This window comes from Haloferax mediterranei ATCC 33500 (genome assembly GCF_000306765.2).
Taxonomy (GTDB): domain Archaea; phylum Halobacteriota; class Halobacteria; order Halobacteriales; family Haloferacaceae; genus Haloferax; species Haloferax mediterranei.
The window spans coordinates 614,099-838,636 of record NC_017941.2; the positions used below are offsets into that span (position 1 = coordinate 614,099).

227 protein-coding genes, 2 tRNA genes and 3 pseudogenes (1 of these 232 running past the window's edge) are annotated in these 224,538 nt (G+C 61.9%); 120 read left to right on the forward strand and 112 right to left on the reverse strand.

Going from position 1 to position 224,538, the window contains the following annotated elements:
* The 3 genes in view from smc to HFX_RS03155 are tightly spaced (at most 32 nt apart) and all read left to right on the forward strand, a layout consistent with a single transcriptional unit that may run on beyond the window.
* On the forward strand, nucleotides 1-2,575 hold the 3' portion of the coding sequence (gene smc / locus HFX_RS03145; RefSeq protein ID WP_004057578.1) for a chromosome segregation protein SMC. Its footprint begins 1,124 nt before the window's first position; only the last 2,575 of its 3,699 coding nucleotides appear in the window; its start codon lies off the left edge, out of view; the stop codon is at nucleotides 2,573-2,575.
* Nucleotides 2,568-3,641: a segregation/condensation protein A gene (locus tag HFX_RS03150; protein ID WP_004057577.1), complete on the forward strand. Its 1,074-nt coding sequence runs from the start codon at nucleotides 2,568-2,570 to the stop codon at nucleotides 3,639-3,641. Before smc ends, HFX_RS03150 begins: the two co-directional genes overlap by 8 nt.
* A 32-nt stretch (nucleotides 3,642-3,673) precedes the next feature.
* Nucleotides 3,674-4,123: a hypothetical protein gene (locus tag HFX_RS03155; RefSeq protein ID WP_004057576.1), complete on the forward strand. Its 450-nt coding sequence runs from the start codon at nucleotides 3,674-3,676 to the stop codon at nucleotides 4,121-4,123.
* Between the two features lie 12 nt (nucleotides 4,124-4,135).
* Here HFX_RS03155 and mtnP read toward each other — a convergent pair whose 3' ends face one another.
* The 3 genes from mtnP to HFX_RS03170 all read right to left on the reverse strand — a co-directional run bounded on the left by mtnP (nucleotide 4,136) and on the right by HFX_RS03170 (nucleotide 6,867).
* Nucleotides 4,136-4,996: an S-methyl-5'-thioadenosine phosphorylase gene (mtnP, locus tag HFX_RS03160; RefSeq protein WP_004057575.1), complete on the reverse strand. Its 861-nt coding sequence runs from the start codon at nucleotides 4,994-4,996 to the stop codon at nucleotides 4,136-4,138.
* A gap of 61 nt (nucleotides 4,997-5,057) precedes the next feature.
* The gene (locus HFX_RS03165) at nucleotides 5,058-6,029 is read right to left on the reverse strand and encodes an AEC family transporter (RefSeq protein ID WP_004057574.1); all 972 of its coding nucleotides are present in this window, start codon (nucleotides 6,027-6,029) and stop codon (nucleotides 5,058-5,060) included.
* Nucleotides 6,030-6,153: 124 nt separating this feature from the next.
* Nucleotides 6,154-6,867 carry a phosphoribosyltransferase gene (locus tag HFX_RS03170; protein WP_004057573.1) on the reverse strand — a complete coding sequence of 238 codons (714 nt, stop codon included), beginning with the start codon at nucleotides 6,865-6,867 and terminating at the stop codon, nucleotides 6,154-6,156.
* A 210-nt stretch (nucleotides 6,868-7,077) separates the two neighbouring features.
* On the opposite strand from HFX_RS03170, the gene HFX_RS19960 reads away from it, so the two are divergent.
* Together HFX_RS19960 and HFX_RS03175 are read left to right on the forward strand one after the other, a co-directional pair.
* Nucleotides 7,078-7,248, forward strand: coding sequence for a DUF7563 family protein (locus HFX_RS19960; protein WP_004057572.1), 171 nt, complete (start codon nucleotides 7,078-7,080; stop codon nucleotides 7,246-7,248).
* A 109-nt stretch (nucleotides 7,249-7,357) separates the two neighbouring features.
* Nucleotides 7,358-8,257, forward strand: coding sequence for a PhzF family phenazine biosynthesis protein (locus HFX_RS03175; protein WP_004057571.1), 900 nt, complete (start codon nucleotides 7,358-7,360; stop codon nucleotides 8,255-8,257).
* Nucleotides 8,258-8,290: 33 nt separating this feature from the next.
* Here the strand turns inward: HFX_RS03175 and HFX_RS03180 are convergent, their stop codons facing one another.
* Genes HFX_RS03180 through HFX_RS03200 form a run of 5 tightly spaced genes read right to left on the reverse strand, consistent with a single transcriptional unit; the run spans nucleotide 8,291 to nucleotide 10,594 of the window.
* The gene (locus HFX_RS03180) at nucleotides 8,291-9,055 is read right to left on the reverse strand and encodes a proteasome assembly chaperone family protein (protein WP_004057570.1); all 765 of its coding nucleotides are present in this window, start codon (nucleotides 9,053-9,055) and stop codon (nucleotides 8,291-8,293) included.
* A gap of 55 nt (nucleotides 9,056-9,110) precedes the next feature.
* Nucleotides 9,111-9,296 (reverse strand): RNA-protein complex protein Nop10, encoded by a 186-nt coding sequence (locus tag HFX_RS03185; protein WP_004057569.1) that lies wholly within the window; start codon nucleotides 9,294-9,296, stop codon nucleotides 9,111-9,113.
* Nucleotides 9,296-10,096, reverse strand: a complete 801-nt coding sequence (locus tag HFX_RS03190) for a translation initiation factor IF-2 subunit alpha (protein ID WP_004057568.1) — start codon at nucleotides 10,094-10,096, stop codon at nucleotides 9,296-9,298. Before HFX_RS03190 ends, HFX_RS03185 begins: the two co-directional genes overlap by 1 nt.
* 18 nt (nucleotides 10,097-10,114) lie before the next feature.
* Nucleotides 10,115-10,309 carry a 30S ribosomal protein S27e gene (locus HFX_RS03195; RefSeq protein WP_004057567.1) on the reverse strand — a complete coding sequence of 65 codons (195 nt, stop codon included), beginning with the start codon at nucleotides 10,307-10,309 and terminating at the stop codon, nucleotides 10,115-10,117.
* Between the two features lie 3 nt (nucleotides 10,310-10,312).
* Nucleotides 10,313-10,594 carry a 50S ribosomal protein L44e gene (locus HFX_RS03200; RefSeq protein WP_004057566.1) on the reverse strand — a complete coding sequence of 94 codons (282 nt, stop codon included), beginning with the start codon at nucleotides 10,592-10,594 and terminating at the stop codon, nucleotides 10,313-10,315.
* 201 nt (nucleotides 10,595-10,795) lie between these two features.
* On the opposite strand from HFX_RS03200, the gene HFX_RS03205 reads away from it, so the two are divergent.
* The gene (locus tag HFX_RS03205; RefSeq protein WP_004057565.1) at nucleotides 10,796-11,059 is read left to right on the forward strand and encodes an HAH_0734 family protein; all 264 of its coding nucleotides are present in this window, start codon (nucleotides 10,796-10,798) and stop codon (nucleotides 11,057-11,059) included.
* On the opposite strand, the gene HFX_RS03210 is transcribed toward HFX_RS03205, so the two are convergent.
* Nucleotides 11,056-13,425, reverse strand: a complete 2,370-nt coding sequence (locus HFX_RS03210) for a DUF2298 domain-containing protein (RefSeq protein WP_004057564.1) — start codon at nucleotides 13,423-13,425, stop codon at nucleotides 11,056-11,058. The genes HFX_RS03205 and HFX_RS03210 overlap by 4 nt on opposite strands.
* Before the next feature lie 96 nt (nucleotides 13,426-13,521).
* Here HFX_RS03210 and HFX_RS03215 point away from each other — a divergent pair, with 96 nt between their 5' ends.
* The 5 genes from HFX_RS03215 (at nucleotide 13,522) to HFX_RS03235 (ending at nucleotide 16,175) form a co-directional block, all read left to right on the forward strand.
* The gene (locus tag HFX_RS03215) at nucleotides 13,522-14,307 is read left to right on the forward strand and encodes a glycosyltransferase (RefSeq protein WP_004057563.1); all 786 of its coding nucleotides are present in this window, start codon (nucleotides 13,522-13,524) and stop codon (nucleotides 14,305-14,307) included.
* Entirely contained in the window at nucleotides 14,300-14,767 is a 468-nt protein-coding gene (locus HFX_RS03220) for a GtrA family protein (protein WP_004057562.1), read from the forward strand. The genes HFX_RS03215 and HFX_RS03220 overlap by 8 nt, the downstream gene beginning before the upstream one ends.
* A 60-nt stretch (nucleotides 14,768-14,827) precedes the next feature.
* Nucleotides 14,828-14,902 (forward strand) — tRNA-Met (locus HFX_RS03225).
* A 298-nt stretch (nucleotides 14,903-15,200) separates the two neighbouring features.
* Nucleotides 15,201-15,683 carry a hypothetical protein gene (locus HFX_RS03230; RefSeq protein ID WP_004057561.1) on the forward strand — a complete coding sequence of 161 codons (483 nt, stop codon included), beginning with the start codon at nucleotides 15,201-15,203 and terminating at the stop codon, nucleotides 15,681-15,683.
* 75 nt (nucleotides 15,684-15,758) lie between these two features.
* Nucleotides 15,759-16,175 carry a Rieske (2Fe-2S) protein gene (locus HFX_RS03235; RefSeq protein ID WP_004057560.1) on the forward strand — a complete coding sequence of 139 codons (417 nt, stop codon included), beginning with the start codon at nucleotides 15,759-15,761 and terminating at the stop codon, nucleotides 16,173-16,175.
* Nucleotides 16,176-16,196: 21 nt separating this feature from the next.
* Here the strand turns inward: HFX_RS03235 and HFX_RS03240 are convergent, their stop codons facing one another.
* From HFX_RS03240 to HFX_RS03260, 5 genes are all read right to left on the reverse strand, one after another.
* Nucleotides 16,197-17,087 carry an aminotransferase class IV gene (locus HFX_RS03240; protein ID WP_004057559.1) on the reverse strand — a complete coding sequence of 297 codons (891 nt, stop codon included), beginning with the start codon at nucleotides 17,085-17,087 and terminating at the stop codon, nucleotides 16,197-16,199.
* Nucleotides 17,080-17,793: an anthranilate synthase component II gene (locus HFX_RS03245; protein ID WP_004057558.1), complete on the reverse strand. Its 714-nt coding sequence runs from the start codon at nucleotides 17,791-17,793 to the stop codon at nucleotides 17,080-17,082. Before HFX_RS03245 ends, HFX_RS03240 begins: the two co-directional genes overlap by 8 nt.
* Nucleotides 17,790-19,310: an aminodeoxychorismate synthase, component I gene (pabB, locus tag HFX_RS03250; RefSeq protein WP_004057557.1), complete on the reverse strand. Its 1,521-nt coding sequence runs from the start codon at nucleotides 19,308-19,310 to the stop codon at nucleotides 17,790-17,792. The genes HFX_RS03245 and pabB overlap by 4 nt, the downstream gene beginning before the upstream one ends.
* Before the next feature lie 149 nt (nucleotides 19,311-19,459).
* Complete coding sequence (locus tag HFX_RS03255; protein WP_004057556.1) at nucleotides 19,460-20,224, reverse strand: helix-hairpin-helix domain-containing protein; 765 nt, start codon at nucleotides 20,222-20,224, stop codon at nucleotides 19,460-19,462.
* 44 nt (nucleotides 20,225-20,268) lie between these two features.
* Nucleotides 20,269-21,078, reverse strand: coding sequence for a shikimate dehydrogenase (locus HFX_RS03260; protein ID WP_004057555.1), 810 nt, complete (start codon nucleotides 21,076-21,078; stop codon nucleotides 20,269-20,271).
* A gap of 205 nt (nucleotides 21,079-21,283) precedes the next feature.
* Between HFX_RS03260 and HFX_RS03265 the strand changes: the two genes are divergently transcribed.
* From HFX_RS03265 to HFX_RS03290, 6 genes are all read left to right on the forward strand, one after another.
* Nucleotides 21,284-22,255, forward strand: coding sequence for a calcium/sodium antiporter (locus HFX_RS03265; protein ID WP_004057554.1), 972 nt, complete (start codon nucleotides 21,284-21,286; stop codon nucleotides 22,253-22,255).
* Between the two features lie 113 nt (nucleotides 22,256-22,368).
* Entirely contained in the window at nucleotides 22,369-23,721 is a 1,353-nt protein-coding gene (locus HFX_RS03270; RefSeq protein ID WP_014732161.1) for a sodium:calcium antiporter, read from the forward strand.
* A gap of 75 nt (nucleotides 23,722-23,796) precedes the next feature.
* Nucleotides 23,797-25,116: a D-aminoacyl-tRNA deacylase gene (locus tag HFX_RS03275; protein WP_004057552.1), complete on the forward strand. Its 1,320-nt coding sequence runs from the start codon at nucleotides 23,797-23,799 to the stop codon at nucleotides 25,114-25,116.
* Between the two features lie 148 nt (nucleotides 25,117-25,264).
* Complete coding sequence (gene ftsZ, locus HFX_RS03280) at nucleotides 25,265-26,398, forward strand: cell division protein FtsZ (protein WP_004057551.1); 1,134 nt, start codon at nucleotides 25,265-25,267, stop codon at nucleotides 26,396-26,398.
* A gap of 162 nt (nucleotides 26,399-26,560) precedes the next feature.
* Nucleotides 26,561-26,734, forward strand: a complete 174-nt coding sequence (locus tag HFX_RS03285) for a protein translocase SEC61 complex subunit gamma (RefSeq protein WP_004044219.1) — start codon at nucleotides 26,561-26,563, stop codon at nucleotides 26,732-26,734.
* A 1-nt stretch (nucleotide 26,735) separates the two neighbouring features.
* Nucleotides 26,736-27,188 (forward strand): transcription elongation factor Spt5, encoded by a 453-nt coding sequence (locus tag HFX_RS03290; RefSeq protein WP_004057550.1) that lies wholly within the window; start codon nucleotides 26,736-26,738, stop codon nucleotides 27,186-27,188.
* Between the two features lie 235 nt (nucleotides 27,189-27,423).
* On the opposite strand, the gene HFX_RS03295 is transcribed toward HFX_RS03290, so the two are convergent.
* Nucleotides 27,424-27,726, reverse strand: coding sequence for a DUF7565 family protein (locus HFX_RS03295; RefSeq protein WP_049917460.1), 303 nt, complete (start codon nucleotides 27,724-27,726; stop codon nucleotides 27,424-27,426).
* A gap of 128 nt (nucleotides 27,727-27,854) precedes the next feature.
* Between HFX_RS03295 and HFX_RS03300 the strand changes: the two genes are divergently transcribed.
* A complete protein-coding gene (locus tag HFX_RS03300; protein WP_004057548.1) occupies nucleotides 27,855-28,589 on the forward strand; it encodes a PHP-associated domain-containing protein in 735 nt (244 codons plus the stop codon).
* 15 nt (nucleotides 28,590-28,604) lie between these two features.
* Here the strand turns inward: HFX_RS03300 and HFX_RS03305 are convergent, their stop codons facing one another.
* Both HFX_RS03305 and HFX_RS03310 read right to left on the reverse strand, forming a co-directional pair.
* Complete coding sequence (locus HFX_RS03305; RefSeq protein ID WP_004057547.1) at nucleotides 28,605-29,129, reverse strand: metal-dependent hydrolase; 525 nt, start codon at nucleotides 29,127-29,129, stop codon at nucleotides 28,605-28,607.
* A gap of 102 nt (nucleotides 29,130-29,231) precedes the next feature.
* Nucleotides 29,232-29,759: a CinA family protein gene (locus HFX_RS03310; RefSeq protein WP_004057546.1), complete on the reverse strand. Its 528-nt coding sequence runs from the start codon at nucleotides 29,757-29,759 to the stop codon at nucleotides 29,232-29,234.
* A gap of 126 nt (nucleotides 29,760-29,885) precedes the next feature.
* Here HFX_RS03310 and HFX_RS03315 point away from each other — a divergent pair, with 126 nt between their 5' ends.
* Entirely contained in the window at nucleotides 29,886-31,100 is a 1,215-nt protein-coding gene (locus tag HFX_RS03315; protein ID WP_004057545.1) for an ArsA family ATPase, read from the forward strand.
* A 26-nt stretch (nucleotides 31,101-31,126) separates the two neighbouring features.
* Here the strand turns inward: HFX_RS03315 and HFX_RS03320 are convergent, their stop codons facing one another.
* The 4 genes from HFX_RS03320 to HFX_RS03335 form a co-directional block, all read right to left on the reverse strand.
* A complete protein-coding gene (locus HFX_RS03320) occupies nucleotides 31,127-31,972 on the reverse strand; it encodes an SDR family oxidoreductase (RefSeq protein WP_004057544.1) in 846 nt (281 codons plus the stop codon).
* A 90-nt stretch (nucleotides 31,973-32,062) separates the two neighbouring features.
* Nucleotides 32,063-32,860, reverse strand: coding sequence for an endonuclease V (locus HFX_RS03325; RefSeq protein WP_004057543.1), 798 nt, complete (start codon nucleotides 32,858-32,860; stop codon nucleotides 32,063-32,065).
* Between the two features lies 1 nt (nucleotide 32,861).
* Nucleotides 32,862-33,749 carry a rhomboid family intramembrane serine protease gene (locus tag HFX_RS03330; protein ID WP_004057542.1) on the reverse strand — a complete coding sequence of 296 codons (888 nt, stop codon included), beginning with the start codon at nucleotides 33,747-33,749 and terminating at the stop codon, nucleotides 32,862-32,864.
* Between the two features lie 526 nt (nucleotides 33,750-34,275).
* Nucleotides 34,276-34,809, reverse strand: coding sequence for an inorganic diphosphatase (locus tag HFX_RS03335; protein WP_004057540.1), 534 nt, complete (start codon nucleotides 34,807-34,809; stop codon nucleotides 34,276-34,278).
* A 336-nt stretch (nucleotides 34,810-35,145) separates the two neighbouring features.
* Between HFX_RS03335 and HFX_RS03340 the strand changes: the two genes are divergently transcribed.
* Nucleotides 35,146-35,505, forward strand: a complete 360-nt coding sequence (locus HFX_RS03340; protein ID WP_004057539.1) for a PadR family transcriptional regulator — start codon at nucleotides 35,146-35,148, stop codon at nucleotides 35,503-35,505.
* 36 nt (nucleotides 35,506-35,541) lie between these two features.
* Here the strand turns inward: HFX_RS03340 and HFX_RS03345 are convergent, their stop codons facing one another.
* Nucleotides 35,542-36,102, reverse strand: a complete 561-nt coding sequence (locus tag HFX_RS03345) for a DUF7108 family protein (RefSeq protein ID WP_004057538.1) — start codon at nucleotides 36,100-36,102, stop codon at nucleotides 35,542-35,544.
* Nucleotides 36,095-36,688: a ribonuclease HI gene (rnhA, locus tag HFX_RS03350; protein WP_004057537.1), complete on the reverse strand. Its 594-nt coding sequence runs from the start codon at nucleotides 36,686-36,688 to the stop codon at nucleotides 36,095-36,097. Before rnhA ends, HFX_RS03345 begins: the two co-directional genes overlap by 8 nt.
* A 122-nt stretch (nucleotides 36,689-36,810) precedes the next feature.
* Here rnhA and HFX_RS03355 point away from each other — a divergent pair, with 122 nt between their 5' ends.
* The 3 genes from HFX_RS03355 (at nucleotide 36,811) to HFX_RS19965 (ending at nucleotide 39,489) form a co-directional block, all read left to right on the forward strand.
* Nucleotides 36,811-37,791, forward strand: a complete 981-nt coding sequence (locus HFX_RS03355; RefSeq protein WP_004057536.1) for a transcription initiation factor IIB — start codon at nucleotides 36,811-36,813, stop codon at nucleotides 37,789-37,791.
* Between the two features lie 225 nt (nucleotides 37,792-38,016).
* Complete coding sequence (gene nreA, locus HFX_RS03360) at nucleotides 38,017-39,279, forward strand: DNA repair protein NreA (protein WP_004057535.1); 1,263 nt, start codon at nucleotides 38,017-38,019, stop codon at nucleotides 39,277-39,279.
* 36 nt (nucleotides 39,280-39,315) lie between these two features.
* A complete protein-coding gene (locus tag HFX_RS19965; RefSeq protein ID WP_004057534.1) occupies nucleotides 39,316-39,489 on the forward strand; it encodes a hypothetical protein in 174 nt (57 codons plus the stop codon).
* Between the two features lie 5 nt (nucleotides 39,490-39,494).
* Here HFX_RS19965 and HFX_RS03365 read toward each other — a convergent pair whose 3' ends face one another.
* The 4 genes from HFX_RS03365 to HFX_RS03380 all read right to left on the reverse strand — a co-directional run bounded on the left by HFX_RS03365 (nucleotide 39,495) and on the right by HFX_RS03380 (nucleotide 41,625).
* Nucleotides 39,495-39,950 (reverse strand): DUF302 domain-containing protein, encoded by a 456-nt coding sequence (locus HFX_RS03365; protein ID WP_004057533.1) that lies wholly within the window; start codon nucleotides 39,948-39,950, stop codon nucleotides 39,495-39,497.
* Nucleotides 39,951-40,085: 135 nt separating this feature from the next.
* On the reverse strand, nucleotides 40,086-40,673 hold the full coding sequence (locus HFX_RS03370; protein WP_004057532.1) for a GrpB family protein: 588 nt from the start codon (nucleotides 40,671-40,673) through the stop codon (nucleotides 40,086-40,088).
* Entirely contained in the window at nucleotides 40,670-41,341 is a 672-nt protein-coding gene (locus HFX_RS03375; protein WP_004057531.1) for a CPBP family glutamic-type intramembrane protease, read from the reverse strand. The genes HFX_RS03370 and HFX_RS03375 overlap by 4 nt, the downstream gene beginning before the upstream one ends.
* A 2-nt stretch (nucleotides 41,342-41,343) precedes the next feature.
* Nucleotides 41,344-41,625, reverse strand: a complete 282-nt coding sequence (locus HFX_RS03380) for a DUF5789 family protein (protein WP_004057530.1) — start codon at nucleotides 41,623-41,625, stop codon at nucleotides 41,344-41,346.
* A gap of 146 nt (nucleotides 41,626-41,771) precedes the next feature.
* On the opposite strand from HFX_RS03380, the gene HFX_RS03385 reads away from it, so the two are divergent.
* The gene (locus tag HFX_RS03385) at nucleotides 41,772-42,746 is read left to right on the forward strand and encodes a DUF7139 domain-containing protein (RefSeq protein WP_004057529.1); all 975 of its coding nucleotides are present in this window, start codon (nucleotides 41,772-41,774) and stop codon (nucleotides 42,744-42,746) included.
* A gap of 63 nt (nucleotides 42,747-42,809) precedes the next feature.
* Here the strand turns inward: HFX_RS03385 and HFX_RS03390 are convergent, their stop codons facing one another.
* The 3 genes from HFX_RS03390 to HFX_RS03400 are packed head-to-tail and all read right to left on the reverse strand — an operon-like array spanning nucleotide 42,810 to nucleotide 45,513.
* Nucleotides 42,810-43,331 carry a Mut7-C RNAse domain-containing protein gene (locus HFX_RS03390; protein ID WP_004057528.1) on the reverse strand — a complete coding sequence of 174 codons (522 nt, stop codon included), beginning with the start codon at nucleotides 43,329-43,331 and terminating at the stop codon, nucleotides 42,810-42,812.
* On the reverse strand, nucleotides 43,328-45,076 hold the full coding sequence (gene polX / locus HFX_RS03395) for a DNA polymerase/3'-5' exonuclease PolX (RefSeq protein WP_004057527.1): 1,749 nt from the start codon (nucleotides 45,074-45,076) through the stop codon (nucleotides 43,328-43,330). Before polX ends, HFX_RS03390 begins: the two co-directional genes overlap by 4 nt.
* A complete protein-coding gene (locus tag HFX_RS03400; RefSeq protein ID WP_004057526.1) occupies nucleotides 45,073-45,513 on the reverse strand; it encodes a DUF5788 family protein in 441 nt (146 codons plus the stop codon). Before HFX_RS03400 ends, polX begins: the two co-directional genes overlap by 4 nt.
* Before the next feature lie 187 nt (nucleotides 45,514-45,700).
* Here HFX_RS03400 and HFX_RS03405 point away from each other — a divergent pair, with 187 nt between their 5' ends.
* Entirely contained in the window at nucleotides 45,701-47,050 is a 1,350-nt protein-coding gene (locus tag HFX_RS03405; protein WP_004057525.1) for an alkaline phosphatase family protein, read from the forward strand.
* Between the two features lie 90 nt (nucleotides 47,051-47,140).
* Here the strand turns inward: HFX_RS03405 and HFX_RS03410 are convergent, their stop codons facing one another.
* Nucleotides 47,141-48,223: a tubulin/FtsZ family protein gene (locus HFX_RS03410; protein ID WP_004057524.1), complete on the reverse strand. Its 1,083-nt coding sequence runs from the start codon at nucleotides 48,221-48,223 to the stop codon at nucleotides 47,141-47,143.
* A gap of 138 nt (nucleotides 48,224-48,361) precedes the next feature.
* On the opposite strand from HFX_RS03410, the gene HFX_RS03415 reads away from it, so the two are divergent.
* The 12 genes from HFX_RS03415 (at nucleotide 48,362) to HFX_RS03470 (ending at nucleotide 61,951) form a co-directional block, all read left to right on the forward strand.
* Nucleotides 48,362-48,955, forward strand: a complete 594-nt coding sequence (locus HFX_RS03415) for a DUF7310 family coiled-coil domain-containing protein (protein WP_004057523.1) — start codon at nucleotides 48,362-48,364, stop codon at nucleotides 48,953-48,955.
* Complete coding sequence (locus HFX_RS03420) at nucleotides 48,952-49,413, forward strand: DUF7311 family protein (RefSeq protein ID WP_004057522.1); 462 nt, start codon at nucleotides 48,952-48,954, stop codon at nucleotides 49,411-49,413. The genes HFX_RS03415 and HFX_RS03420 overlap by 4 nt, the downstream gene beginning before the upstream one ends.
* Nucleotides 49,414-49,445: 32 nt before the next feature.
* Nucleotides 49,446-51,419, forward strand: a complete 1,974-nt coding sequence (locus HFX_RS03425) for a type II/IV secretion system ATPase subunit (protein WP_004057521.1) — start codon at nucleotides 49,446-49,448, stop codon at nucleotides 51,417-51,419.
* Entirely contained in the window at nucleotides 51,413-53,134 is a 1,722-nt protein-coding gene (locus tag HFX_RS03430; RefSeq protein ID WP_004057520.1) for a hypothetical protein, read from the forward strand. The genes HFX_RS03425 and HFX_RS03430 overlap by 7 nt, the downstream gene beginning before the upstream one ends.
* A 108-nt stretch (nucleotides 53,135-53,242) precedes the next feature.
* Nucleotides 53,243-53,713 carry a DUF7283 family protein gene (locus HFX_RS03435; RefSeq protein WP_004057519.1) on the forward strand — a complete coding sequence of 157 codons (471 nt, stop codon included), beginning with the start codon at nucleotides 53,243-53,245 and terminating at the stop codon, nucleotides 53,711-53,713.
* Nucleotides 53,691-54,083, forward strand: coding sequence for a DUF7285 family protein (locus HFX_RS03440; protein ID WP_004057518.1), 393 nt, complete (start codon nucleotides 53,691-53,693; stop codon nucleotides 54,081-54,083). The genes HFX_RS03435 and HFX_RS03440 overlap by 23 nt, the downstream gene beginning before the upstream one ends.
* Nucleotides 54,080-54,955, forward strand: coding sequence for a DUF7284 family protein (locus HFX_RS03445; protein ID WP_004057517.1), 876 nt, complete (start codon nucleotides 54,080-54,082; stop codon nucleotides 54,953-54,955). Before HFX_RS03440 ends, HFX_RS03445 begins: the two co-directional genes overlap by 4 nt.
* The gene (locus tag HFX_RS03450; RefSeq protein WP_004057516.1) at nucleotides 54,952-57,996 is read left to right on the forward strand and encodes a DUF7286 family protein; all 3,045 of its coding nucleotides are present in this window, start codon (nucleotides 54,952-54,954) and stop codon (nucleotides 57,994-57,996) included. The genes HFX_RS03445 and HFX_RS03450 overlap by 4 nt, the downstream gene beginning before the upstream one ends.
* Nucleotides 57,997-58,097: 101 nt before the next feature.
* On the forward strand, nucleotides 58,098-58,517 hold the full coding sequence (locus HFX_RS03455; protein ID WP_004057515.1) for a DUF5791 family protein: 420 nt from the start codon (nucleotides 58,098-58,100) through the stop codon (nucleotides 58,515-58,517).
* Nucleotides 58,514-59,410 (forward strand): SDR family oxidoreductase, encoded by an 897-nt coding sequence (locus HFX_RS03460; RefSeq protein WP_004057514.1) that lies wholly within the window; start codon nucleotides 58,514-58,516, stop codon nucleotides 59,408-59,410. Before HFX_RS03455 ends, HFX_RS03460 begins: the two co-directional genes overlap by 4 nt.
* A 181-nt stretch (nucleotides 59,411-59,591) precedes the next feature.
* Nucleotides 59,592-60,776: a DHH family phosphoesterase gene (locus tag HFX_RS03465; RefSeq protein WP_004057513.1), complete on the forward strand. Its 1,185-nt coding sequence runs from the start codon at nucleotides 59,592-59,594 to the stop codon at nucleotides 60,774-60,776.
* 83 nt (nucleotides 60,777-60,859) lie between these two features.
* Complete coding sequence (locus tag HFX_RS03470; RefSeq protein WP_004057512.1) at nucleotides 60,860-61,951, forward strand: aldo/keto reductase; 1,092 nt, start codon at nucleotides 60,860-60,862, stop codon at nucleotides 61,949-61,951.
* 68 nt (nucleotides 61,952-62,019) lie between these two features.
* Here HFX_RS03470 and HFX_RS19970 read toward each other — a convergent pair whose 3' ends face one another.
* Nucleotides 62,020-62,190, reverse strand: coding sequence for an HVO_0758 family zinc finger protein (locus tag HFX_RS19970; RefSeq protein ID WP_014732167.1), 171 nt, complete (start codon nucleotides 62,188-62,190; stop codon nucleotides 62,020-62,022).
* Nucleotides 62,191-62,325: 135 nt separating this feature from the next.
* Here HFX_RS19970 and HFX_RS03475 point away from each other — a divergent pair, with 135 nt between their 5' ends.
* From HFX_RS03475 to HFX_RS03490, 4 genes are all read left to right on the forward strand, one after another.
* Nucleotides 62,326-63,486: an MFS transporter gene (locus HFX_RS03475; RefSeq protein WP_004057511.1), complete on the forward strand. Its 1,161-nt coding sequence runs from the start codon at nucleotides 62,326-62,328 to the stop codon at nucleotides 63,484-63,486.
* Nucleotides 63,487-63,631: 145 nt separating this feature from the next.
* Nucleotides 63,632-64,738 carry a glycosyltransferase family protein gene (locus tag HFX_RS03480; RefSeq protein ID WP_004057510.1) on the forward strand — a complete coding sequence of 369 codons (1,107 nt, stop codon included), beginning with the start codon at nucleotides 63,632-63,634 and terminating at the stop codon, nucleotides 64,736-64,738.
* A gap of 42 nt (nucleotides 64,739-64,780) precedes the next feature.
* Entirely contained in the window at nucleotides 64,781-65,293 is a 513-nt protein-coding gene (locus HFX_RS03485; protein ID WP_004057509.1) for a DUF7109 family protein, read from the forward strand.
* 29 nt (nucleotides 65,294-65,322) lie between these two features.
* Nucleotides 65,323-65,919 (forward strand): NUDIX hydrolase, encoded by a 597-nt coding sequence (locus HFX_RS03490; RefSeq protein ID WP_004057508.1) that lies wholly within the window; start codon nucleotides 65,323-65,325, stop codon nucleotides 65,917-65,919.
* 162 nt (nucleotides 65,920-66,081) lie between these two features.
* Here the strand turns inward: HFX_RS03490 and HFX_RS03495 are convergent, their stop codons facing one another.
* Nucleotides 66,082-66,612, reverse strand: coding sequence for a DoxX family protein (locus HFX_RS03495; RefSeq protein ID WP_004057507.1), 531 nt, complete (start codon nucleotides 66,610-66,612; stop codon nucleotides 66,082-66,084).
* A 392-nt stretch (nucleotides 66,613-67,004) separates the two neighbouring features.
* On the opposite strand from HFX_RS03495, the gene HFX_RS03500 reads away from it, so the two are divergent.
* On the forward strand, nucleotides 67,005-67,787 hold the full coding sequence (locus HFX_RS03500; RefSeq protein ID WP_004057506.1) for a DUF7388 family protein: 783 nt from the start codon (nucleotides 67,005-67,007) through the stop codon (nucleotides 67,785-67,787).
* Nucleotides 67,788-68,207: 420 nt separating this feature from the next.
* Nucleotides 68,208-69,416: an NAD(P)/FAD-dependent oxidoreductase gene (locus HFX_RS03505; protein WP_004057505.1), complete on the forward strand. Its 1,209-nt coding sequence runs from the start codon at nucleotides 68,208-68,210 to the stop codon at nucleotides 69,414-69,416.
* Nucleotides 69,417-69,428: 12 nt separating this feature from the next.
* On the opposite strand, the gene HFX_RS03510 is transcribed toward HFX_RS03505, so the two are convergent.
* Nucleotides 69,429-69,929, reverse strand: a complete 501-nt coding sequence (locus HFX_RS03510; RefSeq protein WP_004057504.1) for an Hsp20/alpha crystallin family protein — start codon at nucleotides 69,927-69,929, stop codon at nucleotides 69,429-69,431.
* Nucleotides 69,926-70,084: a DUF7559 family protein gene (locus HFX_RS19975; protein ID WP_004057503.1), complete on the reverse strand. Its 159-nt coding sequence runs from the start codon at nucleotides 70,082-70,084 to the stop codon at nucleotides 69,926-69,928. The genes HFX_RS03510 and HFX_RS19975 overlap by 4 nt, the downstream gene beginning before the upstream one ends.
* Nucleotides 70,085-70,241: 157 nt before the next feature.
* Between HFX_RS19975 and HFX_RS03515 the strand changes: the two genes are divergently transcribed.
* A complete protein-coding gene (locus HFX_RS03515; protein ID WP_004057502.1) occupies nucleotides 70,242-71,948 on the forward strand; it encodes a radical SAM protein in 1,707 nt (568 codons plus the stop codon).
* Nucleotides 71,949-72,068: 120 nt separating this feature from the next.
* Here HFX_RS03515 and HFX_RS03520 read toward each other — a convergent pair whose 3' ends face one another.
* The 5 genes from HFX_RS03520 to HFX_RS03540 all read right to left on the reverse strand — a co-directional run bounded on the left by HFX_RS03520 (nucleotide 72,069) and on the right by HFX_RS03540 (nucleotide 75,819).
* Nucleotides 72,069-73,307, reverse strand: a complete 1,239-nt coding sequence (locus tag HFX_RS03520; protein WP_014732170.1) for an MFS transporter — start codon at nucleotides 73,305-73,307, stop codon at nucleotides 72,069-72,071.
* Between the two features lie 146 nt (nucleotides 73,308-73,453).
* The gene (locus HFX_RS03525; RefSeq protein WP_004057500.1) at nucleotides 73,454-73,858 is read right to left on the reverse strand and encodes a TRAM domain-containing protein; all 405 of its coding nucleotides are present in this window, start codon (nucleotides 73,856-73,858) and stop codon (nucleotides 73,454-73,456) included.
* A 62-nt stretch (nucleotides 73,859-73,920) separates the two neighbouring features.
* Nucleotides 73,921-74,595 carry a YkgJ family cysteine cluster protein gene (locus HFX_RS03530; RefSeq protein WP_004057499.1) on the reverse strand — a complete coding sequence of 225 codons (675 nt, stop codon included), beginning with the start codon at nucleotides 74,593-74,595 and terminating at the stop codon, nucleotides 73,921-73,923.
* Between the two features lie 39 nt (nucleotides 74,596-74,634).
* On the reverse strand, nucleotides 74,635-75,423 hold the full coding sequence (locus HFX_RS03535; RefSeq protein WP_004057498.1) for an MBL fold metallo-hydrolase: 789 nt from the start codon (nucleotides 75,421-75,423) through the stop codon (nucleotides 74,635-74,637).
* Between the two features lie 123 nt (nucleotides 75,424-75,546).
* Nucleotides 75,547-75,819: a winged helix-turn-helix domain-containing protein gene (locus HFX_RS03540; RefSeq protein WP_049917432.1), complete on the reverse strand. Its 273-nt coding sequence runs from the start codon at nucleotides 75,817-75,819 to the stop codon at nucleotides 75,547-75,549.
* Nucleotides 75,820-76,197: 378 nt separating this feature from the next.
* Between HFX_RS03540 and HFX_RS03545 the strand changes: the two genes are divergently transcribed.
* Together HFX_RS03545 and HFX_RS03550 are read left to right on the forward strand one after the other, a co-directional pair.
* Nucleotides 76,198-76,956 carry a class I SAM-dependent methyltransferase gene (locus HFX_RS03545; RefSeq protein WP_014732172.1) on the forward strand — a complete coding sequence of 253 codons (759 nt, stop codon included), beginning with the start codon at nucleotides 76,198-76,200 and terminating at the stop codon, nucleotides 76,954-76,956.
* A 70-nt stretch (nucleotides 76,957-77,026) separates the two neighbouring features.
* Nucleotides 77,027-77,929, forward strand: a complete 903-nt coding sequence (locus tag HFX_RS03550) for a glycosyltransferase family 2 protein (protein WP_004057495.1) — start codon at nucleotides 77,027-77,029, stop codon at nucleotides 77,927-77,929.
* A gap of 58 nt (nucleotides 77,930-77,987) precedes the next feature.
* On the opposite strand, the gene HFX_RS03555 is transcribed toward HFX_RS03550, so the two are convergent.
* The gene (locus HFX_RS03555; protein ID WP_004057494.1) at nucleotides 77,988-78,812 is read right to left on the reverse strand and encodes an amidohydrolase family protein; all 825 of its coding nucleotides are present in this window, start codon (nucleotides 78,810-78,812) and stop codon (nucleotides 77,988-77,990) included.
* Between the two features lie 192 nt (nucleotides 78,813-79,004).
* Here HFX_RS03555 and HFX_RS03560 point away from each other — a divergent pair, with 192 nt between their 5' ends.
* The 3 genes from HFX_RS03560 to thsA all read left to right on the forward strand — a co-directional run bounded on the left by HFX_RS03560 (nucleotide 79,005) and on the right by thsA (nucleotide 81,793).
* Nucleotides 79,005-79,667 carry a helix-turn-helix domain-containing protein gene (locus tag HFX_RS03560; protein ID WP_004057493.1) on the forward strand — a complete coding sequence of 221 codons (663 nt, stop codon included), beginning with the start codon at nucleotides 79,005-79,007 and terminating at the stop codon, nucleotides 79,665-79,667.
* A 42-nt stretch (nucleotides 79,668-79,709) separates the two neighbouring features.
* Nucleotides 79,710-79,991, forward strand: coding sequence for a HalOD1 output domain-containing protein (locus HFX_RS03565; RefSeq protein ID WP_004057492.1), 282 nt, complete (start codon nucleotides 79,710-79,712; stop codon nucleotides 79,989-79,991).
* 239 nt (nucleotides 79,992-80,230) lie between these two features.
* Nucleotides 80,231-81,793 carry a thermosome subunit alpha gene (thsA, locus tag HFX_RS03570; RefSeq protein ID WP_049917431.1) on the forward strand — a complete coding sequence of 521 codons (1,563 nt, stop codon included), beginning with the start codon at nucleotides 80,231-80,233 and terminating at the stop codon, nucleotides 81,791-81,793.
* Between the two features lie 75 nt (nucleotides 81,794-81,868).
* Here the strand turns inward: thsA and HFX_RS03575 are convergent, their stop codons facing one another.
* Genes HFX_RS03575 through HFX_RS03585 form a run of 3 tightly spaced genes read right to left on the reverse strand, consistent with a single transcriptional unit; the run spans nucleotide 81,869 to nucleotide 83,821 of the window.
* On the reverse strand, nucleotides 81,869-82,489 hold the full coding sequence (locus HFX_RS03575; protein ID WP_004057490.1) for a trimeric intracellular cation channel family protein: 621 nt from the start codon (nucleotides 82,487-82,489) through the stop codon (nucleotides 81,869-81,871).
* Nucleotides 82,489-83,271: an SAM hydrolase/SAM-dependent halogenase family protein gene (locus tag HFX_RS03580; RefSeq protein WP_004057489.1), complete on the reverse strand. Its 783-nt coding sequence runs from the start codon at nucleotides 83,269-83,271 to the stop codon at nucleotides 82,489-82,491. Before HFX_RS03580 ends, HFX_RS03575 begins: the two co-directional genes overlap by 1 nt.
* Nucleotide 83,272: 1 nt before the next feature.
* Nucleotides 83,273-83,821, reverse strand: a complete 549-nt coding sequence (locus HFX_RS03585; protein WP_049917430.1) for a nicotinamide-nucleotide adenylyltransferase — start codon at nucleotides 83,819-83,821, stop codon at nucleotides 83,273-83,275.
* A gap of 169 nt (nucleotides 83,822-83,990) precedes the next feature.
* On the opposite strand from HFX_RS03585, the gene lonB reads away from it, so the two are divergent.
* The 3 genes from lonB to HFX_RS03600 all read left to right on the forward strand — a co-directional run bounded on the left by lonB (nucleotide 83,991) and on the right by HFX_RS03600 (nucleotide 87,599).
* A complete protein-coding gene (lonB, locus tag HFX_RS03590) occupies nucleotides 83,991-86,078 on the forward strand; it encodes an ATP-dependent protease LonB (protein ID WP_004057487.1) in 2,088 nt (695 codons plus the stop codon).
* Between the two features lie 6 nt (nucleotides 86,079-86,084).
* Complete coding sequence (locus HFX_RS03595) at nucleotides 86,085-87,176, forward strand: CPBP family intramembrane glutamic endopeptidase (RefSeq protein WP_004057486.1); 1,092 nt, start codon at nucleotides 86,085-86,087, stop codon at nucleotides 87,174-87,176.
* Nucleotides 87,177-87,260: 84 nt separating this feature from the next.
* Nucleotides 87,261-87,599, forward strand: coding sequence for a hypothetical protein (locus tag HFX_RS03600; RefSeq protein WP_004057485.1), 339 nt, complete (start codon nucleotides 87,261-87,263; stop codon nucleotides 87,597-87,599).
* A 49-nt stretch (nucleotides 87,600-87,648) separates the two neighbouring features.
* Here HFX_RS03600 and HFX_RS03605 read toward each other — a convergent pair whose 3' ends face one another.
* Nucleotides 87,649-88,104, reverse strand: coding sequence for an MGMT family protein (locus tag HFX_RS03605; RefSeq protein ID WP_004057484.1), 456 nt, complete (start codon nucleotides 88,102-88,104; stop codon nucleotides 87,649-87,651).
* 163 nt (nucleotides 88,105-88,267) lie between these two features.
* Here HFX_RS03605 and trpC point away from each other — a divergent pair, with 163 nt between their 5' ends.
* From trpC to HFX_RS03660, 12 genes and pseudogenes are all read left to right on the forward strand, one after another.
* Nucleotides 88,268-89,026: an indole-3-glycerol phosphate synthase gene (trpC, locus tag HFX_RS03610; RefSeq protein ID WP_004057483.1), complete on the forward strand. Its 759-nt coding sequence runs from the start codon at nucleotides 88,268-88,270 to the stop codon at nucleotides 89,024-89,026.
* The gene (trpB, locus tag HFX_RS03615) at nucleotides 89,023-90,297 is read left to right on the forward strand and encodes a tryptophan synthase subunit beta (RefSeq protein ID WP_004057482.1); all 1,275 of its coding nucleotides are present in this window, start codon (nucleotides 89,023-89,025) and stop codon (nucleotides 90,295-90,297) included. Before trpC ends, trpB begins: the two co-directional genes overlap by 4 nt.
* Complete coding sequence (gene trpA, locus HFX_RS03620) at nucleotides 90,297-91,130, forward strand: tryptophan synthase subunit alpha (RefSeq protein ID WP_004057481.1); 834 nt, start codon at nucleotides 90,297-90,299, stop codon at nucleotides 91,128-91,130. The genes trpB and trpA overlap by 1 nt, the downstream gene beginning before the upstream one ends.
* A gap of 24 nt (nucleotides 91,131-91,154) precedes the next feature.
* The gene (locus HFX_RS03625; protein ID WP_004057480.1) at nucleotides 91,155-91,955 is read left to right on the forward strand and encodes a 2-amino-3,7-dideoxy-D-threo-hept-6-ulosonate synthase; all 801 of its coding nucleotides are present in this window, start codon (nucleotides 91,155-91,157) and stop codon (nucleotides 91,953-91,955) included.
* A 93-nt stretch (nucleotides 91,956-92,048) separates the two neighbouring features.
* On the forward strand, nucleotides 92,049-92,471 hold the full coding sequence (locus HFX_RS03630; RefSeq protein ID WP_004057479.1) for a methylated-DNA--[protein]-cysteine S-methyltransferase: 423 nt from the start codon (nucleotides 92,049-92,051) through the stop codon (nucleotides 92,469-92,471).
* A gap of 12 nt (nucleotides 92,472-92,483) precedes the next feature.
* Nucleotides 92,484-92,963 (forward strand): GNAT family N-acetyltransferase, encoded by a 480-nt coding sequence (locus HFX_RS03635; RefSeq protein ID WP_004057478.1) that lies wholly within the window; start codon nucleotides 92,484-92,486, stop codon nucleotides 92,961-92,963.
* 97 nt (nucleotides 92,964-93,060) lie between these two features.
* Nucleotides 93,061-93,696, forward strand: a complete 636-nt coding sequence (locus HFX_RS03640; RefSeq protein ID WP_004057477.1) for a helix-turn-helix domain-containing protein — start codon at nucleotides 93,061-93,063, stop codon at nucleotides 93,694-93,696.
* 231 nt (nucleotides 93,697-93,927) lie between these two features.
* Nucleotides 93,928-94,563, forward strand: a complete 636-nt coding sequence (locus HFX_RS03645; RefSeq protein WP_004057476.1) for a nitroreductase family protein — start codon at nucleotides 93,928-93,930, stop codon at nucleotides 94,561-94,563.
* Between the two features lie 6 nt (nucleotides 94,564-94,569).
* Nucleotides 94,570-95,490 (forward strand): EamA family transporter, encoded by a 921-nt coding sequence (locus tag HFX_RS03650; RefSeq protein WP_004057475.1) that lies wholly within the window; start codon nucleotides 94,570-94,572, stop codon nucleotides 95,488-95,490.
* A 471-nt stretch (nucleotides 95,491-95,961) separates the two neighbouring features.
* A complete protein-coding gene (locus HFX_RS19585; RefSeq protein WP_137685659.1) occupies nucleotides 95,962-96,741 on the forward strand; it encodes a hypothetical protein in 780 nt (259 codons plus the stop codon).
* Nucleotides 96,742-97,073: 332 nt separating this feature from the next.
* Nucleotides 97,074-98,700, forward strand: a pseudogene (locus HFX_RS03655) (transposase).
* A gap of 1,095 nt (nucleotides 98,701-99,795) precedes the next feature.
* The gene (locus tag HFX_RS03660) at nucleotides 99,796-100,971 is read left to right on the forward strand and encodes a 3-dehydroquinate synthase II (protein ID WP_004057473.1); all 1,176 of its coding nucleotides are present in this window, start codon (nucleotides 99,796-99,798) and stop codon (nucleotides 100,969-100,971) included.
* Between the two features lie 33 nt (nucleotides 100,972-101,004).
* On the opposite strand, the gene HFX_RS03665 is transcribed toward HFX_RS03660, so the two are convergent.
* The 4 genes from HFX_RS03665 to HFX_RS03680 form a co-directional block, all read right to left on the reverse strand.
* Nucleotides 101,005-101,421: a DUF7575 domain-containing protein gene (locus tag HFX_RS03665; protein WP_004057472.1), complete on the reverse strand. Its 417-nt coding sequence runs from the start codon at nucleotides 101,419-101,421 to the stop codon at nucleotides 101,005-101,007.
* A gap of 27 nt (nucleotides 101,422-101,448) precedes the next feature.
* Nucleotides 101,449-102,144: a type I 3-dehydroquinate dehydratase gene (locus HFX_RS03670; protein ID WP_004057471.1), complete on the reverse strand. Its 696-nt coding sequence runs from the start codon at nucleotides 102,142-102,144 to the stop codon at nucleotides 101,449-101,451.
* 84 nt (nucleotides 102,145-102,228) lie between these two features.
* Nucleotides 102,229-103,299, reverse strand: coding sequence for a DNA-methyltransferase (locus tag HFX_RS03675; protein WP_049917428.1), 1,071 nt, complete (start codon nucleotides 103,297-103,299; stop codon nucleotides 102,229-102,231).
* A gap of 194 nt (nucleotides 103,300-103,493) precedes the next feature.
* Nucleotides 103,494-104,501 carry a transcription initiation factor IIB gene (locus HFX_RS03680; RefSeq protein ID WP_004057469.1) on the reverse strand — a complete coding sequence of 336 codons (1,008 nt, stop codon included), beginning with the start codon at nucleotides 104,499-104,501 and terminating at the stop codon, nucleotides 103,494-103,496.
* 242 nt (nucleotides 104,502-104,743) lie between these two features.
* Here HFX_RS03680 and HFX_RS03685 point away from each other — a divergent pair, with 242 nt between their 5' ends.
* Nucleotides 104,744-105,565: a helical backbone metal receptor gene (locus HFX_RS03685; protein WP_004057468.1), complete on the forward strand. Its 822-nt coding sequence runs from the start codon at nucleotides 104,744-104,746 to the stop codon at nucleotides 105,563-105,565.
* A 20-nt stretch (nucleotides 105,566-105,585) separates the two neighbouring features.
* On the forward strand, nucleotides 105,586-106,107 hold the full coding sequence (yjjX, locus tag HFX_RS03690) for an inosine/xanthosine triphosphatase (RefSeq protein WP_049917459.1): 522 nt from the start codon (nucleotides 105,586-105,588) through the stop codon (nucleotides 106,105-106,107).
* Between the two features lie 21 nt (nucleotides 106,108-106,128).
* On the opposite strand, the gene aglD is transcribed toward yjjX, so the two are convergent.
* Entirely contained in the window at nucleotides 106,129-107,997 is a 1,869-nt protein-coding gene (gene aglD / locus HFX_RS03695) for a flippase domain-containing glycosyltransferase AglD (protein ID WP_004057466.1), read from the reverse strand.
* 379 nt (nucleotides 107,998-108,376) lie between these two features.
* On the opposite strand from aglD, the gene HFX_RS03700 reads away from it, so the two are divergent.
* On the forward strand, nucleotides 108,377-108,646 hold the full coding sequence (locus HFX_RS03700; RefSeq protein WP_004057465.1) for a DUF7123 family protein: 270 nt from the start codon (nucleotides 108,377-108,379) through the stop codon (nucleotides 108,644-108,646).
* 215 nt (nucleotides 108,647-108,861) lie between these two features.
* Here the strand turns inward: HFX_RS03700 and HFX_RS03705 are convergent, their stop codons facing one another.
* The 8 genes and pseudogenes from HFX_RS03705 to pyk form a co-directional block, all read right to left on the reverse strand.
* A complete protein-coding gene (locus tag HFX_RS03705) occupies nucleotides 108,862-109,479 on the reverse strand; it encodes a winged helix-turn-helix transcriptional regulator (protein ID WP_004057464.1) in 618 nt (205 codons plus the stop codon).
* 110 nt (nucleotides 109,480-109,589) lie between these two features.
* Entirely contained in the window at nucleotides 109,590-110,870 is a 1,281-nt protein-coding gene (locus HFX_RS03710; protein WP_004057463.1) for an SPFH domain-containing protein, read from the reverse strand.
* A 96-nt stretch (nucleotides 110,871-110,966) separates the two neighbouring features.
* Nucleotides 110,967-111,527, reverse strand: a pseudogene (locus tag HFX_RS03715) (SPFH domain-containing protein); the annotation flags it as partial.
* Between the two features lie 155 nt (nucleotides 111,528-111,682).
* On the reverse strand, nucleotides 111,683-112,279 hold the full coding sequence (locus tag HFX_RS03720) for an NfeD family protein (protein WP_004057461.1): 597 nt from the start codon (nucleotides 112,277-112,279) through the stop codon (nucleotides 111,683-111,685).
* 70 nt (nucleotides 112,280-112,349) lie between these two features.
* Nucleotides 112,350-113,462 (reverse strand): restriction endonuclease, encoded by a 1,113-nt coding sequence (locus HFX_RS03725; protein ID WP_004057460.1) that lies wholly within the window; start codon nucleotides 113,460-113,462, stop codon nucleotides 112,350-112,352.
* Between the two features lie 127 nt (nucleotides 113,463-113,589).
* Nucleotides 113,590-115,326 (reverse strand): DUF7282 domain-containing protein, encoded by a 1,737-nt coding sequence (locus HFX_RS03730; protein WP_004057459.1) that lies wholly within the window; start codon nucleotides 115,324-115,326, stop codon nucleotides 113,590-113,592.
* A gap of 162 nt (nucleotides 115,327-115,488) precedes the next feature.
* Entirely contained in the window at nucleotides 115,489-115,719 is a 231-nt protein-coding gene (locus HFX_RS03735) for a DUF7312 domain-containing protein (RefSeq protein ID WP_004057458.1), read from the reverse strand.
* A 69-nt stretch (nucleotides 115,720-115,788) separates the two neighbouring features.
* Complete coding sequence (gene pyk / locus HFX_RS03740; protein WP_004057457.1) at nucleotides 115,789-117,546, reverse strand: pyruvate kinase; 1,758 nt, start codon at nucleotides 117,544-117,546, stop codon at nucleotides 115,789-115,791.
* Between the two features lie 191 nt (nucleotides 117,547-117,737).
* On the opposite strand from pyk, the gene HFX_RS03745 reads away from it, so the two are divergent.
* The gene (locus tag HFX_RS03745; protein ID WP_004057456.1) at nucleotides 117,738-118,529 is read left to right on the forward strand and encodes a cytochrome b family protein; all 792 of its coding nucleotides are present in this window, start codon (nucleotides 117,738-117,740) and stop codon (nucleotides 118,527-118,529) included.
* A 325-nt stretch (nucleotides 118,530-118,854) separates the two neighbouring features.
* On the opposite strand, the gene HFX_RS03755 is transcribed toward HFX_RS03745, so the two are convergent.
* The 7 genes from HFX_RS03755 to ppsA form a co-directional block, all read right to left on the reverse strand.
* Nucleotides 118,855-119,148 carry a hypothetical protein gene (locus HFX_RS03755; RefSeq protein WP_004057454.1) on the reverse strand — a complete coding sequence of 98 codons (294 nt, stop codon included), beginning with the start codon at nucleotides 119,146-119,148 and terminating at the stop codon, nucleotides 118,855-118,857.
* 77 nt (nucleotides 119,149-119,225) lie between these two features.
* Nucleotides 119,226-119,531: a hypothetical protein gene (locus HFX_RS03760; RefSeq protein WP_004057453.1), complete on the reverse strand. Its 306-nt coding sequence runs from the start codon at nucleotides 119,529-119,531 to the stop codon at nucleotides 119,226-119,228.
* Nucleotides 119,532-119,624: 93 nt separating this feature from the next.
* On the reverse strand, nucleotides 119,625-121,706 hold the full coding sequence (metG, locus tag HFX_RS03765) for a methionine--tRNA ligase (protein WP_004057452.1): 2,082 nt from the start codon (nucleotides 121,704-121,706) through the stop codon (nucleotides 119,625-119,627).
* A gap of 241 nt (nucleotides 121,707-121,947) precedes the next feature.
* Nucleotides 121,948-122,514 (reverse strand): YqaA family protein, encoded by a 567-nt coding sequence (locus tag HFX_RS03770; protein ID WP_004057451.1) that lies wholly within the window; start codon nucleotides 122,512-122,514, stop codon nucleotides 121,948-121,950.
* A gap of 72 nt (nucleotides 122,515-122,586) precedes the next feature.
* Nucleotides 122,587-123,660, reverse strand: a complete 1,074-nt coding sequence (mfnA, locus tag HFX_RS03775; RefSeq protein WP_004057450.1) for a tyrosine decarboxylase MfnA — start codon at nucleotides 123,658-123,660, stop codon at nucleotides 122,587-122,589.
* A 126-nt stretch (nucleotides 123,661-123,786) separates the two neighbouring features.
* On the reverse strand, nucleotides 123,787-124,530 hold the full coding sequence (locus HFX_RS03780) for a CPBP family intramembrane glutamic endopeptidase (RefSeq protein ID WP_004057449.1): 744 nt from the start codon (nucleotides 124,528-124,530) through the stop codon (nucleotides 123,787-123,789).
* 73 nt (nucleotides 124,531-124,603) lie between these two features.
* Nucleotides 124,604-126,871 carry a phosphoenolpyruvate synthase gene (gene ppsA / locus HFX_RS03785; RefSeq protein ID WP_004057448.1) on the reverse strand — a complete coding sequence of 756 codons (2,268 nt, stop codon included), beginning with the start codon at nucleotides 126,869-126,871 and terminating at the stop codon, nucleotides 124,604-124,606.
* Nucleotides 126,872-127,175: 304 nt separating this feature from the next.
* Between ppsA and HFX_RS03790 the strand changes: the two genes are divergently transcribed.
* Nucleotides 127,176-127,775, forward strand: coding sequence for a J domain-containing protein (locus HFX_RS03790; protein WP_014732184.1), 600 nt, complete (start codon nucleotides 127,176-127,178; stop codon nucleotides 127,773-127,775).
* 53 nt (nucleotides 127,776-127,828) lie between these two features.
* On the opposite strand, the gene HFX_RS03795 is transcribed toward HFX_RS03790, so the two are convergent.
* Nucleotides 127,829-128,608, reverse strand: coding sequence for a DUF7839 domain-containing protein (locus HFX_RS03795; protein WP_004057446.1), 780 nt, complete (start codon nucleotides 128,606-128,608; stop codon nucleotides 127,829-127,831).
* Between the two features lie 189 nt (nucleotides 128,609-128,797).
* On the opposite strand from HFX_RS03795, the gene HFX_RS03800 reads away from it, so the two are divergent.
* Nucleotides 128,798-129,490: a metallophosphoesterase gene (locus tag HFX_RS03800; protein WP_004057445.1), complete on the forward strand. Its 693-nt coding sequence runs from the start codon at nucleotides 128,798-128,800 to the stop codon at nucleotides 129,488-129,490.
* A 26-nt stretch (nucleotides 129,491-129,516) separates the two neighbouring features.
* Here the strand turns inward: HFX_RS03800 and HFX_RS03805 are convergent, their stop codons facing one another.
* A complete protein-coding gene (locus HFX_RS03805) occupies nucleotides 129,517-130,797 on the reverse strand; it encodes an NAD(P)/FAD-dependent oxidoreductase (protein WP_004057444.1) in 1,281 nt (426 codons plus the stop codon).
* A gap of 94 nt (nucleotides 130,798-130,891) precedes the next feature.
* On the opposite strand from HFX_RS03805, the gene HFX_RS03810 reads away from it, so the two are divergent.
* From HFX_RS03810 to HFX_RS03825, 4 genes are all read left to right on the forward strand, one after another.
* Nucleotides 130,892-132,061 (forward strand): threonine synthase, encoded by a 1,170-nt coding sequence (locus HFX_RS03810; protein ID WP_004057443.1) that lies wholly within the window; start codon nucleotides 130,892-130,894, stop codon nucleotides 132,059-132,061.
* Between the two features lie 147 nt (nucleotides 132,062-132,208).
* Nucleotides 132,209-132,907, forward strand: coding sequence for a metal-dependent transcriptional regulator (locus tag HFX_RS03815; RefSeq protein WP_004057442.1), 699 nt, complete (start codon nucleotides 132,209-132,211; stop codon nucleotides 132,905-132,907).
* Nucleotides 132,904-133,599, forward strand: a complete 696-nt coding sequence (locus HFX_RS03820; RefSeq protein WP_004057441.1) for a TMEM165/GDT1 family protein — start codon at nucleotides 132,904-132,906, stop codon at nucleotides 133,597-133,599. The genes HFX_RS03815 and HFX_RS03820 overlap by 4 nt, the downstream gene beginning before the upstream one ends.
* A 64-nt stretch (nucleotides 133,600-133,663) precedes the next feature.
* Nucleotides 133,664-134,347, forward strand: coding sequence for a LysE family translocator (locus HFX_RS03825; RefSeq protein ID WP_004057440.1), 684 nt, complete (start codon nucleotides 133,664-133,666; stop codon nucleotides 134,345-134,347).
* 61 nt (nucleotides 134,348-134,408) lie between these two features.
* Here the strand turns inward: HFX_RS03825 and HFX_RS03830 are convergent, their stop codons facing one another.
* A complete protein-coding gene (locus HFX_RS03830) occupies nucleotides 134,409-135,281 on the reverse strand; it encodes an alpha/beta hydrolase (protein WP_004057439.1) in 873 nt (290 codons plus the stop codon).
* A gap of 158 nt (nucleotides 135,282-135,439) precedes the next feature.
* Between HFX_RS03830 and HFX_RS03835 the strand changes: the two genes are divergently transcribed.
* The 3 genes from HFX_RS03835 to HFX_RS03845 all read left to right on the forward strand — a co-directional run bounded on the left by HFX_RS03835 (nucleotide 135,440) and on the right by HFX_RS03845 (nucleotide 138,505).
* Complete coding sequence (locus tag HFX_RS03835; protein ID WP_004057438.1) at nucleotides 135,440-136,486, forward strand: NAD(P)-dependent glycerol-1-phosphate dehydrogenase; 1,047 nt, start codon at nucleotides 135,440-135,442, stop codon at nucleotides 136,484-136,486.
* Nucleotides 136,487-136,728: 242 nt separating this feature from the next.
* On the forward strand, nucleotides 136,729-137,361 hold the full coding sequence (locus HFX_RS03840) for a DUF420 domain-containing protein (protein WP_004057437.1): 633 nt from the start codon (nucleotides 136,729-136,731) through the stop codon (nucleotides 137,359-137,361).
* Between the two features lie 85 nt (nucleotides 137,362-137,446).
* The gene (locus HFX_RS03845) at nucleotides 137,447-138,505 is read left to right on the forward strand and encodes a glycosyltransferase (RefSeq protein WP_004057436.1); all 1,059 of its coding nucleotides are present in this window, start codon (nucleotides 137,447-137,449) and stop codon (nucleotides 138,503-138,505) included.
* Between the two features lie 94 nt (nucleotides 138,506-138,599).
* Here HFX_RS03845 and HFX_RS03850 read toward each other — a convergent pair whose 3' ends face one another.
* The 3 genes from HFX_RS03850 to HFX_RS03860 form a co-directional block, all read right to left on the reverse strand.
* On the reverse strand, nucleotides 138,600-139,217 hold the full coding sequence (locus HFX_RS03850; protein ID WP_004057435.1) for a halocyanin domain-containing protein: 618 nt from the start codon (nucleotides 139,215-139,217) through the stop codon (nucleotides 138,600-138,602).
* A 123-nt stretch (nucleotides 139,218-139,340) separates the two neighbouring features.
* Complete coding sequence (locus tag HFX_RS03855; protein ID WP_004057434.1) at nucleotides 139,341-140,387, reverse strand: M42 family metallopeptidase; 1,047 nt, start codon at nucleotides 140,385-140,387, stop codon at nucleotides 139,341-139,343.
* Between the two features lie 156 nt (nucleotides 140,388-140,543).
* Nucleotides 140,544-140,984, reverse strand: coding sequence for a DUF5518 domain-containing protein (locus HFX_RS03860; protein ID WP_004057433.1), 441 nt, complete (start codon nucleotides 140,982-140,984; stop codon nucleotides 140,544-140,546).
* A 189-nt stretch (nucleotides 140,985-141,173) separates the two neighbouring features.
* On the opposite strand from HFX_RS03860, the gene HFX_RS03865 reads away from it, so the two are divergent.
* From HFX_RS03865 to HFX_RS20450, 7 genes are all read left to right on the forward strand, one after another.
* The gene (locus HFX_RS03865; RefSeq protein ID WP_004057432.1) at nucleotides 141,174-141,431 is read left to right on the forward strand and encodes an MTH865 family protein; all 258 of its coding nucleotides are present in this window, start codon (nucleotides 141,174-141,176) and stop codon (nucleotides 141,429-141,431) included.
* A 15-nt stretch (nucleotides 141,432-141,446) separates the two neighbouring features.
* Nucleotides 141,447-142,169, forward strand: coding sequence for a hypothetical protein (locus HFX_RS03870; protein ID WP_004057431.1), 723 nt, complete (start codon nucleotides 141,447-141,449; stop codon nucleotides 142,167-142,169).
* 41 nt (nucleotides 142,170-142,210) lie between these two features.
* Entirely contained in the window at nucleotides 142,211-144,031 is a 1,821-nt protein-coding gene (locus tag HFX_RS03875) for a S9 family peptidase (RefSeq protein ID WP_004057430.1), read from the forward strand.
* A gap of 61 nt (nucleotides 144,032-144,092) precedes the next feature.
* Nucleotides 144,093-144,512 (forward strand): cobalamin B12-binding domain-containing protein, encoded by a 420-nt coding sequence (locus HFX_RS03880; protein ID WP_004057429.1) that lies wholly within the window; start codon nucleotides 144,093-144,095, stop codon nucleotides 144,510-144,512.
* Between the two features lie 2 nt (nucleotides 144,513-144,514).
* On the forward strand, nucleotides 144,515-145,666 hold the full coding sequence (gene meaB, locus HFX_RS03885; protein WP_004057428.1) for a methylmalonyl Co-A mutase-associated GTPase MeaB: 1,152 nt from the start codon (nucleotides 144,515-144,517) through the stop codon (nucleotides 145,664-145,666).
* Between the two features lie 78 nt (nucleotides 145,667-145,744).
* On the forward strand, nucleotides 145,745-146,671 hold the full coding sequence (locus HFX_RS03890) for an alpha/beta fold hydrolase (protein WP_004057427.1): 927 nt from the start codon (nucleotides 145,745-145,747) through the stop codon (nucleotides 146,669-146,671).
* Nucleotides 146,672-146,696: 25 nt separating this feature from the next.
* Entirely contained in the window at nucleotides 146,697-146,831 is a 135-nt protein-coding gene (locus HFX_RS20450; RefSeq protein WP_269321956.1) for a hypothetical protein, read from the forward strand.
* A 38-nt stretch (nucleotides 146,832-146,869) separates the two neighbouring features.
* On the opposite strand, the gene HFX_RS03895 is transcribed toward HFX_RS20450, so the two are convergent.
* Both HFX_RS03895 and HFX_RS03900 read right to left on the reverse strand, forming a co-directional pair.
* Complete coding sequence (locus tag HFX_RS03895) at nucleotides 146,870-147,250, reverse strand: Zn-ribbon domain-containing OB-fold protein (protein WP_004057426.1); 381 nt, start codon at nucleotides 147,248-147,250, stop codon at nucleotides 146,870-146,872.
* Nucleotides 147,250-148,416, reverse strand: a complete 1,167-nt coding sequence (locus tag HFX_RS03900) for a thiolase domain-containing protein (protein ID WP_004057425.1) — start codon at nucleotides 148,414-148,416, stop codon at nucleotides 147,250-147,252. The genes HFX_RS03895 and HFX_RS03900 overlap by 1 nt, the downstream gene beginning before the upstream one ends.
* 139 nt (nucleotides 148,417-148,555) lie before the next feature.
* Here HFX_RS03900 and HFX_RS03905 point away from each other — a divergent pair, with 139 nt between their 5' ends.
* Both HFX_RS03905 and HFX_RS03910 read left to right on the forward strand, forming a co-directional pair.
* Entirely contained in the window at nucleotides 148,556-149,863 is a 1,308-nt protein-coding gene (locus tag HFX_RS03905) for a M28 family peptidase (protein ID WP_004057424.1), read from the forward strand.
* A gap of 96 nt (nucleotides 149,864-149,959) precedes the next feature.
* Nucleotides 149,960-150,730 (forward strand): NAD(+)/NADH kinase, encoded by a 771-nt coding sequence (locus tag HFX_RS03910; protein ID WP_004057423.1) that lies wholly within the window; start codon nucleotides 149,960-149,962, stop codon nucleotides 150,728-150,730.
* A 155-nt stretch (nucleotides 150,731-150,885) separates the two neighbouring features.
* Here HFX_RS03910 and HFX_RS03915 read toward each other — a convergent pair whose 3' ends face one another.
* The 8 genes from HFX_RS03915 to HFX_RS03950 form a co-directional block, all read right to left on the reverse strand.
* The gene (locus HFX_RS03915; RefSeq protein WP_004057422.1) at nucleotides 150,886-151,329 is read right to left on the reverse strand and encodes a DUF7313 family protein; all 444 of its coding nucleotides are present in this window, start codon (nucleotides 151,327-151,329) and stop codon (nucleotides 150,886-150,888) included.
* A gap of 133 nt (nucleotides 151,330-151,462) precedes the next feature.
* Nucleotides 151,463-151,744: a DUF7314 family protein gene (locus tag HFX_RS03920; RefSeq protein ID WP_004057421.1), complete on the reverse strand. Its 282-nt coding sequence runs from the start codon at nucleotides 151,742-151,744 to the stop codon at nucleotides 151,463-151,465.
* On the reverse strand, nucleotides 151,737-152,126 hold the full coding sequence (locus tag HFX_RS03925) for a DUF7315 family membrane protein (protein ID WP_004057420.1): 390 nt from the start codon (nucleotides 152,124-152,126) through the stop codon (nucleotides 151,737-151,739). Before HFX_RS03925 ends, HFX_RS03920 begins: the two co-directional genes overlap by 8 nt.
* 39 nt (nucleotides 152,127-152,165) lie before the next feature.
* Entirely contained in the window at nucleotides 152,166-152,930 is a 765-nt protein-coding gene (locus tag HFX_RS03930) for a cytochrome b family protein (protein WP_004057419.1), read from the reverse strand.
* A 10-nt stretch (nucleotides 152,931-152,940) separates the two neighbouring features.
* Nucleotides 152,941-153,735 (reverse strand): cytochrome b, encoded by a 795-nt coding sequence (locus HFX_RS03935; RefSeq protein ID WP_004057418.1) that lies wholly within the window; start codon nucleotides 153,733-153,735, stop codon nucleotides 152,941-152,943.
* A 3-nt stretch (nucleotides 153,736-153,738) separates the two neighbouring features.
* Nucleotides 153,739-154,134 carry a DUF7318 family protein gene (locus HFX_RS03940; protein WP_004057417.1) on the reverse strand — a complete coding sequence of 132 codons (396 nt, stop codon included), beginning with the start codon at nucleotides 154,132-154,134 and terminating at the stop codon, nucleotides 153,739-153,741.
* Nucleotides 154,134-154,781 carry a halocyanin domain-containing protein gene (locus HFX_RS03945; RefSeq protein ID WP_004057416.1) on the reverse strand — a complete coding sequence of 216 codons (648 nt, stop codon included), beginning with the start codon at nucleotides 154,779-154,781 and terminating at the stop codon, nucleotides 154,134-154,136. Before HFX_RS03945 ends, HFX_RS03940 begins: the two co-directional genes overlap by 1 nt.
* Before the next feature lie 87 nt (nucleotides 154,782-154,868).
* Entirely contained in the window at nucleotides 154,869-155,699 is an 831-nt protein-coding gene (locus HFX_RS03950) for a DUF7319 domain-containing protein (RefSeq protein ID WP_004057415.1), read from the reverse strand.
* 157 nt (nucleotides 155,700-155,856) lie between these two features.
* On the opposite strand from HFX_RS03950, the gene HFX_RS03955 reads away from it, so the two are divergent.
* Nucleotides 155,857-156,339, forward strand: a complete 483-nt coding sequence (locus HFX_RS03955; RefSeq protein ID WP_004057414.1) for a DUF7321 family protein — start codon at nucleotides 155,857-155,859, stop codon at nucleotides 156,337-156,339.
* A gap of 76 nt (nucleotides 156,340-156,415) precedes the next feature.
* On the opposite strand, the gene nth is transcribed toward HFX_RS03955, so the two are convergent.
* Nucleotides 156,416-157,099, reverse strand: a complete 684-nt coding sequence (gene nth / locus HFX_RS03960) for an endonuclease III (protein ID WP_004057413.1) — start codon at nucleotides 157,097-157,099, stop codon at nucleotides 156,416-156,418.
* Between the two features lie 122 nt (nucleotides 157,100-157,221).
* On the opposite strand from nth, the gene HFX_RS20455 reads away from it, so the two are divergent.
* Nucleotides 157,222-157,356 carry a hypothetical protein gene (locus HFX_RS20455; protein WP_004057412.1) on the forward strand — a complete coding sequence of 45 codons (135 nt, stop codon included), beginning with the start codon at nucleotides 157,222-157,224 and terminating at the stop codon, nucleotides 157,354-157,356.
* Nucleotides 157,357-157,452: 96 nt separating this feature from the next.
* On the opposite strand, the gene pan1 is transcribed toward HFX_RS20455, so the two are convergent.
* A complete protein-coding gene (pan1, locus tag HFX_RS03965; protein WP_004057411.1) occupies nucleotides 157,453-158,670 on the reverse strand; it encodes a proteasome-activating nucleotidase Pan1 in 1,218 nt (405 codons plus the stop codon).
* A gap of 171 nt (nucleotides 158,671-158,841) precedes the next feature.
* On the opposite strand from pan1, the gene HFX_RS03970 reads away from it, so the two are divergent.
* The 4 genes from HFX_RS03970 to rad50 are packed head-to-tail and all read left to right on the forward strand — an operon-like array spanning nucleotide 158,842 to nucleotide 163,539.
* Complete coding sequence (locus tag HFX_RS03970; protein WP_004057410.1) at nucleotides 158,842-159,111, forward strand: MarR family transcriptional regulator; 270 nt, start codon at nucleotides 158,842-158,844, stop codon at nucleotides 159,109-159,111.
* Between the two features lie 26 nt (nucleotides 159,112-159,137).
* Nucleotides 159,138-159,497, forward strand: a complete 360-nt coding sequence (locus HFX_RS03975) for a hypothetical protein (protein ID WP_004057409.1) — start codon at nucleotides 159,138-159,140, stop codon at nucleotides 159,495-159,497.
* Nucleotides 159,494-160,861: a DNA double-strand break repair protein Mre11 gene (gene mre11 / locus HFX_RS03980; RefSeq protein ID WP_004057408.1), complete on the forward strand. Its 1,368-nt coding sequence runs from the start codon at nucleotides 159,494-159,496 to the stop codon at nucleotides 160,859-160,861. The genes HFX_RS03975 and mre11 overlap by 4 nt, the downstream gene beginning before the upstream one ends.
* Entirely contained in the window at nucleotides 160,858-163,539 is a 2,682-nt protein-coding gene (gene rad50 / locus HFX_RS03985; protein WP_004057407.1) for a DNA double-strand break repair ATPase Rad50, read from the forward strand. The genes mre11 and rad50 overlap by 4 nt, the downstream gene beginning before the upstream one ends.
* 29 nt (nucleotides 163,540-163,568) lie before the next feature.
* On the opposite strand, the gene HFX_RS03990 is transcribed toward rad50, so the two are convergent.
* From HFX_RS03990 to HFX_RS04000, 3 genes are read right to left on the reverse strand one after another with little or no spacing between them, the layout of a single operon-like run.
* On the reverse strand, nucleotides 163,569-163,997 hold the full coding sequence (locus tag HFX_RS03990; protein ID WP_004057406.1) for a DUF7346 family protein: 429 nt from the start codon (nucleotides 163,995-163,997) through the stop codon (nucleotides 163,569-163,571).
* A 25-nt stretch (nucleotides 163,998-164,022) separates the two neighbouring features.
* Complete coding sequence (locus HFX_RS03995; RefSeq protein ID WP_004057405.1) at nucleotides 164,023-164,556, reverse strand: DUF7322 domain-containing protein; 534 nt, start codon at nucleotides 164,554-164,556, stop codon at nucleotides 164,023-164,025.
* A gap of 48 nt (nucleotides 164,557-164,604) precedes the next feature.
* Nucleotides 164,605-164,790: a DUF7331 family protein gene (locus HFX_RS04000; protein ID WP_004057404.1), complete on the reverse strand. Its 186-nt coding sequence runs from the start codon at nucleotides 164,788-164,790 to the stop codon at nucleotides 164,605-164,607.
* A gap of 110 nt (nucleotides 164,791-164,900) precedes the next feature.
* Here HFX_RS04000 and HFX_RS04005 point away from each other — a divergent pair, with 110 nt between their 5' ends.
* The 11 genes from HFX_RS04005 to HFX_RS04060 all read left to right on the forward strand — a co-directional run bounded on the left by HFX_RS04005 (nucleotide 164,901) and on the right by HFX_RS04060 (nucleotide 178,807).
* Entirely contained in the window at nucleotides 164,901-168,959 is a 4,059-nt protein-coding gene (locus HFX_RS04005) for a DNA polymerase domain-containing protein (RefSeq protein WP_004057403.1), read from the forward strand.
* A 222-nt stretch (nucleotides 168,960-169,181) separates the two neighbouring features.
* Complete coding sequence (gene sufC / locus HFX_RS04010) at nucleotides 169,182-170,087, forward strand: Fe-S cluster assembly ATPase SufC (RefSeq protein WP_004057402.1); 906 nt, start codon at nucleotides 169,182-169,184, stop codon at nucleotides 170,085-170,087.
* Between the two features lie 11 nt (nucleotides 170,088-170,098).
* A complete protein-coding gene (gene sufB, locus HFX_RS04015) occupies nucleotides 170,099-171,529 on the forward strand; it encodes a Fe-S cluster assembly protein SufB (RefSeq protein WP_004057401.1) in 1,431 nt (476 codons plus the stop codon).
* Nucleotides 171,530-171,532: 3 nt separating this feature from the next.
* The gene (gene sufD, locus HFX_RS04020; RefSeq protein WP_004057400.1) at nucleotides 171,533-172,741 is read left to right on the forward strand and encodes a Fe-S cluster assembly protein SufD; all 1,209 of its coding nucleotides are present in this window, start codon (nucleotides 171,533-171,535) and stop codon (nucleotides 172,739-172,741) included.
* 129 nt (nucleotides 172,742-172,870) lie between these two features.
* Entirely contained in the window at nucleotides 172,871-173,362 is a 492-nt protein-coding gene (locus HFX_RS04025; RefSeq protein ID WP_004057399.1) for a hypothetical protein, read from the forward strand.
* Nucleotides 173,363-173,366: 4 nt separating this feature from the next.
* On the forward strand, nucleotides 173,367-173,819 hold the full coding sequence (locus HFX_RS04030; RefSeq protein WP_004057398.1) for a metal-dependent transcriptional regulator: 453 nt from the start codon (nucleotides 173,367-173,369) through the stop codon (nucleotides 173,817-173,819).
* Between the two features lie 134 nt (nucleotides 173,820-173,953).
* A tRNA-Gln gene (locus tag HFX_RS04035) sits at nucleotides 173,954-174,057 on the forward strand.
* 672 nt (nucleotides 174,058-174,729) lie between these two features.
* A complete protein-coding gene (locus HFX_RS04045; RefSeq protein WP_231512916.1) occupies nucleotides 174,730-175,098 on the forward strand; it encodes a hypothetical protein in 369 nt (122 codons plus the stop codon).
* Entirely contained in the window at nucleotides 175,091-176,548 is a 1,458-nt protein-coding gene (locus tag HFX_RS04050; RefSeq protein ID WP_004057394.1) for a hypothetical protein, read from the forward strand. Before HFX_RS04045 ends, HFX_RS04050 begins: the two co-directional genes overlap by 8 nt.
* Before the next feature lie 610 nt (nucleotides 176,549-177,158).
* A complete protein-coding gene (locus HFX_RS04055) occupies nucleotides 177,159-177,941 on the forward strand; it encodes a bile acid:sodium symporter family protein (RefSeq protein ID WP_004057392.1) in 783 nt (260 codons plus the stop codon).
* A gap of 107 nt (nucleotides 177,942-178,048) precedes the next feature.
* A complete protein-coding gene (locus tag HFX_RS04060) occupies nucleotides 178,049-178,807 on the forward strand; it encodes an FkbM family methyltransferase (RefSeq protein WP_004057391.1) in 759 nt (252 codons plus the stop codon).
* Nucleotides 178,808-178,821: 14 nt separating this feature from the next.
* On the opposite strand, the gene HFX_RS04065 is transcribed toward HFX_RS04060, so the two are convergent.
* Both HFX_RS04065 and HFX_RS04070 read right to left on the reverse strand, forming a co-directional pair.
* A complete protein-coding gene (locus HFX_RS04065) occupies nucleotides 178,822-179,799 on the reverse strand; it encodes a DUF3179 domain-containing protein (RefSeq protein WP_004057390.1) in 978 nt (325 codons plus the stop codon).
* The gene (locus HFX_RS04070) at nucleotides 179,796-180,515 is read right to left on the reverse strand and encodes an alanyl-tRNA editing protein (protein ID WP_004057389.1); all 720 of its coding nucleotides are present in this window, start codon (nucleotides 180,513-180,515) and stop codon (nucleotides 179,796-179,798) included. Before HFX_RS04070 ends, HFX_RS04065 begins: the two co-directional genes overlap by 4 nt.
* A gap of 185 nt (nucleotides 180,516-180,700) precedes the next feature.
* On the opposite strand from HFX_RS04070, the gene HFX_RS04075 reads away from it, so the two are divergent.
* Nucleotides 180,701-181,393 (forward strand): HD domain-containing protein, encoded by a 693-nt coding sequence (locus HFX_RS04075; RefSeq protein WP_004057388.1) that lies wholly within the window; start codon nucleotides 180,701-180,703, stop codon nucleotides 181,391-181,393.
* Between the two features lie 73 nt (nucleotides 181,394-181,466).
* On the opposite strand, the gene HFX_RS04080 is transcribed toward HFX_RS04075, so the two are convergent.
* The 4 genes from HFX_RS04080 to proS form a co-directional block, all read right to left on the reverse strand.
* Nucleotides 181,467-182,456: an NAD-dependent epimerase/dehydratase family protein gene (locus tag HFX_RS04080; RefSeq protein ID WP_004057387.1), complete on the reverse strand. Its 990-nt coding sequence runs from the start codon at nucleotides 182,454-182,456 to the stop codon at nucleotides 181,467-181,469.
* Nucleotides 182,457-182,537: 81 nt separating this feature from the next.
* Nucleotides 182,538-182,849: a nucleoside triphosphate pyrophosphohydrolase gene (locus tag HFX_RS04085; RefSeq protein WP_004057386.1), complete on the reverse strand. Its 312-nt coding sequence runs from the start codon at nucleotides 182,847-182,849 to the stop codon at nucleotides 182,538-182,540.
* Between the two features lie 60 nt (nucleotides 182,850-182,909).
* The gene (gene gltB / locus HFX_RS04090) at nucleotides 182,910-187,451 is read right to left on the reverse strand and encodes a glutamate synthase large subunit (protein ID WP_004057385.1); all 4,542 of its coding nucleotides are present in this window, start codon (nucleotides 187,449-187,451) and stop codon (nucleotides 182,910-182,912) included.
* Between the two features lie 161 nt (nucleotides 187,452-187,612).
* Complete coding sequence (proS, locus tag HFX_RS04095) at nucleotides 187,613-189,079, reverse strand: proline--tRNA ligase (protein WP_004057384.1); 1,467 nt, start codon at nucleotides 189,077-189,079, stop codon at nucleotides 187,613-187,615.
* A 165-nt stretch (nucleotides 189,080-189,244) separates the two neighbouring features.
* Between proS and HFX_RS04100 the strand changes: the two genes are divergently transcribed.
* A complete protein-coding gene (locus tag HFX_RS04100) occupies nucleotides 189,245-189,736 on the forward strand; it encodes an HTH domain-containing protein (RefSeq protein WP_004057383.1) in 492 nt (163 codons plus the stop codon).
* A gap of 110 nt (nucleotides 189,737-189,846) precedes the next feature.
* On the opposite strand, the gene HFX_RS04105 is transcribed toward HFX_RS04100, so the two are convergent.
* Nucleotides 189,847-190,326, reverse strand: coding sequence for a hypothetical protein (locus tag HFX_RS04105; RefSeq protein ID WP_004057382.1), 480 nt, complete (start codon nucleotides 190,324-190,326; stop codon nucleotides 189,847-189,849).
* 248 nt (nucleotides 190,327-190,574) lie between these two features.
* On the opposite strand from HFX_RS04105, the gene HFX_RS04110 reads away from it, so the two are divergent.
* The 4 genes from HFX_RS04110 (at nucleotide 190,575) to HFX_RS04125 (ending at nucleotide 193,953) form a co-directional block, all read left to right on the forward strand.
* Complete coding sequence (locus HFX_RS04110; protein ID WP_004057381.1) at nucleotides 190,575-192,497, forward strand: beta-CASP ribonuclease aCPSF1; 1,923 nt, start codon at nucleotides 190,575-190,577, stop codon at nucleotides 192,495-192,497.
* 68 nt (nucleotides 192,498-192,565) lie between these two features.
* Nucleotides 192,566-192,982 (forward strand): type IV pilin N-terminal domain-containing protein, encoded by a 417-nt coding sequence (locus HFX_RS04115; RefSeq protein ID WP_231512915.1) that lies wholly within the window; start codon nucleotides 192,566-192,568, stop codon nucleotides 192,980-192,982.
* Between the two features lie 83 nt (nucleotides 192,983-193,065).
* Nucleotides 193,066-193,449 (forward strand): methylglyoxal synthase, encoded by a 384-nt coding sequence (locus HFX_RS04120; RefSeq protein ID WP_004057379.1) that lies wholly within the window; start codon nucleotides 193,066-193,068, stop codon nucleotides 193,447-193,449.
* A gap of 72 nt (nucleotides 193,450-193,521) precedes the next feature.
* Nucleotides 193,522-193,953, forward strand: a complete 432-nt coding sequence (locus HFX_RS04125) for a DUF7332 family protein (RefSeq protein ID WP_004057378.1) — start codon at nucleotides 193,522-193,524, stop codon at nucleotides 193,951-193,953.
* On the opposite strand, the gene HFX_RS04130 is transcribed toward HFX_RS04125, so the two are convergent.
* Together HFX_RS04130 and HFX_RS04135 are read right to left on the reverse strand one after the other, a co-directional pair.
* Nucleotides 193,950-194,756, reverse strand: coding sequence for an endonuclease III domain-containing protein (locus HFX_RS04130; protein ID WP_004057377.1), 807 nt, complete (start codon nucleotides 194,754-194,756; stop codon nucleotides 193,950-193,952). The two genes, HFX_RS04125 and HFX_RS04130, sit on opposite strands and share 4 nt — an antisense overlap.
* A 96-nt stretch (nucleotides 194,757-194,852) precedes the next feature.
* A complete protein-coding gene (locus HFX_RS04135; protein ID WP_004057376.1) occupies nucleotides 194,853-195,278 on the reverse strand; it encodes a DUF371 domain-containing protein in 426 nt (141 codons plus the stop codon).
* A 299-nt stretch (nucleotides 195,279-195,577) separates the two neighbouring features.
* Between HFX_RS04135 and HFX_RS04140 the strand changes: the two genes are divergently transcribed.
* The 3 genes from HFX_RS04140 (at nucleotide 195,578) to HFX_RS04150 (ending at nucleotide 198,780) form a co-directional block, all read left to right on the forward strand.
* On the forward strand, nucleotides 195,578-196,501 hold the full coding sequence (locus HFX_RS04140; protein ID WP_004057375.1) for a coiled-coil protein: 924 nt from the start codon (nucleotides 195,578-195,580) through the stop codon (nucleotides 196,499-196,501).
* A 94-nt stretch (nucleotides 196,502-196,595) separates the two neighbouring features.
* Nucleotides 196,596-197,597 (forward strand): signal peptide peptidase SppA, encoded by a 1,002-nt coding sequence (gene sppA, locus HFX_RS04145; protein WP_004057374.1) that lies wholly within the window; start codon nucleotides 196,596-196,598, stop codon nucleotides 197,595-197,597.
* Between the two features lie 43 nt (nucleotides 197,598-197,640).
* The gene (locus HFX_RS04150) at nucleotides 197,641-198,780 is read left to right on the forward strand and encodes a DUF373 family protein (protein ID WP_004057373.1); all 1,140 of its coding nucleotides are present in this window, start codon (nucleotides 197,641-197,643) and stop codon (nucleotides 198,778-198,780) included.
* A gap of 123 nt (nucleotides 198,781-198,903) precedes the next feature.
* Here HFX_RS04150 and HFX_RS04155 read toward each other — a convergent pair whose 3' ends face one another.
* On the reverse strand, nucleotides 198,904-199,095 hold the full coding sequence (locus HFX_RS04155; protein WP_049917427.1) for a DUF7333 family protein: 192 nt from the start codon (nucleotides 199,093-199,095) through the stop codon (nucleotides 198,904-198,906).
* A gap of 153 nt (nucleotides 199,096-199,248) precedes the next feature.
* On the reverse strand, nucleotides 199,249-200,031 hold the full coding sequence (locus HFX_RS04160; protein ID WP_004057371.1) for an aldo/keto reductase: 783 nt from the start codon (nucleotides 200,029-200,031) through the stop codon (nucleotides 199,249-199,251).
* 174 nt (nucleotides 200,032-200,205) lie between these two features.
* On the opposite strand from HFX_RS04160, the gene HFX_RS04165 reads away from it, so the two are divergent.
* Nucleotides 200,206-200,403 carry a hypothetical protein gene (locus tag HFX_RS04165; RefSeq protein ID WP_014732193.1) on the forward strand — a complete coding sequence of 66 codons (198 nt, stop codon included), beginning with the start codon at nucleotides 200,206-200,208 and terminating at the stop codon, nucleotides 200,401-200,403.
* 322 nt (nucleotides 200,404-200,725) lie between these two features.
* On the opposite strand, the gene HFX_RS04170 is transcribed toward HFX_RS04165, so the two are convergent.
* Both HFX_RS04170 and HFX_RS04175 read right to left on the reverse strand, forming a co-directional pair.
* A complete protein-coding gene (locus HFX_RS04170; protein WP_004057369.1) occupies nucleotides 200,726-201,589 on the reverse strand; it encodes a 2-oxoacid:ferredoxin oxidoreductase subunit beta in 864 nt (287 codons plus the stop codon).
* The gene (locus tag HFX_RS04175) at nucleotides 201,586-203,346 is read right to left on the reverse strand and encodes a 2-oxoacid:acceptor oxidoreductase subunit alpha (RefSeq protein ID WP_004057368.1); all 1,761 of its coding nucleotides are present in this window, start codon (nucleotides 203,344-203,346) and stop codon (nucleotides 201,586-201,588) included. Before HFX_RS04175 ends, HFX_RS04170 begins: the two co-directional genes overlap by 4 nt.
* Before the next feature lie 284 nt (nucleotides 203,347-203,630).
* On the opposite strand from HFX_RS04175, the gene HFX_RS04180 reads away from it, so the two are divergent.
* The gene (locus HFX_RS04180) at nucleotides 203,631-204,275 is read left to right on the forward strand and encodes an FAD-dependent oxidoreductase (RefSeq protein WP_004057367.1); all 645 of its coding nucleotides are present in this window, start codon (nucleotides 203,631-203,633) and stop codon (nucleotides 204,273-204,275) included.
* Between the two features lie 36 nt (nucleotides 204,276-204,311).
* On the opposite strand, the gene HFX_RS04185 is transcribed toward HFX_RS04180, so the two are convergent.
* From HFX_RS04185 to HFX_RS04195, 3 genes are read right to left on the reverse strand one after another with little or no spacing between them, the layout of a single operon-like run.
* A complete protein-coding gene (locus HFX_RS04185) occupies nucleotides 204,312-205,118 on the reverse strand; it encodes an ABC transporter permease (RefSeq protein WP_004057366.1) in 807 nt (268 codons plus the stop codon).
* Entirely contained in the window at nucleotides 205,115-205,951 is an 837-nt protein-coding gene (locus HFX_RS04190; RefSeq protein WP_004057365.1) for an ABC transporter ATP-binding protein, read from the reverse strand. The genes HFX_RS04185 and HFX_RS04190 overlap by 4 nt, the downstream gene beginning before the upstream one ends.
* Complete coding sequence (locus HFX_RS04195) at nucleotides 205,944-207,869, reverse strand: NosD domain-containing protein (protein WP_004057364.1); 1,926 nt, start codon at nucleotides 207,867-207,869, stop codon at nucleotides 205,944-205,946. The genes HFX_RS04190 and HFX_RS04195 overlap by 8 nt, the downstream gene beginning before the upstream one ends.
* 203 nt (nucleotides 207,870-208,072) lie before the next feature.
* Between HFX_RS04195 and HFX_RS04200 the strand changes: the two genes are divergently transcribed.
* A complete protein-coding gene (locus tag HFX_RS04200) occupies nucleotides 208,073-209,773 on the forward strand; it encodes an acyl-CoA mutase large subunit family protein (protein ID WP_004057363.1) in 1,701 nt (566 codons plus the stop codon).
* 90 nt (nucleotides 209,774-209,863) lie between these two features.
* Here HFX_RS04200 and HFX_RS04205 read toward each other — a convergent pair whose 3' ends face one another.
* Both HFX_RS04205 and HFX_RS04210 read right to left on the reverse strand, forming a co-directional pair.
* Nucleotides 209,864-210,523, reverse strand: coding sequence for a hypothetical protein (locus HFX_RS04205; protein ID WP_231512914.1), 660 nt, complete (start codon nucleotides 210,521-210,523; stop codon nucleotides 209,864-209,866).
* A 202-nt stretch (nucleotides 210,524-210,725) separates the two neighbouring features.
* Nucleotides 210,726-213,869, reverse strand: a complete 3,144-nt coding sequence (locus HFX_RS04210; RefSeq protein WP_004057361.1) for a type 2 lanthipeptide synthetase LanM family protein — start codon at nucleotides 213,867-213,869, stop codon at nucleotides 210,726-210,728.
* A 443-nt stretch (nucleotides 213,870-214,312) separates the two neighbouring features.
* On the opposite strand from HFX_RS04210, the gene HFX_RS19590 reads away from it, so the two are divergent.
* Entirely contained in the window at nucleotides 214,313-214,462 is a 150-nt protein-coding gene (locus HFX_RS19590; protein ID WP_155844686.1) for a hypothetical protein, read from the forward strand.
* Between the two features lie 248 nt (nucleotides 214,463-214,710).
* Nucleotides 214,711-216,699 carry an acetate--CoA ligase gene (gene acs / locus HFX_RS04215; protein WP_004057360.1) on the forward strand — a complete coding sequence of 663 codons (1,989 nt, stop codon included), beginning with the start codon at nucleotides 214,711-214,713 and terminating at the stop codon, nucleotides 216,697-216,699.
* 12 nt (nucleotides 216,700-216,711) lie between these two features.
* Here acs and HFX_RS04220 read toward each other — a convergent pair whose 3' ends face one another.
* Nucleotides 216,712-216,957 (reverse strand): hypothetical protein, encoded by a 246-nt coding sequence (locus tag HFX_RS04220; RefSeq protein WP_004057359.1) that lies wholly within the window; start codon nucleotides 216,955-216,957, stop codon nucleotides 216,712-216,714.
* Between the two features lie 404 nt (nucleotides 216,958-217,361).
* Nucleotides 217,362-217,937 carry a hypothetical protein gene (locus HFX_RS04225; RefSeq protein WP_004057357.1) on the reverse strand — a complete coding sequence of 192 codons (576 nt, stop codon included), beginning with the start codon at nucleotides 217,935-217,937 and terminating at the stop codon, nucleotides 217,362-217,364.
* A gap of 455 nt (nucleotides 217,938-218,392) precedes the next feature.
* Between HFX_RS04225 and HFX_RS04230 the strand changes: the two are divergent.
* Nucleotides 218,393-218,620: pseudogene (locus HFX_RS04230) on the forward strand (ABC transporter substrate-binding protein); the annotation flags it as partial.
* On the opposite strand, the gene HFX_RS04235 reads toward HFX_RS04230, so the two are convergent.
* The 6 genes from HFX_RS04235 to HFX_RS04260 form a co-directional block, all read right to left on the reverse strand.
* A complete protein-coding gene (locus HFX_RS04235) occupies nucleotides 218,610-219,014 on the reverse strand; it encodes a universal stress protein (RefSeq protein WP_004057353.1) in 405 nt (134 codons plus the stop codon). The pseudogene HFX_RS04230 and the gene HFX_RS04235 sit on opposite strands and share 11 nt — an antisense overlap.
* Nucleotides 219,015-219,079: 65 nt before the next feature.
* Nucleotides 219,080-219,337, reverse strand: coding sequence for a DUF7520 family protein (locus tag HFX_RS04240; RefSeq protein WP_179955359.1), 258 nt, complete (start codon nucleotides 219,335-219,337; stop codon nucleotides 219,080-219,082).
* 358 nt (nucleotides 219,338-219,695) lie between these two features.
* Complete coding sequence (locus tag HFX_RS04245) at nucleotides 219,696-221,456, reverse strand: cbb3-type cytochrome c oxidase subunit I (protein ID WP_014732198.1); 1,761 nt, start codon at nucleotides 221,454-221,456, stop codon at nucleotides 219,696-219,698.
* Between the two features lie 98 nt (nucleotides 221,457-221,554).
* Nucleotides 221,555-221,914, reverse strand: coding sequence for a DUF6684 family protein (locus HFX_RS04250; protein WP_004057348.1), 360 nt, complete (start codon nucleotides 221,912-221,914; stop codon nucleotides 221,555-221,557).
* 80 nt (nucleotides 221,915-221,994) lie between these two features.
* Nucleotides 221,995-222,360, reverse strand: coding sequence for a DUF7541 family protein (locus tag HFX_RS04255; RefSeq protein WP_004057347.1), 366 nt, complete (start codon nucleotides 222,358-222,360; stop codon nucleotides 221,995-221,997).
* 45 nt (nucleotides 222,361-222,405) lie between these two features.
* A complete protein-coding gene (locus tag HFX_RS04260; protein WP_004057346.1) occupies nucleotides 222,406-222,609 on the reverse strand; it encodes a VNG_1110C family protein in 204 nt (67 codons plus the stop codon).
* Nucleotides 222,610-222,822: 213 nt separating this feature from the next.
* Here HFX_RS04260 and HFX_RS04265 point away from each other — a divergent pair, with 213 nt between their 5' ends.
* Together HFX_RS04265 and HFX_RS04270 are read left to right on the forward strand one after the other, a co-directional pair.
* Nucleotides 222,823-223,932, forward strand: a complete 1,110-nt coding sequence (locus HFX_RS04265; protein WP_004057345.1) for an OBG GTPase family GTP-binding protein — start codon at nucleotides 222,823-222,825, stop codon at nucleotides 223,930-223,932.
* Entirely contained in the window at nucleotides 223,929-224,402 is a 474-nt protein-coding gene (locus HFX_RS04270; protein ID WP_004057344.1) for a TIGR04206 family protein, read from the forward strand. The genes HFX_RS04265 and HFX_RS04270 overlap by 4 nt, the downstream gene beginning before the upstream one ends.
* The last annotated feature ends 136 nt before the right edge of the window (nucleotides 224,403-224,538 follow it).

Genomic DNA, 224,538 nt, shown 5'->3' on the forward strand with positions numbered 1-224,538 from the left:
AAAGGCGTCGGTCAAAAGCGACATCCAGTCGAAGCGGGTCGAACTCTCCGAGGTGCAGGCCGAAATCGACTCGGTCGACACCGAGTTCGACGAACTGAAGGCCGACCTCACGGAGAAAAAAGAGACCCTCGACGAGTTCAAAGACGAAAAGAACGACCGCCAGCGCGCCAAGGACCGACTCCTCGACGACGCGCGCCGACGCTCGAACGAGATTTCGGAGACACAAGCCGAAATTGACCACGCCCGCGAGCGCATCCCCGGACTGAAGGCCACGCTCTCCGACCTGCACAGCGAACTCGACACCGCCGAGAAGAACAAGGCGAAGATTGACGGGGTTATCGAGGACCTCCAGACCGAAAAGGCCGAACTCAACGACGAACTCTCTGCGGTCACAGATAAACTCCAGACCAAGCAGTCCGAGTACGCCCGCCTCGAAGCGCGGGCCGGAAAGAACGGCGACAACTCGTGGCCGCGGGCGGTTACGACTATCCTCAACGCCGGTCTCTCCGGCGTCCACGGCGCAGTCGGGCAACTCGGCTCCGTCGACGGCGAGTACGCCAAAGCCTGCGAGACGGCCGCCGGTGGTCGCCTCGCAAACGTCGTCGTCGACGACGACGGCGTCGGTTCGTCCTGTATCGACCACCTGAAGTCCCGCAACGCGGGCCGCGCGACGTTCTTGCCCATCACGAAGATGGACAACCGTAGCCTGCCGCGCAAGCCCTCGCACCCCGGCGTCGTCGACTTCGCGCGCAACCTCGTCGACTACGACAGCCAGTACGCGTCCATCTTCTCGTACGTGCTTGGCTCGACGCTCGTCGTCGAGGACATGCAGACTGCCCGCGACCTGATGGGCGACTACCGCATGGTCACCCTCGACGGCGACCTCGTCGAGCGCTCCGGTGCGATGACTGGTGGGTCCGGCGGTGGCTCTCGGTACTCCTTTTCGAAATCCGGCGAAGGCAAACTCGAACGCATCGCCAAGGAAATCACGAAACTCGAAGACCGCCGTCGCTCGCTCAACAGCGAGATACGAGATATCGACGACGACCTCGACGACGCCCGCGGCCGGGCATCCGACGCTGCCGACCGTGTCCGTACAATCGAGCGCGAAATCGAAGACGCCGAGGAAGACATCGAGGAGGCGGAAGCCGAAATCGACCGGCTGAACGACCGACTGGACGAACTCCAGTCCGAGCGAGAGTCGGTCGACGAGCAGATGTCCGACCTCGACGACGAAATCGCCGAGTTGGACGAGCAAATAGAGGCCGTCGAGGCGGATATCGAGGATATCGAGTCCGAACTCGAAGACTCCAAAATCCCGGAACTCACGGCCCAAGCGGACGAGATTCGCGCGGATATCGACGACCTCGAAGACCGGATGGGGACGCTCGACGGCCGCCTCAACGAGATTCAACTCGAAAAGCAGTACGCCGAGGACGCGGTCGACGACCTCCACGACACGGTCGAGGCCGCCCAGAACCGCAAGGCGGAAGCCCGCGAAGCAATCTCCGAGGCCGAATCGAAAATCGAAGCGCGCGAAGACGACCTCGAAGCCAAGCGCGAGGCGGTCGCCGAACTCGAAGACGAACTGGTCGACCTCAAGGAAGACCGTCGCGAGCTTCAGGAGGACCTCCGCGAAGCGCGCAGCGCCCGCGACGAGAAGAAAGACCGGGTGAACGCGGTCGAATCCAAGCTCGAAAGTATGCGCTCGGCCGCGGAACGGCTCGAATGGGAAATCGACGAACTTCAGTCACAGGTCGGCGACTACGACCCCGAAGAGATTCCGGACCACAGCACGGTCGAGTCCGAAATCGAGCGACTCACGGAGGAGATGGAGGCGCTCGAACCGGTCAACATGCTCGCCATCGACGAGTACGACGACGTGAAGGCCGACCTCGAAGACCTTCAGGAGCGCCGCGACGTGTTGGTCGAAGAGCGCGACGCCATCGCCGACCGCATCGACCAGTACGAGTCTCAGAAGAAGGCGACGTTCATGGAGTCGTTCGACGCTATCGCCGAGAACTTCACCGAAATCTTCGAGCGCCTGTCGAACGGGACGGGTCACCTCCAGTTGGAGAACCCCGAAGACCCGTTCGAAGAGGGCCTGACGATGAAGGCGCAACCCGGCGACAAGCCGATTCAGCGCCTCGATGCGATGTCCGGCGGTGAGAAGTCGCTGACCGCACTCGCATTCATCTTCGCCATCCAGCGTCACAACCCAGCGCCGTTCTACGCGCTCGACGAGGTCGACGCGTTCCTCGACGCCGCCAACGCCGAGCGCGTCGGCCAGATGGTCGACGACCTCGCGGGAGACGCGCAGTTCGTGGTCGTCTCGCACCGCTCGGCGCTCCTCGAACGCGCCGAGCGCGCCATCGGCGTGACGATGCAGGGCGACAACGTCAGCGCCGTCACCGGCATCCAGTTCGGCGGCGACGGCGGTGACGAGAGTGACGACACGGGCGGTTCCAGCGGTGACGACGGAACTGGCGGCGATGATGGAGACGACACTGACAACGGCGACGACGGTGGTGACGCGGGCGTCGAAGTCGAAGCGGAGGTTCCGGCGGATGACTGACGACATCCCCGAATTGAACCTCACGCGTGACCGCGGAGAGCGCGAGTCCTCCGGCAGCAATGGCTTAGCGTTCGCCGACGACACGAGCGCCACACCTAACGGTGACCCCGACGCGGACGCGCCCGACGAGGACGCGATGGACGACGTACTCCCCGAAGACGTGTCCGAGACGGGCGACGACGAGGTCGAACCCGTCGAACTACTCGTCCAACTCGCCAAAGAGGGGACCATCGACCCGTGGGACATCGACATCGTCGATGTCACAGACGCCTTCTTGGAGCGCCTCGACGCGATGGACCTCCGGACGACCGGGCGCGCGCTGTTCTACGCGAGCGTCCTGTTGCGGATGAAATCCGACGAACTCCTCGCGCCCGACGAACCCGACGAGGAGGAACTCGAACCGTGGGAACTCGCCATGCAGGGCGGCGCGGACGACGGCCACCCCGGCGACGACGGCGGCGGCCCGCCCGGATTCGACCCCATCGATGCGCTCGAAGACGAGATGGACCGCCGACTCGAACGCAAGCATGCCCGCGGGTCGCCGGAGACGCTGGACGAACTCGTCCGCGAACTCCGCGAAGTCGAACGCGGGTCGTGGTGGAAGCGCCGCCGCGAGTACGACACCTCCGAGTCGCCGCGTGGGTTTTCCCGCGGGACGCAGACCCTCGACTACCACACGCCCGGTGAGATGCGCGGCGCGGGTGAACCGACCGAAGACGACGTGACGGGAACCGCCCACAACGAGGACATCGAGGCTGTCGTTGACGCCGTCCGCGACGTGGTCTCGACGCACTACGAGAAGGGCCGCGACGAGGTACTCTTCGCCGAGATTCGCGACGTGGGCGATACGGTGATGACGACGTATCTCGCGCTGTTGTTCCTCGCCCACCGGAGCACCGTCTTTCTCAAGCAGGACGAACTGTTCGGCGACCTCTGGATTCGGAATCCCGAGGTGTTCGACGCGTCGCCCGATGCGGATTCGTCGGGTGAGGTCGCTGAAAGCGAAGACGCCCCCGAAACGGAAGACGACCCCGAACTCGAAGCCGAAGCCGTCGCAGACGACTAAGCATTTATTTCAGGTACTCGTCAGTTTCCGGTGTGCCCCGGCCGACCCTGCTCTCCAGTACCCTTCGTCGCCTGACTGTCGCCGTCTCGCTTCTCACCTCGGCGTTATTCGCATTCCTCACCGCGGTTATTCTCGCTCCTTCACTCCCCGAGTTAGGAGTCGTGTTTTTCCTTCCTATTTTCTGGCTACACTGCTATTTCGCCGGCTACGTCTCGTACAGACCGACGGAGATGGGTCGCGTCAGAGACGTGGTTACGACACCGAAGCCAGTCCGCAACTGTACCGTTTGCGGCGACTCCGACACCCGCGGCGTCGTTCGGGAGTTCAGCACGCAACTCGTCGCGGCGGGGGTTGCGCTGACGACGACGGAACACGGGAAAAACGAGTACTGCGAACGGTGTCACGCAGTCGAGTTCTCGCCGACCGACAGGGCCGCGCGAGGTGCTTCTGACGCGACCGAACGCGAGGAACTGAATCGCTGAGCGTCTACCTGATTACTCGACGTACTGGTCGATAAGCGGCGCGAGTTTCTCCTTCGTCTCGGCGGGGATGGCCTCGTCGGGCGTGTTGATGGTCCCTTCGAGCGCGGAGTGGCTGTCGGTTTCGTGGTCGTCTGGAATCTTGCGGATGGCCGCTTCGACGGTCTCCTTGATTGCGTCCTCGTTGGCGGCGGCGTTCTTCAGCACCTCGTCGAGCGTGACTTCGCTGTCTTCTTTCCACACGTCGTAGTCGGTGACGCCGGTGACGGTCGCGTAGGCGATTTCGGCCTCGCGGGCGAGTTTCGCCTCGGGGATGGTCGTCATACCGACGACGTCCCAGCCCTGCGCCCGGTAGTGTTCGCTTTCGGCTTTCGTGGAGTACGAGGGACCTTCGATGCAGACGTAGGTTCCGCCCGATTGGATTTTCGCGTCGGTCGCTTCTTCGGCCGCTTCGGTGAGGATGGAGACGAGTTCCTCGTCGTACGGCTTGGCGAACGGCTGGTGGACGACGATGCCTTCGTCGAAGAACGTTAGGGGGCGGTGCTTTGTGCGGTCGTAAATCTGGTCGGGGACAACGAGCGTCTGCGGCGGCAGGTCCTCCTTGAGGCTGCCGACGGCGTTGCTGGCGAGGATGTGGGTGACGCCGAGTTTCTTGAGCGCGAAGATGTTCGCGCGGTACGGGAGCGTCGTCGGCGAGTGCTGGTGGTCGGGACCGTGTCGCGGGAGGAAGACGACTTCGCGGCCGGTGTCGCCGAATTCGCCGACGATAGGCGTCGTCGATGGTTCGCCGAAGGGCGTCTCGACGGGTTCTTCGCGGGTGTTTTCGAGGGGGAGCGCCTCGTAGATACCACTGCCACCGATAAATCCGATTTTCATATGCGAACGTCGGAGAGCGCGCACAAAGTCGTAGCGAATCTGCGACTCGTCGACGCCGAAACTAGACGACAAAGCCGCTGTCGAGGAGGAAGATGAGCACCGTGAGGACGGGAACGCTGAGGAGCGTCGTCGCAAAGACGGCCGCGGAGACGAACTCGGCGACCGAGACGTTCGACATGCTGGTGTTGCCGAACTCGCCGACGAGGATAAGCGGTGTCACTGCTGCAGGCATCGCGGATTCGAGGACGAACGTCCGCGCGACAGTGAGGTCGCCGAACCCGGCGACGAGTGCGACACCGACCGCGATGGCGGGTGCGACGACCATTTTGAGTCCTGCGACGAGACCGACTTCAGAGAGCGTCGACCCGAGGTCGGCACCGGCGAGTTGGATGCCGAGAATGAGAAGCATCATCGGAATCGAGGAGTCGCCGACGAGTTTGAGCGTCTGCATCGCGGCGAGGTCCGTCGGCGGGACGACGCCCAGCCAGCGGACGACGAGCGCGACGACGACTGCGTAGATGAGCGGGATTCGGAGAATACGCTTGATGCCGACGAGCCAGCCGGAGTGGTCGGCGGCGTCGTTGGCTGCTCCTCGTCCGGCAATGTAAACGCCCAACGTGTAAATGAGAACGCCCTGAACCGCGAGGTAGACGACGGCGGCCGAACGCCCGGTGTCACCGAACGCGAAGGAACTGACGGGAACACCGTAGTTTCCGGAGTTCGGAAAAGCGGCGACGAGAACGAGCGCGCCCAACAGCGGTTCAGAGATACCGAGGAGTCGGGCGACCCCGGCGGCGACGAGAATCATCACGACGTGGTAGACGACGACGCCACCGGTGATAGTCGCGAGCGTCGACCCCGCGAGTTCGGTTGTCGCGAGGCTGTAGAACACGAGCGCCGGTGCGAGGACGTACACCGTCACCGTGTTGAGTGGCTCCGGGTCCACATCGCGGACACGGCCCAGGAGAAATCCCACCGCACCGATGGCGAGAATGGGCAAGAGTGCCGTGACGAAGATAGACAGAAGCGACATGCGGATGGCAATGGTTGGATTGCTGACTAACGTTTCGTTTCCGGCGAATCAACGAGCGATTCGCTCTCGTAGAGAGAACTAAGACGATGCGTGCTCGGTGTCGAGTGCGGGCTTCGTCGCGCTTTCAGGCACCGACGCCGTCGTTTTCGAGGAGTCGCCACGCCCCATCCCCGGTGGATTCGACGTAGTCGCGTCGTTCCATCTCTGCCATCACTTCCGGCATGCGGTCGGGTTGCGCAATCTCCATCCCGATGCGGTCTACGTCGTGGAACTCCGAGAGGTAGTGACGGATGTCCTCTAGCTCGAAAGTGTCGTCGTTGGCCTTCGCCATCACACCCGAGGTGAGGTCGATCATGTCCTCGATGAAGTTCCACGGGTAGACGACCCAGGCCCACTCTTCGAGGCGCTCGCCGACGTAATCCGGTTCAAACTCACTCGTCTGGAGGAGTTGCAGCGTCGCCGTGCGGACTTCGCCCGCGTTTCGGTCGGTCACGTACTCGTGTGCGCGCTCGATGGACCCGCCGGTATCGGCGATGTCGTCGATGATGAGTACGTCCTTACCTTCGACGCTCCCCTCCGGCATCGGGTAGCGGACTTCGGGTTCGTTCGATTTCTGGGCAGTACCGACGTAGTGCTCCATCTTCAGGCTCGTCAGGTCGTCAAGCCCGAGGAAGTCGCAGATGCAGCGGCCCGCGAACCAACCGCCGCGTGCCAGCGCGACGATAACGTCGGGTTCGAACTCGGACTGTTTGACATCGTCGGAGACGTCACGGCAAAGCCCGTAGATGTACTCCCAGTTTGTGATGGTACACTTAAACTCGTCGGGGAGGTCGCCCATAGCTTCCGTTCACCGTCCGTATTGCCGCGCCTGACACCCTTTAATCTGTACGACTCGCCCCGCTCGTCGATTCATTTTTCAAAGCCGCCAAATTCAGCGTTAGTGACCAATTAACCGTTGAATTCTGATTTCAGGAAGGTATTAACCCATGCTAACATGGCTCATAGTTATATCGAGAGCAAGAGTATGCATGTCCGTAGGTGACCAAGCATGCACACGTGTGGTAACTGTGGTGAGTTCGTGTCCCGTGACTTCGTCCGCGTCTTCGGTAACGAGATGGACGAGGTCGTTGGTTGTCCAGCCTGTATGAACATGCGAGAGGTGATGCAGGGCGACGGCGCTGCCGAACCAACCGGCCGCGTCCGTTGGACTCGCGCGTGAGCGGCCTTCCGCTCAACAAGATAGACACGCATCGGAATCACCGACTTCTCACTTCACTCTCGACTCCCGACCCGCTGGTTTGATACATCGCCGTGCAGTGCGCACTTCCATGGATAGCCGACGCGCCCTCCTCGTCGACGCCTTCACGACCGAACCGTTGTCCGGGAACGTGGCCGGTGTCGTCCCCGACGCCGACGGACTCGACGCGGAACAGATGCGCGCCATCGCGACCGAACTCGGCGCGAGCGAGACGGCGTTTGTGTGCTCGTCGTCCGTCGCCGACCGCCGAATCCGGTATTTCACGCCGACACAGGAAATCGACCTCTGCGGGCACGCGACGATTGCTGCGCACGCTCATCTCGCCGCCGAGCGTGCCATCGAACCCGGAACCCACTCGCTCGAAACGAACGTCGGCACGCTCGACATCGAAATCGGTGAACTGGGAGAGGTGTGGATGACGCAGGAGGCACCGACAGTTCGGCGACTCGATGTCGACTACAGCCGAGTCGCGTCAGCCCTCGGTATCGACGATGCCGCTTTGCGCGATGTTGGTGCAGACCTTCCGGCCGCACTCGCATCGACTGGCCTTCCGTACCTCGTCGTTCCCGTCAACTTCCTCGAACACCTCTCTTCGGCCGACCCCGACCAGGACGCCATCGCCGAACTCGCCGCAGAACACGACGCGGCAGGCATCTACGCCTTCAGCTTCGATGCTATCGACGGCGAGTCGACGCTTCACGCCCGCTGTTTCGCGCCGGGCGTCGGTATCCCTGAGGACCCCGCAACTGGAACCGCTGCCGGTGCCTGTGGGGCGTATCTCCGGCAGGTCGGCGCATTCGACTCGGTACCCGATGAACTACGGTTCGAGCAGGGTCACTTCGTAGACCGGCCGAGCGTCATTCGCGTCAAAGTCGGCACAGAAATTCAGGTCGGTGGACGGGCGGTGCAGTCGCTCGACGGTACACTCGTCGTCCCGGAGTTCGCAGACGACGACATCATCGAAGCCTGAAACCCCAGTCCCAGTCACTGGTTTCAGTGCGGTTTACCCGATGTACCGCAGGTCGTCGTCGCTCGCGATGCCCTGTTGTTGTTGTTGCATCTCTTGAATCTTCGCGGCGACTTCCTTCATCTCCTCTGCGCGCTCTTCGAGCGTTTCGAAGTCGACGCTGAAGTCCAAGAGGTCCTGTAGGACTTCGATGACCACCTGTGCACTCTGTGGGTCGACGAGGTAGCCGCTGGTCTCGCCCATCAGACAGGTCGCATCGAGGCCGCGACGGCCACCGAGACCGAGAAGTAGCCCCGAGACGCCGACGATGCCGCCGGCAGGTTCGCCTTCGCGGAACTCGACGCCAATGTCTTCGAGTTCGTCCAGTTGGGTCTCGTTGGCGACGGCCCCGAGGACCGACGGCTCGTCGACGAGTTCACCCGTGGGGACGCCGCCGAGGGCGAACACTTGTTCGACGTCGAACTCCTCGGCCACGTCGAGGAAGGCGTCCGTGAGATGATAGTGTCCCTCGTTGGACTGCGCCTGATGGTCACCGGTGAGCAAGAGCAGGTCCGGTCCCTCGCCGGGCGTTTCGACGGCGTGGACCGCGGCGTGGGTCAGTTCGGTGACGCCCTCGTCGATACTCACCTGTGGCGGGAACACGTCGGCGTAGATGCGCCGGACGAGTGTGGCTTCCTCGAACTCCTCAATCAGGTGCTCGACGGCGAGCTTGCCGACATTGCCGACGCCCGGAAGTCCCTCGATGAACACGGGGTCGGAGAGGTCAACCTCTGCGACAGCCTCGATTTCGATGTCGTCCATGCACGTAGTGCCGAACGCGCCGGTAAAGAGAGCGTCGGTAGCCGAATCAGAACGGCTACTCGTCTGCGGCCCGGCGCTTACGCGCCCGGCGGTACTCGCCGTAGGGGTCGTCCGGGTTGTAGGGTGCGGGCGCGCTGTTTTCGGTGGGTGCGCCGCACTCCGGACAAGAGTCAGAAAGCGAGTACACCGGGCGGTGGTGGCGGTCGCGCCACGCGCTGCACACCCGGATGTCTGATTTCATTACTCTTCGTCGCCGCTGCGTTCGCGGTGGTACTCCGCGGTCCCGCCTGCCGCTTCGATAACGTCTCGGGCGCGAGCGACGCTCGCTTCGAGTTCCGTCTCGGCGGTCTTGTAGTCGGGCGCTTGTACCTTGACTCGGTACTCAGGAGCACCGACGTAGGTGACTGCGAGTTCGATTTCGTCGGGAACTTCGCCATCACCTTCGGCGGCCTTCAGTGCCTCTTTCACGTCGTCGACGCCGTCGCCCGCAGGCGAGCGGAGGTCGACGTAGCCGGTGACGTTGACGAAGGGCACCGAAACGTTCTGTCGTGCGGTGTCGACGATAGCTTCGATTTCGTCGTCATCCAGTTCGACGTCTTCGAGCGCTTCGGTACCGTGGATTGCGGCCTGTTCGAAGCCGTCGTAAAGCGACTCGAACTCGGCGAGCAGGGCGTTCGCGATGGAACCGTACTGCTCGTCAGCGATGTCCTCGCCGAATGCGAGCGCCATCCACTTGTCGGCCTTCTGCTCGTTTTTCCACTCCTGAATCTTCTCTTTGCGTTGGTGCTCGTTAACGTCCTTAATCGAGAGGTCGATCTGCTGTGAACTCTCGTTGACTTCGAGCACTTTGGCGACGACTGTCTGTCCCTCGCGGACGTGGTCGCGGACGTTCTTGATCCACCCGCTTGCGACCTCGCTGATGTGGCAAAGCCCGCGCTTGTCTTCGTACTCTTCGAGGTCGACGAAGACGCCGAAGTCCGCGATGTCGTCTACCTTCCCGACAACGAGTTCGCCGGGGTCAGGCCATCCGCTGTACTTCATAAGGGGTCCTCCAGGAAGTTACGCCTCAAGCTCGTCGCTTTCACGTCGCTCGACCGTCTCGACGACCTCGCCGTGGAACTCGGCGTTGCCGCCGGTCGGGGTGGCGAGAGTCGTCCCGCAGACGGCGCAGTTGACGTCCGAGGAGGCCTTTCCGAAGACGACCTGTTCATTCTCACAGTCGCTGCATGCGACCTTGTAGAAGTTTCCTGCCATTGTTTACTCCTGGAACTCCAGGCGACCTGCGCGCCAGCCCTCTCGCATGTGGGCCTTGCCACAGTCCGAGCAGATGTACTTCAGGTGCGTCTTTTTCGTGGGCTTGTCGCCACCGGGCACCTTGGAGAAACGACCGGCGTTACCAATAGTGCTCTTGCCGCGCTTCTGGGCGCGAGCGTCCCACTTCATACCGGTCGGACGTCCCGACCGGACCTTCTCCACTTCGTGCTCATGGTGTCCCTTACAGTTGGGGCAATACGTGTTGAAACGGCGTGGCATCTGCATAGATATCGACCTTGTGGTGGGTTTTGGTGGGGCCCGTTAAAACCCGTTTGGTTCGACGCGACGTGCAAACCCGCCGTATTACCGGCTCCACTGTGTCACGTGTGGGCAGCCGACGATGGTTCTCGGCTCTCGATTCGCCCCGGTGTCTCTTCCACGGCCGAAGCCGAAGCGATTAAGCGGTGACTGTGCCAATCCCGGCACATGAAGAAGCTCATCATCCACGGCGACCCCGGTATTCGGCGCGACGCCGTCATCGAGTACGACGGTGGGGAGTACATCTGCTTCTCCATCGACCGGCAGGGCGATTGGCACGGACCGGACCGCGTCCAGCTGTGGTGTACTATCGGGGCCGAAGACGAGCGCGAAGCGTTCGAAAAACGCGAGTACGTCCCGCATTGGCTCGAAACCGAGGGCGTCGATGCCGAGGCTGTCGAAGTCGTTCAGACGAGCGACGCAGTAGTCTAACGAAGCCTCGCTTCTTCTACCTCGTAGACGACAACCGACCCTGACCGGTGGACCGGCGTCAGCCACGCCACGTCCGTATGTATCTCCCCGTAGCGGGCGCGCTCGCCGGGGCCGACCCACACGTACTGCACGTCGTATTCGGCGATGAGTTCTTTTTGCGTCGATTCGTTGCCGACGTACATCTGGTCTACGTCGCGTACACGGTCGTAGTAGGCCTCTGGACCGCGGTAGCCGACTTCGTGTGCCCACCCGGCGACTGTCGGCACGCCCGTGAGACTCGATTCGGGGTTGCCGCGCCAGCCGTACATGACTCCCTCTCGTTTATCGTTCACCGTCGCAGACCACGTCGTCCCCGGTGCCGCGAGCATCGTCGGATTCCCATCGACGGATTCGTCGAGCCACGTTATTGCGGCTGACTCGTTCGGATGCCGCCACTCCGCAAACGCCGTCGCGTCGAGGGTCGTGTCCTGTCGCGGAGAGTTGGTGTGTTTGCCGATAGCGAGTCCTCCGTAGACCGACGTGGAGGCGACGAGAAGGACGACGACCACGACACCGACGACTCGAATCGCTCCAGCGGGGATGCGGAAGTCGACCTTCGGAAGCGACAGGTCGCTCGCCTGCACCGCGTCGCCGGCGAACCTTGCCAAGATGGCTCCCGTGGCACTTCCCCAGAGTACCCACACCTGCATGTACGTCTTGAACACCGTATTCATGCGACCGGGACCGGCCTGTTCGTTCACGAAGATGAGTTCGACGAGAGTTACGAGACCCGCACCCGCAACGACGAGAACCGTCTCGAATCGCGGATCGTCGCTGAGTCTGAGCAGTATCCACCCGACGAGTACGAGCGGGACGACGAGTGCGAGCGCGGCGAACGAGTGAACGGCGGCAACAACCGTTAGTGTGACGAGACCACCGAGGACCGCGAGTATCTGTGCTCGGCTGGGGTCGTTTTCTTGCTGTGAACCGAGTCGCCGAGCGTAGTGGAGCACGAACGCGGTGATGAACGCACCGTGGACGAGCAGGAGCGAGCCGAACCCACTGCGCTGGGTCGGTGTGAGAATCTCGATTGTTCGCTCACTTCCGCCACCTGCGACAGCCCCGAGGAGGAACGGACTTGCGAGGGCGACGGCGGCACCGCCGGCGAGACCGACGACGAGAACTGTTCCGAGGATTCGGGCAACTTCGCTCGCGACTGCGTTGTCTCCAACGAGGGCTCGAAGTCGGTCGCGGCTGAGAAGGAGCGTCGACGGGCGCGCGGGCGCAAAGACGAGACCGAGGAAGAGGACGCCGAACACCGACGGGAAACTCCACGTATCCACGACGACCTGAAGCGCACCGACGAGGGTCGTCACGCCGACGAGAAGACGGCGCTCACCGACTGCGTCTTCGGGCGTTCGGAAGTACGCGAAGGTGAGACCGGCGGCGAGGAGCAAAAACGGGGTTCCCATCATGTGCGCGTGCAGGTCGCCGTTGAGCCACGCGAACAGTGGGAACTCGTTGATGGTTCCCGGAACCACGCGGCTCGCGTCCCAGTAGGAGAACTGCGATGCGCCGGAGAGAACCTCTGAAACGCTGTACTGCGAGCGCTCGGCGATTGCCTGTGCGATGGGGCGCTGCATGCTGTCGGGAAGTGCGAGCGGGGCGAACCGAACCGCCGTAACGAGGTTGCTGGCGAAGCCGACGAAGAACGCCGCGAGGAGGCCACCGAATTTGCCGTGAGAGCCGGCTGCACGGGAGAGGCCGCGACCGAGTTCGAACGCCGCGGTGACGAGGAAGCCGAAGAACCCAGCGAGTGCGAGGTTGTAAGCGAATTCGGGTTCCGTCCCGGTGAGCCACGCGAGGAGTATCGAGACGAGGTGGCCGCCGTAGTAGTAGCGGACGGGTTCGCCGGCGAACCACATGTCTTCGGGCGGCAGCACCGACGCGCGGGCGAGCGACTGGAGGAGTCCGAAGTCGAGGAACTTCTCACCGCCGCTGGCGTGGACCGCCGGGTCGAGCGCGCGGAGCGCAACGGCGAACAGGAAGGCAACGAGGAACACTGCGGCGGCTTCCGCGACTGCCCGCCTGTCGATATCGAGGTCGGCGGCGAGTTGCACCTCGCCGTGGCGGAGTGCGGGCAGGTCGAGTCCCGTGAGCGCCGAGGCGACGAGGAACGTCCCGACGCCGGCTGCGAGTGCAGCAGGACCGAACGTGAACTGACCGACGTAGTAGACGGGGAGGGTCAAGACGACGAGCGATACGGGGAGTGTAAGTCCAGCGCCGTGACCGGGGAGGCGGCGGAATAGGCGGGTCGACAGGGGAAGACCGACCGCCCAGAGGGCCGCGAACAGCACCAGCCAACGGACCACGAGGGCGTACTCCATCTGTCAGTTGAAGGCGCGCCGGATGCAATACGTTTTGTGATGGCGGGTGCGCACAAGAGCGGTTTGCTTTTTACCCCGTTCGAAGAATTGTCGTGCATGTCGCAGTCCGTCGGGATGGTGGTCCCTGCTTACCGGCCCGACCCTGATCGTCTAGTCCCCTACGTGCACGCCCTCGTCGAGGAACTCGACCTCGCTGTGGTCCGGGTCGAACTCGACGCGCCGCAGACGGGGGTACTCGACTCTCTCGATGCTCTCCCGACTGTCGCCGAGGTGAACCCCGTCGATGCACGCCGCGGCAAAGGTGCCGCCATCACCGCCGGGTTCGAAGCTCTCGACACGGATATCGTCTCCTTTGCGGACGCCGACGGCAGTACCCCGGCCGCGTCGATTTCGAACGTCGTCGATGCCGTCCATGACGGTGCCGACCTCGCTGTTGGCTCACGACGGCACCCTGACGCGACCGTCGCCTCGCACCAGACAGTCGCGCGTCGCTATCTCGGTGATGGGTTTGCGTGGCTCGCCCGTCATCTCACCGACGTTCCGCTGTACGACTACCAGTGCGGGGCGAAAGCCATGACTGCCGAGGCGTGGGCGGACGTTCGAACCCACCTCTACGAACCCGGGTTCGCGTGGGATATCGAACTCATCGCCGTTTCGGGTGCGTTCGGTCACCGCGTTGCCGAGGTGCCCGTCGTCTGGGAGGACCAGCCGAATTCTACGGTCTCGCCGGTGGACACGACGCTCAAGATGGCTCGTGGACTCCTTCGGTCGCGCCACCGCGCTCGGACGATTCGCGAGGACCGCCTCCACGAACTCATCGACGCTCGAAACGACGAACGAACCCTCATCGAGCAGTTCTCGGTTGAGGTTACGGATGACTAACCGGCTTTCTGCCCTCACGTCCGGAACTCGATTCGGGAAGTTCGTCTCGGTGGGTGCGGTCGGCGCGGTGTTCGACCTCTCGTTGAGCAGTCTTCTCATCGTCTTTTTCGGCATCGCTGGCGAACTCGCGAAACTCGCCGGTGCGGAACTCGCTATCGTCGTGATGTTTCTCATCAACGACCGCTGGACGTTCGCGGGCGCTGGCGCGGACCATCTCACAGCGAAGGTCCGACGCTTCCTGAAGTCGAACCTCGTCAGAAGTGGGGGTCTCGCAGTGCAGGTGCTCGTCGTCCGAGCACTCGGCGAGATTCCACTGGAGATTCCGGTCGCTGGTATCGACCTCTGGAAACTCGTTCCGTTACCGATTGCAATCGGCGCGTCGATGCTTCTGAACTACGTCGCTGAGAGTCTGTTCACATGGCGAATCGCTGGCCGTTCGAGTCAGCGAGAGTCACGGTGAAAATTGACACACAGCGCCCGAAACAGAAGCCTTAACAATAGATGTCGCGTTTGTTGATTCAGCGGGATGGGATAGCCAGGAGATTCCGCCGGGCTCATAACCCGGAGATCGGTAGTTCAAATCTACCTCCCGCTATGGTTTTGCCGACCTCAACTCCTGAGCGCCGAGGCTCGTCTCGGCGCGACCCCTGAGGTCGGCTTCATAGCACAGTAGGTTTGAACCAGCGAGCAACGCGAAGCGTTGCGAGTGTGGTTCAAATCTACCTCCCGCTATGCTCCTGAAAATCACACACCCAAGCGGCGCGTCTTGTCGCGCCGTCATTTCTGGGATACGTTGTAACTCGGATGTACTGACACCCGAACAGTCAACCTTGCCAATAGGGTTTTCAGGATAGTAGCCACATTCTCCGTGACGAAACACCTGAGGTTTACACATGTCTATCCAGTCCCCGGTAAGAGCACTCCCTCGCTTCCTCACCGTCGAAGTCTTCCTCGTCTTCGTGTTCCTGTGTTCGGGCGTGGTTCCCTACGTGGTGTTCACGAAGACAGAACTGACCGTTCCACCGGGGTTCGGGAACATGTGGGGAATCGCACTCGGGGCGTTGGGGATACTCTGGGCCGTTCTTCTCATTCACGCGGCCGTCGATGGGTGGCGTCTGGTTCGGAACCGTAAACTCGATGGACTCGGCGGACGTTCTGTTATCGTCCACAGTCTCTTTCGGGTGGTCGAGACGCTCAGTGCCCTCGTCGCTCCGGTACTGCCGTTTATGATCATGGACAGGTCTTCGGACGCACCACTCCCTCCCGGTGCCGCCGTCGCAATTGCGCTCTTCGTCGCTGCGCCGTTGGCTATCGCCAGCCTCACCGTCCTCCTACACGCTGGCTGGATGCTGTGGACCGCGCGGGTGAGTGTGTAGTATTCATCCGTTCTCCCACCAGCACCGCCGACTATTTCCGAAGGAGATTTTCCACACCACCCTAACGGGAGCACAATGAGCGACCTCGAACGAATCTGCTCGGTCGACGACGTACCCGAGGACACGACCTTTCTCTTCCGAGTATGCGGGGACGACGACGAGGAGCGCGAAGCGATACTCGTTCGCACCGATGACGGCATTCAGGCGTGGCTGAACTACTGTATGCACCTGACGCACATCAAACTCGACAAAGGGTCGGGCGCGACGATGCGCAACGGCGAGGTCATCTGCGAGAACCACGGCGCGTACTTCGAGGCCGATACGGGCTACTGTAACTACGGGCCGTGCGAGGGCGCGGTTCTCGACGACCTGGACCTCACCATCGACGGCGACCACGTCTTTCTCTCCGACGACGACTTCTCGTTTGTCGGGACTGGTCCCATCGAGACCGACCCCGTGGACCGAAGTTCGAGTTCGAACGTCGAATTCTGAGCAGGCCCGATTCGGGTGTCGCTACTTCTCGTCGCCGTAGTGTCGCCGCTCCACGTAGTCGTCGTAGAGTCGCGCGAGCAGTTTCGTCACCGGACCGTCGCCGATGGCGATACCGTCGACTGTTTCGACGGGTCGGAGTTCCCACGTCGAATTCGTGAGAAACGCCTCGTTAGCCCCGCGCACGTCATCGGGGGTGTATCGTTGCTCCCGAATCGGGATATTTTCCTGTCGGGCGAGGTCCAAGACGACTCTGCGTGTAATTCCCGGGAGAACCGGCCCGTCGAGACTGGGCGTGCAGAGCGCGTTGTCGTCGACGAAAAAGAGGTTACTCGTCGCGCCTTCGGTGACGTAGCCCTCGGAGTCGAGCATGAGCGCCTCGTCAGCGCCGGTTACTCGAAGCTCGGTTCGTGCGAGAATGCCGTTGAGATAGTTGTGGGTCTTCGCCCGAGCGGGAAGCGCACGGTCCGAGATGCGGCGCGTTCGAACCGTCTGCACTGCCGCGGGGCCGTCCCAGACGGGGTCCGACCCGCGGCCGCCTCGCGGGAGCGGTTCGACGATGACGACGACCCGCGGGTCGACCGCCTCGGCGGGGGTGAGACGACCGGGTTGGCTCCCACGAGTGATGGACAGTCGGACGTAGGCGTCCGCGAAGTCGTTCGCGGCTACCGTCTCGTCGATTCGGCGCAGGAGGTCGTCATCGGAGAGTCCGTGGTCCATCCCGAGTATATCGCACGTCTCAGCGAGTCTGTCTGCGTGTGCGCCCCAGTGGAACACGTCGCCGCCGTAGGCGCGGAGCGTCTCGAAGGCGGCGTCTCCGTAGAGAAAGCCGCGGTCAGTGACCGGAACCGATGCCTCGTCCGCGGGGACGAGGTCGCCGTCGACGTGATAGAGGTGTTTTGAATCGTCAGTCATCGTTTACCCTCCACGCCTCGGTCGCCGGACCTTCGCCCGCAGCGATTGAGACGAAGTTGCGAACGATGTCTTTCCCCGACTCGGTGAGAATACTCTCGGGGTGGAATTGGACACCGATGTGGGGTTTCTCGCGGTGGCGGACACCCATCACGACCGATGTTTCGTCCGCGTCGTCGGCCGCTGTGTTGTCGTCGGCCGCTGTGTTGTCGTCGGCCGCTGTGTCGTCGTCGTTGTCAACCGAATCATTCCCTCCTGCTTCGGCGACCGTGTATGCGGTCACGACCAATTCGTCCGGAATGTCGTCGTGTTCGACTGCAAGCGAGTGGTAGCGTCCGACCTCGATTCGGTCGGGGAGGTCGGTGAAGACACCTCGGCCGTCGTGTTCGACCAGCGATGGCTTCCCGTGAACGACTTCGGGGGCGTGGCCGACGGGTGACCCGAGGGCGGCGCACAGCGACTGGTGGCCGAGACAGACGCCGAGTGTCGGGTAGTCGAGGTCGCGGAAGACGGGTATCGAGACACCGGCGTCGGCAGGTGTTCCCGGGCCGGGCGAGACGATGATGCCATCCGGGTCGATGTCACGGATATTATCGGTCGAAAGCGCGTCGTTGCGGTAGACGACCACGTCGTCGGCGAACTCGCCCACGTACTGCACGAGATTGTAGGCGAACGAGTCGTAGTTGTCGATGACGAGGATGCGGGTCATTGGTCAGTCTCCACTGATTGGTCGGCTTCCACTCCCACGGTCATCTTTGCACAGTCGCCGAGCGCCTCGTTGATAGCGGTGACGAGGGCACGGGCTTTCGCCAGCGTCTCGTCGTACTCGCGCTCGGGGTCGGAATCGTGGACGATGCCCGCGCCGACGCGGAGATGGTACTCGTCGCGGAAACGCACCAGCGTCCGGATGATGATGTTCAGCACCGCCCGGTCGTCGAATCCGATGGCGAACATGCTCCCGGTGTAGGGGCCGCGGCGGGTCGATTCGAGTTCGTCGATAATCTCCATCGTCCGGGGCTTCGGCGCGCCGGTGATGGTTCCACCGGGGAAGACCGCCGCGATGGCGTCGGCGAGTGTCGTCCCCGAACGTCGCGTTCCTTCGACCAGCGACACGAGATGCATAACCTCGGAATAGCGGTCGACGCGGCGGTATTCAGTCACTTCGACCGACCCGTACTCGGAGACCTTCCCGAGGTCGTTCCGTTCGAGGTCGACGAGCATCGCGTGTTCTGCCCGCTCTTTTTCGTCCGTCGTCAAGTCGACTTCCAGCGCCTCGTCTTCTTCGGGGGTCTCGCCTCGCGGTCGTGTCCCGGCGATTGGCTCCGTGGCGAGTCGGTCGCCGTCGACGCGGAGGAGGAGTTCGGGACTCGCGCTTACGAGGTCGACGCCGGGGAGTTCGAGAAGACCGGAGTACGGCGCGGGGTTGACCTGCCGGAGTGCGGCGAAGGCATCGACCGGATGGACTGCGGCGGGTGCGACGAGTCGCTGCGAGAGGTTCGCCTGAAACGTGTCGCCATCGCGGATGTACTGCTTCGCCGCTCGGACGCGGTCGGCGAACGCCTCTCGACCACAGGCGCTCTCGAATTGTGCCTTGTCGGATTCGACGGGGGACTCGACCGGTTCGGGGTCACCTTCGACTGCTTCGGTAGCGAGTTCGGTTGCCCGCTCGCGTGCTTCGTCGTAGGTCACATCGAGGTCGACATCGTCGCCGACTTCCGGACAGCACGTAATTCGGAGTTCCGCCCTGTCGCCCGTCCGCGGTTCGTCCCACGATGCGACGAGGTCGTACAGGCCGAGTTGCAGGTGCGGGAGTCCTCTGTCGTCGGTCGTGTGCTCGGGTAGCGATTCGAGTTCGCGGGCGACGTCGTAGGAGAGCCACCCGAACAGGCCGCAGGGGTACGGAACATCGCACTCACCGCGGGCGAGCGTTTGCGAGTCCACGAGTCCTTCGAGCGCGGCGAGCGTGGGTGCTGTCTCGGTCTCGCTGACAGCCGAGTTACTGACTGTGAGGCGTTCGACGGGGTCGATACCGAACGCCCCCCAGCCGGGTTGGCCGCCAGTCGTCTCGTAAAAGAAGCCGCCAGAACCCTGCCGCGTGCGCCGATAGGCGTCGAAGGGGTCCGAGACGGGAACCCGAACTTCGACGGGAACGCGCGCACCGTCGGGTGCAGCCTCGGCGGTCGCGCGAAAGTCGTCGCGGTCGGTGACGACGGTCGGTGCGGTCATTACTCGCACCTGTCGGTGCGTCGGGTAAACGGTTTCGCGACGTGTCTCGTCTGTGTCGTCAATGCTGGGAACCGCGAGAAGAGAGCGCCCGGGGCCGGAAGAAATGTAGTCTCAAAAACTGGAGAGCTGCCAGCTTAGTGATGGAGTGGTTATTCGGCGGCGCGGTCAATCCAGCGCTGGACGCGCTTCGGCGACACGTTGATATCGTCGCCGACTTCTTCAGCGTCGGCTCCAACGAGGTCTGCAACAGTCTCGATACCGATGTCAGAGAGACGGTCTGCGTATGCGGGACCAATACCGCGAATCGTGTCGACAGAGGGGGATTCCTCGGCTGGTTCCTCGGGTTCTGGCTCGACCGCTTCGGCCGCAGGCTCGACTTCCTCGGTCTCTGCTTCGGACTCGACGTCTTCCGCTTCCTCGGCTTCCGGCTCGGGTTCTTCGGGTTCTGCTTTGGTCTCTTCAGCTTCCGCCCGTGACTCGCTCTCTGCCGCCTCGCCGATGTCTTCTTCGACACCTCCCTCAGGCTCTTTCTCGGCGGCAGCTTCTGGTTCCTCTTCGACGGTCTCGGCTGCTTCTTCCTCTGTCTCTTCGACTGCCTCCGGCTCCGCTTCTTCGATAGCCTCGGCGGTCTCCTCTAGCTCGTCGGCCGTCTCCTCGGGCGTCGGCTCTTCTGCTTCTGTTTCCGCTTCCGCTTTCTCTTCCTCCGCTTCCGCTGCTTCCGCTTCCGCTTTCGTCTCCTCGACCGGTTCCTTGACGGCCGCTTCAGTCTCGACGCTCGGCTCTTCGCGCTCCGCTCGCGTGTCGCGTTCGACCGTAACGGTCGCTGTTTCGTCACGTCTCTCCTCCGAGGTGGACGACGAGTCGCCACCAAAGATGGATTTCCAGAGTGACAAGATAGTGTCAAGCAAGCCCATGTTGCCTTCTCCTATGTGATTCCGTTATTTAAAAACCAGCGGCCTCAGTGCCTCTCGAGGCGAGTTCGAAGCGTCGTATTCATCTCCTCGATTGGTGCATCGAGTCCGGTCCATAATTCGAATGCTTCGACCCCTTGCAAGAGGAGCATCCACGCCCCGTCGATGGTGACCGCGCCCGCGTCGGCCGCCTCGCGAAGGAGACGAGTTTCGAGCGGGGCGTACACCGCATCGAGGACGGCAAGGTCGCCATGGAGATGCGTGGCCGGAACGGGCGTCTCGTCGGGTGCTTCCATCCCCACGCTCGTCGCGTTGACGAGAACCGACGCGTCCTGAATCCGGTCGAGTGTATCCAGTCCGCCACCCGTCGCGCCCGGGACAACATCGGCCAGTTCGCCCGCTGTTTCGGCGGTTCTGTTCGCAATGTGGACCGCTGCACCGGCGTCTGCGAGGGCGAATGCGGCGGCCCGGCCTGCTCCGCCAGCACCGACTACGACGGCATTTGCTCCGTCGAGGGAGATATCGTGTCGCTCGAATGCCCGTGTGACGCCTGCCGCGTCCGTGTTGTAGCCTTTGGGGTCGCCATCCTCGAAGTCGATGGTGTTGACTGCGCCGATTCGCGCGGCGAGCGGGTCGGGGTCGACGAGGTCGAGCACGTCCTGTTTGAAGGGAATCGTAACGTTGAGCCCAGCGATGCCGAGCGCGTCTGCGCCATCAACTGCCGCCTCGATGGCCGACGGTTCCGGTTCGAAGGTGACGTATCGCGCGTCGAGTCCGGTGTGCTCGTACGCCGCCTCGTGCATCGGCGGCGACAACGAATGGCCGACGGGGTTTCCGACGAGACCGTAGACTTGCATGGGCGGGAGGAGTCCCGCCGGTGATATAATTCGCCCGTCTGCGTCGGTTACCGCCGCGACTCGTCGGTTGTTTGCTGCTGTCGATGTGCTCTTTCGACGGTCGAGACTCGACGTGTCGTTCCCTGCTCTCATCTAGCATGACAATTTATGACGTTCGCTTCCCGGACCGGCGCGTTTTTGGTGTCCCGTTGGACTACTCCCGCGTATGTCGGCTTTCGCAACCCTGCTATCCTTCGATACCGCCCTCCTCGTAGCCGGTATCGTTGCACTTTATCTCGGAGCCGAGGCGCTCGTCGAGGGTGCCTCACGACTTGCTATCGGTCTCGGTCTCCGTGCAGCCATCGTCGGCGTCACTATCGTCGCGTTCGCGACGACCACACCCGAACTGTTCGTCGCCGTACTGAGTGGTCTCGGCTATAGTTCCGACCTCGGACTTGGTGCCATCATCGGGTCGAACATCGCCAACATCGGGCTCGTGTTGGGTATCTCTGCGCTCATCCAACCGATGGCCGTCTCGACGTCGACGCTTCGGAGACACGTCCCGTTCATGGTCACCGCCGCGATTGCGCTCGTCGTCCTCGGGATGGACGGACGACTGAGTGCAATCGACGGGGGTATCCTTCTCCTGATTCTCGGGGCTTTCACGTCATTCCTGCTCTACCGCGCACGGTCGACGAAGGCCGACGCAATCGGTGCCGACGAGATAGATATCGAGGACGAAGACGAGGTTTCGGCGCAGTTCAAAGACGTTCTCTACCTCGGTCTCGGTCTCCTGCTCCTGTTTGTCGGGTCGAACTGGCTCATTCAGGGTGGCAAGGGCCTACTCGAAGCCTACGGGTTCAGCACCCGATTCATCGGACTGACTGTCCTCGCATTCGGGACCTCGCTTCCTGAACTCGCCGCGTCGGTCATCAGCGCCGTCCGCGGCGAGGCGGAGTTCAGCATCGGCAACGTTGTTGGGTCGAACATCTACAACGTCGTCGCCGTCCTCGGCATCCTCGCTATCATGGTTCCGGTGACCGTCCCGGCGAGCACCATCTCGCTCGACTTCCCAGCACTTCTCGTGTTCACCTTCGGCGTCATCGCCCTGATGCTCCGCAACTACGACGTGTCCAGACTCGACGGCGGTATCCTCGTCGGCGGCTATCTGGTGTTTTTCTGGCTCATCCTTCCGTAGGCGGCAACTGATTTCAGTCGATACGCGACGTTCAGCGGCTTTCTCCGGCTCTCAGTACGACTTAGGGGTGAAACGCAAGAGCTACCGGGTCTGCCTTCGCTAGTGTAGGCACGATGGTACGACGACGATTGAGTCACCCGCTCGTCGCGGTTTTCGGAGCCGCGTTGCTCACGATTCCGTGGCTTGGCCTCCATACGGTCTTCGGCGCGGACCTCCAAACTGGCGTCACGGTTGCACTGAGCGGCATCGCCGTTCTCGGCGCTTCCTTCCTCCTTGCGTGGGGAGCCGAGACGGCTGAAGCCGACGTGCCGCGGGCGTTCGCGCTCGCCATTCTTGCAGTGCTCGCTGTCGCCCCCGAGTACGCTGTCGACGCCCTCTACGCGTGGGAGGCTGGCATCAACCCCGGCTCACCCGAGTCGGCCGAAGCGGCGAGTCTCGCCGTCGCCAACATGACCGGCGCGAACCGCATCCTCATCGGTATCGGCTGGTCGGCAATCGCCCTGTTTACGGTCGTTCGAGCGCGCAAAACCGGCGACGAAGCGGTTGAAAGTCGCCCCGGCTTCCTCGCCGATGTCGTTCGACTCGACCGCGGTATCTCGACGGAAATCTTGTTCCTCTTTCTCGCGACGATGTTCGCCTTCTTCGTCCCGCTCGGCGCGGGAATCGGCGCGTTCGACATGTTCGTCCTCGTCGGTCTCTACGTCGTCTACATCCTCGCGGCGTTGAACGCGCCGCACGAACACGAAGAACAGATTGGCGTGCCCGCATATCTCCAGTCGTACCCGCGGATGAAGCGCATCGCGACGACGCTCACGCTTTTCATCTTCTCGGGAATCGTCATCCTCGTCGCCGTCGAGCCGTTCGCCCACGGACTCGAAGAACTCGGTACGTCCGTCGGCATCCCGCCGTTCTTGATGATTCAGTGGGTCGCGCCGTTGGCGAGTGAGAGCCCCGAACTCATCGTCGTCGCCTACCTCGTCAACAAGGCGCGGTCGACCGCCGGCTTCAACGCGCTCATCTCCTCGAAACTCAACCAGTGGACGCTCCTCATCGGGACGCTCGTCCTCGTGTACAGTCTCTCACTCGGTTCCTACGGCCCGCTCCCACTCGACAACCATCAGGCGGGCGAACTCTGGCTGACGGCCGCACAGAGCTACTTCGCAATCGCCATCCTCATCACGTTCTCCATCAGCGTCCGCGAGGCGCTTGCGCTTCTCGGTCTCTTCTTCGCCCAGTTCATCTACTCCGTCACGGGGATGGCACTCACACTGCCGATTCCCGGCCTCGGTGCTGTCACGTTCGACGGCGCAACGTCACTCATCGGCTTCTCGGTTATCTACCTCGTCGTCGGCACGGCGCTCTTCGTCGCCCGGCGGAAGGAACTCATGGCCGTCGCGAGACTCTCCATTCGGCGTGTCCGCGGTGACTACACGACCGGTGAGACGACGGTCGCCGCCGAGGACTGACCCGTCGTTCGAAGCTGAACGTCTCTCCTCGCCGGTTCCGACGCCCTTTTCGCCGACCTGAGCCACCCTCGAACCGTGATTGGAATCGTCGTCAGCCGCGCCGACAGCGCATCGGTTCACATCGGCGAGCACCTGCGTTCGCTTGCTGACTGGGACGAACAGACCGACGACAGCCGACCCGACGCTGACGGCGGCGGCACCGTATACCGCCGCGGCGGCTTCGAACTCCGCGAGTTCGACGACCTACACATCTACCTCGACGACCCCGCCGAGGCGTTCGAAGGCGACCTCGACATGGTCGTCGTCGTCTCGCGGCACGCTGGCGAGACGGGACCGCTCTTGACCGCGCACTTCACGGGCAATTTCGGCCCCGCCGACTACGGCGGCGAACCGGGTCACTTCGCCCGCGCGTGCCCGAATGCACAGCGCGCTGTGGTTGACGCCCTGCGCGACCACGCACCCGACGACTACGAAGTCGGTATCGAGGCGACGCACCACGGTCCGACCGAACCAACCGTTCCCTCGATGTTCGTCGAACTCGGAAGCGGCGAAGACGAGTGGGAAGACCCCGCAGGTGCGCGCGCCGTCGCGGCCGCCGTGCTCGATATCGAAGGTGTCGCCCCCGACGCCGATCGCCAGCTCGTCGGATTCGGCGGCGGCCACTACGCCCCGCGATTCGAGCGCGTACTGCGTGAGACAGACTGGTGTGTCGGCCACATCGCGGCCGATTGGCAACTGAAGGCGATGGGGTCGCCGAACGAGAACCGTGACGTGCTCCGCCGTGCCTTCGAGGCCTCGGCGGCCGACCTCGCGCTGGTCGATGGCGACCGCGACGACCTCGCGGCCGCCGTCGAAGACGAAGGCTTCCGCGTCGTCTCCGAGACGTGGGTCCGAGAGACTGACGGCGTCCCGTTGAACCGAGTGCGCGACCTCGAAGCCGATATCACGCGCATCGAAGAGGGACTTCGATTCGGAGACCACGTCGATGCCGACGAGTACGAGGTTATCTCGCTTCCAGACGGTCTCTTGGGCGAGGCACAGGGCATCGACCTCGATGCATCGCTCGATGCCGTCAGGGAGACGACCGTGGCCTTCCACACGACCGAAAGCGGAGCGCGTGCACTCGGCCCCGCTGCCGTCGCGGGGGAGCACTACGACGACCTCGTCGAGCGTCTCTGTGATATCCTTCGACAGAAGTACGACACCGTCGTTCGCGAGAACGGTCGCGTCACCGCGACGATGCGCGCCTTCGACCCCGGTGCCGCGCGCGAACTGGGAATCCCGGAGGGACCCGCGTTCGGGAAACTCTCGTCGGGGCAGGCGGTCGAATTCGACGGGAAGACTGTCACGCCCGAGGACGTGTCACAAGAGCGGGTCATCGAGTTCACTCTCTGAGTGAGTGCCGACCGAATTTGTGTGCTGACTTCTCAATTTTGTGCAGTTAGTGTGTCATTGACCTACACGAAATGGTGTCTTGTCGGACAGGTGTCTGACGTAAGGGGGAAAGATAATTAGTCATCCTCCGTAAACCGTCTCCATAAATATGGACTCTATCGTCGACGATGCAATCGATGAGGCCGAGGACATGGGGGATGGGTCGGCTGAAGTCGGCGGCCCGACCGACATTAACCGGTCCGGGACGATGACTGATGATGAACTGCAAGCGGTTCTCAAGGACCTTCAGACCAATATTACGGTGGTTGGGTGCGGCGGTGCGGGTGGTAACACCGTCAACCGAATGCACGAAGAAGGTATCAAGGGAGCCAAACTGGTCGCCGCCAACACCGACGTGCAGCACCTCGTGGAAATCGGTGCTGACACGAAGATTCTCATGGGCGAACAGAAGACGCAAGGCCGTGGCGCAGGCTCGCTTCCGCAAGTCGGCGAGGAGGCCGCTCTCGAATCTCAAGAGGAGATTTACGACGCTATCGAAGGTTCTGATATGGTGTTCGTCACGGCCGGTCTCGGTGGTGGCACCGGTACCGGTTCCGCTCCCGTCGTCGCCAAGGCGGCACGCGAATCCGGTGCGCTCACCATCGCCATCGTGACGACCCCGTTCACGGCGGAGGGTGAGGTTCGACGAACCAACGCCGAAGCGGGTCTCGAACGCCTCCGCGACGTTTCTGATACCGTTATCGTCGTCCCGAACGACCGCCTGCTCGACGCCGTCGGAAAGCTACCGGTCCGTCAGGCGTTCAAGGTCTCCGACGAAGTGCTCATGCGCTCTGTCAAGGGTATCACCGAACTCATTACCAAGCCCGGTCTCGTCAACCTCGACTTTGCCGACGTGAAGACCGTCATGGAACGTGGTGGCGTTGCCATGATCGGTCTCGGCGAGTCCGACTCCGAGTCCAAGGCCCAAGAGTCCGTCAAGTCTGCCCTTCGCTCTCCGCTTCTCGACGTGGATATCTCCGGTGCGAACTCCGCGCTCGTCAACGTCACCGGTGGCTCCGACATGAGCATCGAAGAGGCAGAGGGTGTCGTCGAGGAGATTTACGACCGAATCGACCCCGACGCGCGCATTATCTGGGGGACCTCCGTCGACGACGAACTCGAAGGCATGATGCGGACGATGATTGTCGTCACGGGCGTCGAGTCGCCCCAAATCTACGGCCGCAACGGCGAAGTTCAGGCGCAGGCCGAGGGTCGCCTCGAAGACATCGACTACGTCGAGTAGTCGAACCACACCGTCGAGTCGCTGACGGCGCGGTTCCCGCTGACGCACTCGTCTCATTTGCAACCGTAACCCGGGAGACCCGTCTCTCTCGCGCCGAGACGCGCGAGCGAAGCGACGTGCATCAATAGATAGAAAAAGCCCGACACCCTAGGCCTCACCAACATGGACGTTAAGTACGACCTGAACAGCTACGTTCGCGTGTTGAAACTCGCGAGCACCCCGTCCTGGCAGGAGTTCTCTCAAATCTCCAAGATTGCCGGTGCGGGTATCTTCCTCGTTGGGTTGCTCGGCTTCATCATCTTCGCGGTCATGAGCTTCCTCCCCGGAGGCGTCTGAGATGCCCATCTTCGCCGTAAAGACCACCGCTCGCCAGGAGCGAACGGTTGCAGACATGATTGCGTCGAAGGATTTCTCGCAAATCCACGCCGTCTTGGCGCCCGACTCACTCACGAGTTACGTGATGGTCGAAGCCGACGACGACGGCATCGTCTCCCGCGTCCTCGAGGAGATTCCGCACGCACGCGGTCTCGTCGAGAGCGGCGGTATGGTCGGTACCTCCAGCATGGCCGAAGTCGAGCACTTCCTCTCGCCGACGCCGGACGTCGAAGGTATCGCCGAGGGTGACATCGTCGAACTCATCGCCGGACCGTTCAAAGGTGAGAAGGCGCGCGTCCAGCGCATCGACGAAACGAAAGACCAGGTCACCGTCGAACTCTACGAGGCGACGGTCCCGATTCCGGTCACCGTCCGCGGCGACCAGATTCGCGTCCTCGACTCCGACGAGCGGTAAGTAGCCGCAACAACGAGGTCTCTCTTCTCTCTTCGAGCATCTCGCCGAGCGGTGCGACTGCGCGGGGGAGAAACCGGAACCGAGGTCATAGCTGGGGTACCGTTTCCCCGATAATATCGCCTCGAACAGTCTAACGAGAAACTCTTCGAACAATCTCACGAAACCCGTTACAAGTTCACCGCACGACGACGGCGACCCACCAGCGCGTCGTGGCGTGTCTCAGATTCTACGGTCGCTACAATGCGCCCTCGTCGCGGAGTGTCTTTACGACTCGATTTAGGTCGGCTACTTCTTCGACTGCCTCTTTAACGTCTTCGCGTACACGGACCGCCGAGGAGTCGGCGTCGTACGCGCGGACGAACTCCGCGCGGGTGTGTTCGTCGAAGGCGTGCCGAATCGCAAAGTAGCCCTCGGGGACAATCGTCCCACACACCTTACACTCGTGACGCTCGTGTTCCGTCGTCTGATGAATAATCGCACTTTCGACATTTTCGAACCGAGCGTCACACCCCTCGATTCCGCACTTCCACCGGGACATGTTCGACCCGACGGACGTGACTGACAAAACCGTTTCTTCGACTGTCCGGTGTTCGAGAAATAGCAATCCCTAACTGTCGGCTAATCTGACGTGCTCTTGTGAGCGGGAGCACGACGACACGGGTTGATATGCACGTGAAGATTCTCGACGAGCAGGTCGTCTCGCGTGCGAAGGCTCGTGGACTCGATGTCCTCGTCTATGCTCCCCACTTCGTTCGACTCCCCGATATCCGTGCCCGTGCGGAGCGCTTTTCCGACGACGAACTTCTCGTTGTCCCCGCACGCGAGGTGTTCACCGGGTCGTGGCACAACCGGAAACACCTCCTCGCAATCGGGCTTTCCGACCCCGTACCTGACTTCATTTCGCTCGACGGCGCGCTCGACGAGTTCGACAGACAGGAAGCGGCGACGCTCGTTCCCCACCCGGAACTGTTGACGGTGAGTCTGTCCGCCGACGATATCGCTCGCTATCGCGAGCACATCCACGCCATCGAGACGTACAACGCCAAAGCATTCTCCCGGCACAACCGGCGGGGTCGCGAAATCGCCCGCGAGACGAATCTCCCCGGGTTCGGGTCGTCGTACGCCCACCTCCGCGGTAGCATCGGTGAGGCGTGGACCGAGTTCGACCGTGACATCGGCTCCGAAGCAGACCTCGTCGACGCACTCCGAGAACGGGCGGAGCGCCGCATCGTTCGTCGCGCCGGCCTGTCGCATACGCTCCGCGGCGCAGTCGAATTTGCCCACCTCGGGTACGAGAACTCGTGGGGAAAAATCGACCGACTCCTGCTCTCGGGAATGGAGCCGACGCACCCGAGTCACATCGCCTACGACGGTCGGTTCGACGACGTGAGCGTCTACTAATTCGGATTTTGCAGCTCAGACCATCGCACCGAGCGATGCCGCGGCGTCAGCCAGCGACACGTCGAGCGAGATGAGGTAGTAGTGAATCCCGGCGAGGACGCCGAGTTCCGCGACTGTGATGACGACCGTGACCGCATCGGCGTGCTTCGAACTCGTCGCCACGCCGGTCGGCAGGTCGTACTCTTGCGACGACAGGGGGTAAAAGAGGGCGATGCCGCGTTTCGACCCGACCATATCGAGGACGTAGTGCGTGGCGACACCGACCCAGACGAAGTGGAGATTGTTGAAGACTATCGGGAACGCGAGGAACGCAATCAACACCGGCAGATTGTGGAGCGTCTTGCGGTGCTTGCCGAAGGCGGTGTCCACGTCGGGAAACAGCGCACCGAGGACGACCGGCAGCGACAACTGTCCGATTTTCTGTGCGAGGAGAAACAGCGAGTCGACGGTCGGTTCGAACGTTCGCGGGTCCACGGTGAGAATGACGCCGAGCCCGAGCGCCAGCAAGATGGCGTTGAGCACGTGTCCCTTCTTGTTCATGCGCTCAGACTGGACTGCCGGGATACAAAGCTTTCCCACAGAACCGACCGACAGCGACGCTTCGGACTCGGCCCGAACGCGCCGTCGACGAGCGTGTTCCTGTTACTCGCCGTTGGCGACCGACGCAACCTCGCCTACGAGCAGGCGCAGCGCCCCTCGCGCGATTTGCTCTTTCACCTGCGTGCGCGAGCCATCGTACTCGAATCGTTCGACGCGAGTGTAGGAGTCCCCACTTCCCCACGGTGCGGCGAAGGCGATACCGACGAAGACGGTTCCGACCGGCTTTCCGGGGAGTCCGCCGTCCGGTCCGGCAATACCCGTCGTTGCCACACCCCACGTCGTGTCAGCGACGTCGCGGACGCCAGCAGCCATCTCGCGGGCAACCGGTTCCGAGACGGCACCGTGTTCGTCCAGTGCCTCCCGGGAAACGGCCAGTTCGTGGCGCTTGGCGTCGTAGGAGTACGTCACGAGCGAGCGGTCGAAGTAGTCACTTGACCCCGGGACGTCGGTGAGGAGCGACCCGATAAGCCCTCCCGTACAGGACTCGGCGACGGCGACGGTGTGTCCCGCGTCGCGGAGGGCGTCACCGACGCGGACTTCTTCGGGTGGGTCTGCTGCGAACTCGCGCATAGGTCCGCACACGGCCGGACGGGTCAAAAACCGCCCGGCGGCGATATTACGCCAACCCAATTCTGCCGTCCAACCTATAGTTCCGAGACCGAGAAGTACACAAAGCCACGCCGTCACGGGTCGGACATGGACATCGACGTCGAGCCAACAGACCGCCCGAACGACGACGGAGACGACGCTGGCACCGACGACAGCGGCCCGGCGGAAATCGAGGTGGAAGTCACCGACCGCGAGGAGGTGACGACGACCGACAGCGCCGACCTCCCCGAGGGAATCGACGCCCCGGAGTACGTCCTCTACGGCGGCAAAGGTGGCGTCGGAAAGACCACGATGGCGGCCGCGACGGCGCTCGCCAGCGCGGCCGACGGAACGTCGACGCTCGTCGTCTCGACTGACCCCGCACACTCGCTTTCGGATACGCTCGGCGTCCCAGTCCCCGACAAGCCGACGCGCATCCGCGAGGATGTTCCCCTCTATGCGGCCGAAATCGACCCCGACACCGTGATGGAGGGACCGTTTGCGGGGGGAGACGGCGACCACGCCGACGAGATGGAGTACGATACCGACGACTACGACGACGACAACCCCTTCGGCGACGACGATTCGACTTCCCCGTTCGGCGGTATGGGTGACACGATGGGCGGGTTCGAGGACTTGCTCGGCGGCGACGGCCCGATGGGAATGGGTGGTCCGATGCCCGGTGCGGACGAGGCCGCGGCGATGCAGCAACTCCTCGAATATCTCGATGACCCCCGGTTCGACCGCGTCGTCATCGACACTGCGCCGACCGGTCACACGCTTCGCCTGCTCGAACTCCCAGAACTGATGGACTCGATGTTGGGTCGCATCGTCCGCATGCGCGAGCGCTTCTCCGGCATGATGGATAATATCAAGGGAATGTTCGGCGGCGGCCCGGACGAGCAACAGGCCGGGATGGGCGACCTCGACGACCTCAGAGAACGTATCGAACGTCTCCGCGCGGTGCTCCGCGACCCGACGCGAACCGATTTCCGGGTCGTCATGATTCCCGAAGAGATGAGCGTCGTCGAATCGAAGCGTCTCGTCTCCCGTCTCGACGAGTTCGGCATTCCGGTCCAGACGCTCGTCGTCAATCGCGTCATGGAGTCAGTCGAGGACGTGGCCGACGTAGACCCGAAGTGGGTCGAATCACCCGACCTTGAGAACTGCGGTTTCTGTCAGCGTCGGTGGCAGGTTCAACAGGATGCGCTCCGCTCCGCGACGAATCTGTTCCGTAACCGAGACGTAAAGCGCGTGCCGCTTCTCGCAGACCAGGTTCAGGGAGAAGACGCCCTGCGCGTCGTCGCAACCTGTCTTCGATAACGGCTTTTCAGGCCGAGATAGCTGTTTTACGGGAGCTTTCGTGCGAGACCGAAGAGCGCGTCCCGCCACGTATCCGGGAGGAACCGCCCGAGAACGCCAACTCGGGCGACGGTGCCCGGTTGGTAGCGCGCCTGTGGCTTGGTCGAACTGGCGGCGTTGACGATATCTTCGGCGACTCGCTCCGGCGGAACCGCACCGGGGCCGCCGCCGCCGAGCGCCTGCGTGTCCTCGAACAGTTTGTAGAACTTCTCGTAGGCCCCGGAGCGTTCGACACCCTCGTTGTCCTCGCCGTTGCCGCTGACTTCGTCCTGTAAACGCTGGTTGAACTGCGTCTCGACCGGGCCGGGTTCGACGAGAACGGCGTCGATATCGTACGCTTCGACCTCCGCGCGGAGCGCGTCGGTCATCGCTTCGAGTGCGAACTTCGACCCCGAGTAGACGCCGCCGCCGGGGAACGAGATTCGACCGGCGACGCTGGAGACGTTGACGATGGTCCCGTCACCCTGCGAGCGCATGTGGGGGAGCACGGCACGGGTGAGACGGTGTGGGCCGTAGACGTTCACGTCGAACTGGTCGTGGACTTTCTCGGTGGGAACGTCCTCGATAGGACCGAACTGCCCGTATCCGGCGTTGTTGACGAGACAGTCGATGCGTCCTTCTTCGTCGATGATGCGGTCGACGACGCGGTCGACGTCCCCTTGGTCGGTCACGTCGAGCGTCGCGATATTCGCACCGCGGTCACCCAGCGTCTGGATATCTGCCGGGTTCCGGGCGGTGGCGTAGACCTCCCACTCCTCGTCGAGGAAATCGAGCGCCGCCGTGCGCCCGATACCCGAGGAGCAACCGGTGATGAGGACCGTCTTTTGATGCACGTCGGTAGGTCGAACCCCGCGCTGTTAAGTGTACGCGGTTCAGCACGACGGAAAATACGTGAAGACAAGCAGGAACGATTCGATAGTCAGTCAGTCTTCGTACTGCGCCTTCGCCTCGTCAGCGTAGGCGTCGGCCAGCCGGGTCGGTTCCGGAAGTTTGTACTCGCCCGAAAGTTGCGAGATGAGGTCGACCGCAGTCTCGGCCGAGACGCGGTGGCCGGGGCTGACATACAGCGGGTTCACGATTGGACGCGAGTCGTACTGCCGCGACTGGAAGGCGTAGCCGATAGTCGTCTCGGGCGTGGCCGGGTGTCCGCCGACGGCGTCGACTGAGTCGTCGGCCCGAATCGGTGTGCGCCAGCCCTCGGGGCGGCCATCCAGGTCCTCGTCGGGAGTCCCGCAGAGCAACGATTTGGCGACGCCGATGCTCGGTACGTCACAGATGACGCCGAGATGCGTGGCGAGCCCCGCCTGCCGGAAGTGAATGCGGCCAGAGCCGTCGAAGACGAGGAGGTCCGGGTCAGTGTCGAGTTCGGAAAGCGCGTCGAGGATGGGGCCTCCTTCGCGGAACGAAAGCAGGCCGGGGATGTACGGTAAATCGAGGTCGGTGACGGCGTGGACTCGCTCGACCACCTCGCCGCCGCGCAGGACGACGACGGCGCTCAGGGCGCGGTCATCGAGGAACGACTGGTCGATACCGGCGACGAGGGGCGTGTCCGAATCACCTGTGAGCGTCTCGTTTTCGGGGTCGCCGAGAGAGACATTCGCCGGGTCGAACGGGAGGGCGTCTTCGAAGACGGCGCTCTCGGCGACGCGGCGCTGGAGCGACTCCATCTCCGCGCGGGAGAGACCGGATTTGGGGGCGAATTCGGGGTAGGCCTGTCGCATCTCAGAACCGTCCGCGTCCGGGGCCGCGACGACCGCCGCCGAACGACATCTGATTGGGGACGCTCCGTTTGCCCTTTACTCGCTGGCCGTACGCGAGACCGATTACGAGGCCGATGAGGTGGGCGAAGTGGGCGATGCCGCCACCGGACCCCGGGCTCAGGAAGAAGAACACCGAGATGCCGGCGAAGCCGAGCGTGAAGAGCCACAGTGGCACGGGGATAATGAAGTACAGGTAAATCCTCAGCCCCGGGTTGAGCACGGTCAGTACGCCGAGGACGGCCATGATGGCCCCGCTCGCGCCGACCACGGAGGTCGGTATCCCTGGCGACAGGAGCATCGATGACCCGACCTGCGCGAGCCCGGCGAGCATCCCGCTGACGAGGAAGAGCGCCGCGAACTTCCGCGACCCGACGTAGCGCTCCACGAGCGGGCCGAAAAAGTACAGGACGATGGAGTTACCGACGATGTGGTAGAAGCCGCCGTGGGCGAATATCGACGTTACCCACGTCCAGACGTATTCGGGGTGGACACTCGTGAGGAAGAAGGTGTTTACCATGAGGCGGCCGAATCCGGCGACCTGTAGCACGAGTTGGATACCGAAGGCAATCCACATCAGACCTAAGAACAGGTACGCCATGTTCCCGCGGAAGTACCCGAGGAACCCGCCGGTTCCCGTAATGGAGTCAAAGAGACCACCGGCGCGGCCGCGTTGTGTCTCTACGGAGTCGTCGAAGTCACTCGAGAAGACCCCCGCGGGGTCGTTCCAGTCGGAAAGCCCCGCACAGTCGTGATTCTCGGGAAGACGGTGTTCAGAGCAGAACGTCCCGCCACACCGCGAGCAGCGGTACGGCAGACTCTCGTCTTTGCCGCACACGTCGCAGATAGCCATTACCAACGCCTTACGGCGGCGAGATAAAAAGGGGTTCCCTCAAGCGCGCGGCGTGTACACATCTCACGGGGGAGTGACGTGCCGCAAGCGATATTATCCGCTCCAAATCTGTCTTAGAACTGATAAACTAGCCCGATTGCCATCGATATTATCTAACGCTATCGCTGTTTCTTGGCGTACGCGCGAGAAAGTCTCAAATTTACGCGTCTTCGGAACGCTCTTCGTCGTCTGTGTCCGCCTCATCGGCGGGCGTGAAGTTCGTCGGAACGACGGTCGGGTGTTGAATCCCGAGGCGGGGTTGCTTGGCTGCCATACTCATTTCTACGTATCGGGCAGAGCGACTAATAATTACCCATGCGCATAATTCATCGGTGGGTGTGAGGGGAATAACCAGTACGTATGCGACGGACTGGCGTCTGTCGATTCGCCATTTTCCGCCGTCGCTTCGATTCAGTCAGACTATCGAGACAGTTCCGAACGCATCCGCTGGGGACGTGTCGTCGCAAAGAAGGTGTGGTGAAGTCGTTTACGCGAAGTGCTCTTCGTACAGGTCCATCGCGTGTTCGATGGCGTCCTTCGCGGCCTGCTTGTCTTCCCAACCGAGGGTCTCGACTTCCTTGCCCTCCTCGAGGTTCTTGTACGTCGAGAAGAACTCGTCAATCTCGTCGCGGAGCTGCTTCGGGATGTCTTCGAGGTCCTCGATGTGGTCGTAGCGCGGGTCCTCAGTGGGGACGGCGATGACCTTGTCGTCCTGCTCGCCGTCGTCGTCCATCTTCATGAGCGCGACCGGGCGAGCTTCGATGACGCAACCGGGGAACGTCTGGTCTTCGACGAGCACGAGCACGTCGAAGGGGTCTTCGTCGTCGTAGTACGTCCGCGGCATGAACCCGTAGTCGGAGGGGTAGTGGACGTTGGAGTGAAGCACGCGGTCGAGGACGACACCGGGGATGTCCTTGTCGTACTCGTACTTGTTGCGCTCGCCTTTGAGACACTCGACAACTGCGTAGATTTCGTCCGGCGCGTCGGGGCCGGTCTCCATATCTTCCCAGAGATTCACCATACCGAACCCATCCTCGATGCAGGCAAAAGTCCTTTCGGCATTGCTCTCGGAGTGACTGCACTGCCGTGTTTGACGGGGCGCGGGAACCCCTCTGTAATTGGAGGTATTCTTCACAGAGCCTTTGGAAGTCACTAGTATATGTGCTTGGTATTCTCCAAGTATGCTCATGCGAAATAGGCACCAAATACATAGGATAATACCACCCAGTAATATTACCAGTTATTCGGCTTGCGCCTGTGTCCAGACCTTGTTTTCGGGTATCTTCTATAAGCCAAAATATTCGAACCAGACTGCGAGTTGACAAAGTTTAAATAGACGGATGACATTTCCACATGTATGTCAGAGGCACAAACAATTGGCGACGAATCCGGTGCGACTCGGGACCTCACCGCGTTCCAGCAGAATATCCTAGTAATCCTGGCAGAAGAACCAATGTACGGTCTGGCCATCAAGCGCCACCTCGAAGAGTACTACGACACCGAAGTCAACCACGGGCGTCTGTACCCCAATCTCGACGACCTCGTCGAGATGGGTCTCGTCGAGAAGAGCGAACTCGACAAGCGGACGAACCAGTACGAGCTGACCGACACCGGTCTCGAAGCCGTCCTCGACCGCTTCGACTGGATGTTCTCGAAGTTCGTCACCGACGATGAGCGCGCCGAGATGGTCTCGGAACTCATCGACGCGAAGCTGTAATCACGCAAATCATATCCGCACGAACTGCGGATTCGCTCAGTTGTATTCGGGCACTTCGGCGTCTGCGGCGTCGAAGAGCAACTTGAGCGATTCCGAAAGAATCGACCGCTGTTCAGTGGTCGTCCACGCATTGCGTGGATAATATTCTTCGATGAACTCACGCACCTCGGGAGCGCCAGCCGTCTCGATACGGCGCACGTAGTGGTTCCCGAGGAAGTCGGCGAACGCACGCGCGTTCGCGGCGTGGTCCTCTCCATGTTTCTCGGCGACGGTAGCGACGAGGCGGGCATTGTGTTCTTCGATAGCACTCCACTCGTGTTCCTCGCCGGTCCCCGACAGCGGTTGTTCGACGCCTCTGTCAACATCGTCAATCTGTTTGGGGACGACGGTTCCCTCGTCGTCGACCCATTCCGCGGGGTGGAGGACGAGTACATCATCTTCTTCGCGGACCCGCGAGAGGAAATCGTGTTCGTCGACGAGTTCATCACGGGCCGACAGATATGCCTCGCGCTCGTCGGGGTCGACGGCGTCGCGGGCCAGACGAGTCAGCCGCGTTGCTTCTTCAACTACGTCTTCGGGGAGTTCTGACTCAGGCATTATCGAGGGCCTCGTTGGCTAAGGTATCCGCGCGGTCGTTTATCTCTCGTGGTACGTGCTCCAGCGACCACCGGTCGAAGCGTTCGAGGAGTTCACGAGCCTTCACGCGGCGTTCTCGCAGGCCGGGGTCGTTGGTTTTCCACTCGCCGCGGACCTGTTTGACGATGAGTTGTGAGTCGCCGCGAACGTCCACTTCGTCGTATCCGTACTCGTCCGCGACCGAGAGTGCCTCGATAAGGGCCTCGTACTCGGCGCGGTTGTTGGTCGTCTCTCCGATTCGTTTCGACCCCTCGGCGACGATTCCGTTGCTCGTTACGATAGCCCAGCCAATGGCTGCGGGTCCCGGGTTTCCGCGACTTGCGCCGTCGAAGTACACGTGTGCTCTCCCGCCCTTCGGTTGGATGAGTGCGAGCAAGTCTGTCGGTCTCGAACCTTGTACGACGACTTTCCCGTCGTATGCGACCGCGCTGGCGTCGCCTCGGTCTGCGCGCCAGCGCTCGTGTTCGGTGTTGCCGGGCGATACGGACACGCCCGCCTCTTCGAGTCGTCGTCGCGCTTCGTCAGGGTCGCACTCGACGGTCGGCATATTACCATCTCACTGTGGATTCGGTATAGGCGCTCCGTTCGCAGTCGCTTCGGGAGTAAAAACAACTCACTTCCCCCCGAGAAAAGTTTCAAGTGCAAGGAAATAGACAATATATAAATGCGATGAAACGGCCTACCCGCCAGCGGGAGCGTGAGCACGACCGGACTCGATGGGGAGACGAGTCGCAAGACGGCGAGACATCGGAGGACGAGTTAGACCTCGATAACCTCGACCCCGAGGAAGTTGTCCGAACCGCCGACGGCGAGTTGATTCACGAAGAGACTGGTATCATCATCGAAGAAGAGCGTATCGACCCCGGGCCGGAGTGGCGCGCGTTCAATCACTCCGAACGTCAATCGAAGTCCCGCGTGGGCGCGCCGACCACGCAGACGATGCACGACAAGGGGCTAACGACGACTATCGACTGGAAGGACAAAGACGCCTACGGACGGTCAATCTCCTCGAAAAAGCGGTCGCAGATGCACCGCCTGCGGAAGTGGCAAGAGCGCATTCGAACCAAAGACGCTGGCGAGCGTAACCTGCAGTTCGCACTCAGTGAAATCGACCGCATGGCGTCCGCGCTCGGCGTCCCGCGCTCGGTCCGCGAGGTCGCATCTGTCATCTATCGCCGCGCCCTCAACGAGGACCTGATTCGCGGGCGCTCTATCGAGGGTGTCGCCACGTCGGCGCTCTACGCTGCCTGTCGAAAAGAGGGGATTCCACGCTCACTCGAAGAGATTTCCGAGGTATCGCGCGTCGAACGAAAGGAAATCGGACGGACGTACCGCTATATCTCGCAGGAACTCGGGTTGGAGATGCGGCCGGTCGACCCGAAGAAGTACGTCCCGCGTTTTTCGTCGGAACTCGACCTCTCGAAGGAAGTCCAGTCGAAGGCGAACGAGATTATCGAAACGACGGCTGAACAGGGCTTACTCTCCGGCAAGTCGCCGACCGGATTCGCCGCCGCAGCAATCTACGCGGCGTCGCTTCTCTGCAACGAGAAGAAGACCCAACGCGAAGTCGCCGAAGTCGCACAGGTCACTGAAGTCACCATCCGGAACCGCTATCAAGAACAAATCGAGGCGATGGGTATCCACACCTAAGGTGCGTCTCCGACAACGCACCGACGCGATACTTCGCATCGCGTGACATTCGCATCGCGTGACTGCGTTCCGCGCCGCGTGATGGCCGTCGGTTTCGTCGACAGACACTCTTCTTTCCGCTGACTCACATTCGTTATTCCTCTTTGGTGCTACTCGTTCCTCGTTTCGACGAAACCTGTCCGCATCGCCGAAGGTTCATACCCGCGGCCGCCCCACAGTTCGGTAATGCGGCTCGACGAGTACATGGACATCGAGCGGGACGAACGTGCCGAGCGGCGGCGTCTCGCCGAAGAGAAGTCCTACGGCATCCTCGACCATCTCGAAACGTTCCAAGACCGGTTCGAGGAGACGGTTCAGGGCGACTCCCTTTACGGCGGTGTCTCGCCGTCTATCTTCGTCGGCCGGTCGAACTATCCGCGTGTCTCGACGGGTATCCTCTCGCCGGTCGGGCACGACGAGGACGCTGCGGCCTTCGAGACGAGCGCCGCGTGGTACGACGAGGGTGTGAGTATCAACGACGTGTTTCAGCGGCGAACCTCGCTTCTCAACTCGAACCGCGGGACGAAGGTGACGAACGTCGCGGACTCGTGGGATGGTTTTCTCGGGACGCAACGCGAGGTCGCCATCGCCGACCGCCCGGTGACGGTCGAAATCGGACTCGACGGCAAACCGGACCTCGACTTCGACGCGAGCGCAGCCGACGTGGCGACCCCCGTCGGTCCACGCGCTCGCGCCCGCTCGGCCGACCTCGCGGAGAACCCACACGTCCCGAAACTGGTGAAAAAGACGCTCGAAGACGACGACTGGAACGCTCAGGGGGCGATGACGTATCTCTACCGACGCGGCTTCGACGTGTACGACATCAACACCATTCTCTCGGCGGGCGCACTCGGCCAGACCGAACAGCGCCGACTCGTCCCGACGCGGTGGTCCATCACTGCCGTCGACGACACGCTCGGCCAGTACCTCCGAGGACAGGTTCGACACGCCGGTTCCATCGACGGCGTCGAAATCTATCGAAACGAGTTCCTCGGAAACGCCTTCTGGGTTATTCTCGCGCCGGGGCGCTGGGAGTTCGAGTTAGTCGAGATGAAAGCGCCCGGCAGCGTCTGGAACCCCGACCCCGAAGCCGGGATGTACCTCGCCGCCGACTACGAGGGATACGAGGGTCGCACCGGCTACGTGAACGAGACAGCGGGGGCGTACCACGCCTCCCGATTGGGCGTCCTCGAACACCTCAACGACCGAGGGCGGCAGGCGAAGGCGCTCGTCCTCCGGCACGTCTCCGACGACTACTGGGGGCCGGTCGGCGTCTGGCAGGTCCGCGAGGCAATCAGGCATGCGTTCGAGGGCGAGAAAGCCGCCGCCGAGACGTTCGGCGACGCCGTCAGCGACGTGGAAGACTACCTGCCTATCTCGCTCGGCGACCTGCGGCGGAAGTCCACGATGGCCGCCGGACTCCAGACCAATATCTTCGATTTTTCGTGAGTAAATTCTTTTGACACCGAACAACCAGATGAGGGTATGATTCCCTTACAGGTCCCGGGCGGTCCAGAACTGCTTATTATATTCCTTATCTACGCAGTCATCGGTCTATTGCCGGTCGTCGCGGCGGTCGTCGGAATCTATCTGTTGTACAAGATTCGCGGCGATATCGAGCGAATCGCCGACGCACTCGAAGAACTCGAATCGGTGTAGGTCGCTTACGCTTCGATTCCGTCGAGGTTGGCGAGCGCTTCGTCGACGAGTTCGCCGGTCTCGGCGACGATGTCGGCCATCTCCTCGTTGTCTGGGGCGATACCGACGAGGCGGGCGACACGCATGATGCTCAGGTGGTAGACGACCTGCGTGCCCGGTTCTTCCTCCCAGATGACCACGTTGCACGGGAAGAGGGCACCCAACTTGTTGTCGGTGGCGTCGAGGGCGCGGTTCGCCATCGTCGGGTTGCACGCGCCGAGCACGTAGTAGGGGTCGCGGTCGGCGTCGACCTTCTCGTTGAGCATCTCCGAGGGCGAAAATTCGGTGGCGACACCGAACCCGGCGGCCGTGAAGGCCTCGCGAGCGTGTTCGATTGCTTCCTCGTGGTCCATGTGGAGAACGACGCGTTCCTCGCCGATGTCTTCCGGTTTGATGGCGCTGGGGTCGATTGGGAGTACCATAGGACACACTTCGCCCCCAGATGTGGAAAAGGTATGGTATTGTGATGTAACTGCACATCCGAACCGGGCTAGCTCGAAACCGCTCGCTGATTACGTTGTGTCGTCGGCTGGAGCTTCGCTGTCGCGGTTGGCCAATTATTTGGTGTCATCGACCGCCTGCGGAACTTTCTGGAGGACCGACTGGACGAACGACGATTTGGATTCGGTGTACGCATCTCGCCCGTCTGGATGTACTGCTGCGAGCGCCTGCTTGCGCCGTTCGTACTCGGCCGCGAGGTCATCGTCCGACCGCAACGCGTCACGAAACGCTACCTGCTCACGGTGGCAATCGCTCCCCCGTTCGGTCACAGAAAGGTAGTGGGTCCGACACGGCGGTGGTCCGCGTGCGAAGAATCGTCTGTCGGGTACCTCGTCGTTCGGACGCTCCTCGTAGCCCGAATCCTCGAGAACCCGTGCTACGTCGTTGGTGTCGCCGAGGTCGGGAACAAGGGCAATCAGGTCTACGATGGGTTTCGCTGCAAGTCCCGGAACAGACGTACTTCCAACGTGTTCAAACCCGTTTACTTCTTCTCCCAGACGAGAGTGAAGGCGCTCGACTTCGCGTTCGTATTCGTCGCGCCACTGCGGGTCGTACGGGACGAGTTCGACCGTTCCGCGGGCGAGACCGAGCGACGGGAACCGGTCGGCTCCAGCGTCTGACGACTGGGTGTTCTCGTCGCTCATAGCGGAATCGGAAGCCACTGGAGCGCCGCTGCAACCTTCTCGGGCGGCAACAGCGGCGGGTGAAGAACCAACCAGTCGAGGAGGATGAGACCGCCGCCGTGGGCGACGATGGAGGGAAGAATCGACTCGCTCTCGTAGTCGACGAGACCGAACAACACGTCCGTGGGTGCCGACAGGACGAGTTCAATCGGGGGCTTGCCGACGTGGTGGAACGCGTAGAGTATCGGGCTGATAAGGGCACTTTTCCGCCCGATTTCGCGGACGCCGACACAGAGCAACCCGCGGTAGTACGTCTCAGCAGCGATGACGACGAGCAGTTGCTGTGCCGCGTGCGGGAGGAAGTCAGCGAGGGCGGTCGAGGTGTGCCACATCGGATAGTACGTCCGAATCGTCGGCAGCGACGACCCGACGAGATAGAACGGCAAGACGAATAGTGCGAGAAGGACGGTGTTCCGGAGCGCGTGCCGGTCGACGTTCCAGCCGAGATTTTGGCCGTGGGCGACCGCCATCGCTCCGGGTACGAGGATAAACAGCAGTGCGTCGTGAACCGCGCGGTACGTGAGGTCGCCGGCAGGAAGAGTCCAGAGACTCCACGCGGCACCGACCGCACCCCCGACGAGGAGGGCGCGGTAGAGCCACGGGAGTCGCGCAAGCCGGCGATGAAGCACCGTTATTCGGTTGCGACCGGACCGCGTCCAACGACATCCAGAACGTCGTCGACGAAGACCTGGCGCGTATCGAAGTACGTCTCGTCGACCTCGGCGAGCACGTCTTCGAGCGTCTGCGGGCCGTCCGGCGTGCGGATGGCCGCGTCGCCTTCTTTCTCAAGGATACTGCTCTTTTCTTGGGGCCACGTCAGTCGAGAGGCGACACGCGCGAGCGGCGCGCCTTCGACGGACGCACCCTCACCGAGTTCGACGGCGGGTGCCTCGTCTTCTTCCTCGTCAGCCATGGGCGAGGGTTAGCCACCGCGCATGATAATCCCTTCGAGATTCACATCGACCCGTGTTCGAGTGCAATATCGATAGCCCGCGACGTGTCGGAGAACAGACAATCGTCTGACGCATCGTTTTAGGGACTGGTTTCGTAGGCAGGTTTATGACCAGTCTTTCGGAGGCGTATCACGGTGGCCGCGGTGGCCCGAGTCTCCGACGGCTGTCCCTGGGCTTCGGGGCGTTCCTCACCGGTGTGTTGCTCGTCGTCGCGGGCATCGTGGTCGCGACGACCGATGTCTACACGTCGGGCGGAGCAACGCTCGGCGAAGCACGCGAACTCGGGGGCATCCTCGGTGGTATCGGCGTCCCTGCGGTCTTCCTCGGCGTGTTAGCGGTGCTCCCCGCGAGCCGTCGAACCCGCGCTGCGGCCGTTATTGGTGCGAGCATTGCCATGTTCGGTGTCGCGCTGTTCTCTCACGCATATCCGTGCCAGTGGACCGGCGCGACCTGTGGCGCTGGCCTGCGCGACCTCACCTTGGAGACCATCGCCGTCTACTTCTTCGGCACCGTCACGACCTTCTGGTGTCTGTTCGTCGGCGTTGCCAACTTCAAGACGCGCAACGACCCCGGCGGCACCGCAACCGTTCAGGTGACGAAAAAGGGAGAAACGCGCGTTGTCGAGGTTGACAAGTCCAGCCGCGGCCTCGGCGGTCTCGGCGGCATCGGTTTCCTCGGTGGAACGCCCGATGGCGACATCGAGACGCAAACGAATCAGAATCGGAATCAATCTGCGTCTTCGGACACGGCAAGCGCGACCGACGGCGGCGCTTCGACCGAAGATATCACGCCGCTCGATGTCGAGCCAACGCAATCGACGGAATCCACGCAGTCTGCACAGTCCCCACAGACTGCTGACACCGTGGAGTCGACCACGACGCGCTCTCCGGCGAACGCCGCCAACCACCCGGATGCGAACCGCCCGGCCACCGCCACCGTCGGCGACCGCTACTGTGGCAACTGCACGTATTTCGAGTACGTTCGGACCTCCGACGGCCTCAAACCCTACTGTGCGGCCCACGACGAGATGATGCAGGATATGGAATCCTGTGACGAGTGGTTCCCCCGTCGCCGCGAGTAAGCCGTCGAGAACTGTTTTCGTCCGCTGATAGTTACAACCGACCCTATGAGTAGCCGTCTCTTCTCACGTTTCGTCCAGTCGTGACTCGACATCGTACCAGTGACTCCCGCGCCAGAACACTTGTCCGCAGTCCAGACACCGCCAGAGGGTCGTCTCACTCGGGTCCGGCGCGTAGGCCGGAACCGACGCTTCGTCACCGAGCGCTTCGACCGGCCCGTTGCAGACGCCGCATCGTGCGGGTTCCTCGTCGAGTGAGATGTCGAAACCGACTGATTCGAGTTCACGAAGTTGGTCAATCGGCTCTCGTTCCGCGAGAAGCACGCTCCGAGGGGCTTGTGCTGCGAGCGTCACGTCGCGCGTAAGGAGCACGCGCCCCTCGTCTTTTGTCCGTTCGAGCAGTTGTTCGTCGCCGGGGTCCGAGCCGTCGTCGGTGAGAGCGTAGGCAGCGTCGTACCCGCACATCCGCAGGTAAGTGGCGAGTTTTCCGAGCATCACGTCCAGAAGGAGGGCAGTCACGCCCGGGCTGGGCTGGTCGATGCCCGAGGCGACCGTTCCGGGGTGGTCCGAACCAACGTCGTCAGTCAATGGAGAAAGTCCGTGAGCGCTTCGACCGACCACGTGTTCAACACGTCCGCGGTCTCGACCCACCCGCGACGTGCCGTGTGGACGCCGTAGCGGGCGTAGTCGAGCTCAGTCGGTCGGTGGGCGTCGGTGTTGATAGCGACTGTTGCGCCCGCCTCGACAGCGATTCGGAGTGCTTCCCCGTTCAAGTCGAGTCGGTACGGACTGGCGTTGAGTTCGAGCGCAACGCCGTTCTCGACGGCGGCCGAAGCGATTCGTTCGTAGTCGAGCGGGAGGCCGGGTCGTTGGTTGATGAGCCGACCTGTTGGATGGCCGAGGATGTCCACGGCGGGGTGTTCCATCGCGCGGACGAGTCGGTCGGTTGCCGTCTCGCGGTCCTGGTCGAGGGCGCTGTGGGGTGAGGCGACGACGACGTCGAGTTGGTCGAGTACGTCGTCGTCGACAGAGAGAGCGCCTTCGGCGTCGATATTCGCCTCGACGCCGGTGAACACGGTAATATCGGTGTCCTCGGCGACAGCGCGAACCTCGTCTATCTGTTCGAGCAGTTCGTCGTCCTCGACGCCGACGCCGCCGACCATACCGGGACCGGTGGCGTGGTCGGAAACGACGTGAAAGTCGTAGCCGCGTTCTTCGGCCGCGGCGACCATCTCCGCGATGGTGTTGTCGCCGTCCGACCAGTTCGTGTGCGTGTGCAGGTCGCCGCGAATCTCGCCTTCTTGGATGAGGTCGGGAAGCGAGCCGTCGGCGGCCAGTTCTATCTCGCCGGTGTCTTCGCGCATCTCCGGCGGAATGAGCGGGAGGTCCAGCGCGCCGTACATCGACTCCTCGGTCTCTCCGGCGACGCGCTCGCCGACACGGGGGCCGCCCTCCGGGTCGTCAACGTCGGCGATGTCGAACATCCCGTACTCGTTCATCTTGAGGCCGCGGTCGATGGCAATGTTGCGGAGGTGGACGTTGTGGTCCTTGCTGCCCGTGAAGTACTGGAGCGCCGCGCCGTACTCCGAGGGGTCGACGACGCGGAGGTCGACTCGCATCGCGTTCACTCGGGCGCTCGCCTTCTGTTCGCCCGCTTCGATGGTGTCGCCGACGAGGTCCCAATCGAGGAAGTGCTCGATAACCGCCTCGGCGTCGTCGCTGGCGATGAGCACGTCGATGTCGCCGACCGTCTCGCGCCACCGCCGCATCGACCCTGCCGGTTCTGCGCTGTCGACGGCGTCGTGGTCGGCGAGGTACGAAAGCAGGTCGTCAGCGACCGGTCGCGCCTTTCCGAGCAGTTCTCGGCCGGTCGCCTCGCGGGCGAACTCGATGCCGTCGAGGATGTTCGCCTCCGTCTTCGCGCCGAAGCCTTTGACCTCCTGAATCCGCCCGTCGCGGGCGGCCGCCTCCAACTCGTCGAGGTCGGTAATACCGAGTTCCTCGTAGAGTGTGCCGACCGTCTTCGGGCCGACGCCTTCGACGCTCGTCAACCCGGCCATGTCGACGGGCAACTCATCTCTGAGGCCGTCTAACTCCTCGATGTGGTCGGTTTCGATGTACTCGACGATTTTCGAGGCGATGGCGTCGCCGACGCGGTTGATTCCCTTGACGGCATCTTCGCCTTCCGCGGCGAGTTCTTCGATTGGTTGTGGGTGTTCCCTGACGTTTTCCGCGGCGCGGCGGTAACTCGACGGTTTGTACGCCACGTCCTTCGCGTCGAGGAGGTCCGCGAACTCTTCGAGGAGCGTCGCCACCTCGTCGTTTCGGCTCATCGGCCACCTCGCTTGCTCGGGCCGTCGCCGCGGCCGAGGGCCTTCTTCAGGAAGTTCATCCAGCGCTTCTGGTCGGCCGCGTTCTGGAGTTTCGCTTCCTGTTCGAGGTCGACCGGCCGGAGTTGTTCGAGGGCGTTCAGCGCCCGGTCGATGCCGACGATTGCCTCGACGAGTTCCTCGCCTTTCTCGTAACTCACTTCGTTGTCCTCGATACGCTGGAGTCGTTCGAGGCGCTCGCGCCGGAGGTTCCGCTTCGCCTGGTCGACTCGCTCGTGCTCGCCCGGCGGGATGGTGTCTCGGCGCTTGATTTCGAAGACGAACTGCTGGAGGTCTATCTCCTCTCCTTGGATGTCGATGCGCTCGGGAATCTGTGCGCCGACCGTCGCACCCTCCCTGTTGACGCGCTCCAAGAGTTGTTTTCGCTCGAACTCCTTCACGAGTGCTCGTTACCTCGCGTGACACTTCGCTCCTTCGCCCCTCCCAAGACGCCTCTGCGTACCCCGGCCTTGCGTTGACCGGTGAATCTCGCCGCTTACTCGGTCGTAGGCGCGTCACCGTCGTACGTCGGCGCAAACACCGGCGTAGAGACGAACCTTCTTATGGTTCTCTTGGATACCGTGAGGTATGGGTTTGTTCGACCGACTCCGCGGCAAGGACCATCCCCGCGTCGCCTTCATCGGCATCGACGGGGTGCCGTTTAGTCTCCTCTCTGAGTATCCCGAGGAGTTCCCGAACTTCGCAGCACTCGCCGACGAGGGTTCGGCCGGTGCTATCGACAGTATCGTCCCACCGGAATCCAGCGCTTGCTGGCCCGCACTCACGACCGGCGTCAATCCCGGAGAAACGGGCGTTTACGGCTTCCAGGACCGTGAAGTCGGTTCGTACGACGCGTACGTTCCGATGGGTCGAGACGTGCAGGCAACCCGCGTCTGGGACCGCGTCACCGACGCCGGTCGCAAGGCCACTGTGATGAACGTCCCCGTGACGTTCCCGCCGCAACGGAACGTCCAGCGCATGGTCTCTGGGTTCCTCTCGCCCGGCGTCGACAAGGCCGCCTACCCCGACGACTTCCGCGACACGCTCTCCGAGATGGGCTACAAAATCGACGTGAACGCGAAACTCGGTCACGACGAGGACAAGACCGCGTTCATGGAAGACGCCCAAAAGACGCTCGACCGCCGCTACAACGCATTCGAGCGCTACCTCCAGGAGGACGACTGGGACCTCTTCTTTGGCGTCTTCATGACGACCGACCGCGTCAACCACTTCCTCTTCAAGGACTACGAACGCGACGGGAAGAACAAGGACGCCTTCTTCGAGTTCTACCGCACTGTCGACGACTACATCGGTCGTATCCGTGACACGCTCTCTGACGATGTGACGCTCGTCGTCGCCTCCGACCACGGCTTCACCTCGCTCGATTACGAAGTCCACTGCAACACGTGGCTCGAAGAGAACGGCTGGCTCTCGTACGAGACTGACGACCACGACTCGTTGGGCGACATCGATGCGGACTCGAAGGCGTACTCGCTCATCCCCGGCCGCTTCTTCATCAATCTCGAAGGCCGCGAACCCCGTGGTTCGGTGCCGCAAGAGGAGTACGAGGAAGTGCGTGACGAACTGAAAGCCGAACTCGAAGCCCTCGAAGGACCGGACGGCAAGAAAGTCGCAGAGCGCGTCGTCGTCAAAGAAGATGCCTTCCGCGGCGACCACGACGACATCGCCCCGGACCTCGTCATCATCCCGAACCACGGCTTCGACCTCAAATCCGGCTTCAGGGGTCACGACGACGTGTTCGGCGTCGGCCCACGCAATGGTATGCACTCGTTCGACAACGCGACGCTCTACGTCGACGACCCCAACGCGGTTATCGAGGACGCCGACCTCTACGATATCACGCCGACGATTCTCGACCTCATGGAAGTCGACTACGCCCGCACCGAACTCGACGGTGCGAGCCTCATTCAACAGTAAGCGACCACAGAATCGACGGTCCTTCTTTATCTGCTACACTGTACCGGTGTAGAAACTGAGAGCGTGCGCTTCGAGACGTGTGTGGCGGCGCTATAGGAGGTCTTCGAGTTCGTCGTTTTGCCACATCTCGTTCGGGTCATCCCGCTGTTCGGTCTCCGTCTGTTCGATAGCCTCACGAGCGCGCTCCATGAACGCTTCGACGCGCTCGGACCGCTCGACACCGCCGAGGAGGACGAGCGAGGCGAGATGACCGCTTTCGAGCGGGAAGTCGCCGCCCCGGACTTGGAGGCTGCCGGTTTCCTCCTCGACCCAACGACGCGCGCGTTCGACGCCTTTTCGGGGAATCGTATCGGGTTCCCCGGCGATGACGACGAGCGCGGAGTCGGCGTTACTGGCGTCTGGAAGACTCGTCCCCGTCAGGACCGCGCGGCGGGTCGTACTCATCACGGTATTGATGTTGTCTTCCGCCTCTGGGGACGCTTCGGCGCTGGCGTAGCCGAGGGCGGCGATTCCCCCAGAGCGGAGGGTGTTGATAACCTCGGAGGTGTCGACGACGCTCTCGCCGACGCCTTCGGTCGCTTCGCCGGCGGCGAGCAGAAGTCCAACGCGCCGGGCGATTGCCTGATTGATGGCGTCGAATCCTTCGCTCATCGACTCACCGGATGCACGGAACGAATCGTTGTCGACGAGAAGGACGGCGTCGGATTCGCGGGCGACGGTCTTGAGCGACCGACCGGCGTTCACCTGATACATCGCACCTTCGTCCTGACCCGGGAGGATACCGAGAACGTAGACTGGTACGTTGTACACGCGGCGGAGCGCCTTTGCGAGCACCGGTGCGCCACCGGACCCCGACCCGCCGCCGAGTCCGGCGACGACGAATATCGACTCCGCCTCGGCCGTGACGCGCCCGTCCAATGCGGACATGACTTCGGTCTTGTCAGACTCCATCACTTCAGCGCCGAGTTCGTTGTCGCCGCCGACACCGTGTCCGTTGACACGGTCCTGTCCGATGAGGACGGTCTCGAACGGAAGCGACTGCAGGTCAGCTTTCGCGGTGTTCACCCCGACGGCGTCGAGGACGGCACCGAATCCCATCTGTTGGTCGAACGACTGGAGGGCAGCGGTGAGCTTTCCACCCGCTTGGCCCACACCAATCAGGACGGTCTTCATATCACAATCCACTCTTGGCCCCGTCTTGAACGTTCCCCACCCTACTTTGATGCCCTCCGCTGTCGACAGTTCGCCCTCGCGCTTTCGTTCACTAACTGTTCCTGAGCTTTATGTCGGATGACGGGACCACCCCGTGCTATGACGAACGACCCTGTCCGACTCGATACAGATGGTCACGCTCGCGCCGCGACGGACCGAACTGCCGAACTCGTTTCGAGACTCGACGCGGTCGAGCGCACGCTGACTGGAACTGACGCCGACCTCTCGAATCTCGAAGACTTCGCCGCCGTCGAAGAACGCATCACCGACCTCGAATCAGCTGTCGAGACGCTCACTGACCGCCTCGACGAAGTCGACGCCGCGACGCAGGCGATTCGAGGCTATCTGGGCGGCGTCCGCACCGTCAACGAGGATGTCGAGCGACGGGCGAACGCCGCGCTCGCCAAAGCGGAGTCGCTGGAAGCCGCACTCATCGATGAATCTGACGACGCATTCGCGCAAGCGGTTGCATCTCAGCCAGCAGACAAGCAATCGGCCGAGTCGACGACTGCTACCTCCGCCAACAACACGCGTGTACCCCACTCGGCTCGTACGACTCACACTGACCGGACCAACACTGACCGGACCAACACCGACCGGACCAACGCCGACCGGACCAACACTGACCGGACCAACGCCGCCGCCGACGACGACCGCCGCGGCTTGGCCGCTCGCCTCCGCGACGCACTGTGATTCGCGTCGTTCTCACGTGTCTCCTCGCCGTCGCCATTGCGGGCGTGGCCTTTCCCGCGGCCGACGCGGCAAGAGCGGACGCGACAACCGTCAAAATCGGAACGATGGCGGACGAACTCGCGCATGCCTCGGCCACCCTCGCGACCACCGAAGACCCGACACCTGCCGGTGTCGCGGGTGCGCAGCGACACATCGTCCTCACCGTCCCATCGGGGTCGTGGCGAGCAGCGGGCGTCTCTCGACTCTCAATTCGCGGCGGCGACGGCGTCGAACTCACGGCAACCACCTCGTCCGGTCCGACCGTCGTGCGGCGCGTTGGTGGCCCGCGAGTTCGGGTCGTCGGTGAACGACTCGTCCTCGGCCCCGGACAGCATCGCCTCAAACTGACGCTCGCGTCCGATACCGACGGTTCTGTGGTCGTTATCGCTCCGGCTCACGCCGACTCGTCGGTGGCGTAGGTTCAAATACCCGGACGGGGCCACCCCATCGCATGCCCCTCGATTCCCTCTCCGAAACCATCGCCTCTGCGCTCCCGGACACGCTCGGTGACCGCCTCGCCGACGCGACCGGTGACTACCTTCTCGATTCTTCCTCCTCGGACGCCTGTGAGTGTACAACCGAGTTCACTACACCGACCGACCGGCCGCACGACGAGACAGTCACGCTCGCCGTCGATGCATCGGCGTGTCCGAACCGCGGTTTACTGGCTCACGCCCCCGCCTGCCGCGCCACGGTTATCGAGGCACTGGAGACGCGCGACGCAGACGGCGTCGTCGTCCGAACCGACGGCTTGGAACGTCGCTACGACGACGCCGCGACCGGTCTGCTCGTCGCCGCTGGCCGGTTCGCAGAGCGCGTGCACTTCCACGACGAACGACTCGCCGAGCGTGCTCGTCGGGACCCGCTCGCCGCCGCCTACGAGGCAAACGGCCGCGCCGGTCCGATACGCCGCGCTGCGGCCGAAACCGGGCTTTCCGAGGGAATTACTCGAACGACCGACTACGACGACGCGCTCCGTGCGGTTGTCGGCCCGACGCTCGCCCGTTCACGTGTCGACCCGCGCCCGCCGGCGGACGGGCGACTCGTCGCCACGACCGACCTCGATACCGGCGCGGTCGCCCGTCAGTACGAGACACCGAACGGTCTCGTCTACCACCTCGACCCGCCGGAGTCGAAACTCGACCAACAGGCCGCACGGACGCTCGCCGCCGCACACGACGCGCTCGCTCGGGGTTCGGTCGATGCCGGTTCCGGAGTGCGTGCACCGGGGCGTGCTGTCCGTCTCGTTGCGGATGCAGAGGCTCCCGTCGAGACACTCACGACGATTCTCGCGAAACACACGCAGGGTCACGGCGTCCTCGACGACTTGTTTTCGGACCCCGCCGTCTCCGACGTGTACGTCTCGACCCCGGCCGACGAGAACCCGATTCGCGTCGTCGTCGACGGCACGTCGATGCCGACGAACGTTCGCCTCGCGCCCGGTGGTGCCGAGTCGCTCGCCTCTCGTCTGCGACGAGTGAGCGGGGCGTCGTTCTCCCGCGCCGACCCGACGCTCGACACGGTGGTCGATGCGGGCGGCGTGAGCGTCCGTGTCGCGGGCGTGACCGCGCCAGCGAGCGACGGACTCGGGTTCGCGTTCCGCCGTCACGACGAAACGCCGCTTACGCTCCCCGCGCTCGTTGCGAACGGAACGATTTCGGCTGACGCCGCGGCGCTCTGTTCGCTCGCGGTCGAACGCGGTGCGTCAGTTCTCGTCGCCGGGTCACGCGGGGCAGGGAAGACGACGTTCCTCGGGTCGCTTCTATGGGAACTCCCGAGCGACGTTCGCACCGTTCTCATCGAGGACACGCCCGAACTCCCTGCGTCGAGTCTGCGGTCCGCCGACCGCGACGTGCAGACGCTGCGGACCGACACGACCGGTGGCCCGGAGCCGACGCCGCAGGAGGCGCTTCACGCGGCGCTTCGATTGGGTGACGGCGCACTCGCACTCGGGGAGGTTCGCGGCGAGGAAGCCGCGGTTCTCTACGAGGCAATGCGTGTCGGCGCGAACGCAAACGCCGTCCTCGGAACGATTCACGGCGACGGCGCGGCGGATGTTCGCGAGCGCGTCGTTTCCGACCTCGACGTTCCTGCGTCGTCGTTCGCGGCAACCGACCTCGTCATTACGTGCGAGCGCGCGGAGACCCACCGCGTCGCCCGTGTCGAGGAGGTCCGACCAACCGGCGATGACGCTGCGTTCGAGACACTGTTCAGCCACGACGGCGACTCGCTTGTCTCTTCAGGAGCTGTCTCACGTGGTGATAGCCTCGCGGTTGAGTCCCTCTCTCGTCCGGGCGAGTCGTACGCTGACGTACTCGACGCACTGGAAACTCGGACAGCCTTCCTCAAATCGCTCGCCGAAACCGGCCGAACGAAGCCCGCTGACCTCGCCGCGGCCCGTGCGGAGCGTGATTCCGAATGCTGACGACGATTGTCTCTTCGGCCGTGACGACGCTCGCGAAGCTTGCTCCCGCAGACGTTGCCCCGAGCGACGAGTTGCAACGGTCGCTCGCGTTCCTCGGATACGACCTCGACGCCGAGACGGTCGTCAGCGCGGGCTACGGCGCAACTGTTCCTGCAGGACTGCTCGCTGGACTGCTCGCTCTCGTCGCTCGGTTGCCGACCATCTCGGTCGTTTTCGTCGCGCTCGCGGCAGCGCTCGGAACCGCTCATGCGGTGCACACGCTCCCGGTCTGGCTGGCGACGCTCCGCCGAACTCGGGCACTCGGTAACGCGCCGGAACTCGTCGGCCGCATCGCGCTTCGGATGCGCATCGAACCCTCCGTCGAGCGGGCTGCCTCGTTCGCCGCCCGTGCCGACGACGACCCGCTTTCGACCTCGCTTGCGGCCCACACCAACCGCGCCCGCGGGACGCCGACAACCGGACTCGGTGAGTTTGCCGACGCGTGGCGCGAGTGGTTCCCGGCGCTCGACCGAGCGACGGCGCTGCTCCAGACGGCAGCAGATGTTCCCGACGGAGAGCGGGACCGCACGCTCGACCGCGCGCACGAAGTCGTCCGCGAGGGGACACAGGACCGCCTTGCCGACTTCGTCGGGTCGGTTCGCGGCCCAGCCACTGCAGTTTACGCCTTCGGCGTGTTGCTCCCGCTCGCGCTGGTCGGCGCACTCCCCGCGGCTCGGGTCGCTGGCGTCGGCATCACCTCGTCGCACGTCGTCTTCCTCTACGACTTCGTGCTTCCCGCCTGCCTCCTCGCCGTAGTCGGGTGGGTGCTCGTCCGCAGGCCGGTCGCCTTTGCACCGCTTTCAGTCGATACGTCTCACCCAGCTGTGGACGACCACCGTCTCGTCGCCGTACTCGGTGGCGGGGTTGCGGGTACTGCGGCCTTCGTCGCCGTCACCATGCTCGTCGCCCCGTGGGCGGCACCGCTCGCAGCCTTCGGTCTCGGCGTCGGAACTGCGCTCTTCGTCGCCGCGCGCCCGGTCATGGAACTCCGCGACCGCGTTCGGGCGGTCGAAGACGGGCTCTCGGACGTGCTCTATCTCGTCGGTCGCGCCGTCGGCGAGGGCGAGGCCGTCGAGTCCGCACTCGCCCGTGCCGCCACGTCGGTCCCCGGCGCGACGGGCGAACTGTTCGAAGATGCGGTCGGCGTCCAGCGTCGCCTCCGCGTGGGCGTCGTCGAGTCGTTCTGCGGCGAGTACGGCGTTCTCGACTCGGTACCCAGTCCACGCGTGGCCGGTGTCGCAACGCTGCTCGGACTCGCCGCCAGCGAGGGTCGCCCGGCGGGCCGCGCCATCGTCTCGATGGCTGACCAACTCGCCGCACTCTCGCGTCTCGACGCCGAAGCGCGCCGCGAACTCGCATCGGTCACCGAGACGCTCTCGAACACGGCGGCCATCTTCGGCCCGCTCGTCGCCGGTGCGACCGTCGCGCTCGCAGACGGAATGGGACCCGCACGGACGCTTGACGAGGCAGCCGTCACCGCGCCGATGGCGACCGGTGACCTCGGGTTCGCCGTCGGAGTGTACGTCCTCCTGTCGGCAATTATCCTCACGACGCTCTCGGTCGGCGTCGAGTACGGACTCGACCGTCACCTCGTCGCGTCGCGGGTCGGCAAAGCGCTCGTGTCGGCGACGACGACGTTCACTCTCGCCTTCGTCGCCGCGGGCACGCTCGTCTGAGTCGATAGGACCAATCCGCGACCTGTCTCGTGTCGTCTCTGTCTCAGTACTCTGGCTCCGTCCCACTCGTGCTGAAGTTTATATACCCGGACGGGACCACCCCGGGCTATGCTCGACGCACCGCTCGATACCCTGTACACGTGGACCGCGCTTTCGGTGGCCGCGACCGTGCTTCTCGGCACGGTCGCCGGACTTCCGACCACGCCCGCACCTGACGCGTCCAGCGTCGCCGACACCGTCGATGGCGTCGCCGTTTCCGAGTTCGACACCACGGCCGAACACCCGCTGACCGCCGATGCCGTTCGCCTCGGTTCGAAGCGCATCGGCCTCAGAAACGAGGGCGGTGCCGCCCACGCGACGTTCGCGTTCGGGCCAATCACGCCCGCAACGCCCGACTCGCGGCTTGGGTCCGTCGCCATGGGTGCGAACCCGAATGCAGTCTTCGACTCGCCCGCTTCGTTCGCCGCCGCCGCAGCTGCCGCCCGTCAGCGCAACGCGACGTGGCGCTCGGCCGCCGAATCGCTCGTCGTTCGCCACGTCTCTTGGGAGGGTACGGATGTTACCGTCGTCGCAGCATAGAGCACAGACCTCGCCGGTCGCCGCCCTCACCGCGCTCTTCGTCGTCTGCGCGGCACTCTCGGGGTATGCGACGGTTCTCGACCGCTCGCTGCCGACTGCGGACCGTGACCTCGCGCCCGCAACGCTGGAAAACGTCGAATCGACGCTTGCAGACGACACTGGGACGGTCAACTTGTCGCGGATTTCGTCTGCGCCCGCCGCGTGTCCGGATGGGTACTCCTGCCGCATCGTCGTCGCGGTTGACGACGAACGGCGGGTCGTCGGTCCCGACGCGCCAGCAGGTGCCGACAGCGAGTCAACCCGGGTTAGCGTCCGCATCGAACCGGGCCGCGTCGGCTTCGGAACGCTTCGCGTGGAGGTGTGGCAATGACGGATGTCGCCTTCGACGTGACGCTCTGTCTCCTCCTCGTGAGCGCGAGCATCGGTATCGTCGTCACCGCCGATACCGGCGTGACCGGCGGGAACGCCGTCGACGCCGACGGAATCGCATCGTCGCTAGCGACCAGCACGGCAACGGTCCAGTACGACCTCGAACCCGGCGTCCGGGATGCCGGCCCGTCACTTCTCGAATCTCCGAAGGGCGTGGACGCCCGCGAACTCGACCGAACCGCCCACGGAAGTCTCTCGGGGCTGCTCGCCCGCTCGACGCTCGGCGCAGTCACGGTCGACGGTGTTCGTCTCACGCACGCCCGCGACGATTTCCGCAGCAAGGTCGGACGCCGGGTCGAATCTGAACTCCCCGCCCGCGGCGTCAACGTCGCGGTGCTTTGGACGCCGTTCCCCGGCGCACCGGTTCAGGCAACCGACAGTCTCGGACCCAACGCGCCGTCTTCGGCGACGGTTCACTCCGCGACGCTCGACGTGCCGAGTGGATTCCCCGCGGCGCGCGAAGATGCGGTCGCCGCCAGCGACGACGGTTTCGATGCTGTTGCCCGGGTTGTCGCAAACCGCACGGTCGCTGGATTGTTCCCGCCCGAACTCGCTCGACTCGCACTCCGCGGCGACGAACCCGTCTCGACGCTGATGACCCACCGCTACGAACGGGCCGGCGTTCTGTTGAACGCCTCCGTCGAACCCGAAGTTGCCCGAGAAGAGACTCGCACTGCGAACGCCGACCTTGCGGCCGTCCTCGCCCCACGTCTCGCAGACGAGATGCGTTCACGGTACGACACACCCCGAGACGCCGCCGAGGCCGTCTCAGTCGGTCGCGTCACCATCGTCGTCAGGACGTGGTCGCTATGAGGCTCGCAGACGACGAACGCGGCCGCGTGCCCTTCGCCTTGCTCGGCGTGCTCCTGCTCGTCGGGAGCGCGACGTTCTCCGGCGCGCTCTCTACTCACGACCCCGTCGCAGACCGCCGCGTCGACGAGGCGGTCGACCGCGCAACCGCGCAAGCCGACGCCGCAGTCCGCGCGGCCGTCGGAGACGCGGCACGCGAAGCCGCCGCGAATCCGGTCACGACACCGGCGAACACGACAGTCGGCCGAGTGCTTTCGGAAAACCAGACGTTCCGCGACTACCTTCGACTCCGAATTGCGCTCGCCGCATCCGAGCGACTTCGGGCCGTCTCGGTGCAGCGCAGTGGCGTCAACGCCTCGGTTTCGTTCCCCCGGCCGACGAACGAATCCAGTCTTCGCGCGGCGCTCGAACGGGTTTCTATCGACTCCCGCGAGAACGGGACGGTTCTCGTCGCAACCGTCGAGAACATCTCCGTCGACGTGCAGCGCGGCGGCAACCGGGTCGCCGACGAATTGATTACGACGACCGTCGGCGTTCGGACGCCCGTCCTCGCGCTCCACGACCGAACCGAGACGTTCGAACACCGACTCACCGCAGGCGCGACGAACGGTGGAACGTTGGATGCGACGGTCACGACCGCGCTCTGGGCCGCCGCATGGACGCGTGGGTGGAGTCAGTACGCGGGCGCGCCTATCGAGAACGTCGTCTCGAACGACCACGCCGCGTTGGCGACGAACGCCGGCGTCCTCCTCACCGAACAACAGACGTTCGGAACCACCGACGCCGATGCCAGAGGTGCGATGGGCCGAGCAGCCGTCCAAGCTGGTGCCCAGAGCCTGCTTTCCCAGACGGGTATCCCCGCCGCACCCGAGCTTGCGAATGCGCTTCCCGCCCCGAACAAGGAGGCAGACACGCCCCCGAAGACAGTCCCGTCGAACCGAACGATTAACGCATCGGTCGGCCCGGCGGCCGACCGCGCGCTCGTCTCGCTGCTCGACGGCCGCGGTGATGGTCCTTCGTTCGACGGCGTGGTTACGGACGCACACAGCGCAACTGTGTCTGTCAAGTCCGACGTGCGAGTCATCGAAGATATCGACACCGCACCGATAGACCTCGGAACAGAATGGGAACTGGTCGAAGAGACGACGGATTCGGACGTGTCTGTTACAGCGGTGCCGACGCGCACGCCTGCGCTCTCCCCCGATACCGTCGTTGTCGATACCGGTTCGCGTGTGGTGACGACCCGCGAGACGACCGTCCGAACGTGGAGTCACGGGAATGAGACGATTCAGACACAAGAACAGACGAAAACGAAAACCCGCGTCGACCTCGCGGTCGTCATCGACCCGCACTCGGTTCCCGGTCCGGCGCGCCCCATCGACCCCGCGACTTCGACTGGCGGCGTGCTCGACGGAGAAAACTTCGCCGCCGCCGTGACTGATGCAGAAGACGTGGTTTCGACGCACGGCGGATTCGACGGACTCGCACGCGATGTTGCCGCGGGCGATGTACCCTCGTCTGAGACGACTGTCGCACCTCAGGCCCCGAAGTTCGGCGCGTGGGTTCGCTCGGATCTCGTCGACCTCCACCAGCGCGTTCGGAACCGAAGCGAGACCGTTTCCGCGCGAGCGCTCGCCGCGGGCGAGATGAACCTCGCAGCGGAACTCGCCGCCAGTCTCCGAGCCGACCGACGCGCCCTGATCGACGGTCCCGCTGCCTACGACGGTGTTTCCGACCGGGCGCGCATCGCAGTTCGCGCCGCCTACCTCGACCGCGTGCTGGCCGAACTCGACCGCCGCGCGAACCAGACCGCTGCCGCCACGGGTGCCGCCAGCGACGCGGCGCAGAATGCGGACGTCGGCTCACTCTCAACGGCGGTGTCCGCCGAGCGAACTGCCCGGTCTGTCCTCGGGTCGAAGCGCACGAACCGAACGACGAACCAAACAGGCGTCAGGTTCGTTCCCGATGCGGACCCGATGTATCTCTCGCTCAGCGGCCTCTCCGGGTCGGCCGTGCCGACTGTCGCTCGGGATGGAACGTACCACCCGCTTGTCGCCCGTAACACCAACCTGTTCACGCTCCCCTACGGCGACGCCACCGACACCGTCCTCGAACCGATTTTCGGCGCTCAGCGTCGTGTTTCGCTTCGAACCGCGGCCCACGCACTCCTCGCCGCGGATGACACACTTGCAGCCTCGAACGGAACGAATGAGTCTCTCGAAAACCGCCGCGATAGACTCGAAACCGCCGTCATTCGAGCGACTAGACCCGCCCAGCAGGCTGCACATGGGGTCCTCGCAGAGCACACGAACTACTCACTGGCAGAACGACAGTCCACCATTGAGACCGTCTTCGGCAGATGGGACAACCCCGCGAACAAGGCTCTCGCTATCACCAACGGGACCGCCGCGCGGCTCATCGCAACCGAAGTCGCGGGCACAGGCACGGTCGAAGCAGACATCCTCGAACTGCGTCTCGAAGCGGCCTTCAAGTCCGCCCGCAAGAACAGTCGTTCGACGGTCCCGCAGCGACTTACGAACCGGACGGTCGAGACGACCCGGACAGTCCGACAGGAAGCAGTCGCGACGACAACCACGGATGCGGCGATGAGGGCGACCGAAAACGCCGTCACGAACCGCGTAAACAAGACGCTCAAATCGCGCTTCAATCGCTCGTTCAAGCGTGTTCCCGCTGGTATGCCGGTCGCCTCGGTTCCCGGCTACTGGTACGCGACAGTCAACGTCTGGGACGTTGCCGTCTCGGGCGAGTTCGGCCAGTTCCGCGTCCACGCCCGCGGCGACACTGAATCGCTGACCTACGCCCGCGACGGGTCGACTGTCGCCCTCGATTGGAACGGTAACGGAACGGCTGAAACGGTTGGTCACGGCGAGCGAGTCTCCTTCGAGGTGGAGACAGCTATCGTCGTTGCCGTGCCAGCGTCCGGTGTCGGTGTCGGCGACGTGGACGGAAACGCCGACGAGCGCTCTGACGGCTGGAAAGGCGGACCGGGCTGTACTGTTCCCGCCGACTGCCGTGAGGTGTAACGCAGTTTCGACTGCAGTCGGTGGACACACCTCACGGTTCTCCGGCACGTTTCGTGCCGAGTAACAACCGTTTTGCCGCTTCGATGCGCAAAACGTGATGTATGTTGCACGACGCCGTAGCCCAACCCGGGGCCGTGTCGCTCGACGAGCTTCGGGTCGCCTACGAGGACAAAATCCGTGATGCGGTCGCCACCGCGGGTGCGGACGCTGCCGCGGACGCCGCCGGTGTTTCTGAAGACCTCCTCTCGAACGGCGTGTTGGAGTTGACGCTCGAACAGGCCGCATCCATCCTTGCGCTCACCGATGACTACCCGGATGCCGACGCCATCGTGTGGGAGTTCCGCGACCACCTCCTCATGGGTATGACGAGCGGCATCCTCGATGTGGATACGCTCGCCTCCGAAGTCGATATCGACCGCTCGGGACAGGAGATTCAACAGGCTATCGAAGGGCGTACCGCGGCCACGCTCGATGAACTGGCCGCCATCCACCACGTCATCGCCGTCCGAAACGAGCGATGAGGGTCGCCATCCTCGGCTGTGGCTACGTCGGTCTCGAACTCGCCCGACAACTCGTTTCCGACGGCCACGATGTCTGGGGAGTCCGCCGGTCCGACGCCGGTCTTGACGCCGTTTCTGACACCGGAGCCGAGGCAGTCCGCGCCGACGTCACCGACGCCGAGAGCCTTGCCGCGGTCCCTGACGTGGACCACCTCGTCTTCGCCGCAAGCTCTGGCGGCCGTGGGGCTGACGCCGCCCGAACCATCTACGTCGACGGACTCCGGACGGCTATCGACCACTTCGCCGGTCGCAGGTCGTCGCCGGAGCGGCTCGTCTACACGTCGAGTACGGGCGTCTACGGCAACCACGACGGGGCGTTCGTCGATGAATCGACGCCACTCGACCCGACAACCGACAAGACGCGCGTGTTGGCCGAGGCGGAGCGCATCGCCCGCGAGTACGCGGGAGCACAGGGAATCGAAGGAACGGTCGCCCGCTTTGCCGGACTCTACGGCCCGGACCGATACCGACTCGAACGCTATCTGAACGGGCCGGTCACCGAGGGCTACCTCAACATGGTTCACCGCGACGACGCCGCGGGAGCCATCAAGTACCTCCTCGAAACCGACCGCGCCCGCGACGAGACAGTTCTCGTCGTCGACGACGAACCGGTCTCGAAACACGAGTTCGCCGATTGGCTCGCCGACGAGTGTGGCGTCCCGCGGCCGGAAAAGCGCACGAATGAAGAGCGACTCGCCGCGGACGACCTCTCGGAGGTGGTTCGGCGTCGCATCCTGACGAGTAAGCGCTGCTCGAACGAGTACCTCTGTACGCTCGGTTATGAGTTCAGCTACCCAACGTATCGAGCAGGTTATCGTGCGGCAATCGACGCCTATCGGGCAACCCACTCCTGATACTGTCGGCTGTAACTGGTTCAAAATATTCGGTACCCCGAGGTGCCGAAATTCTTCACGGACTTACAGTCGGCAGTATGAGCGTTCTTACCGTTCGATAGGTTCACGGATTCACGGTCTGTCAGCCGAGAACAACCAATTAGGGGGAATATTCATACCATAGGCCCCGGTCGTTTGGTGTATGTTTGGTCCGGTGGGACAGTTCGATTCGGGTGCACTCTTCGAGTCTCTCGGCTCGTTCGTCAGTACGCACCCGGAGGTTGCGGCGGCAGTCGTCGTCGGTCTGGGTGTCATCGCGCTCGCCCTCTATGCCGCCGTTCGATTTAAGCGGACGAGGGGGGAGCGCTTCGCCGAGGCACTCGAAGACGTAGACGAAGTCGCAGTTCTCATGCATCCGAATCCGGACCCCGACGCGATGGCCGCCGCAATCGGGGTCGCTTGTCTCGCCGAACAGGTGGGGACAACACCAACGATTCAATTTGCCGGCCAGATTCGACACCAGGAAAACCGCGCGTTTCGGACCGTTCTCGAACTTGATTTAGACCCAATCGACCACGTGAGCGACCTCGCCGCCGAGGCGGTCATTCTGGTCGACCACAACACGGCGCGGGGGTTCGCCGGTGCCGAAGGTATCCTCCCGTATGCCGTCGTCGACCATCATCCCGGGGAGGGGACGGGCGAGGCGTTTACCGACGTACGAACTGACTATGGCGCGTGTTCGAGCATCATCGCGGAGTACTTCCGAGACGTTGGCGCGAAGCCCGTTCCGCCGGACATGCACGCAAGCGAGGTAAACTCGACGTACACCGTCCCCTCGCAGGTTGTGACGGGACTCGTCTACGGAATTCTCACGGACACAAAGCACCTGACTGCCGGGTGTTCGTCGGCAGACTTCGACGCTGCGGGCTATCTCTTCCCCGGTGTCAACGAAGACCACCTCGACCGCATCGCCAACCCCGAAGTCTCCCGAGAGGTGCTCGAAGCGAAGGCTCGCGCCATCGCCGGCCGGGACGTTCGCGGCCCGTTCGCAGTCGCCGACATCGGCACGCTCTCGAACGTCGACGCCATTCCGCAGGCGGCAGACGAACTCATTCAACTCGAAGGCGTCACCGCCGCAGTCGTCTGCGGCGAACGCGAAGGAAACGTCTATCTCTCGGGTCGGTCCCGCGACGACCGCGTCCACATGGGTCGGACCCTCGAAGCCGCGTTGGAGGACTACCGCGGGTCGAGCGCCGGTGGCCACGCCCGGATGGGCGGCGGACAAATCATCCGCCCCGAAGTCGTCGCCGACGGTGGAAACGGCAACGGAATCGCCCGAGACGAACTCGTCGAGCGCGTCTTCGAGTCACTCTCGGGCGATATTTGAGGGTGAATTCAGCGCGACCGGTTTCTCTCCGTCTCCCGTCATCGACCGGTGGGCCTTAACAGCCAGCAGTCGTAGGGTCGCCCATGGCTACAGGACGGGGCACGTGGGCCTACCGTGACCGGTTCGGCGACAGTTTCGGCCGCACGTTCTTTCGACGTTTCGGACCCGGCGTCGTCTCCAGTATCGGCATCGGAACGTATCTCGGCGACCCGACGGACGAGGTTGACGACCGCTACCGCGAATCGCTCGTCCTCGCGCTCGAAAACGGAATCAACTTCATCGACACCGCATCGAACTACCGATACGGGCGGTCAGAGCGCGTCGTCGGCGACGCGGTCCGCGAGGCCGAGATTGACCGCGACGCTATCGCGATTGCCTCGAAAGCCGGGTTCGTTCCCTTCGACCGGACCCGTCCCGACGACCCCGGACAGTACATTCGTGAGACCGTCCTCGATGCGGGACTCGCCGAACCGGACGAACTCGCCCACGGCAGTCATACTATCGCCCCACAGTTCATCGACGAGATGGTCGACCGCTCGCTCGACCTGACCGGATTGGAGCATATCGACTGCTACTACCTCCACAACCCAGAAACGCAGTTAGCTATCGCCGACCGCGAGACGGTGTACGACCGTATCGAGGCGGCCTTCGAGGTGCTCGAACGGCGCGTCGCCGCCGAGGATATCGGCCGCTACGGCGTCGCCACGTGGGAGGCGTTTCGGGTCCCCCCCGAGCACGATTCGTACCTCTCGCTTCCCGAAGTCGTCCGGCGGGCAGAACGCGCGGCAGAGACCGTCGGCAACGACGAATCGGGACTCGAAGCCATCCAACTCCCGTTTAACGTCGTGATGGCGGACGCCTTCACCGTCGACGCTCACGAGACGGAATCGGGCGAGTTGACGAGCGCGCTCTGGTACGCTCACGAACACGACCTGCACGTGTTCACGAGCGCGAGCATCGCGCAAGGCGAACTCGCAGATGGGATTCCGGAGTCAGTCGATTCGGCGCTTTCCGGCGACACACCGGCACAGCGCGCACTCAATTTCTCACGGAGCGCACCCGGCGTAACGGCGGCGCTCGTCGGTGCGTCGTCGCCAGAACACGTCGCAGAGAATATTGCCGCCGGGACGTTCGACCCGCTTGGTGCGCGGGTGTTCGACTCCGTATTCGAGTGAGTGCTGGTCGCGAGATGCCTCCCTCTCGCGCCTAACTGTCTTCTTTCTCCTAGCTGTCTTCTCTGCGCCTACCTGAGTTCTTTCCACTCGCGCTCGCAGTCGGGGCAGGTACGGACGGAGAACACTTCAGCGGGGTCGTTTTTCTTTTTCAGTGATTTTCCGCATTCGGAACATGTCAACCGCTCGTACGTGTCCTTTTCCAACTCCCCGTCACGAAGCCCCTTCCGAGTTGTCTTCATACTGTATCGTTTGCGTAACGAACATAAAAAGCCGCCGCCGACCCGGCAACGAAAACCCGGTTCGAAAGGGTTGTCATCCCGCGGTGCGCGCTTTCGAGCGTGTCACGTGGCCGCCTCTTTGGGACTCTCTGCGGAATGGTGTTGCTCGTCAATCTGGCGCGGGTCGTCTTCGCGCCCCTCCTCGGAGAGTTCATCGCGTTTTTCGACGTAAACCGTGCCACGGTCGGCTTCGTTGCGACTCTCGTTTGGCTCGGCAGCGCCAGCCTTCGCGTCCCGACGGGGTGGCTTCTCACCCGCGTCCCGCGGCATCGGGTCGTCCTCGGTACCGGTGTCGTGCTCGTCGTCGCTTCGGCGGTTACTGCCAGCGCGAACTCCATCGAGATGCTGATGGTCGGTGCCGTCTCGATGGGACTCGCTTCGGGTGCGTACTTCGTCGCCGCAAACCCGCTCGTGAGCGAACTCTACCCCGAACGCGTCGGCCGCGCGATGGGTATCCACGGCACCGCCAGCCAACTCGCTGCCGTCAGCGTTGCTCCCTTCGTCACCCTCGTGCTCGCGGTCGGTCCCGACGTGACGGAGCGACTCGGATTCATCTCCGCGTCGTGGCAACTTGTCTTCGTCTGCGTCGGCATCGCCGCCGCTGTTGCGACGGTCGCGCTCTACGTAACGGCTCGTTCGGCTGACCTCCCGGACGCCGGTGACGCGGACCGGGACCTCCTCGGTGCCGTCCGCAAGGAGTGGCGCGTCATCCTCACCGGCGTCGTCATTCTCGGGTTCACCGGATTCGTCTGGCAGGGCCTGTTCAACTTCTACGAACTCTACATGGAGACGAAGGGGCTTCCGGCGGCGACGGCGCGGAACATGCTCACCGTCGTCTTCGGCGCGGGCGTCCCGGCCTTTTTCTTCTCGGGCCGCCTCGCCGACAAACTCCCGCGAGTGCCGTACATCCTCGGCGTTCTCGTCTCCTTTGTACTATCCGTCTTCGTCCTCACGCAGACGACCGGACTTATCGCCCTCGTCGTCGTTACGGCCATCGTCGGCTACGTCATCCACAGTCTCTTTCCGGCGCTCGACGCCTACCTCCTCGACACGCTCCCCGACGAGAGTCGCGGAAGCGCCTACTCCGTCTACTCGTTCGGAATGATGGTCTTCCAGGCGAGCGGGTCGGGAGCAGTCGGCTATCTGACCGACATCGGCTACTCGTTCGACGAGGTGTTTATCGGGTTCGCGCTCGGTCTCGCCGCCGTCGTCACCGGACTGGTCGTTCTCCAGCGCACCGGACGGATTCCGAACTGACACCTGCCGCGACGCACCCGGGCCCAAAATGTGGACTTCGGCGACCGAGTCGACCCTCGCCGCACTTTTGCTACTCCACTCTCGCCGCACTTTTGCTACTCCACTCTCGCCGCACTTTTGCTCACCCAGTTCTACCACCGACACGATGGAGTACGTACAAGAGCGGGTCACGACGCTCCACGACCTCTCCGGCACGGTCCCCGACGCCCCGACCGACCGTGCCGCCGTGGTCGTTCCCATGACCGAACGGGAGTACGCCGGTCTCGCCGCCGACCGCGTCCTCTCGACGCTTGCGTCGCTCTCGCCGGCACGGGTCGTCGTTCCCCTCCGCGCACCTGCAGACCGCGTCGGTCCCTTCGCGGACTGGCTAGACGAGTTCGACCTGCCGCTCGACGTAATCTGGTGCGACGGTCCTCGTGTCGCCGAACTGCTCGAAGCACATGGCATCAACGGCGAGCGCGGAAAGGGTCGCGACGTGTGGTTAGCTCTCGGCTGTGCCGCCCGCGAGGACTACGTCGTCGTCCACGACGCGGACACGAAGACCTACGACGAGCGCTACGTCCCGCGACTGCTCTTCCCGCTCGCCCACGGCCACGACTTCTCGAAGGGCTACTACGCCCGCGTCGAAGACGGGAAACTGTACGGACGACTGTTCAGGCTGTTCTATGCCCCGCTCGTTCGCACACTCGGAGACGAGACGGACGTGCCTATCGTCCGCTACCTCGACTCCTTCCGGTACGCGCTCGCCGGCGAGTTCGCGATGACCGCCGACCTCGCGATGAAGATTCGGTCGCCGCGGAAGTGGGGACTCGAAGTCGGCACGCTCGGCGACGCCTTCGAACACGCCGGCTTCGACCGGAGCGCGCAGGTCGACCTCGGCGAGTACGAACACGACCACCGGTCGGTCAGCGGCCCGACTGGGCTCTCCGACATGAGTGAATCGGTCGGGCGGACGCTCCTTCGAACCGTCGTCGAGAACGGCGGCAGCGTCGACTTCGAAACCCTCGCCGACCGCTACCGCGAAGCCGGGAACCGACTCGTCGAACAGTACGCCGCCGACGCGGCGTTCAACGGCTTCGAGTACGACCGAAACAACGAACGCGAACAGGTCGAGACGTACGCACAGGCGATTTCAGCACCCGACGAAGACACGAGGCTCCCGGCGTGGGAAGACACGTCGCTATCGCCGGACGATGTATTTGCGGCCGCCCGCGCCGACCTCGAAGAGATACGCGAGGAGACGAACCAATGAACACCGTAGAGGTGAACCAATGAACACCGTAGAGGTGAACCAATGAGCGAATCCACTTACGACGACCTCGCGGGCGTCGTCGACCTCTTCGGCGCGCTCACCCGCGAGGAACTCGAAACCGCACTGGACGAACTTGCATTCAAGCAGGGAAGCGAGACGGATACGAGCGCCCTCACGGGCGCGATTTCGGACGCGATAGACGCGTACTACCTCGTCTCCTACGAGACGACAGAAGAGGGGGGCGATATCGCTCCCGATACGGACTCCGAATTACTAACGGTCGGACCGCTGGCGTTCCCGACGCTCCCGCCGCGGGCGGAAGACCTCCCGCATATTCTCGACTACCCGATGCGCGAAGTCCCACGGGACGAACTGGCTGCACAGGTCGAATCCCGTCTCCGCAAGGCGGCCGCGAAGGCAGTCCAGTCGGAGGACACTGACGAAATCGCACGGCTGCTCGATGTGACCTACGACCTCGAAGCGTGGGCGAACACGGATGTCGAGTCCATCCGAGAACGACTCGACGTGGCACTGGCTGAAGAGGGGCAGGCCTAAGTCTCGGCATCCCTTTACAAGTCGTGACGATGGACCTCGCGGGTGTCTCTCGACATGAGTCGGTAACCGTCGATGCAGGGCGTCGAGCGGCCGTTATCGCTCCGGTCGTGTTCCGCGCCGGTCGGCCGCACATCCTCTTTACGAAGCGGGCCGACCACCTCGGTGAGCATCCCGGGCAGATGAGTTTTCCCGGCGGCGGGCGCGAACCGAGCGACACGGGTTTGCAAGCGACGGCCCTGCGAGAGTCCAACGAAGAAATCGGACTGCGGCCCGAGGAAGCGACGTTCCACGGGCGAATAGACGATATCCTCACCGTGACGGACTACGCCGTCACTCCGTTCGTAGCCACCATCCCCGACCGCGAATACGAACCCGACTATCGGGAAGTGGCTGAGATTGCGGTCCTGTCGGTCGACGACCTGACCGACCGCTCGAACTACGAGTCGGAACGCCGCGACCACCCGAAGTACGGCGATATTCGACTCCACTTTTTCCACGTCGACGGCTACACCGTCTGGGGTGCGACTGGACGCATGCTCGTCCAACTACTCGAACTCACCACCGACTGGGAAGTCCCGTCCGAGGTGGACCGTGTGGTTGACCCCGACGCGGATTACCCCGTGTAGAACGGGTAGAAGACGATTTTGTATCACACACGTAGCCGACACTGAGCAACGCTCAGACTGTCGTCTCGAAGCGTCGCATCGCACTGCTGGCGCTCTCGTGTTGTCGTACTCAAAAAACAGCGTCGTGCCCCGACAACCCCTTCTGACCGCTTCCGAACCGCCTCAGCCGAGGAGGTACTTCAGCGCGGGGTGCTGCCGGACGAACTCCGTCTTTTCGATGATGGCGTCGAGACCGTAGATACGACCCGCGGCGAGGGTGCCCACGATGACGAACATCATGAGGCCGAAGAGGTCGCCGTTGACCAGTCCGTGTCCCCAGTCGGCGTTTCCGAGGTAGAAGAACACCATCAGGAGGCCGCCGAAGAAGGCAGCAAGACGGGTGAGCGCCCCGACGAGGAGTCCGAGACCGATGAGGAACTCACCGGCCGGAATCATGAAGTTGGTGAACTCCAGCATCCACGGGGTCTGGCCTGCCCACAGGAGGAACCCGTGGATTGGCGAGCCACCGGTTGCGTTGATGAGCCACCCGCCGGCGTCGAACGCCTCAGGTCCGGTTAGCTTTCCCCACCCCGCGTGGAGAAACCAGTACCCCGTGATGAGACGAGTGAGCACGAGCACGTAGCCCGTTGCGCCCTGCGAGTAGTCGAAGTCCATGCGGTTCCCCAGCATTTTGATTTGTCCGGTTGCGGTCATCGTGATTCACCTTACAATTGAAACGTCGCCCGGAGACCGCATATAACGGGTGCGTGATTTTCGAATCTATGGAACTGGGAACGACCGAAACCAGTCTACTGAGGGCTTCACGCGCAATTTTCGAATATTACTCTAATTCTGTAATTGAGTAGTTTTGAAAATTCCGGTGGTTCAAGCTTCGATTCCCGAGATAGAGCGATTCTGAGGTCCTATCACACCGCTAACGATTGCTTCCGACCTCGTCACCGACAGGGTATATAAGTCCCTCCGAGGTGCGCCAGCGTCGCCGTCACCGACAGGGTTTTGCCTCCATCCACGCTATCCGCTTTCACATGGTCGCACAGACGATGGATCGCGTTCCGCGACGGTACTGAAATTTTTGTGGTGATAGCATGCTGACCGCCGAGCGTGCGGTCTCGAACGCCGGCTTAGACGCCGTGGCACTCAAACCCGCCGAGTGCGACGTGCGCCGGGCGCTGGAGGTCCCCTTGGACATTGTCGCTATCGACTACGAGGGTCGGGAGCGACTGCCCGATGAGAGCGTCCTTGCTGCGCTCGCGGCGGAGAAAGAAATCAGACTGACCACGCCAGTCAGAGCCGACGGGTTCGACCCGCTCGGCGACGACTCGCTGTACGACCGGCTCCCGGCCGGAATTCGGCAGGTGTTGGTAGCGGGGCACGCCGCCTATCTGACCGACGACGAGAAACGCCGTGCGGTTGCTCCTCGGCTCCGCGCCGCGCGAGAGCGCGCCCCCGATGCGTGGGTCGGCACTGAGGGAATCGAGCGAATCGCCCTCGCAGCGGGCGGCACGCAGTACGAACTGCTCTCGCGGTCGACCCGCAGAGACGTTCGCGCACTCAGGTCGGCTGGGTACGATGGCGAAGTCGCCCTCTACGCGCCAACCGTCCTGACCGACGACGAAGACGAGATTCTCGACGCTGTCGGCGCGTACGTCTCCCGGCGGCGACCCGTCGCTCGCGCGCTCCCTGACGACGCACCCACCGATTCGTCCGCCGAGGGTCGCGCCCGCGAGGTGCTCTTGAAGGCCGCCCGCGACTACGCCCTCATCGGGTCGGTCGCGGACGTTCGCCGCCGCGTGGACGACCTCCGCGAGGTCGGTATCGACCTCGTAGTCGGCTACCCCGCCCGCGGCGTGGACGAGTTCGTCGAGTAACTGCGACGCTCTCTCACCCGCTTCGCTTTTTCTGTTCGCACCGTGCTCGCTCCCGAGAGCGGCGACGACAGCCGGATTCGAGGACTGAAGGGACGAGATTCGAGGACCGGAGGTGTTTTGTAGCGACGACAGAGACGATAAGAGGACAGCACGGTTGGACGGCTCCTTTCGACCCCGTGGTTTCCACGTGGGTTACTGCTGGTCAACCTACCCTGTCTCTCTAATACTCGTGAGCGGCTGCAATCGCGCTTCTCGATAGCACAACCACACAACTGGAGAGGCAGTACGACCACACAACCGAAGAGCGTCTGGTACGTACACCGCCGCATTGACTGCAACACAGGGCGGCCTCTGAACAGAAACGGTCGACAATGCTCTGATTTGCTCGCCTTTCAAGTCCTTCGCCGACTAGCAGCGGGTATGGGCAGTCCCGAGCGAGTTGCCGTCGTCGGTGCGGGCGCGGTCGGTCTGACGACCGCGTACGACCTTGCCAGCCGTGGCGCGCAGGTTACGCTGTTCGAGCGTGACGAGCCGGGTTCCGGGATGACGGACCGCGCTGCGGGCATCTGCTACGACGCCTACGCCGAGGACATCGACGTGTCGGTCGCCGACCGCGCGATGGACCGATTCAGGTCGCTCTCGGGCGACGGCGAGTTCGTCTTTCACGAGACGCCCTACGTGTTTCTCGCCCGCGAGGGCGACGAGTCGGCGGCAACCGCGCTCACGGAGTCGGTCGAACGAATGCGGGTCCACGACCGGGACGTTTCACTGGTCGACACCGCCGAGTTGGGCGAGCGATTTCCCATCCGCACTGACGACATTGCACTCGCGGGCGTCGCCGAGAACGCCGGGTGGGCCGACCCGGTGGCCTACGTGGACCTGTTCGTAGAAAAATGCGAGCGCGCCGGCGTCGAGTTCCGCGTCGGCGACGAAGTAGCGGTCCGCGCCGAGCCGCCGACTGTTGTCGTCACCGACGAGCTATCCGCCCGGTTCGACGCCGTCGTGGTCGCGGCGGGTATCGATTCGCGCTGTCTCCTTGCCGACGCTGGCTACCTAATCGCGCTCAAACCATACCGGGCACAGGCGCTCGTCGGCGAGTGCGACTACCGCGGTCCTATCGTCTACGACGCGACCGACGGGTCGTATCTCCGACCGCATCCCGCTGGCGTCCTCGCTGGTGACGGCGTCGAGGCGGTCGAAGCGGACTCGGACGACTGGGACCCGGCGGCGGACGACTGGTTCATCGAGGACGCACTCGATACCGCTCGCCACCGGACCAAACTCGACCCGGAACTCGGGCGAGCGTGGGCCGGTCTCTGTGGCTCGACGCCGGACAACAACCCGCTCGTCGGCGAGGTTGTGGATGGTGTCTACGTCGCCACCGGCTGGCACGGCCACGGGTTCATGTGGGCACCAGCGATGGGCGAATCCCTCGCGGAAGCGGTGCTCGGAGACGGACGTGGGTCGATTCCGAAAGCGTTCGACCCGAGTCGATTCGACGGCGACGAGTCGTTTACGGTGGTCGAGGGGATGACACTCGACGGCGAGGGCGACGATGGCGACAGTGATGTCGGCGATGGCGACAACGACGACAACGACGACAACGACGGCAGCGACGACGGATGCTAAAATAAGCGAACTTCAGGCGTCTCGGCCGTCTACGTCGCCGAAACCGTCTTCCGACGCTTCGTCGGGCGTCGTCTCTTCTTCGTCTCTCGTCTCTTCTTCGTCTGCTTGTTCCGTGACGGCGATGTCGCTCGCCCGCCCGTCCTTTGGAATCCGAATTTCGAGCGTACCGTTTTTGTTGACCGTCGCGGTTCCCTCTGCGGCTTCGACCGCCGCATCGGAGGGGAGTGCAGCGCTACCGGAGAGAGTGAGACCGCGACCGGGGAAGCGCATCTCGAAGCCCTCGTGGAAGTCGCGGAAGCGGTCGATGCGGATTTCGACTTCGCCGTCGAGGAAGCGGACTTGTACGTCTTCGGCGCGGGCACCGGGTGCATCGAAGACGACGAGGTAGGCGTCCTCGGATTCGAGGAGGTCGTACGCGAGCGGCTTGTACTCTTGCATCTGGCTGACGCCGCGGCCGACCCGTTCGAGGACGGCGTTGGCGGCTGACTCGCCGAATTTACGGAGGTCACTCATAGTTCAATCTCCTCTAAAAACCGTTGTTCGCCGCAGTACGGACAGGAGAAGTCCGCCACCGTCACGTCGTCGGGCATGTCGTAGGTGTAATGCAGCTCGAACATATCGAGCTCGCAGTCCTCGTTGGTGCACTTGACTTCGAGGGTCGCGGGCATGTCCATCCGTTGCGTTCCCACGCTCATAAACGCGCGGGAGTCGGAACCTCGTGGACCGTCTCCGGGCGTCTATTCCCTCCATACGGTCTCTCTGGGCGCACGGAGACAGCGCCGCTCGACCGGTTGCGTTTTCAGCGTCGAACGCGAACCGCGACCGATGACCGACCCCGCCGACCTCACCGTGACTATCGTCGACGGATACGTCGACGAACCGGCGCACTTCGGCGTGCCGCCGTATATCTCGACGTATCCCAGATTCACCGCGGGTGCGGTGGTCGACGCGGGCGTCCCAGAGTCCAACGTCGTCTACCACACCATCGACGAACTCCGCGAGGACCGACAGAAGTGGCGCGACGTGGCTGACGCCGACCTCATGATTTACATCGGCGGCATGACCGTTCCCGGCAAGTACGTGGGCGGCACGCCCGCCGAACCCGACGAAGTCCGCGAACTCGCGTGGGTCGCCGAGGGCACGGCGCTCATGGGTGGCCCGATTCGCTTCGGCGTCGGCGACGAAAACGCCGGCGGACAGGACATGGAGCGCAAGGACCTCGACTACGACTTCGTCGCCAAAGGCGACATCGAGGCGGCCACCTACGACCTCATCGACTCCGGACTCGAAGGCTTCGGCAACCGGATGCGCGACAACGAGGAACTCGACCGCTGGGCCGCAAAGGGCGCGTTCGTCGTCGAACAGCACCCCAACCATCCGGAGTACCTCATCTGTGAGATGGAGACCTCCCGCGGGTGTGCCTACCGGTGTTCGTTCTGTACCGAACCGCTGTACGGAAATCCCGCGTTCCGAACCGCCGACTCCGTCGTCAAGGAGGTAGAGAACCTCTACAACCGCGGTGCGCGACATTTCCGTCTCGGCCGACAGGCCGATATTCTCGCGTTCGGTGGCGATGGCGAAGCCCCGAACCCGGACGCGCTTCGCCGTCTCTACGGCGGGATTCGAGAGGTCGCACCGGACCTCGGGACGCTCCACCTCGACAACGTCAATCCCATCACCATCGTCGGGTGGCCCGAGAAATCCCGCGAAGCCCTCAGTATCATCGCCGAGCACAACACGGCGGGCGACACCGCGGCGTTCGGTCTCGAATCGGCCGACCCCGTGGTGCAAGAGGAGAACAACCTCAACGTCTCCGCCGACGAGTGTTTCGAGGCGGTCAAAATCGTCAACGAGGTTGCCGGGTGGCGACCCGGCGACGACCCGGCCGACGCACCGACACACGGTCCCGACGCCGCAAACCGCTTGCCGAAACTCCTTCCCGGAATCAATCTCCTGCACGGCCTGAAGGGCGAACGCGAGGAAACCTTCGAGCACAACAAGCGATTCCTCCAGCGCGTCTACGACGAGGGGCTGATGGTCCGCCGCATCAACATCCGGCAGGTCATGGCCTTCGACGGGACGGACATGTCCGACACCGGCGCTGACATCGCCCGCGACCACAAGCAACTGTTCAAGACGTACAAACAGGAAGTCCGCGAGGAAATCGACCGGCCGATGCTCCGACGGGTCGCCCCGCCGGGGACGGTTCTCCCGAACGTCCATCTGGAGTACCACCAAGACGGCCGGACGTTCGGCCGCCAACTCGGGACGTACCCGCTTTTGGTCGGAATTCCGGGTGAACGAGACCTTGGAAAGAACATCGACGTGGCCGTCGTCGACCACGGCTACCGGTCGGTTACGGGCGTCCCCTTCCCGCTCGACTTCAACGAGGCCTCGATGGACGAACTCACAGCTATCCCCGGTATCGGACGGTCCACCGCGGGCGACATCGTGGTGAATCGACCGTATGGAGACGTCGGGGATATGGGAAGCGTCGACGTCGATGCAGACCTCTCGAAGTACGTTCAGTAAGCGACAGAACGTCTCTTTCTCTCCTCTTCACTTGCAAGCGTGCTCTCCCATTCACTCGAAACTGTGGTGGGTCGTGGTCGTTCACTTGCACGTGTGGTCTGTTCCGCGTCGAGTGCCGAGTCAGTCTGTGCTGACGGCCCCGGTGGGGTCAGTCCGAGTGGAGTCGTCGGAAGACCGAACTGGCGAGGTTGCGACCCAGAGGACTCCCGCCGCGCCGGCGACGGTAAGCCCCGCCCACGGAAGGAACGTCACCGGGCCGAGTGAGTCTGCAATTGCCCCGCCGGCGAGGTTGGCGAGTCCACTCGCCGTCGAGAGGACCATCGACGCACCCGAGAGGACAGTCGCCCGTCCGACATCGCCGAGTCGGTCGTTGAGGTACTGATTGCGGAGCGGAGCGATAACGACGCGGGTGCTCCGATAGAGGAAGAGCATCGGTACCAAAAACAGTGGGGTGAGCGCAATGCTCGCGTAGACGACGCCGAAGAGAGGGCCAAGAAGTGCGAACGTTCTGCGGATACCGAGTTTCTCTTCGAGCACGCCGACGGTCGAGGCGGCACCGGCCGAGACCAGTTTGAACCCGGCGTACAGCACGCCCAACCCGACGACCGAGACACCGAGGCTGTCGAGCGCGGGTTGTTCGAACGTTCGGGTCATCCCGAAGAGGCCGTTGAACAGCGCGGCGTAGGCGACGAGCCATCGAACCGCCGGTCGTTTCGCTTGGACGCGAAGCATATGGACTGCCTCGCGGACGGTGAAGACGGAGTCGTTCGAGCCGCCGGGGTCGTCCGAATCAGCTGACCCGTCGCCGACAGCCGGAAGCGTGTACAGAATCGGGATACCGAGCGCGGCGAGTGCGGCGTTGACCACGAAGGGAAGCGCGGCGTCGATGCTGTAGAGATACCCGCCCGCGATTGCGGTCGCCGCGGACGTTATCAACAATCCCATCTTGCCGCGTCCCTCGATGCGGGCGTACTCCGACTCGTCGAAATACTGCTTGAGGAGTTCGTAAAGCCACGCGTTTTGCGTTCCCGACCTGAACGCCCAGCCGAACGCCCAGACGACTTTCACGACGAGGTAGGCGACTGGCGAGGAGGCAAGGACGAGTCCGACCATGGCCGAAGCGCGAAGCGTGTTACCGACCGCGAGACTCGCCCGCCGACCGATTCTGTCACCGAGATACCCCGACGGAATCTCCGCGATAACCATCCCGAAGAGAAACGCCGCCTGTGCCACGCCGATAAATGCCAAGCCAAACCCCTGGTGGCGGAGATAGAGAATGCTGACGGGGAGGTAAAAGCCGGTTGCCCCAGTTATCCGATAGGCGTAATATCGCCAGATTACTGACCGTGCTGTTGCCATCAACGGCAACTTCGAAGGGGGATAAAATGATTGTTTCCAGTAATGTATTTTTGTAAATATGGTGGTGCATTAGTCGCTCTATCGCTCGGACAGAAACGGAGAAATCGACGAAATGCAGACGCGTCGATTTCGAAAGAAGCGTCGCGTTAGAAGTCGTCTTCGACGACTTCGCCGACGGCGAAGTTGGACTTGACTTCGGTAATTTCGACTTTGACGCGCTCACCGACGTCGGTCTCGGGGACGATAATGACGTAGCCGCGTTCGACGCGGGCGATGCCGTCCCCTTGCTTGCCGATGTCCTCGATTTCGACGTAGCGAAGCTCTCCGGGTTCGACCGGGGGCTGTGGTTCGGCGGATGGGGTAGCACCGCCGTTCGATTCGGACTCTACGGTCTCGTGCGTCTCGCGAGAGATGAGTGCGACGCGATACGTTTCATCGGCTTCGATAGCACCGGCCTCGACTTCGCGACGAGGGATTTCGACGACGTATCGGTCGTCCTCGGTGCGAACGTCAGCATTGAACAGACACAGGAGTTTATCTGAGATTTCCACCGTAAGACCTCCAATATGTGGTCAGTCCGGAGTGTTAAAGATGTACCGCCGTCCGTGAGATTTCACTCCGGAATCGACGTTCCGTCGGGGTGTTTCGCCCCTTCTGAGTCGTGGACGACGACCTCTCCCGCATCCGTTTCGACCGGTTCGTAGGCGTCGGCGACGGCGCGTGCTTCTTCTAACTCGCGAACCGCCCGCTCTTTGAGCGCTCGCGCCAGCTCCTCCGCGTCTTCCCGGGAGATGTCTCGACCGAGTCCCTCGCACTCGTGTGCCCGGACGATTCCTTCTTCATCGACGGCTTCACCCATGGGTTGGCTCGTGCCGCCGAGGTCGACGCTGAAGGGATACGTCTCGCAGATAAGCGGCCGGTTGTCGTGGACCTGACAGGCCCCCTGTCCGGTTTCGTCCTCTTCGTAGAATCGGCAGTCGCCGCAGGCACTCGTCTGGAGCGCCCACTCGAACGTCTCGCCTTCGAGACCGTCGTCGCCATCGGTGAGTCCGTACGGCATCGGTCTGGCCACGTCGCGCCAGTCGTAGTTCTCGTCGGCCCCTTCCTGCAGGCCTCGAACCTCGTCGGGGAAGACGGTCGCCGTATGTGGCTCGGGGCCGTCGTCGGTCTCGTACCCCTTACAGCAGGCACCGCAGCGTGTGCATTCGAAGCCGATGGACTCGATGGCGTCGGCCAACTCCGACACGTCGAGGTCACGGGCGCGGGCGAGTTCGGCTTCGAGGTTCATACCCGTGGTGCGGGCGCGAGACGCAAGAGCGGCGCGGTTCTACGCGGGGGTAACTCGCCCCTCGACCGGGTCCCACCGGACGCGACGCTCGGCGGCGAGTTTTTCGATGTGGGCGACGACCGTCGCACGAGCGAGGTCGCGCACACTGGTAATGTCCTTGTCGTACGCGGCGTCGGTCACGGCGTTGGGTGTCTCGTTGCCCGCCCGTATCGCGTCGAGAACCTTCTCCTCGCGGCTGTTTCGGTGCGCGACGAGTCGGGCGAGTGTCGTGCGCGAATCTTCGACTTCGGGACCATGACCGGGCAGCAGCCTGCCCGGGTTCCGGGCGTGGAGCCGCCTGAGCGCGACGAGGTACGCCCGCACGTCGCCTTCCGGTGCACCGACGACGACGCTCCCCTCGGCGACCGCGAGGTCTCCACAGAGGCAGTCGTCACCGACGACGAAGCCCACGTGGTCGCGGGCGTGGCCCGGCGTATCGAGGACTTCGACGCCCGCGCCGACGGGGATGGTCGTCCCCTCGACGAAGGTTCTGTCCGGGGAGACGCCGGTCGCTTCGGCGAAGAGACGTTCGTAGCCGCGACGGCACCAGACGGTCGCGCCGGTCTCGTGGGCGTAGTCGGCGACAGCGCCCACGTGGTCAGGGTGGGTGTGCGTGACGGCGATGTGCGTCACGCCGGATTCGACCAGCGAGTCGAGTTCAGGGGTTCGAGTGGCGGGGTCGACGAGGAGTCCGTCGGACTGCCGACTCTCGTCGGATACGAGATAGGCGTTCGTCGCGCCGGTCGGCGCGCGGGTCGAGACGGGTACCGAGACGCACGTGATGTGCATGCCGTCGGCTACGCTCGCCGCTGGTTTATCGGGTTCGGGAGAAATGGTGGCTTGGTCTGCGGGGTGCGCCCCCGCGGGCGTTGGTGGTCGTCCGCGCTTACGTGTCGAGGTAGTCGTCCGCGTTCACGTGTTGAGGAAGTAGACCTGCTTGCGCGCGTCCTTGAAGGAGTAACGCGAGCCGATGAGGTCGGACTCTTCGAGACGGTTGAGCGCGTAGCGGACGGTGCGGTCCGGCAGTAGCGACTCTTCCGCGAGTTGACCCTGCGAGAGCGGCGCATCGCTCTCGAGGACTTTTGCGACGAGCTTTGCGCTCGGGGGTAGTTCGCGGAGACGGTCCCGGAACTCGGCTTCCGAGAGCAAGTCTTCAGTATCTGGCTCTGCAGTAGTGGTGCTCATACCCATGACAGGTGGTTTCTCTGTGTTAAGGGTTAGCTTCAAGTGTGACAAAACAATCCAGAGACCTTATACACATATAAATATGCTCTCGTGTCACGATAATCGGCACACGGCGCGGCTATCACTCTGATTGTCGCAGCGTATCGACGGCAGGTTGACTGGACTGATAGCGTCCCATCGGCGCGTGACAGTCGGGACAGTGAACGATGAGCCAGTCTTCGACGACGTGGCGCGTCAACTCACTCGCCTCGTATTCCGAACCACAATGATGGCACGTTGGCATATACCATGGTACGTTCTCGGGCGTGGAAAGCGTATCCCCTTCCCGCACAGCGTATCCAGTACCGTTTTACCGTCCCCCCTGCGAGTATGCGTAGCGTGAAAGGAAAGGAGTGGTACCAGGCCGACGAGGTCGCCCAGGAGTACGACTCGAAGCGGTTCTCCAAGGGCGGTCGGCTCATCGACCGGCGAGAAAAAGAGGCAGTCCTCGCGGCTCTCGGTCCCGTCGAGGACAAGAATATCCTCGAAATCGCCTGTGGAACTGGTCGATTCACCGTGATGCTCGCTCAAGAGGGGGCGAGCGTCGTCGGACTGGATATTTCGCGGGCGATGATGGTACAGGGGCGGGAGAAGGCCCGCGCAGCAGGCGTTGCCGACCGTATCGAGTTCCTTCGCGGCGACGCGGCGCGGCTTCCCTTCCCCGACAATCACTTCGACGCGGTGTTCGCCATGCGCTTTTTCCACCTCGCGGACACCCCGGCGAAGTTCTTAGCCGAAATGGCGCGTGTCTCGAAAGAACAGGTGTTTTTCGACACGTTCAACGACAAGAGCCTCCGGGTCGCCTACAACTGGCTGCTCCCGATGGGCTCTCGTCTCTATTCGAACGACGGTGTCGGTCGTCTCCTCAACGACGCGGGACTCGAACTCGCGGATGCGAAACACGACTTCGTCATCCCGTTCGGATTCTACCGGAAGGTTCCGAACGGCATCGCACAACCCTTCCGCTCGCTCGACCTCACGGTCGGCGAGACGTCGTTCGGTGACGACCTCGCTTCAGTGTCGTACTGGAATGCGCGCGTCACCGCCGATGCAGACGATTCATCCCGCGCGGCGACTCGAGCGAGCGACGCCGAGTGACGCCGTGACACGGGTGATTTTACCACGATTCTCGATTCACATTTAAGTACGTCCATCGCAAGTGTCCCGTATGGACCTCTCGGTCGTGCTCCCGACTCTCAACGGTCGGGACCAGCTCGCCGCTAGCCTTGATGCGCTAGCAGAGCACGCCCCCGACGCCGAAATCGTCGTCGTCAACGGTCCGTCGGCCGACGGCACAACCGGGATGGTACGAGAACGCGACGATGTCGACGTTCTCATCGAACTCTCCGACCGAAACCTCAACGTCGCTCGAAACGCCGGTATCGAAGTTGCAACCGGCGACGTGGTGGCCCTTCTCAGATACGACCTCTCGGTCGAGCCACCGTGGCTGTCGGCGCTCGAAGACGGAATCGAGTCGGCGGATGTCGTCACAGGGCCGATGCACCAGACGCTCCGAAACGGGATGACGACCGAATCGCTCGAAGAGAACACGATTGTCGGTCGCGAAGTCACCTACTTCAACGGTGGTAACGTTGCCTTCCGCCGTGAGGTGCTCGACTCACTCGACGGATTTGACGAGTACCTCGAAACAGGCGGTGCCCGCGACGCGGCGCATCGACTCGCCGGCTTCGGCCGAAGCGTGGCTTGGGCACCGGAGATGTGTGTCCGACGCGAGTTCGAAGCCGATGGTGGCATCTCGGAGCACGACTGGGGCTGGAAGTATCGAGCCTTGACCTATCGACTCGTGAAAAACTACGGTATCAGGCCGGGGACGGTCAAACGGACGGCGAAACACGCTATTTCTGATGGAATTGATGCTGCACTCGGCGTCGTCAAAGGCGACGTGACGCCCTCTGGCTGGGCTGGAACCGGCCGCGACGTTGGTATCGGTATTGCAACGGGTGCCTCCGACGGAATGGTCGCCCGTGCTCGTGACCGGTCGCGGACGCGAAACCCGCACGGCTGTTCCAAGCGGGCAGACCGCGCAGTTGCCCGGTACGACTGGCGCTAGGCGCGGACGAAAGCTATCAAACCGGTATCGGGTAGATGTAAGCTCGTGAGTGCCCCGACTACAGTTCTCCCGGCGCGAGTGCCGAGATAACGCGGGTTGCGTTCTTCGAGAACGCCTTCGCCAGCGCATCTTCCGATACGTCGAGCGTCAGAATCTCCATGACACCCACGTTCGGGTGCGTTTCCGGCGCACCGCTGCCGAATAGGACGCGGTCGGGATGTTCGAGAAGCGCCCGTTCGAGGACGCTCCGGTAGCGGACGAAACTCGTGTCGAGATAGAGGTCGTCGTGGCCGTCGAGCAGGTCGATGGCTTCGTGCATCAGGCTCTGGTCGAGCGGGAAGCCACCGAAACTCGAGAGAATGACCGGGAACCGACCAAGGAGTGCCTCGGCGACGGCGCTCGGTTCGAACACTTGGCCGCAGTGGACGAACACGGGAAGGCCGACATCCTCCAACATTTCGAGCGTCTCTTCGTCGGGGAGACCGTCGACCGACGGTGCGAGACGGAACCCGTGGAAGCGGTCGTCGTAGGCGTACTGTTCGATATCATCCGGGTCGGCGTGGTGCTCCCCTCGCGATGTTGTCAGGTTCCGAAGTCGAGCGGACGCACGCCCGCTCGGGTCCCGTGGCCCGTTGATGCGTGCGAATGCGAGAAACGGGCGGTCGACGCTCATCCGTGCAACCGCGTTGTTCGGCCGTAAGTAGCTCTGTTCGACCGGCTGTGCGCCCGGTGAGACAACGGCACGAACGACACCTGCCTGATGTAGTTCGCGCTCCAATCGCTCCGGGGTGATGTCTCTCCCGCGCGTCGCGACCGATTGCTCGTCGGGGTCGAGGCGAGCGTTTACGTCGACAACCCTGAATCCGTGTTCCAACTCCAGCATCGTGGTGTCACTCAGTGGTATCCGCCAAATAGGTTGTAGAATCGTTCGCCGCTCTGAGACAAATTTTATCCAATTATTGTCTGTCAAATAACAATTTTGGACAGATATGTGGGCCTGACAGTCATTTCTTCAAAAGAATCTGGCAGGACCCTAAGACGCAGCCTTTTGTCCTATCCTTGCGAACATAAGTGCGTGTGCCTCATCGTAGAGGTCGTCACCCCGCTGTCTGAACTCCCTCTTGGTCGGCTGGTCGAACAGCACGACTTCGAACTCGAACTGGAGCCGTCGATACCCACGTCTGCGGACACGTCTCCGTTCATCTGGGTTCGAGGCCCGGACGCCCGTACGTTCGGAACTGCGGCTGACTCCGCTCCAGATATCGACAGTCTCAGACTCGTCGAGACTGTCCCTGATGGCGCACTTTACAGCGTCGAGTGGAATTTCGACCGGAATCCGGTCTTTGCCAGCTTGGCGGAACGACCCATCGTGCTCCTCGAATGTCTGTCAGCCACGGACTCGTGGTGGCTCCGATTTCGCATTCCTTCTCACGGTATGTTGACCGCCCTTCGGCGCGACTGGACCGAACGCGGTCTCGAAACTGAGGTCGACCGAATCACGCCGCTCGCGGCCGATGAGGAACCTGCGAGTGACGGACTGACCAGTCACCAACTGGAAGCACTGCTTCTCGCACTCGAACGAGGGTACTTCGACGAACATCGACGAACGTCACTGGACGAACTCGGTGACGAACTCGATATCTCACGGCAGGCGGTAGCGGCCCGGTTACGCAGGGCCTACCGGACGCTCGCAGAGCGAATTCGTAACGAGTCGTCCTACGATGAACGGATTACATAATCAACCCGCATCCATAGGTAGTACACCTCCGTTTCGGACAGTATGGACGACCCGCTCGACAACGGTGCTGGGTCCGTGGTAACCACCTCTGTCAACCGATACGAAGAGGTCGCTGTCGCGGTCACCTCGGCTATTGCGACAGCCACTGAACACAGTCCGCTCGACCTCCCACCGCTGGCAGAAGTTGGCGTGGACCCAGAGGCACTCGACTTACTTTTCGGCTCTTCCGCCGACCCGTCTCGTAATCTCACATTTCACTACGCTGGCTATCTCGTCTCGTTGTTCGGTGACGGCACACTCACCGTTGACCACGTAGACGAGTAGCGAGCACTCCTGAATCGTGGGTCCGACGACACCCACGTGAGTCGATACGCTCTTGCGAACAGCCACGGCGTTCATCCGAATTCCAGCCCAATCCTGTTGGACCGTCAATATGTACTGTTTCCGCCGATATTCCGTCTAACTGTCGCTCTATCGTGTGATTTGGTGTTCCACTGCCGCCGAAATCTATTTATAGAACTGCAATCGTTGGTATCGCTTGAGGTATCAACATGTCTTCACGAATGCAGCAACCGATGTACATCCTCGCAGAGGGAACAGAGCGAACCCACGGACGGTCCGCACAGGACTCCAACATCCGTGCCGGGAAGGCTGTCGCTGAAGCCGTACGGACCACACTTGGTCCGCGCGGAATGGATAAGATGCTCGTCGACTCCTCGGGAGAGGTCGTCATCACGAACGACGGTGCGACCATCCTCGAAGAGATGGACATCGAGCATCCCGCCGCGCAGATGATTGTCGAAGTCGCCGAGACGCAAGAAGAGGAAGTCGGTGACGGGACAACCACCGCAGCCGTTCTGACTGGTGAACTCCTCGCCCACGCCGAAAACCTCCTCGACGACGACCTCCACCCAACCGTCATCGTCGAAGGGTACACCGAGGCCGCTCACATTGCGCAGACCGCAATCGACGACATGGTCCTCGAAGCGGACCTCGACGACGACCTCCTTCGGAAGGTCGCCGAATCCTCCATGACCGGCAAAGGGACCGGTGACGTGACTGCCGACGTGCTCGCGAAACACGTCGTCAAGGCGGTCCAGATGGCCCACGAGGACGGAGACGGCACGTTCCACCACGAGGACGTTCGCGTCCTCACCCGCACGGGCGCATCGTCGTCCGCGACCGAACTCGTCGAAGGCGTCGTCCTCGACAAGGAACCCATCAACGAGAACATGCCCCGGTCGGTCGAAGACGCGACTGTCGCCGTCCTCGACATGAAACTCGACGTCCGCGAAGGCGAGGCCGACACCGAGTACAGCATCAACTCTGTCGACCAGCTAACCGCGGCTATCGACGCCGAGGACGAGGAACTCCGCGGCTACGCGGAGGCGCTCACGGACGCCGGTGTCGATGTCGTGTTCTGTACGAAGTCTATCAACGACCGCGTCGCGGGCTTCCTCGCCGACGCAGGAATTCTCGCATTCAAGAGCGTGAAGAACTCCGACGCTCGCGCACTCGCCCGCGCAACCGGTGCAAAGCGTCTCGGCTCGCTCACCGACATCGAGGACTCGGACCTCGGCCACGTCGACGCCGTCAACATCCGCGCGTTCGGCGACGACGAACTCGCCTTCGTCGAGGGCGGGGCGGCGGCCAAGTCCGTGACGCTGTTCCTCCGTGGCGGCACCGAACACGTCATCAACGAACTCGAACGAGCCATCGAGGACGCCGTCGATGTCGTCGCCGCTGCGATTGACAAGGGCGGCGTCGTCCCCGGTGCTGGCGCGACCGAAATCGCCATCGCCGACCGTATTCGCTCCGAAGCAGCCGGTATCGAAGGTCGCAAGCAACTCGCCGTCGAGGCGTACGCCGACTCGGTCGAAGCCCTCCCGCGCACGCTCGCCGAAAACACCGGGATGGACCCCATCGACGCGCTCGTCGACCTGCGCTCTCACTACGAAAAGGAGGGTATCGCCGGTATCATCTCGACCGGCCGCTCGGGTAAAATCGGCGACCCCGTCGAACACGGCGTCATCGACCCCGCGGCCGTCAAGCGCGAGGCCATCGAATCTGCGACCGAGGCAGCGACGATGATTGTCCGCATCGACGACGTTATCGCCGCCGAGTAAGCGCCCCCGACGCTCGAAGGCGAATCGACTTCCGGTGGTCTCACCCACGCCGCCGGGCCACTTCGTGTTGCTTTTTCACACCTGCGGCAGTCGCCACTCGTATTTGAGCGCGAGCATTCGAACCGTGAACACGAGCGCGGCGCACAACCCAGAGGGAATTCCGGTCGGCGCGCCGAGCCCGCGGGCGACGAGGAACGCGAGGCCGCCGACGACCGCGGGTGTCGCATAAAAGTCGTCGCGGAGGACGACCGGAACGCGACCGATGAGAATATCGGCGATAGAGCCGCCGCCGACGGCCGTGATGGTCGCGAGGATGACGATACCGAACGGTGTGACACCGGCGTCGACGCCGACGAGCGCGCCGGTCGCCGCGAACGCCGAGAGGCCGATTGCGTCCGATGTTAAGAACGCCGGGTGGTCGCGAACGCGGCCGCCCATCGAGCGAATGAGGACGATGGCGAGTCCGACGCCGACGACCGCGACGCTCATGTCCCACATCGCCGCGAGCGAGGCGGGTAGTTTGTCGACGAGGATATCGCGGGTCGTCCCGCCGCCGAGCGCCGTGACGATACCGAGGACCGACACGCCGAATACGTCGAGACCGGCGTCTGCGGCTTTGAGCGCCCCGGCGACGGCAAACGCGAGTAACCCCACGACGTTCATGACCGCAAAGGGGTCGATGTCTGCTGCGACCATCAGTCGAATTGGAGTCTGACGGTGTCTCCGGGCGCGAGACCAAACGCCTCGTCGCCGCGGCCGTGGTTCACGTCGCACTCGACGTTGCCGTGACTCCCGACGGTGACGAGTCTGTCACCGCGCGGGACGGCCTCGAAGGTGTGACCGATAGGGACGGACTCGCCGTCGACCGCGATACGTTCGCTGCCGCGGACGAAATCGCCGGGGACGTTCGTGATGCAGTTGCCGAAGTCGTCGACGACGAGCACTTCGCCAGTCGCTTCGGTTCCGTCCCTCGCGACGTCGGGCGTGGGGAATCGAAGGTCGGTGAGCGAGTCGGTAGCGACTGGCGCAAACCGGTCGATAGAATCGAGATTCGAAGCACCCGTCTTGTGTGCGTCCGCCGCTGCGGGGGCAAACACGTCTCGTCCGTGGAACGTCGTCGAATCGGGGTCAGAGACTCGAATCTCGTAGGCTTCGATACGTGCATCCTCGTCTGATTTCTCGATAATACGACGCGCTGGTGGTCGAAGCACACCGTTGTCGGGGCCGACGAGGACGTGCTCGCCGACCCGGAGTGCGATGGCTCGCCGGTCGGTGCCGACGCCGGGGTCGACGACGACGAGGTGGACCGCGGGTGGGAAGTACGGAAGCGTCTCGCGGAGCCAGAATGCCGCGGCGCGAACGTCCTGCCGGGGGAGGTCATGAGCCACGTCGACGAGGCGGGCGTCAGTCCGTGAGAGGATGACGCCCTTCATCGCCGCAGGGTACGCCATCCCGAAGTCGGACGCGAGCGTAATCATCTCAACAGGGGTTCGCGTCGTCGTCGTTGTCTGCCACGCACTCCGACCGGTCCGAGGCGGCGACGCGCTGGAGGCGCTCGATACCGCCGATTTCCCGAACCACGTCGGATACTTCGTCGGGGACGAGCGACTCCCAGTCGCGGTCTTCGATCATGCGCTGGCGGACCTCGGTTCCTTCGAATACCTCGCGATTGAACATCGGCGACTGCCGAACCTCGACGCCCGCCTCTTTGAACAGTTGGATGACGAGCGGGTTGTTCGAATACGCCACGTCGAACGTCGGCGACATCGACTGTACGTGGCTGACCCACACCGAGTTCCGGTCGAGGTCTTCGATAGGGACCGCGTAGGTCGTGATATCGAAATTCGAGACGGCCTTGTCGACCATCATGATTCGTTCGCCCGCAGTGAATGGATTTCGTGGCGAGTGCGAGTCGCCGGCGGACCCGATACCGAGGACGAGTTCGTCGACCTCGGAGGCAATCTCTTCGACCATCTGGTGGTGACCGTTGTGATAGGGCTGGAAACGGCCGATATAGAACCCCCGCATTGGTCGGGCGTTAGTCCGGATTACTTATAAATACGCCGAGTTAGTTGGATTCTGGTATTCTGGTGGTAGGGCGGTCGAAACGCGATTATTCGGCAAGGTGCGCCGTATGCAAATGGGGAGAAAGTATATTAGTTGCAGGGCCTACGTTAGAAGTAGCGACGACAGTTCTATGAGTAACGATACGAACACCGACGACAGCCTCCACGAGCGGGAGGACTCCCCCGACGAGATGCCCTCTGACGAGGGTATCGGTAGCGGGCAGGACTTCCAGCACGAGGAGGCCGAAGAGGTCGACAAGAAGACTATCGACGACCTCGGGAGCGACGTCGAGATTGAGGCCGACGTGGCCGACAACGTGGACGAAGATGACCTCCTCGGTGGTCTCCAAATCGAGACGACCGACGAGATTTCCGTCCCAGATCGGCTCGTCGACCAAGTAATCGGACAGGAGCACGCTCGCGACGTTATCATGAAGGCGGCCAAACAGCGCCGTCACGTCATGATGATTGGCTCCCCCGGGACGGGGAAGTCGATGCTCGCGAAAGCGATGTCCGAACTGCTTCCGCGCGAGGAGCTTCAAGACGTTCTCGTCTACCACAATCCCGACGACGGTAACCAACCCAAGGTCCGCACAGTCCCTGCAGGGAAGGGTGACCAGATTGTCGAGGCACACAAAGAAGAGGCGCGCAAGCGCAACCAGATGCGCTCGTTCCTCATGTGGATTATCATCGCGGTCGTGTTGGGCTACTCGCTCATCATCGCGTCCCCTCCGCAGGTTCTCCTCGGCATTCTCGCGGCAGGTATCATCTACCTCGCATTCCGCTACGGCTCTCGCGGAAGCGACGCGATGATTCCGAACCTCATCGTGAACAACGCCGACCAGAAGGCAGCGCCCTTCCAGGACGCCACGGGTGCCCACGCAGGTGCACTCCTCGGCGACGTTCGCCACGACCCGTTCCAGTCCGGTGGCATGGAAACGCCGAGTCACGACCGCGTCGAGCCGGGTGCCATCCACAAGGCGAACAAGGGCGTCTTGTTCGTCGACGAGATTAACACTCTCGACGTGCGCAGCCAACAGCACTTGATGACGGCCATTCAGGAAGGCGAGTTCGGCATTACGGGTCAGTCCGAGCGCTCTTCGGGCGCGATGGTCCAGACCGACCCCGTCCCGACGGACTTCATCATGATTGCCGCCGGGAACCTCGACGCGATGGAGAACATGCACCCCGCACTCCGCTCTCGTATCAAGGGCTACGGGTACGAGGTCTACATGGACGACACCATCGAGGACACCCCCGAGATGCGCCGCAAGTACGCGCGTTTCGTGGCACAGGAGGTCAGCAACGACGGCCGACTGCCCGCGTTCACCGAACAAGCGGTCGAGGAAATCATCCTCGAAGCCCGCCGCCGTGCTGGCCGCAAAGGTCACCTCACCCTCGAATTCCGTGACCTCGGTGGACTCGTTCGCGTCGCAGGCGACATCGCCCGCGGCGAGAACGCGGAACTCACGACCCGCGACCACGTGCTGCAGGCCAAGCGCCGTGCGCGCTCCATCGAGCAGCAGATCGCGGACCAGTACATCCAGCGCCGCAAGGACTACGAACTCTCGGTCAACGACGGCTTCGTCACCGGCCGCGTCAACGGTCTCGCCGTCATGGGCGAGGACTCCGGTATCATGCTCCCCGTGATGGCCGAAGTCACGCCCTCGCAGGGTCCCGGCCAGGTTATCGCCACCGGGCAGCTCAAGGAGATGGCCGAAGAGTCCGTCCAGAACGTCTCGGCCATCATCAAGAAGTTCTCCAACCAGGACCTCTCGGAGATGGACGTGCACGTGCAGTTCGTCCAGACCGGCCAGCAAGGTGTCGACGGCGACTCCGCGTCCATCACGGTCGCGACCGCCGTCATCTCCGCGCTGGAGGACATCCCCATCGACCAGTCGGTCGCCATGACCGGTTCGCTGTCGGTGCGCGGTGACGTACTCCCCGTCGGCGGTGTCACGCACAAGATCGAAGCCGCCGCGAAGGCTGGCTGTGAGACGGTCATCATCCCTGCCGCTAACGAGCAGGACGTGATGATCGAAGACGAGTACAAGGAGATGGTCGATATCATCCCCGTCTCGCACATCAGCGAGGTTCTCGACGTCGCGCTCGAAGGCGAACCCGAGAAGGACTCACTCGTCGACCGGCTCAAGAGCATCACCGGCTCTGCCCTCAACAAGAGCAAGGGCGTCGGGCCGTCCAGCCCCAGCCCGCAGTAACGCGGAATGACTGATTGGGCGGCGTTCGCTGGTATCACCGGCTTCGTGCTCGCCGTCCTGCTTTCTCTCGCACATCTCTCACGGGGGATTCCCCACGGAGACGGTGCCGATTCGACTTCTTTCGACGACTCCGACGCCCGAGCGACAGCACCCGACGAACCTGCTCCGTCTCCGAGCGAGGGAGACGAGAGGTCACGGGTTACCGCCGACATTCAGACCGACGCTAGTTTGCAGGCCGCTGCTGACGCTCACGCGACAACAGACGCAGTAAACAGGGCGGAGACGGCAGATACAGCGGAGACGACAGAGACGACAGAGACGGCAGGGACGACAGAGACGACAGAGACGGCAGGGACGACAGAGACGGCGGAGATACCAGACACAGAGAGGACGGGCGATACGGCAGAAACACCAGTTGCAGCGGAGACAGCAACCGCAACAGACGCACATGACCTCGCCTCGCCCAGCGAACCACCCGTCTCTGGGTCGGCGATATCAGAGTTCGCGTCGACGCCGACGGACTACCCGCCGCATCTCCTCCTCGCCAACGTCGCCATCTCGCAGGCGCTTCTGGGCGGCTTCCTCGGTCTCGGCGCGTGGTACGCCGAGATTCCGCCCGGCGCGCTCGGACTCTCGCTCGCCGACGTCCCGACGAAAATCGGTCTCGGCGTCGCACTCGGTGTCACCCTCTACGTGGTGAACCGAGTGGGTTCATCCGTCAGCAAGCAGTTCGGCCTCGTCCCTGACGAGGAACTCCGGGAGTCGTTGACTCCCCGGTCGTTGGTGGGTTGGGTGCTGTTGTTCGCCGTTGCCCTCCCACTCATCGCGGGATTCGAAGAATTTCTGTTTCGAGGGGCGCTCATCGGTGCCGTTGCGGCCGGATTCGACGTGTCGCCGTGGCTCATGGCATCCCTCTCGTCGGTGACGTTCGGCCTCGGCCACGGCGCACAGGGTCGACTCGGAATCATCGTGACCGGACTGCTCGGATTCGTGCTCGCGGCGGCGTTCGTCCTCACCGGGAGTCTGCTCGTCGTTATCGTCGCTCACTACCTCGTGAACGCGCTGGAGTTCGTGGGCCACGAAGTGTTTGACTGGTGACGGCCGACTACAGGCAACTCCGTCGCTGACGTTGGGTTCCCGACGTGGGGATGTGTTCAAGTGCCCGCGTCCCGCGTAGCCAGTATGGACATCGACACGAAGCGACTGACGCAAGCGGGGTTGATTGGTTATATCGCGCTCGTCGTCGCATCTCTCGTCACGGGAAACCCGACGCTCCAACTCGCAGCTGATGCCGCTTTCGGTGTCACAGCGATTCTTCTCGGTGTCGTTACACTCCGTATTCCGGTCGACAGTCAGTTACGATACGTCGCCGGCGGCGGATTCATTATCGCTGGACTCGCCCAATTTGCCGAGATAGTGACCGGGATGCAGTCGGTCCAACTGGCGAGTACGCTGTTTCTTCTCGCCGGACTGTTCGGCTACCTCTCACTCCGGCGGCAGACCGACGCGATGCCGTTCTGACGTTCTAGACCGTTCTGAATCGTCCTTAGTTAGGTCCGTTCTAACGTTCTTAGAGTCCTTCTGACCGACGGAGCGCCTCGACAACTTCGTCTGGGGCGGCACTCGGTCCATCTCTCACCCGGTGGTCGGGGACGACGACTGGCACCGGGTTCGAGGCGAGCGCGTCCCGAACGATACGCTCTGAGTCGTCGTCCTCTGGGTCTAACCCCGCCATACGGACGAGTAGTGAGACGTCGACAGTATCCCCACGCGGGACGTTACGAAGCGCCTCCAACACGCTGCGCTGGTCGGTAGAGACGGTCAGCCCAATCGGAACGGCGCTCAAGTCGACTTCCGCGCCGTCGATGGCATCGAGGACTGTGTCGAGATAGTTGTGCTCCGACTCGGTGTCTGCCGGGAGTGAGTCCGGAAACGAGACGCTGATGACTTTTCCGCCAGCCACGCCAATCTGAGCGGGTCGGCCGAGCGTCGACGATTCACGTGCGTAGATTCCGGAGATATCCATATGTTCGCGTCCCCTCGCCGGACGCTTGACCCTTCCGGCGGCGACTGCCGTTCTTCTCATCAATCGCACGCTCAGCATTCTGCCACTCGCGCGTACGCGAGAGACGGTGAGTGTCCCCGCCGACGCAAACCTTATGTACAAATGAGTCCGTCAGTGTACAGTAATGAACGCTAGTGGAGGCGGATTAGCACCCGAAGTGCGCGCCATTCTGGATGCCGCACGGGAGCGACCGGGCGGCGACACACGTCTTTCGGTCGACTCGCGGCCGTTTCCGGACGCCGTGGCCGCGACAGCGGATGCCGGTCGGGTTCCGGTCATCGCCGAAGTGAAGCCCACGAGTCCGACAACGGACGGTGTCCGAGACGACGACCCAGTCGAACTGGCCCGCGAGATGGTCGGCGGCGGCGCGACAGCGTTGTCGGTGCTCACCGAACCTGAACACTTCGGCGGGTCAACGGAGTCGCTTCGACGTATCCGCGAGGCTGTCGACGTGCCCGTACTACGGAAGGATTTCATCTTGCGCGAGGAGCAACTCGACGCGGTCGAGTCGGACCTTATTCTCCTTATCGCGCGGTTCGTTGGTGAAGACCTCCCAGACCTCGTTGCGGCGGCCCGCAACCGCGGGTTCCAACCGCTCGTCGAGGTGCACACGCGTGAAGAACTCACCGCGGCGCTCGCGGCAGGCGCAGATATTATCGGCGTCAACAATCGTGACCTCGGGAAGCTTGAAGTCGACCTCGGAACGTTCGAGGAACTCGCACCTGAAGCTCCCGACGACGTGCTTCTCGTCGCGGAGAGTGGCGTGAAGACGACCGATGACGTTCGGCGGATGCGCGAGGCCGGTGCCGACGCCCTCCTCGTCGGGACCGCCATCATGGACGGCGACGTGCGACAGAATACTGAAAATCTAACAACACAATGAGTGTAGACGGCAAATTCGGCGACTACGGCGGACAGTACGTTCCCGAGGCCTTGATGCCGGCCATCGAGGAACTGAACGATGCGTACGAGCGGTACGTCCTGAACAACGAAGACGGCTTCATGGACGACTTCCGCGCACGATTGCGGGACTTCGGCGGACGACCGACGCCTCTCCAGCGCGCCGGCCGTCTCTCGAAGCGGTACGGCCGCGAGGTCTACCTCAAGCGAGAAGACCTCGTCCACGGCGGCGCACACAAACTCAACAACGCCCTCGGGCAGGTCTTGCTCGCGAAGTACATGGGCAAGGAACGAATCATCGCGGAGACGGGCGCGGGCCAGCATGGTACTGCCACGGCGATGGCTTGCGCGCACCTCGACATCCCCTGCGAAATCTACATGGGCAAACGCGACATCAACCGACAGCGACCCAACGTCTTCCGGATGAAACTCAACGGCTCGGAAGTCAACCCGGTTACCGTCGGTCGCGGCACGCTCAAGGAGGCCATCTCCGAGACGATGCGCGACTGGGCGACCAACGTCGAAGACACGCACTACGTCATCGGCTCCGTGGTCGGCCCGCACCCCTTCCCGAGCATGGTTCGGGACTTCCAGGCGGTCATCTCCGAGGAAGCGCGGACGCAAGCCCACGAGCAGATGGGACGACTCCCCGACGCCGTCATCGCGTGCGCTGGCGGCGGGTCGAACACGATGGGCGCGTTCGCCGAGTTCGTGGAGGATGATGAAACCAGCCTCTACGCCGTCGAAGCCGGCGGTTCGACGCTCGAAGTCGACGAAGAAGCGGGTGTCGCCCCTAATTCGGCCTCGCTCACGACCGGCAGCGAAGGAATCCTCCACGGCGCTCGAACCCTCCTCTTGCAGGACCGCGACGGCCAGATTATGGAGTCGCATTCGGTCTCGTCGGGTCTCGACTATGCCGGTGTCGGCCCGGAACTCGCACACCTCGTCGATACCGGTCGCGTCACCGCCGTCAACGTCGACGACGATGAAGCCCTGACCGCATTCCACCGTCTCTCCCAGTTGGAGGGCATCATTCCCGCGTTGGAGACGGCCCACGCCTTCGGTTACCTCGAACAGGTCGCAGGTCCCGATGCTCCCGCAGACAGCGACGAAGAGGCCGACGACCTCGGCGAGTTCGTCGTCGTCAACGTCTCCGGCCGCGGCGACAAGGACCTCGAATCGGCCATCGAGGAGACCTACGAGCGCGACATCGATATCGCGCCGAACATGGACGAGTTCACGGGGGGACTGTAATGTCGCTCGAAGACGCCTTCGCCGACGGCCCGGCGTTCATTCCGTATCTCGCCGCCGGCGACCCGGATTACGAGTCCTCCCTCGAATACGTGGAGGCGCTCGAACGCGGCGGCGCGGATATTATCGAACTCGGCTTGCCCTTCTCCGAACCCGTCGCGGAGGGGCCGACCATCCAGAACGCGGTCGTTCGCTCGCTCGAAAGCGGCATGACGCCGACGCGATTCTTCGAGTTCGTCGAAGACCTCGACGTGTCGGTGCCGCTCGTCTGTATGACCTACTACAACCTCATCTACCGCTACGGTGATAACTCCGGCCCGCGCCCGTTCGTCGAGAAGGCGGCCGACGTCGGCATCGAGGGATTCGTCGTTCCCGACCTGCCCGCCGAAGAGTCCGACCCGCTCCGCGAGGCGTGCGACGAGTTCGGTCTCGACCTCGTGTTCATCGTCGCGCCGACGACCCGCGGCGAGCGTCTCGAACGCATCATGCAGCAGGTCTCTGGGTACGTCTACGTCCAGGCGCGACTCGGCACGACCGGCGCGCAGACGAGCGTCTCCGACCAGACTGATTCGTCGCTCGCCCGCCTGAGCGAATACGACGTGCCCAAGGCAGTCGGGTTCGGAATCAGTAGCGGTGACCACGCCGAACGAATCGTCCGAAGCGGTGCTGACGGTATTATCGTCGGGAGCGCGCTCGTCGATATCGTGGCCGCGGGCCATGAGGACGGTGACGACCCGGGAACGGTCGCTGACCGCCTCGAAACGCTCGCCCGCGAACTTAAAGAAGGCGCACTCTCGGGTGCTTCGCAACGCCCACCGCATTCGGAACGCACATAACTGCTCTGTCACCCTTTCTCATACATGAACACTGACGTTGGCATCTCTGCACGACTCGAACGCATCTCCACAGACGGACGATACCTCGTCGTCCCGATGGACCACGGAATCACGCTCGGCCCGGTCAAAGGCCTCGTGGACATCGAATCGACAATCGACGGCATCACACGTGGTGGCGCGGACGCCGTCCTCACACACAAGGGGACAGCACCTCGCGTCCACCCGAATAAAAACGGCAAAGGCTACATCGTCCACGTAAATGGCTCGACGGTAATCGGCCCGGACGAAAACGACAAACGGCTCACCGGCACCGTCGAAGACGCGCTTCGCGTCGGTGCCGACGCCGTCTCGTTCCACATCAACGTCGGGTCGGACTACGAACCCGACCAGATGACGCAACTCGCAAATCTCTGTTCTCGCGCCGCCGACTTCGGCGTCCCCGTTCTCGCGATGTCCTACGCGCGCGGCCCCGGAATCGACGAACAGGACCCGGAAGCACTCGCACACGCCGTCCGACTCGCCGAGGAAGTCGGTGCCGACGTGGTGAAGACGGCCTACACCGGCGATGCGGATACGTTCAGCCGCGTCGTCGAGGCCACGCGCCTGCCCGTCGTCATCGCTGGCGGCAGTCGCGGCACCGACCGCGAGACGGTCGAGATGGTCCGCGGGACGATGGACGCCGGTGCCGCCGGTGTCTCGATGGGCCGGTCTATCTTCCAGCACGACGACCCCGAAGCTATCACCCGCGCCGTGAGTGCTGTCATCCACGACGACGCCGACGTCGACACCGCGCTCGAACGCGCCGGGCTCGGTCTCGAAGCGTAACGCGCTCTCTATTTCCGCGACGACTGTTTCTCTCCTCTCTGCTTACAGAGCGGACGCCATAGATAGATAGTCGCCGAGTGCGAAAGGTAGTCGATGCACGTCACGATGTGGGGGTTCGATGTGGAACTCGACGAGCGACTGGTCGACACTTCGGCAGACGACCTCTGCGACCAGCTTTCCGAGTACGAACAGGGTGCGCGCAGGTCGTTCGACGCCGACGTTCACATTCCCGACTCGTTCACTGGGGATGTGATGCGGGCGATGCTCGACATCCCATACGGCGAGACTCGAACCTACGGGCAGATTGCAGAGGTGGTGGGAAGCCACCCTGTCGCCATCGGACAGGCCTGCGGGCGAAACCCAGTACCGCTGGTTGTCCCGTGTCACCGTGTCGTCGGTTCGGACTCGCTCGGCGGCTTTTCGGCTGCGGGTGGAACTGACCTGAAGCGAGCGCTACTCGCCCACGAGCGCGACGAAGAGACAGAGCAGTTGGTACTATCCGCGTATCGCTCGTAGATTCGGGAACGTATGGTTCACGTTCGCCCCGCTACACCGGACGACGCACCCCATATTTTGGCTCTCCACGTCGAATCTATCCGCGCTTTTGGCCCGACGGCATACGACGAAACGCAGGTTGCGGCGTGGGCCGAGAAAGACGGCGGTGTCGAGCAGTATCCGCTCGACGATGAAGCTCACCACCTCGTGGTCGCGGAGAAGAATGACAATATCGTCGGCTACGGACATCTGATTCCGAAAGCCCAAGAAACCCGGGCGGTGTACGTGCATCCGGACTATGGCCGTCAGGGCGTCGGTTCGGCTATCCTCACTCATCTAGAAGGACGTGCCCGTGAAGAGGGCGTAGCGTATCTCGAACTCTGGGCATCGCGTAATGCAGTCGCGTTCTACGAACGGATGGGTTATCAGCGGATTGGGGACGAAACAATCGAGAAGCAGTACGAGGGGCGTCGAGTACCGCTTTCGGTGGTCGTGATGGAGAAGTCGCTCTGACGGACGAGTACCGTTCGAAAACGCACTTTTCTTCGTAACGACCGAGCGAACCGACCTCATTTTTGTGTTTATACCGCTGGCTCGAATCTACAGCACCATGCCTCGCGTACAATTGCGGGTCGACGGCGGTCCGGTAACAGATACCTTGGCCGACATCTCGACCGCGTTCCCAGACGCTGTGTTCCGCGTCCTGTCAGCCCTTCCCGACGGTGATTTTCTATTCGATATCGTCGAAGTGACGACGGTCGATGCGGACGAACTCGTCGAGCACCTCTCGGAGACTCCCGCAGTACGCTCCTTCGAGGTCCTTCACGCGGACGACGAACGGGTACTCCTGCAGTTCGTCGTTCCGACTTCGGTGACGTACTCCGCGCTCGTCGCCGCCGAAATTATCCCGCAACAGCCAGTCTCACTTCGAGACGGCTGGTACAGAAACGGCGTAACTGCCTCACACGAGCAGTTGTCCGCGTATCTGCGTGAGTTGGTCGCGGCTGAAGTTCCGTACGAGATCGCTTCGGTGTCTCAGACGTTCGATTCGAACGAACTGCTTACGAGTCGCCAGTGGGAGTTCGTGACCGAAGCGGTCGAACGGGGATTCTACGACACTCCGCGACGGTGTACACTCGACGAATTGGCCGAGGTGCTGGACATCAACTTGTCGGCGGCGAGCCGATTGCGTCACCGAGCCGAGAGCCGACTGGCAAAAGCGTACGTCATCGATGCAGCGCCGTAGCTCGGGTCGAGAGACGACGGAATCACTCGTCCTCGTACCCGTATCGTGGGTTATATCTCCCAATAGAGTTCCGCGTTGGCGACACGAGGCAATTGCGGCTTAGCGTACGGTCAAATACAACCATACTGGTTCGTGTGTGGAATATCGCCCGAGAATCATACGGGATGGAGTATTTAAAAACAGAATATAGTTTCCACGCAGATTCTCCCTCACATCTCGATTAGTACTGCTGTGGTTGAATCCAATCCGCAAGCCGAATTTCGAACCGATATCAGTGAGTACCGTACTCCGAGCTACGATATCGCGCCGGTGTTCGTGAATCGATGGTCTCCTCGAGCGATGACTGGCGAATCCCTCTCCGAAGACGAATTTATGCCGCTTTTCGAGGCGGCCCGGTGGGCACCGTCGGCGTTTAACGACCAACCGTGGCGCTTCCTGTATGCGACTCGGGAGAGCAATCACTGGGATACCTATCTCGGTCTTCTCTCTGAAGGCAATCGAGTCTGGGCGAAACGCGCCGCCGTGTTCGCCGTGATACTTTCGAAAACGACGTTCGACCACAACGGTACGCCGTCGCGAACACACTCGTTCGATTCGGGTGCTGCGTGGCAGAACTTGGCTCTTGAGGGATCGAGACGAGGGTTGGTCGTCCACGGGATTGGCGGGTTCGACTACGAGCGGACGGAAGCGACTCTCTCGATTCCACCGGGCTACGCGGTCGAGGCGATGGCGGCAATTGGCGTCCGAGGTTCACCAGATACACTGCCCACGGGCCTGAGAGAACGTGAACAGCCGAGCGACCGGAAACAACTGGCCGCTGTCGTCACCGACGGCGAGTTCGACTTCGCTGAAAGTGAAGGGCGCTGAGTATCGATGGTCCGAACCAACACGTGGGCAGCCCCGGTCACCCTCTTACTCGCGACGGGCGGACTCCTCGGTGTTTCGACGAACCTTGCGAAGCTCGCTGGAGCGGTCGGTCTCGACCCGTTGGCCTTTCTCGCGTGGTCGGTCGTCGGTGCGGCGGTCGTCCTCGTCGGAGTTTGTTCGCTCCGAAATCAGCTCCCGTCGCTCAACGCCCGGACGATAGAGTACTTCGTTGTCTCCGGTCTCGTGGGTGTCGCCGCACCTAATCTCCTGTTTTTCGCCGCCGTTCCTCGCGTTGGGGCCGCCTTCGTCGCGCTCGCGGTAGCGTTCCCGCCGCTTTTCACCTATCTCGGCGCGCTCCTGCTTCGGCTGGAGCGGTTCCAGACTACTCGTGCGGCGGGTGTCGTCCTCGCGCTGGGAGGCGCTGCCTTGCTCGCCGCTCTCAAACTCTCCGAACCGGCTGTCGACACCTTCTGGGTCGCCGCAACGCTCACTGCGCCGATTCTCCTCGCCGGTGGGAACATCTACCGGACGGTGCGCTGGCCACCGGGAGCGACGCCGGAGGAACTTGCCCCCGGTATGCTCGCCACGTCCGGAGTTATGCTACTCGGCGTCGGCGCGATTGCAGGACTCTCGGACGGTGGTTCCGAGGCGTTTTCGCTCACTATCCCCACGGACCACCTCGCACCGACGGCGCTCGTCATCGCTCAGGCGGCGACGTTTTCGCTCATGTATCTTCTCTACTTCAGCCTCCAGAAGCGCGGCGGTCCGGTCTATCTGAGTCTTCTTGGCTCGGTGGGGGCCGTCGTCGGTGTCCCGGTCGCGGTGGTTCTGCTCGGGGAAGCCCCGCCGCAGGGGCTTGCCGGTGGTAGCATCCTAATCGCGCTCGGCGTGGGACTTGTCACACTCGGGAGTCCGAAAGGAGGTTGACCGTCTCCGTCTGGACCCCGTTCGGTATTCCTGACATCCTCGACTAACCATTCGTTTCCTCGCTGGACCGATGGGACAACTCACGCCCCTCTCTGAGGGTGTAACCCCCACAGTTTCGGAGTTTTAGTTCTGTTGCGTGTCTTATTTTCATACCAATTGAATCTGATTAGGTTCTTGTCTCGTGATTTTTGAATTCGTCACAGTGAGGAATTTTGGAAAGATTTGCTAAGTGACATAAAACACAAACCAACAGACAGGTCCTATTTCACCCACATTTCGATTGAACAGAAGACATGCAACACTTCCATCCTATGAGGTTGTGTAACTTGGCCTTAATATGAAAATTATTTTAATATTTTCTATTGAACTTACTACAAAAGGTATATGTATGCTCCGTTTATGTAATTTTGTTGTTGGGTAATTGGCCTAACAGGATACAATGAGTCAAAAAATCAACCCCGACGGAGTTTGTTGAAAAGCACCGCATCAATTGCAGCCCTGTCTGCAATACCGACTGTTTCAGCCAGCCAGGAGCGAAATGCTCGGAAAAGTGAAAAAGTTCACCAAGCTGCTCTGAGAGTGTTAGAGAAGACTAACGACCTTGAACAGTTTTATTCGTTCCTGGCAAATCATGGATTCACATTCGGCCGAAAGACAACCAAGATCGACACACCCGCACACGTACTAAAGGAGCAATCAGGTTCGGCAAGCGGAAATGTGTCTACAATGGAGAGTGGATATCAACCAAAGGACAACGTTGAATTGGACGTTTCCCTCCAATACGACACTTACGCTGACAAATACTACGGTCAAGCCAACTGGCATTGGACCTCACAGACACTATCTCCCCCAGACGTTATCGGTCTGACATATAAAGAGAACTCATGGTCTGTCCCTCAAAATGGATATAGTTCGTCTACTTATGCATCCTTAGATACGGAGTCGCGTAGCGCAAATGGATATGCGTGGAAATACAATGATGGCGAAGACACCCTGGAGCAACCGAATGCGTATAACTACGCAACTCTCACACTGAACCCCTACGACGAATCAATTTCTGACTCAGACCGGACGATTTGGATGGTGTACACGGCTAACTCTTCACCCTATCCTGCTTATATTGACGGTATTGGAATCGGATACGGAGCCCTTTCTGTAGATGTGTCGCCAACGGTCGAGCAAGACACATGGATCGAAGATAATTCGGGTGATGAACTCAAGATTAGTGCAGCAGATGCTCAGCCAATATAGGTATAGTTGACGGTATATATTCAACAAAACTATTTTACCTCAAGTCCCAAATTGACAGTTGGGTTATGAATTCGGAATCGTATGAATCCGACAACGAGGTACAGCGGTATACTTATCTTCTTATTTTTGGCATTGGATTGTTTCTCATCGGATTTGTCCTCGGATATATCCTCCCAAGCCAAATTGATCCTCTATTTTATGGCGTGTCTGGCGTAGGTATAGTTGTGATTATGTCTTCGGCGTTTGCGTATTATAACTATCAGAAATATTCAAATTGAACGTTGACAGCACTGTCTATATACCGGCTTGGACTATCGCTTGTCGAGGTATTGATGAGGAGCGTTGAAAATATCGGTCGTATGGAAGCCCGTGCTGCTCGAATGACCGATGCTTTTCTTGTTGGTCTCAACCTTCGGGAACATCTCCGGCTCGGCAAGTCACTACTTGAAGCGTTCGAAGAACTTGAAATTCGGCTTGACGCTTGAAGACGGCTATCCTGAGTGGCATCCGGCATCGTACCCATTTCAGGGAATACTCAAACTCTTCTTCTACCGCGAAATCACTGGAAACAGCTATCGGAAACTCTCCGGCTACCATGAACTCGCCTCAGCGTGTGGTCTCGACCGTATTCCTGATGTGTCGGTCTTGTCGAGGACGTGGCGTAATCGCTTCGACAAAGCCACTCGCGAGTTTGTCAAACGAGGCGCACATCTACTCGTTAAAAATATCCACGATTTCGGCCCATCTGTTGCTGGAGTACGTCCTAAGCACGAAGTCACCGATTCCGAAGAACGTGACTCAGAGAAGTCTGAAAATGGAGAAGAGCAGGGAACCACGTTCGACGACAAGGAAATCTTTCGTACGACTCGCCTTGCTCGTGAACACTGTTTCTCGCCATTTGACTCTGGCAGAGCAGACAACTCGTCGTACGATGACTCTCGGTTTTTCGAGTTACAGACATTCATGGGAATGGTTGGCTGCGGGACTGCCCAAGGCGCAGCACGCTTTCAGTACCGACGTGGTAAAGAATACGGCCCGCATGGTGACACCCACCTCCGGGCAGTCAAGCAATTCGAAGCAAATTTACTCCTCGATGGATTCAACGCCGCTACTAACCAGCTCCTCTCAGTAATCGACTCTGAAGTCTCGTTTCGACGGCCAGTGACCGTCGCGCTTGACATTACGACAGTCCCCTACTTCGGTAACGTTGAAGGAATGTCGATGGTGAGCGGGACGAAAGACGGTGAGGGGAGAGCGTTCAAGTTTACTACTCTCTCGATTGTTGGGCAAAACATCCCGCTCGTCTTGGCCGTCGAACCGGTTCGTGAGAGTTCAGCGTGGGACAATAACCCGCCAAATCGAATTCATCGTGTCGTCCGGCGATTAGTCCGGAAAGCGAAAGAACACGTTCCAATCGAGATGGTACTCTGTGACCGCGAATTCGACTCGATGAGGGTGTTTCAGACGCTCTCGAATCTTAACGTGGACTACCTGATTCCCAAGCGAATCACCAGCTCAGAGCGCAAAGCGATTGAGCAGATGGAGCAGGACAGCCAAGATGTCGCTGTCGAGTCGGCGTCAGTCCACGTCGAACAAGGTTCGCACGCGATGCAGTTCCTCTACGTTCCCTCGACGAAGTCGGATGGAACAACCGTCTTCGCAACGAATGCTCGTGTCCGGCCAGAAGAGGCTGAAGCGTTCTGTCGTCGATACAGTAGCCGCTGGCAGATCGAAAACGAGTACAAATCAATCAAACACGATTTCTTAGCGAAGACTTCCTCGAAGGATTACCGCGTTCGGCTGTTCTACTTCGTGTTCGCGGTCCTCTTGTACAATATCTGGCGGCTCACTGACTTTCTGTTGAAAGCTGGTGCTGACGGTGAGATGGACTACGCACCAGTCATTACGGCTGGAGAGTGTGTCGAGTTGGTCTCTTCGGCGCTGCTTCCGCCGGACTAAGTGTACGAACACTCCGGCTTGCCCCTCGTGAGCGGTGGCACTATTTCTGGGCAGAATTTTTCGGATGGTTTCTGACAATCACAGAGGATGAACTGGTTTGGACAAGTTTTCTAGCTCTCTTCCCCGTAATCTAGACTAATTCAGCGTCAAAGAAACGCTAAAATTGCCCATCCTCCGAAACTGTGAACCCCAGAAAGGGAGATTCTATATCGCAGCATTTGATTTATATCTGGGCGATTCTACCTATCCCGGGAGTATTGCGTTGACGAGACGTGTTCCGAAGCGTCGTGGGGAAACGAGAGACCGCACATGCGCACGGCTCTCGTCGTCCAACGCTCTCGAAATGAGATTCGGAGGATAGTCGATGTTGTACCCCGTATCCCGCGTCACCGACGACAGAATCAGATGTGACTGGTTACTCCTACTTGGGGCGTCTACTCCAATAGACTGAGTTCCCACCCGATGACGATACCACAGATTTCTGCCAGAAATGTTGACGGCGAGAGCTTCCGCGGGTCACTCGGGCGGTCAAGTGAGCGATGTCAGGCGTCCGTCTGCGTGATAGCGTGCCGATTCAGTGACCGACATTCGCAGACTCACTCGCACGACAGATACAGAGTTCGACGCCGACGGAAGGGCGTCTTCACCACTTGAACCCCCGGTTGGACGCCGAAGACCTGGTGTCCGCTCAGCGTCCGCCATCTCCCCACCGATACGCACCGAGCCCACAAAACGATGAGAATCGCGCTCAGGACAATGGTCGTCGGTCGTGTAAATCGTTCGACAGCCTGAATCGAGGAATCGAACGCGGCCACAACTCGGGTCGAACGGGGGTCACCGTTTCGGCTTGTACCGACTGTCACTTGTCGAGGTAAATTTCAATCTCGAGTATCCGATTTTCCGCCGACCCTCCCGTCAGCGAAGACGTCCGCCGCAGTCCGTCGATTCGACGCAAAACTGTCCGAAGACGATGTGATAAATCATATACTGCGATATAGAATTGGCCACTATCGGTGATACCACAACCTCCTTCTCCATCCGCCGTCCGTTGATTCATTCGCCACGTTCAAGCCTGACGACCGAGTGAAGTCGATAATGACACGAAGCGTCTGGCTCAAAGCCGACGACACGGTCGGCGACTGGGAGACGCGGAAGCGACGCATCACGTCGGGTCTCGAAGCCGGTGTCGACTGGGTTCTCGTCGACGAGGACGATGTCGAGCAGGTGCGCGAACTCGGCGACGTCAAGATTGCCGCATTCCGCAGCGATGCTGATGTTCACGTGATGGAAGCAGAGGAAGACGACGAGGCGGAGGCGCTCGCCGACGCCTACATCGTCGGCAAGGACGGCGAAGGCGACGCCACCGTCGACCTCCCCTCCGATTTCTCCGGGTCTGCCGACTTGACGACGCTCCGCCGCAGCGACGACCTCGCAAACGGGTCGTACGTTCGCATCCTGAGCAAGGACTACGAAGCGTTCGCCGAGGAGGCCGCCCGCGACGGCGACCACACTATCGTCGTCGGCGAGGACTGGACTATCATCCCACTCGAAAACCTCATCGCACGTATCGGCGAGGAGACCGACCTCATCGCTGGTGTGACGAGCGCCGAAGAGGCCAAGGCGGCCTTCGAGACGCTCGAAATCGGTTCCGACGGCGTCCTCCTCGACAGCGACGACCCTGATGAGATTCGCAAAACAGTCGAGATTCGAGACGAGGCCGAACGCGAATCGCTCGACCTCGTCTGGGCGGAAGTCCAGGAAGTCGAGCGGACGGGCATGGCCGACCGCGTCTGCGTCGATACCGGCTCGCTCATGGACCACGAAGAGGGGATGCTCGTCGGGTCGATGTCTCGCGGTCTCTTCTTCGTCCACGCCGAAACCGCCGAGTCTCCCTACGTCGCCTCCCGGCCATTTAGAGTCAATGCAGGCGCAGTCCACGCCTACGCACGAACACCCAACGGCGGAACGACCTACCTCTCGGAACTCGAAAGCGGCGACGAAGTGCAGGTCGTCGATACGAAGGGTCGCACCCGCGAGGCCATCGTGGGCCGCGTCAAGATAGAAAAGCGACCGATGTTCCGCATCTCCGCCGATTACGAGGGTGACAGAGTCACTACCCTCCTGCAGAACGCAGAGACCATCAAGGTCCACACGCGCGAGGGTCGCACCGCGGTTACGGACCTCGAACCGGGCGATGAGATGCTTATCTACTACGAAGACACCGCTCGACACTTCGGCGAGGCCGTCGAAGAGAGCATTATCGAGAAGTAGGTCCGTCTCTCGTTTCGAGCGACGATTCGTTTTTCACTCTTCGACCGTGTACCACTCGAGTTCCGTCGCACACCACGGACAGAAATCGAGTTGTTGGTCGAGTTCGCCTCTGCAGACCGGGCAGGTCGGCTGGCCGTTAGCGTTGCGGCCTCGACTGCGCATCCCGACGCGATAGGCGTCGAGTGCGCTCAGGAACAACAGTCCGACGACGGGAACGATCACCGTTGTCGGGAGTGCACTTACAGACTCTATCGTCGAGAGCGACCCCACGGACGCAGGGTCGGTAACTGTCGAAAGGAGGACGAGTACAGCACCGATTACAAACGTGAACCACGCGAGCGCGCGTCGCCACTCTCGGAGGTAGACGTGCCCTGCGCCGGCGATACCGAGAGACGCACCAACGACTCCGACGAGGGCGGCGACGAACGCGCGACGACGAGCATCGGGCATCGTGCGTTGGCCTCGTCGCCCGTAGTCTTAAACGTCTGGATTGCTCGACAGGTCGTCGACGAGTGACCGGAGCGTCTGAGCACCGTATTGACCCGGTGCTGTGGCGTCTGCGGGTTCGACGGGTGCATATCCGATTTTCGAGCCGTACACCGGTGAAACAGCGCGTGTGTGCCGTCCGGCCTCGCCCATCGCCATCGTGGCCACCGTGTCGCCCCACTCCGTTGCAGTGTGCGTCACGTCGAGGAGTCGAAGCGCGTCGGCGTTCGTCTGGGCCGTGACGGCGAGTTTTCCCACGTCGCCGAGCGTCGCGGCTTCGTGGAGCAGTCGCGTCAGTTCCGACCGCGCGGGCGTCCGCTCGAAATCATGAACGGACGCAACGATTGTCGCGCCCGCGGCGCGCGCACGAGCGGCGGCGTCGACACCGACCTCGCTACGCAGGCTATCGAGTTCGATGTCCACCGCGGCGACGGCGTCACTCTCGGCGGCCGCGACGAGCGCGTCGAGACGGTCGACCTCGTCGCCGTCGGCTTCGCCGCCCTCCCAGTCGGCGCGGTTGGTCGCGAGAATCGGGAGTTCCCCGTCGTAGTCGTCGAGACCGTCGAGCGGGTTATCTGCGAGGTCCATTCGGAACTCGACGGCGTCTGCGACGTCTCGGGCGGTGGGTTCGTCGCCGAGGTCTGCAGTGCTCGCCGCAAGGACGAACGAGTCGAACGAGAGGTCCATATGCGTCCTGCGTTGCGCGGTCCTAAATCGGTGTCCGTGTCCGCAATGGGTTCGCTTGGGTCTCTGACGGCTGGTGCTCGGCCGTCAGTCGGTCATCTGTGCGTCTTTGGGGGCGTCCGAGGTAGCATCAACTGGTTCGTGCTCGACGACGAACTGTCGGTCTTCGTCGGCCGCCGACCGCGTGACTGACGAGACAGCGTAGAGGCGGATATTTCGCTCCTGTTTCGTCACGACGGGGAAGTCGTAGTATTCGGCGTCGTGACCCGGCCGTTCGTCCCGGTCTGCGACGAACGACCGATGAGCATCGAGTCGGTGCTCGACTTCTGTGCGCGACCGGGATTCGATACCATCGAGTCGGTCTTCGAAGGCTGAGATGAGTTCGGAATCGAGGTCGTACCCGACCGAATCCCGCCCCGCGAGCATCGCTGCGAGCGTCGTCGTGCCCGTTCCGGCGAAGGGGTCGAACACGGTATCGCCGTAGATGGAGTACATCCGAATCAGACGAAGCGGGAGTTCGACCGGGAACGCCGCCGAGCGGTCTCTCGTTCCCGAGTCGAGTTCTTGGTCGGTGCCGGTGAACTCCCAGAGGTCGGAGAACCACTGGTTGCGTTCCTCCCAGAAGAAGGCGCTCTCGTAGCGCATCTCGTCGCCCGGCGGGAACGACCGCGAGTCCCCTTTGCGCACGACGAGAACGTACTCGTGTTCGAGCGTGACGTAGGCATTCGGCGGCAGCGTCCCCGACCCCATGAACTTGGTCAGGCGATTCGTCGGCTTTCGCCAGATAGCGTCCGGCAGCGGTGTCAATCCGCGCTCAGAGAGAGCCGTCAGGACGCGAGCGTGGTTGGGATACTGCTGGAACGACCCACCGAGGCTTCGGGTCGCATCGCCGACGTTCACACACGCGATGCCCCCGGGCGCGAGGACGCGCTCGACTTCGTCCCAGACGGCGTCGAGTTGCTCGTGCATTGCCTCGAATGCGGCGTCGCCGTCACCCGAATCGAGTGCGTCAGAAACTGCCTCGTCGCGGGCCGAAAAGAGACTATCCCACATCTCTATCATGGGATACGGTGGCGATGTGACGACGAGGTCCACGCTCTCGTCGGCGAGTCCGGTGTCGGCAGCGTCGCCCACCCTGAGGGCGTGCTTCGTGCGCATCGTCCGGATGTGTTCGTCCCGAGACAAAACGTTTCGCCTCGATAGACGAGTTGTTTCGATGCGCGTAGAAGCATCTCACCGTGGAGGAAGGGAGGAAGCGTGCCGACCCCTGTTGAAGCCGTCGCTCGTGGGTCGAATAACCGAGAAACTAAGTCGACAACTGATTCGCTCCCGCCGTCAGAGTGATCGGTCGTTTAGACGAGTCCCAGATTCTCCTCGGCTTCGAGGAGTTCGTGGTAGCGGTTGCGAATCGTGACTTCGGAGATATCGGCAACGTCGCTGACGGCGGCCTGCGTCGTCTTCTCGTTGGTGAGAAGCGCGGCCGCGTAGACTGCAGCGGCGGCGAGACCGACCGGCGACTTACCCGAGTGGACGCCCTTTTCCTTGGCGTTCTTCAGGAGTTTGCGAGCACGCATCTTCGACTCGTCGGAAAGCCCGAGTTCGCTGGCGAATCGCGGGACGTACTGTTCGGGGTCCGCGGGCTTGACTTCGAGCGAGAGTTCGCGCGCGATGTAGCGATAGGTGCGAGCGACTTCGCTCTTTTCGACGCGCGAGACTTCAGCGATTTCGTCGAGCGAGCGCGGCACGCCGGCCATACGGGCGGCGGCGTAGGTACACGACGTGGCGACACCCTCGATGGAGCGACCGGGGAGCAGGTCGTCGTCGAGGGCGCGACGGTAGATGACAGACGCGGTCTCGCGGACGTTCTCGGGGAGACCGAGCGCGGACGCCATGCGGTCGATTTCGCCGAGTGCCTGCTTCAGGTTGCGTTCCTTGGAGTCGCGGGTACGGAAGCGCTCGTTCCACTTGCGGAGGCGCTGCATCTTCTGTCGCTGGCGAGCGCCGAGCGAATTCCCGTACGCGTCGCGGTCGCGCCAGTCGATGTTCGTCGAAAGCCCCTTGTCGTGCATCGTGTTGGTGGTCGGAGCACCGACACGAGACTTCTCGTCCTTCTCGCGGGCGTCGAACGCGCGCCATTCCGGGCCGCGGTCGACGGAGTCTGCGGTCACGACGAGACCACAGTCGTTACAGACGGTCTCACCGTGTTCGTCGTCGGTGACGACGTGGCCGCCACACTCGGGACACTTCAGGGTGTCACCCTTGGTGGATTCCTGTTCGCTTTCGGACTGCTGTCGGCCGTTCTGCTGTTTTTGTTCTCGTTCCTGTGCGCCGGGGTTTCGGGTCCAGATTCGTTCACTCATGGATACGACGGCGGGTGCTCCGGGAGATGGATTAGAGGTGACTAGAATCCCGGATGCGGTCCGTAACACGAAGGACCGCAGACGAACGCATAAATGGTTTGGTATCGCTCGGGCCGGTGGCGATATTTGCACGTGTGAGCCGGTCACACGGGTCAATTGAGGTTTGTACGAAATTCGGTTACAAAGCCTGCGAACCGGACGCGACACCTATTTTTCACGGAAGAACCTCTTGGCTCGTACGTATGTCCGGGACCCCTCGAATCGTCTCTCTCGCCCCGAGTGCGACAGCCATTCTCGACGCCGCTGGACTCGCGTCCCGCGTCGTCGGGGCGACCGTTCACTCCTCGCTGGACCGGCCTGCCGTCGGTGGCTGGTTGAACCCCGATTTCGAGCGAATCGAAGCACTCGACCCGGATACACTCTGCACCGCCGACGACCTCCAGACGGATGTCACAGCGGAGGCACGAGAGCGCGGTTTCGACGTAGTCCACGTCGCTCCCGAGACGCTCGACGACGTGCTCGACTCGTTTCCCGTCGTCTGCGATGCCGCTGGCGATGCAACCGCCGGTGCGGCGCTCGCCGACGATTGCCGAACGCACCTCGACCGCGTCGCTGCGGCTGTCGACGACTACTCTCGTCCGACCGTCTACTGCGAAGAGTGGGCCGACCCACCAATGGCTGCAGGAAACTGGGTTCCGGACGTTGTCCGCGCTGCTGGTGGGACCTACCCATTCCTCGATGCCGGTGAACGGTCACGAGAAGTCGACGCCGACGACGTTGCGGCCGCCGACCCGGCCCACGTGGTGCTCCACCCGTGCGGCAAAGGTGAACGCGGCGACCCCGACGCGTTCGAAGCGCGCGAGTGGGGCGTCGATGCTGCGGTTCACGCGGTCGACGACTCGCTTCTCAATCAGCCGAGTCCCGCGCTCATGTCCGGCGTGGACCGACTTGCGCGTCTGTTCCATCCGGACGCCGACCTCCCTGAACCGTGGTTGTCTCTCGATGCCGACCTCCTCGAACCGTGGTCGTCGGCTTCGGACACGGAATCCGATGGAGAGATATGACCGCCACGACGCGTGACGATATGAACATCGCAGTCGGAAGCGGAAATCCGGTAAAGCGGCGCGCAGTCGAGCGAGCCTGTCCCGACGCGAGCGTCGCGGCGGTCGCCGTCGACTCCGGGGTCTCGGAGCAACCCACGGGACACGACGAGACTATCGAGGGTGCGGTCAATCGGGCGCATCAAGCGCTCGAAGAAGGCGACTACGACCTCGGCATCGGCATCGAAGGTGGCGTTGCGACGTTCTCCGCTGGAACCGACGGTCGCGAGGACGACATCTACCTCGTCATGTGGGCGGCCGTCACCGACGGCGAACGCGTCGGCCGCGCCGCTGGCCCGAGTCTCCTCCTTCCCGGAGGTATCGCCGACAGAATCCGCGCGGGCGAGGAACTCGGCCCGGTGATGGACGACGTACTCGGAACCAACGATATCGCAAAAAACGAGGGTGCGGCGGGCGTGTTCACCGGCGGGCGGATTACCCGTACGGACGCGCTCGAATCCGCGGTGACGGGCGCGCTCGCACCGTTCCGATGTGACCTGTACTAAACCGAGTATTCGAAGTCTCGGTTATTCTGATTCGGCGAACTCGTGTTCGCGGACTTCCGCGCTTTCTTCGACTGCCGTCGTCAGCGAGACGTTGAGCGACAGCATCGAGGCGACGCCGCCGACGATGGTGACGGCGTTTTTCACCGCGTGGTCGAGGACCGCGGCGGCGAGTGCTGCGGGTGGTGCGACCGGAGCCAACGCGGCCATGAAGACCGTGAAGGCGATTTCGTAGAGTCCGACGCCACCCGGTGAGAGCGGCAGGACTTTTGCGAGGTTCCCGACGCTCACGGCGAAGAAGGAAACGCCGACGAGGACGACGGGGTCGATGTCGACACCGAGTGCGAGGAGGACGATAACGGCGGTTACAACGTCAATCGTCCAGATAGAGAGACTCGTCAGGCCGACGCGACCGAAGGCGCTGCGGTTGCCTGCGACTGCCTGTAAGTCGGAGACGAACTGCTCGATGATGCCCGCGACGTATTCGACGTAGGAGTCAGAGGAGAACCGACCGACGAACGCCCGGATGACGTTGCGGTCTGCGCGCGCCGACAATGCAATTCCGAGTACGCCGAAGATGGCGACGACGCCGACGCCGCTGGCGACGTAGGCGACCGTTCGCACGTCGTCTGCAGCTACATCGACGGTTCCGCCGCTCACGCCGGTCGCGAGGACGGTTGCGATGTCTCCGAGGCCGCCAGTCGCCGAGAGACCGACGAGGACGACGCCCGCGAGACCGGCGATAGTGAGCAGGTCGAAGACACGCTCAATTGCGAGCGAGGCGAACCCTGACGGGTACGGGATGCCGCGTCTGGCTTTCACTACGTACGCACGCACACCATCACCCAACCGAGCGGGAAACACGAGATTCCCGGTCTGGCTGATGAAAATTGCTCCAGTGAGGAAGCCCGATTTCTCGCGGTAGCCGAGTTCTCTGAGGATGTCGCGGTAGCGGATGCCGCGGAGTGGCCACGAGGCGAGATAGACGACCGCTGCGACCGCGACGAGTGCGGGGTCCGCGTTACCGAGGACGGCCAGAACCTCCGAAGGGTCGATGTAGACCGTCATCAGCGCAAGCGCGACGACAGTAAGGAGCAAGCCGGCGACGATGGTCACCCGGCGGGTGATACGCGGTCGAACCGACAGTTGCCACCACGTCCGGAGAATCTGACTTCCCATCCCGAGGATGTCGCGAACGAGGTCGACTTTCGTGTCGCCTTTCGGCTCCCAATCGACCGGGAATTCGGCGACGCGGAACCCTGCGCGCTGTGCGCGGACGAGCATCTCGGTGTCCCAGAACCAGTGTTCGTCCTCCACGTCGTGGCGGAGCGTCTCAAACACGTCTCTACTGAACGCCTTGAACCCGCACTGGTGGTCACGGAGGTCGGACTGGAGGAAAAAGCGGACGAGACCGTTGTAGGCTCGACTCGGTACGCCGCGCTTCGTCGGCCGGTCGGCGACGTTGTCCGGCATCCACCGAGAGCCGGTTGCGACGTCGTATTCACCCGTACGGACGCGCTCGACTAACCCTTCGAGGTGTCGCATGTCCGTCGCGAGGTCGGTGTCGAAATAGACGAGTGTGTCGCCGTCGGCGGCTTCGAACGCGCGTTCGAGTGCGCCGCCGCGACCGAGCCGCTCGTCGCTGTGGTAGTGGCGAATCCGCTTGTCTTCGGCGGCCAGTTCGTCGGCTATCTCCGGCGTTTCGTCGTCGCAGCCGTCTTCGGCCACGATAACCTCGAACGCGTCGGAAGGAAGGAACCGTTCGAGCGTCTCGACTGTAACGCGGACCGTATTTTCGATGGTCCGCGCCTCGTTGTACGCGGGGAGGACGACGCTCACTTCGACGCCGGCCGAAGTGATGGCGGCCGAGCGTCGGTCTGTCGGGCGACCCATTGTCGTCGTATGGCCGCTATCTGCGTATGTATTTTCTGTCTCGCGTCGTCGAGGTTGGATTTCGCTGTAAGGGCTTATATCCGGACAGTAACGGCCTTCTGTGCTATTTTCTCTGTGTAATGGTGGGGAAAATAGGGTGTCACGGTATTGTTTTTGTGGAGAATAATCTCTGATAGTCATGTTCTGCTGGGATAATTCGTCGCTGGCGGGACCCGCCTCGGTGGCGAAGTGTCCGCTGTCAGTGGTTGTTAGGCGACCGTACCTGCGGTGGTGCAAGTACCCCCTTCGGAGCAGTATTTCGTGGTCAAAATCGCAAGACAGCAGCGTGTTAACCTCCTGTACCAAACCCCTGATAGGCGTCTCTCTCCTGTGTGTAGGTATGAGCACAACCGCCTCCACAACCGCGGCCGAGGGCGATGTCCTCGACGCCGCAGGGAACCTCTCCGAGAAGCAGCGTCGTATCCTCCAGTACCTCCGTACCAACGTCGGTACGCAGACGTACTTCAAGTCGCGACTCATCGCCGAGGACCTCGACCTCTCGGCGAAGGAAGTCGGCGCTAACATGCGCCCGCTTCTCGACGGCGAATTCGACGTGAGCATCGAGAAGTGGGGTTACTCCTCGGGAACCACGTGGAAGGTGACTGCTTAAGCCCTCACTGAACCCCTGACGCTTCAATCGAGCGCCCCCGGTGCGCTCCCCGGAACGCCGTCGTCTCCCCCTACGCGTTCCACTCCCCCGATTTTTGGGTTTTCAGTGACGACATATGACCTCGCTTGTCACTGTCAAGAAGAGGGAACTGCCGTCAACTATCAGCTGTTAGTCGTCTGTTTCGACTCCGGAAGGGTATCGAATCGAGGGTCGAATCAGGGGTCGAACCGGATGAGACCAGCCGCGTCGTTCGCGAACGCTGCGGCATCTGACCCGAAGGAATCTGCGTACCGAATCAAGAGTGTGATGACCGTCTCGGGGTTGCGGACTTCGTAGCCGCTTTCGCGAGACAGCAGTCCGACGGCGTCTAGTTCTTTCGCATACGTGCTCACCGTCGCCCGCGAGACGCCGAGTTTGTCGGCGAGTTCGCTCCCTGTCGCGTCAGGGTCTCGGAGGAGGTGAATGAGCATTCCGCGCGGCGTGTCGCGGCGGAGATAGCCGAGTGCGACCTGTTCGAACGCGGAGAATCGACTCGCGGCGAAAAAGCGTTTGTAGTCACCGTCGCGGCGAACATCGAGCGTTCCTTCGTCGACGAGATTCCGGAGGTGATACTGCGTCTCGCCCGTTCCCAACTGCAAGTCGTCGCGTACTTTCGAGAAGTGTGCGCCCGGTGTAGCTGCCAGGTAGCCGATAATCGCATCCCGAGTGTCACTGGAGGATGAATCGGAGTCATCGTCACTCGCACCGAGACCCACCAGTGGTGTGGCGGCCCCGAGTGCAGCGAAGCGACGGAGAGTAGCCCGTTTGTCTTCGTCTATCCGGCGGTTCGACATCTACTCTCACATAGGTGATGGGTTAAAGAAAAACGCTTCGGCATATCAATTGTCTGAGATTAGTGACGGTCTGCCGGTGTGACGGGTTCGGGCGAAAAGGGGAGAAAGCGCTATTCTAAGTCTTTTTCGAACGACATCTCGGCTTCGTCTTCGTCGTCTTCGTCGCCGTTTGTGGCGCTTTCCTGTTGACTGTTGTTCGCGGTTGCCTCGTCGGCTGTTTCACCGTCTGAGCCGTCCTGACCTTCGCTTTCAGAGACGACTTCGTCAGCTGATTTGATGGGTTCTTCTTCCTCGTCGACTTCGGCGATAACCTCGTCAGGTGACTTGATGTCGTTCACTTCGGCACCGGCTTTGATGGCCTCTGCTTCCTGTTCGAGTTGTTCGACGTTCATCTCGGCCGCTTCGTCGATTTGGCCGAGGATGTCGTCGATATCGTCGAGACCGAGCAGTTCGCGCGTCTCCTCGTCGAACTCCATGCTGGAGAGGCCTTCCATATCCTGCACGTCGGAGCCGGTTAGCTGCTTGCCGTAGCGGCCGACGAGCGAGGTGAGTTCCTGCGGGAGGACGAACGTCGTGGATTCGCCCTGTCCGATGCGTTCGAGCGTCTCCATACCTTTGTCGATGATAGCACGTTCGCCCATCGATTCGGCGGACTTCGCGCGGAGCACGGTCGAGATTGCGTCACCCTGTGCTTCGAGAATCTGCGACTGCTTTTCACCCTGTGCGCGGATGATGTTCGACTGCTTTTCACCTTCGGCTGTCTCGACGGCGGAGCGACGCTCACCCTGCGCTTCGAGAATCATGGCACGGCGACGGCGCTCGGCGGAGGTCTGTTGCTCCATCGCCTGTTGCACGTCGGCGCTCGGGTTGACTTCGCGGACTTCGACGGACTCGACGCGGACACCCCACTCGTCGGTCGGTTCGTCGAGTTCCTTGCGGATGCGCGCGTTGATTTCCTGACGCTTGTTGAGCGTGTCGTCGAGTTCCATGTCACCGAGGACGGCGCGGAGCGTCGTCTGTGCGAGGTTCGAAACGGCGCGCTTGTAGTCGTCGACTTCGAGGAAGGCCTTCTTCGCGTCCATGACCTTGATGTAGACGACTGCGTCGGCGGTCACCGGCGAGTTGTCGCGGGTGATTGCCTCCTGACGGGGCACGTCCAGCGTCTGGGTACGCATGTCGAATGCGTAGGTTCGGGAGACGAACGGGGGAATGAAGTTGATACCCGGTTCGAGGAGGCGTCGGTATTCCCCGAAGACCGTGAGCGCCTTCTTCTCGTAGGCGTCTACGATCTCGACCATCTGGTACACCATGACGATGGCGAGGACGAGCACGAGGAAGCCGGCAACGACTCCTCCGATACCCAGACCTGCCTGGAGAGCAAGTAGGTCCATGACTCCGTCTAGGGTTGGTTGTATGATAAGTATTAGTGTGAAAAGGTCATCACGTCGGACGGTTTTGGTCGTCCGCACGTCTCATCTGGTGGGGTCCTGCTGTTCTGTCGCTTCCCGACTGTCGGCCCCTGGGGTAATTTCACGGATTTCGACATCCTCGACGCGGACACCGAACTCGCCGGTCTCTTTGTCGAGTTTTCGGCGGGTGTACACGCCGATTTTCCGTTGATTGTTGAGCGCGTCGTCGAGTTGCCTGTCGTTGAGGACGGTACGGAGCGTCGTCTTCACGAGATTCGAGACGGCGTACTGGTAGTCGTCGGCTTCGAGGAACGCTTTTTCGGCGTCCCTGACCGTGACCTCGACGACGGCGTCGACAGTTACCAGCGAATCGTCGCGGGTGAGTATCTCCTGACGAGGGACGTCGAGGGTCTGCGTCCGCATGTCGAACGAATAGGTCTGGGAGACGAACGGCGGAACGAAGTTCATACCCGGTTCGAGGAGGTCTCGGTACTCGCCGAAAACCGTGAGTACCCGCTTCTCGTAGGCACCGACAACCTCAAGCGACTGGGACACCGTTACGACGAGGAAAATAAGGATGGAGAGGCCAACGATGGTGGTTACGGTTCCTAGTCCTGTCTGGAGAACGAGTACATCCATAACCTCGTCCAAGATTGATCGTCTGATAAGTATTTGTGTGAAAGGGTCGTCACGTCGGGCGGTTTCGGTCGCCTCGACTGAGCCAGTTCCGTCATCGAGTGACTGTTAGGTCTGTTCTGCGTCTTCCGTTCTCATTCTCGCTCCAGTTCTCGTTCTCATTCTCGCTCCAGTTCTCGTTCGCGCTCTCGCTCCGCTTCGAGTTTTTCGCGCCGTCGACGCGCCCGCTCTCTCGCGAGTTCGCGGTCGATTTCGTCTTCGCCCGGACCGACACCCTCGACGGTGACGACGTTTCCGCCGCCGGGGTCGACGACGACCACCTCGCTTCCCTCTTCTAACTCGCCGTGAACCGACCGGGCGGCGTAGTACGGGTTGAAGCCGCCCTCGTCGAGTTTCACTTCGCCGCTCGTCGGGGTGACACGTTCCGTGACGCGCCCGGTCTTTCCGGCGAGCGCGTCTGAATCGCTCGTTTGTCCCTGCCCTTTGCCACCGTACAGATCGAATTCACGGTAGCCGTACAGTGTCAGCCCACCGAAGACGAAGACGAGCAGGCCGAGGATAATCGGGCTTGCAAGCGGGGTAAAGAGGAATCCGACCAGTCCCGCGGCGAGGAGGGCGACGCCGAGGACGACGAAGTGCGCACCCGGCACGAACGCCTCTGCGACAGAGAGACCAAGTCCAGCGAGTATCAAGAGCAACGGAAGCGTCTCGGGACCGACGAGGCCGGTCTGCAACGGGAACAGCGGGTGTGCCATACCCGCTTTAGGACCGTCGCCCGATTAAGGGTTGAGGGTCGCGTCCCGTCTGTGGGTTTTGTCCGCGTTCCTACTCGCCTTCGTTTGGTTTGGCTGACAGTGACTCGTCGTGGATGAATGCGACGGTGTCTTCGTTTCCGCTGCGGACGAGCACGGTTCCGGTACTCGTGTTCGCGGGAACGGAGAAGACGGTCCAGACGGTTTCGGACTCGTTCGGTGTGAACAGGCCGCCGTTTGCGAACCCGGTCGTGTTTGCGAGCGGTTGGTGTGCGTACCGAACGCTATCGGATTCGAAGACGAGCGCGGACTGCGAGAGCGACCCCGGTGACGATTGCTGGGTCGTCACGTTGAGTGCGACGACGACGAACTGCTCGCCATCGGGAGCGGTGTACGACCGATTTCCGAGCTGTACCGACTCGGTCGTTTTCGCGTTCCACCGTGCAACCATATCGGCGGAGTCGGCGGGCGCACTGGAGACCGCAGAGACGCCGACGCCGGAGGCACCGCTGGGGCCGCCGAGTCCGTCAATCATCGGTCCGAGGGCTGCAACCGACCCGAGCGCGAGCACGAGCAGCAAGACCGCAACGACGACGACGCGGACGCTCGGCGGTGAACCGGATTTGAGGTCGTCGATAGAAGATGGCAGTCGGTCGCTAAGCGAACCACTTCCGTCGCCGTCCCCACCTGAGAGTCGCTCGCGGATGGCGTCTATCGGGAGCGACGCGAGCGCGTCTTCGACCGGTTCGGGAAGGTCGAACGGTAATCCGAATTCGACCTCCGCGCTTTCGAATACGTCTCCGTCGGTGTACTGCCGAACCGTCTCTTCGAGACCCTCCTCTGTGACCGTCTCACCGAGCTCGTCTCGGTCGAGTAAGGTCACGTCGTGATTCGTGGCGAAGCCGCGTACCTCGTCGACGAATTCGCCCTGTGTTGCGACGACAACCACGTCGATTTGACGCTTCTTCGCGTGCGCGACGAACCCTTTGATGTGCTCTTTTTCGACCGTCGCCTCGATGTCGGGAAGCACCAGCATCATCCCCTTGGTCCCGTCCGCTCGTTGCCCTTGGATGAGATAGCGACCCTCCCCGCGGGGTTGTGCGTTCGTCTGCCAGTTACGTTGCGTCCAGAGGTCCGAGAGGAAGTGGACGAACTTCGTCGCGTCCAGTTCGATGAGTGTCGTCACTGTGTTTCCTCCGCCGTGTACGGTCTGTGTCGTCCGTCCTGTGTGGTCATGTCGCGTTCGTATTCGAGTTCGTCCAATCGGCGTGCAGCGCCGGGAGTAAACCGACCGCCGCGAGTATCAATCGGTATCACAGTCGTCGTGCGATGAGCCCCGTCAGTAGTAGTGCGATGACCGCGAGCCCGGGCGAAAACGGAATACCAGCGTTGGTTCCGGAAGACGGTTCCAGTGGCGTCCGTTCGACGACCGGGTAGGGCGTCGCGGTCGGCGTCGTTGTCGCAGTCGATTCAGTTGTCGTGGTGGTCGGTGTCGGCGTCTTCGCGCCGGGTTCGAGTCGGACCATCGCGTCGTCGGCGATGATGGTACCTGCGGTTTCGTTCGTGGCGTTCGTCCCGTTCGTGGTGTTCGTCACGTTGAACCCACCCGTCCGGAACGGAGCGTCGAACGCCCGCGAGAAGTTCTGGTTGCGGTCGCGGTCGGCGTAGGCAATCGCGAGCAGTTCGCTGTCGGTCAACTGCCGACGGTCGAAGTCGACGATGACGTTCTTGTGTGACCCGGCCGGGAGGTACGCGCTGGTTCCTAACGGCTCTTCATCCGCGGTTTCGACCGTGACGAAGCCGCCGACCGAGAGGTTCACCTCGCTGATAGTGACGAACGTTCCGTCGGTCTCCTGGTCGACGAACCGAAGGCTCGCGTCCGATTCGAGAAGGCGCATCGTCCGCTCGGTCTCGTCGCGGTAGTCGCGAATCCACATCGGGAACGAAAGCCCGCGGTCGTCGGGCGCGAACGTGAGATTCTGCGTCAGCGTCCCGTCGGATTCGACGGTGATGGGGACGAGTTTCAGGAATGGTTGGCCGGGGGCACGCGCTCGTAGTTCGACGGTACTTCCGGGTGCGAGCGTCGTCTTTCCGGTGACGTTCACGCGGAGCGATTCCCACGGATAGACCGTCTCGTTGTCCACGTTTACGGAGACGGTCGGCTCGACGAGTCGAACCCGTGACCGCGCGGTGATGGTGTCTTCTTCGACGAATCCGCTGTGGTTCCCCTGGAGCGTCACCCGCGCTTCGTAGGTCTCTTCGTCACCCTCCAGCGGGAGGTCCGAGGTGTCCCAGACGACGTAGACAACGTCGTTTTCGAAGTCGGGGACGATTGTCGTCCCGTTTTCCGGCGTTGCGAGGAACGTCTGTTGTTCGTGGTTGGGCCGGACTTCGAGTTGGTTCAACGAAATCTCGATACCGCTTGCGTTCGCCCCGCCGGTCACGTCACCGGGTTTCAGCGCCGATTCGAGGCCGCTCTCGTTGAGTTGGATGACCGCGAGGTCGCCTTTTGCGACCTTCTGTCGCTCCGTGACGGCTTCGCGGACGTTCTTCGCCGTCAGTTTCGAGTCGGAGTCGTTGAGACTCGCTGGTGCGACGGTCGTCGTCGCCGACGTGTTGCCTCGGGGCTCGACCTCGAGTTGCCCGATAGCACGTTCGACACCGTCGATAGTCACGTTCATCAGGTACGCCGCCGGTTCGATGGGCCGCCGAAGTTCGGCAGTGTGGAGCGTCTTGTTCCCACCGCCGGAGACGTACGTCTTCGGCTTCCCGGTCGAATTGTAGGTGTCGATGGTGATAGTGGTCGTTCCCGACCCGCCGAGTTCGACGGTCAGGTGGTAGCCGTAGTCGTCACCACCGATATGGAGCGTGCCTGGCTGTGAGTGCGAGACACGTATCTCGACGACATCGCCACGTGTGACGGTTGTGACGTCTTCGCCGAACGAAGCGGTCGGCTCGTCGGCCGCGATTGCGGGCGTCGGAACCCAGAGCGCCGCGAAGAGAATCAACGCGGCGACCAACACGGAGGGTGCACGGGCTGCGTAACTCATTTCGTATGTCCCGGTTGGGGAGTTGGCGGTGGTTCCCGTTGCGGTCACATAAATCAAAAGGCCCGATTATCAAAATGGAAAGTCGGCGGAGGATTCTCTCCGCTTGTCGTGGCTCTCTCGGCGCTCGTTTGTCAGCGCTCCGTCCGTCTCCGTCCGTTCCTGTCAGCCCCCGCCCGGGAACACCGTGATCACGATGAGACCAACCGCGAATAGCACGCCGAGAAGGACGAAAACCACGTTCTCTGCTCGTGGTGACCCAGGCTCTATCGGGAGTTGCTCCGCTGTGGGCGACGCGTCGACTGGGTCGCGGCCGTCGGGCCCGACTTCGTCGACATCGTATCGCCACTCGTCTTCTCCGTCTGCCTCGTCCTTGGGGGCGGGACCGCGCGACATTAGTTACAGGTACGTGGTACGGTGGGAAAGGGCTACCGCACTCCCGTTCGACGTCGCGTGCGTCTCGGCTCAGCGACTGCCGCGGTTGTAGCTGATGACATCGCCTTCGTAGACGATGCCGCGCTCCGCGTGGAGCGTGACGGACGCGCCTTCTTCGATGGTCTTCGGCAGCGGCGCGCCGGAAATCATCGGGATGTCGAGTTCGCGCGCGACGAGCGCCGGGTAGCCCGTCATGCCTGCGCGGGCGTCGATGATGCCAGCGAGTTTGTCGGCGTCACCGTCGAATTCGCCGTCGAACTCGGCCGAAAGCGCGAGGACTGCGCCTTCCGGCACGTCGGAGAGGTCGCCGTCTTCGGTCCGGTAGAGCGGCCCTGCGACGCGGCCGCTGACGATTTTCCGGCCGGTGGCGATTGGCTCGGCGGCGACGTGGACCTTGAGCATGTTCGTCGTGTTCGTCCCTTCGAGTTCCGTCATCATTCCGGAGAGGACGACGATTGTGTCGCCGGACTCCGCGACACCGGCGTCGAGCGCGGCGGTGACGGCGTCGTCCATCACGGCTTCGACACTCGCGCTGTAGTCAGAGTACTCGGCGGAGACGCCCCACGAGACGGCGAGTTGACGTCGCGTCCGGTCGTTCGGGGTGACGGCGACGACCGGCACGCCCGGACGGAACTTCGCGGTCTTCCGGGCGGTGTACCCGGATTCGGAGACTGCGACGACGGCCGCAGCGTTCACGTCGCGCGCGAGGTAGCGCGCGGAGCGGGCGAGCGCCTCGGTTCGGGAGCCTTCGTCAGCGGTCGGAACGCGCTGTTCTTGGCTCTCGTCGTACTCGGGACTCGCTTCGACTTCTTTGACGATACGGGACATCGTGTCGACGACGCGGGCCGGGTGGTCGCCGACGGCCGTCTCGCCCGAGAGCATCACGGCGTCGGTGCCGTCGAGGACGGCGTTGGCCACGTCGGACGCCTCGGCACGAGTCGGGCGGCGAGAGCGAACCATCGAGTCGAGCATCTCGGTCGCGGTGATAACTGGTACGCCCGCGGCCTGCGCTTTGCGGATGGTGCGCTTCTGAATAATCGGCACTTCTTCGAGCGGGCACTCGACACCGAGGTCGCCGCGAGCGACCATCACGCCGTGGGCTGCCTGAATAATCTCGTCGAGATTTTCGACCGCACCGGCGCGCTCGATTTTGGCGATGATGGGAATCTCCGCACCGAGGCTTTCGAGCGTGTCGCTGATGGTGTACACGTCCTCTGCGTCGCGGATGAACGAGGCGGCGACGAAATCGACTTCCTTCTCGGCGGCGAGTTTCAGGTTTTCGTAGTCCGAGTCGGTGATGAGGTCGATATCGAGGTCGACGCCGGGGACGTTCACGCCCTTGCGCGCGCCGAGTTGTCCACCGGAGTTGATGCGCGTGAAGACAGAGCCGTCTTCGACGCGGTCGACGGTCGCTTCGATTCGGCCGTCGTCGAGAAGAACAGTGTCTCCGGGTTCTGCGGCGGCGATAGAGTACGAAAGACCGACCGCTTCGGGCGTGGCGTCGTCGCCCTCGTAAAACCGAACCTCGCTTCCCGTTTCGAGGTAGATGTCCTCGTCGATGGGGGCAGTACGTACTTCGGGGCCTTGCAGGTCGAGCATGGCCGCGAGCGGTTCTTTGGTCGCGTCGTCGACGGCGCGGATGCTATCGATGACCTCAGACCGGTGTTCGACGTTTCCGTGGCTCGCGTTCATCCGGGCAACGCTCATCCCGGCGTCCGCGAGATCACGAATCGTCTCCCGGTCGAACGATGCCGGACCGAGGGTACAGACGATTTTTGCGTTTCGCATAGCCCGACCTACGGCTGACAAATAAAAAAGCCCGATGATGAACTCGGTGTCGAGTAAGAGGTTCACATACGTAGTCTATGTAGACGTCTGCGGCCTAACATCACGTGATAGTCGAACCTCCGGGTGTGGAATATTGTGGTATTTGTTAATCTGTCGCACATTTTTTTGCTCCTTCGGTCCTACATACAGCTATGCGCCCGACTGACGAGCACCCGCTCCGGACGGATGGTGGTGAGACTGACGGGGGCGACAGTAGTCTCCCGACGGGACCGGTCCCACCGGATGACGAGACACCGAGTTTCTACGAGCGAAAGGCTCGTAGAACCGGACTGGCTCGCTTGACGTACGAGTACTTCGAGCGCGCACGTCGTGAAGACCAGAACCTCCGCACGGAGTCTGACTACGTCGAACGCGACGTGCTGGCGTTCCCGACGTGGCCGCACGAGACCGTCCGAAACCTCTCGATTGCCTCGTTTTTCGTCGGGATGATTCTGTTCCTCTCGGCGACGATGCCGCCGCACATCGGCGCGCCCGCGAACCCGAGCCAGACGCCAGCGATTATTCTCCCGGACTGGTATCTCTACTGGTCGTTCGGCCTCCTCAAGATGACTCCGCTGAACCCCGAGCTTGCCATCCTCGGCGGCCAAAAGCTGATGGCCGACCGGACGTACGGCGTGGTCGCAAACGGCGTGGTCGTCGGCTTCATCGCTATCGTCCCCTTCCTCAACAAGGGGTCCGCCCGGCGTCCCGTCGAACAGCCGTTCTGGGCGGCCGTGGGCGTCTTCGGCGTGGTCTTCGCGCTGACGATTAGCCTCCTCGCCATCAAGAACCTCATGCCGATGAACGTCGACCTGCTGTTCGACCTGACGTTCCTCTTACCGTTCGTCTTCGGCTTCCTCACCTACGCGGTACTCAAGACGATGCGCGAGGGCTACATGTACGACCTCAACCGCCGCTACTACCGACTCCGGCCGCCGAAGTAGTCCGACTCATGACCGAACAGAACAACCATCCGTCAAATACTCTCTGCGGGGCGCAGTCTCGCTGCTCGCTCCGGTGTCAAGCAGCTAGTCGATACGTCCAGTACGATTCGCCAGTTCGCCGTCGTCGCTGTTTCCTCCGGTGTCGTCGTCTCTCTGGATGCACGTGCCGTCGAACTCGGTAGCGACAACCCCGTCTCTGAGGGTGCGTTCGTCGTTATGGGTGTCGGAGGGGTACTCTACGCTGTCGACTGGATTCGAGAATAAGCTAATCGAGATTCGTCGCTTCGCTGGGCGAGAACAGTCTGGGAACGATAACAGCCGCTCCTCAGGGGACTGCAACGCTCGTTCGGTAGACGTCGCCATCGTAGCGGACGTATCCGGGGTCGATGAACTCGTTTCGGTCAATTCCTTTTTCGAGCGTCACGCTTCCGTCCTCGTCGAGTGCCTGTTGAAAGACCTCCTGTTGTGCCGACGAGAGGTTTTCGTACGAGACGGCTCCCTCCCCCTGCGGGAGTTCATCGACGCGTTCGACCGTCAGATACCCCGTTCCGTTGCTTCCGCCGAGACACCCCGTCGAGAGAACGACGAGCGCCACGGCGAGTACGACGCCAAATCGCATACCGGTGCTCCCGCGTAGTCACTCAAAGTGGCTCCGGTTGCGTCGTGACGTTCGAGACGAGTAGCGAAACGGTCCCGTCAGGAGGAAACTGTCGTCCGGTAGATGCCGCCGTCGTATCGGACGTAACCGGGGCCGACGAACTCGTTGCGGGCGTCTTCGCTCGGTATCTGTACTTCTTCGCCGGTCGTCACTGCCTCTTCGAATGCCGCTCGCTGGTCGGGGTCGAGGTTTCCAAAGGCGACCGCGCCCTGTCCCTGCTGGAGTTCGTCGACGCGCTCGACGGTCAGCGTTCCCGCCCCGCCGCCGGTGACGGCGGTGACGACGCCCACGACGGCCACGAGCGCAACGACGATTCCGAGTGCTTCCCGTCCACCGATTCGCATAGCCGACGCTCGGGAGGCAGTGTAGTTAGTCGCTGTGGTCCGCGTCTGGTATTCGACGTCAAAAAACGAGACCGAACGGGCGGTGAGTCGCGCTTACTGGACCTTCGTACCGGGGACGGCGTCGCCGTGGGTGGTCAGGATATCGGCTTCGTCGCCCGCGGCGAGGAGCATCCCGTTGGACTCCGTGCCGAACAGTTCAGCCTTTTCGAGGTTGGCGACGATAATCGCCTTCGTGCCGGGGAGCGATTCGAGGTCGTGGAGCTGCTTGATTCCGGCGACGATTTGGCGCTCTTCGACGCCGATATCGACGGTCAGCTTTGCGAGTTTGTCCGCGCCGTCGATGCCTTCAGCGGCGACGATTTCGCCGACGCGGAGGTCGAGGTTCTGGAACTCCTCGAAGGAGATTCGGTCGTCGGCAATAGGCTCGAATTCGAGGTCGGAGTCTTCCATACTCTCGTCGGCGTCCTCCTCCGACTCTTCGCTTTCGCTTTCGGATTCAGTCGCGGCGACGCGCGCTTCGAGCTTCTCGTTGAGTTCCTCGACGCGTTCGGCCTCGATTTTCTCGAAGAGTGCCTCGGGTTCGCCGAAGGTGTCGGCGGGGGCCTCGAACGCGGCGTCGACGCCAACGTCCGCTACCGCGCCGTCTTCGCCGAGTTGCTCCCAGAGCGCCTGCATCTTGCCGGGGACGACCGGGTAGAACAGGACCGAGATGGCCTTCGCAATCTGGACGCAGTCGCGGATGACCTGTGCGGCCCGCTCGGGGTCCTCGTCGGTGAGTTGCCACGGTTCGTTCCGCTGGATGTATTCGTTGCCGAACTGCGCGAGGCGGACGACGGCGTTGCCGGATTCGCGAATCGAGTAGTCGTTGATTCCGGCTTCGAACTCCTCGACGGCTTCCTCGATGCGGGTTTCGACTTCCTCGGAGGTGTCGGTCTCCGGGGTGCCCTCGAAGTTGCGGTACGCGAAGAGCATCGAGCGGTAGAGGAAGTTCCCGACCGTGCCGACGAGTTCGCTGTTCACGCGCTCGCGGAACTTCGACCACGAGAAGTCCACGTCCTGCTGGAACCCGCCGTTCGTGGCGAGGTAGTACCGAAGCAGGTCCGGGTGGAAGCCCTCGTCGAGGTACTCGTCGGCCCAGACGGCGCGGTTCCGCGACGTCGAAAAGCCCTTTCCGTTGAGCGTGATGAACCCGGAGGCCATGACAGCCCGGGGTTCGGCGTAGTCGGCGGCGCGGAGCATCGCCGGCCAGAAGACAGTGTGGTGCTGGATGATGTCGCGGCCGATGATGTGGACGATGTCACCATTCTCACGCCACGCCTGCTCCCAGTCGAAGGTGTCGGCACCGACACGCGCTGTGTACTGCTTCGTCGAGGAGATGTACTCGATGGGCGCGTCGACCCAGACGTAGAGCACGAAGTCCTCTTCGTCCCCGTCGGGGTAGTCGATACCCCAGTCCATGTCGCGGGTAATACACCAGTCCTGCAGTTCGCCTTCGATCCACTCGCGAGGCTGGTTCTGCGCGTTCGACGTTCCTTCGAGGCGGTCGATGAACTCCTGGAGGTACTCTTGGAGGTCGGAGACGGCGAAGAACTTGTGTTCGCGCTCGCGGTACTCGGCGGGGTTGCCGGTACGCACCGAGGTCGGGTTCTCGATTTCGCCGGGTTCGAGGTGACGACCACAGCCTTCGTCACACTCGTCGCCGCGGGCGTGTTCGCCGCAGTACGGACAGGTTCCCTCGACGAATCGGTCGGGGAGCCACTGGTCGGCGTCGGGGTCGTAGGCGACCTGAATCACCTTTTCGTAGACGTAGCCCTCGGCTTCGAGGGTCTTGACGATTTCTTGGGTGAGTTCGGTGTTCGTCTCGTCGTGGGTGTGGCCGTAGTTGTCGAACTCGATGTTGAATCGGGGGAACGTCGCTTCGTACTTCTCGTGGTGGCGAAGCGCGAACTCCTCGGGCGTGACGCCCTCCTTCTCGGCATTGACGGCGACGGGCGTGCCGTGCATGTCGGACCCGCTGACGAAGGCCGTCTGTTGGCCGAGTGTTCGCAGCGAGCGACTGTAGATGTCGCCGCCGACGTACGTTCTGAGGTGGCCGATGTGGAGGTCGCCGTTGGCGTACGGCAACCCACACGTCACCACCGCTGGGTTCTCCGTGGGGAAGTCCTCGTGACTCATATGTGTCGTGTATCTCGGAAGCGGGCCTAAAGCCCGCCGCTTCGGATGTGTCTGTCGGTCGATACGGCATCGCCCCGGAGTTCGCCGGGTTCGGCCTCCGCCTCGCGTTACCGAGCCGGCGGTCGAAAGCGGGTCCACCCGTGGCTAAAAGGAAGCACACATACGCATGTTGTCGGGGAGACCCATCGCGGTCACACCGATACTGAGTGCGAGAACGAACATAAAAGACGCGGCTCTGACTTCAGAGGAACGCGAGCACCGCTTCGACGCCGACAAGCGTCACGAGGAGGCGTCCACAGGAGCCGACGAACGATGCGGCCGCAAACTTGAGGTAGTCGTCTTCGAGGACCGAAAAGGCGTAAATCGACAGCGTGTCGGGGAACCCCGGGACGCAGAGGGCGGCCGCGAGGCCCGCAAAGCCCCAGTCTTGGGCGATTGTAACGGCCTTGCGTTCGGTCCAGCCCATCACGTCCACCGGAAGGCGCGCGAGCGCCTTCTCGAAGTAACCGGACTCCTTCGTCTGGTGACCGATGTGGAACGCGAAGACGCTTCCGGCGGCCTTCCCGGCCCCGCTGACGAGGATGATGAGCGCGAGGCGCGCGCCCCGTGAGAGACCGAGGTCGAGCGGTGCCGCGAGGACGATTTCGCTTACGCCCGGGAGAGCAAAGGCGATGAGGAACGAGTACACGAAGATGACGGCCAATCCGACCCACCCCGTCGCGGTCTCGACGAGCGACGTGAGCCACGAAAAATCGGCAGACAGACTGAGGGTCAGGTCCGCGAGCGATGCGAGCGCAGTGATGGGCACGGATGTGGGTCGAAGCCAGGTAGTTGTAAGTTTTCAGGTTTGGACCGGCCTCACCCCGTCTCGAAGCTCGTGTCAGTTCCGTGCCGGGTCCGTCCGAATATCGTCGAGGTCCGCGAGGAACGCCCGAAGCGACTCGCGGGTGACGTGCGGCATGCACACGATTCGGAGTTCACCGGTCGCAGTTCGTGAGATGCGCCAGCCGAGGTCCCGGAGCGATTCGAACTCCGAGTCGGGAAGGCGCGCGGCGACGAGCGGTAACTCCGGTTCGACGGCGTCGTAGCCACGGGCGCGGAGTTCGCCGTAGAGCCACTCGGCGTTTTCCTGCTGTTTCTCGTACACCTCGCGGTAGCCGTCGGGCCAGAGTTCGCGCATCGCGGCGGCGGCGGAGGCGACGCCCGCTCCGCTTCGCGTCCCGGTGAGACTCGCCTGCGACGCGGATTCGAGGTACGGCGTATCCACCGCGAGCGAATCGACGACTTCCTTGTCGCGGAACAGCAGTCCACCCGCCGGGACGACCGCCTGTCCGTACTTGTGCGGGTCGATGGTTATCGAGTCGATGGGGGCGTGTGCAAACGACCACTCGTGGTCGGTAAAGGGGAGAATAAAGCCGCCCCACGCGGCATCGACGTGCATCAGCGCACCGACATCGTGGGCGAGGGCAGTCAGTTCGGGAATCGGGTCGACGCGACCGAACTCGGTCGTTCCGGCGACGCCAGCGACGAGGATGGTGTGTTCATCGACAGCCTCGCGGGCGGCGTCGACGCTCGCGCGGAAGTCCTCGTCGACGGGGACGATTCGCAACTCCACGCCGAGTACGTCGGCGGCCTTCTGGAAACTGAAGTGAATGCTCTCGGGTGCGACGACGTTCGGGTCGTCGTCGCGGGCGTGATTCCGCGCGGCACGGATGGCCTGAATATTGGCTTCGGTCCCGCCGCTGGCGACGTAGCCGTGGGGGGTCGAAAGCCCGGTGATTTCGCCGAGATACGAGAGAGCGTCTTCTTCGAGGGCGGCGACGGCCTGATAGGTCGCAGGGTCGCCGGGGTTGGTTGCCAGGAACCGCTCTGCGGCCTCGCGGGCGGCCGGATGCGGTTGGGTACACATCGAAGAGAGGACGCGGTCGAACTCCTGCGGTGCCGCGCGCTGCATGACTCTGTGTATAACCACACCCAGTATATCGGTTCCGCTCCAGTGCGACGCATCGTCTCACAAGGGAAAACAGTACTCGAAGATGAATGAACAATTGTCAACAGGTGAAGGAGTACGGACAACGACTCATACGGTCACGAACGCCGAGAGGAACAACGTCGCGTTGTAGAGCGCGTGAACCGCGATGGGAACGACGAGGTTCCCGGTTCGCTCGTAGACGTAGCCGAGTACCACCCCAACGAGAAACAGCACCGCCACCGGAACGAGAACGACGATGCCACCGCCGATGAAGTTGAACACGTGGAGCGAGGCGAAGATTGCACTCGCAATCCCGATGGCTCCGAACGGGCCGAAGTTCTTCCGCAATCGGCCCTGTATAGCCCCACGAAAGAGGAACTCTTCGGCGGGCGCGATAACGAGGATTGATAGGACCGCGAGCGCGACGAGTAGCTCCGGGTCGACCGTGGCCGCCTCGCCGACGGCCGACTGGAGCGGACCGAGGTCGACAACCGTCGAGATGATGACGAGCACCGCAACGGCGGCAAAGCTTCCGCCGAGACCGAGCGCGACCCACACGAGGTCGCCCCGCGTCGGAGTGCGGACCGAGACGCTGCCGAGCAGCGCGAGCATGGCGAGGAGACCAACGCCGGCGAAGGCGAGTTGTGAGGGGAGTAACGCCGCGACCACGAACACCGATGTGGTGGTATCCAGCACGAGACCGAGCGAGAGAAGGAGGACGAATACGGCGATGGTGAAGACAGTGCCGAGAAAGAGCGCGACAGCGACAGTTACGAGCGCGACGGCGATAGCGCGGAGACGGGCCGGCACGCTCGTCCGCGTAGACGGTGACCTGTCGACTTCGGCAGCCATAACGAATCAGAACCTCTCCCGTAGAGAGACGTGCGGCGCGAAGAAAAAGACGAGCGTCTGACTGGTCGCTGACCTAGCGAACCGAGTCGAGGATGAGACGCTGCTCGACGCGTTTGACCTCGTGTTGTACGTCGCGGACGGCGTCGATGTTAGCCGAAATGGAGCTGACGCCCTTGTCGACGAGGAACTGGACCATCTTGGGCTTCGAACCAGCCTGTCCGCAGATACTCGTTTTTACGCCGACCTCGCGGCACGCATCGACAGTATCGCCGATGAGTTTGAGCACGGCCGGGTGGAGTTCGTCGTAGAGGTTAGCGACGTGCTCGTTGTTGCGGTCGACCGCGAGCGTGTACTGGGTCAGGTCGTTCGTCCCGAAGGAGGCGAAGTCGATACCAGCGTCAGCCATCTCTTCGATGCCCAGTGCGGCGGCGGGGGTCTCTATCATGACGCCCCACTCGCGCTTCTCGGGGTCGATACCCGCCTCGATCATGTGCTCTTTCGCCCGAAGCACGTCCTCCGCGTCGTTGACGAGGGGGAACATAATCTCGACGTTGTCGTAGCCCATATCGAACAGGCGACGGAATGCCTGTAGTTCGAGACGGAAGTTGTTCGGGTTGTCGAGGCCGCGGCGGATGCCACGGTAGCCGAGCATCGGGTTGTGCTCGCGGGGTTCGTTTTCGCCGCCTTCGAGTTGGCGGAACTCGTCGGTCGGCGCGTCGAGGGTGCGGACGCGGACCGGCCGCGGGTAGAACTCCTCTGCGACCTCGCGGACGCCGGAGACGATTTCGTCGACGTATGCGCGTTCGCCGTTCTGCTCGATGAACCGCTCGGGCGTCTTACCGAGCGTCAGGACCATGTGCTCGATTCGGAGCAGGCCGACACCGTCTGCGCCCGTTGCGGCGGCGCGTTCGGCGGCCTCCGGGATGGAGACGTTGACCTTGACCTCCGTCGCGGTCATGGGCTTGACGGGCGTCTTGGGCCGTGCTTCTTCGACCGGTTGGCGCTGTTTCTCCTCGGGTTCTTCGCCCTCGCGGATGGTCCCCTTGTCGCCGTCGATGGTGACGATTTCGCCGTCGTCGAGGGTAGTCGTCGCATCGCCGGTACCGACGACTGCGGGGACGCCGAGTTCGCGCGAGACGATGGCTGCGTGCGAAGTCATGCCGCCCTCGTCGGTGACGATACCCGCGGCACGCTTCATCGCGGGCACCATGTCGGGCATCGTCATCTCGGTGACGATGATGTCGCCTTCGGCGACCTGGTCGAGGTGGTCGAGTTTCGTCACGGTGCGGGCACGGCCGGAAGCGATTCCTGGACTCGCACCGAGACCGCGCATGATGACATCGTCGCCTGCCTCGGTGGAGCGCTTGCTCTCGCCTGCGGACTCGCCACCGCCGTCTTCGGAGATGGTCGTGATGGGACGCGACTGGAGCATGTATACGTCACCGTCGTAGACCGCCCACTCCACGTCCTGTGGCGACTCGTAGTGGTCTTCGACCAGTTCGCCGAGTTCGAGCAGTCTGTCTACCTCGCTGTCCGTGAGGACGCGGTCGTGGCGACGGTCGTTTGGCACGTCGCGCATGACGGTCTCGCCCGTCTCTTCGTCGCGGACGCACATCGTCTTCTTGTCGGCGATGGTCGCCGTTTCGACCTCGCCTCCTTCGCGGCCCACGACGTAGTTGTCGGGGGAGACGGTTCCGGAAACGACTGCCTCACCGAGGCCCCACGCGGCCTCGATGATGACTTTCATGTCACCGGTCGAGGGGTGACGGGTGAACATCACGCCCGACTTCTCGGCGTCGACCATCTGCTGGACGACGACGGCGATGTCGACCTTGTCGTGGGGGAAGCCCTTCCGGTTGCGGTAGTAGATGGCGCGCTCGGAGAACAGCGACGCCCAGCACTCCTTGACGCGCTCTAGCAGTTCGTCTTCGGTCACGTTCAGGAAGGTTTCCTGCTGTCCCGCGAACGAAGCGTCCGGAAGGTCCTCCGCGGTCGCGGACGACCGGACGGCGACGAAGGCGTCGCCCTCTCCGATGCTGCGGTAGGCGTCGAGTATCTCCTCGCGAACGTCGTCAGGAATCGGCGTGCCCATGATGAGTTCGTGGGCCGCCTCGTGTGCCTCCTTCAGCGCCGCGGAATCCTCGTGGTCGACTTCGACCGCAGAAAAGAGTTCGTCGTCGATTCCCGCGTCCTCGATGAAGGCGCGGTACGTGCTCGCCGTCACGACGAATCCCGGGGGGACAGGAAGTCCCGCACCGGTGAGTTCGCCCAGCGACGCGCCCTTGCCGCCGACCAAGTCGAGGTCGTCGGCCCGTACGTCGTCCAGCCAGACTACAGCCATGTGGTATTCGTATGGTCCCACACACCAATAAAGAAGTTTGCGAACGGGACATGAGTGAATGAAAAATCACTCGGAGCCGAGTATGAAATTGTTGCATCATCCGAAAGAAGACCGCTAGCCTCGCTTTGTGGCGTTTTCGGCAATGTCCGGTGTCGATAAATTTCAGTTATCCTCGACAGTAACTGAGAACATTATTTTTCAGTTACAAAAACTACACCGACTGCGGTAACTTTCACTGGGGTCCCAGTGGCAATCAAAGTCTGGCAGCGAGAGGTTCATGTTCACTCGTCACGTGATTTCTAGCGTGCTTCCGGAGTGGGTCTTCCTGCTCCCCTCGTGGCTCGTCGTCGGCCTCGTGGTGGGTGCAATCGCTTCTGTCGTCGTCGCCGGCGTCTTCGTCGTCGGTGGCCGTCTCTTCCCGGACCGCCAGGTCTCTCGCGGCCCGCACATCGACGGTGTGGGTCGCCGCCGACTCGAAATCCGCGATTACCTCACCGCCATCGACGAGCGATTCGTCGAAGACCGACCAATTCACGGCGAGACCGTGGCGTTCTATCTGCCGGAACGCGGCGTGGCAATCACGTTCGACGCGCAGGCGTTCTTCCGTCTCGAACGCGCCGGCGTCTTCGCAGTCCTGTGCGAACACGAAATGCCGGGGAGCCAACTCGGGCGGCGACTTCCCTTCGACGTTCCGGACCTCGAACCCGAACTGGCCGACCTCGATGACCCAATTTCCGCGGCTTTCGACAGGTTGGACCTCCCAGTGAACGCCTCGTCAGATGCAGTCCGCAATGCCTACCGTAAACAAGTAAAAGACGTTCACCCAGACCACGGCGGTGACAGAGAGCGTTTCCGAGAGCTACGAGAGGCGTACACGATGGCGCGAGAGCATACGGAGAACTGAGAAGTAAAGGAATACGCAGCGTCTACGGCCGCGACGTGACGACGTGTGCTACACTATGCTTCTGTCACTTCGAACATAACGCCAGCATCGCGAAGCGCGTCGGTCACGCGCCCGGAGGCGTCGGTGCTGGCGACGACGACGGCATCTAATCCGCGAGCGGCGGCGTCGGCCGCAACTTCGCCCGGTGCGAACCACGTTGCGAGGTCGACATCGGCGTGGCGGCACGCAACGACTGCTTCGACGCCGCTGGCGGTGACGATGTCCGCCTCGTCGCACCTCGCAGCGAGTTCGTCGAGGTTGGCTTCGGCGCTTCCGCCGAGCCGAGCAGGGTGGATTTGCAGGACGTTCACGGCTCCGGGGTCCATCTCGATGACGCCCTCGAATCCGGTGACACTCACGTCTTCGCCCGCCTCGGCATCGGTGGTCGCGACGCCGATTGCCGGTCCCGTTTCGCCGGGTTCGGCGTGGAGGAGCCCATCCTGAATCGAGAGGGTCACCGTCTCGCCCGCCGACACGTCGTCGGTGGCGATGTAGGCGTCCTCGTTGACGCTCTCTAACACGTCGTCGGTGACGTGCTCGGCGAACCGTTGGAGGTCGCGTGCCTCCTGAAAGAGCCAGTCGACTCCCTCTTTTGTCACGCGGTAACGCGACTGTCCTTCTTTTTCGACGAGGTTGTCTTCGACGAGGTCCCGAATGTACTCGGAGACTGCCTGACTTGTCACGCCGACCGCTTCGGCGATTTCCCGTTGACTCACGGCCGGTTGACGGTCGGCAATCTCGGCGAGGATGCGGAAGCGAGTTGCGGTGCGCTTGTCCTCGAGGGCGCCGGTCATGTCACAAAAGTAGGTGGCACTGAGTAAAAAGGCCCCTACTCAGTCGCGCGTATTCGCGGCATGCCGGAGTCCGACGGCCGGGTCACTACACATTGGAATATGACAGTCGGAGCACTACAACCTCGAAGGACGACAGGCGACCCGTCACCGTCCGGTGATGATTTGGCTCTGTCTCCCCTGTCTTTCATCGTGCCCAGCGTCACCGTCCGCGACCGCGCCGTGTACCTCTCGGACACAGGCGCGCTCGTCCTCGCCGACCTGCACATCGGCCGTGCCGACGCCTCCGACGTGGAGTTCCCACTCGGCGAGCGAGCCGACCTCACGGAGCGATTGGCAACGCTCTGCGACGAGTTCGAGCCAAAACAGGTCGTCTTCGCGGGCGACGTGCTCCACCGATTCGACCGGGTTACTGAGCGTTCGAAATCAGCGCTGTCAGCCCTCGCGTCAGTGTGTACCGACGCCGAAGCACATCCGGTGTTCGTCGCCGGAAACCACGATACCATGCTTTCCGAGGCGTGGTCCGGCACGGTTCACGACGAGTTCGAACTGGGAGACGGGACGCTCGTCTCGCATGGACACCGCCATCCAGACGGCGAGTCGCACCTTCACGTCGTCGGCCACGACCACCCGACGATTACTATCGAAGGCCGGACACGACCCTGCGTGCTCTACGGTCCCGGCGCGTACCGCGGGGCGGACGTGCTGATGCTCCCGTCGTTCACTCGTCTCGCGGCGGGCGTCGAAGTAAACCGAATGCGTGCGGGGGAGTTCCAGTCTCCGCTCGTCAGCGACGCGAGCATTTTTCGCCCGCTCGTGCGTGACGAGGATGCTGACGAGACGCTCACGTTCCCGCCGTTGGGCGAGCTTCGTCGGTTGTTTTAAACTGACGGAGGTGTGTACCGTCCTTCCTACGTCGAGAGGTCGTCGCGGATGGCGTCTGCCGCCTCCTTGCCGCTCCGCATCGCGCCCTGAATCGACGACCATGCGGTGTAGTCGCCGGCGAGGTAGGTTCGACCGGGCGCGTCCCGATGGTCCGGAAGCGAATCGTGAATTTCCGGCGGTTGGGCGAACTGTGCGAAGGAGATGTAATCAGTGTGCAGCAGTTCGAGGTCGTCGAAGTAGCGCTCCGGATACCACGCTTCCAGTGTCCGGCGCGTCTTCTCGAAGAGTTCTTCTTCGGACTCGTCCTGCGCGGCAGCCCCGAGGAACGTCGCGTTCAGCAGTTCCTTTCCCGGCGGGGCGTACTCCGGCGCGACAGTCGAAAGCGGGACGACTGTATTGGGGTCTGGATTGGGGGCGTTGAGCATGATTCGCTTGCCCGCATCGAGACCGCTTCCGGTCGGGAGCGTGTAGTACTGGGTGACACAGCCGCGTGCGTCGGTCGGAATCGACCCCACGCCCGTCAGGCGGCGCGCCTCTTTGGGATCGGTCGCGACGACGACCGCGTCGGCTTCGACTGACTCGTCGTCTGTCGCGACGACCGCGCCGTCGGCGTCGCTCTGGACCGACTCGACGCGTTCGCCGAGTCGAATGGTTGCGCCTTCGTCGCGGGCGGTCGCTGCGAGTTGCTCGGGAATCGCCTGCATCCCGTCGGCCGGAACTGCGGCGCGCCCGGTAGCGAGCATCTTGAAGGTGTATTCGAACACCCGCTTCGAGGTAGAGAGCGACCGGTCGAGTGTGATGCCGCCGTAGAAGGGAGCGACAAAGTGCTCGATGAAGTCCTCGGAGAAGCCCCAATCGCGGAGGTACGCGCGGATGCTCTGGTCCGGCGAGTCGAATATCTCCCCTTCGTCGCGCGTGCTCACGTCTTGTCTGAGTGCCAACGTTCGAAGTTTGTCGCTCGTCGTCACCTCCGGATTTCGGAGGGAGTCGAACAGGCCGTTGATGTCGCGCAGGGGGTCGGAGAGGACCGACCGGCGACTCGGCCGACAGATGGTGGCTCCGGGGGCGAGTGGCCGGAGGTCGAGGGCGTCAAAGTCGAGTTCTCGCCGGACTGCGGGGTAGCCGGTTAGGAGGACCTGAAACCCGCGGTCGAGCGTAAACCCGTCTTTCGTCCGGGTTCTCACCCGTCCGCCAACGTCGTCGCGTCGTTCGATGACGGTCACGTCGGCCCCATCGACAGCGAGGTGTCGTGCGGCGACGAGGCCCGCGAGTCCCGCGCCGACGACCACGATGTGGCTATCATCCATATCCCGTTCCTTGGACGGACGACACAAAGCCCCTGCGGGTGGCGGCCATCGCCCGACGGGAAGGGCTTAGTTCTTCCCCTCGAAAGGGTCGCCTATGCGAACTTCCGACACGTTCTCAGGGCTGGTGTGTACGGAAACCGGCGACGAATACGACGCCGCCGCGACCGGGCCGAGTGATGCGGACGCGCCGCTCGACCCCACGTACGACCTCGACGCAGTCGAGTGGGACGCCGAGACGCTCGCAGAGCGCCCCTTCGATACGATGTGGCGCTACCGCGAACTACTCCCCTTTTCCGACCCGGTGACGGCGAACGAGGGCGCGACGCCGCTCGTGGCGGCCACGGCGCTCGGTGACGAAACGGGCGTCGGCACACTCCTCATCAAAGACGAGGGCCGAAACCCAACCGGCACGTTCCTCGACCGTGGCTTCTCGCTCGCGCTCACCGCTGCGCGCGAGGCCGACGCCGAGGTCGTCGCGCACGCTTCGCCCGGCAACGGCGCGCAGTCGGCGGCGTCCTACGCGGGTCTCATCGACGTTCGCTCGTACGGGTTCGTCCCATCGCGGACGCCCTTCCCGAACAAAGCGATGGTGAACGTCCACGGCGGCCAGATGAAGGTCGTCGGCGGGCGCTATCCCGCGGCGCTCTCTGCACTTCACGAAAAGCTCAAAAGCGACTGGTTCACGCTTCAGGAGTTCGACAATCCGTACCGTCACGAGGGTGCGAAAACCATCGCCTACGAGGTTGCCGAGCGACTCGACTGGTCAGTCCCGGACTGGGTGGTCGTCCCCGTCGCCACCGGCGAACTCATCTACGGCGTCTACAAGGGCTTCCGCGACCTTGCCGAGTTGGGTCTCGTCGATGACGTCCCCAGACTCGTGGCCGCCCAGTCTATCGGATGTGCACCTATCGCCACCGCGTGGGAGGCCGACAACGACGACCACGAAGCGTGGAACCACCCCGACACTATCGTCGGCGAACTGGAGATTCCCGACCCCGCTGGCGGGTCGCTCGCGCTCCGTGCCCTGCGCGAATCGGACGGCCTCGCTGTCTCCGTCAGCGACGACGACGCCCTCGAATCGGCGGTCACCGCCGCGCAAACTGCGGGCGTCGAAGTCGGTCCGGCCGGTGGCGTCGCCCTCGCCGCCATCTGGGACCTCGCGGACGAGTTCGATGCAGACGAGACGGTCGTCGCCGTCAACACCGAATCCGGGACGAAAAACGCCGATATCCTCCGTAGTCACCTGATGGGTCAAGGAATCTAGGCGGAATCCACGGCACAGCGGTTCTGTCCTACCGGACAATCGGCGTCTCGATTCGCGATTGACGGTGTCACAGTTTCGTGATAGTCCGCGTCTCGAACGCCGATACGCTCCACCAGATATTTGGTTTAGACACGTCTAATTCGGGGTATGTTGAGCGACGTGATGGAGGACTATCTGAAGGCTATTTACACACTCCAATTGGAACACGGGCCGCCTGTTTCAACTTCTGACATCGCGGAATACCTCGGAAAGACGCCGCCGACGGTGACGAGCATGGTCGGCAAACTCGAAGACCGCGGACTTCTCGACCGCGAGAAATACAAGGGCGTCGAACTGACCGGCGAGGGACAAACCGTCGCGCTCGAAGTGCTTCGACACCACCGCCTGCTCGAGGCGTATCTCACCGAACATCTCGACTACTCGTGGAGCGAGGTCCACGACGAGGCCGACGCGCTCGAACACCACATCAGCGAGGAGTTTGAACGACGTGTCGCCGCCGCGCTCGGCGAACCCAAGGTCGACCCGCACGGCGACCCCATCCCAAGCGCCGACCTCACGCCCCCGGATTCGTCGGGGATGACGGCGCTCGTGGACCACGAAGTCGGTGACCAACTCGTCGTCTGTCGCGTTAGCGACCGCGACCCAGAGGAGTTAGAGTACCTCTCCGAAGCAGGGGTCACACCCGGAACGACCATCGAGATAACTGACATCGCACCCTTCGGCATGGTCACGGTTCGCGTCTTGGACAGCGACCGCGAACAGAGCCTTCCCGAAGCCGTCGCACAGACCATCCGCGTCCGCCCGCCCGACGAATCCTGTGATGGCGAAGGGGTGTCACCCGCGTGACTGGCTGGGCAGAGATTCTCGTCGTTGCACTCGTCACTCAACTCGCGGTGCTTCCCGGCGAGAAGGGCCAGTTCATCATCGCCGGACTATCGACGCGGTACGACCCGAAAATCGTCGTCGCAGCGGCTGGCTCGGCGTTCGGCGTCTGGACGGTTTTCGAAATCGCCCTCGGGAACGCGCTCAAGAACGCGCTTCCACCGGTTGTGCTCGACGCCGTCACCGCAACGTTGTTCGCGCTCTTCGCAGTACTCTTGCTTCGGTCTGTCCCGTCGCGCGGTAGCACCCCTGCGAGTACCGACGGTGGTGTCGCAGAGACCGAACCCACGCTGAGCGTGTTCGGTCACGAACTGTCCGGTCAGGGGTTCGGTGGCTTTCTCCCCATCTTCGTGATGATGGCCGCTGGCGAGTTCGGCGACAAGACACAACTCGTCACCATCGGACTCGCCGTGCAGTACGGCGCACACCCCGCGATTTGGGCCGGTGAGATGCTTGCGATTGTCCCGGTGAGCATCGCTAACGCGTACTTCTTCCACCGTTTTTCCCACCGGTTCGACACGCGGAAAGCGTACTTCGGCGCAGCCGCCCTCTTCGGCTTTTTCGCCTTCGATACGGTTCTCAACATCTTCACCGGAATCTCGATTTGGGAGCAGTTCATCGACATCGTGAGCAGCACCGTTCTCGGTCTCTTCTGACCCAGTTCCCCCACCGCTGTCGATTTCGCGGTATTTTTCACGGATTCGACCCTATGAGTGATTCATGTCTACCGTCCTCCCCTCTCTCGGTGCCGGGGTGGTCTTCGGCCTCGCGCTCGCCGCCCCGCCGGGACCGATGAACGCCGTCATCGCAGAGGAAAGCGTCGTCCGTGGTTGGTCTGCCGGTACCCGCGCCGGACTCGGTGCGATGAGCGCCGACGCCCTCTTTTTCGTGCTCGCGGCGCTCGGTCTCGTCGCGTTCGTCAATCAGTTCCCGACGTTGCAGGCGCTGATGGTCGGTGTCGGTGGTGTCCTCATGCTCTATTTCGCCTACGGCGCGGCACAGGAGATGGATACGACGTTCCGCGAGGCTGCTGACCCCCACGCCGACAGTGCCGGGTTCTCGAAGGCGTTCGTGCTCGCATTGACGAATCCGTACCAGATTCTCTTCTGGCTCACCATCGGCGTCGGACTGCTCGAAACCGGGACAGTCGACGTGCTCTCTCACATGCCTTACCTCGGCGAGTCGCTGTCGAACCTCCTCATCGTCCAGACGGGAAGTCCGGCGCTCATTATCGGCTTTTTCACCGGTATTACCATCTGGGCAACCGGGTTCCCGGCGGCGCTCGTCGCGGCGGAAAAGCGGGTTGATTCGTTCGCCCCGACGGTCGCCGCGGTTAGCGCGCTCGTCCTCGGCGGATTCGGCGTCGGCTTTATCTGGGACGCGGTGCAGTCGCTCGTTCTCTGACAACGCAGTCTCACCTTTTTCGCAGAAAAACAGCGAACTCGAATTCGCTCGGTGCCCCGGTTCACATGTCGCGGACGATGTCGTCGCCGAGCGTGTCGAGATAGCTAAAGTGGTCGTCGCCGACCTGACTCTCTACGTCGTGGTCCGTGTAGTTCGTAGGTGGCGTGTCACCGCTTTCGATGCCGGTCTCTCCGAGCGCCTGGTCGAACTCGAAGGTGTTGTATGCCCACTGGAGCACATCGTCGGCCGCGCTGTGGTAGTTATGGACGGCACCGGTCTGGTCGCGAATCGCCTCGTAGGTCGCGCGGCTCTCCTCCTTTCCGGGCACCTCGTTGTCCGTGGCCGCGCCGAGTGGGTGCATCGTTTCGATTTTGTAGCCCAAGTCGGTCCAGTCGTTGCGATTGTTAAGCGTCCGAATCGTGCTGAAGATGACTTGTGCGCCGAGCGAGTGGCTCACAAACCGGGTGTTCGTTCCGGGCGAAGCGCGCTTGACATCGAGTGCGAACTGCGCGAGTTTGCGGCCGTTCTTCTGGGCGATCTCTTGCGCTTCGTACCATCCGTAGTCTATGCCCTCTCCTTTGTCGCTGTCCCACGTGTAGCCGACGACTGCGCCGTCGTATCCGGCTTCGTCCAGTTTCGTGTCGGCCTTCGCTATCTTGTCGAGGGCCGCTTGTTCGGGGTCGTCTCTGTTTTTGTCCCACCCGTGGACGAATACAGTCAAATCTGAGACACTATCGGTGTCGATGCACGGAACGTCACCGGTAGTCCCGTAGTCGTGGGCAGTGTGGCCGGACGTGAGATTCGCCTCGTTGTCGAAGTGGTCACGCGTCGAGACGTGCGGAACCGACGCGGCGGCCGCCGGAGCGGCACCGAAGACCGTGAGTCCGGAGAGTGCTGCTGCTGTCGTCGCGAGGAATCGTCGTCTGCTTGCCATGAGTTATCATCCCGCACTCGGCGGGTGGAGTTTCGTGCGCACCGAAACATAATAAATCAAACTACGGTCTGCTACGTAGACGAATAGTTCCCACAACCCCCGATAGCCGACCCGTCGAGACGAGAAACACTATGAACCACCGTGGCCGATTCCCGCGTATGTTCGACAAGTCGACGTGGATCAAACTCCCTCGGAACGTGCTTCAGGGCCACGGCGTCCTCGACGACCTCTCGGCCGCAGTCGACGAGTTGTACCTCTCGGGTGAGCCGTTCCTCGTCACGAGTCCGACGCCGGAGCGCATCGCAGGCGACCGGATTCGCGCGCAGTTCGACGGAATTTCGTCGGTCTCGTTGGACCGTGCGAGCTTTGAATCGGTCGAGCGCGTCGTCGAGCAGGCGCGCGAGCAGAACGCCGGCTATCTCATCGCCCTCGGTGGCGGCAAGCCCATCGACGTGGCGAAGATGGCCTCCGACCGCCTCGACTGTGGATTCGTCTCGGTCCCCACGGCGGCGAGCCACGATGGCATCGTCTCCGGCCGGTCGTCGATTCCCGAAGGCGACACGCGTCACTCGGTCGCCGCCGACCCGCCGCTGGCTGTCGTCGCCGACACCGAACTGCTCGCGGAGGCTCCGTGGGAACTCACGACCGCGGGCTGTGCGGACATCATCTCGAACTACACCGCGGTCAAGGACTGGGAACTCGCCCACCGCCTGAAGAATGTCGAATACTCCGAATACGCGGGCGCGCTCTCACAGATGACAGCCGAGATGCTCGTCCAGAGCGCCGACTCCATCAAGCCGGGTCTCGAAGAGTCCGCGTGGATAGTCACGAAGGCGCTCGTCTCTTCGGGTGTCGCCATGTCTATTGCCGGGTCGTCCCGGCCCGCCTCGGGTGCTGAGCACCTCTTTTCTCACCAACTCGACCGCATCGCCCCCGGCCGCGCGCTCCACGGCCATCAGGTCGGCGTCGGTTCTATCCTCACCGAATACTTCCACAGCGGCCCTCGCGGCGAGTGGACGGATATCCGCGACGCCCTCTCGACGATGGGCGCGCCGACGACGGCCGACGAACTCGGTATCGACGGCGAGACGGTTATCGAGGCGCTGACGACGGCCCACGAGATTCGCGACCGCTACACCATCCTCGGCGACGGCGTCAGCGAGGACGCGGCCATCGAGGCGGCGACGATTACTGGCGTTATCTAAACCACCTTTTAACGCCTCGGGTTGCGGGGCGACCACTCGGCGCAAAAACCTGTCCTCGTGAGCGTGAACGAACGAAGGCTCGTGAGATGCGCCGCGTCTCACGGCGGAGGGAAAAGGCCGCAGCTCGCTCACTCCGTTCGCTCGCTACAGTCCGAATCAGAGCGACTTCCACGCTTGTCTTGTCCAACCTCTTCCCGTTCCGAACCCGAAGAGGGATTACACCGTCTTCCTAATCCCTGGTCATGGCAACTGCGAGCGCCGGCAATCCGCTGAAGGAACACCCCGCGGCCGCGACTGCTGTCCTCTCGGTGGTCGGCTACGCTGTCGTCGTCGGCACCTTCCTCGGATTCGTCCCCGGCAGGGTCTTTCCCGACTTGTCGCTCGAACAGGTGAACCTCCTTTCGGACGCGATTGCTGTCGTCAACACCATCAACGTCCTCGTCATCGCGGCTGGCTGGCGCTGGATTCGGCGCAACGAGGTGAAAAAACACGCCACCGCGATGGTTACTTCGTTCACGCTCATCCTCGTGTTCCTCGTGATGTATCTCGCGAAAATCGGCGGCGGCGGCACCAAAGAGTTCGTCGGCCCGACGTTCGCGTACTACCCGTACCTCGCGATGCTGGCGATTCACATCATCCTCTCTATCGTGTCGGTTCCGGTCGTGCTCTACGCACTCGTCCTCGGTCTGACTCACTCCGAGCGCGAACTTCGGACCGAGACGCCACACCGGAAGGTCGGCCGCATCGCCGCCGGTGCGTGGCTCGTCTCGCTCGCGCTCGGCGTCGTAACCTACCTCCTGCTCAATCAGATCTACAGTTGGGAGTACGTCGCCTCGGCGGCGGGCACCCTCGTCGCCCCGCTCGTCGGTTTCTGAAGTCCGCCCGCAAATCCGGACACTCCCCTCGAATCGCGGCCACGAAAGCTGTGGATTTTTATCGCGGCACGTAGTGGCGGCGAATATGCGAGTCGCGCTCGTCTCGATGTACACGACACACCACGAAGAGACGGGTGCAACGAGACGGCTTCGGCGGACGGCGGAACTCCTCGCCGAGCGCGACCACGACGTATTCGTCTGTTGTGCCCAGTGGTGGGACGGCGAGGTCGTCGAGTTCAAACAGAACGACGTGACTTACTACCGCGTGACTGAGACGCCGTCGTCCGGTCGATTCGCTTCGAAAGTTCCCTTCGTCCTCCGCGAAATCTCACCCGACGTGATTCAGGTGGCGAGCTATCCACCGTCGCACGTCACGGCAGTCAAAACTGCGGCACGGTTCCTCCGAACACCCGTCGTCGCCGACTGGTGGAACCGTGACAGCCGAGGCGGGTCGCGAGCATACACGCGCGCGGCCAAAGCACCGAACGCCGTCTTGGTCCCCTCCGAGATGGTCCGCACGCAGGTCCGCGAGTTGGGCGCGTCCACATCCGCGACGCGAGTCGTGCCCGAACCCATCAACATGGACCTCGTCCGTGAGGCCGACGCCGAAGAACGCGCAGACGTGGTCTACGCGCGCGAACTCGACGAGCACGCGAACGTCGAGAGCTTCCTGCTCGCGCTCGCGGAACTCCGAGACAAGGGCTGGTCTGCGGTCGTCATCGGCGACGGTCCGGAGCGTTCGACCGCCGAGCAGACCGCCCGCGACCTTCGCATCGACGACCGAATCGAGTTCGTCGGCGAACTCCCGGCTGACGAGGCGGTGCCGATTATGAAAGGCGCACACGTCTTCGCGCAGACGGCGACGGTCGAACCCTTCGCGACGAACTTGCTTTGGGCGCTCGCCTGTGGCTGTGTGAGCATCGTCGAGTATCAAGCCCGGTCGTCGGCCCACGAACTCGTAGAGGGTCGCGAACGCGGGTCGCTCGTCACCAGCCCGCAGGAACTTGCGGACGAAATCGTTGCTGCCCGCGGCTTCGACCACCAGACGATAGACGAGGACTACGCCCGCTACGACTTCCGGCACGTCGTCAACGAGTACGAGTCGGTGTACGAAGCGGAAATCGACGATTACGGCTTCTTCTGAGACGGACGGCGGTCGATTTCGAGACGTGAGTAGCTGTCCCGGAACAGCGCCCCCGCTCACGGCCGGTAAAAAACGAAGAAACGCGACGACGAGATTAGTCCTGAATGTCGTAGTCGCCGCCGTACTTCATGAAGAAGTACGCGAGACCGAGCGTTGCGACCATCGCAAAGCTCGTTGCCACGCCGAGCGCCTTCGCGCTGCCGGGGACTCGCGGGAGATTTGCGCCACCGCCCCCACCGACTTCGACGGTTGCAACGTCGCCACCGACGGCGACTGCGCCGAGCATGCCGAGCGTCTGGTGCGGGGAACAGTAGTACTTCGAGATGCCGGCGTCACCCTCTTCGAAGGTGTACTCGTAGGTGGTGCCAGCCTCCTTCACGGGCGCACCAGAGTCGAGGCTCGCGGGGCCTTCTTCCATCTTGATGTTGTGGGCACCGCCCTCACCGGTCCACTCCCACGTCACGGTCGTCCCGGGGTCGATCCAGACGCCCGCCGGTGAGAACGAAAGACCGTCTCCCGCGCCGACCTTGATGGTCACCTCACTCTGTCCGCGGAGGTCCTCGTAACCTCCATTGACTCCGTCGAGGTAGCCGCCGAAGTCAGGTTCTTCTGTTTGCGCCGCGGCCGTGCCAGAAGTGGCGGCAACCGCCGCGCCGCCAGCGGCCGCCCCGAGGAACGCCCGCCGAGACATATCCACGTTGCCGTCGGTCATGTCCGCCGCTTGGTGTGGGCCTGTAGTGAATACTTTGGTTCGCGTCCGTCGTCCGAGGGAACCCGCGCCTCAATTTGACGGGTCCCCACCGTCGTTTGATGGGGCGCTCTTGTGACGACCGAGTTAGAGCGTGTAGTCGAACTCGCCCGTCTCGCTCTCCAAGAACGCCGTCAGGAGGTCGATGTAGGCGACCACGTCGTCCTCGTGGACGCTCTCCGTGACGGTGTGGAGGTAGCGCGTCGGCATCGAGATGGCACCGACCGGCTTTGCGCCGTAGGTGTTCTGGAAGCCACCGGTGTCCGTGCCGCCAGCGGGGAGCAGCTCCATCTGGTAGTCGATTTCGTTCGTTTCGGCCACGTCGCGCAGGCGACGGTGGATTTTGGGATTGGCGATGGCGCTGGAGTCTTTCAGTTTGATACCGGCACCTTCGCCGAGCTCGGTGACGAAGTCTGCCGGGTCGAAGCCGGGCACGTCGTTTGCGACGGTCGTGTCGAGACCGAGTGCGAGGTCGGGGTTGAGGTCGACGCCGAGTGCTTGTGCGCCGCGGAGGCCGACTTCTTCCTGCACCGTTGCTGCGAAGTGGATGGTTACGTCAGGGTCCTCGATGCGCCGGGCGGCTTCGAGCATAGCGAACAAGCAGACGCGGTCGTCGATGGCCTTGCCCGTGATGTGGTCGCCCATGCGGACGGTCGTCTGTTCCATCGTCACGAGGTCGCCGACGGAGACGGTCTCTTTGACCGTCTCGGCGGGCAGACCGACGTCGACGTACGCGTCTTTGACCTTCGGGTCCTTCTTCTTCTGCTCCTCGGTGAGCGTGTGCGGCGGGACGGAGCCGATAACGCCCGTAAGGTCCTCGTCTTCAGTGTGGACAGTGACGCGCTGGGCCTTCAGGACGCGGGGGTCCCAGCCGCCGAGCGCGTCGAGTTGGATGAAGCCGTCGTCGTTGATGTGGCGGACCATGAAGCCGATTTCGTCCATGTGGGCGGCGACGGCGACCTCGTAGTCACTTTTGCCCTCGATGGTGCCGACGACGTTGCCCATCGGGTCGACACGAACGCGGTCCGTCGTTTCTTCGAGGTCCTCGCGGACGAGCGCGCGGATACGGTCCTCGTAGCCCGGGACGCCACTGGTCTCGGTGAGTTGCTTCAGTCGGTCGAAATCAAAGTCCATGAATTTGCATGAATTGCCGTTGTAGATAAGTCCATCAGTCCCGGGCGACCGTGCCGCCTCTCACAGACTGGGGGTGGGCACGCTTGTGACGGAAGGGTGGCATGGTGGACTCTCCGGCGAACTCTATCTGAAAGCCCATCGTCGTGTGTCTACAGGTCACTCTCCGGTGACGGCGGGGCCGCGACGGGACGTTTTGGTAGCGACCCAGCTACCGACAAACGCTCCGAGCATCCCGAACGCCCCAGCGAAAACGACGATGACGACCGTGACGAACAGTATCAGCATCGCTTGCACGACGCCGAACCACGCTGGCTGGTCTAACCCGGCGATGTACGGGAACACTCGGTGTGAATGCCAGACGAGTGGAAGCGCCCCGACAATTCCGGTTCGGAACCCGACGCCCGAGGCGTCTCCCGACCCATGTTCGAACAGGAATCCACCGACGAAACTGGCGAGGAGCACGGGACCGAGTGGGAGACTCCCCGGAGACGACTGCCAGGACGTGACGAACACGTACCACGCACAGACGCCGCCGACGGGGAGCGCATACGCCCACGGATGGTCTGTGAGCGTGCTGTGGAGGGACTGGAGGGACATGAGTAAAGAATGACATTCTATCGTGATAACTGTGTAGCAAGTACACGACCGAGACCCCATTGCCCGTCTCCGGGGACCCTTTTCACATCCCCACGCTATTCGAAGTCAACCCGTGCTGTCGTGGGAAACTACCAATCTGTTTTTGGTTGTTCCGGAATATTTTTCCACATCAATGCGTAGATAGATAGTATGTCAGACGCTGAATCTCAACTCCGCGAACAGTTCATGGATGCGTTCTCGAATGCAAGCTTCCCCGTGGACAACCAGATGTCGCTCGTCCCCGCTCTCCCGAACGGTCCGGGCACGAAGTTCGAAGCCGGCGACACGACCATCACGGCGATGGAACTCGCCGCAAAGCTCGGCAAGCATCAGGAATTCCCCTACGAAGACGCCGAGAGTCTCGTCGATGACGTCATCGACGGACTCAAGGCTGAAGACATGATTTAATCACGGCACCACGCCGTGACGGATACGAAACGCGTACTCTGGGAACGCTGGGTCGACCGCTTCGTCGACGCTGCAGACCCGACACAACTTTTCGCGACTAACAGTGACGGAACCGTCGAGACTATCGAGTACGGTCGCGACGACCGTCTCATTCTCCGTCGTAGCGAGCGCATGGAGCGCATGCTTCGTGAAGCCGGCGGCCGCGTCGTCGCTGACCACGAGCGACGGAACGGTCGCTACGAGGGTCTCGTCTACATGATGTACACCCTCGACGGCGACGAGGTCGTCCCGCGATACCTCGGTAAGTGCGGGAAATTCGGTGCCTCGGGGACCGACCTCAACAGTAACCTGCGAAGTATCGAGACTAACGACGGGAAACTCGCGCGATGGGGGTACGCCAACGATTACCACTTAGGCGACCTCTCAGCGGTCATCTTCCGCGAGGGTTCGTCACAAAAATACAACCACTGGGTTGCGGAGTTGTTCGACACCACCGACCCACCAACCCTCCGCGAGCCGGTTTACTTCTGGGTCGAACCGTGGGAAGTCGGCACTGAAGGCCCATACCCCGATACTCGACCGTATCTCGAAGAACTGGAGTACCAACTCATCGGCATCGCTTTCGAACTGTTTCCCGAACGGCTCCTGAACACCGAGGGCGTTCCCACGAATCCCGAAGCGTACGCGAAGATGCGCGGGTGGACCGACCGAGAAGAGACACGGCTTTCGGACTTCTGACACCCAAACCGATTTCTCGTCACCGCGTCAACCCTTGTGGTATGCGAACGTACGATATCGAGCGCTACCTGAACATCAGGAGCGCCTACGGAGCCTCCTTCGCACCCGACGGCGACCGCCTCTCGTTTCTCATGGACACGACGGGCGTCCCGCAGGTATGGACAGTCAACGGACCGGGCGTCTGGCCCGAACAGCGGACCTTCTACGAGGAACGCGTCACCTTCGGGTCGTGGTCTCCCGAGCGACCCGAGTTGATTTTCGGCATGGACAAAGGCGGCAACGAGCGCGAACAGTTGTTCCGTCTCGAACCCGACAGTGGTGTTATCGAAAACCTGACCGAACATCCGGATGCCAAACACCGATGGGGTGGTTGGAGCCACGACGGCACCCGATTCGCGTTCACCTCGAACCGCCGCGACAACGCCGTCTTCGACGTGTACGTGCAGGCCCGCGACGGAACGGGAATGGACGCCGAACTCGTCCACGAGGGCGACGGCTGGCTCACTCTCGGCGGCTGGTCACCCGACGACTCGAAGCTCATCGTCCAAGAGGCGTACTCGAACTTCGACCAGGACGTGTCCGTCCTCGACCTCACGACCGGCGAACTAACCCATATCACGCCGCATCAGGGCACAGTTCGGTTCCAGAGTCCCGAGTGGGGTCCGGACGGGGAGAACATCTACATGGTGACAGACCGCGGGAGCGACACGCTCGAACTCGTCCGATACAACCTCGAAGACGGCGGGTTCACTGTCGTCGAATCCGGCGGCGACTACGAACTGGAGGGCGTCAGCATCGACCACGAGTCGCGCCGACTCGTCTACACGCGAAACGTAGAAGGCTACACCGAACTCACGTTCGGCGAACTCATCGCCCCGGACGAAATCGATGCGTTCCCCGAACCCGACCTACCGGGTGGTGTCGCAGGCGGCGTCTCCTTCTCGCCGGACGGCCATCGCGCCGCGGTTACAGTCACCGCCAGCGCCGACACCGCCAACGTCTACGTGGTCGAGTTACAGACCGGCGAAGCCGAGCGATGGACGCGTGCAGCAACCGCGGGCATCCCACGGGATACGTTCGTCCCGCCCGAACTCGTCCACTATCCGACGTTCGACGGCCGCGACATCCCCGCGTTCTTCACGCTCCCGGAGGAGTCTCCCGAGGGCGAGACGCCCGTCATCGTCGATATCCACGGCGGCCCCGAATCCCAGCGTCGCCCGTCGTTTTCGGCGGTCAAGCAGTACTTCCTCTCGCGCGGCTACGCCTACTTCGAGCCGAACGTCCGCGGCTCTGCGGGCTACGGGAAGGCCTACGGCCACCTCGACGACGTGGAAAACCGGATGGACTCGGTCGCCGACATCGAAGCGGGCGTCGAGTGGCTCCACGACCACCCGGCTGTCAACCCGGACAAAGTCGTGGCGATGGGCGGCTCTTATGGCGGGTTCATGGTGCTCGCGTCGATGACCGAGTATCCCGACCTGTGGGCCGCCGGTATCGACATCGTCGGCATCGCCAATTTCGTCACGTTCCTCGAAAACACCGGCGACTGGCGGCGTGAACTCCGCGAGGCCGAATACGGCTCGCTCGAAGACGACCGCGAATTCCTCGAATCTATCTCACCGCTCAACAACATCGAGAAGATTCGCGCGCCGTTGTTCGTCCTCCACGGCGAAAACGACCCACGGGTTCCCGTCAGCGAGGCACACCAACTCGTGGAGAACGCCCGTGAGCACGCGCACGTCCGAGAACTCATCTTCGACGACGAGGGACACGGTTTTTCTAAATTAGAGAACCGAATCGAGGCGTACTCGCAGATTGCTGACTTCCTCGAAGAATACGTCGGTAGCGCGGCCTCGAACTGACTCCACAACCTACCTGATTTTCCGTTAGAGTCAAAACGCGGGCCATCGAAGCTCTGTCTATATGAGCGCGGACTCCGAACAGCGAACCATCCGGTGTCTCATCGCCAAGGTGGGACTCGACGGCCACGACCGTGGAGCACACGTAATCTCTCGCGCCTTCCGCGATGCGGGATTCGAGGTCATCTACTCGGGTCTCCACCGTGCCCCAGACGAAATCATTCAGGCGACGGTCCAGGAGGACGTTGACGTGCTCGGGATTTCCATCCTCTCGGGCGCGCACAACACCCTCGTCCCGAAGGTGATGGACGGACTCGAAGAGTACGGCGCACTCGACGACACGCTGGTCATCGTCGGCGGTATCATCCCTGAAGAGGACCGCCCCGGTCTCCTGGAAGAAGGCGTCGACGCCATCTTCGGTCCCGGAACGCCGATGCAGGAGACCATCGACTTCGTGAAGGAAAACGCGCCCGAACGAGCGTGACGATGAATCGGGCGGTCGAATCCGACCTCGTCGAGCGACTCCTCGCCGGCGAGCATCGCGCGCTTGCACGCGTCATCACGAAAATCGAGTCACAGACATCCGGCTACCGAGACCTCGTCTCGGAAATCCACGCGCACACGGGCCAGGCCTCGGTCGTCGGCATCACGGGGAGCCCCGGTGCGGGGAAGTCCACGCTCGTGGACAAACTCGCCAAATACTACCGCGACCAGGGCGAGACCGTCGGCGTCATCGCAGTCGACCCGTCCTCGCCGTACACCGGCGGGGCGGTCCTCGGCGACCGTATTCGTATGGCCTCGAACGTCGGCGACATGGACGTGTTCTTCCGGTCGATGAGCGCTCGCGGGCAACTCGGCGGCCTCTCGACTGCGACCGCAGACGCCGTGAAGGCGCTCGACGCCTTCGGGAAAGACCGTATCATCATCGAAACCGTCGGCGCGGGCCAAAACGAAGTGGACGTGGTGAAGACCGCAGACACGGTCGTCGTCCTCGTCCAACCCGGCAGCGGCGACGACGTGCAGATGCTCAAGGCTGGTATCCTCGAAATTGGCGACGTGTTCGTCGTCAACAAAGCCGATATGGAGGGTGCCTCGCGCACCGTCGCCGAATTAGAGGAGATGATTCACCTCCGTGACGACCCGCGAGCGAATCTCGACACGGGTCACCACGGTGCTGGCGCGTTCGGCGACTCGGGTGGTCACGGACACGGTGGGGACCACGGCCACGGCGACAATGCCCATGGCCACAACGATACCAACGGCCACGACACCGCTGGCCACGACGGCGACGAGGATGCGGCAGCGGAGGTCGCACGCCCCGTGTGGACTCCGAAGGTCATCAAGACAATTGCCACGACCGGCGAGGGAATCGACACGCTCGTCGAGACGCTCGATGACCACTACGACTACCTCTCGGAGTCGGGCGAGTTGACCGAAAAAGCGCGTCAACGCGCAAGCGAGGAGATTCGGCAACTGCTCCGAAGCGACGTGAACAGGCTTCTCGAAGCGGAAATCGAACGTCGGGGCGGTATCGACGACTTCGCCGACGCCGTCGTCGACAAGGAAACTGACCCCTACGAAGTCGCCGAGGACGTGCTCGAACCAATTCGGGAGTGTCTCGAAGACCGAGACGACTGACGGGTTGCGTCTCGACTTCTTTTCCACCACCCCGACACGGGCGGGCGAATTAAGGTCTCCGCGCGCCATCTACATGACATGAAGTTCCGACGAGCCATCGGTCTGGCCGCGGCTGGCGTCGGCCTTGCCGCCGCCACCAACGCCGCTCTCTCGAAACGTGTGGGTCCCCTCGAACCGCCGCTTTCCGGGGACCACCAAACGTACCGCTGGCGCGGAATGGACGTCTCATACGTCGAGGCCGGCGACGAAGACGCGCCGACGCTCGTTTTCCTCCACGGTATCAACGCGGCGGGGTCGTCGGGTGAGTTCCGCAAGGTCTTCGGCGAACTCGCCGAGGACTACCACGTCGTCGCGCCGGACCTCCCCGGCTTCGGTCTCTCGGACCGCCCGGCGTTGTACTACTCGCCAGCACTCTACGAGGATTTCGTCGGTGACTTCCTCGCAGAGTACGACGACCCCGCCGTTATCGCCTCGTCTCTCACCGCCGCCTACACTGTTGCCGCTGCGTCCCGTGACGACGTGTCTGTGTCTCGGTTCGTCCTCATCTGCCCCACTGAGCGCGGCGGTCCCGACCGGAAAGAGTGGCTCCGCGAACTCATCCGCGCACCCGTCGTCGGCAAGACGTTATTCAACCTCATCTCTTCTCGACCGTCGATTCGCTACTTCAACGCAGACCACGGTTACTACGACCCGTCGAAGGCGGGCGACGACTGGCAAGAATACGAGTGGCAGACGTCCCACCAGGGGGGTGCACGCTTCGCCCCGGCGTCGTTCATCTCCGGCTATCTCAATACGGACGTGGACCTCGGCGAGGCGCTTTCGAACCTCGACGTACCGACGACGCTCGTGTGGGGTCGTGAGAGCGACGTGACGCCGCTGAAGCGTGGCCGTGAACTCGCCGACGAAGCCGACTGCACGCTCGTCGTCTTCGACGAGACGATGCTCCTCCCGCACGTCGAGTTCCCGAGCGCCTTCGTCGACACTGTCAGAGACGCGCTCGCGTAACGACTACTCGGTAGACACTCAACCCGTGCCAGTACCATTTCTCGACTCGGTCTCGATTCTTCTCTACGCTGCCATCGCGCTCCTCTCGTTCGGGTTTTGGGTGTGGATGGCCGGTGTGTACGCGCTCGGATGGCCGAGGCCGGGCGAGTTTATGGATTGAAGAAAGGAGTTTTTCGGTTGGAACGCGGCGCAGGTGGCTTACGCGTCCGCCGGGCGGAACACGAGCAACTGCTCGCCAGTCGTCGCATTCACATCCGTGTCGGCTGTGACTTCCGTTCCGAGTTCGACCTCGTCGTTCGGCATGTCGCGGACGACGCCGGTGAGTTTGACGGCACCGAACGAGACGACGGCTGTCACGTACGGGGCTTCGTCAGCGAAGTTCGGCGCAGGGACGTGCACCTCGGTGAAGGTGACGACTTCGCCCGTCTCCGGGAGCGGTTCTTCGGTTAGTTCGGATGCGCCGCAGTGCGGACAGGTTCGCCGCGGCGGCAGCGACCCGTGGCCGTCGGGACAACCGAGATAGTATCCCTCACCGTCTCCGATAGCGGCCATCCACTCGTCGTATCCGGTGTTCGCCATCAGTCCATCACCTCCAGGACGTGGACGACAGCACTTGAAACGGTTCCGCCCGCGTTGTGGGTGATGCCGATTTGGGCGTCCGAGACGGCGTCGCTGTTCGCGTGGTCACCGCGCAGGAGCTTCGTCATCTCGACGAGTTGTGCGGTTCCCGTCGCACCGACCGGGTGGCCCTTCGCCTTGAGTCCGCCCGAGAGGTTCACGGGGAGGTCGCCGTCACGGGTTGTCTCACCACGGGCGGCCGCACCGATGCCCTCGCCGTGTTCGTAGAGGCCGAGCGATTCGAGCGCCAGCACCTCGGCGATAGTAAAGCAGTCGTGGACTTCGGCCACGTCGACGTCGTCCGGCGAAATCCCGGCGTCTGCATAGGCCTCGTCGGCGGCTTTCGTCGCCGCGGGCGTCCGGGCGAGGTATTTACGGTCTTGTAGAGCTGCCTTGTCGCCTCCTTGTCCCGTCCCGGTGACGGTAACAGGCGCGTCGAGACCGTGCTCCTCGGCGTAGTCGTCGCTGACGAGGACGATAGCGCTCGCACCGTCGGTGATGGGACAGGCGTCGTAGAGGCGCAGCGGGTCGGCGACGACGGCGCTTTCCATCGCGTCGTCGAGGGTAATCTCGCGGTGGAACTGCGCGTACTCGTTGGGCATCGCGTTGGCGTGATTCTTCACCGCGATGTGGGCGAGGTCTTCGGTGTCCCCGCCGAACTCGTTGAAGTAGGCGCGTGCCATGAGCGCGTACGCGCCGGGGAATGTGACGCCCGCGCGGACCTCGAACAGTTCGTCGGCGGCGATGGCGAGTGACTGCGTCACTTTGGCCGTTCCGAGGTTGTTCATCCGTTCCATCCCACCGGCGAGGACCACGTCCGCACCGCCGCTTCGAATCGTCTGGACGGCCTGTCGGAAGGCGACACCGGCCGAAGCACAGGCTTGTTCGAACCGAGTTGCGGGACATTCAAGCCCTGCGGCTTCGGCCATGACTGGACCTTGGTGGCCCTGTTGCTCTGCGAGTTCACCCATGAAGTTGCCGTAGTAGATTCTCTCGTAGTCGTCCCGAGAGACGCCAGCATCCTCACGGGCGGCGAGGGCCGCCTCGGCGAACAGGTCGCGGCCGGTTCGGTCGGGGAGATTCCCGAACTTAGTTAGTCCAACCCCGGCGATTCGTACGTCCTTCATGAACGAATGTACGTGATAGATAGGCCTTGAACCTGCCGAACGAGGGCGACTGCCGTACCAAGGCGTCATACCCTCGCCGTCAGCCGGTCGCACCTTCCGTCACCGCAATTATTACCACCGCATCGGGAGACGAATCACTATGAGCGACTGGATTGGTGACACGTTCACGAGTGAGGTTGGTTGGGAGCACCTTGAGACGCTGGTCGATATCGGCAATCGGATGGCTGGGTCACCCGGCGAACGCGAGGCACTGGAAGCAACGCGTGACGCGCTCGAACGCGTCGGCGCGCGTAACGCCCGAATCGACCCCTTCGAGATTCAGGGCTGGGAGCGCGGCAACAGCGCCATCTACGCCCACGATACGACGCAGGACTGTATCGCACTGCCGCGCAGCCCCGCCGGAACCGCCTCTGGCGAACTGGTCGACCTCGGGTATGGACTTCCCGAGGACTTCGACCGCGACCTCTCGGGGAAGGTCGTCGTCGTCTCATCGACTGTCCCGGACCACTACGACCGGTTCATCCACCGCCGCGAGAAGTACTACTACGCAGTCGAGGCCGGTGCGGCAGGATTCGTCTTCGCCAACCACGTCCCCGGTCAACTCCCGCCGACGGGGAGTGTCGGCACCGCCGAAGCGCCCATCGGAGACATCCCCGCAGTCGGCGTGAGCAAGGAAGTCGGCGCACGACTCGGCCGCCGGTTCGAAGGCGACGAAGTGACGCTCGACGTAACCTGTGAGGCACCCGCCGCCGACAGCGGTAACGTCCACGCCGAACTCGGTCCCGACACCGACGAGGAAGTGCTCGTCACAAGCCACCTCGACGCCCACGACATCGCCGAGGGTGCGATGGACAACGGCGCGGGCACCGCGATGGTCGTCGAACTCGCCCGCGCACTCGCCGCCCGCGAAGGCGAACTCGAAACGCGCGTCCGGTTCGTCTGCTTCGGCGCGGAGGAAGTCGGTCTCGTCGGCTCCGAATACGAGGCCGACCGACTGGGTCCAGACCGCTCGAACGTGAAGGCTATCGTCAACAACGACGGCGTCGTCGCCGGGCGGACGCTGAAGCTTCATACCCACGGCTTCGACGAACTCGAAGACGCCGCAGAGACCGTCTCTGAGCGGTTCGACCACGACATCTCGACGATTCCCGAGCAACTCCCGCACAGCGACCACTGGTCGTTCGTCGCCTACGGCATCCCCGCGTACATGGTCGGTAGCGAGAAAGAGGGTCGCGGCCGCGGGTGGGGCCACACCCACGCCGACACCATCGAGAAACTCGAATCACGGACGCTCCGCGAGCAGGCTATCCTGCTGACGGAACTCACCGTCGAACTCGCACGCGCCGACCGGGAGGTTCCACACGCCGACCCCAACGACATCGCAGCGGCGCTCGAAGCCGAAGATAAGGCCGAGGGGATGAAAGTCACCGGCGACTGGCCCTTCTGAGTCGGTTCCTGTCTTCAGACGCGAACCACGAGTGCTTTTATTCGGGGCGGCGTAGCATGGCACGATGCTACGGGGGCTCTCCGGAGGTGGACGACGATGAAATTCGCGGTCGTCGGTGACGAGTCAGTCGGTACCGCGGTTCGAGACGCCGGAGCGACGGTTGTCCCACCGAACGACGCCGAAGACGCTGATGCCGTTGTCGCAGTCGGCGAAGCGTCGGTTTCGGCAATCGCGCTCGATTCGACCTGGGACTGCCCGGTCTTGCCCGTCGACTGCGGGATGCCGTGGTCGGTTCCGCACCGGCGACTCGAAGCGCACCTCGCTCCGATTCTTGCGGGCGAGGGACGTGTCGTCGACTACCCGACGCTTTCTGTTCGTGTCGAAGGCGACCACGCCGGGCGCGCGCTCTTCGATGCGATGCTCGTCACGAGCGAACCGGCGCACATCTCCGAGTACGGTGTCGCTCATGCGAGCACAGCCGTTCCCTTCTCGGCCGGAGTGGACGACGACAGCGTCGACGACAGCACGGTTGTATCTGACGATGACGATACAGATGACGTGTGGACGCCTGTCGACGAGTTCCGCGCTGACGGCGTTGTCGTCGCAACACCGCTCGGGAGTTCCGGCTACGCGCGAGCAACAGGCGGAGCGGTCGTGGGACCAGACGCTGGCGTAGCCGTCGTCCCCGTCTCGCCGTACGCGACCCAGAACGATTCGTGGGTCTTCCAGCCGCCACTCCGTCTCACGGTCGAACGTGACGACGCACCGGTCTCACTCGTCGTCGATACCGAAGTCGCTCGCGAAGTTGCCCCCTTCGAGTCCGTCGTCGTCGAACGAGACGACACGGTGCCGCTGCTCCTCGGATAAGTCGGATTCTACCGTCCTTCGTTCGCTACTGCCGCGTTTCATGTCGATACTCCCGGTGAGCCGCGGTACTCGGCACTGTCAAAAGACGTGTCCCTCGTGGTAGTTTCGAGTCTATCTCGGGGGCGGCGCTGAGAAGATGGAGCGTCGAGGCCGTCTTAGATGACGGCGTTCCAGACGTCCGCGATAACGAAGAAGAGGCTCTGGTACGCGGCGTACAGGAACACGAGAACCGACGCGGCGAGCGAGCCGTTCGGTCGGTCCAGCGAGCGGCCGTTCCGGGCTTCGACCTTGCGCGCTTCGAACTCGAAGAAGTCGGTGACGAACAGTCCGATGACCAGCACGGAAAGCACCATGCCGCCGTGCGGTTCAACGAGCAGGAACAGGAACGAAGCCAAGACGAGTCCAACCGTCGTCAGGATGTGTGGGATGTACCGTGAGACTGCTTCGTCACCATCTTTCGCTGCCTGTTGGACGTGTGCCCGGTGGGCGAGGAAGCGTGTCGCGAAGTTCGCGAGCACGAACGCGAGTGCAACGTGCGCAATGACCGGTTCGACCGCCAACAACTGGTCAAGCGGGACGAGGAACTGTAGTGGTTGCATACAGGACCGTCGGAGCGAGACTCATTAGAGTTTTTCCAATCCGATTCGGAACGGGGCTGCCGAAGTAGCCACTATCGTGGGGGGTATTTTACTGGTCACGTACCGAAACGAGAAGAGAGAGCGTGCGCGAGTGTTACTGCGCGTTACGCCGTTCTTCCAGTGCCGACATTACCTGACGGCCTGCCGGAATGAGAATCCAGAAGGTGAGTGCACCGAGGATTGCGAACCAGAGAAACACGTCCATCAGGGCAACGGCCATCTGGTTGAAGATTCCCTCGCTCGCTCCGGATGACAGCGGCTCAATGAGCTGCTTCGTACTCTCGAAGCTGCCCGTCCGGTACCACGACGCGAGCACCATCCACGCGAGGCCGGAACCGGATAGGATGCCCAGCCCCTTGATGAATTCGTCAGCCATTGTTCGAATCTTCACCGGAGTCCTCTTGAGACTTTCCCATTCCTTGGGCGCGGAAGCGAGTCCCGAGGATGTACACGAACGTCCCGAATGCGATGACTGCCAACCCGACGACCGCAAGCCCCGTACTCAAGAGCCCATTCGAAATGCTGAGACCGAGCGCGCTGAACGCGTTCGAGATGACTGCCCGAAGGGCGCTCACTTGCAGGGTCGCGGCATCGAGGAAGACGAATCCGAGAACTACGCTGACGACGGCGATAAGTGTCGAAAAGACGGTAATCGTCTTGTAGAGCCGCATGGGGACGACGATGTCTCGTCGGCCGCGCCGACCCCGTCGCGGTTGGTCGGCGTCACCAGTTCGACTGGTCGCGTCGCTATCTGTCATTAGCTATCCTAAGAAGGGACGATTGGTAGTGGTTCCGCTCTACTTCGGCGGACGGAGCCGGTAGTAGCGGCGGTTGAGGTCGTACATGTAGCCCTCGCGCATCGTCTTGAGCACCGCGTAGGTGACGGTGCCGAAGACGACCGGCAAGAGGAACGTCAGGTCGAACAGCAGGTCGACGTTCATCGGCATGAGGTTCTTAATTGCCAGCAGCGAGAGCGTCAGTGCGAAGACCACACCGAAGACACCCACGGCCGCCCAGAACGGCTGTTCGACGGGACGCCGTGCGGACCCCTTGTTGAGGAAGGGGGCGATAGCGATTGCGCCGACAACCACACCGTTTGCGAGCACACCGTACGTCCGGTCGGCCATCAGCTTCTGGCCGCCGAGGATGGCAAGTTCGGGGTTCAGCGAGTTCAGCTTGAGCAGGCCGAACGACCAGTAGAGATACCAGTCGGGAAGGATGATTTCCGGCGTGTTCGACGGGTTCGCTGGTGCGCCGATGTGCGGCGGCATCGTCGCCGAGAGGAACAGAATCATCCCGACGAAGAACGCGCCGATAGAGAGGTTCCGGACGGTCTCGTGTGGCCACGTCGGGAACGCCAGTACGTCACGTTCCACGTAGTCGGACTCCGTGCGGAGGTCCTGATCTTCACGACGTGCGCGCTCGAAGTACTCGTAGGTGAGCCGGGACAGCCCCGTCTTGCGAGCCTTACGCTCGCTCCACGTGGGCGTCTCGTTGTCCGGGGCTACGATACCCGTGCCGTCGGTTCGAATCTCCTTGTTTTCGGGTTCGTTGTTGCTCATGTGTGTCACCTCAGTGCGGCTCCGCAATGCCCTGCACCCACACGATGCCGATGTGGATTGCGATGAGTGTCGTCACGACGAACGGGAGCAGGAACACGTGGATGATGTACATGCGTTGGAGCGTCGATTGACTCAGCGTGAAACCGCCGAACAGGAGCTGGGCGACCCATTCCCCGGCAAGCGGGACGGCCCGCGCCATCTCGACACCGATCTGACCGGCCCAGAAGGCGAGTTGGTCCCACGGGAGAAGGTATCCCGTGTACCCGAACACCATCGTCAGGCTAATCAGAACGATTCCGAGCAGCCAGTTCAGCTCGCGGGGTTCCTTGTACGACCCCGTGAAGTAGACACGGAGCATGTGCAGGAACACGGCTGCGACCATGACCTGTGCCGCCCAGCGGTGGACGGAACGGAGCATGAAGCCAAACTGCAGGTCGCGCATGATAAACTCGATCTGGCTGTAGGCTGTGGTCGGGTCACCGGTCGTTGCGGGGGAGTAGTAGAACCCAAGAAGGGCCCCACTTATCGCCGCAACGACGTACGCGAGCGTAGAGAACAACCCGAGTGTGTACAGTGGGTACCAGTACCAGAACTTGTTGTCGAGGTTGTACTGCTCGGTGTGACTCTTCGGCATCTGAAGGTTGACTCGGTAGTAGAGCGTCTCCAGAAGCTCGAGATAGTCGACGATGCGGAATCGCTTATCCAGCCAGATGAGCGTGGTAAGGAAGGTTGCCTCGATAGGTGTGAGGTCCTTCTTTTTCATCCAGGCCTTGTGGTCGTATTCGTCTTTGCGTTCGAGACTCATTGTTTATCGCTTGTAGTAGGGGTACACCGCGCGCTTGACCTGTTCCCACGCACCGCCGCCGCTGCCGTCGAAGGAGACACCGTCGACGTCTTCCTCGCGGACGTAGAGGTCTTCCCACTTGCGACGCCGCTTTTTGACGATCATGACGTCGGGGAGGAACTCCTTGCGGTACAGTGCGAGAATGAACGCGAGGTCCACGAAGATGACGGCGAGGACGCCGCCGAGGAACATGTTACCCGTGTCCGTCAGCGCCCACCCGGAGACGAATCCGTAGGTGAAGAGGAACACGAAGACGACCTCGATAATCGTCAGGAGGACGATTGCAATGGCCGCCGCGGTACTCTCGCGTGCCGGTTCGTATCGGTGAATGTCGCCGTATGTGCTTCCGGTTGAGGACATTATTCGCCACCTCCAGTGTTACCCGTATTGGGTGATTCGCCGTACTTCAGGATGAAGAACGTGTAAATGATGGTGACGAGAATCCCGAGGATAGTCGCCGAGCCAACCCAGTGGGCCTGAATCGGAACGCCAAGCTCGTGGAGTTCCTTTGCACCACCGCCGCCGACTTCGAGGGTCGCAACATCGCCGCCGACGGCGACTGCGCCGAGCATGCCGAGCGTCTGGTGCGGGGAACAATAGTACTTCGAGATGCCAGCGTCACCCTCTTCGAAGGTGTACTCGTAGGTGGTGCCAGCCTCCTTCACGGGCGCACCAGAGTCGAGGCTCGCGGGGCCCTCTTCCATCTTGACGTTGTGGCCGCCACCTTCGCCAGTCCATTCCCACGTTACGGTCGTACCGGGGTCGATCCAGATGCCTGCCGGTGAGAACGCGAGGTTACCACTGTTGCCAGCGGCACCCACCTTGACGGTGACCTCTTTGTTGCCGCGGAGGTCCTTGTAACCTCCATCAACGCCGTCGAGATAGCCACCAAAGTCGGGTTTTACCTGCGCTCCACCGCCGCCTTCCTGCGCAGCGGCGGTCCCGGCGGCAGCGGTCGCGGCTGCTGTCGCACCGCCAGCCGTTCGGAGAAACTCCCGCCTTTTCATACGGTCGTTCGTCAGGATGGGATGCGCTTAAACCCACCGACTATGCCGTCACGGAGGGGGTTTTGCACACTCCGACGACGACCATTACTACCCCTCAGAACTGAGGGGTTCACCGTCTGGACCCTCGACGAGTGGCGTTGTCGTCCCGTCGCCGTCAAACGTCGGTACGAACTCCGGACGCGTGCCGTCTTCGACGCCGATTTCGCGGAGGCGGTCGCGGTACTCCTCGGCCCGGAAGCGGTCGGAGAGCCGAGCGTTCGCTACCACGACAAAGAGGAAAATACCGATGACGAGGAAGCCGAGACCGGCGACCGGCGCGATAATCGTCTTCGGTTTAGGGAGAAGCGGCCACGACGCGATGAGGGCGATTCCACCGATTACCTGCCCGAACGCGACGATCTGGAGCATCAAGTTACCGAAATCGCCGGTCCCCTGTGCAACCTCGTCGGGGCCAGGGAGTCGGACGGTCGACGGCGCGTCGTTCACGTCGAAGTCGTCCATCGAACAGAGCGCGACGGTCGGTTTCACGTCCCGCAGAACGGTTCCCTCACCCTCGACGCTCCCATCGGGGTAGACGACTGCATACCCCTCGTCGGAGTACGCGAGGATGCGCTGCTTACCGTTCTCGGTCACACGTTCGAGAATGGCGAAGATCTCACGAATTGCGATTCGGTAGCGAAGCTCCTGCTCGACCCGTTCGAGCAGTTCTTCGCCGACAATCCACGAATCCGGGTCGAACGCCGCTTCCCACTCTTCGGCGGTCATCTTCGCCATGTCCGCCGGCCCGAAGTTGTCGAAGTCGTACTTCGACTCTACTTCTTGCCGCAGAGTCTCGAGTTCGTCCTCGGACACCGCAGCGTCGGCATCCGCGTCCGGGGACGGTGTGTCGTCGGCCGGGGCGGAAGACGAATCTGGCATCGCCACGCTGTAGGGACCACGCCGGTAAACGTGTTCCGACCCCGAATTGCTCGGGGATGTTGGTCTAGCGCTCGAATGGGCTCAGAAGTGGTCCGGCGCTCGAACGGTGTCGGCGCGCATCGGTCCCTTTACGCCATCCGCGACCTAACGGCGTGCGATGGCAGACGAGACAATCCTCGCCACGCTCGCCGCGATTACCGTCACGGCCAGCTTTCCCTTCTACATCTACGGCGCGTGGATAATGATCGACACCGAAATCGTGTCGTGGGACGTGCTCGTCTACCACCTCAAGATAATCTTCCCCGGTCTCGTGTTGAATACGATTCCCGTCGTCACGTGGATGATTCCCCGACTGTTCGAGCAACTGGGCGGGGTCAGCGCACTTCACGCAATCCTCGGGTTGCAGGCGTACGCGATGCTCGTGCTCGCGCTCACGGGTATCGTCCGTATCTTCCAAGCCAAATGGAACGCGAATCTGTATCACGACCCGGACCAAGACGTATCACTCGACGACCTCCACGAAAACATGGGTGCGTGGCGCGGTCGACTTCGGGTTGGTGTGTTCGGATACGTTATCTTCTGGATTCTCGCGTGGCTTCTCGGCGTGTACCGGTACGTGACGGGCTACATTCTGGTCTGAGCCGTGTCTCGGTACGTGATGAGCGTCCGAACAGCGTGGGGATGCGCGAGAATAAGACAGGAGCGTACGCGTGTCTTCACCACGCCTCGCCGCTGGCGAGGTCGACTTGGTGTTCGAGTTTCGAGGACGGACAGATGTCTTCGAGTACGCAGACGTCGCAGTCGGGGTTACGCGCGCTACAGACAGCGCGACCGTGACTGATGAACAGATGGGTGAGCTGCTGCCAGTCCATCTCGGGGACGACGGGCATGAGGTCCGTCTCGATTCGCTTGGGGGACTCCTCTTCCGTCAGGCCGAGTCGGCGCGAGAGTCGCTGGACGTGTGTGTCCACGACGATGCCTTCGACGATGTCGTGACCGTGTTGGAGGACGACGTTTGCGGTCTTTCGACCGACACCGGCGAGATCGGTGAGTTCGGACATGGTGTCCGGCACCTCGCCGTCGTGTTTCTCGATAATATCGGAACACGCGCTTCGAATGTACTTCGCCTTGTTGTTGTAGTAGGTGATGGAGTTGATATCCTCGGCCAACGCCTCTTGTTCGGCGTTCGCGTAGTCTTCGGCGTCGTCGTACTTCTCGAACAACTCCGCTGTAACCTTGTTGACGCGCTCGTCGGTGCACTGCGCGGAGAGCATTACGGCGATGAGGAGTTCGAGTCGGTTCGAGTAGTTTAGTGAGATGGTCGTATCGGGATACTCCTCGTACAGACGGTCGAGGACCTCCTCGGCTTGCGCCTCACGAGTGTCGAGTGGCGTGCCCATACCTCCGGGTTCGACCCAGTCGGTTTCAGTCGTTCGGGTTACGGCCGACGATTCGGTGCTACTCCGAAACCCATTGTGTAGAAGACCAACGATTTATCATCCACGACTGCGAGCGAACGAGCATGTCTGTGCTCGAACTCCCCGGTCGGCGTGAAGCGTGGTTGACCGCGGCCGCGACGCTCGTCAGCTACGGTCTCATCCTCGTGGCAATGTTCGTCGTGTTGTTCGTCCTGCCGTATCTCGCGTTCTCCGCGTAGTCCCAGCCGAATTTCGCGCGTCGTCACTCGCGACTCAAGTCGGTTAAAAAAAGGAAATTGGGGGTCGAATCGACGACGAAAGCGGAACTGCTCGCGTTATGCGAAGGCGCGTGAGATGTCCGCCTCGTCCGCTGCTTCCTGCTGAATCTTCTCCCAAGCGTCGAGGAAGTCCTGCATGTAAATCTCCGTGCGGTCGTCGCGGATAGCGAACATCCCGGCTTCCGTACAGATTGCCTTGATGTCGGCACCGGAGGCGTTCTCGGCCATCTCGGCGAGTTCCACGAAGTCCACGTCGTCGGAGACGTTCATCTTCCGCGTGTGAATCTTGAAGATGATTTCGCGGCCGTCCGCGTTCGGCTTGGGCACCTCGATGAGGCGGTCGAACCGGCCGGGACGAAGGATAGCGGGGTCGAGCATGTCGAAGCGGTTTGTCGCCGCGATAATGCGGATGTTCCCGCGTTCGTCGAAGCCGTCCATCTCGGCGAGCAGTTGCATCATGGTCCGCTGGACCTCGGCGTCGCCGGAGGTCTTCGAGTCGGTCCGTTTGGACGCGATGGCGTCGATTTCGTCGATGAAGATGACGGCGGGTTCGTTCTCGCGGGCGACCTCGAACAGGTCGCGGACGAGTTTCGCGCCCTCACCGATGAACTTGTGCACCAGTTCGGAGCCAGCCATCTTGATGAACGAAGCGTTCGTCTGGTTGGCGACGGCCTTCGCGAGCATCGTCTTCCCGGTCCCCGGCGGGCCGTAGAGAAGCACGCCGGACGGTGGGTCGATACCCACCTTCTCGAACATCTCGGGACGGTCGAGCGGCATCTCGACGGTCTCTCGGACCTCTTGCATCTGTTCTTCGAGTCCGCCGATATCCTCGTAGGTGACCTCGGGGCTGTGTTCGACCTGCATGACACGTGCCCGGACGTCGGTCTCCTTGTCGAGTCGCTTCACGATAGAAAGCGAGTTGTTCACGGCGACACGCGCGTCGGGTTCTAACTCCTCGCGCATCTCGTCTGTCACCTCGGTGAGGGCCTCTTGGTTGTTACCGTGTTGCTTGATGATGACCCCCTCGTCGGTGATTTCCTGAACCGTCGCAACGAAAAGCGGCGACTGCTTGAGCTTCTTGTTTTCGTGGGTAAGCCGCTCAAGCTTCTGCTGATACTTGTTGTTCTCGGCGTTCGTGTCGAGGAGCTTGTCGCGCATCTCCTCGTTTTGTGTTTCGAGAACTTCGAGCCGCTCTTGAAGGGCGGTAATCTTCTCCTGCTGCGACGCCGAATCCTTATCGTATGGAAGGTCGACGTCGTCCACAGTGTCGGTCATCATCCGGGATAGGGTGTAGGTTCATAAGAGGCTTCGGGTGTGTGAGGGATTCACCGCCTATGAAGCGTCTCCACGGGGGATGGCGAGTCTGACGTGCGTCACATAAATTCCCACCAGTAATAAATTCTGATAGTAAATATTATCTAATAGCATTCCATGGTGTCTGGTACGATGAGCACCACCGAAGCAGTCGAACGCAAGTCCGAACCCCAGTCTGACGACCGGTGGGAGACGGTTCGAGACATGCCCCCGAGCGCGAAATTAGTCGCGAAGATACTCGATTACGAGGATACGCTCACCCAGAGCCAAATCGCCGAAGAGTCGCTTCTCCCACCACGGACCGTTCGGTACGCCCTCTCACGTCTCGAAGACGAAGGCGCTGTCGACTCTCGGTTCTCGTTTTCGGACGCGCGGAAACGACTCTACACGCTGAAGCTTTAAATCCGAGTACGGGACCACGGCGACGTATGACTGACCCCGTCGCCGTCGGCCGCGCACTCAAAGCACTCGCCGATTCCGACGCACCTCGAGAGCCACAGCCACCAACTGATGTTGTTGCCGCCGCGCGAGATGCTTTCTCGGATATCTCTACGGCAGCGCGCTTTCTCGACGATGGTGGTGAAGTCACGCTCCGACGTGCCGTCGGCACCGCAGCACGAAACGGACACGACGAGTGGGCACGCGAAGGCAGTGCGCTCCTTTCAGACCTTTCTCGACTCCGCGAGGCGCTCGATGCCGACGAATCAACGCAGATTCGAGACGCTGACCACTTTCAGTCCGGTCGCACAACCGTTTTCAGCAGCGGTGGCGAACCTGCAGACAGATGACACGGGTGATACACACCGGCGACACCCATATCGGGTACCAGCAGTACCACTCGCCGGAGCGCCGCCAAGATTTCCTCGACGCCTTCGAACAGGTCGTCGCGGATGCACGCTCGGAGAACGTAGACGCGGTCATCCACGCAGGTGACCTCTATCACGACCGCCGTCCCGAACTCCCCGACCTTCTCGGAACGCTCGCCGCGCTTCGTCGCCTCGATGACGCCGGGATACCGTTTCTCGCCATCGTCGGCAACCACGAGTCGACACGCGGCGGGCAATGGCTCGACCTCTTCGAACGTCTCGGATTGGCGACTCGACTCGGGAGCGACCCGTACGTCGTCGGCGACGTGGCATTCTACGGTCTCGACCACGTCCCGCGCTCTCGACGAGACGAACTCGACTACCAGTTCGAACCGCACGACCAACCGCAGACGGCACTCGTCGCACACGGTCTCTTTACCCCGTTCGCCCACGCCGACTGGGAGACGGAGACGGTCCTCGCCGAATCGAACGTCGACTTCGACGCGATGCTTCTCGGCGACAATCACGTCCCTGATACGGCGGACCTCGACGGTACGTGGGTGACCTATTGCGGTTCCACTGAGCGCGCGAGCGCGAGCGAGCGAGACCCGCGCGGATACAATCTCGTCGAGTTCGACTCTTCGGCGGTCGATATCCGCCGTCGAACGCTCGAAACGCGGCCGTTCGAATTCATCGAGGTCGACCTCTCGGGCGACGAGGGAATCGACCGCGTGCGCCAGCGCGTCCGCGAGTTCGACTGTGAGGACGCCGTCGTCGTCGTCGAACTGACCGGCGAGGGTGACGCAGTTACGCCCGCTGCGGTCGAATCGTTCGCCGCCGAACAGGGCGCGCTCGTCGCCCGCGTCAACGACCGACGCGAAGTCGACACCGACGAAGAACTCTCGACCGACGTGTCGTTTGCCGACCCCGACGACGCGGTCCGCGACCGGGTCCGCGAGATGGGCCTATCGAGCGCTGCACTCGACGTTGACGAGACGGTTCGCGCGAGCAAAGTCGCCGATTCGAACGTTCGCGACGAGGTTCGAGAGCGCGTCGCGTCGCTTCTTTCTGACGACCGGAGTGCCTTCGTCACCGCTGGGCCAGAGACGGAGGAAGAAGGGTCCTCGGGCGAAGACGAGTCCGACGACGAACCTGCTTCCGCTACCGACGCGGGTGAGATACCTGACGAACCGACATCCACCAGCGACATGGGTGGTACGCCCGACGAACCCTCCGAGTCCATCGCCCGTTCCGAGCCTGAACCCGTTGCCGACGTAGAAACCGAGTCCGGCACCGACGCAGAACCGAAAGCCAACCGCGACAGTTCGCTGGGTGATTTCGCATGAGATTCACGCACATCAGCATTCAGAACTTCAAGCCGTACGAGGACGCCGAACTCGACCTTCGCGACGGCGTCACGGTCATCCACGGCGTCAACGGGAGCGGGAAGTCGTCGCTCCTCGAAGCGTGTTTCTTCGCCCTCTACGGGTCGAAAGCGCTGGCTGGGACGCTCGACGACGTGGTGACGACCGGCGCTGACGACGCCGAAATCTCGCTCGAATTCGTCCACGACGGCGGCGAGTATCGTATCGACCGCCGAATCAGGATTTCGGGCGACCGCGCGACCACCGCGAAGTGTGTTCTCGAAGGACCGGACGGGTCCGTCGAGGGCGCGCGCGACGTTCGACGGCACGTCGGGTCGCTCCTGCGGATGGACGCCGAGGCGTTCGTCAACTGCGCGTACGTCCAGCAGGGCGAGGTCAACAAACTCATCAACGCGACGCCGGCACAGCGTCAGGACATGATTGACGACCTCCTGCAACTCGGGAAACTCGAACAGTACCGAGAACGGGCCGGAAACGCCCGGTTGGGGGTCGAAGACGTACTGACGAGCAAGCAGAGCGTCCTCGAAGATATCGAGTCGCAAATCGCGGCCAAGGAGGACGAAGACCTCCACGCGCGACTCAACGCCCTCGAATCGGACCTCGTCGAGGTAGACGAGAAAATCGAGCACTACGAGTCTCAACGAGACAAAGCTAAATCGGCCCTTGACGCCGCCCAATCGACGCTGGACGAACACGCAGAAAATCGGGAGCGACTCGCCGAAGTCGAATCCGCCATCGAGGACCTCAAATCGAAAGTCGCGGCCGACGAAGCAGAGCGCGACAAACTCACGGAGCGAATCCGGGAACTCGGTGAGGAACTCGACGACCTCGACGAGGACATCGAAACCGTGCTGGAGCAAACCGCACTCGACGATGCCAGCGAGGAGGCAATCGCCGCCCGTCGGGAGGCGTTCGCCGACCGGGAGTCGGAGATTCGAGACGAACTTTCGGAAGCCCGGACGCGGGCGCAAGGACTCGCCACGCAGGCAGAACGGCTCGAAGAGCGCGCAGACGACCTCGAAACTCGCGCCGAGGAGAAACGCGAGGCCGCCGAAGCGGACGAACAAACGGCCGATGAGGCAGCGAGCGAACTCGAATCGTTCCGCGAGACCAGCGCAGACATCGAAGCCTCGCTCGAAACCATCGAAGCGTCGTTCGCTGACGCGCCCGTCGAACTCGGCGAGGCGGCCGACCTTCTCGACGAACGCCGGAGCGACCTCTCTTCGGCCCGCGAGTCACTTGCCGAAACCGAGACCGAGTTGAAGAACGCCCGCGAACGACTCGCCGAAGCCGAGGAACTCCGCGACGCGGGCAAGTGTCCGGAGTGTGGCCAACCGGTCGATGGCTCCCCCCACGTGGACGCCATCAGCGAACGCGAGGGGGCGGTCGAGAGACTCGAATCCGAGCGAGAGACGCTCGAATCGAAGGTCGAGTCACTGAAAGAAGCGGTCGAAGCGGCTGAGAAACTAGTCGACGCCGAAAGCCGCGCCGACTCCTACACAGACCGGCTCGAACTTGCCGCCGAACGAATCGCCGACCGCGAGGAGACGGTCGAAACTCGACGTGAGGCAGCTACGGAGAAACGTGAAGCCGCAGACGACCTCGAATCGGAGGCCGAAGAAAAGCGCGAGGCGGCGACGAAACAGGCCGAGCGCGCGGCGGAAGTCGAGGAGACGGTCGAGTCCCTCGAATCGGACCTCGAATCGCTCGATGCTCGCCGAGAGCGACTGGACCGCGTTGAATCTCTCGTTGACACGCGAGCGGACACGGTCGATGCCCGCGACCGCCTCCGAGAGAAGCGCGAGACGCTTGCGGACGTAAACCGCGAGCGACGTGAACACCTCCAAGAGCGCCAGAAGCGACGTGACGAACTCCGCGAGACGGTCGACGAAGATGCGGTCAAGAAGGCCAAAACGAGCAAACAGAAGGCCGAAACGTACCTCGAAAAGGTCGAAGACGAAGTGCTCCCAGACTTGCGGGAGCAACGCGACGACCTCCAGAGCCAAATCGGTGGCGTCAACGCCGACCTCGAACGACTCGACGAACTCCGCGAGCGCCGCGAAGAACTCGCTGAGCGCGTGGATGCCCTCGAATCGCTCCACGACGAGGTCTCGACGCTCGAATCGACCTACGGCGACCTCCGGGCGGAACTCCGCCAGCGGAACGTCGAAGTGCTCGAACGGATGCTCAACGAGACGTTCGACCTCGTGTACGCCAACGACGCCTACTCGCGCATCCGACTCGACGGCGAGTACGGCCTGACGGTGTTCCAAAAAGACGGCACGGCGCTCGAACCCGAGCAGTTGTCGGGTGGCGAACGCGCCCTGTTCAACCTCAGCCTGCGATGTGCCATCTATCGGCTTCTCGCCGAGGGTATCGACGGCGCGGCCCCGCTCCCGCCGCTCATTCTCGACGAACCGACCGTCTTCCTCGACACCGGCCACGTCTCACGACTGGTCGACCTCGTCGAGGACATGCAGAACCGCGGCGTCAAGCAGATTCTCATCGTCAGCCACGACGACGAACTTGTCGGCGCGGCCGACGACCTCGTCCGCGTCGAGAAGAACCCGACGACGAACCGCTCGACTGTCGAGCGGACCGACGCCCCGACGCTCGCCAGCGCGCTCGCGGACGACTGAGCGACCTCGTCGTCGTTCTACTCCGTTACTCACTCGTTCGCGCGCAACCGTTCGATTCCCTCTTTCGCGGTATCCGTTACCTCGTAGCCTCGCTCCCCGTAGACCGTGGTCTCTTCGACAAGTCCTGCGATTTTGAACTCGGTCAGGAGACCGTGGAGGTCGCTCTCACAGAGGTCGTACGCGCCGAGTAACTCGACGACTGGAAGCGGCCCGCGGTCCGCAAGGTCGACGAGGAGTCCGAGGCTGCGCTCGGTTGGGACTGCGACGAGGATTCGGCGGACCGGTTCAGGGACGGCGCGGGCGGCGGTTTCGAGCGGTGACTCTCCACTCACGGTTTCGAGTTCGTCGTTTGGAAAATGGCGCTCGTCGCCTGTCTTCGGGTCGCGGACGCGACTGGCGTCGCTGGAGCGCTTGACGAGCAGGTAGCGTCGGCCGTCGGGACCGCGGACGGTTCGCATGAAGTGTCGAAGGTATCGGCGACTGTTAGCGGTTGCGCTTGCTGGGGTCGTCGCTGTTGTCCCCGACTTCACAACTGTCTTCGTCCCCGTCGTCATCGCTCGACCAGTCGCCGCGTTCGAACTTCTTGTGAGTGTAGTAGACGCGAACCAGTGAACCGACGCCTAAGAGGACGAGACCGCCGCCGACCATCGTCTGGCCGCGGAAATAGATGAGCATCGCCCCGACTGCGACGCCCGCAACGCCGATGTTTGCGAGGATAACGCTCGCCCAGAACAGTCGCGCCGCTTCGGGGTCGATGTCAGCGGAGAACTCCGGCACCTCCTCGTCTTCACCGGTCTCTTCAGTCTCCGTGTTGGCGTCTTCACCGGGGATACGGACACGTGGAATGTTCGGGAGGTCCTTCTCGGGATTTCCCCATCGGGCTTCCGGGTCGCCCCACCGCTTTTCGGGGTCGATTCGGGAGGCAACATCTTCCTCAGAACGCTCTGCGTTCTGATGGGCTTCGGCAGACGGCTCTGTCGTCTCCCGAACGTCCTCGCGTCGCTCGTCGTCCGTCACAGTTGTGTCGAGACGCCGTGCCGAGAAAAAAAGCCCGTTTCGGCCGAGTTAGGCGCAGTCGTCGAGGCGCATCGACCGCGTCGCCTCGACCCATGCAAGTGGGTTCTCCGCGTCGTAGAACACCACGCCACCGTCGATATCGTAGGATTCGATCGTCTCGGCGCCTGTCGGACCAACCGGTCCGTTGCCGTCGATCGTGCCGTCCCACCGTCCTGGTGATGCGTGGTCGGTCATATCGTATGACAGTGAATAACATACACAGATAAATGTTTTTCCGTGATTTGCTAATAAGTTCGCAGAACCGAAGGGGGGCTGTTTTTACCAACCGGTGCCGAAAAACCGCTATGACCACGCCAGATGGCCAATTGACGCTCGGCCAGTGTGCCGGGAAAGAGTCTGGTGGCACAGGCGACACGCGGCCTGACGAGGAGGCCGCCATCGTCGCCGGCGACGCCGGCCAGCACGTCTCCGATGTTATCGACACGGACGAGGTGCGCTTTCCCGACCCCGACGGGACGGTCGAAATAGCCGTCACACAGGTTGACTACACCATCGAGGGTGCGGGCCGAGACGAGTATCCCGTGCTCCATATCTTCGGCCGGACCGCGGACAACGAGACCGAACACGTCCGTGTTCTCGGATTCAGACCGTACTTCTACGCCCCCACCGATAGCCTCGACGACGAACTCCTCGACAAGGATGTCATCACCGGGACCGAACCCGGCTACGAGAGTATTCGCGGCGAAGAACTGACGAAGATATTCGGCCGTACGCCCCGCGACGTCGGACAGATACGTGACGAGTTCGACCACTACGAAGCGGACATTCTCTTCCCGAACCGTCTCCTCATCGACAAGGACATAAACGACGGCGTTCGCGTCCCCGCCCGCCGTCTCGACGACGGGACGATTCAGATTCCCCACCAAGAAATCGAGCCAACGTCGGTCGAGGCGGACCTTCGGGTGAACACCTTCGACATCGAGGTCAACGACCGAAACGGCTTCCCCGAAGACGGCGAGGAGCCGATTATCTGTCTCACCAGTCACGACTCCTATCGGGACGAGTACATCGTCTGGCACGCGGTCGCGCCTGATGGCGAAGGCAAACGACCTGACTCGCTTCCGGGCTACGACTACCTCCGCGACGGCTCTGCGGTCGAAGTTCGAACGTTCGACGAGGAGGACGCGATGCTCGACGCGTTCGTTTCCTACCTTGAGAAGACCGACCCGGATATTTTCACGGGCTGGAACTGTCTCCCCGAAGACACTCGCGTGCTTCTCGCAGACGGTACGGAGAGGAAAATCTGCGACGTGGAGGTCGGGGATACAGTCGTCGGGTCCGATAACCAACAGACGACGGTCGCAGAGGTCACGAACACGTGGGAGAGCAAAAAGGAGGTGAAAGAGTTCGAACTCGCCGATGGGACGACACTCCAAACCTCCGACGAGCACCGCATCATGGTCGGGGACGACGAGGCCGTCGACTGGAAAGAAGGTAGGGACGTTCAGGTCGGCGATTACGTTCTCAAACCGCGGAAACTCCGCGTCGACGACATCCGGGTCCCAACGCTCGCTGACCTCGTGCCGGACCACTGTCAGCGCTTTACCGACCAAGACTCCGTCAAAGCGTTCAAAAAGCACCTCCCGTACGGTGCTGTGAGTGAGCTTTCGGACGAGTTCGGTGTGGCGAAAGGGACACACTATCATCCACATACTGACACGTGGACTCCGGAGCGGTGCGAGCAGGCGGCTGAACGGTACGACATTCCGATGCCCGACGGGGGACGGAGCTACCGCCGGACGGGCGTCGACCTCGACCGTGAACTCACCGCGCACGAACTGTACCTTGCCGGGCTTGTTCTCACCGACGGGACCATGTCGGAAGACGACGGGATACGGTTCTACAACACCCGGACAGAACTCCACGACCAGTTCCCGGGTGGAAACTCGCTCACAGCCGACGGGAAGGGCTGTTTCAAGCAGGGCGTTCTCGACTACGCCACGATGCATGCGTTTAACGGGCTCGGTATCCCGTTCGGAGACAAGAACGCCGGAGAGGTCGACCTCTCGACCATATATCGACTTCCCGAGCGATACATTGCTCAGTTCCTCGCGGGTGTTATCGACGGTGATGGCTGCATCTCTTCGAGCGTCACAATCGCCGCTGAGAACAAGTCTATCGGCAAGTGGTACGTGCGGCTCCTCCAGCGGCTGGGTGTGTACGCCCAGCAGCGCGAACATATCGTTCGGATTCCCGACTCGGCTCGTGAGATCGACCGACTGAAGCAATTCGTCCTCCCGCACATGAGCCACCCGGAGAAGGTCGGCCGACTTGCTGCCTTCGAGGGCGGACAAAGTGGGGCCACCGAGAACATCCCGTACGCACTGTTCGACGCGGCAACTGGAACCGACGAGAAACGAATTGGAAACGACAAGTGGCGTCGGGGAATCAATCTCAAGCGATACGAGACGAAAGCTGACGACTGGGAGGAGTACGTTTTCGTCGAGGTCACGGACATCTCTCGTGTCGGCGTCGAGACGACGTACGACCTCGAAACAACGACTCACAACTTCGTCGCGGAAGACTGCCTCGTCCATAACTGCGACGACTTCGATATTCCCTATTTCCTCGACAGACTCGACGTGCTGAACCCGACGAGCGATTACGACCTCGACTACAACCGTATGTCCCGACTCGGCGAAGTCTGGCGCGGCGGCTGGGGCGGCCCGGACATCAAAGGCCGCGTCGTCTTCGACCTCTTGTACGCATACAAGCGGACACAGTTCACGGAACTCGAATCCTACCGACTGGACGCGGTCGGTGAACTCGAACTCGACGTGGGCAAAGAACGCTACTCCGGCGATATTGGCGACTTGTGGGAACAGGACCCGGAACGCTTGCTCGAATACAACCTTCGTGACGTGGAACTGTGTGTCGAAATCGACCGCAAACAGGATATCATCGCGTTCTGGGACGAGGTGCGGACGTTCGTCGGCTGTAAGCTCGAAGACGCGCCGACGCCGGGAGATACCGTTGACATCTACGTCCTCCACAAGGTTCACGGCGAATTTGCCCTGCCTTCAAAAGGGAAACAGGAGTCGGAAGACTACGAGGGTGGGGCCGTTTTCGACCCCATCACGGGCGTCAAAGAGAACGTCACGGTGCTCGACCTGAAGTCGCTGTACCCGATGTGTATGGTGACCATCAACGCGTCGCCGGAGACGAAAGTCGACCCCGAGTCGTACGACGGCGATATGTTCCGTGCGCCCAACGGGACGCACTTCCAGCAGGAACCCGACGGCATGATTCGGGAGATGGTCGACGAACTCCTCACGGAGCGTGAGGAAAAGAAGGCACTTCGAAACGAACACGACCCGGGTTCGTCCGAATACGGGCAGTTCGACCGCCAACAGCAAGCTGTCAAGGTTATCATGAATTCTCTCTACGGCGTGCTGGGCTGGGACCGCTTCCGCCTCTACGACAAGGAGATGGGTGCGGCGGTGACGGCGACCGGTCGAGAGGTCATCGAGTTCACGGAGCAAGCGGCCAACGAAATCGGATACGAGGTCGCATATGGGGATACTGACAGTGTCATGCTCGAACTCGGTCCTGACGTGTCCACGGAGGAAGCAATCGAGCAGTCCTTCGAGATTGAAGAGCACATCAACGCCGCCTACGACGACTTCGCACAGGAAGCGCTTGACGCAGGCGAACACCGCTTCCAAATCGAGTTCGAGAAGCTCTACCGACGATTCTTCCAAGCGGGGAAAAAGAAGCGCTACGCTGGACACATCGTCTGGAAAGAGGGCAAAGATGTCGACGACATCGACATCACCGGGTTCGAGTACAAACGCTCCGACATCGCCCAGATTACGAAGGAGGTCCAGAAGAACGTCATCGACATGATTGTCCACGGGCAGGACACCGAAGACATCAAAGAGTACCTCCACGACATCATCACCGACTTCCAATCCGGTAATCTGCCGTTAGAGGAAGCTGGTATCCCCGGCGGCATCGGGAAACGACTGACCGCGTACGAGACGCCGACTGCGCACGTGCGCGGCGCACAGTACGCCAACGCGTTCCTCGGGACGAACTTCGGCCGCGGGTCGAAACCGAAGCGCGTCTATCTCAAGAAAGTCCATCCGTCGTGGTTCAGGAAGCTGGAAGACGGGGACTTCGACCCGCAGATGGACGACCTCTACCGCGACTTCAAGCGCGACCCCGACGTGATTTGTTTCGAGTACGCAGACCAGATTCCCGACGAGTTCGAAGTCGACTGGGACACGATGCTCGATAAGACGCTGCAAGGCCCGATTTCCCGCGTCATCGAGGCGCTCGGGATGTCGTGGGACGAGGTGAAAAGCGGCCAAGAACAGACCGGTCTCGGGAGCTTCATGTGAACGACCGGTGCGTTCGGCCCGAATGAAACTATATTCGGTTACGTACTGCTTCAGCGAGTAACGGTGTTTGGCTGACCAAAACCCGGGCACATGTCACGAATCGACCGCAGTTCTTTGCGCTTTTGAAAACAAATTTTTCTTCTACAAAAGGCACCGGGGGTAAATGCGCAAGCATTATGGGCGATACTCCCCACCCTTCGAGTACGAGGCAACGAACCAACGATGGCAACTCTCGAGATTAAGAACCTCCACGCGCGTGTCGCGGAGGACGATGGTGAGCAGATTCTGCGAGGTGTCGACCTGGAAGTCAAATCCGGCGAGATCCACGCACTGATGGGTCCGAACGGGTCCGGCAAGTCTACGACTTCTAAAATTATCGCCGGCCACCCCGCCTACGAAGTAACCGAAGGCGAAATCCTTCTCCACCTGGAGGACGACGACTTCGGCGACCTCGACATCCCGGACGACGTTCGCACGTGGAACCTCCTCGAACTGGAACCGAACGAGCGCGCCGCGCTCGGTATCTTCCTCGGCTTCCAGTACCCTGCGGAAATCGAGGGCGTCACGATGACGAACTTCCTCCGAACCGCGCTCAATGCGAAGATTGACGAGCGCGAAGAACTCCTCTTCGGCGAAGACGAGGAAGCGGAAGAAGAGGAAGCCGGCTACGACACCTCCCCGATGGAGGGCAACGTCGACGACGGCGAAGTCGGTGTCGCCGAGTTCCAGAAGCTCCTCAAGGAGAAGATGGAACTCCTCGACATGGACGAGAAGTTCATGCAACGCTACCTCAACGCCGGGTTCTCCGGCGGCGAGAAGAAACAAAACGAGGTGCTCCAAGCTGCTATCCTCGAACCGTCCATCGCCGTGCTCGACGAGATCGACTCCGGTCTCGACATCGACCGCCTGCAGGACGTTTCGAAGGGTATCAACGCGCTCCGCGACGAGCAGGGCACGGGTATCCTCCAGATCACTCACTACCAGCGTATCCTCGAATACGTCGAGCCAGACCACGTTCACATCATGCTCGACGGCAAAGTCGTCAAGAGCGGCGACGCGTCTCTCGCGTCCGACCTTGAGGACAAGGGCTACGACTGGGTCCGTGAGGAAGTCTACGAAGCAGCGTAATCCCACACATCATGAGTTCCGACCAAGACCACCTAAAAGAGACAGACACGGAAGCTCGCTTCGAGTTCAAGAAGGAGCAGAAGGCCGCGTTCGCGGCCGAGAAGGGTCTCAACGAAGAGACCATCCGCGTCATCTCGGAAGACAAAGACGAACCCGAATGGATGCTGGAGCGTCGCCTGCGCGCGCTCAAGCAGTTCCAGAAGATGCCGATGCCGACCGACTGGCCCGGCCAGCCGGATCTCTCCGAGGTCGACGTGGACGAAATCGTCCCGTACATCCGCCCCGACGTCGAAGTCCGCGGCGGTGTCGACGACTGGCGTGACCTGCCGGACGACATCAAGGACACCTTCGACAAACTGGGTATTCCGGAAGCCGAGAAGAACGCCCTCTCGGGCGTCGGCGCCCAGTACGAGTCCGAAGTCGTCTACCAGAACATGCAAGAACGCTGGGAGGAGAAGGGCGTCGTCTTCATGAACATGGACCAAGCGGTCCAGGAGCACGAAGACATCGTCAAGGAGTACTTCATGACGAAGTGCGTTCCCCCGAGCGACAACAAGTTCGCCGCGCTTCACGGCGCAATCTGGTCCGGCGGCTCGTTCGTCTACGTCCCCGAGGACACGACGGTCGACATGCCGGTTCAGGCGTACTTCCGCATGAACTCCGAGGGGATGGGCCAGTTCGAACACACGCTCATCGTCGCGGAGAAGGGCTCCGAAGTCCACTACATCGAGGGCTGTTCCGCACCCAAGTACTCCGCGTTCAACCTCCACTCCGGCGGCGTCGAAGTGTTCGTCGGCGAGGATGCTCACGTGCAGTACTCGACCGTCCAGAACTGGTCGAAGAACACCTACAACCTCAACACCAAGCGCGCCATCGTCGAGAAGAACGGCCGCATGGAGTGGATTTCGGGCTCGATGGGCTCGAAGGCCACCATGCTCTACCCCGCGTCCATCCTGAAGGGCCGCGGCGCCTCTGACAACCACATCACCATCGCCTTCGCGGGCGAGGGTCAGAACATCGACACCGGCGCGAAGGTCTACCACAACGCCCCCGAGACGAAATCGACCATCGAGTCGAAGTCCATCTCGAAGGACGGCGGCCGCACGAACTACCGCGGTCTCGTCCACATCGCCAACGGCGCGAAGAACTCCTCGACTTCGGTCGAGTGTGACGCGCTGATGTTCGACAACGAGTCCACCTCGGACACGATGCCGTACATGGAAATCAACGAGTCCACGGTGGACGTTGCCCACGAGGCAACCGTCGGTAAGATCGGTGACGAGGACGTGTTCTACCTCCAGTCACGCGGTCTCGACGACGACGACGCGAAGCAGATGATTGTCTCCGGGTTCATCGAACCCATCACGGAGGAACTGCCCATCGAGTACGCAGTCGAACTCAACCGACTCGTCGAACTCGAGATGGAGGGTAGCCTCGGATAACCAATGAGTGCGCAACTTCCCGCAAACCTGTCCGTAGAGACAGTACGAGAGATTTCGGACGCACGGGACGAGCCCGAGTGGCTCCTCGAGGCCCGACTCGAGGCCCTCGAAGCACTCGACGAGCTCGAACTGCCGGACGTCATTCAGACGCCGGGTCGCCGCTGGACGAACCTCGAAGCGCTCGACTTCGAGTCGCTCGTCGACCCGCTGAACCAGTCCGACGAGACGAGTCGCGAGGCTCCCGAAGATGCCGTCGTCCTCTCCTTTACGGAGGCACTCGACGAATACGGTGACCTCATCGAGGAACACTTCGGCTCCGTCGTCGACCTCGAAACGAACTACCTCACCGCACTGTCTGCGGCGCTGTTCACGACGGGGACGTTCGTCTACGTCCCCGAGAGCGTCGACGCCGAGGACGTGAAGATTCGCGCCGAGATGAACTCTCGGTCGCTCTTCAGTCACACGCTCGTCGTCACCGAGAAGTCCTCGTCTGTCACCATTCTCGAAGCCATCGAGTCGGGTAACGACATCGACGACGCACGGTACTTCTCGAACCTCGTCGAAGTCGTTGCGGGCGAGAACTCGTACGTTCAGTACGGGTCGCTCCAGAACCTCGACGAAGAGACCTACACGTACTCGCTCAAGCGCGGCGACACCGACACCTACTCGACCATCAACTGGATTGAGGGTAACCTCGGCTCGAAGCTCACCCGCAGCGACGTCGAGACCGAACTCAACGGCGAGGCTTCGGAGACGAAAATCGTCGGCGCGTTCTTCGGTCACGACGACCAGCACCTCGACGTCAACGCCCGCGTGTGGCACAACGCCGAGAACACGACTGCGGACCTCGTGACCCGTGGCGTCCTCGACGACGAGGCGCGCTCGGTCTACGAGGGCGTCCAGGACGTCGGCCGCGACGCCTGGAGTACGAACTCCTACCAGCGTGAGAACACGTTGATGCTTTCGGACGAGTCCGAGGCGGACGCGTCCCCGAAGCTCATCATCAACAACCACGACACCGAAGCGTCGCACGCTGCGACGGTCGGTCAGGTGGACAAAGAGGACCTCTTCTACATGGTCTCTCGGTCCGTCCCCGAACAGCAGGCACGAAACATGCTCGTCGAGGGCTTTTTCGTTCCCGTCCTCGAAGAGATTGAAGTCGACGAGTTCCGCGACGACCTCGAAGAACTCATCGCCGCCCGCCTGCACTAACCGCGTCTTCGGCGTTTTATTTTTCCTGCGTTGACGACCCGCGAGGGAACCGCTTAAGTAAGTTACTCCCGGACAGTTGTGTATGTACGTCGTGGTATCGTGTCTTCGAGCATTGTGGAGGACGAATTCATGAGCGTCGGGTATCAGGTCACTTCTGACCATCAACTGGCTCGACTCCTCCAGATTGGAATCGTCCTCGAAGAGGTCGTGGAGGCGCGCGCCTACCACCACCACGAGGAACTCGACGAAGACACACTCGACGAGGAGATTCGAGACCTCCTCTCGCACGCTGCTGAGGAGTCTGCCGACCATCGGGCACGTCTCGAAGCCATCATCGACCAGTTAGATGTCGATAGCGTGCCATTCGAGGAAATCGAGGCGCTCGTCGAAGCCCAGTACGGGCAGACGAAACCCGAGGACTTCGACGGTATCCTTTACGATCAACTCTACAACGAGGAGACCGCTTACAAGTTCTACGACGACGTTATCGGGGCTATCGAGGCGAGCGATGCACAGTTCACCATCGACCGCGAGGAGCTTATCGCGACACTCTCCAAGATTCGCGAAGAGGAAGCCGATGGCGTCGAAGAAGTGACCCGATTCATGGAAGAACGCGAGTGACACGATGAACACGGCAGACCAATACGTCAAAGCGATTTACCTGCTGCAGCAGATGGAAAACGGCCCGGCAGCCACCGGTGCACTCGCGGACATGATGGAGGTCAGTCCGGCGAGCGCGAACGAGATGATTGGAAAGCTGGAGTCTCGCGGCCTCGCCGAGCACGAGAAGTACAAGGGTGTCACGCTCACCGACGACGGCATCGTCCGCGCCCGCGACGCCCTTCAGACCTACTGCATCATCGAGCGCTTCCTCTCGAACGTCCTCGACGTCGAGGAGTTCCGCGCGGAGGCACGCGAACTCGAACCCGTCATCGACGACATGATCGCCGACCGGCTCGACACCATCATCGACCGGAACTCGGAGTGTCCCGACTGTTTCGACCCCGAGACGGACGCGTGCAAGTACCTCGATGTCTGTGAGTCGGAAGCGGAAACTGAGACGGAAGCGGCGGACTAACCGCCACCCATCGTCCGACTCGAACCGAAGCGTTTTCATTCACCTGCGGATAACCGACGAGTGCGAAGTCCCGTGGTGGTGAGCAATCTCGGAGAGATTGCGAGTTACACGGGGCAAGTGAACGACGTGAACGCAGTCCCGTGGTGTAGTGGCCAATCATAGCGGCCTTTGGATTGGTACGGTTCGATGCGTACCGAGAAGACAGCCGCTGACGGCGGTTCGAATCCGCCCGGGACTATTCTGCGAGGAACAACGTGACGAGCGAATAGTCCGACGTGGATTCGAAGCAGGGAACGACGCGAAGCGGAGTGACTGAGGTTCGAATCCGCCCGGGACTACTCAAAATCCTCACATAGTCCACAAGACTGAGAGGGGCGTTTGTCCGTCGATTTCTGCCCCCTGTCCCCCGGAAATATCTACCTGATGTTTGTGTCTCATGGTCCCGGATGCAACTGTCTCGACTGTCGGGAGGACACAACCAGTATAGGTTGACACCCCAAGAACCACGTCAAAGAGCTCGATGCTCGCGTGGAGGTCATGTACGAGCTGATGACTCGTGCGTTCGAACTCATCGAAAACGACCACGTAAAGTTCGCGACCAACGCCAACGGCGACCTCACCGTCGAGCACGTCCCAACCGCAGCCAGACAATCACGCTCGACGGAGCGGTGGCACTGTCAGTGGGTTCAGCCGGTCTTCCGGGTACCACCGGATGGCAAATTGGTGGTGCATTTATGTTACTGAGAGGTCATGACAAACCAGGACAATGGGAACAGGGCTCACACGAAGGATGTTGCTGGTCGTCGTTGGGGCGACAATCGGCCTTGTAGGGTGTAATGAACAAGAGAGACCGGGTCAACTGACGGAAACGCAGGCTCAGACACTGGCTACGACCGAGCGGACGCTCGTCATGCCCACACAGACCACTACGACCGTCTCATCGACGTCCACGGCGACTGAGGCGGCAACGCCGACAACTACGGAGGACAGCGACAAGGATGACTCATCGCCACCGTCGAACAGTGGTAGTGAGGGTGGTGGAGGGAGCGATACCACGACTACGGCATCAGTCACGACCACAACTACGACTCCGACGTCGACAGCAACGCTGACAGAGACACCGACGAATACGTCACAAGTCCTTGACGTCGCGGCGGATGAGACGGAGACAGCAACTGACGTGGCGTGGTTCGTCGAGATCGAATGGCACGATGGCGGGAGTCTCGTCATCGAACCGAACGCAGGACTTGGACTTACTGACGGATCTACGTATGACTGACATCGAAATTCGGAACGAAAACGGACAGCTCGTCGGCTACGACAAAGAAACGGGAGAGGAGGTACCGATCAGTTTCAAAGAGACCGAAACTGACGTGCAACATGTAGATCAGGCAACTGTCAACGGCTCGCTAAGCGTAGTCCCTGATGAACTGAATAATTGGGACGGAGGAAAGCGCCCTTTAGTCACCTCCAAAAATACGAGAGTATACGTAGATCCAGAGGACGGAGACGACGATGCAGCAGGAACTGAATCAGATCCAATCGAAACAATCCAAGAGGCGTTTTTCCGTCAGCCATACATCATCAACCATCTATACGAGATTATCCTCAAGCCAGGCGTTTATACTTCGCGCCGGGCTGACCAACCGCCTACGATATCCTCAGCTAAGCCCGCAAATCCTGCATTGATACTTCGGGGCGAAACTGGTGACAGGTCTGATGTAATCGTTGAGTCTGAGCTTTCACTCGCGTACCTCCATGGAGAGCAGGACGTAGCTACTGTCAAGGACCTAACAACAGACCATACAATTATTCAGAAGTTTGGGAACATCAAGATACGAAACGTACATTTCCGAGGAGCGGGCGAGCCTCTCACAACCCCAAACGGCCCTGTTGGTTTCAACGCTCACGGCCCCACAGAGACTACCATCACGGAGTGTACTTTCTCAGATAATTACGCGGAAGGGGCGCGGGTTACTGAGGAATCGATGTTAAAGTTGAATTCTTTGTCGGGCCATCCAACACACTACGGTGTTGTCGCCCGCAGTAACGCAGAAATTGTGCTACGCGGGGACCTTCACCAATTCTGGGGAAAGAAGGGACAGTGGTCGGCAGATATGGGTGCCAGAGTCCGACGAGGGAACGGTAAAACCGTACACAATAATCCAGTCCTATATGACGACTTTGGCGACGGCAGTTTGGTAGAAGTGCCGGCTGATAACCGCCTCAAGTCGTCTGGGCATTACTTACATCGGCCAGACTGGGTCACTAATAGGGACGACGTTGTCGTATCGGGGGGTGAACTTATACTGCCAGATGGGTCATCCGTATTGCAAGGGCCTCGTGTGACACGGGGTAGATACATTTACGATTTTAATTTCGAGTCGATTCCATCAGGCAATATGCTTTTCCGCCCCGTCTACTACAGTAGCGGTGAGCAGGTCGCGATTGCCATCAATAGTAATGTTATCGAAAATTGGGTAGTACAGGGGGGTAACATCAACACGACGATATCTAGCAGTTGGAGTGCGGATACGGACAGCCATCGTATCGAGTTGAGGCGCGATGATGATGGCCACGAGCTGATCTTTGATGGTGAGACGATTGGTGTAGACTCAAAAACACACCACCCACCAGCTGACAAGCGTTCTGGGCTTCTCTATCAACTTGAGAATCGCAGTGGGTCACAGATTAACATTGAGCAGGTATGGATTATCCAAGACAATTAATGAGCAAATCGCGCCCTTCCTTTGACATACATGCTTGAGACTATTCTTGTCGACGCCGGTTTCAACTCACCCGTCTGAGACGCACTCGTTCGCCCCAGCATCGGCTCGCGCCCGCACTGACGCTGTCCCCTTCCTTATCTTCACACAGCGCCTTCGGCGGCCTTCACGCATGACAGATAACAGCTTTAGCAAGCGGCAGACGAGATCTCCGAGGAGAACCTCGGGGTACTACTCATCGCTTGTTTAGTAGCCATCGACTTACTGACTGATGTTTCTTTGCCGTATCTTGGGACAGAGGACCGCTTCGAGGAGAGTCAGCGATGGTTCTGACGCACACCCATGGTTGCTTCGTTCATCTCGTCGCGAGCGTCAACAACACGGATGAATTGGAGGATAACCTCGCGGTTGCGCTCGTCAATGTCGGGATCTTTGTTCTTCTGGGGTTGAGTACGGAACTTTCGTCGTACCTCTGAACGTCATTGGTGTCGACTATGCAGCGGACAAGAAGAATACAAACGACCAAACCACGCACAGACAAATCAATCGTATCGATGGCGTCTACCCCTCTGTCGCACTGCTCACCCCGCTGTCGACGCCGATTCTGGCCATCATGATTGGCGCTGTGTCACTGACGCTTGCACCGGAGCGGTTTCGTCAAATCCGCGGGCGGACCCTGCTCACGATTCTCGTCGTGCAGACGGGGATGCCCCTGTTCGCGTTTGCTATCGCTCGGATGCTTGCTCTCTCTCCGGCGCTGACGGCGGGATTCGTCGTCCTCGGTGCGGTGACTCCCGAACTCGTCACGCCGACGATGACCGAACTCAGCGGGGGTGATACCGCCCTCGCAACGGTCGTTCTCGTTCTGGTCGGCCTCGGGACGCTCGTCCTCGTCCCCGGAGTTGTGACCCTATTCCTGAGCGCGTCAATCGCGGTCGACCCGGTGCTAATCGTCGAACAGTTGTTGCTCGCGGTGGTTATTCCGATGACTCTCGCGGTCGGGGCCCGGTACCGGTGGCCCGACCGCATTGGAAAGTACGACGAGATTTATCTGTCCGTGTCGGGACTCATGGTGATTCTCATCATCGGCATCGTCGCAGCGGCCAACGCCTCGCTCGTTCGCGATGGCGGTGCCGTGCTCCTTCTCGTCGCGGTCGGCGCAGTCGTTCTCAACAGCACTGGATACGCCGCAGGGTGGCTCATCAGCCGAAACTTCGCCCGGGGAGAGCGCATCGCGGCGACGCTTTCGATTGGGATGCGTGACTTCGCCGTCGCGGCCGCCCTACTCGTCGGCGCGGGCTTCCCGACGGCAGCGACGCTCCCTGCGGTCGTCTTCGGAATCGTAGAGATGGTGACGAGCGCGGGTCTCGCAAAGTGGTTCAGCCGGTCAGCGTGAGCGCGATTGCGGCTTCTCCGCTTCGACACTTCGCGGGCACAACTCCTCGCCGAGCGATTTTTACTCCCTCACAATGACAACTATGCAACGTGTCTCTGCTGCACCCCGTGTCGGCTGCCCAGCATTTCGCGTACACCATCCACTACGCGCTCGTCCGGGCAAACTACAACCGACAACTTCTCGCCACAAAGAAGCACGTCGGGCGGGCGACCTTCAAAAGCTACGAACTGTACAATCGACACGGAAACGACGTATTGCTCGAAGCGCTCCTCATCGGACTTGACGAAGGCGATGTCGTCGTCGACGTGGGTGCCAATACGGGGACGTACACACTCGCTGCTGCGGCAACCGAGCCAACGGCCGAGGTGGTCGCCATCGAACCGAACGCCGATGTCGTCTCGCAGTTACGGGCGAACATCGAGGTCAACGATTTCGGCGACCGCGTCGACCTCCTCGATTGCGGACTCGGCGGGACCGACGGCACCCGCGAGTTCCATCTGTCGAGTTACGACGAACTCGGGTCGTTCTCGCCGGACCACGCGAGTGCGTGGGAAGCCCGGGTCGTCGATACGGAGACTGTCTCAGTACGGCGTCTCGACTCGCTGGTCGAAGACGGAACGGTGTCGCCACCGGACCACCTCAAAATCGATGTCGAAGGCTTCGGCCTGAACGTGCTTCGTGGGTCGAAGACCGTCCTCCGCGAACACCGCCCGACGGTGTACTTCGAACTACACGACGCCCGCGGAAGCCACGACGAGGCGGTGGCGAAGTCGCTGCTCCGCGACGTCGGATACAACCTCGTTCCGGTTCGTGAAGGGTGGGTGTGCGAACCGCCGTCGAAGACGGAGACGGTGCAGTCGGTGTGACGTGCTTCGTCGGCTTATCTACGATAGAACGCGTCTGCGCCGTGGTCGTCGCGCCACGCGAACGCGAAGAGCCGACAAGCGGGGACCCTGTCCAGTTTGCGTCCGTCTTCGGCAACGCCGGTTGCGCCGTCCCAGTCGGTTCCGTCGGCCCGGAACGTTCGGCTATCGCCGACCGAGTCGAACGTGAACCCGGGGTTCGAGAAAGCGTGGATTCCGGCGTCGGTGGCGAAGACGACTACTGAGTGGCGATCCTCATCCGGAGACTCCTTCCGCATGTCGACCGTGACGACGCCACTGGCAGATTCCACCACCGGAAGCGGGACGCCGACTGCGACTCCCTCGTGTTCAAGCCCGACAACGACCGTCTTGGGGTCGATGTCGTCGAGGTCGGCGTCCCAGTCGCGGCCGCCAGTTCCTCGGTGTGCCCCGAGACCGTAGCCGTCCATCTCGAAGTAGTGCTCGTAGGGTTCGAGGTCGTAGTCGATTGGTTCTGGGTCGTCGCCGTCGCCAGCGGCCTCGCTCTCGCCGCCGGGTGGAGTCATGACGCGGCCATCCGGGTTTGTGTCGGTGAAGGCGTCCCACGTGGTCACACCGGCGGGGAGGACCGTCAGCGACTCGCCGGCGAGTTCGCCCGCAATGGCTTCGCCGAGTGACTGTTTCCACTCCGATTCGGTTTCGCGGTCGTACATCACGAGATCGTCGTCCGCGAGTTTTCCCGAGACGCCGAATTCGAGCGTTCGGTCGCCGACTCGGCGGTCGTACACTACGGCGCTCCCGCAGAGCGGACACCACGTCACGGCGACCGGAATGCCACCGACCGTATCGTTGACGATTTCGTGGTAATGCAGGTAGCGAATCGGATAGGCCCGAGTGTCGTCGCCGACGGTGAGCGAGATGACTTCGTCGTCTTCGGGTCCGCTGTACGTCTCGACGAACCGCGGGTCTTCGACGCTCGGAATCGCGTCTCGCGGGATGACCTGACGGACGTTCATTCGAGAATGAATTCCACGCGCTCGTGTGAAGTCCCTTGTGTCGTGCGTCCCGTAAGCACGACCGTTCCGATTTCGCCCGTCGATTTCACGTGCGTTCCGGCACACGCAGTTCGGTCGAACGGGTCGTCCTCGTCGCCTATTTCGACGATTCTAACCTCCCGTATCGAGTCGGGGAGCAGGTGCAGTCGGGTCCGCTCTGGGTCCAGTGTCGCTTCCGCTTCGGCTCTGTCCAGCGTGTACCAGCGAACGGGGAGGTCGGCCGAAACGAGGTCGTTCAAGTGTGCCTCGATGGTCTGGAGGTCGTCACCGTCGAAGCGGTCGTAGGCGCAGTCGAGGTGCGCACGGTCGGTGTAGAGTTGGTTGCCGGTCGTCTCCGCGTCGAACTCGTCGAGGAGGGTCGCAGACAGGAGGTGTTGGGTCGTATGATATCTGGTGTGAGCGCGTCGGCGCTCCGGGTCGACGTGTCCCGTCACGGTCGTCCCCGGTTCGGGTGCATCGCCCGCGACGACGTGTTCGATTCGGTCGCGTTTCTGTACGTCTGTCACGTCCCACGTCACATCGTCGGTCGCGAGGGTTCCCGTGTCGTGCGGTTGTCCGCCGCCAGTCGGATAGAAGTACGTCCGGTCGAGCACGACGCGGTTGGTCCCGCGAACCGCTTCGACCGTCGCCTCGAACTCGTACTGCTCGGCGTCGTCGAGGTAGCGTGCTTCGGTCACGTGCCAACCGAGGAGCGCGAGTGATTTAGGTGTGTCACCCCTCCCCATCTTCGGTCACGAAACACGGTGATTTCGGCCGATAGCCCTGTTCTCGTGGCTCAGGGTGTCGTAACGCCTAAGAGTGGAACGACCCTCATTCTGTGTAATGAGAATACGTACTTGCCAACACCCACGGAGGTGGCACTGTGGGCGTTGAAATCAAAGAGTCGTCTGTCTCCGACGCCGAATTCGAGGATATGAAGCGTTTCGTCTCGGATTACCTCGCTGCGAGCGTCGAGAACGAAGACGACGGCGGCCGGATGCGCTGGTATCCGTGGCACTCCGCGGAGTACCGGTTTAACCACATCCTCAACGTCGTCGATATCGCGACGCGCATCGCCGAGAAAGAGGGTGCCGACGTGAACGTCGTCCGGGTCGCTGCGCTCTTCCACGACATCTCGAAACTCGAAGCCGAACAGGAGGTCCACGCCGAAGAGGGCGCTCGCGTCGCCCGCGAGTTCCTCGGCACGCACGGCGATTACCCCGAGTCGTTCATCGACCAAGTGTGTCAGGTCATCTCTGACCACTCCTATCAGGGACACCTCACCGACGTGTCGCTGGAGACGCGGTGTCTCATCGAGGCCGATATCCTCGACAAAATCGGTGCCAACGGCACCGCACTGATGCTCCTGCGGATGGGCTACGAGGCACGGACACACATGGACGCCGCGGAGATGGTCGAACGCGTCTTCGAACGCGGCCGCGATGCCTCGAAGCGACTCGTGACCGACACGGCACAGAGTCTCGCACACCAGCGACTCAAGCGCGTCAAATGGTTCCGCGAATGGCTCGAAGACGAGGTTCCGGAGATGAACCACGGCGGCAGCCTCAGTCGCTGACGGCAGTTACGCCACCTTCGCTCGATTTTATAGAAGCTCACCCGAGGAGCGTTGGCTCTGCAAAATAGCTACTTTAGAGCGTGTCGAGAATCGAGAGTACTCGCTCTTCTGCGTCTCGACCGGGGTCGTGTTCCGAGCCGTCACGGTCGCTGTCGCGGTGGTCCTCGACCGAGCGCCGCATAGCCTCGTCGACAGGCGTCGATTCCCACCCGAGGCGGGCGAGTTTGTTCGTCGAGAGGACGTGCGGGTACTCCCGGTAGAGGACGAAGTCCGTCAGTTCGAGGTTGGCGGCGGCGAGTTCGCGCTCGCCGGCGTGGACGACTTCGACGTCGGTTCCGGCAGCGTCGGCGATAACTTCGACCATCTCTTCGAGTGTCACGAGTCGGCGGTCGCCGACGTTGTACGCCTCTCCGGGTTCGCCTTCCTCGGCGATAACCCGCATCGCGCTGGCCACGTCCTCGACGTAGGCACGGTGCCAGATGTTCGTCCCGTCGCCGGGGACGACGATACGGTCGTAGTTCAGCACGCGGTCGATCCAGTAGTCGAGTCGCTCGGTGTAGTCGTGCGGGCCGTAGACGATACACGGCCGAATGGACATCGCGTTGATTCCCCGAGACGCCGCCTCGAAGACGACGCGGTCGCCTTCGGCTTTTCGAGGGCCGTAACTCTCGGGGGTGTCGCCGGTCGCTTGCTCGTCGGTACAGTCGCAGAGTTCGGTGACGCCCTCGCGCTTCGGAATCGCTTCTGTCTCGTAGGCCGCGCCGCTTGAGATGTAAACGTAGGCGTCCACGTCGGCGAAGATGTCGACCGCCGAAGCGACTTCTCCCGGTTTGTACGCCACGCAGTCGAAGACGGCGTCGGGGTCGACTGTCAACTTTGCAGTCCGCAGGGCTTCGTCGTCGGTCCGGTCGCCTTGGATGTGCTGGACGCGGGGGTCGTCCTCGAATGGGTTGTCGTGGTTCCCGCGGTTGAAGAGCGTCACGGCGTAGCCGTTGTCGAGGAGGTCCGAGACGAGATGGCGGCCGATAAAGCGGGTGCCGCCGATGACGAGTGCGTTGTCCATGTTTCGGTCGAAGGCGTGCGCGGTGAAAAACGTGGGAGAACCGGCGGCTGGTTCCGGAGGCGTTCAGGTGTACGCTGCCGACTATTCGACCCGTTCGAGGACGATGCCCTCTTCGAACCCGCCGCGCTCAGCGGCTTTCTCGGCGGCCATCGCTTCGACCGTCTCCCAATCCTCGTCACGACATTCGAGAATCGCGTCCACGACGGCGAACACGTCTCCGAGTTCGTCGACTGTGCCGTCTTCGGCGAACTCCTCGGCCTCTTCGACCAGTTTCTCGCGGAGTCTGCGGTCGAACTCGTCGTCGTCGGCCTCGTGGACGACCGGCGTCTCGCCGGAGTCGCGGATTACCTTGGGAATGTCGTCGCGGACCAGTTTGTCGTACTCGCGAGGCATCGGCTCTCGACTCGTAGTGGAGCAAGAAAAGACGGTCGGGTTGGGTTGGGTTGGACCGGTTCAGTCGTCGCTCGTCGTCGCCGCACCGATTCTGTCTGCTCCAGCGTCAACGATTGCGCCTGCCTTCGCGGGCAGTTCGGTGCGAACGTCTTCGCGGCCGTTGTCGGCGATGACTTCGGCGTAGGCGTCGGGCATCACCTTCACGAAGTCGCCGAGGACGGACTCCCAATCTTCGAGGAGTTCGGCGGCGCGGTCGGAGTCGGTGTACGCGAGGTGATTTTCGACCAACCGAGTGAGCATCGCCTCGTCGACGTCGGCGAGGCTGGATTCGAGGGTTACCATCTCGGTGTTCGCCTTCGCGGCGAGTTCGTCGTCGGGGTCGTAGACGTAGGCGACGCCGCCGGACATGCCCGCGGCGAAGTTCCGACCCGTCTCGCCGAGGACGGCGACGACGCCACCGGTCATGTACTCACAACCGTGGTCGCCGACGCCTTCGACGACGGCCTTCACGCCGGAGTTGCGGACGGCAAAGCGCTCGCCTGCGAGGCCGTTGACGTAGCACTCGCCCTGCGTTGCGCCGTAGAGCGCGACGTTGCCGATGAGGATGTTCTCGTCTGCTTCGTAGTTGGCCTCGGCGGGCGTGTCGACGATGACGCGGCCACCGGAGAGACCCTTGCCGACGTAGTCGTTCGCGGCACCCGTGAGGCGCATGGTGACGCCGCGAGCGAGGAAGCCGCCGAAGGTCTGGCCCGCGATGCCGGAGAACTCACAGCGGATGGTGTCGTCCGGAAGCCCCTCACCGCCGTGGGCGTTGGAGATGCGGTTCGAGAGCATCGCGCCGACCGCGCGGTCGACGTTCGAGAGTTCGCGCTGGATGACGACCGGCTCGCGCTTTTCGATTGCGTCGCTTGCCTCCTCGATGAGTTTGTGGTCGATGTGGGTGTCCACGTCCGTGTGGGTCTGTTCTTCCGTCTTCCGGCGCGCTCCCGTGTCGGGTTCGGCGAGCACGGCCGAGAGGTCGAGATGCTTCGCCTTCTCGTGGTCCGTCTCGCGCTGCCGGAGGGCGGAGGGACGGCCAATCATCTCGTCGAGCGTGCGGAAGCCGAGTTCGGCCATGATTTCGCGGAGCTCCTGCGCGATGAACGTCATGTAGTTGATGACGTGGTCGGGTTCGCCGGGGAAGCGGCGGCGCAGGTTCTCGTCCTGCGTGGCGACGCCGACCGGGCAGGTGTTTTCGTGGCACTGGCGGGCCATGACACAGCCCGAAGTGACGAGCGAGGCCGTCCCGAAGATGTACTCCTCAGCGCCGAGGAGTGCGGCGATGGCCACGTCGCGTCCAGTCTTCATGCCGCCGTCGACGGAGACGCGGATGCGGGAGCGCAGGCCGGTCGCACGGAGCATCTGATTCGCCTCGGCGAGACCGAGTTCCCACGGGAGGCCCGCGTTCTTGATGGACGTTTTCGGCGACGCGCCGGTCCCGCCGTCGTGGCCGGAGATGTGTACGACGTCGGCTTTCGCCTTCGAGACACCTGCGGCGATGGTGCCGATACCCGCCTCGGAAACGAGTTTCACGTTGATGTCGGCGTCGGGGTTGGCGGACTTCAGGTCGAAGATGAGCTGTTTCAGGTCCTCGATGGAGTAGATGTCGTGCAACGGCGGTGGCGAGATGAGACCGACGCCCGGCGTCGCATAGCGGACGTGGGCAATCATCTCGTTTACCTTCTTGCCGGGGAGGTGGCCGCCCTCGCCGGGCTTCGAACCCTGCGCCATCTTGATTTGAATCTCGTCGGCCGACGAGAGGTACTGGGAGGTGACGCCGAAGCGGCCCGAGGCGACCTGCTTGACGTTACACTCTTTTTCGGTGCCGAAGCGTTCCGGCGGCTCGCCACCTTCGCCCGAGTTGGACTTCCCGCCGATGCGGTTCATGGCGATGGAGTTGTTCTCGTGGGCCTCCGGCGAGAGACTACCGAGGGACATCGCGGCCGTCGAGAAGCGCGTGACGATGGACTCGACAGATTCGACCTCGTCGATATCCACGGATTCGCGGTTGGGGTCGAATTCGAGCAGGCCGCGGAGCGCCTGGAGTTGCTCGGACTGGTCGTTGACGAGTTCGGCGAACTCCTTGTACTTCTCGTAGTCGCCAGCGCGGACGGACTGCTGGAGCGTGCCGACCGTCTGGGGGTTCCAACCGTGATGGAGTCCATCGGAGCGGTTTTCGTACTCACCGTGGCGGTCGAGTTTCGGGTCCGTGCCGAACGCGGCGGCGTGGCGAGTGAGCAGGTCGGATTCGATAACGTCGAGGCCGATACCTTCGGTCCGAATCTCCGTTCCCTCGAAGTATTCGGCGACGAAGTCCGAGTCGAGACCGACCGCCTCGAAGATTTGGGCACCGCGGTAACTTTCGACCGTGGAGATGCCCATCTTGGCCATCGTCTTAAGGAGACCATCTTCGAGCGCGTGAACGTACGCCTCGATTGCGGCCGCCTCGTCGGCTCCGTCGGGACCGGCGACGACGTCTTCGATGGTCTGGTAGGCGAGGTACGGGTTCACCGCACCCGCGCCGTAGCCGACGAGCGTTGCGAGGTGGTGGACCTCGCGGGGGTCGCCGGATTCGACGACGAGTCCGGCGTGGTTCCGAAGCCCGTTACGGACGAGGCTGTGGTGCACTGCACCGGTTGCGAGAAGGCTCGGAATCGCCACGCGGTCCGGGCCGACGTTGCGGTCGGAGAGGACGACGATATCCGCGCTGTCTTCGATGACTGCTTTCGCTTCGTCGCGGACGGCTTCGATGGCGTCGCGGAGGTCCTCGCCCGTCTCGTAGGTGGTGTCTACGACGGCGCTTTTCATGTCGCCGTCGAGGTCCTTGATGGCGGTCGTCTCGGCGTCCGTGAGGACGGGCGAGTCGAGGACGAGTTGCCGCGCGTGGTCGGGCGACTCATCGAGCAGGTTGCGCTGGTAGCCGAGGCGCGCTTCGAGGCTCGTCACCAACTTTTCGCGGATGTAGTCGATAGGCGGATTCGACACCTGCGCGAACAGCTGTTTGAAGTAGGTGAAAAGCGGCCGGTTGAGGTCCGAAAGCACCGACAGCGGCGTGTCGTCGCCCATCGAGCCGACGGGGTCTTTTCCGTCTCTGGCCATCGGCTCTATCATGTGGTTGAGCTGGTCGTGGGTGTAGCCGAAGGCGGCCTGCGTCGCGCGGAGTGAGTCGACCTCGCCACGGGACGTGGGGTCTTCGTCACCGGCGATGTCGTCGAGGTGACGCTGTTGGTCGCGGACCCACTCGCCGTACTTGTCGTCGGTGAGCGAGTCGAACACTTCGGCGTCGGGGATGACGCGACCCTCTTCGGGGTCGGCCATGAAGATTTCACCCGGGCGGAGGCGACCGCGCGACTCGATTTCGGCAGGGTCGTTGTCGAGCGCGCCGACTTCGCTGGCCACGACGAGGCGACCGTCGGTCGTCACTTCGTAGCGACACGGGCGAAGCCCGTTGCGGTCGAGGACGGCGGCGATGCGGTCGCCGTCGGTTGCTGCGACGAGCGCGGGACCGTCCCACGGTTCGACGAGCGAGGCGTGGAAGTCGTACCAGTTACGGCGCGACTGGTCCATGGCGTCGTCGTTGCGGTACGCCTCGGGGATGAGCATCCGGAGAATGTGCGGGAGTTCGCGGTCAGTCTTCAGGAGCAGTTCGACGACGTTGTCGACGCTCGCGGTGTCGGACTGGTCGGCTTTCGTGATTGGCTTGAGCGTCTCGATGTCGTCGCCGAACGCTTCGTGCTGAAGGTCCGTCTCGCGGGCGCGCATCCAGTTCACGTTGCCGCGAATGGTGTTTATCTCGCCGTTGTGGATGACCTGTCGGTACGGGTGGGCGAGGTGCCACGCGCCCAGCGTGTTGGTGGAAAAGCGGGCGTGAACGAGCGCCAGTTCGGTCTCCATTCGCTCGTCGCCGAGGTCGGAGTAGTAGTTCGGGAGTTGTTCGGCCGTGAGAAGTCCCTTGTAGACGACGGTCTTGCGGTCGAGCGAGCAGACGTAGAACCGACCTGCGCCCGGAACCGCGAGTGATTCGACTGCTTTCTCCGCAGCGCGGCGCGCGACGTAGAGCGCGCGGTCGAACGCGTCGGCATCCAACTGGGCGTCGGCCGCCGGTTCGACGAACAGTTGCCAAACGTCGGGTTCGGACTCGAGCGCGGTCGCACCGAGTTCCGAGTTATCCGTCGGGACGTCGCGCCAGTGGAAGACCGAAAGGTCGTGGTCTTCGAGCGAGTCTTCGACAACCGCCGATACGCGCTCGCGGACCTCGTCATCGGTTGGCATGAAGACCGACCCGACCGCGTACAGGTCGGGGAGGTCGCCTTCGACGATTCCTTCGAAGAAGGCGTCTGGGCGCTGTAAGAGGATGCCTGCGCCGTCGCCAGTGTTCTCCTCGGCCCCGGTGGTGCCGCGGTGTTCGAGGTTTTCGAGGAGTTCGAGGCTGTCAGCGACGACTTGGTGCGAAGCGCCGTTTTCGAGGTCAACGACGGCCCCAACGCCGCAGTTCGACCGCTCGTCGGTCGGGTCGGCCAACCCGCCCTGAGCGGAGGGTGCGTCTATGTGTGGCTTGGTCATACACCCGTAGATTCACTACCACCATAAGCAACTTTTCCTGAAACCATAAGGGTGTTACAATATCATATAAGGGAATATCCAGTGTTGGTATAGACCCTAGAGATGCTTCGACGGACGACGAACGAGACGAACAACCGTGTGAAAAAACTGCTCCGGGCGGTTTAGTAGGACTTCGCGAAGTACGCGGTCTCTGTCGCGTCCTCGCTACAGACGGCGCACGCTTCGCCGTCGTGGATTTCGGCGTCCTCGTCGTTCAGGGGAACCATCACGATTTCGGCGGCAATCTGGTCTTTGATTTCCTCTTCACAGGACTCGTCGCCGCACCACGGGGCCTTCACGTAGCCGCCGTGCTGGCCGATAGTCCCGAGAATCTCGTTGCGGTCGGACGCCTCGCGGACGTTTGCTTCGAGGTTCTCTTCGGCAGCGGCGTAGAGTTTCGCGTACACTTCGTCGAACTGTTCTTGAACCGACTCAGCGATGTTCTCGCGGTCGAGTTCGACCGACTCGCCGTCGGGACGGTGGACGACGGTGACGACCTCGTCGTCGACCTCGTTCGGGCCGATTTCGAAGCGGACCGGGACGCCCTTGAGTTCCCACTCGTTGAACTTGAAACCGGGATTGCGCTCGTCGCGGTCGTCGAGTTCGACACGGACGCCCGCTGCTTCGAGTTCGTCCGCAATTTCCTCGGCGTAGTCGAGGACCTTCTCCTGCGTGTCGGCCTGCCAGATGGGGACGATAACGACCTGTTCGGGTGCAACCGTCGGGGGCAGGACGAGACCCTGGTCGTCCGAGTGCGTCATGATGAGCGCACCGAGCGAGCGCCACGAAAGCCCCCACGAGGTCGTGTGTGCGGGTTCTTCTTCTTCGTCCTCGGTGGTGTAGGTGAGGTCGAACGCCTCGGCGAAGGACGTGCCGAGATAGTGGGAGGTCCCGGCCTGCACGGACTTCCCGTCGGGCATGAGGGCCTCGACTGTCGTGGTGGTGTCCGCGCCGGGGAACTTATCGTGTTCCGGCTTTGCGCCGCGGAGCACGGGGATGGCGAGCACGTCCTCGTAGAGCGACTGGTACTGCGAGAGACGGGTCATCGTCTCGTCCCATGCACTGTCGCGCGTCGCGTGGGCTGTGTGGCCTTCCTGCCAGAGGAATTCCTTCGTGCGGAAGAACGGCTTCGTCTCCGTGGCTTCCCATCGGACGACGGAGGCCCACTGGTTCACGCGCAGCGGGAGGTCACGATGACTCCGAACCCACTGTGCCATGTAGGGAGCGATGATGGACTCAGAGGTCGGACGGACGGCGAGGCGCTCTTCGAGTTCCTCGTGGCCGCCGTGGGTAACCCACGCGACTTCGGGGTCGAAGCCTTCGACGATGTCCTTCTCGCGTTCGAGGTAGTTCTCGGGGATGAAAAGCGGGAAGTACGCGTTCTGGACGCCCGTCTTCTTGAACTCGCCGTCGAGGTAGTTCTGGACGGCCTCCCAGAGCGCGTACCCGCGCGGGCGCGTCACGATGAAGCCGCTCATCCCCTCCGGGCCGTAGTTCGCGAGGCCCGCCTTTTGGACGACCTCGGCGTACCACTCGCCGGTGTTGTACTGTTTCGACTCGGTGATACCGAGTTCCTGCTCGTCGCTCATTGCCCATCGATAGCCGTAGCGAACCCTTAAACGCCCCGAAGGGGGCGGGCGCACTGACTTGCCGCCCCCTCACACCAGCGTTCCCAACGCTCGGAGGTTCGGGCGGACACATAGTTACATATTGTCGGCTATCGTATCCCTGAAGTGGTGGTTGGTGTGCTAGCAATGGACACAACAGTGAGCGGTGAGCGAACGACTCCGCGGGAGGATTCGGTCCGGGTCGAACTCTGGATTCCGTGTGGGAAACGCGAGGAGTTCGAAGCGGTTATCGAACGACTGGACGACGCCGTCGAACACGGCGCTGTCGAGGAGTACACCATCGAGACGTGGGACCGATATATCGACATCTCCGGTGGTCTCACTCCGAGAGAGCGTCATATTCGTGACCGACTGTCATCGTATGCGCGGTGGGCGGCGAATCGTGGTGAGCGCCTCTCGGGGTTGGGCGACCCCGTGGTCAGAGGCGTCGGTCGGATGGGGCCGGAGCGCGTGACAAGACGCACCCCGCGAGCAGTCATGGCGGAGTACGAAGACGGCGTTCTCACGTACGTCACCGCGTGCGAGGAGTGCGTTGGTGCTTTCCGGTCTCGACTGCACAAACTCGACTCGGCGTTCGAATCGGAGGATTCGACCGAGCCGCTTCGAATCAAGTGGTAAGCGCCCGCCGTCCCCGCCGGTTCTCTGCACACAAACCTCCTGTTACTGCCAAGTCTGAGTGCTCAGTGTGAATTATCGAAGAGCACTCAGTACGGACTGTCGAAAAGTGCTCAGTACGGGCTGTCGAACGGTGAGTCACGCTCGCGCCACGACCATCCCGGAAGCCGTGTCTGGAATCCCGCCGCGAGCGCGGCGTCGAGGTCGTCGAGACCGGCGGGGCCGTCGGTGTGAACCGCGACATCTGCGAAGTGGAACGTCGCCTGTGCGAGCATTCGAAGCGGTTCGCCGCCAGCGATTGTCGACGCGAGTTCACGGCCGAGGACCTCGTCGACGATGAATCCGGGATAGTCGTTTTCGACGTCTAAGTGGCGGAGAATTCGGGTGTAGGCCGCGACGTTGACGCCGACTTCGCCGCGAGCGAACACGTCGTCTACAGCGTCGAGGTACGTCTCTTCGTCTACTTCGTCAACGTGTGTCTCGAATAGCTCACCGAGTCGCGCGCGGGTTTCGTTGATGAGCGGAACGACCACGTCGGCCCGGTCGCGGACCCACTGTTGTTCCTCGGAAACGGCGGTCGGCGTGAGTTCCATGTCCGCTGATTGACGGCGAGACGCTTCGGCTTTGCGAAGGGTTTTATACTGACGACATGGTACAGTCGGGTAAGCGGGTTTTCCCTGCCTCTTCCCGCAGTCGAGATACCACCGTATTCAGTTCACTATGCTCTCTCCGCAGTTGGCCGAGACCGGCACTCCAACATGTGAACCGTCTCGTGTTAACACTCCTGAGGTAGGGGTTCCCGAGACCTGCCGGCTCAGGACCGGACGGGTCGCTCGTAACTATGAGCTCCGTAGATAACCAACTCGAGAATTTGAAGGCAGAGATTACGAACGAACTCCCACGCGACATCTCGGTTTCCGACGTCAAGTACGAGGGTCCCGAACTCGTCGTCTATACACGCGACCCGAAGAAGTTCGCCAAGAACGGTGACCTTATTCGGAAACTTGCGAGTAAGCTTCGGAAGCGAATTACGGTCCGACCGGACCCCGACGTACTGTCCGACCCGCGTGAAGCAGAACCAGCGATTCTGGGCGTTATTCCCGAAGAAGCCGGTGTCACCGACCTCGACTTCCATATCGACACGGGCGAAGTCGTTATCGAGGCCGAAAAGCCCGGGATGGTCATCGGCCGACACGGGTCGACGCTCCGCGAGATTACGCAGAAAGTCGGCTGGACGCCCGAAGTCGTTCGCACGCCGCCTATCGAATCTTCTACGGTCTCGAACGTCCGCAACTTCTTGAAACAGGAACGCGAGGACCGCCGTCGTATCCTCGAACGGACTGGACGGCAGATTCACCGCGAACAACTCTCTAACGACGAGTGGGTTCGTATTACGACGCTCGGCTGCTGCCGCGAAGTCGGTCGCGCTTCGTTCATCGTCTCGACGCCTGAAACGCGCATTCTCGTCGACTGCGGTGACAAACCCGGCTCGGACGACGTGCCGTATCTACAGGTCCCCGAAGCACTCGGGTCGGGCGCGAATTCGCTCGATGCCGTCGTTCTCACGCACGCTCACCTCGACCACTCTGCGCTCATTCCGCTTCTGTTCAAGTACGGCTACGACGGACCCATCTACACGACTGAGCCGACGCGCGACCTCATGGGGCTTTTGACGCTCGACTACCTCGACGTGGCGTCGAAAGAGGGTCGTGCCCCGCCGTACGAGTCCGAGATGGTTCGCGAGGCAATCAAGCACACCATCCCGCTCGAATACGGCGACGTGACCGACATCGCCCCGGACGTGAAGCTCACGTTCCACAACGCGGGCCACATTCTCGGCTCCGCGGTTACGCACTTCCACATCGGTGACGGTCTCTACAACGTCGCGTTCTCCGGCGACATTCACTACGAGGACACGCGCCTGTTCAACGGCGCGGTCAACGACTTCCCGCGCGTCGAGACGCTCGTCCTCGAGTCGACCTACGGCGGTCGCAACGACTACCAGACCGACCAGCAGGACTCCGAAGAGCGACTTATCGAAGTCATCAACGAGACTTACGAGCGCGGCGGCAAGGTCGTCATCCCGGCGTTCGCAGTCGGTCGCTCGCAGGAAATCATGCTCGTCCTCGAAGAGGCGATGCGCTCCGGGAAGATTCCGAAGATGCCCGTCCACCTCGACGGGATGATTTGGGAGGCGACGGCCATCCACACGACCTACCCCGAGTACCTCCGTGACGACCTCCGCGACCGCATCTTCCACGAAGACGAAAACCCGTTCCTCGCCGAGGAGTTCAACCACATCGACGGTGGCGAAGCGGAGCGTCAGGATGTCGCTGACGGCGACCAAGCAATCATCCTCTCTACCTCCGGTATGGTCACCGGCGGCCCCATCATGTCGTGGCTCCGCCACGTCGGCCCCGACCCGAAATCCCGACTCGTCTTCGTCGGCTACCAGGCACAGGGGACGCTCGGTCGCCGCATCCAGAACGGATGGGACGAAATACCCGTCAACGACGGCAACGGACGCGGTCGCTCCGATACGCTCAAACTCGAGATGGACGTCGAGACGGTCGACGGTTTCTCCGGCCACGCCGACCGTGAGGGTCTCGAAAACTTCGTCAAGACGATGAATCCGCGCCCGGAGAAGGTGCTCTGTGTTCACGGTGACGAACGCTCCGTGCAGGACCTCTCCTCAGCGCTCTACCACGACTACAACATGCGGACGTTCGCACCGAAGAACCTCGAAACGTTCCGCTTCAAGTAACGGACGCTCCCGGTATCGAGTCTGACCTGTCCGGATATTTTATATATCAACACGAGGCAACGACTCGTGTGAGTCTCCGTACACGATTCTCAAATTTGAGTACCGTTGGCAAAGTCATCGTGCTTGTTGTCCTTCTCGCGAGTCTCCTGTTCACACTTGTCAGTGCCGTTTTCGGGGCTGCCATCGTCGGGACGTTCGTCCTCGAATCGGGAGAGAGCGTCGACAAATCACCTCAGGCCTCGTTTACCTCGTCAGTCTCCGACGGAACGGTACGCATCGAACACGCCGCCGGTGACTCTATTCCAGCCGACGAATTGACCGTCGTCGTTGGAGAGCGTGAACAGTCGTGGGCGTCCCTCGCAGACGGTGATGGTGCCGTCGAGCAAGGAGATTCAGTGTCAGTCTCCGCGTCGGAAGGCGAGACAGTTCGGCTCGTCTACATTGGTGGTGAAAGCGAGACGACGCTCGTTCAACTCACTGCCTGACCGCGGTCTCTTTTGAACGGGCGCGGTGAATTTCTCCTCTCGAAGGCCGAAGATTCATCACTACCCTCGAACGAATCAACTCCATGCGTCTCGCACTTATTGCTCACGACGAGAAGAAACCGGACCTCATCGCGTTCGCCGAGGAACGGAAAGCCGACCTCGAACGCTTCGAACTCATCGCGACGGGGACGACCGGCCAGCGACTCATCGACGCGACGGGCCTCGACATCGACCGCAAGGAGTCGGGGCCGCTCGGCGGCGACCTGCAAATCGGCGCGGAGATTGCCGACGAGACCTGCGACGGCGTCGTCTTCCTTCGCGACCCGTTGACCGCACAGCCCCACGAGCCGGACATCTCCGCGCTCCTCCGCATCTGCGACGTTCACCAGACGCCGCTTGCGACCAACCTCGCGAGCGCCGACGCCGTCCTCGACGAACTCGTCAGTCGGTTAGACGACGAGGAATAGCCGACTCGCCCCTCTGTATCAATTTTGAAAACCGCTACATATCCTTAATTAGCAGAACGCAGTAGCAACTGTATGGACACTGCGGTTCGTTTATTTCCGACGTTGCTGTTCGTTCTCATCATCGCTACTGCCCCCGTTACAGCCGCGACTGGACCGACGTCACCGTGTTTCCACGGCGAAGGACACCAGTTCGATATCGGTGGCGAAGGTGCGGGTATCGACCTCGTGGTCTTCCTCTCGATGTTCGAAAACCTCGGCGGAGCGGGCGGTTTCGGAATGGAAGCAAGCGGCGATATCGGAAATCAGTCTATTATTCAACTCCGTGCTGGCGTCGCCTTCGACGGCGTCGGTCCGGTGACGGACTTCCTCTCGAATCCCTTCTCGCGCTTCAGCGTCGTCTACGACTACTCGATGAATCTCCCGATGTTCGCGGACTCGGGTCTCGACTCGTCGTACAACGCTGACGGGTCACCAGTGAGTGGCATTCGGACGAAACAGTGTTAGTCGTCCGCGGCGGCCGGGTCGACGACTGATTGGCCCGCTACGTCGACGCCGACTTTCTCGCACACGTCTGCCATCGGACACTCGTCTTTTCCGTCGAGACAAACCGGTTTTCTCGCCTTGCAGAACTCCCGTCCGAACTGAATCATCGCCGTATGGCCGAAGCCGCACTTCTCGGCGGGCACCTCGCGTTCGAGCGCCGCACGGACGCCTTCGTGGTCGGCGTCGGCAGGAGCGACTCCGAGTCGGCGGGCGATTCGGTGGACGTGCGTATCTACCGGAAACACACCCCCGCGCCCGCCCGCGAAGAGAAGCACGCAGTCGGCGGTCTTGGGGCCGACACCCTTCATCTCCAGGAGGCGGTCGCGGACGGTTGAGGGGTCGGCCTCGCGGACGTAGCGGTCGAAATCATCTTCGCTTCCGAAGTCGGCCAGTACCTCCTCGGCGACACCTTGGATGAGCTTCGATTTCTGGTTGTAGAGGCCGCCCGACCGGATGGCGTCGATGATTCCCTCTCGGTCGGCCGCGGCGAGTGACTCCGCGAGGTCGTCGCCGCCGTAGCGCGCCATCAACGTGTCGTGGGCGGGCTGGCTAGCCTTGTCGCTCGTGTTCTGGCTGAGGATAGTCCGGACGAGACACTCGAAGCCACCTTGGCCGCCGTAGGCTTTCCGCCAGTAGCGTTCTCCGAGTCGGTCGACAACCACTTCGGCGCGGGTCGCGGTCGCCGGTTCGGCAGGCTCGAACGCCATGTCTTGGCCGCCGCCGCTGGGACCGCCGCTGATGTTTTCGGACGGCTCTTCGGGCATAGTCGGGGATTACGACCGCGGAGCAAAAAGCGCACCTCGTCGTGGTCGACACCGGCGTTGTCGTCTTACGTGTCTCCCGGTATGGTGTTCCCGTCGTTACTCGACTTCGATGGTTACGGTGAGGTCCGCGCCGTCGGTAAGCGCCGAAACGAGGTCGCGGTCGAACCCTTCGGCGGCGTGTTCGGCACCGACGACACCCGTCCGGTCGTCGACGTAGTCGCTCGTCCGAAAGACGATGCTTCGGTCGCCGTCGAAGGTGAGTTCCGGGTGGCCACGTCCGCTCACGGTCTGTTCGTACGTGTCTTCGCCCGCCTCCACGCGCACGGTCACGTCGATGGTCGCGTCGTGGGACTGGCACGCCCCGACGAATTCCGGGTCGAAGTCGGCCGGTGTTCGGTCCGCGTCGATAGCGAGGATACAGTCGCCAGCGGGGGTGAGCCAGTCGTCGCTCGTCACTTCGAACGTACTCGCGTGCTCGGCACTCACGTGCTCGTGACCACGGGCGCGAATGACTTCTTGCATGGAGTGCCCTCTGTGTCGGTCCGGTTTAGCCCCCTCGATTCGAACCCCATTTATATATGCATGTGTCAAGAACTATCATGGGGAAAATGGCTATTACGAGCGGTGTGGTAACTGTTTTCACCCGTTTTACCACCGAAGTCTTTATTAGTTGGACGGCTGTATGAACATATACCTGAGCGCCTCCGGCGTTCCGGCGGCATAGCACGCAGAATGATCGGGAATTCTTATCCACGGTCGGTCGCACTCCAAAGAGCAGCCGCCACGCACGGAGTGGTGATGGTATCGAGGATTGATTACGCATGGTAACGAAGCAGGAAGTACTTAGCGAGTTCGACGTGCAGGGACTCGACGAGGCACGAAACATCGATCTCCCAGACGAAAAGCTCGAAAACGGCTCGAAAGGCGAACTCATCAAGCTCGCTGGTCAACTCCGAGACCGCCGTAACGAACTAAACCAAATGGCTTCTGAACGCGCCTCTAAGCGCGACGACCTCAACGCGATGACTCGCGAGAAGGTCGACGAGGCGCAGAAGCACCGCGAGCAGCGAGACGAGATGAACTCGCAGGTGCAGGAGCACAAGAACCAGCGCAACGAACTCAACGCGAAGGCTAACGAGCTCTTCGACGAGGTCGACGAGATGAAAAGCGACCTCGAGCTCGACGACGGCAAAGATATCGACGAGCTCAAAGAGGAGATCGAGCAACTCGAGTTCCGTCAGCAGACCGAAGTTCTCTCGACGGAAGACGAGCGCGAACTCATCGAGAAGATTGAGAACAAGCGCGAAGAACTCCGTCAAAAAAAGGACAAGGTCGAAGAGAGCGGTGACCTCGAAGAACTCATCGCCGAGGCCGAAGAGGTCCGCTCCGAGGCGTCCCAGCACCACCAGAAGGTGACTGAGCTGGCAGACGACGCCCAGGAACACCACAACCAGATGATCGAGGCCTACCGTGAGGCCGACGACATCCGTGACAAGGCCGACGAGATGCACGAACTCTTCGTCGAAGCCCAGGAAGCGGCCGACCGTCACCACGAGGACTTCGTCCGCGTCCAGAAGCGCCTGCGCGAACTGGACAAGAAGGAAGAGCGCGAGCGCAAGGACTCCCGCGCAGAAGAGCGCGAAGCCGCCAAGGCCGAGGCCGAGGAAATCTACCAGAAGTTCAAGGAAGGCGAGACCCTCGAGACCGAGGACCTGATGAAGCTCCAGAAGTCCGGCCTGCTCTAAGCCCGGTCACTTTCTTTCTCTCTCTTCGTCGCAACACGCGACGTATCATTTTTATACGGATTGCGCCCTGAGCGACAGCTATGGGTGACTCACCGTGAACGACAGACTCACACGTCTCTTCCGAGCGGCTATCGTTCTCGTCGTGGCTGTCATCGCGGCCATCGTTGGCTGGGTGGTCTTCTACGACATACCGGCAACGCTCACCGACCTGCTCGGTATCCTTCTGGTCATCGGGACCGTCCTCATCGCACTCCAGGTCGGTAGGAAACTCGCCACATCGGCGTTCCCGAGCTACGATGTGGCCGAAGTTGCCGTCGAAGGCCCAATCTCGCGGGAAGGCGGCAAAGCTCCGATTCCGGGTCGTGGAAGTGGGCTGCCGGCGGACGACATCGTCGAGCAAATCGACGCTGCGGCCGACGACGAAAACGCCGAAGCGTTACTTCTCAAACTCAACACGCCCGGCGGTGAGGTGCTTCCGAGCGACGATATTCGGAGAGCGGCCGCCGACTTCGACGGGCCGACAATCGCCTATGCAACCGACGTGTGTGCCTCGGGTGGCTACTGGATTGCCAGCGGGTGCGACGAGTTGTGGTCCCACGACGCGAGTATCGTCGGTTCAATCGGCGTTATCGGGTCGTCAGTCAACGCCTCGGAACTCGCCGATAAACTCGGTGTCTCTTACGAGCGCTTCGCCGCAGGGAAGTACAAAGACGCCGGAAACGCTCTGAAAGAGCCGACGGACGACGAACGCGAGTACCTTCAGGGACTCATCGACGACTACTACGACGACTTTATCGAGCGCGTCGCTGAGGGCCGCGATATGGACCCGGAAGCCGTCCGCGACACGGAAGCCCGGGTCTACCTCGGTGACGAAGCGCACGAACTCGGGTTGGTCGATTCGCTCGGCACTCGCGACGATGTCGAAGATAGGCTTGCCGAACTGCTCGACCGCGACGAGGTGTCTATCGAGGGGTTCACGCCGGAACTCGGACTCGCCGAGAGACTCCGTGGCGGTGTCGAAACCGCCGCGTATGCCTTCGGTGCAGGGCTTGCCTCGTCGGTCGATGTGGACGACGGCTTCTCATTTCGGTTCTGATGACTGGGAGGCTTTTTAGCCCACGGCCGCATTCGTTTTCCACGTGACAACGCTCGTCCTCTGTGTCGACCGAGCAAACGACATTGGCCGAAAGTCGGGACTCTCGACGCCCGTCGTTGGCTGGGAGGCGGTTCGGTCGCTCGTTACCGATGTCGGTCTTGCAGACCCGGAGGATTCGAGCGTTAACTGTCTGCTCGAAGCGTTACGCGTCACGCGCGAACTCCGAGACGAGCGCGAGGACGCCGAAGTCGCCGTCATCTCCGGAACCAGCGAGAGCGTCGTCGGTGCGGATAGATCCGTCGCTCGCCAGCTCGACGAACTCGTCGAGTTGCACGATGTCGAGTCCGCGGTGGTCGTCATCGACAGTGCGGAGGACGAACGCCTCGTTCCCGTCGTCGAAAGTCGACTTCGAGTGGACGCGGTCGACCGCGTGGTCGTCCGACAGGCACACGACATCGAGTCGACCTACTACCTCCTCAAACAGTTCCTCGCCGACGAGGAACTCCGTTCGACGGTGCTCGTCCCGCTCGGTGTGGGTTTGCTTTTGCTCCCACTCCTTCTCGTCCAGTTCACCCCGGCAGTCGCAATGGCGGGTCTCGCCGCCCTTCTCGGCGCGGTTCTCCTGTACAAGGGACTGGCTATCGACGAGTTCCTCTCGGATGCACCTGAACGAGTTCGTGACGCCCTCTACTCCGGACAGGTGTCTGTCGTCACGTACGCGGTGGCGGCAGGACTGGCTATTGTCGGTCTGTTCCTCGGCGCACTCGCGGTTCAGACGCCCGGTACCGACGGCAACGAGTTGCTCGTGCCGTCACTCTTGTTCGTCTATCACAGCGTTCCGTGGTTGGCGCTCGCCGCGCTCACCGCCAGTGCGGGTCGGCTCCTCGACGAACTCATCGGCAGTGAGAGCGTCTCAACGTCACATATGAACCTCCCGTTCGGGGTTATCGCCATCGGGCTTGTCGTCCGCGGTGTCGCTGGCTTCCTCCTCGAACGACAGGGCGAACTCGCTAATCTCGTGTTACTCGGCCGCGTTCACCTCTCACCGATGCAGCGACTGGCGATGTTCATCTTTACGGGCATCATCATCAGCCTCGTCGGCGTCCGCATTTCGGTGACTGTCTCAGACGAGACACTCGAAGACGTCGTCGAAAATCGGCAGGAAAGCGAGAGTTCGCGGTAGGGCGATTACAGAAGTGTCGTAGAAGTACAGAGCACTTGCTCGGGAGTCGAAATACGGTGTCGACTCCCGGAAGGTGAAATGGACGGTTGACTAGGAGAATCCCTTTGACTACGAGAACCCCTATTAGTTCGCGGTCCGGTATTCGCCGTGCTTGACGCCGATGGCAAGACAGATTACGCCGAAGGCGAGCATCGCCGGCGTTACCATCATCAAGACGGTGTTCGTCTCCATTACACCCATCCCGATGAGCGCCGCGGTTCCGAGCACAACGAGACCGACGAGTAGTGCGACTGTCTTGGTCAGGTCGAACTCCATACAGTTCTGTCGGAAGCCAATCAACAAATCCATTGCGGCTTCGGGTCGGGATACGAGGCGCGAAACAGAGACTGGCCGAGTAGCCAGGAGTGGGTACCTCAAAGAGGCGAGACCGAATGGGGGAGTCAGCTATCGAGGGTCGTCTTTAGCTATCTACCAGGGCGCGAATCCGGGGTCGACGCGGCGGTCGGTCTCCTCGATAGCGTCGATGGTTTCGATGTCTTCGTCGTCGAGTTCGAGGTCGAGCGACTTCCAGTTGTCCTCTATGTGGCCTTCGCTCGTCGCCTTCGGAATGGCCGTCACGCCTTTTTCTCGAATCCACGCGAGCGACACCTGTGCCTCACTTACGTCGTGTTTCTCGGCGATATCAGAGAGTACGTCCACATCGAATACCGTCCCGCGAGCGAGCGGGGAGTACGCGACGATTTCGATGTCTTCGTCGGCACAGACCTCGCGGAGTTCGTCCTGCTGGAGCAGCGGGTGAAGTTCGATTTGGTTGGCGAAAATCCCCGACTCGGACAGTTCGACGGCTTCGCGGAGCTGTTCGGGTTCGAAGTTGGAGACGCCGACGCGCTTTGTCAGGCCCTCGTCGACGAGTTCGTCGAAGGCGGCGAGCGTCTCTTCGGCGTCGTACTCGCCGGCCGGCCAGTGGACGTACAGCAGGTCCACGTAGTCGACGCCGAGTTTGTCGAGACTCTCTCGCGTGCTCTGGATAACGTCGTCGGAGGAGAGTTCGTCAATCCAGACCTTGGTCGCAAGGAAGATATCGTCGCGGTCGACGTCCGCGGCGGCGATACCTGCACCGACTTCCGCCTCATTCCCGTAAATCTGGGCGGTGTCGATGTGGCGGTACCCCATCTCCAGCGCCGTCTTCACTGCGTTTTCACACTCGTCTGGGTTCGTGTTCTCCCACGTTCCGAGGCCGAGCATCGGCATCCCATTCGCCAGCGGTGCGTCGCCTGCTGAAGGTAGGTGCTCCGTCATAGGGAACTCGACGGTTGCGAGTTGAAAAGCCGTTCCGAAAGGGTAGGGATTTTCCGGCTTTGGCGGCTCGATTCGAGGTACAATTTTATGTGGTGTGTGGTAGCATATCTAGATTAGTGGTCATACATGTCGTCTGCCTCAGAGCCACTGACCGAAGAGAACACGAACGCATTCGAACACCGCATCGCGGGTGATTCACTCGTCTACGAGTGTCCCAACTGCGAGTTCGGCGAAGTGCTGGTAACCGAACTCATCGAATCTGATGACGCGCGGTGTCTCGACTGCGGCACACGGTACCGACTCCGCATTGAGACGGTCGAGTAAGCCCCTACCGACCGGTTCGAGTGACAACTCTCCAGTTGTCTGCGTCCTGTGTTGTCCTCGTTCCGCGTTTACCTTCGGCTTGTCCTGCATTTCCTCCGGCTTGTCCTGCATTTCCTCCGGCTTGTCCTGCATTTCCTCCGGCTTGTCTGCGTTGCCGTCGCTTCTGCCCCAGTCACTCTGACTCCGTTCACGGGGGCAAGACCAACTCGGATGCAGCAATAGCGAGTACTACCGAACGGGGAAGGTCAAAAAACGGCCAAACGGCCCAATCGAAAGAACAGTCGGGCCGAAAGAACAACCGACGTGGTGAATCGAACGCGGGTTAGTAGAACTCGCGGACGAGGTCCATCGCGTCGTCGGGGGCACCCGACGGAATGTCGGACATGTTCTCCGTGACGCCGAAGTTCTGCTCGTAGGAGACCGAACTCTCGTCTTTGTAGATGATTCCCTCGTACTCCTTCGAAGAGTCGAGAATCTTGTCCTTGGCAGCGTCGTAGTCGGTCGGGTCGTGGTCCGTCTCCTTGAGGTCCACGAGGTTGTCGCGGAAGTAGTCGTAGGTGTCCACGTCGTTGAACGTGACACACGGACTGAACACGTTCACGAAGCCGAAGCCATCGTGCTCGATAGCTTCCTGCACGATTTCGGCGTGACGCTTGTGGTCGGTCGCGAAGGACTGCGCGATGAACGTGCCACCGGCGGCCAGCGACAGCGCCAGCGGGTTGACCGGCGGCTGCTGCGGCCCTTCGGGGGTCGTCGAGGTCTCGAAGTCCTCGCGCGAAGTCGGCGACGCCTGACCCTTCGTCAGGCCGTAGATACGGTTGTCCATGACGACGTAGGCCATGTCGACGTTGCGGCGAACGGCGTGGATAAAGTGCCCCGCACCGATGGAGTACCCGTCACCGTCGCCACCGGCGGCGACGACGGTCAGGTTGGGGTTCGCCAGCTTGGCCCCGGCAGCGACGGGGAGCGAGCGCCCGTGAACGCCGTGGATGGCGTACGAGTGCATGTACGTCCCGATTTTGCCGGAACAGCCGATACCGGCGACCAGGAACGTGTTGTCCGGGTCGTTGCCGGAGTTGGCGAGGGCTTTCATGATACCGTTCATCGTCCCGAAGTCCCCACAGCCGGGACACCAGGTCGGTTGTTTGTCTGACTTGAAGTCGGTGAAGCGGACGTCTGAGCTCATGCTGAAACCTCCTCTGCGTCGAGGGTCGATTTGATTTCGTCTGCGAGTTCGTCCGCCTTGAAGCGGACGCCGTCGTACTTGTTAATGCGCTTGACACGGGTTAATGTGTCGTGCTCGACGACGTTGGCGAACTGTCCCGTCGCGTTACACTCGACGACGATGACTTCGTCTGCCGCCTCGATAGCGTCCGAGAGGTCCGGACGCGGGAACATGTACGGAACTGAGAGGAAGCGGATGTCGATGCCGTCCGCTTCGAGGAAGTTCATGGCCTCGACGAGCGCGCCCTCGTTGGAACCCCACGAGATAACGAGCACGTCCGAGTCGGTGTCGCCGAACTCACGCGGCGAGAAGTCCTCGTCGGACTTCGCCGTCTCGACCTTCCGGTCGCGCTTTTCGACCTGCTTGACGCGCATCGAGGTGTCTTCGGTCCGGCGACCGAGTTCGTCGTGTTCGAGACCAGTCGACATGTGTGCACCCTCGTCCGTACCGGGGAACGCGCGCGGACTGATGCCGTCGTCGGTGAGTGCGTGTGGCTGGAATCGGCCTTTCTCGTCGAGCCATTCGTCGATGGTGTCGTCGTCGACGACCTTGCCGCGGTCGATTTCGACTTCGTCCATATCGAACGTCTCGGGGGAGAAGGTCTGTTCCGTGACTGCCATCGCGAGGTCGGCGGCGACGTAGACCGGAAGCTGGTACTTCTCGGCGAGGTTGAACGCCTCGACGGTCTTCCAGAAACACTCGGAGATGGTCGTCGGTGCGACGACGAAGCGCGGAATCTCGCCGTGGCCACCCTGAAGCATCATGTTCAGGTCGCCCTGTTCTTGCTTCGTCGGCATCCCGGTCGAAGGACCGGAGCGCATCACGTCGACGATGACGAGCGGCGTCTCCGAGGTGGCGACAAGACCGAACGTCTCCGCCATGAGGTCGATACCCGGACCGGAGGTTGCGGTCATCGAGCGCGCACCGGCGCGCGCAGCACCGAGCGCGAGGTTGATTGCGGCGAGTTCGTCTTCCGCCTGCACGACGTGGCCGCCGTAGCGTTCGATACGCCCGGTCAGGTACTCCATGACGTTCGTCGCCGGTGTAATGGGGTAGCCAGCGTAGAACCGGCAACCGGCGGCGATTGCGCCCATACCGATGGCCTGGTCGCCGTTCAGGAGGACGTAGTCTTCGTCGGTCGTCTCGAGGTCGTAGTCGAATTCGTGGTCGAATTCCTCGTGTACGAATTCGAGTCCGGCGCGAGCCGCCTCCTTGTTGTTCTCAACGATTGCCTCACCCTTCCCGCCGAAGCGCTTCTGGAGCGCGCTGTCGAGGTTCTCGATAGGGAAGTCGGTGACGGCACACGCCGCGCCGAGTGCGACGACGTTACGCATGATTGCGCCGCCAGCCTCTTCTGCGAGCGCCTGAAGGGGAACGTCCAGCCCGACCATTCCTTCAGGAATCTCGACGTCCGCCATCGTCGAGCGGTCACCGTCGTAGATGATGACCGAACCGTCGTGGAGTTCGTCGAGGTTCTCCTCAATCGTTCGTGGTGTAAGTGCAATGAGCACGTCGAGTCGGTCGACGACGCTCTGTACGGGGTCGATGGCAGTCCGAACTTTGTATGCAGTGTAGCCGCCGCGGATTCGCGAAGCGAAATCCTTGGAAGTAAACACGTGCCGTCCAGCCCGGGAGAGTGCCTGAGCGAAAATCTTCCCCGTGGAGTCGATGCCATCGCCAGCCTCGCCGCCGATGGCCCAGTTGAAGTCCGCAGGCATGCTGAGTGAAATCTACCCATAGCCGGGTCAAAAGCCTTCTGAAAGTTTGTGTGAAATATCGGTGCTGTTCATAAACGAAACCTCGGTATACAGGTCCCTAGAATGTGTTTATCACCGGATTATACAATCTGATTGGCCACTGTTTCGGAATGTGGTGGACAAATGTCCAATTACACCCGATTCCGGCCGCTCGCGGCAAGTTCCTCCGGATTCGAGACGCGGTCGCATTTCTCACCCTATCCGGGAAGGCAAGGCCCTTGTGAGCCTACGTCGAAGCGGGTCACATGGACGCAACCGTCACCGTCTCCGCGGCCCGCAACGTCGGACCCGGAACGGTCGCTATCGAGTTCGAGACGCCCGACGGCTTCGAGGCCGAGCCGGGCCAGTTCGTGAAGCTCACCGCCGAAGTCGACGGCGAGTCGTACGCCCGCTTCTATACGCTCTCGTCGCCCGGCGTCGGCGACACTTTCGAAGTGACCGTGGGAATCGACCCCGAGGAAGCCGGGCCGTTCAGCCAGCACCTCGAATCGCTCGCCGAGGGCGACACCATCGACCTCTCCGGTCCGTTCGGCGACAGCTACTACGACGGCGAGGCGCGCGTGGTCGTTCTCGCCGGTGGCCCGGGTATCGGCCCTGCGGTCGGTATCGCCGAGGCGGCGGTCGCCGACGACAACGAAGCCGCAGTCGTCTATCTCGATGACGCGCCCGCGCACGAGGACCGACTCGACGCGCTCCGCGATGGCGGTGCGAGTGTCGTCGTCACCGACGACGAGGACGCACTCGCCGGAGCCGTGTCGGACGCGCTCGTAAACGGCGACGACGAACAGGTGTTCGTCTACGGCTTCGCAGGATTCGTCGACGCCGCCGTCGACGCGATCGAAAACGCCGGCGGCGACGTTGACGCGGCGAAAATCGAGAACTTCGGGTAACGTATCGAAAACGCGTTTCGGATTCTTTCTTGCGACTTAGTCGACCGGCTTCCACGCCGTCAGCACCGCGAGCACGAGCGCTCCGCTGAGCCACCCCGCGAGACCCAAGAGCGACACCAACGGCGACGTATGACTTCCCGTTTCGACGGCGACGCCGAAGACGAGCGACCGAAACGCTCCGTTCGGACTGAGCGCGAGCACCAGCGGCACGGCGTCGATACCGAACGTTCCTGAGGCGAGTCCCGCGACCGCCGCGGCATCGATGCCGACGACGAAGGCGACGACCAACCCAACGGCGAGTGCGATAGCCTGCCGAGCGGTCCGCGCGGCGGCGGAGACGGCAAGTGCGACCGCCGCAGTCGCCAGCGCGAATATCACCGCGAGCACGGCGAACCGGACGAACGCGACCGGCGAATCGGCGGCCGCGTTCAGGGCTAGAAACGCCGATTTCTCCGGCGACAACACGGGAACGGTCGCGGCCGAAACGAGGAGCGACCCGAAGACGACGACCACGAGCGCGAGGCTCCGACCGAGGTAGACGCCGCCGACGTACGAGAGACGAGACACGTCGAAGGTCCGGAGTACGTCCAACTCGCCGGTCCGTCGGTCCGTGAGAACGGCCCGATAGCAGAGCGCGAAGGCGAGAAGCGGGACGAGCGCCTCGACGAAGGGAACCAAGTCGAGGACGAGCGGGACGTATCCGCCGCGTGAACCGGTCCCCGCGGCCGCGACGGCGACGACAGTCAAGCCGAAGACGACCGAGAGAGCGACGACAGCGGGTGTTCGAACGACCGTCCGGAGTTCGCGGGCCGCGATGGCAAACAGGTCTTCGCCGTCGCTCATCGGCCTTCCACCTCGTCGGTCGAAACGAGTTCACCGAACGCCGTCTGGAGGTCGCTCGCACCGACCGGCTCGACTAATTCACGCGGCGGGCCGTCGGCGACGAACCGGCCCCCATCGAGGACGACGACGCGGTCCGCGGTGCGTTCGACCGGGCCGAGGTTGTGCGACGAGAGGACGACTGCGACCCCTGACTCGGCGAGCGTCGAGACGATGTCGAACAGTCGTTCGACCATTCCCGGGTCGAGGCCGCTGGCGGGTTCGTCGAGGACGAGCACGGCCGGGTCGCCAATGAGCGCTCGTCCAAGACCGAGTAGGCGAGTCATCCCGCCGGAGAGAGCACCGACGCGGCGGTTCGCCGCAGTTGCGAGGCCGACACGGTCCAGCACTTCGGTGACATCCACCTCCTCGTCGACGAACTGCGCGTAGAACCGGAGCGTATCGGCGGTCGAAAAGCCGTCTCGGAAACCGGGTTGTTGCGGGAGGTAGCCAACACGATTGTTTCCGCCCCCGTTTCCGCCGACTGAGATGGTGCCTTCGTCGGGGGCGCGGACCTTCGTCAAGAAGCGGAGGAGCGTGGACTTCCCCGACCCGTTCGGACCGACGAGTGCGACGATTTCGCCGGGCGCAACCGACAGTGAAACGCCTTCGAGGACGCGAACGTCGCCGAACGCGTGCGTGAGGGCAGTCGCCTCGATGGCCGGGGCTGCGTGAGCTGGTGAGTGTGATTCGTCCGAATCAACTGTACTGTCCGAATCGATTGTACTCGTCGCGCCTGCGGTGTCTGTTGTCTCTTGCACTGTTTTCTCTCCGGCCGCCGAGTCTCGTTCAGACATCTGCTTCCCCCGTCGCGTTCACTCTGGCGAGTACGTCCGGTTGTACTGGCTCCGTCCGGGACGCAGCATCGACGACGCCGGACCCGCGGAGTCCGGCCACGTCGTCGCGGGCGCGGCGAAGAGCGTCCATCACGGGCGACCGTGAGAGGACGAGTGCGGTGGGGCTTCGGCCGAGTTCGGCGTCAACCGGCCCGGATGGCTGGAATGCCCGGTCGTAGACCCCGTCGCCGTCGGCGTCTTCGAGTGGAAGGTCGCCCCAGTAGTTGCCGTCGCCTTCTCGGGTCCACGTTCGCATCGGCCCGAGCGCCGATTCGACCTGCACGTCGTTGTCGACGATATCGTTTCGGACGACGACGTTCGTCGGGAAGGTCGAACTCCCGCGGACGCCGATTTCGTTGCCAGCAACGACGTTCCGGACGTACACTTGCCTGTCGCCGCTTACGTCCATGCCGTACTCGTTGTTTGCGAAGACGTTGTCGGCGACGTAGGTGTCGCTTCCGGCGGGGATGAAGCCGAAGTTCGAGTCTTGCACGTCGTTTCCGACCACGAGGTTTCCGACGGGGCGGGTCATGATGATGACCCCGATTCGGTTTTCGCGGACAACGTTGTCGGCGACGAGCATGTCCGAAGTGTACATCTCGTGGACGCCGTAGCGTCCGTCTTCCATGTGGTTGTTCCTGACGACACTCCCGTCCGCGCGGTGGGTGTAGACACCGTCGCGTCCGTCGAGGAACGTCGAATCCTCGACGACCGAGCGCTCGCCGATGAGGACGACGCCCATGAAGCCGTCAGATGGGTCTTCAGCACCCTGTACAGTCAGATTGTCGAGGACGCTGCTCGCGCTCTCGCGGACGATGACGCCGCTTGCGGGCGTGTCGATACGGACGTTTCGAACCGCGGACCCGTTCGCCCCGTCGAGGACGATACCGGTGTCGCCGCGGCCGTAGGCGAGTTGGACGCGGGTGTCCCAATCGACAGACTCGTTTGTCACACGGATGCGTCGGGTGCCGACATCACCGACGCCGGAGATAGAGAGGTTCGCCACGGCGGCGCGGTCGGCGCGGATGTGGACGGCGGTGTCGTTGCCGTCGTCGACGAGTGCCGTCTCGGTTCCGGCCCCGACGAGGGTAATCGAGCGATTCAGGTCGACCGACTCGACCGAGTACGTTCCGGCGGGGACGTAGACGGCGGTGCCGTTCGGTGCCGATTCGACGGCTGCCTCGACGGTTGGCGCATCCTCGCCCACGACAGTCGAGACGGGGCGGTCGAACAGCGAATCACTCGCAGCGACAGTCTGGTTGGCCCAGTCGTGGTGGGACTTGACGGACGATTCAAAGGCAGCGAGTCGTGACGAGAGTGGACTGCCGGTTCGGTCCTGAAGCGTCCGCCAATCGATGACTTCGCCACCGTGTTCGTCGGCGAACGACTGCGCGGCGTCAGCATCTGAAAACGGGACGGCGATGGGGCCGGACGGGACGCGAGCACCCGAGTCGACGACGAACGACGCCTCAGATGCCTTGACCCAACCGGGAGTGCGGTTGTTCTCGGTTCGGAGGTAGTTGTCCTCGCCGAGGGCCGGAGTGACCGTCGCGTAGTCAGTGACGAATACGGCGAGCGGGTCGCCGAACTGGCGGGCACTTTCGGAGGTCGAGATGTCGGCGGCCGCGGTTGTCACGTCGTAGTAGCCGATGACGTAGCGGTACCGCGAGAAGTGAACCTGTGCAACCGGGACTTCGAAACCCTCGCCATCTGATAGGAGAATATCGACCGACGTGCCGCCGGTCTTGACGGTGTCGTCGAACGGAACCGGTGAAACCGTCCCCGTGGCGGGAACGACGAACGAAACGCTTGCGAGGACGAACACGAGAGCCACCGCGGCGGCGGTCCACCGGGTCGCCGTAGGGGTAACAAGTGCCATCTGGTGTCAGCGCCCGACGGGGAAGCAATCGGTCGCGGCAACCGAGCGGGTCGCTGCCAGCGGTCGGCCCGTGTCGTTCTCGAAGTCGTGCATACCCGGGGCTAGGTCGGCGGGGAGTGATATGCACGATGGTCTGTCTGTCGAAGCAATACCAACTGGAAAATACCCGAATAATTAATCATCGCCCATCCTGATTCATGACCATGTACGACGACGAGGACTTGGCGTCCATTCGCGAGGCACGCGAACAGTGGGAATCAGAGACTCGCGACCCGTTCCTCGAAAAGGGTGGAGAGCGCAAAGACCGGTTTGCGACCGTCTCGAACCACGAGGTCGACGACCTCTACACGCCCGAGGACGTTTCCGACCTCGACTACGAGGAGGACCTCGGCTTCCCCGGTGAGTCGCCCTACACCCGCGGGGTATATCCAACGATGTACCGCGGCCGCACGTGGACGATGCGCCAGTTCGCCGGGTTCGGAACCGCGACAGAGACGAACGAGCGGTTCCACTACCTCATCGAAAACGGCCAGACGGGACTGTCGACCGCGTTCGACATGCCCTCGCTCATGGGAAAGGATTCGGACGACCCGCTTTCGGATGGCGAAGTTGGGAAGGAAGGCGTCGCCGTCGACACGCTCCGCGACATGGAGGTCCTCTTCGACGGCATCGACATCGGCGATGTGACCACGTCCTTTACCATCAACCCCTCCGCGCCGGTCGTCTTCGCCATGTATGTCGCGCTCGCGGACAACCGCGGTGTGTCCCGTGACCAAATTGGAGGGACCTTCCAGAACGACATGCTCAAGGAGTTCATCGCACAGAAGGAGTGGGTCATTCCGCCCGAACCGTCGCTCAAACTCGTCACCGACACGGTCGAGTTCGCCGCCGACGAGACCCCGCGCATCCGACCCATCTCGGTTTCCGGGTACCACATCCGTGAGGCCGGGTCGACGGCGATTCAGGAACTCGCATTCACCCTCGCCGACGGCTTCGCTTACGTCGAAGACGCGGTGGACCGCGGCCTCGACATCGACGAGTTCGCCCCGCAACTCTCGTTCTTCTTCAACTCGCACAACTCCATCTTCGAGGAAGTTGCAAAGTTCCGCGCCGCTCGGCGGATTTACCACCACGTGATGACCGAGTGGTACGGTGCCGAAGACGAGCGCTCGAAGCAACTGAAGTTCCACACCCAGACGGCGGGGCAGTCGCTGACGGCGCAACAACCGCTCAACAACATCGTCCGCGTCACGATTCAGGCGCTCGCGGGCGTCCTCGGCGGAACCCAGTCGCTTCACACCAACAGCTTCGACGAGGCACTGGCGCTCCCGTCCGAAGAGGCGGTTACGGTCGCCCTACGCACCCAACAGATAATCGCCGAGGAATCCGGCGCAGCCGACGTTATCGACCCGCTCGGCGGCAGTTTCTTCATCGAGAAACTCACCGATGAAATCGAGGACGAGGCGATGGCCTACATCGAGGAGATTCGCGAGATGGGCGACGGGTCGGTCCGCGACGGCGTCCTCGCCGGTATCGATGAAGGCTATTACCACAAGGAAATCGGCGAAGCGTCCTACGAGTACCAGTCGCGCGTCGAGAAGAACGAAGAAATCGTCGTCGGCGTCAACAAGTACGCGACCGACGGCGACACCAAACCCGACCTCCTGCACGTCGAAGACGAGGTGCAGGACCGCCAACTCGAACGCCTCGAATCGGTTAAACAAGAGCGCGACGACGAGGAAGTCGAGGCGGCACTCGACGAACTCCGCGAGACAATCGAAGCAGAAGAGAACGTCATGCCCGTGCTCGTCGATGCCGTGAAGGCCTACGCCACGATGGGTGAAATCATGGATGTCTTCGAGGCGAAGTACGGCGCGTACCGCGAGAAAATCGGTCTCGCATGAACGAGCCGTAATTCGGGCGGCTCACTGACGTAGGTTGTCACCGCTATCACCGCCGCCATCGCCGTCGATACCCGCAGTCTCCCCTACCGATTACGTCGTCTGCTGGTCGCGTTCCTGCTCTTGGAGTCTGGTCGACAACGCGTCGAGTTCCGTTTTCAACTCCTCTATCTTCGACACGGTAACCCCCGAGCCATAGCTGGGAGCCATATTCATCGCGTACAGCCGTCCCACCAGACTCTGAAACAGGAGGTCTATCTCTTCTTCCCCGCCGTTTGCCTGGTATCCAAGCTGGTTGATGAGGTGGTGAAGACAGGACCCCCAGCCGACCGTGTACACCTCGTCTTCGAACTCGTCCAGTGCGTCGGGGAGTGAGTCGAAGGTATCCAGGCAGTCTAAGCTCATCCGACTCGCCGCGTACCGGAGTCGAAACTGGAGTCGTTGCCGTTCGTCGAAATCGGCAATCTCGACGCCGGTGTCGACGACCTCCCACTCGTCGAGTCGGTTGCTGGCGGCGAGTTCGTCCCATCGCGGTCGTTCATCACTAACGACCGCCTCTGTATCGCCGAAGATGTAGAACACGACTTCACCGTGGTCCATGGACGGGTCCTGTCCGTAGCGGTTGAAAATCGGCCACTGGGCGTCGTCTCGGTGTTCGATTCGCTGGAACGCAGACGCGACGTACTCTCGAATCAGTCGTTCCTCGGCCTCGACGTCGGCGACCGTGAACACGACCTTTTTTAACTCTGACATGTTTGCGACTTTCTCACCAGCGTCTTGTATCTTGTGGCGACCCGGTCGTTCGTCCAGCACCGAGGCGACCACCGTTCCGAGAAGTTCACTCCCGCGGAGCTTCACCCAGCAGAACCCTCACATCAGCAGCAATCTCACGCCAGCCGAATCACCACATCAGCGGCAATCTCGCACCAGCCGAATCACCACACCAAGGGTAACCTCACTCCAGCAGAAGCACACAGGGAAGTTCGTCAGGGTTGGCGAACCGGAGCAGGCTGTACGCCACTCCGCTTCCCCCATTGAAGAACGTCGAGTTCGGAAGCTGTCGGCTGTGACCGGGCATGCACAACGCCCCCGACTGTTCCTGTCGTGCGACACAGCGGTCGACCAGCGCACGCGCGTCAGTCTCGTCTCGCCCGGTTCGGCGCGCCGATTCGAGTAGCGCCGTCGCCTGCCCGAGTGTGCCACAGCAAAGCTGGTCGTACTGGTTCCTGTCGGCCGAAGCGGTCGCCGACAGCAGTTGGTTTGCCTCGGTGAGAAGCGCCTCGTCGTCGAGAACGCTGCCGATGCCAAGTCGCGCGAGTGCACATCCCGTCCGTCCCTCGCACCACCGGTCCAGATACTGGGGGTCCCCGGCGTCTGTCGGAATCGGGTAGTTCGATTGCTCTGGGTCGTACAACGTAGACTCGTACGCGAGGGCCTCGCGGGCCGCCGTCTCGTATCGGTCGTCGTCGACGACTGCACCGAGTCGGGCGAGCGCATACGCGATACCGCTCTGGCCGTGTGCCATTCCTGGCAGTGGCTTTCCAGTGCCAGTCGTCCAGACGTGGTGTCCATCGACCGAGACTCGGTTGTCGAGCAGTCGCTTTCCACAATCGAGCGCCCGGTCGAGAACCGTCGACCCGCCGTATCGCTCGTAGTGTGCGAGCAGTCCGAGCAGTACTCCGGCGGTCCCATCGATAACGTCGAATGTCTCGTCTGCCGCGAGTTGCTCTGTCGTCACAGCACGAGCGTGGGCCGCAGCACGCTCTCGATACACTGGTCGGTCCAGAAGGTCGGCGGCAACAGAGAGGCTGTACACGAGCGACCCGGTGCCGGTGATACCACCGAACTCGGTTTCTGACACCCCCCGGTCGCTGGCAACTGCATCGAGACAGTCGACTGCGAGTTCCTCGAAACGGCTGTGGCCTGTTTGGTCGTACAGTGCCGCTGCGGCAATCCCGATGCCACCTCGCCCGGCGTAAAGCGTGTTGTCTGCTGGTGAGAGCCCAAGCTGTGGCAACTCCGCACCGATATACGAGACCCACTGGCGACCAGCCTCTGTCTCGATTGCTGCGTTGAGTACCATGTCACCGTGTTTGACTGCTTCGCGCTGGAGTCGGTCGTCAGTCACTGGTTCGGGCGACGCCGGTGCCCCTCGGTCCGGAATCGACGCATCGAGACACCGGCGGAGAAGCTCGGTTTGTCGTTGCCGGTCGGCTGCGTCCATCGCGTCGAGTCGCTGGAGACACCGTTCGTACCCGGACGTATCCACCGAAACACCAGTCTCGGTCCCATCGTGCGATACCATCGTCTGGTCTGGTTGGGCAGTGAACCGCGGTACGTCCCGACGAAGGAGCGACCGTCGTTCAGCTTCGAACAGCCCCCAGAACCGGTCGGATTCGATTCGGCCGTCGAAAAACGGCGCTGCGAGCCGTTCGAGTTCGACGGAGAGTCGGGCACCATCTCGAAGCGGGTCTCGTGCTCGGCTCAGTCGCAGAATCGAACTGTACGTCGCCGTCGGGCGATACACCAGTCGGTTTTCGATTCTCTCGACAAGCTCCGAAGTGAGGATATCGGTACGGAACTGGCCGTCCTCGTGCAGGCTGCAAACCGTCTCGTGGGTTCGCTGAAAGCCGCCGACGATGGCGTCGAGGTATCGTTCAGGTGGTCGGTCGACACCGTCCACGCTGGGCGTGTTTGTTCTTCGGTCGACCGTCGGCGACTCTCCCTCGACGGTCATCACGTCTGTGTTGGCCGCCTTGATGACGGGTTTCGATACCTCCGAGACCGCTTTCGTCTCGCTGTTCCGCCCGAGACCAGCGGCTAAAAACGGTGACGACCCGTCGTCGTCGCTGTCGACCACCTTCCACGGCAACAGTGCGGTTCGGAGAACAGTATCCGACGTCGCGGCGGCTATCGCTGTCGTGGACGAGGAGTCGGTAGGAGAGACGGGTGGGTGGAACAGCGTCTCCGCATCGATAATCGTCGGCTGTTCGCCACGGACGATGAGATTCTCGTACTGACAATCGGGGAGGTCGAGCACGTACGCTACACACAGGAGGACCCCCGCCCGCTCGTAGTACCGTTCGACTGCGGCCGTATCGGTTGGTTCGTCGTACTCGATAGGCTCCATCCAACCGTAGCCCTCGCGAGACAGATACTCCGGTGTACTGAACGACGGTGTTTCCAGATAGTCATCTAGCCGTTCGAGTACTTCGTACAGTGAGACACCGGCGTCTATCGGTCTCGGCTTGTAGATGACTGACCCGGATTCGAACGAGACGCGAACCGGAACCTGCCCACCTGCATGTGTATCGTCGGCGAGCGGGACAAATTCGGTGACCGCACCGTCGACTCCGAACCGTGCTTCGAGTGCAGACCGGTCGGCCTGTAATCGGTGTTGAACCAGCGTAACCGTCGTCACCCACTGGGTGACTAGCTGGGTGAAGTATCTGGCGAGCACCGGATATTCGAGACAGAACTTCCGAATCCCGCCGTCGAACATCGCATCGATAAACTGGTCATAGTACGTCGTCCCCGGATTCGAGACGGTGGCCGGGTCGGCTGCCGCGAGGTCCGGGTCGTGGTACTCGACGAACGACTTGAACTCGACGTACAGCGCTCGGACGGACACTCGACTGAGTCGAGCGATGAGCCACTCGCCGAGTTGCTGGGCAACGGGCTGTGACCGGGTGTCGGCGTCGAGTTGTTCCAGCCCGTAATCTGCGAATGCGACCAATAGGTCACTGAACGGAACTCCCTTGGGGGCGGAGAGTCGCGCTTCATCGCAGGACCGGTACTCGGAAACGTGGGCGAGAAGTGAGTCGAGTCGGTCAATCCAGTCGGGTAACGGTTCAGTTGCTGGCCAGTGTGTTGCCGTAAGCTGGTATCGAACCTCCGACTCAGTGAGGTCGTCGTACGCGAGTCGTTCGTGGAACGCTTCGGCGTCCGAAAACAGTTCGCGCCACTTGTCGAGCAGGTCGTCAGGGGCGATTGGTGGGTCGTCCCCGTGGTCGTTCGGTGGCCCCTCTAGTCGTTCGTGTAACGTGCGTGCCTGTCCTGCAATCGCTCGTTTTTCTCGTGCTGCAAGCTGCTGTGTCATTGGGAGAGACCGCCGTGAGTCTGAGTCGAGAACCGTTCGTTCATCGTTTCGTCACTGGTTGCTGTCACTTGCACTGGCGAGATACCACAGCCCGATTCAGGGGGTCGACGGCTTCGAGACCACCTTTCACCGAGCGCCTCTATGGAGACAGACACTGACATGCACGCTTCGTTCCACCGAGAAAACTAAACTATTACTACACAAATATACATTCGTGCAGTACTATTTTACACCAGTGATTAAAAGGAAATGATTGGGATGTGGGTTGTTTCAGGCCCTTTAATGCGCCAAACGTCGTTTTATCGGTGAATTCGTCCGCCATCTCAAAGATGAGTGATTCGCTTTGAGACGGCTGCTAAATGGCAGTCAGAAACTCATTCACTCAATATTGAATTTTCATTACAGCCACAAATCATAAGTGAGTGGGTGGTATTCTCACTCATATGTCGGTAGTACTCGACATCGAATCCGGTGACAAAGCAACGTACGACCAGCAGTTTGACGACAACCACACTGTGAACGACCAGCGGGTCAGTACCTGTACGTATGGTGGGGGTATGGAGAAGAAGGCCTGCCATACCTGCGATTTCTAAGTCCGTCCCGTTCTGAGACGCTTTTTTGGTGAACTACTGGGCAATAGTGCCCCGTGAGGAGAGTGTGTCCGTGAAGTGTCGTGTGTACCACTCATCTCGTGATAGTTCTGTAGAGAAGTACTGGACAGTATGAGTGTCTCCGTACCGCCGACAGCCAGTTTTCACACCGAAATAAATGCTGACATTCAGACAAGTTGTTGGAGTTCGCATAGGTTTATCATGGAGAATTAGTGTAGTTCATACGTACTATGGCAGATGGTGACAGTGAACTTGAGGCACGGTTGGTGGAGCAAGCGGAGTTCGAACCCACTGCGGAGTTCGTCGAACAGGCGAACGTGTCGGACCCCTCGATTTACGAGGAGTTCGAGGAGAACTGGCCCGAGTGTTGGGAACGGGCCGCCGAGATGCTGGATTGGGATGACGACTACGACGAGGTACTTGATGACTCGAATCCACCGTTCTACAAGTGGTTTACCGGTGGAAAGCTGAACGTCTCGTACAACTGTGTCGACCGACACGTCGAAAATGGCGAGAAAAACCGGGTTGCAATCAAGTGGGAGGGGGAACACGGCGACACGCGGACCTACACGTATCAGGACCTCTATCGCGAGGTAAACGAGTTCGCGGCCGCACTCCGGGACCTCGGCGTCGAGGAAGACGACGTGGTGACTCTCTATATGCCGATGGTTCCCGAGCTACCGATTGCGATGCTCGCGTGTGCTCGTATCGGCGCACCGCACTCGGTGGTATTCGGTGGGTTCTCTGCCGAGGCGCTCGCGACGCGGATGAACTCCGCTGACTCCCGGTATCTCGTCACTTGTGACGGCTACTACCGCCGCGGCGACGCACTCGACCACCTCGACAAGGCGAACGAGGGTCTCGATGGCGTCGACCACGGCGTCGATGCAACAGTGGTTGTCGACCGACTGGGAGACGATGGGTTCGGACACGACCTGAAGGCAAACCAGCACGACTGGGACGACCTGATGAGCGAACACGCTGGCGAGCGTATCGACCCCGTCGAGCGCGACGCCGAAGACATGCTCTTCTTGATGTACACCTCGGGCACGACCGGTCAGCCCAAAGGCGTCAAACACACCACCGGCGGCTATCTCGCCTATGCGGCGTGGACCTCACACGCCGTCTTAGACATTAAAAAGGAAGACACCTACTGGTGCTCTGCGGACATCGGCTGGATTACCGGCCACTCCTACATCGTCTATGGACCGCTGGCCCTCGGAACGACGACTGTCATGTACGAGGGTACCCCGGACTTCCCCAACCGCGACCGTCTGTGGGACATCGTCGAAAAGTACTCGGTCGACATTTTCTACACCGCGCCGACGGCGATTCGTGCCTTCATGAAGTGGGGAAGTAGGTTCCCAGAACAACACGACCTGTCGAGTCTCCGCCTCTTGGGGACAGTGGGTGAACCCATCAACCCGCGTGCGTGGAAGTGGTACTACAAGCACATCGGCAACGAGGAGTGCCCTGTCGTCGACACGTGGTGGCAGACTGAGACGGGCGGGATGATGATTACGACCCTCCCGGGAATCAAGAAGATGAAACCGGGGTCAGCCGGGCCGCCGCTGCCGGGTATCGACGCGAAAGTCGTCGATACGAGTGGGGAGCAGGTCGATGCTGGCCGAGCGGGCTACCTCACGGTCGACAAGCCGTGGCCGGGCATGCTCCGGACGCTCTACAAGAACGACGAGCGATTCGTCCAGGAGTACTGGCGGGAGTACTCTGATACCGACAGCAACGACCCAGCCGACTGGGTGTACTTCCCAGAGGACGGAGCGAAAATCGACCAGGACGAGTACATCACCATCCTTGGCCGCGTCGACGACGTAATCAACGTCTCCGGACACCGTCTCGGGACGATGGAAATCGAGTCCGCCATCGTCGGTGTCGAAGGCGTCGCCGAAGCGGCGGTCGTCGGCGGCGACCACGAGGTAAAAGGCGAGGCCGTCTACGCCTACGTCATCACAGAAGAGTCACAGACGGAAGACGACGAGATGCGCGAACGCATCATCACGGGCGTCGAAGACGCAATTGGCCCAATCGCCCGCCCCGAACAGGTCGTGTTCACGCCCGAACTGCCGAAGACGCGGTCTGGGAAGATTATGCGTCGACTCCTCGAAGAGATTGCGAACGGAGAAGAACTCGGTGATACAACGACGCTTCGGAACCCCGAAATCGTCGAATCGATTCAGCAACAGGTCGACACCGAGTAGCCACCTGCAGCCTCACCGTTCGTTTTCTTCTAACCATGCAGCGAGCGACCGCTCGTCGCGGAAATACATCCGCTCGCGAACGCCGTCGCGTTCGAGGACGACGAGCAAGTGTTTCTCTGAGAGACGAATGTCTTCACCGCTGTACGCACAGGGTTCGATTCGTTCGTCCCCGGGTCGCCACAGTCGGTGCGGAACGACGCGGACGATGGTGTCTTCCCGACCTGTCGGTGACTGGCCGGTGTAATCCGAAAGGGCCATACGTAGTTTACGCGCTCCGCGAATAAGTTATTTTCTTGTGTAGACTAAGTAGTAATATAATCTATATCGGGTGATTTTGAGGTATTCAGAGGTGTATTGTCCAGTAGCATGGCACTTATTGACAGATGAAGCGTTCTCCGCTAGACTCGACGACTACTACCACATGGGTGGCCTCGCCATCGTTGATGAGATAGTTTCACTCGTAGTACGAACTGCGCGAACGCGAGTGTAGAGACGAAGAACAAATGGTCGAAAAAGGTGAATTCGTGCGGGCGGCTTCGAACCGAGGACATCGAATGCGGACACGAGGGTTGTTTGCCGCCACGCGGTTAGTGTGAGATTTTACCCACAGTCACGGACACAAGTTGGTGGCTATAGTTGTGCAACTCCCGAGAGTCGAACTATCACCGCGAGGTCTCGTTGTTGCAGGAACACGAAAGCCCGAGCGAACTGGGGTCGTTGTTGAACCTGTCGAGCGTATCTTTCAGGGGTTCACCGTCTACTCCGCCAGCCATCCATTTCTTCTGTTTTTCTTCCTCTGCCCAGTTGGAATCGTCGAGCCAGTCTCCCGCCTTATTCTTCACCATCTCGATAGTGTGGCCCTCGAAGGGACCGCTCTTCAGTTTCCTGTCTGTACACGTCGGGTCGTCGACGGGACGGTTTCTGAGGTTCAGAATGCTGGCGAGGTAGTGCTTTCCCATGATGTTCGCCTTGTCACCCTTCGTTGGAGAGACGAGGAAGTCACGCCACCCGGAGTGAGTCATCGTGACTCCTCTGATAGTGAGGGGGTCGTCGAGTTCTAGGGGCTCCCACGCGTCCGGGTGGTTCGCCCAGAAACCGGGTGTTCTGGGACATTTCGTCGCTGCTGCGCTACCAGCGAATGCGGGGACGCCGATACCAACACCCAGCGCCGACATTGTGCCGAGTCTCAGGACGGACCGGCGTGTGGGAGTCCAGTGGTCTGTCGTTTCTTTGGTCATACGTATCAGCCACGAGCGTGGCGACCGGTTATTTGCCCTTAACGGTGATAGTTATAATTCGAACAGTCATCATTGTGTGAAATTAATCGGAGGTCAGTTCACTGTGATACTGGTTAAATTGGCACAATTCGGGAATAAATATCTATAGTCTGGTAGATATACGTGCCTGTAACTCTATCATTATAACGAGATTTCACACTCGTTGAATCGAAACACACTGGGGGACGTTCTCACGAGAAATACCAGAAATCCTGTTGTTTAACCGGCTGAAAGGACCGATTACCCGTCAATTCTGACCGTCGAGTGGCTTTCCATTGGTACGTGATTATCCCTAGAGCACGTCGTCTACTGCGTTTTTGTTTCGTATTTCTGCTGCCTATGAATGTCAAATACAACAGAATATATTGTTAATAAACACCATTGGAGTATTTTCTCAATGTTCAACGCCTACATAGGCGCTCGCGCCGGTCGTGGAAGAAGCCTACGGCGAGGACCTGAAGTTCTACCAACTCTACACCGACTACAGTTGGGGACGGACCCAGCAGGCGTCGATGAAGCAGTTCATGACGGACGTTGCGCGATGGGAGCAGGTCAAGCCCGTCGCAACACCACACGGGACCACGAACTACTCGACGTATCTCTCGGAAGCGCAGAACTCCGGTGTGGACGTTCTCATTCTGAACCTCTCGCGGTTCCCGTCACCATAACAGGGCGGTCGGTGTTCAGAATCACTGACTGTGTGACGCTGCCGAAGAGCGCCTTTCCGGCAGGTGACCGCTTGCGACCGGCGGTGACAATGAGGTCCGCGTCTTCTTCTTCGGCGAAGTCGATGATGACCTCCGCGGGGTCGCCGGATGACTCGTTCACATCGTAGTCGATTCCGTGGTCTTCGAGGTATTCACTTGCCTCCCGAACCGAGTGAATCTGTGTCGCGGACGCACCACTGGGGTTATCCGTGAAACTATGGACGAGTGTAACTTCTTTTTCGGCGGCGTCACCCGGGAGGTTTGTGACCCCTTGGACGCACGCAAGTGCGTGTTCTACGTCGTCATCGACACCGATTACCACGTGATACATACTCTCACGTCCCGGTGACAAGTCTTAGTTTTTGTGTCGAGGTTCGTACCGGTTTTCGTACCGGTTTACACCGCGTTGTCGTCGAGTTCCGACGAGACGTAGACGACGAGTACGAGCGGAATTCCGAGGACGAGTGCGATAGTTAGCGCCCCGTAGGCAGCGAATCCGATGGGTGTTGCCGGGAATGGAATTACGAACAAAAATTGGGGTGCACTGAGCTTCGGGACGAACGTCCCCGCGAGGAAGCCTGCGGTACCGGCGGCGGCGACGAGGGCGACGTATAATCCGAGAACGAATCGCTGACCGCGGACGTTCGAACTCACGATTTCAGGTCCGAACCGCACGCTGTTAGGGGTTTCCGTTCCTTTCCGCGCACCGATGCACCTTTTGCCGCACAGTCGCAAGCCATCGGTATGTCGGATACCGATATCCTCGGAATCATCCTCGGGGCCATCGCGATACTGATGTTTGTGACGGGTATTCTCCTCGTCATCTGAGAAACGCCTGTTCTCTGCAGCAGTCGTCAGTTAGTGTGAGCGGGCGCGCTCAACCCATTCTCGCGTCGTTCGGGAGTTCGTCTGAACGCCGCAAGGTTGTCTCTGAACGAAATCGACGCTGAGCGCGTTCGCTCTCGAAAACAGCGTCCGAAAGAAGTGGCCGCGAAGTCGACGAGTGTGTTCGTTACTCGTCGTCAGCCGCAGGTACCGTGTCCGCGTCAGCAATCGTTTGACCGCCGTCGGTTGCGAGTTCAGACTCTTCTTCGCCACCGTCGGGGACGGCCGTCTGCAGTTTCCGTTCGAACCAAGCCCACTCGGCGGTTTCGAGGTTGTCTTCACCGAGGTTCCATGGGTCGCCGTCCTGGACGACAGGGCCTTCGAGCCACGACTGGACGAAGTTCCAGACGAAAATCATCTGACCGGCGAGCAGGATGAGCGCGCCGATTGTGGCAATCTGGTGCAGCGTTGCGAACTGCGGCAGGTAGGTCGCGTAGCGACGCGGCATGCCACCGTATCCGAGCAGAATCATCGCGAAGAACGTCACGTTGGTCCCGATCATCGAGAGCCAGAAGTGCCACTTACCGAGCGTGACCTGGTACATCCGGCCGGTGTAGATGGGGAACCAGTAGTAGAGGCCAGCGAAGCCGGCGAAGGCGATGGCACCCATGACGATGTAGTGGAAGTGACCGACGACGTAGTAGGTGTCGTGGAGGATGAGGTCCACCGGAATCGACGCGAGGAAGACGCCCGTCACGCCGCCGAGGATGAAGTTCGACACGAAGCCGATACAGAAGAGCATCGGCGTCGTGAGGCGAATCTTCCCGTTCCACATCGTCGTGATCCAGTTGAACGTCTTCACCGCACTCGGAATCGCAATGGCGAGCGAGACGGCCATGAACGACGCACGGAGACGGGGGTCGATACCCGTCGCGAACATGTGGTGCGCCCAGACACCGAACGAGAGGACACCAATGGCGAGCGTGGAGTACACGACGAACTTGAACCCGAAGAGGCGACGGCCCGCAAAGCGGGGGAGCACGAGGCTCACGATACCCATCGGGGGAAGCACGAGGATGTACACTTCGGGGTGACCGAAGAACCAAAACAGGTGCTGCCAGAGAATTGCGCCGCCGTCGACCGAGAAGAACATCGTTCCGAAGTTCCGGTCGAGAAGCAGCATGAGAATCGCGCTACCGAGGAGCGGGAACGCGAACAGGATGAGACCAGACTGGGTGAGGACCGTCCACGAGAAGATGTCGAGGTTGGCCCACGAGACCTTCTCGTCACGCTCCGTGAAGATGGTCGCAATGAAGTTGATCGCACCCATCGTGGCCGAGACACCCGAGAGGTGCAGGCCGAGAAGCATCAGGTCCACACCGGCGTTTACCTGGTTTCCGGAGCCGGCACCGGCCGAAAGCGGTGTGTACATCGTCCAGGCCGTCTGCGCCGGAATCACGTCCGGGATGGGGAAGAACCCGGCCCAGATGAGCAGCGCCGCCGGCGGCAGGAGCCAGAACGCGATGGCGTTGATACGCGGGAACGCCATGTCGTCGGCACCAATGAGAAGCGGGATGAAGTAGTTCGAGAACGCGGCGAGAATGGGCGTCCCGAACAAAAACAGCATCGTAATCCCGTGGCTGGTGAGCAACGAGTTATAGAACGTGTTCGAAATGACCGTCGCCGCCGGGTCCGCAAGTTCGATACGCATCAGGACGACCATGAGTCCGCCTACGGCGAATGCGACGAGCGCGTACGCGCCGTAAAGTATCCCGATGTCCTTGTGGTCGACCGTTGTTAACCAACGGATGACCCCGGATGGTTTCTCTTCCGAGACGTACTGCTCTGCAGTACCACCGACGGTTCCACCGCCCGCGAGCGGGGTGTACGACCGCCAGTCTTCGACCCGCGCGAGCCACGCGGCGACGGCGATGAGGAAGACCCCCATGAGCACCGTCAGTGCTAACTGTCCGTTAACCTCCATGGATGTGCCTGAGTAGTGCAGGGTAATGAAAGATTCGGGACCGCCCTGCGATTCGAGGTGTTTTAAGCCGTCTCTTCCGCCGCTTCGACTGCGTCCGCTTCGTTAGTTTCTTCCAGTTCGGCGGCTTCCGCCGCTTCCTCTTCGTGGAGCGGGCCGACGCCGGGGACCGTCGCTTGGCCCGGCGGGTAGACGGTTCCGGACTGCTCCGCGCCAACGATTGCTTTCCCCGAGAGGTACGTGAGCACCGCCAAGAGAACAAACGGCGTGACGAGGAGTCCGTACTGAAGTCCTGAAGCGAGCGATTCGAACCCGAACGGGTTGACAAGAGCGAAAGCCACCACGAAAAACAGGATGATGACTAACGGCACCATGTTGACCGTCAAGTCGAGGATGGTGTCCTTGTCGAACGTCTTGGTTCCCATATCGAGACACTGGGGGACGCCGTTCAAATAGATTGTTGGTTTCTCGTTCGACTGACGGCGACCACTACGTAAAGTTAAGCTTAGATGTCCTGTCGCTGCTCACGGACGAACAACTCGAAGACTACGCCGCCAAAGACGAGCAATGCCGCCGCAGTAATCACTGCGTACCCACGTGCGACGAGGTTGATGTCGGTGAACGCCAGTGCCGCCCCGAACCCAAACAAGATGACGGAAAACCCAATTAATGCCCGCATTGTGGACCCAACGTATCCGGATTCGCTGAGCATGCCGACGACACTTCCTCCGAACAAGAGGAGGCCTCCGACGGCGAGCGGGAACAGGCCGAAAAGGAGACCCAATTCGGAGATAGGGATACCGAGTGCGATGAACACTGGCCACGGACTGGCCGTGCGGTACTGGTCGGAGAGTCCCGGCGCTTCGTCCATACAGGGCCGTTGGGCTGTGTCGTAACAAGCCCTTCGGAACGGTGGCTACCGGAGTGAGATACCCTGACGGGTGAGAAAGTCGCTCACCGCCCGAATCTCGACCGGACTCCCGATAATTCGGCACAGTTCTTCAGTTTGGGCATGGATAGTAACGACGAACTCGGCTTCGATCTCGTCGCGTATACTATCCAGAAGCGCGCACGGAAGCACGATTTGGGTGCTATCGCGGAGCGTCCTGGGGTCCGGCATCGGTCTTTATCGGGCGGTCGGATGCGTTATGTATAATCGTGCCGATATTTTTCGGCGCACGCGTATGAATTAATCCCATTTTCCTCACGTCGATGATGGCTAAACGGCCGATAGTGTCGAAGTTTGTCGGTACGTGTTCGGTTTTTTCTTCCGGTACGAATCTGCGGGTCGGAAGGAAAGGGTTTTTCGACGGACGCGGCGGAACTGTTAACGATGGGACTGGAGGAGGAGATCGAAGATATCCGCGAGGAGATATCTAATACGCCGTACAACAAGTCGACTGAGGCGCACATCGGTCGGCTCAAGGCGAAACTCGCGGAACTGAAAGAGAAACTCGAAAACCAGAGTTCAGCCGGTGGCGGCCAAGGATACGCCGTCGAGAAAACCGGCGACGCGACAGTCGCACTGGTCGGATTCCCCAGCGTGGGTAAGTCGACGCTCATCAACGCGCTCACCAACGCGGACAGTGAGACCGGCGAGTACGAGTTTACGACGCTCGACGTGAACCCGGGAATGCTGAAGTACAGAGGTGCGAACATCCAGATACTGGACGTTCCCGGCCTCATCGAAGGCGCTGCCGGTGGCCGTGGTGGCGGTAAGGAGGTTCTCTCTGTCGTCCGCACCGCCGACCTCGTCGTCTTCATGCTCTCGGTGTTCGAGATAGAGCGTTACGAGCGACTCCAAACGGAACTCTATAACAACAAGATTCGACTGGATACGTCGCCGCCGAACCTCTCTATCACGAAGCGAGGAAAAGGCGGGATTCGAGTGACGAAAAGCGACAGCGTCGACCTCGAAGAGGACACGATAAAAGGGATTCTCCGCGAGCACGGCTTTGTCAACGCCGAAGTGACGCTCCGCGGTGAGACGACCATCGACGAGCTCGTCGACGGTATCATGAAAAACCGCGTCTACCTGCCGTCTATCGTCGCCGTCAACAAGGCAGACCTCATCGATAAGGACTACCTCCCGACGGTCGAGGAGAACCTCCGCGAGGTCGGTCTCGACCCCGACGAAGTGACGTTCATCAGCGCCGAAGCCGAAAAGGGACTCGACGCACTGAAAGACGAGATTTGGGAGGCGCTCGGCCTTATCCGAATTTACATGGACAAACCCGGACGCGGCGTCGATTACGAGGAACCGCTTATCCTCCGCGAAGGAGACACAATCGACGACGCGATTCACAAGTTAGGGGCCAAACTCGACGAACGCTTCCGGTTCGCTCGCGTCTCTGGGCCAAGTGCGAAACACGACGACCAACAGGTCGGGCGTGACCACGTACTGGCGGACGAAGACGTGCTTCGCATCATCGCCCAGCGGTGACGACTAATCCGTCGGAACAATCCAACGCACGTGTCGTTCGACGGTACACCGAACTACTCCTCGTCTTTGTCCTCGGGTTCGTCCCCTGGTCCGTTCAGACGTTTGCGACTGGCTCAGCAACGCTGCTTTTCCCCTGGGGACTCGTTACGCCGTCCACGCTGAGCGTCACAACGGTTATCGACTTCCTCTTTCGCTTCACGGTTGGACTCCCCGACTACATCCTCGCGTGGCCTCTCGGCGTCGTCTGTTATCTCGTCTCGCTTGGGAGCGTCGTTTCCGGGTACGTCTTCGGACGTTCAGATATTCGAATCACGGTCGCCGGTCTCGTACTCGCAGGCGTGACGCAACTAGAGGTCGCTCGCGGGTTTTCCGTTCAACCGGGTCGAACTGCGTGGCCGGTCGGGACACTCGCTTTGTGGGCTGTTGCAGCCTACCTCTATCGGTCGCACACGGTTGCGTCGGATTCGTAATCGACGGTTAATGTGAGACCCACGCGCGGGTACGCGAGTTTCTCACTACGTTGTCACCGTACGTTTTGAGTCCAAAGGAAGACGCAGACGACAGGATGAAACTGGCTGAAAGCAAGCGGCTAAGATAAAACAGGTG

Bases quoted from the DNA above. Each gene is read 5' to 3' on its own strand.
- HFX_RS03810 (WP_004057443.1), top strand. From the start codon at position 130,892: ATGCGAACTTCCGACACGTTCTCAGGGCTGGTGTGTACGGAAACCGGC.
- HFX_RS03970 (WP_004057410.1), top strand. From the start codon at position 158,842: ATGAGCACCACCGAAGCAGTCGAACGCAAGTCCGAACCCCAGTCTGAC.
- HFX_RS03520 (WP_014732170.1), bottom strand. From the start codon at position 73,307: ATGGCAACAGCACGGTCAGTAATCTGGCGATATTACGCCTATCGGATA.
- HFX_RS03260 (WP_004057555.1), bottom strand. From the start codon at position 21,078: ATGCAAGTCTACGGTCTCGTCGGAAACCCCGTCGGCCATTCGTTGTCG.
- HFX_RS04250 (WP_004057348.1), bottom strand. From the start codon at position 221,914: ATGGGAACCAAGACGTTCGACAAGGACACCATCCTCGACTTGACGGTC.
- HFX_RS03920 (WP_004057421.1), bottom strand. From the start codon at position 151,744: ATGGCTGACGAATTCATCAAGGGGCTGGGCATCCTATCCGGTTCCGGC.
- HFX_RS03205 (WP_004057565.1), top strand. From the start codon at position 10,796: ATGAAGAAGCTCATCATCCACGGCGACCCCGGTATTCGGCGCGACGCC.
- HFX_RS03720 (WP_004057461.1), bottom strand. From the start codon at position 112,279: ATGGCACACCCGCTGTTCCCGTTGCAGACCGGCCTCGTCGGTCCCGAG.
- HFX_RS03925 (WP_004057420.1), bottom strand. From the start codon at position 152,126: ATGACAGATAGCGACGCGACCAGTCGAACTGGTGACGCCGACCAACCG.
- HFX_RS03200 (WP_004057566.1), bottom strand. From the start codon at position 10,594: ATGCAGATGCCACGCCGTTTCAACACGTATTGCCCCAACTGTAAGGGA.
- HFX_RS04135 (WP_004057376.1), bottom strand. From the start codon at position 195,278: ATGCAAGAAGTCATTCGCGCCCGTGGTCACGAGCACGTGAGTGCCGAG.
- HFX_RS04170 (WP_004057369.1), bottom strand. From the start codon at position 201,589: ATGAGCTCAGACGTCCGCTTCACCGACTTCAAGTCAGACAAACAACCG.
- HFX_RS03405 (WP_004057525.1), top strand. From the start codon at position 45,701: ATGGGTTTGTTCGACCGACTCCGCGGCAAGGACCATCCCCGCGTCGCC.
- HFX_RS03415 (WP_004057523.1), top strand. From the start codon at position 48,362: ATGACGAACGACCCTGTCCGACTCGATACAGATGGTCACGCTCGCGCC.
- HFX_RS04245 (WP_014732198.1), bottom strand. From the start codon at position 221,456: ATGGGGGTCTTCCTCATCGCCGTCGCCGCGTGGCTCGCGCGGGTCGAA.
- HFX_RS03735 (WP_004057458.1), bottom strand. From the start codon at position 115,719: ATGTCGCGCGGTCCCGCCCCCAAGGACGAGGCAGACGGAGAAGACGAG.
- aglD (WP_004057466.1), bottom strand. From the start codon at position 107,997: ATGGGTCGCCCGACAGACCGACGCTCGGCCGCCATCACTTCGGCCGGC.
- HFX_RS03450 (WP_004057516.1), top strand. From the start codon at position 54,952: ATGAGGCTCGCAGACGACGAACGCGGCCGCGTGCCCTTCGCCTTGCTC.
- HFX_RS04005 (WP_004057403.1), top strand. From the start codon at position 164,901: ATGACCACGCCAGATGGCCAATTGACGCTCGGCCAGTGTGCCGGGAAA.
- HFX_RS03430 (WP_004057520.1), top strand. From the start codon at position 51,413: ATGCTGACGACGATTGTCTCTTCGGCCGTGACGACGCTCGCGAAGCTT.
- HFX_RS19975 (WP_004057503.1), bottom strand. From the start codon at position 70,084: ATGCCCGCGACCCTCGAAGTCAAGTGCACCAACGAGGACTGCGAGCTC.
- HFX_RS03480 (WP_004057510.1), top strand. From the start codon at position 63,632: ATGGAGTACGTACAAGAGCGGGTCACGACGCTCCACGACCTCTCCGGC.
- HFX_RS03235 (WP_004057560.1), top strand. From the start codon at position 15,759: ATGAGCGACCTCGAACGAATCTGCTCGGTCGACGACGTACCCGAGGAC.
- HFX_RS03470 (WP_004057512.1), top strand. From the start codon at position 60,860: ATGGCTACAGGACGGGGCACGTGGGCCTACCGTGACCGGTTCGGCGAC.
- HFX_RS03890 (WP_004057427.1), top strand. From the start codon at position 145,745: ATGAAGTTCCGACGAGCCATCGGTCTGGCCGCGGCTGGCGTCGGCCTT.
- HFX_RS03680 (WP_004057469.1), bottom strand. From the start codon at position 104,501: ATGAGTGAACGAATCTGGACCCGAAACCCCGGCGCACAGGAACGAGAA.
- HFX_RS04140 (WP_004057375.1), top strand. From the start codon at position 195,578: ATGGTAACGAAGCAGGAAGTACTTAGCGAGTTCGACGTGCAGGGACTC.
- HFX_RS04175 (WP_004057368.1), bottom strand. From the start codon at position 203,346: ATGCCTGCGGACTTCAACTGGGCCATCGGCGGCGAGGCTGGCGATGGC.
- HFX_RS04125 (WP_004057378.1), top strand. From the start codon at position 193,522: ATGGACACTGCGGTTCGTTTATTTCCGACGTTGCTGTTCGTTCTCATC.
- HFX_RS03635 (WP_004057478.1), top strand. From the start codon at position 92,484: ATGGTTCACGTTCGCCCCGCTACACCGGACGACGCACCCCATATTTTG.
- HFX_RS04205 (WP_231512914.1), bottom strand. From the start codon at position 210,523: ATGTCAGAGTTAAAAAAGGTCGTGTTCACGGTCGCCGACGTCGAGGCC.
- ftsZ (WP_004057551.1), top strand. From the start codon at position 25,265: ATGGACTCTATCGTCGACGATGCAATCGATGAGGCCGAGGACATGGGG.
- HFX_RS03180 (WP_004057570.1), bottom strand. From the start codon at position 9,055: ATGGACGACATCGAAATCGAGGCTGTCGCAGAGGTTGACCTCTCCGAC.
- HFX_RS03285 (WP_004044219.1), top strand. From the start codon at position 26,561: ATGGACGTTAAGTACGACCTGAACAGCTACGTTCGCGTGTTGAAACTC.
- pyk (WP_004057457.1), bottom strand. From the start codon at position 117,546: ATGCGAAACGCAAAAATCGTCTGTACCCTCGGTCCGGCATCGTTCGAC.
- HFX_RS03860 (WP_004057433.1), bottom strand. From the start codon at position 140,984: ATGTCCCTCCAGTCCCTCCACAGCACGCTCACAGACCATCCGTGGGCG.
- HFX_RS03975 (WP_004057409.1), top strand. From the start codon at position 159,138: ATGACTGACCCCGTCGCCGTCGGCCGCGCACTCAAAGCACTCGCCGAT.
- HFX_RS03500 (WP_004057506.1), top strand. From the start codon at position 67,005: ATGCTGACCGCCGAGCGTGCGGTCTCGAACGCCGGCTTAGACGCCGTG.
- mtnP (WP_004057575.1), bottom strand. From the start codon at position 4,996: ATGAAAATCGGATTTATCGGTGGCAGTGGTATCTACGAGGCGCTCCCC.
- HFX_RS04190 (WP_004057365.1), bottom strand. From the start codon at position 205,951: ATGTCTGAACGAGACTCGGCGGCCGGAGAGAAAACAGTGCAAGAGACA.
- HFX_RS03230 (WP_004057561.1), top strand. From the start codon at position 15,201: ATGTCTATCCAGTCCCCGGTAAGAGCACTCCCTCGCTTCCTCACCGTC.
- HFX_RS19965 (WP_004057534.1), top strand. From the start codon at position 39,316: ATGATTCCCTTACAGGTCCCGGGCGGTCCAGAACTGCTTATTATATTC.
- lonB (WP_004057487.1), top strand. From the start codon at position 83,991: ATGAGTAACGATACGAACACCGACGACAGCCTCCACGAGCGGGAGGAC.
- trpC (WP_004057483.1), top strand. From the start codon at position 88,268: ATGAACGCTAGTGGAGGCGGATTAGCACCCGAAGTGCGCGCCATTCTG.
- HFX_RS03380 (WP_004057530.1), bottom strand. From the start codon at position 41,625: ATGGCTGACGAGGAAGAAGACGAGGCACCCGCCGTCGAACTCGGTGAG.
- HFX_RS03460 (WP_004057514.1), top strand. From the start codon at position 58,514: ATGAGGGTCGCCATCCTCGGCTGTGGCTACGTCGGTCTCGAACTCGCC.
- HFX_RS03510 (WP_004057504.1), bottom strand. From the start codon at position 69,929: ATGAGTGACCTCCGTAAATTCGGCGAGTCAGCCGCCAACGCCGTCCTC.
- rad50 (WP_004057407.1), top strand. From the start codon at position 160,858: ATGAGATTCACGCACATCAGCATTCAGAACTTCAAGCCGTACGAGGAC.
- sufC (WP_004057402.1), top strand. From the start codon at position 169,182: ATGGCAACTCTCGAGATTAAGAACCTCCACGCGCGTGTCGCGGAGGAC.
- ppsA (WP_004057448.1), bottom strand. From the start codon at position 126,871: ATGGCTGTAGTCTGGCTGGACGACGTACGGGCCGACGACCTCGACTTG.
- HFX_RS03175 (WP_004057571.1), top strand. From the start codon at position 7,358: ATGGATAGCCGACGCGCCCTCCTCGTCGACGCCTTCACGACCGAACCG.
- HFX_RS03685 (WP_004057468.1), top strand. From the start codon at position 104,744: ATGTCCGGGACCCCTCGAATCGTCTCTCTCGCCCCGAGTGCGACAGCC.
- HFX_RS03900 (WP_004057425.1), bottom strand. From the start codon at position 148,416: ATGAAGGACGTACGAATCGCCGGGGTTGGACTAACTAAGTTCGGGAAT.
- HFX_RS03455 (WP_004057515.1), top strand. From the start codon at position 58,098: ATGTTGCACGACGCCGTAGCCCAACCCGGGGCCGTGTCGCTCGACGAG.
- HFX_RS03830 (WP_004057439.1), bottom strand. From the start codon at position 135,281: ATGGCAAGCAGACGACGATTCCTCGCGACGACAGCAGCAGCACTCTCC.
- nth (WP_004057413.1), bottom strand. From the start codon at position 157,099: ATGGGCACGCCACTCGACACTCGTGAGGCGCAAGCCGAGGAGGTCCTC.
- yjjX (WP_049917459.1), top strand. From the start codon at position 105,586: ATGAACATCGCAGTCGGAAGCGGAAATCCGGTAAAGCGGCGCGCAGTC.
- HFX_RS03665 (WP_004057472.1), bottom strand. From the start codon at position 101,421: ATGCCCGATGCTCGTCGTCGCGCGTTCGTCGCCGCCCTCGTCGGAGTC.
- HFX_RS03170 (WP_004057573.1), bottom strand. From the start codon at position 6,867: ATGGGCGACCTCCCCGACGAGTTTAAGTGTACCATCACAAACTGGGAG.
- HFX_RS03315 (WP_004057545.1), top strand. From the start codon at position 29,886: ATGGACATCGACGTCGAGCCAACAGACCGCCCGAACGACGACGGAGAC.
- nreA (WP_004057535.1), top strand. From the start codon at position 38,017: ATGCGGCTCGACGAGTACATGGACATCGAGCGGGACGAACGTGCCGAG.
- HFX_RS03270 (WP_014732161.1), top strand. From the start codon at position 22,369: ATGGTACGACGACGATTGAGTCACCCGCTCGTCGCGGTTTTCGGAGCC.
- rnhA (WP_004057537.1), bottom strand. From the start codon at position 36,688: ATGCCGACCGTCGAGTGCGACCCTGACGAAGCGCGACGACGACTCGAA.
- HFX_RS04045 (WP_231512916.1), top strand. From the start codon at position 174,730: ATGCCCACACAGACCACTACGACCGTCTCATCGACGTCCACGGCGACT.
- HFX_RS03990 (WP_004057406.1), bottom strand. From the start codon at position 163,997: ATGCGAACCGTCCGCGGTCCCGACGGCCGACGCTACCTGCTCGTCAAG.
- HFX_RS03185 (WP_004057569.1), bottom strand. From the start codon at position 9,296: ATGAAATCAGACATCCGGGTGTGCAGCGCGTGGCGCGACCGCCACCAC.
- HFX_RS03675 (WP_049917428.1), bottom strand. From the start codon at position 103,299: ATGCGCACGAAGCACGCCCTCAGGGTGGGCGACGCTGCCGACACCGGA.
- HFX_RS03930 (WP_004057419.1), bottom strand. From the start codon at position 152,930: ATGAGCAACAACGAACCCGAAAACAAGGAGATTCGAACCGACGGCACG.
- thsA (WP_049917431.1), top strand. From the start codon at position 80,231: ATGCAGCAACCGATGTACATCCTCGCAGAGGGAACAGAGCGAACCCAC.
- HFX_RS03240 (WP_004057559.1), bottom strand. From the start codon at position 17,087: ATGACTGACGATTCAAAACACCTCTATCACGTCGACGGCGACCTCGTC.
- HFX_RS03950 (WP_004057415.1), bottom strand. From the start codon at position 155,699: ATGCCAGATTCGTCTTCCGCCCCGGCCGACGACACACCGTCCCCGGAC.
- HFX_RS04065 (WP_004057390.1), bottom strand. From the start codon at position 179,799: ATGAACGTCCGTCAGGTCATCCCGCGAGACGCGATTCCGAGCGTCGAA.
- HFX_RS19970 (WP_014732167.1), bottom strand. From the start codon at position 62,190: ATGAAGACAACTCGGAAGGGGCTTCGTGACGGGGAGTTGGAAAAGGAC.
- HFX_RS03490 (WP_004057508.1), top strand. From the start codon at position 65,323: ATGGACCTCGCGGGTGTCTCTCGACATGAGTCGGTAACCGTCGATGCA.
- HFX_RS03705 (WP_004057464.1), bottom strand. From the start codon at position 109,479: ATGTCGAACCGCCGGATAGACGAAGACAAACGGGCTACTCTCCGTCGC.
- HFX_RS03355 (WP_004057536.1), top strand. From the start codon at position 36,811: ATGAAACGGCCTACCCGCCAGCGGGAGCGTGAGCACGACCGGACTCGA.
- HFX_RS03780 (WP_004057449.1), bottom strand. From the start codon at position 124,530: ATGGCTGCCGAAGTCGACAGGTCACCGTCTACGCGGACGAGCGTGCCG.
- metG (WP_004057452.1), bottom strand. From the start codon at position 121,706: ATGAGTCACGAGGACTTCCCCACGGAGAACCCAGCGGTGGTGACGTGT.
- HFX_RS03825 (WP_004057440.1), top strand. From the start codon at position 133,664: ATGTCTACCGTCCTCCCCTCTCTCGGTGCCGGGGTGGTCTTCGGCCTC.
- HFX_RS03210 (WP_004057564.1), bottom strand. From the start codon at position 13,425: ATGGAGTACGCCCTCGTGGTCCGTTGGCTGGTGCTGTTCGCGGCCCTC.
- pabB (WP_004057557.1), bottom strand. From the start codon at position 19,310: ATGACCGCACCGACCGTCGTCACCGACCGCGACGACTTTCGCGCGACC.
- HFX_RS03585 (WP_049917430.1), bottom strand. From the start codon at position 83,821: ATGCGGGGGTTCTATATCGGCCGTTTCCAGCCCTATCACAACGGTCAC.
- HFX_RS03745 (WP_004057456.1), top strand. From the start codon at position 117,738: ATGCGCCCGACTGACGAGCACCCGCTCCGGACGGATGGTGGTGAGACT.
- HFX_RS03580 (WP_004057489.1), bottom strand. From the start codon at position 83,271: ATGATTACGCTCGCGTCCGACTTCGGGATGGCGTACCCTGCGGCGATG.
- HFX_RS04165 (WP_014732193.1), top strand. From the start codon at position 200,206: ATGTCGTCTGCCTCAGAGCCACTGACCGAAGAGAACACGAACGCATTC.
- HFX_RS04080 (WP_004057387.1), bottom strand. From the start codon at position 182,456: ATGGACAACGCACTCGTCATCGGCGGCACCCGCTTTATCGGCCGCCAT.
- polX (WP_004057527.1), bottom strand. From the start codon at position 45,076: ATGAGCCGAAACGACGAGGTGGCGACGCTCCTCGAAGAGTTCGCGGAC.
- HFX_RS19590 (WP_155844686.1), top strand. From the start codon at position 214,313: ATGTCGGTAGTACTCGACATCGAATCCGGTGACAAAGCAACGTACGAC.
- HFX_RS03845 (WP_004057436.1), top strand. From the start codon at position 137,447: ATGCGAGTCGCGCTCGTCTCGATGTACACGACACACCACGAAGAGACG.
- HFX_RS03290 (WP_004057550.1), top strand. From the start codon at position 26,736: ATGCCCATCTTCGCCGTAAAGACCACCGCTCGCCAGGAGCGAACGGTT.
- HFX_RS03835 (WP_004057438.1), top strand. From the start codon at position 135,440: ATGTTCGACAAGTCGACGTGGATCAAACTCCCTCGGAACGTGCTTCAG.
- meaB (WP_004057428.1), top strand. From the start codon at position 144,515: ATGAATCGGGCGGTCGAATCCGACCTCGTCGAGCGACTCCTCGCCGGC.
- HFX_RS03475 (WP_004057511.1), top strand. From the start codon at position 62,326: ATGGTGTTGCTCGTCAATCTGGCGCGGGTCGTCTTCGCGCCCCTCCTC.
- HFX_RS03435 (WP_004057519.1), top strand. From the start codon at position 53,243: ATGCTCGACGCACCGCTCGATACCCTGTACACGTGGACCGCGCTTTCG.
- HFX_RS03650 (WP_004057475.1), top strand. From the start codon at position 94,570: ATGGTCCGAACCAACACGTGGGCAGCCCCGGTCACCCTCTTACTCGCG.
- mfnA (WP_004057450.1), bottom strand. From the start codon at position 123,660: ATGCAGCGCGCGGCACCGCAGGAGTTCGACCGCGTCCTCTCTTCGATG.
- HFX_RS04255 (WP_004057347.1), bottom strand. From the start codon at position 222,360: ATGGACGAAGCGCCGGGACTCTCCGACCAGTACCGCACGGCCAGTCCG.
- HFX_RS03595 (WP_004057486.1), top strand. From the start codon at position 86,085: ATGACTGATTGGGCGGCGTTCGCTGGTATCACCGGCTTCGTGCTCGCC.
- HFX_RS03575 (WP_004057490.1), bottom strand. From the start codon at position 82,489: ATGGTCGCAGCAGACATCGACCCCTTTGCGGTCATGAACGTCGTGGGG.
- HFX_RS04225 (WP_004057357.1), bottom strand. From the start codon at position 217,937: ATGACCAAAGAAACGACAGACCACTGGACTCCCACACGCCGGTCCGTC.
- HFX_RS04055 (WP_004057392.1), top strand. From the start codon at position 177,159: ATGATTGGCGCTGTGTCACTGACGCTTGCACCGGAGCGGTTTCGTCAA.
- HFX_RS04105 (WP_004057382.1), bottom strand. From the start codon at position 190,326: ATGGAACTCACGCCGACCGCCGTTTCCGAGGAACAACAGTGGGTCCGC.
- HFX_RS03255 (WP_004057556.1), bottom strand. From the start codon at position 20,224: ATGGGCTTGCTTGACACTATCTTGTCACTCTGGAAATCCATCTTTGGT.
- HFX_RS03895 (WP_004057426.1), bottom strand. From the start codon at position 147,250: ATGGCGAACACCGGATACGACGAGTGGATGGCCGCTATCGGAGACGGT.
- trpA (WP_004057481.1), top strand. From the start codon at position 90,297: ATGTCGCTCGAAGACGCCTTCGCCGACGGCCCGGCGTTCATTCCGTAT.
- HFX_RS03660 (WP_004057473.1), top strand. From the start codon at position 99,796: ATGACACGAAGCGTCTGGCTCAAAGCCGACGACACGGTCGGCGACTGG.
- HFX_RS03440 (WP_004057518.1), top strand. From the start codon at position 53,691: ATGTTACCGTCGTCGCAGCATAGAGCACAGACCTCGCCGGTCGCCGCC.
- HFX_RS04265 (WP_004057345.1), top strand. From the start codon at position 222,823: ATGGGACTGGAGGAGGAGATCGAAGATATCCGCGAGGAGATATCTAAT.
- HFX_RS03760 (WP_004057453.1), bottom strand. From the start codon at position 119,531: ATGCGAATCGGTGGACGGGAAGCACTCGGAATCGTCGTTGCGCTCGTG.
- HFX_RS04185 (WP_004057366.1), bottom strand. From the start codon at position 205,118: ATGAGCGACGGCGAAGACCTGTTTGCCATCGCGGCCCGCGAACTCCGG.
- HFX_RS04050 (WP_004057394.1), top strand. From the start codon at position 175,091: ATGACTGACATCGAAATTCGGAACGAAAACGGACAGCTCGTCGGCTAC.
- HFX_RS03850 (WP_004057435.1), bottom strand. From the start codon at position 139,217: ATGACCGACGGCAACGTGGATATGTCTCGGCGGGCGTTCCTCGGGGCG.
- HFX_RS03910 (WP_004057423.1), top strand. From the start codon at position 149,960: ATGAAATTCGCGGTCGTCGGTGACGAGTCAGTCGGTACCGCGGTTCGA.
- HFX_RS04155 (WP_049917427.1), bottom strand. From the start codon at position 199,095: ATGGAGTTCGACCTGACCAAGACAGTCGCACTACTCGTCGGTCTCGTT.
- HFX_RS03565 (WP_004057492.1), top strand. From the start codon at position 79,710: ATGGACGACCCGCTCGACAACGGTGCTGGGTCCGTGGTAACCACCTCT.
- HFX_RS04235 (WP_004057353.1), bottom strand. From the start codon at position 219,014: ATGTATCACGTGGTAATCGGTGTCGATGACGACGTAGAACACGCACTT.
- sufD (WP_004057400.1), top strand. From the start codon at position 171,533: ATGAGTGCGCAACTTCCCGCAAACCTGTCCGTAGAGACAGTACGAGAG.
- HFX_RS03550 (WP_004057495.1), top strand. From the start codon at position 77,027: ATGGACCTCTCGGTCGTGCTCCCGACTCTCAACGGTCGGGACCAGCTC.
- HFX_RS03515 (WP_004057502.1), top strand. From the start codon at position 70,242: ATGACCGACCCCGCCGACCTCACCGTGACTATCGTCGACGGATACGTC.
- HFX_RS04100 (WP_004057383.1), top strand. From the start codon at position 189,245: ATGGACACAACAGTGAGCGGTGAGCGAACGACTCCGCGGGAGGATTCG.
- HFX_RS03955 (WP_004057414.1), top strand. From the start codon at position 155,857: ATGGCAGACGAGACAATCCTCGCCACGCTCGCCGCGATTACCGTCACG.
- HFX_RS03295 (WP_049917460.1), bottom strand. From the start codon at position 27,726: ATGTCCCGGTGGAAGTGCGGAATCGAGGGGTGTGACGCTCGGTTCGAA.
- HFX_RS19960 (WP_004057572.1), top strand. From the start codon at position 7,078: ATGCACACGTGTGGTAACTGTGGTGAGTTCGTGTCCCGTGACTTCGTC.
- HFX_RS03755 (WP_004057454.1), bottom strand. From the start codon at position 119,148: ATGCGATTTGGCGTCGTACTCGCCGTGGCGCTCGTCGTTCTCTCGACG.
- HFX_RS03340 (WP_004057539.1), top strand. From the start codon at position 35,146: ATGTCAGAGGCACAAACAATTGGCGACGAATCCGGTGCGACTCGGGAC.
- HFX_RS03220 (WP_004057562.1), top strand. From the start codon at position 14,300: ATGACTAACCGGCTTTCTGCCCTCACGTCCGGAACTCGATTCGGGAAG.
- HFX_RS03855 (WP_004057434.1), bottom strand. From the start codon at position 140,387: ATGGACTTTGATTTCGACCGACTGAAGCAACTCACCGAGACCAGTGGC.
- HFX_RS04195 (WP_004057364.1), bottom strand. From the start codon at position 207,869: ATGGCACTTGTTACCCCTACGGCGACCCGGTGGACCGCCGCCGCGGTG.
- HFX_RS03710 (WP_004057463.1), bottom strand. From the start codon at position 110,870: ATGGACCTACTTGCTCTCCAGGCAGGTCTGGGTATCGGAGGAGTCGTT.
- HFX_RS03670 (WP_004057471.1), bottom strand. From the start codon at position 102,144: ATGGACCTCTCGTTCGACTCGTTCGTCCTTGCGGCGAGCACTGCAGAC.
- HFX_RS04260 (WP_004057346.1), bottom strand. From the start codon at position 222,609: ATGCCGGACCCCAGGACGCTCCGCGATAGCACCCAAATCGTGCTTCCG.
- HFX_RS03305 (WP_004057547.1), bottom strand. From the start codon at position 29,129: ATGAACAAGAAGGGACACGTGCTCAACGCCATCTTGCTGGCGCTCGGG.
- HFX_RS03945 (WP_004057416.1), bottom strand. From the start codon at position 154,781: ATGAAAAGGCGGGAGTTTCTCCGAACGGCTGGCGGTGCGACAGCAGCC.
- HFX_RS03465 (WP_004057513.1), top strand. From the start codon at position 59,592: ATGTTTGGTCCGGTGGGACAGTTCGATTCGGGTGCACTCTTCGAGTCT.
- HFX_RS03795 (WP_004057446.1), bottom strand. From the start codon at position 128,608: ATGACCGGCGCCCTCGAGGACAAGCGCACCGCAACTCGCTTCCGCATC.
- HFX_RS03640 (WP_004057477.1), top strand. From the start codon at position 93,061: ATGCCTCGCGTACAATTGCGGGTCGACGGCGGTCCGGTAACAGATACC.
- HFX_RS03625 (WP_004057480.1), top strand. From the start codon at position 91,155: ATGAACACTGACGTTGGCATCTCTGCACGACTCGAACGCATCTCCACA.
- HFX_RS03215 (WP_004057563.1), top strand. From the start codon at position 13,522: ATGTCGCAGTCCGTCGGGATGGTGGTCCCTGCTTACCGGCCCGACCCT.
- HFX_RS03730 (WP_004057459.1), bottom strand. From the start codon at position 115,326: ATGAGTTACGCAGCCCGTGCACCCTCCGTGTTGGTCGCCGCGTTGATT.
- HFX_RS04110 (WP_004057381.1), top strand. From the start codon at position 190,575: ATGAGCTCCGTAGATAACCAACTCGAGAATTTGAAGGCAGAGATTACG.
- HFX_RS03555 (WP_004057494.1), bottom strand. From the start codon at position 78,812: ATGCTGGAGTTGGAACACGGATTCAGGGTTGTCGACGTAAACGCTCGC.
- HFX_RS20455 (WP_004057412.1), top strand. From the start codon at position 157,222: ATGTCTGTGCTCGAACTCCCCGGTCGGCGTGAAGCGTGGTTGACCGCG.
- HFX_RS03535 (WP_004057498.1), bottom strand. From the start codon at position 75,423: ATGCACATCACGTGCGTCTCGGTACCCGTCTCGACCCGCGCGCCGACC.
- HFX_RS04200 (WP_004057363.1), top strand. From the start codon at position 208,073: ATGTACGACGACGAGGACTTGGCGTCCATTCGCGAGGCACGCGAACAG.
- HFX_RS03195 (WP_004057567.1), bottom strand. From the start codon at position 10,309: ATGGCAGGAAACTTCTACAAGGTCGCATGCAGCGACTGTGAGAATGAA.
- HFX_RS03875 (WP_004057430.1), top strand. From the start codon at position 142,211: ATGCGAACGTACGATATCGAGCGCTACCTGAACATCAGGAGCGCCTAC.
- HFX_RS03915 (WP_004057422.1), bottom strand. From the start codon at position 151,329: ATGCAACCACTACAGTTCCTCGTCCCGCTTGACCAGTTGTTGGCGGTC.
- sufB (WP_004057401.1), top strand. From the start codon at position 170,099: ATGAGTTCCGACCAAGACCACCTAAAAGAGACAGACACGGAAGCTCGC.
- HFX_RS04160 (WP_004057371.1), bottom strand. From the start codon at position 200,031: ATGCCGATGCTCGGCCTCGGAACGTGGGAGAACACGAACCCAGACGAG.
- HFX_RS03370 (WP_004057532.1), bottom strand. From the start codon at position 40,673: ATGAGCGACGAGAACACCCAGTCGTCAGACGCTGGAGCCGACCGGTTC.
- HFX_RS04025 (WP_004057399.1), top strand. From the start codon at position 172,871: ATGAGCGTCGGGTATCAGGTCACTTCTGACCATCAACTGGCTCGACTC.
- HFX_RS03310 (WP_004057546.1), bottom strand. From the start codon at position 29,759: ATGCGCGAGTTCGCAGCAGACCCACCCGAAGAAGTCCGCGTCGGTGAC.
- HFX_RS03935 (WP_004057418.1), bottom strand. From the start codon at position 153,735: ATGAGTCTCGAACGCAAAGACGAATACGACCACAAGGCCTGGATGAAA.
- HFX_RS03495 (WP_004057507.1), bottom strand. From the start codon at position 66,612: ATGACCGCAACCGGACAAATCAAAATGCTGGGGAACCGCATGGACTTC.
- mre11 (WP_004057408.1), top strand. From the start codon at position 159,494: ATGACACGGGTGATACACACCGGCGACACCCATATCGGGTACCAGCAG.
- HFX_RS03805 (WP_004057444.1), bottom strand. From the start codon at position 130,797: ATGGATGATAGCCACATCGTGGTCGTCGGCGCGGGACTCGCGGGCCTC.
- HFX_RS03540 (WP_049917432.1), bottom strand. From the start codon at position 75,819: ATGAGCACCACTACTGCAGAGCCAGATACTGAAGACTTGCTCTCGGAA.
- HFX_RS03630 (WP_004057479.1), top strand. From the start codon at position 92,049: ATGCACGTCACGATGTGGGGGTTCGATGTGGAACTCGACGAGCGACTG.
- HFX_RS03485 (WP_004057509.1), top strand. From the start codon at position 64,781: ATGAGCGAATCCACTTACGACGACCTCGCGGGCGTCGTCGACCTCTTC.
- gltB (WP_004057385.1), bottom strand. From the start codon at position 187,451: ATGACCAAGCCACACATAGACGCACCCTCCGCTCAGGGCGGGTTGGCC.
- HFX_RS04130 (WP_004057377.1), bottom strand. From the start codon at position 194,756: ATGCCCGAAGAGCCGTCCGAAAACATCAGCGGCGGTCCCAGCGGCGGC.
- HFX_RS03385 (WP_004057529.1), top strand. From the start codon at position 41,772: ATGACCAGTCTTTCGGAGGCGTATCACGGTGGCCGCGGTGGCCCGAGT.
- HFX_RS03840 (WP_004057437.1), top strand. From the start codon at position 136,729: ATGGCAACTGCGAGCGCCGGCAATCCGCTGAAGGAACACCCCGCGGCC.
- HFX_RS04180 (WP_004057367.1), top strand. From the start codon at position 203,631: ATGGACGCAACCGTCACCGTCTCCGCGGCCCGCAACGTCGGACCCGGA.
- HFX_RS03700 (WP_004057465.1), top strand. From the start codon at position 108,377: ATGAGCACAACCGCCTCCACAACCGCGGCCGAGGGCGATGTCCTCGAC.
- HFX_RS04000 (WP_004057404.1), bottom strand. From the start codon at position 164,790: ATGACCGACCACGCATCACCAGGACGGTGGGACGGCACGATCGACGGC.
- HFX_RS03325 (WP_004057543.1), bottom strand. From the start codon at position 32,860: ATGCGACAGGCCTACCCCGAATTCGCCCCCAAATCCGGTCTCTCCCGC.
- HFX_RS03245 (WP_004057558.1), bottom strand. From the start codon at position 17,793: ATGACCCGCATCCTCGTCATCGACAACTACGACTCGTTCGCCTACAAT.
- HFX_RS03335 (WP_004057540.1), bottom strand. From the start codon at position 34,809: ATGGTGAATCTCTGGGAAGATATGGAGACCGGCCCCGACGCGCCGGAC.
- HFX_RS03940 (WP_004057417.1), bottom strand. From the start codon at position 154,134: ATGTCCTCAACCGGAAGCACATACGGCGACATTCACCGATACGAACCG.
- trpB (WP_004057482.1), top strand. From the start codon at position 89,023: ATGAGTGTAGACGGCAAATTCGGCGACTACGGCGGACAGTACGTTCCC.
- HFX_RS03265 (WP_004057554.1), top strand. From the start codon at position 21,284: ATGTCGGCTTTCGCAACCCTGCTATCCTTCGATACCGCCCTCCTCGTA.
- HFX_RS03410 (WP_004057524.1), bottom strand. From the start codon at position 48,223: ATGAAGACCGTCCTGATTGGTGTGGGCCAAGCGGGTGGAAAGCTCACC.
- HFX_RS03345 (WP_004057538.1), bottom strand. From the start codon at position 36,102: ATGCCTGAGTCAGAACTCCCCGAAGACGTAGTTGAAGAAGCAACGCGG.
- pan1 (WP_004057411.1), bottom strand. From the start codon at position 158,670: ATGACCGACACTGTGGACGACGTCGACCTTCCATACGATAAGGATTCG.
- HFX_RS03600 (WP_004057485.1), top strand. From the start codon at position 87,261: ATGGACATCGACACGAAGCGACTGACGCAAGCGGGGTTGATTGGTTAT.
- HFX_RS03865 (WP_004057432.1), top strand. From the start codon at position 141,174: ATGTCAGACGCTGAATCTCAACTCCGCGAACAGTTCATGGATGCGTTC.
- HFX_RS03880 (WP_004057429.1), top strand. From the start codon at position 144,093: ATGAGCGCGGACTCCGAACAGCGAACCATCCGGTGTCTCATCGCCAAG.
- HFX_RS03365 (WP_004057533.1), bottom strand. From the start codon at position 39,950: ATGGTACTCCCAATCGACCCCAGCGCCATCAAACCGGAAGACATCGGC.
- HFX_RS03330 (WP_004057542.1), bottom strand. From the start codon at position 33,749: ATGGCTATCTGCGACGTGTGCGGCAAAGACGAGAGTCTGCCGTACCGC.
- HFX_RS03190 (WP_004057568.1), bottom strand. From the start codon at position 10,096: ATGAAGTACAGCGGATGGCCTGACCCCGGCGAACTCGTTGTCGGGAAG.
- HFX_RS03165 (WP_004057574.1), bottom strand. From the start codon at position 6,029: ATGTCGCTTCTGTCTATCTTCGTCACGGCACTCTTGCCCATTCTCGCC.
- HFX_RS03905 (WP_004057424.1), top strand. From the start codon at position 148,556: ATGAGCGACTGGATTGGTGACACGTTCACGAGTGAGGTTGGTTGGGAG.
- HFX_RS03605 (WP_004057484.1), bottom strand. From the start codon at position 88,104: ATGGATATCTCCGGAATCTACGCACGTGAATCGTCGACGCTCGGCCGA.
- HFX_RS03300 (WP_004057548.1), top strand. From the start codon at position 27,855: ATGCACGTGAAGATTCTCGACGAGCAGGTCGTCTCGCGTGCGAAGGCT.
- HFX_RS04210 (WP_004057361.1), bottom strand. From the start codon at position 213,869: ATGACACAGCAGCTTGCAGCACGAGAAAAACGAGCGATTGCAGGACAG.
- HFX_RS03150 (WP_004057577.1), top strand. From the start codon at position 2,568: ATGACTGACGACATCCCCGAATTGAACCTCACGCGTGACCGCGGAGAG.
- HFX_RS04220 (WP_004057359.1), bottom strand. From the start codon at position 216,957: ATGGCCCTTTCGGATTACACCGGCCAGTCACCGACAGGTCGGGAAGAC.
- HFX_RS03425 (WP_004057521.1), top strand. From the start codon at position 49,446: ATGCCCCTCGATTCCCTCTCCGAAACCATCGCCTCTGCGCTCCCGGAC.
- proS (WP_004057384.1), bottom strand. From the start codon at position 189,079: ATGAGCGACGAGCAGGAACTCGGTATCACCGAGTCGAAACAGTACAAC.
- HFX_RS04120 (WP_004057379.1), top strand. From the start codon at position 193,066: ATGCGTCTCGCACTTATTGCTCACGACGAGAAGAAACCGGACCTCATC.
- HFX_RS03530 (WP_004057499.1), bottom strand. From the start codon at position 74,595: ATGAACCTCGAAGCCGAACTCGCCCGCGCCCGTGACCTCGACGTGTCG.
- HFX_RS03815 (WP_004057442.1), top strand. From the start codon at position 132,209: ATGTTGAGCGACGTGATGGAGGACTATCTGAAGGCTATTTACACACTC.
- HFX_RS03505 (WP_004057505.1), top strand. From the start codon at position 68,208: ATGGGCAGTCCCGAGCGAGTTGCCGTCGTCGGTGCGGGCGCGGTCGGT.
- HFX_RS03445 (WP_004057517.1), top strand. From the start codon at position 54,080: ATGACGGATGTCGCCTTCGACGTGACGCTCTGTCTCCTCCTCGTGAGC.
- acs (WP_004057360.1), top strand. From the start codon at position 214,711: ATGGCAGATGGTGACAGTGAACTTGAGGCACGGTTGGTGGAGCAAGCG.
- HFX_RS04030 (WP_004057398.1), top strand. From the start codon at position 173,367: ATGAACACGGCAGACCAATACGTCAAAGCGATTTACCTGCTGCAGCAG.
- HFX_RS04085 (WP_004057386.1), bottom strand. From the start codon at position 182,849: ATGCCTCGCGAGTACGACAAACTGGTCCGCGACGACATTCCCAAGGTA.